Annotated in this window: 186 protein-coding genes, 3 tRNA genes, 1 other RNA gene and 3 pseudogenes (1 of these 193 only partly in view); 65 read left to right on the top strand and 128 right to left on the bottom strand. The window is 72.0% G+C overall.

The window, feature by feature from the left end; all coding sequences use genetic code 11:
* Together BS75_RS13590 and BS75_RS48115 are read right to left on the bottom strand one after the other, a co-directional pair.
* Window positions 1-4,151 carry the 5' portion of a DEAD/DEAH box helicase gene (locus tag BS75_RS13590; protein ID WP_034088397.1) on the bottom strand. It extends 625 nt beyond the left edge of the window, so the window shows 4,151 of its 4,776 coding nt (coding positions 1-4,151); its start codon is at window positions 4,149-4,151; its stop codon lies beyond the left edge, outside the window.
* Window positions 4,152-4,370: 219 nt separating this feature from the next.
* The gene (locus BS75_RS48115) at window positions 4,371-4,556 is read right to left on the bottom strand and encodes a hypothetical protein (protein ID WP_152645665.1); all 186 of its coding nucleotides are present in this window, start codon (window positions 4,554-4,556) and stop codon (window positions 4,371-4,373) included.
* A gap of 543 nt (window positions 4,557-5,099) precedes the next feature.
* On the opposite strand from BS75_RS48115, the gene BS75_RS13595 reads away from it, so the two are divergent.
* Genes BS75_RS13595 through BS75_RS13605 form a run of 3 tightly spaced genes read left to right on the top strand, consistent with a single transcriptional unit; the run spans window position 5,100 to window position 9,093 of the window.
* Window positions 5,100-7,214, top strand: coding sequence for a helix-turn-helix transcriptional regulator (locus BS75_RS13595; protein WP_034088398.1), 2,115 nt, complete (start codon window positions 5,100-5,102; stop codon window positions 7,212-7,214).
* Window positions 7,211-8,191: a hypothetical protein gene (locus BS75_RS13600; RefSeq protein ID WP_034088399.1), complete on the top strand. Its 981-nt coding sequence runs from the start codon at window positions 7,211-7,213 to the stop codon at window positions 8,189-8,191. The genes BS75_RS13595 and BS75_RS13600 overlap by 4 nt, the downstream gene beginning before the upstream one ends.
* Window positions 8,188-9,093 (top strand): DUF6339 family protein, encoded by a 906-nt coding sequence (locus BS75_RS13605; RefSeq protein WP_034088400.1) that lies wholly within the window; start codon window positions 8,188-8,190, stop codon window positions 9,091-9,093. The genes BS75_RS13600 and BS75_RS13605 overlap by 4 nt, the downstream gene beginning before the upstream one ends.
* A gap of 12 nt (window positions 9,094-9,105) precedes the next feature.
* Here BS75_RS13605 and BS75_RS13610 read toward each other — a convergent pair whose 3' ends face one another.
* Entirely contained in the window at window positions 9,106-9,540 is a 435-nt protein-coding gene (locus BS75_RS13610) for a very short patch repair endonuclease (protein WP_081982301.1), read from the bottom strand.
* 252 nt (window positions 9,541-9,792) lie between these two features.
* Between BS75_RS13610 and BS75_RS13615 the strand changes: the two genes are divergently transcribed.
* Complete coding sequence (locus BS75_RS13615; RefSeq protein WP_034088402.1) at window positions 9,793-11,694, top strand: DUF2075 domain-containing protein; 1,902 nt, start codon at window positions 9,793-9,795, stop codon at window positions 11,692-11,694.
* Between the two features lie 97 nt (window positions 11,695-11,791).
* On the opposite strand, the gene BS75_RS13620 is transcribed toward BS75_RS13615, so the two are convergent.
* Genes BS75_RS13620 through BS75_RS13635 form a run of 4 tightly spaced genes read right to left on the bottom strand, consistent with a single transcriptional unit; the run spans window position 11,792 to window position 17,258 of the window.
* Window positions 11,792-13,528 carry a dipeptide ABC transporter ATP-binding protein gene (locus BS75_RS13620; RefSeq protein ID WP_042437195.1) on the bottom strand — a complete coding sequence of 579 codons (1,737 nt, stop codon included), beginning with the start codon at window positions 13,526-13,528 and terminating at the stop codon, window positions 11,792-11,794.
* The gene (locus tag BS75_RS13625) at window positions 13,528-14,514 is read right to left on the bottom strand and encodes an ABC transporter permease (protein WP_034088403.1); all 987 of its coding nucleotides are present in this window, start codon (window positions 14,512-14,514) and stop codon (window positions 13,528-13,530) included. Before BS75_RS13625 ends, BS75_RS13620 begins: the two co-directional genes overlap by 1 nt.
* The gene (locus tag BS75_RS13630) at window positions 14,511-15,539 is read right to left on the bottom strand and encodes an ABC transporter permease (RefSeq protein WP_081982302.1); all 1,029 of its coding nucleotides are present in this window, start codon (window positions 15,537-15,539) and stop codon (window positions 14,511-14,513) included. Before BS75_RS13630 ends, BS75_RS13625 begins: the two co-directional genes overlap by 4 nt.
* Before the next feature lie 15 nt (window positions 15,540-15,554).
* Window positions 15,555-17,258 carry an ABC transporter substrate-binding protein gene (locus tag BS75_RS13635; protein WP_034088404.1) on the bottom strand — a complete coding sequence of 568 codons (1,704 nt, stop codon included), beginning with the start codon at window positions 17,256-17,258 and terminating at the stop codon, window positions 15,555-15,557.
* Between the two features lie 739 nt (window positions 17,259-17,997).
* On the opposite strand from BS75_RS13635, the gene BS75_RS13640 reads away from it, so the two are divergent.
* Window positions 17,998-19,110 carry a nitronate monooxygenase gene (locus tag BS75_RS13640; RefSeq protein ID WP_034088405.1) on the top strand — a complete coding sequence of 371 codons (1,113 nt, stop codon included), beginning with the start codon at window positions 17,998-18,000 and terminating at the stop codon, window positions 19,108-19,110.
* Window positions 19,111-19,165: 55 nt separating this feature from the next.
* Complete coding sequence (locus BS75_RS13645) at window positions 19,166-19,669, top strand: hypothetical protein (protein WP_152645666.1); 504 nt, start codon at window positions 19,166-19,168, stop codon at window positions 19,667-19,669.
* Between the two features lie 10 nt (window positions 19,670-19,679).
* Here the strand turns inward: BS75_RS13645 and BS75_RS13650 are convergent, their stop codons facing one another.
* From BS75_RS13650 to BS75_RS13660, 3 genes are all read right to left on the bottom strand, one after another.
* A complete protein-coding gene (locus BS75_RS13650; protein WP_034088407.1) occupies window positions 19,680-20,153 on the bottom strand; it encodes an OsmC family protein in 474 nt (157 codons plus the stop codon).
* Between the two features lie 212 nt (window positions 20,154-20,365).
* On the bottom strand, window positions 20,366-21,967 hold the full coding sequence (locus BS75_RS13655) for an LCP family protein (protein WP_231607764.1): 1,602 nt from the start codon (window positions 21,965-21,967) through the stop codon (window positions 20,366-20,368).
* Window positions 21,968-22,114: 147 nt separating this feature from the next.
* Window positions 22,115-22,477: a DUF6542 domain-containing protein gene (locus BS75_RS13660; protein WP_152645667.1), complete on the bottom strand. Its 363-nt coding sequence runs from the start codon at window positions 22,475-22,477 to the stop codon at window positions 22,115-22,117.
* Window positions 22,478-22,885: 408 nt separating this feature from the next.
* Between BS75_RS13660 and BS75_RS50250 the strand changes: the two genes are divergently transcribed.
* Window positions 22,886-23,119 (top strand): acetylxylan esterase, encoded by a 234-nt coding sequence (locus BS75_RS50250; protein WP_081982303.1) that lies wholly within the window; start codon window positions 22,886-22,888, stop codon window positions 23,117-23,119.
* 190 nt (window positions 23,120-23,309) lie between these two features.
* Here the strand turns inward: BS75_RS50250 and BS75_RS13665 are convergent, their stop codons facing one another.
* Window positions 23,310-23,753: a winged helix-turn-helix transcriptional regulator gene (locus BS75_RS13665; protein WP_063771423.1), complete on the bottom strand. Its 444-nt coding sequence runs from the start codon at window positions 23,751-23,753 to the stop codon at window positions 23,310-23,312.
* A gap of 113 nt (window positions 23,754-23,866) precedes the next feature.
* On the opposite strand from BS75_RS13665, the gene BS75_RS13670 reads away from it, so the two are divergent.
* Entirely contained in the window at window positions 23,867-24,490 is a 624-nt protein-coding gene (locus BS75_RS13670) for a malonic semialdehyde reductase (protein WP_034088409.1), read from the top strand.
* 85 nt (window positions 24,491-24,575) lie between these two features.
* Here the strand turns inward: BS75_RS13670 and BS75_RS48125 are convergent, their stop codons facing one another.
* The 10 genes from BS75_RS48125 to soxR all read right to left on the bottom strand — a co-directional run bounded on the left by BS75_RS48125 (window position 24,576) and on the right by soxR (window position 33,902).
* Window positions 24,576-25,211 (bottom strand): hypothetical protein, encoded by a 636-nt coding sequence (locus BS75_RS48125; RefSeq protein ID WP_152645668.1) that lies wholly within the window; start codon window positions 25,209-25,211, stop codon window positions 24,576-24,578.
* The gene (locus tag BS75_RS13680; RefSeq protein WP_034088411.1) at window positions 25,195-25,686 is read right to left on the bottom strand and encodes an RNA polymerase sigma factor; all 492 of its coding nucleotides are present in this window, start codon (window positions 25,684-25,686) and stop codon (window positions 25,195-25,197) included. Before BS75_RS13680 ends, BS75_RS48125 begins: the two co-directional genes overlap by 17 nt.
* A 154-nt stretch (window positions 25,687-25,840) precedes the next feature.
* A complete protein-coding gene (locus BS75_RS13685) occupies window positions 25,841-26,530 on the bottom strand; it encodes a class F sortase (protein WP_042437198.1) in 690 nt (229 codons plus the stop codon).
* Between the two features lie 3 nt (window positions 26,531-26,533).
* Window positions 26,534-26,962 carry an LPXTG cell wall anchor domain-containing protein gene (locus BS75_RS13690; protein ID WP_034088412.1) on the bottom strand — a complete coding sequence of 143 codons (429 nt, stop codon included), beginning with the start codon at window positions 26,960-26,962 and terminating at the stop codon, window positions 26,534-26,536.
* Window positions 26,963-27,129: 167 nt separating this feature from the next.
* Window positions 27,130-28,053, bottom strand: coding sequence for a L,D-transpeptidase family protein (locus tag BS75_RS13695; protein ID WP_152645669.1), 924 nt, complete (start codon window positions 28,051-28,053; stop codon window positions 27,130-27,132).
* A 53-nt stretch (window positions 28,054-28,106) separates the two neighbouring features.
* Window positions 28,107-29,465 (bottom strand): lytic transglycosylase domain-containing protein, encoded by a 1,359-nt coding sequence (locus BS75_RS44250; RefSeq protein ID WP_052069404.1) that lies wholly within the window; start codon window positions 29,463-29,465, stop codon window positions 28,107-28,109.
* A 59-nt stretch (window positions 29,466-29,524) separates the two neighbouring features.
* Window positions 29,525-30,013, bottom strand: coding sequence for a hypothetical protein (locus BS75_RS49300; protein ID WP_160312226.1), 489 nt, complete (start codon window positions 30,011-30,013; stop codon window positions 29,525-29,527).
* Between the two features lie 246 nt (window positions 30,014-30,259).
* Window positions 30,260-32,104: a putative bifunctional diguanylate cyclase/phosphodiesterase gene (locus tag BS75_RS13710; protein ID WP_231607765.1), complete on the bottom strand. Its 1,845-nt coding sequence runs from the start codon at window positions 32,102-32,104 to the stop codon at window positions 30,260-30,262.
* 158 nt (window positions 32,105-32,262) lie between these two features.
* Window positions 32,263-33,294, bottom strand: a complete 1,032-nt coding sequence (locus BS75_RS13715; protein ID WP_034088414.1) for a GNAT family N-acetyltransferase — start codon at window positions 33,292-33,294, stop codon at window positions 32,263-32,265.
* A gap of 107 nt (window positions 33,295-33,401) precedes the next feature.
* Window positions 33,402-33,902: a redox-sensitive transcriptional activator SoxR gene (gene soxR, locus BS75_RS13720; protein WP_174515031.1), complete on the bottom strand. Its 501-nt coding sequence runs from the start codon at window positions 33,900-33,902 to the stop codon at window positions 33,402-33,404.
* 340 nt (window positions 33,903-34,242) lie between these two features.
* On the opposite strand from soxR, the gene BS75_RS13725 reads away from it, so the two are divergent.
* The 4 genes from BS75_RS13725 to BS75_RS13740 all read left to right on the top strand — a co-directional run bounded on the left by BS75_RS13725 (window position 34,243) and on the right by BS75_RS13740 (window position 37,802).
* Window positions 34,243-34,890: a transketolase gene (locus tag BS75_RS13725; RefSeq protein ID WP_231608132.1), complete on the top strand. Its 648-nt coding sequence runs from the start codon at window positions 34,243-34,245 to the stop codon at window positions 34,888-34,890.
* Window positions 34,891-34,935: 45 nt separating this feature from the next.
* Entirely contained in the window at window positions 34,936-35,826 is an 891-nt protein-coding gene (locus BS75_RS13730) for a transketolase family protein (RefSeq protein ID WP_034088415.1), read from the top strand.
* Window positions 35,827-35,943: 117 nt separating this feature from the next.
* Window positions 35,944-36,534 carry a helix-turn-helix domain-containing protein gene (locus BS75_RS13735; protein WP_034088416.1) on the top strand — a complete coding sequence of 197 codons (591 nt, stop codon included), beginning with the start codon at window positions 35,944-35,946 and terminating at the stop codon, window positions 36,532-36,534.
* Complete coding sequence (locus BS75_RS13740) at window positions 36,531-37,802, top strand: MFS transporter (protein WP_034088417.1); 1,272 nt, start codon at window positions 36,531-36,533, stop codon at window positions 37,800-37,802. The genes BS75_RS13735 and BS75_RS13740 overlap by 4 nt, the downstream gene beginning before the upstream one ends.
* Before the next feature lie 367 nt (window positions 37,803-38,169).
* On the opposite strand, the gene BS75_RS50255 is transcribed toward BS75_RS13740, so the two are convergent.
* The 4 genes from BS75_RS50255 to BS75_RS13760 all read right to left on the bottom strand — a co-directional run bounded on the left by BS75_RS50255 (window position 38,170) and on the right by BS75_RS13760 (window position 42,619).
* Window positions 38,170-38,772 carry an ATP-binding protein gene (locus BS75_RS50255; protein WP_231607766.1) on the bottom strand — a complete coding sequence of 201 codons (603 nt, stop codon included), beginning with the start codon at window positions 38,770-38,772 and terminating at the stop codon, window positions 38,170-38,172.
* A 121-nt stretch (window positions 38,773-38,893) separates the two neighbouring features.
* Complete coding sequence (locus tag BS75_RS13750; RefSeq protein ID WP_034088418.1) at window positions 38,894-39,667, bottom strand: enoyl-CoA hydratase/isomerase family protein; 774 nt, start codon at window positions 39,665-39,667, stop codon at window positions 38,894-38,896.
* A 188-nt stretch (window positions 39,668-39,855) separates the two neighbouring features.
* On the bottom strand, window positions 39,856-41,130 hold the full coding sequence (locus tag BS75_RS13755) for a L,D-transpeptidase (RefSeq protein ID WP_034093013.1): 1,275 nt from the start codon (window positions 41,128-41,130) through the stop codon (window positions 39,856-39,858).
* A gap of 205 nt (window positions 41,131-41,335) precedes the next feature.
* Window positions 41,336-42,619: a L,D-transpeptidase gene (locus BS75_RS13760; RefSeq protein WP_233444651.1), complete on the bottom strand. Its 1,284-nt coding sequence runs from the start codon at window positions 42,617-42,619 to the stop codon at window positions 41,336-41,338.
* Window positions 42,620-42,836: 217 nt separating this feature from the next.
* On the opposite strand from BS75_RS13760, the gene glgX reads away from it, so the two are divergent.
* Window positions 42,837-45,137: a glycogen debranching protein GlgX gene (gene glgX, locus BS75_RS13765; protein ID WP_081982306.1), complete on the top strand. Its 2,301-nt coding sequence runs from the start codon at window positions 42,837-42,839 to the stop codon at window positions 45,135-45,137.
* Window positions 45,138-45,177: 40 nt separating this feature from the next.
* Here glgX and BS75_RS13770 read toward each other — a convergent pair whose 3' ends face one another.
* Entirely contained in the window at window positions 45,178-46,821 is a 1,644-nt protein-coding gene (locus BS75_RS13770; RefSeq protein ID WP_034088419.1) for a purple acid phosphatase family protein, read from the bottom strand.
* A gap of 293 nt (window positions 46,822-47,114) precedes the next feature.
* Between BS75_RS13770 and BS75_RS13775 the strand changes: the two genes are divergently transcribed.
* Both BS75_RS13775 and BS75_RS13780 read left to right on the top strand, forming a co-directional pair.
* Window positions 47,115-48,971, top strand: a complete 1,857-nt coding sequence (locus BS75_RS13775; RefSeq protein ID WP_052069405.1) for an ABC transporter ATP-binding protein — start codon at window positions 47,115-47,117, stop codon at window positions 48,969-48,971.
* Between the two features lie 65 nt (window positions 48,972-49,036).
* Entirely contained in the window at window positions 49,037-50,980 is a 1,944-nt protein-coding gene (locus tag BS75_RS13780) for an ABC transporter ATP-binding protein (protein WP_408022533.1), read from the top strand.
* A gap of 73 nt (window positions 50,981-51,053) precedes the next feature.
* Here BS75_RS13780 and BS75_RS13785 read toward each other — a convergent pair whose 3' ends face one another.
* On the bottom strand, window positions 51,054-51,581 hold the full coding sequence (locus tag BS75_RS13785) for an MgtC/SapB family protein (protein WP_160312227.1): 528 nt from the start codon (window positions 51,579-51,581) through the stop codon (window positions 51,054-51,056).
* Between the two features lie 87 nt (window positions 51,582-51,668).
* Window positions 51,669-52,559, bottom strand: a complete 891-nt coding sequence (locus BS75_RS13790) for an oxidoreductase (RefSeq protein ID WP_034088420.1) — start codon at window positions 52,557-52,559, stop codon at window positions 51,669-51,671.
* A gap of 228 nt (window positions 52,560-52,787) precedes the next feature.
* Between BS75_RS13790 and BS75_RS13795 the strand changes: the two genes are divergently transcribed.
* Complete coding sequence (locus tag BS75_RS13795; protein WP_034088421.1) at window positions 52,788-54,071, top strand: hypothetical protein; 1,284 nt, start codon at window positions 52,788-52,790, stop codon at window positions 54,069-54,071.
* Between the two features lie 78 nt (window positions 54,072-54,149).
* Here BS75_RS13795 and glgP read toward each other — a convergent pair whose 3' ends face one another.
* Window positions 54,150-56,813 (bottom strand): alpha-glucan family phosphorylase, encoded by a 2,664-nt coding sequence (glgP, locus tag BS75_RS13800; RefSeq protein ID WP_034088422.1) that lies wholly within the window; start codon window positions 56,811-56,813, stop codon window positions 54,150-54,152.
* A gap of 1,238 nt (window positions 56,814-58,051) precedes the next feature.
* Between glgP and BS75_RS13805 the strand changes: the two genes are divergently transcribed.
* The 5 genes from BS75_RS13805 (at window position 58,052) to aroA (ending at window position 67,589) form a co-directional block, all read left to right on the top strand.
* A complete protein-coding gene (locus BS75_RS13805) occupies window positions 58,052-60,022 on the top strand; it encodes an alpha-1,4-glucan--maltose-1-phosphate maltosyltransferase (RefSeq protein ID WP_169790761.1) in 1,971 nt (656 codons plus the stop codon).
* Window positions 60,019-61,731 carry a maltose alpha-D-glucosyltransferase gene (gene treS, locus BS75_RS13810; protein ID WP_034088423.1) on the top strand — a complete coding sequence of 571 codons (1,713 nt, stop codon included), beginning with the start codon at window positions 60,019-60,021 and terminating at the stop codon, window positions 61,729-61,731. The genes BS75_RS13805 and treS overlap by 4 nt, the downstream gene beginning before the upstream one ends.
* A gap of 280 nt (window positions 61,732-62,011) precedes the next feature.
* Window positions 62,012-63,769, top strand: coding sequence for a maltokinase N-terminal cap-like domain-containing protein (locus BS75_RS48130; RefSeq protein WP_042437203.1), 1,758 nt, complete (start codon window positions 62,012-62,014; stop codon window positions 63,767-63,769).
* A 116-nt stretch (window positions 63,770-63,885) separates the two neighbouring features.
* Complete coding sequence (gene glgB, locus BS75_RS13820; RefSeq protein ID WP_231607768.1) at window positions 63,886-66,252, top strand: 1,4-alpha-glucan branching enzyme; 2,367 nt, start codon at window positions 63,886-63,888, stop codon at window positions 66,250-66,252.
* 98 nt (window positions 66,253-66,350) lie between these two features.
* A complete protein-coding gene (aroA, locus tag BS75_RS13825) occupies window positions 66,351-67,589 on the top strand; it encodes a 3-phosphoshikimate 1-carboxyvinyltransferase (protein WP_034088424.1) in 1,239 nt (412 codons plus the stop codon).
* Window positions 67,590-67,604: 15 nt separating this feature from the next.
* Here aroA and BS75_RS13830 read toward each other — a convergent pair whose 3' ends face one another.
* On the bottom strand, window positions 67,605-68,306 hold the full coding sequence (locus BS75_RS13830) for a pyridoxamine 5'-phosphate oxidase family protein (RefSeq protein ID WP_034088425.1): 702 nt from the start codon (window positions 68,304-68,306) through the stop codon (window positions 67,605-67,607).
* Between the two features lie 344 nt (window positions 68,307-68,650).
* Between BS75_RS13830 and BS75_RS13835 the strand changes: the two genes are divergently transcribed.
* From BS75_RS13835 to pyk, 5 genes are all read left to right on the top strand, one after another.
* Window positions 68,651-70,186 carry an APC family permease gene (locus BS75_RS13835; RefSeq protein ID WP_042437204.1) on the top strand — a complete coding sequence of 512 codons (1,536 nt, stop codon included), beginning with the start codon at window positions 68,651-68,653 and terminating at the stop codon, window positions 70,184-70,186.
* Window positions 70,187-70,352: 166 nt separating this feature from the next.
* Window positions 70,353-71,327 (top strand): hypothetical protein, encoded by a 975-nt coding sequence (locus BS75_RS13840; protein ID WP_034088426.1) that lies wholly within the window; start codon window positions 70,353-70,355, stop codon window positions 71,325-71,327.
* Window positions 71,328-71,492: 165 nt separating this feature from the next.
* Window positions 71,493-73,652: a phosphate acetyltransferase gene (gene pta, locus BS75_RS13845; RefSeq protein ID WP_034088427.1), complete on the top strand. Its 2,160-nt coding sequence runs from the start codon at window positions 71,493-71,495 to the stop codon at window positions 73,650-73,652.
* The gene (locus tag BS75_RS13850) at window positions 73,649-74,809 is read left to right on the top strand and encodes an acetate kinase (RefSeq protein WP_034088428.1); all 1,161 of its coding nucleotides are present in this window, start codon (window positions 73,649-73,651) and stop codon (window positions 74,807-74,809) included. The genes pta and BS75_RS13850 overlap by 4 nt, the downstream gene beginning before the upstream one ends.
* A 100-nt stretch (window positions 74,810-74,909) precedes the next feature.
* Window positions 74,910-76,337, top strand: a complete 1,428-nt coding sequence (gene pyk, locus BS75_RS13855; RefSeq protein WP_034088429.1) for a pyruvate kinase — start codon at window positions 74,910-74,912, stop codon at window positions 76,335-76,337.
* Window positions 76,338-76,424: 87 nt separating this feature from the next.
* Here pyk and BS75_RS13860 read toward each other — a convergent pair whose 3' ends face one another.
* The 4 genes from BS75_RS13860 to BS75_RS13875 all read right to left on the bottom strand — a co-directional run bounded on the left by BS75_RS13860 (window position 76,425) and on the right by BS75_RS13875 (window position 80,958).
* Entirely contained in the window at window positions 76,425-77,798 is a 1,374-nt protein-coding gene (locus BS75_RS13860) for a hypothetical protein (RefSeq protein ID WP_034088430.1), read from the bottom strand.
* The gene (locus tag BS75_RS51905; protein WP_063771424.1) at window positions 77,788-78,393 is read right to left on the bottom strand and encodes a DUF6114 domain-containing protein; all 606 of its coding nucleotides are present in this window, start codon (window positions 78,391-78,393) and stop codon (window positions 77,788-77,790) included. The genes BS75_RS13860 and BS75_RS51905 overlap by 11 nt, the downstream gene beginning before the upstream one ends.
* Window positions 78,394-78,731: 338 nt before the next feature.
* Window positions 78,732-79,367, bottom strand: coding sequence for a DUF6230 family protein (locus BS75_RS13870; RefSeq protein WP_034088431.1), 636 nt, complete (start codon window positions 79,365-79,367; stop codon window positions 78,732-78,734).
* 610 nt (window positions 79,368-79,977) lie between these two features.
* Window positions 79,978-80,958 carry a co-chaperone YbbN gene (locus tag BS75_RS13875; protein ID WP_034088432.1) on the bottom strand — a complete coding sequence of 327 codons (981 nt, stop codon included), beginning with the start codon at window positions 80,956-80,958 and terminating at the stop codon, window positions 79,978-79,980.
* Between the two features lie 439 nt (window positions 80,959-81,397).
* On the opposite strand from BS75_RS13875, the gene BS75_RS50265 reads away from it, so the two are divergent.
* Window positions 81,398-82,012 (top strand): TetR/AcrR family transcriptional regulator, encoded by a 615-nt coding sequence (locus BS75_RS50265; RefSeq protein ID WP_034088433.1) that lies wholly within the window; start codon window positions 81,398-81,400, stop codon window positions 82,010-82,012.
* Between the two features lie 18 nt (window positions 82,013-82,030).
* Here BS75_RS50265 and BS75_RS43335 read toward each other — a convergent pair whose 3' ends face one another.
* The 5 genes from BS75_RS43335 to BS75_RS13905 form a co-directional block, all read right to left on the bottom strand.
* Window positions 82,031-82,498, bottom strand: a complete 468-nt coding sequence (locus BS75_RS43335) for a Uma2 family endonuclease (RefSeq protein WP_331281423.1) — start codon at window positions 82,496-82,498, stop codon at window positions 82,031-82,033.
* 158 nt (window positions 82,499-82,656) lie between these two features.
* Window positions 82,657-84,351 carry an acyl-CoA mutase large subunit family protein gene (locus BS75_RS13890; protein ID WP_034088434.1) on the bottom strand — a complete coding sequence of 565 codons (1,695 nt, stop codon included), beginning with the start codon at window positions 84,349-84,351 and terminating at the stop codon, window positions 82,657-82,659.
* 110 nt (window positions 84,352-84,461) lie between these two features.
* On the bottom strand, window positions 84,462-84,833 hold the full coding sequence (locus BS75_RS13895; protein WP_231607769.1) for a DUF3817 domain-containing protein: 372 nt from the start codon (window positions 84,831-84,833) through the stop codon (window positions 84,462-84,464).
* An 80-nt stretch (window positions 84,834-84,913) separates the two neighbouring features.
* Window positions 84,914-85,468, bottom strand: a complete 555-nt coding sequence (locus BS75_RS13900; protein ID WP_034088435.1) for a MarR family winged helix-turn-helix transcriptional regulator — start codon at window positions 85,466-85,468, stop codon at window positions 84,914-84,916.
* 75 nt (window positions 85,469-85,543) lie between these two features.
* The gene (locus tag BS75_RS13905; protein WP_034088436.1) at window positions 85,544-85,861 is read right to left on the bottom strand and encodes a DUF3817 domain-containing protein; all 318 of its coding nucleotides are present in this window, start codon (window positions 85,859-85,861) and stop codon (window positions 85,544-85,546) included.
* 141 nt (window positions 85,862-86,002) lie between these two features.
* On the opposite strand from BS75_RS13905, the gene BS75_RS13910 reads away from it, so the two are divergent.
* A complete protein-coding gene (locus BS75_RS13910; RefSeq protein ID WP_034088437.1) occupies window positions 86,003-86,812 on the top strand; it encodes a DUF2127 domain-containing protein in 810 nt (269 codons plus the stop codon).
* Between the two features lie 36 nt (window positions 86,813-86,848).
* Entirely contained in the window at window positions 86,849-87,370 is a 522-nt protein-coding gene (locus BS75_RS13915; RefSeq protein WP_042437206.1) for a MarR family winged helix-turn-helix transcriptional regulator, read from the top strand.
* Between the two features lie 7 nt (window positions 87,371-87,377).
* On the opposite strand, the gene meaB is transcribed toward BS75_RS13915, so the two are convergent.
* Entirely contained in the window at window positions 87,378-88,334 is a 957-nt protein-coding gene (meaB, locus tag BS75_RS13920) for a methylmalonyl Co-A mutase-associated GTPase MeaB (RefSeq protein ID WP_034088438.1), read from the bottom strand.
* Window positions 88,335-88,473: 139 nt separating this feature from the next.
* Window positions 88,474-89,682 (bottom strand): acetyl-CoA C-acetyltransferase, encoded by a 1,209-nt coding sequence (locus BS75_RS13925; protein ID WP_081982310.1) that lies wholly within the window; start codon window positions 89,680-89,682, stop codon window positions 88,474-88,476.
* Window positions 89,683-89,905: 223 nt separating this feature from the next.
* On the opposite strand from BS75_RS13925, the gene mce reads away from it, so the two are divergent.
* The 7 genes from mce to BS75_RS48135 all read left to right on the top strand — a co-directional run bounded on the left by mce (window position 89,906) and on the right by BS75_RS48135 (window position 100,508).
* On the top strand, window positions 89,906-90,337 hold the full coding sequence (gene mce, locus BS75_RS13930; protein ID WP_034088439.1) for a methylmalonyl-CoA epimerase: 432 nt from the start codon (window positions 89,906-89,908) through the stop codon (window positions 90,335-90,337).
* 298 nt (window positions 90,338-90,635) lie between these two features.
* Window positions 90,636-95,297: a hypothetical protein gene (locus BS75_RS13935; protein ID WP_034088440.1), complete on the top strand. Its 4,662-nt coding sequence runs from the start codon at window positions 90,636-90,638 to the stop codon at window positions 95,295-95,297.
* A 111-nt stretch (window positions 95,298-95,408) separates the two neighbouring features.
* A complete protein-coding gene (locus BS75_RS13940) occupies window positions 95,409-96,341 on the top strand; it encodes a coiled-coil domain-containing protein (protein WP_034088441.1) in 933 nt (310 codons plus the stop codon).
* Between the two features lie 168 nt (window positions 96,342-96,509).
* Window positions 96,510-97,541 (top strand): ABC transporter ATP-binding protein, encoded by a 1,032-nt coding sequence (locus BS75_RS13945; protein WP_034088442.1) that lies wholly within the window; start codon window positions 96,510-96,512, stop codon window positions 97,539-97,541.
* A 1-nt stretch (window position 97,542) separates the two neighbouring features.
* Window positions 97,543-98,310 (top strand): ABC transporter permease, encoded by a 768-nt coding sequence (locus BS75_RS13950; RefSeq protein ID WP_034088443.1) that lies wholly within the window; start codon window positions 97,543-97,545, stop codon window positions 98,308-98,310.
* Window positions 98,311-98,475: 165 nt separating this feature from the next.
* A complete protein-coding gene (locus BS75_RS13955) occupies window positions 98,476-99,471 on the top strand; it encodes an ABC transporter ATP-binding protein (RefSeq protein WP_152645673.1) in 996 nt (331 codons plus the stop codon).
* Complete coding sequence (locus BS75_RS48135) at window positions 99,468-100,508, top strand: ABC transporter permease subunit (protein ID WP_052069407.1); 1,041 nt, start codon at window positions 99,468-99,470, stop codon at window positions 100,506-100,508. The genes BS75_RS13955 and BS75_RS48135 overlap by 4 nt, the downstream gene beginning before the upstream one ends.
* Window positions 100,509-100,546: 38 nt before the next feature.
* Here BS75_RS48135 and BS75_RS13965 read toward each other — a convergent pair whose 3' ends face one another.
* Entirely contained in the window at window positions 100,547-100,897 is a 351-nt protein-coding gene (locus BS75_RS13965) for a hypothetical protein (RefSeq protein WP_034088444.1), read from the bottom strand.
* Window positions 100,898-101,236: 339 nt separating this feature from the next.
* On the opposite strand from BS75_RS13965, the gene BS75_RS13970 reads away from it, so the two are divergent.
* Window positions 101,237-102,337 carry an LLM class flavin-dependent oxidoreductase gene (locus BS75_RS13970; RefSeq protein WP_034093029.1) on the top strand — a complete coding sequence of 367 codons (1,101 nt, stop codon included), beginning with the start codon at window positions 101,237-101,239 and terminating at the stop codon, window positions 102,335-102,337.
* 116 nt (window positions 102,338-102,453) lie between these two features.
* On the opposite strand, the gene BS75_RS13975 is transcribed toward BS75_RS13970, so the two are convergent.
* Window positions 102,454-102,846 (bottom strand): SCO5389 family protein, encoded by a 393-nt coding sequence (locus BS75_RS13975; RefSeq protein WP_034088445.1) that lies wholly within the window; start codon window positions 102,844-102,846, stop codon window positions 102,454-102,456.
* Between the two features lie 478 nt (window positions 102,847-103,324).
* Here BS75_RS13975 and nucS point away from each other — a divergent pair, with 478 nt between their 5' ends.
* Window positions 103,325-103,984, top strand: a complete 660-nt coding sequence (nucS, locus tag BS75_RS13980) for an endonuclease NucS (RefSeq protein ID WP_034088446.1) — start codon at window positions 103,325-103,327, stop codon at window positions 103,982-103,984.
* A gap of 74 nt (window positions 103,985-104,058) precedes the next feature.
* Window positions 104,059-104,640, top strand: a complete 582-nt coding sequence (locus BS75_RS48140) for a RodZ family helix-turn-helix domain-containing protein (protein WP_156164255.1) — start codon at window positions 104,059-104,061, stop codon at window positions 104,638-104,640.
* Here the strand turns inward: BS75_RS48140 and BS75_RS43340 are convergent.
* The 3 genes from BS75_RS43340 to BS75_RS13995 form a co-directional block, all read right to left on the bottom strand.
* On the bottom strand, window positions 104,552-106,660 hold the full coding sequence (locus BS75_RS43340; RefSeq protein WP_052069409.1) for an ATP-binding protein: 2,109 nt from the start codon (window positions 106,658-106,660) through the stop codon (window positions 104,552-104,554). The two genes, BS75_RS48140 and BS75_RS43340, sit on opposite strands and share 89 nt — an antisense overlap.
* Window positions 106,661-106,816: 156 nt before the next feature.
* Window positions 106,817-107,155 (bottom strand): STAS domain-containing protein, encoded by a 339-nt coding sequence (locus tag BS75_RS13990; protein WP_042437207.1) that lies wholly within the window; start codon window positions 107,153-107,155, stop codon window positions 106,817-106,819.
* A 237-nt stretch (window positions 107,156-107,392) separates the two neighbouring features.
* Window positions 107,393-108,256 carry a 3-hydroxyacyl-CoA dehydrogenase family protein gene (locus tag BS75_RS13995; RefSeq protein WP_034088447.1) on the bottom strand — a complete coding sequence of 288 codons (864 nt, stop codon included), beginning with the start codon at window positions 108,254-108,256 and terminating at the stop codon, window positions 107,393-107,395.
* A 154-nt stretch (window positions 108,257-108,410) separates the two neighbouring features.
* Between BS75_RS13995 and BS75_RS14000 the strand changes: the two genes are divergently transcribed.
* A complete protein-coding gene (locus tag BS75_RS14000) occupies window positions 108,411-108,731 on the top strand; it encodes a hypothetical protein (RefSeq protein WP_042437208.1) in 321 nt (106 codons plus the stop codon).
* Between the two features lie 13 nt (window positions 108,732-108,744).
* Here BS75_RS14000 and BS75_RS14005 read toward each other — a convergent pair whose 3' ends face one another.
* Window positions 108,745-110,259 (bottom strand): alpha/beta hydrolase, encoded by a 1,515-nt coding sequence (locus tag BS75_RS14005; RefSeq protein WP_034088448.1) that lies wholly within the window; start codon window positions 110,257-110,259, stop codon window positions 108,745-108,747.
* A 98-nt stretch (window positions 110,260-110,357) separates the two neighbouring features.
* Here BS75_RS14005 and BS75_RS14010 point away from each other — a divergent pair, with 98 nt between their 5' ends.
* Complete coding sequence (locus BS75_RS14010) at window positions 110,358-111,278, top strand: helix-turn-helix domain-containing protein (RefSeq protein ID WP_034088449.1); 921 nt, start codon at window positions 110,358-110,360, stop codon at window positions 111,276-111,278.
* Here the strand turns inward: BS75_RS14010 and BS75_RS14015 are convergent.
* From BS75_RS14015 to BS75_RS43345, 28 genes and pseudogenes are all read right to left on the bottom strand, one after another.
* Window positions 111,275-111,607, bottom strand: coding sequence for a 4a-hydroxytetrahydrobiopterin dehydratase (locus tag BS75_RS14015; protein WP_042437209.1), 333 nt, complete (start codon window positions 111,605-111,607; stop codon window positions 111,275-111,277). The genes BS75_RS14010 and BS75_RS14015 overlap by 4 nt on opposite strands.
* 44 nt (window positions 111,608-111,651) lie before the next feature.
* Entirely contained in the window at window positions 111,652-112,944 is a 1,293-nt protein-coding gene (gene murA / locus BS75_RS14020; protein ID WP_034093033.1) for a UDP-N-acetylglucosamine 1-carboxyvinyltransferase, read from the bottom strand.
* A 98-nt stretch (window positions 112,945-113,042) separates the two neighbouring features.
* On the bottom strand, window positions 113,043-113,615 hold the full coding sequence (locus tag BS75_RS14025) for a cob(I)yrinic acid a,c-diamide adenosyltransferase (RefSeq protein ID WP_034088450.1): 573 nt from the start codon (window positions 113,613-113,615) through the stop codon (window positions 113,043-113,045).
* Window positions 113,616-113,658: 43 nt separating this feature from the next.
* Entirely contained in the window at window positions 113,659-114,204 is a 546-nt protein-coding gene (locus tag BS75_RS14030) for a DUF2550 domain-containing protein (protein ID WP_034088451.1), read from the bottom strand.
* A 190-nt stretch (window positions 114,205-114,394) separates the two neighbouring features.
* Window positions 114,395-114,766, bottom strand: coding sequence for a F0F1 ATP synthase subunit epsilon (locus BS75_RS14035; protein ID WP_034088452.1), 372 nt, complete (start codon window positions 114,764-114,766; stop codon window positions 114,395-114,397).
* Window positions 114,767-114,885: 119 nt separating this feature from the next.
* Entirely contained in the window at window positions 114,886-116,331 is a 1,446-nt protein-coding gene (gene atpD / locus BS75_RS14040) for a F0F1 ATP synthase subunit beta (protein ID WP_034088453.1), read from the bottom strand.
* 3 nt (window positions 116,332-116,334) lie between these two features.
* Window positions 116,335-117,246 (bottom strand): F0F1 ATP synthase subunit gamma, encoded by a 912-nt coding sequence (locus tag BS75_RS14045; RefSeq protein ID WP_034088454.1) that lies wholly within the window; start codon window positions 117,244-117,246, stop codon window positions 116,335-116,337.
* Between the two features lie 28 nt (window positions 117,247-117,274).
* Window positions 117,275-118,849 carry a F0F1 ATP synthase subunit alpha gene (atpA, locus tag BS75_RS14050; RefSeq protein WP_034088455.1) on the bottom strand — a complete coding sequence of 525 codons (1,575 nt, stop codon included), beginning with the start codon at window positions 118,847-118,849 and terminating at the stop codon, window positions 117,275-117,277.
* A 226-nt stretch (window positions 118,850-119,075) separates the two neighbouring features.
* Entirely contained in the window at window positions 119,076-119,894 is an 819-nt protein-coding gene (locus BS75_RS14055) for a F0F1 ATP synthase subunit delta (RefSeq protein ID WP_034088456.1), read from the bottom strand.
* Window positions 119,891-120,445: a F0F1 ATP synthase subunit B gene (locus BS75_RS14060; RefSeq protein ID WP_034088457.1), complete on the bottom strand. Its 555-nt coding sequence runs from the start codon at window positions 120,443-120,445 to the stop codon at window positions 119,891-119,893. The genes BS75_RS14055 and BS75_RS14060 overlap by 4 nt, the downstream gene beginning before the upstream one ends.
* Window positions 120,446-120,484: 39 nt before the next feature.
* The gene (gene atpE / locus BS75_RS14065; RefSeq protein WP_034088458.1) at window positions 120,485-120,736 is read right to left on the bottom strand and encodes an ATP synthase F0 subunit C; all 252 of its coding nucleotides are present in this window, start codon (window positions 120,734-120,736) and stop codon (window positions 120,485-120,487) included.
* Between the two features lie 75 nt (window positions 120,737-120,811).
* Window positions 120,812-121,621: a F0F1 ATP synthase subunit A gene (gene atpB, locus BS75_RS14070; protein ID WP_034088459.1), complete on the bottom strand. Its 810-nt coding sequence runs from the start codon at window positions 121,619-121,621 to the stop codon at window positions 120,812-120,814.
* A gap of 299 nt (window positions 121,622-121,920) precedes the next feature.
* Window positions 121,921-122,310 carry a hypothetical protein gene (locus tag BS75_RS14075; protein ID WP_231607770.1) on the bottom strand — a complete coding sequence of 130 codons (390 nt, stop codon included), beginning with the start codon at window positions 122,308-122,310 and terminating at the stop codon, window positions 121,921-121,923.
* 288 nt (window positions 122,311-122,598) lie between these two features.
* Entirely contained in the window at window positions 122,599-123,981 is a 1,383-nt protein-coding gene (locus BS75_RS14080) for a glycosyltransferase family 4 protein (protein WP_042437210.1), read from the bottom strand.
* 199 nt (window positions 123,982-124,180) lie between these two features.
* A complete protein-coding gene (locus BS75_RS14085; protein WP_034088461.1) occupies window positions 124,181-125,548 on the bottom strand; it encodes a serine hydroxymethyltransferase in 1,368 nt (455 codons plus the stop codon).
* A gap of 78 nt (window positions 125,549-125,626) precedes the next feature.
* Window positions 125,627-126,223, bottom strand: a complete 597-nt coding sequence (locus tag BS75_RS14090; RefSeq protein WP_034093035.1) for an arsenate reductase/protein-tyrosine-phosphatase family protein — start codon at window positions 126,221-126,223, stop codon at window positions 125,627-125,629.
* A 179-nt stretch (window positions 126,224-126,402) separates the two neighbouring features.
* Window positions 126,403-127,053, bottom strand: a complete 651-nt coding sequence (locus BS75_RS14095) for an L-threonylcarbamoyladenylate synthase (protein ID WP_034088462.1) — start codon at window positions 127,051-127,053, stop codon at window positions 126,403-126,405.
* Between the two features lie 94 nt (window positions 127,054-127,147).
* Window positions 127,148-128,014, bottom strand: a complete 867-nt coding sequence (gene prmC / locus BS75_RS14100; RefSeq protein ID WP_034088463.1) for a peptide chain release factor N(5)-glutamine methyltransferase — start codon at window positions 128,012-128,014, stop codon at window positions 127,148-127,150.
* Between the two features lie 34 nt (window positions 128,015-128,048).
* Entirely contained in the window at window positions 128,049-129,125 is a 1,077-nt protein-coding gene (gene prfA / locus BS75_RS14105; RefSeq protein ID WP_034088464.1) for a peptide chain release factor 1, read from the bottom strand.
* 169 nt (window positions 129,126-129,294) lie between these two features.
* Complete coding sequence (rpmE, locus tag BS75_RS14110; protein ID WP_034088465.1) at window positions 129,295-129,525, bottom strand: 50S ribosomal protein L31; 231 nt, start codon at window positions 129,523-129,525, stop codon at window positions 129,295-129,297.
* Between the two features lie 417 nt (window positions 129,526-129,942).
* Window positions 129,943-131,034: pseudogene (locus BS75_RS14115) on the bottom strand (LCP family protein); the annotation flags it as partial.
* Between the two features lie 115 nt (window positions 131,035-131,149).
* Window positions 131,150-133,327, bottom strand: a complete 2,178-nt coding sequence (gene rho, locus BS75_RS14120; RefSeq protein WP_034088466.1) for a transcription termination factor Rho — start codon at window positions 133,325-133,327, stop codon at window positions 131,150-131,152.
* A gap of 548 nt (window positions 133,328-133,875) precedes the next feature.
* On the bottom strand, window positions 133,876-134,805 hold the full coding sequence (thrB, locus tag BS75_RS14125; protein ID WP_034088467.1) for a homoserine kinase: 930 nt from the start codon (window positions 134,803-134,805) through the stop codon (window positions 133,876-133,878).
* 281 nt (window positions 134,806-135,086) lie between these two features.
* On the bottom strand, window positions 135,087-136,223 hold the full coding sequence (gene thrC, locus BS75_RS14130) for a threonine synthase (protein WP_034088468.1): 1,137 nt from the start codon (window positions 136,221-136,223) through the stop codon (window positions 135,087-135,089).
* 5 nt (window positions 136,224-136,228) lie between these two features.
* A complete protein-coding gene (locus BS75_RS14135; RefSeq protein ID WP_034088469.1) occupies window positions 136,229-137,512 on the bottom strand; it encodes a homoserine dehydrogenase in 1,284 nt (427 codons plus the stop codon).
* Window positions 137,513-137,651: 139 nt separating this feature from the next.
* Entirely contained in the window at window positions 137,652-139,046 is a 1,395-nt protein-coding gene (gene lysA, locus BS75_RS14140) for a diaminopimelate decarboxylase (RefSeq protein ID WP_034088470.1), read from the bottom strand.
* Window positions 139,047-139,195: 149 nt separating this feature from the next.
* Window positions 139,196-140,857 (bottom strand): arginine--tRNA ligase, encoded by a 1,662-nt coding sequence (gene argS, locus BS75_RS14145; RefSeq protein ID WP_034088471.1) that lies wholly within the window; start codon window positions 140,855-140,857, stop codon window positions 139,196-139,198.
* A 133-nt stretch (window positions 140,858-140,990) separates the two neighbouring features.
* Window positions 140,991-141,383: a response regulator gene (locus BS75_RS43345; protein WP_042437211.1), complete on the bottom strand. Its 393-nt coding sequence runs from the start codon at window positions 141,381-141,383 to the stop codon at window positions 140,991-140,993.
* Window positions 141,384-141,521: 138 nt separating this feature from the next.
* Here BS75_RS43345 and BS75_RS14155 point away from each other — a divergent pair.
* Together BS75_RS14155 and BS75_RS14160 are read left to right on the top strand one after the other, a co-directional pair.
* A tRNA-Arg gene (locus BS75_RS14155) sits at window positions 141,522-141,593 on the top strand.
* Window positions 141,594-141,774: 181 nt separating this feature from the next.
* The gene (locus BS75_RS14160) at window positions 141,775-142,566 is read left to right on the top strand and encodes a VOC family protein (RefSeq protein ID WP_034088472.1); all 792 of its coding nucleotides are present in this window, start codon (window positions 141,775-141,777) and stop codon (window positions 142,564-142,566) included.
* Window positions 142,567-142,629: 63 nt separating this feature from the next.
* On the opposite strand, the gene BS75_RS14165 is transcribed toward BS75_RS14160, so the two are convergent.
* The gene (locus BS75_RS14165; protein WP_034088473.1) at window positions 142,630-144,372 is read right to left on the bottom strand and encodes a pyruvate dehydrogenase; all 1,743 of its coding nucleotides are present in this window, start codon (window positions 144,370-144,372) and stop codon (window positions 142,630-142,632) included.
* 253 nt (window positions 144,373-144,625) lie between these two features.
* Here BS75_RS14165 and BS75_RS14170 point away from each other — a divergent pair.
* Window positions 144,626-144,711, top strand: a tRNA-Leu gene (locus tag BS75_RS14170).
* A gap of 55 nt (window positions 144,712-144,766) precedes the next feature.
* Here BS75_RS14170 and rdgB read toward each other — a convergent pair.
* From rdgB to BS75_RS14185, 3 genes are all read right to left on the bottom strand, one after another.
* The gene (gene rdgB, locus BS75_RS14175; RefSeq protein ID WP_034088474.1) at window positions 144,767-145,396 is read right to left on the bottom strand and encodes an RdgB/HAM1 family non-canonical purine NTP pyrophosphatase; all 630 of its coding nucleotides are present in this window, start codon (window positions 145,394-145,396) and stop codon (window positions 144,767-144,769) included.
* Window positions 145,397-145,401: 5 nt separating this feature from the next.
* Entirely contained in the window at window positions 145,402-146,127 is a 726-nt protein-coding gene (gene rph, locus BS75_RS14180; protein ID WP_034088475.1) for a ribonuclease PH, read from the bottom strand.
* A 144-nt stretch (window positions 146,128-146,271) separates the two neighbouring features.
* Window positions 146,272-146,508, bottom strand: a complete 237-nt coding sequence (locus BS75_RS14185; protein ID WP_034088476.1) for a glucose PTS transporter subunit EIIB — start codon at window positions 146,506-146,508, stop codon at window positions 146,272-146,274.
* Window positions 146,509-146,691: 183 nt separating this feature from the next.
* Between BS75_RS14185 and BS75_RS14190 the strand changes: the two genes are divergently transcribed.
* Window positions 146,692-147,993 carry a PTS transporter subunit EIIC gene (locus BS75_RS14190; RefSeq protein ID WP_034088477.1) on the top strand — a complete coding sequence of 434 codons (1,302 nt, stop codon included), beginning with the start codon at window positions 146,692-146,694 and terminating at the stop codon, window positions 147,991-147,993.
* A gap of 67 nt (window positions 147,994-148,060) precedes the next feature.
* On the opposite strand, the gene BS75_RS14195 is transcribed toward BS75_RS14190, so the two are convergent.
* From BS75_RS14195 to clpS, 8 genes are all read right to left on the bottom strand, one after another.
* On the bottom strand, window positions 148,061-148,807 hold the full coding sequence (locus BS75_RS14195) for an MBL fold metallo-hydrolase (protein ID WP_034088478.1): 747 nt from the start codon (window positions 148,805-148,807) through the stop codon (window positions 148,061-148,063).
* Window positions 148,808-149,024: 217 nt separating this feature from the next.
* The gene (locus BS75_RS14200; protein ID WP_034088479.1) at window positions 149,025-149,225 is read right to left on the bottom strand and encodes a helix-turn-helix transcriptional regulator; all 201 of its coding nucleotides are present in this window, start codon (window positions 149,223-149,225) and stop codon (window positions 149,025-149,027) included.
* Window positions 149,226-149,464: 239 nt separating this feature from the next.
* Window positions 149,465-150,433: a PLP-dependent cysteine synthase family protein gene (locus BS75_RS14205; RefSeq protein ID WP_034088480.1), complete on the bottom strand. Its 969-nt coding sequence runs from the start codon at window positions 150,431-150,433 to the stop codon at window positions 149,465-149,467.
* The gene (locus tag BS75_RS14210) at window positions 150,433-150,711 is read right to left on the bottom strand and encodes a MoaD/ThiS family protein (RefSeq protein WP_034088481.1); all 279 of its coding nucleotides are present in this window, start codon (window positions 150,709-150,711) and stop codon (window positions 150,433-150,435) included. The genes BS75_RS14205 and BS75_RS14210 overlap by 1 nt, the downstream gene beginning before the upstream one ends.
* A gap of 88 nt (window positions 150,712-150,799) precedes the next feature.
* Window positions 150,800-150,904 carry a putative leader peptide gene (locus tag BS75_RS51910; protein WP_331281424.1) on the bottom strand — a complete coding sequence of 35 codons (105 nt, stop codon included), beginning with the start codon at window positions 150,902-150,904 and terminating at the stop codon, window positions 150,800-150,802.
* Between the two features lie 141 nt (window positions 150,905-151,045).
* A complete protein-coding gene (locus BS75_RS14215; protein ID WP_034088482.1) occupies window positions 151,046-151,474 on the bottom strand; it encodes a Mov34/MPN/PAD-1 family protein in 429 nt (142 codons plus the stop codon).
* Window positions 151,475-151,515: 41 nt separating this feature from the next.
* Entirely contained in the window at window positions 151,516-152,085 is a 570-nt protein-coding gene (locus BS75_RS14220; RefSeq protein WP_034088483.1) for a DUF2017 domain-containing protein, read from the bottom strand.
* A 45-nt stretch (window positions 152,086-152,130) separates the two neighbouring features.
* Entirely contained in the window at window positions 152,131-152,433 is a 303-nt protein-coding gene (gene clpS / locus BS75_RS14225) for an ATP-dependent Clp protease adapter ClpS (RefSeq protein WP_034088484.1), read from the bottom strand.
* Window positions 152,434-152,622: 189 nt separating this feature from the next.
* Here clpS and BS75_RS14230 point away from each other — a divergent pair, with 189 nt between their 5' ends.
* Together BS75_RS14230 and BS75_RS14235 are read left to right on the top strand one after the other, a co-directional pair.
* Window positions 152,623-153,978, top strand: coding sequence for a nicotinate phosphoribosyltransferase (locus BS75_RS14230; RefSeq protein ID WP_034088485.1), 1,356 nt, complete (start codon window positions 152,623-152,625; stop codon window positions 153,976-153,978).
* Between the two features lie 166 nt (window positions 153,979-154,144).
* Window positions 154,145-154,738 (top strand): nicotinamidase, encoded by a 594-nt coding sequence (locus BS75_RS14235; RefSeq protein ID WP_034088486.1) that lies wholly within the window; start codon window positions 154,145-154,147, stop codon window positions 154,736-154,738.
* A gap of 38 nt (window positions 154,739-154,776) precedes the next feature.
* Here BS75_RS14235 and BS75_RS14240 read toward each other — a convergent pair whose 3' ends face one another.
* Window positions 154,777-155,760, bottom strand: a complete 984-nt coding sequence (locus tag BS75_RS14240; protein ID WP_034088487.1) for a phospholipase D-like domain-containing protein — start codon at window positions 155,758-155,760, stop codon at window positions 154,777-154,779.
* Between the two features lie 447 nt (window positions 155,761-156,207).
* On the opposite strand from BS75_RS14240, the gene BS75_RS14245 reads away from it, so the two are divergent.
* Window positions 156,208-156,510: a hypothetical protein gene (locus BS75_RS14245; protein WP_034088488.1), complete on the top strand. Its 303-nt coding sequence runs from the start codon at window positions 156,208-156,210 to the stop codon at window positions 156,508-156,510.
* A gap of 111 nt (window positions 156,511-156,621) precedes the next feature.
* Here the strand turns inward: BS75_RS14245 and BS75_RS14250 are convergent, their stop codons facing one another.
* The gene (locus BS75_RS14250) at window positions 156,622-157,344 is read right to left on the bottom strand and encodes an RDD family protein (RefSeq protein WP_034088489.1); all 723 of its coding nucleotides are present in this window, start codon (window positions 157,342-157,344) and stop codon (window positions 156,622-156,624) included.
* Between the two features lie 47 nt (window positions 157,345-157,391).
* A complete protein-coding gene (locus BS75_RS14255) occupies window positions 157,392-158,846 on the bottom strand; it encodes an RDD family protein (protein ID WP_052069410.1) in 1,455 nt (484 codons plus the stop codon).
* Between the two features lie 267 nt (window positions 158,847-159,113).
* Between BS75_RS14255 and BS75_RS14260 the strand changes: the two genes are divergently transcribed.
* Complete coding sequence (locus tag BS75_RS14260) at window positions 159,114-159,629, top strand: SsgA family sporulation/cell division regulator (RefSeq protein WP_081982312.1); 516 nt, start codon at window positions 159,114-159,116, stop codon at window positions 159,627-159,629.
* On the opposite strand, the gene BS75_RS14265 is transcribed toward BS75_RS14260, so the two are convergent.
* The 3 genes from BS75_RS14265 to BS75_RS14275 all read right to left on the bottom strand — a co-directional run bounded on the left by BS75_RS14265 (window position 159,582) and on the right by BS75_RS14275 (window position 163,758).
* Window positions 159,582-161,060: a glycosyltransferase 87 family protein gene (locus BS75_RS14265; protein WP_231607771.1), complete on the bottom strand. Its 1,479-nt coding sequence runs from the start codon at window positions 161,058-161,060 to the stop codon at window positions 159,582-159,584. The genes BS75_RS14260 and BS75_RS14265 overlap by 48 nt on opposite strands.
* Window positions 161,061-161,635: 575 nt before the next feature.
* Window positions 161,636-163,030 (bottom strand): sensor histidine kinase, encoded by a 1,395-nt coding sequence (locus tag BS75_RS14270; protein WP_034088490.1) that lies wholly within the window; start codon window positions 163,028-163,030, stop codon window positions 161,636-161,638.
* Entirely contained in the window at window positions 163,027-163,758 is a 732-nt protein-coding gene (locus BS75_RS14275; RefSeq protein WP_034088491.1) for a response regulator transcription factor, read from the bottom strand. Before BS75_RS14275 ends, BS75_RS14270 begins: the two co-directional genes overlap by 4 nt.
* Before the next feature lie 62 nt (window positions 163,759-163,820).
* Here BS75_RS14275 and BS75_RS14280 point away from each other — a divergent pair, with 62 nt between their 5' ends.
* Window positions 163,821-164,336, top strand: coding sequence for a hypothetical protein (locus tag BS75_RS14280; RefSeq protein WP_034088492.1), 516 nt, complete (start codon window positions 163,821-163,823; stop codon window positions 164,334-164,336).
* Window positions 164,337-164,348: 12 nt separating this feature from the next.
* On the opposite strand, the gene BS75_RS14285 is transcribed toward BS75_RS14280, so the two are convergent.
* The 3 genes from BS75_RS14285 to hppD form a co-directional block, all read right to left on the bottom strand.
* Window positions 164,349-165,713, bottom strand: a complete 1,365-nt coding sequence (locus tag BS75_RS14285) for an FAD-binding oxidoreductase (RefSeq protein WP_034088493.1) — start codon at window positions 165,711-165,713, stop codon at window positions 164,349-164,351.
* A gap of 134 nt (window positions 165,714-165,847) precedes the next feature.
* On the bottom strand, window positions 165,848-167,236 hold the full coding sequence (locus tag BS75_RS14290; protein ID WP_034088494.1) for a M1 family metallopeptidase: 1,389 nt from the start codon (window positions 167,234-167,236) through the stop codon (window positions 165,848-165,850).
* A gap of 63 nt (window positions 167,237-167,299) precedes the next feature.
* Entirely contained in the window at window positions 167,300-168,421 is a 1,122-nt protein-coding gene (gene hppD, locus BS75_RS14295; RefSeq protein ID WP_034088495.1) for a 4-hydroxyphenylpyruvate dioxygenase, read from the bottom strand.
* A 150-nt stretch (window positions 168,422-168,571) separates the two neighbouring features.
* Between hppD and BS75_RS14300 the strand changes: the two genes are divergently transcribed.
* The 5 genes from BS75_RS14300 to BS75_RS14320 are packed head-to-tail and all read left to right on the top strand — an operon-like array spanning window position 168,572 to window position 172,729.
* Complete coding sequence (locus BS75_RS14300) at window positions 168,572-169,063, top strand: Lrp/AsnC family transcriptional regulator (RefSeq protein ID WP_034088496.1); 492 nt, start codon at window positions 168,572-168,574, stop codon at window positions 169,061-169,063.
* A 40-nt stretch (window positions 169,064-169,103) separates the two neighbouring features.
* Window positions 169,104-169,751: an ABC transporter permease gene (locus BS75_RS14305; RefSeq protein WP_034088497.1), complete on the top strand. Its 648-nt coding sequence runs from the start codon at window positions 169,104-169,106 to the stop codon at window positions 169,749-169,751.
* Window positions 169,744-170,985: an ABC transporter ATP-binding protein gene (locus tag BS75_RS14310; RefSeq protein ID WP_034088498.1), complete on the top strand. Its 1,242-nt coding sequence runs from the start codon at window positions 169,744-169,746 to the stop codon at window positions 170,983-170,985. The genes BS75_RS14305 and BS75_RS14310 overlap by 8 nt, the downstream gene beginning before the upstream one ends.
* Complete coding sequence (locus tag BS75_RS14315; protein WP_042437213.1) at window positions 170,982-171,749, top strand: ABC transporter permease; 768 nt, start codon at window positions 170,982-170,984, stop codon at window positions 171,747-171,749. The genes BS75_RS14310 and BS75_RS14315 overlap by 4 nt, the downstream gene beginning before the upstream one ends.
* Window positions 171,746-172,729 carry a glycine betaine ABC transporter substrate-binding protein gene (locus BS75_RS14320; protein WP_034088499.1) on the top strand — a complete coding sequence of 328 codons (984 nt, stop codon included), beginning with the start codon at window positions 171,746-171,748 and terminating at the stop codon, window positions 172,727-172,729. The genes BS75_RS14315 and BS75_RS14320 overlap by 4 nt, the downstream gene beginning before the upstream one ends.
* Before the next feature lie 4 nt (window positions 172,730-172,733).
* Here BS75_RS14320 and BS75_RS14325 read toward each other — a convergent pair whose 3' ends face one another.
* From BS75_RS14325 to BS75_RS14340, 4 genes are all read right to left on the bottom strand, one after another.
* Window positions 172,734-173,573: a S16 family serine protease gene (locus BS75_RS14325; RefSeq protein ID WP_034093041.1), complete on the bottom strand. Its 840-nt coding sequence runs from the start codon at window positions 173,571-173,573 to the stop codon at window positions 172,734-172,736.
* Between the two features lie 60 nt (window positions 173,574-173,633).
* Entirely contained in the window at window positions 173,634-174,284 is a 651-nt protein-coding gene (locus BS75_RS14330) for an IclR family transcriptional regulator (protein ID WP_034088500.1), read from the bottom strand.
* Window positions 174,285-174,518: 234 nt separating this feature from the next.
* Complete coding sequence (locus tag BS75_RS14335; protein WP_034088501.1) at window positions 174,519-176,303, bottom strand: DEAD/DEAH box helicase; 1,785 nt, start codon at window positions 176,301-176,303, stop codon at window positions 174,519-174,521.
* 129 nt (window positions 176,304-176,432) lie between these two features.
* Complete coding sequence (locus BS75_RS14340) at window positions 176,433-177,836, bottom strand: MFS transporter (protein WP_034093042.1); 1,404 nt, start codon at window positions 177,834-177,836, stop codon at window positions 176,433-176,435.
* A gap of 359 nt (window positions 177,837-178,195) precedes the next feature.
* Here BS75_RS14340 and BS75_RS14345 point away from each other — a divergent pair.
* Window positions 178,196-178,267, top strand: a tRNA-Cys gene (locus BS75_RS14345).
* Between the two features lie 110 nt (window positions 178,268-178,377).
* Here the strand turns inward: BS75_RS14345 and BS75_RS14350 are convergent.
* The 6 genes and pseudogenes from BS75_RS14350 to BS75_RS14375 form a co-directional block, all read right to left on the bottom strand.
* Window positions 178,378-180,789, bottom strand: coding sequence for a xanthine dehydrogenase family protein molybdopterin-binding subunit (locus tag BS75_RS14350; protein WP_081982313.1), 2,412 nt, complete (start codon window positions 180,787-180,789; stop codon window positions 178,378-178,380).
* A pseudogene (locus tag BS75_RS52190) lies at window positions 180,786-181,841 on the bottom strand (2Fe-2S iron-sulfur cluster-binding protein); the annotation flags it as partial. The pseudogene BS75_RS52190 and the gene BS75_RS14350, both read right to left, overlap by 4 nt.
* Window positions 181,766-182,614: an FAD binding domain-containing protein gene (locus BS75_RS14360; protein WP_042437215.1), complete on the bottom strand. Its 849-nt coding sequence runs from the start codon at window positions 182,612-182,614 to the stop codon at window positions 181,766-181,768. The pseudogene BS75_RS52190 and the gene BS75_RS14360, both read right to left, overlap by 76 nt.
* A gap of 260 nt (window positions 182,615-182,874) precedes the next feature.
* A complete protein-coding gene (locus tag BS75_RS14365) occupies window positions 182,875-184,572 on the bottom strand; it encodes a beta-N-acetylhexosaminidase (RefSeq protein ID WP_034088503.1) in 1,698 nt (565 codons plus the stop codon).
* 67 nt (window positions 184,573-184,639) lie between these two features.
* On the bottom strand, window positions 184,640-184,924 hold the full coding sequence (locus BS75_RS14370; RefSeq protein WP_034088504.1) for a DUF3039 domain-containing protein: 285 nt from the start codon (window positions 184,922-184,924) through the stop codon (window positions 184,640-184,642).
* A 40-nt stretch (window positions 184,925-184,964) separates the two neighbouring features.
* Window positions 184,965-185,543 carry a YqgE/AlgH family protein gene (locus tag BS75_RS14375; protein ID WP_034088505.1) on the bottom strand — a complete coding sequence of 193 codons (579 nt, stop codon included), beginning with the start codon at window positions 185,541-185,543 and terminating at the stop codon, window positions 184,965-184,967.
* Window positions 185,544-185,826: 283 nt separating this feature from the next.
* Here BS75_RS14375 and murA (BS75_RS14380) point away from each other — a divergent pair, with 283 nt between their 5' ends.
* The gene (gene murA / locus BS75_RS14380) at window positions 185,827-187,161 is read left to right on the top strand and encodes a UDP-N-acetylglucosamine 1-carboxyvinyltransferase (protein ID WP_034088506.1); all 1,335 of its coding nucleotides are present in this window, start codon (window positions 185,827-185,829) and stop codon (window positions 187,159-187,161) included.
* A gap of 69 nt (window positions 187,162-187,230) precedes the next feature.
* On the opposite strand, the gene murJ is transcribed toward murA (BS75_RS14380), so the two are convergent.
* The 5 genes from murJ to BS75_RS48145 all read right to left on the bottom strand — a co-directional run bounded on the left by murJ (window position 187,231) and on the right by BS75_RS48145 (window position 194,548).
* Entirely contained in the window at window positions 187,231-188,871 is a 1,641-nt protein-coding gene (gene murJ / locus BS75_RS14385) for a murein biosynthesis integral membrane protein MurJ (RefSeq protein WP_042437216.1), read from the bottom strand.
* A gap of 188 nt (window positions 188,872-189,059) precedes the next feature.
* On the bottom strand, window positions 189,060-189,341 hold the full coding sequence (locus tag BS75_RS14390) for an HU family DNA-binding protein (protein ID WP_030260605.1): 282 nt from the start codon (window positions 189,339-189,341) through the stop codon (window positions 189,060-189,062).
* A gap of 459 nt (window positions 189,342-189,800) precedes the next feature.
* On the bottom strand, window positions 189,801-191,252 hold the full coding sequence (locus BS75_RS14395) for an NAD-dependent malic enzyme (RefSeq protein WP_034088507.1): 1,452 nt from the start codon (window positions 191,250-191,252) through the stop codon (window positions 189,801-189,803).
* A gap of 346 nt (window positions 191,253-191,598) precedes the next feature.
* Window positions 191,599-193,965 carry a HelD family protein gene (locus tag BS75_RS14400; protein ID WP_034088508.1) on the bottom strand — a complete coding sequence of 789 codons (2,367 nt, stop codon included), beginning with the start codon at window positions 193,963-193,965 and terminating at the stop codon, window positions 191,599-191,601.
* 187 nt (window positions 193,966-194,152) lie between these two features.
* A complete protein-coding gene (locus tag BS75_RS48145; RefSeq protein WP_160312228.1) occupies window positions 194,153-194,548 on the bottom strand; it encodes a DivIVA domain-containing protein in 396 nt (131 codons plus the stop codon).
* 190 nt (window positions 194,549-194,738) lie between these two features.
* On the opposite strand from BS75_RS48145, the gene BS75_RS44260 reads away from it, so the two are divergent.
* Window positions 194,739-195,542: a class I SAM-dependent methyltransferase gene (locus tag BS75_RS44260; RefSeq protein WP_081982314.1), complete on the top strand. Its 804-nt coding sequence runs from the start codon at window positions 194,739-194,741 to the stop codon at window positions 195,540-195,542.
* A 74-nt stretch (window positions 195,543-195,616) separates the two neighbouring features.
* On the opposite strand, the gene ssrA is transcribed toward BS75_RS44260, so the two are convergent.
* The 4 genes from ssrA to ftsE all read right to left on the bottom strand — a co-directional run bounded on the left by ssrA (window position 195,617) and on the right by ftsE (window position 198,443).
* Window positions 195,617-195,988: a transfer-messenger RNA gene (gene ssrA, locus BS75_RS45590) on the bottom strand.
* Between the two features lie 172 nt (window positions 195,989-196,160).
* Window positions 196,161-196,646: an SsrA-binding protein SmpB gene (gene smpB, locus BS75_RS14415; protein WP_408022534.1), complete on the bottom strand. Its 486-nt coding sequence runs from the start codon at window positions 196,644-196,646 to the stop codon at window positions 196,161-196,163.
* Window positions 196,647-196,770: 124 nt separating this feature from the next.
* On the bottom strand, window positions 196,771-197,691 hold the full coding sequence (ftsX, locus tag BS75_RS14420) for a permease-like cell division protein FtsX (RefSeq protein WP_034088511.1): 921 nt from the start codon (window positions 197,689-197,691) through the stop codon (window positions 196,771-196,773).
* Window positions 197,692-197,753: 62 nt separating this feature from the next.
* Window positions 197,754-198,443 (bottom strand): cell division ATP-binding protein FtsE, encoded by a 690-nt coding sequence (gene ftsE, locus BS75_RS14425; protein WP_034088512.1) that lies wholly within the window; start codon window positions 198,441-198,443, stop codon window positions 197,754-197,756.
* A gap of 383 nt (window positions 198,444-198,826) precedes the next feature.
* Here ftsE and BS75_RS14430 point away from each other — a divergent pair, with 383 nt between their 5' ends.
* Window positions 198,827-199,027 carry a hypothetical protein gene (locus BS75_RS14430; RefSeq protein ID WP_034088513.1) on the top strand — a complete coding sequence of 67 codons (201 nt, stop codon included), beginning with the start codon at window positions 198,827-198,829 and terminating at the stop codon, window positions 199,025-199,027.
* 97 nt (window positions 199,028-199,124) lie between these two features.
* Here the strand turns inward: BS75_RS14430 and BS75_RS14435 are convergent, their stop codons facing one another.
* From BS75_RS14435 to BS75_RS14450, 4 genes and pseudogenes are all read right to left on the bottom strand, one after another.
* Entirely contained in the window at window positions 199,125-199,685 is a 561-nt protein-coding gene (locus tag BS75_RS14435) for an LPXTG cell wall anchor domain-containing protein (RefSeq protein WP_034088514.1), read from the bottom strand.
* Between the two features lie 188 nt (window positions 199,686-199,873).
* Window positions 199,874-200,983, bottom strand: coding sequence for a peptide chain release factor 2 (gene prfB / locus BS75_RS14440; protein WP_034088515.1), 1,110 nt, complete (start codon window positions 200,981-200,983; stop codon window positions 199,874-199,876).
* A 1,045-nt stretch (window positions 200,984-202,028) separates the two neighbouring features.
* Window positions 202,029-203,267 (bottom strand): annotated as a pseudogene (locus BS75_RS50270) (serine/threonine-protein kinase); the annotation flags it as partial.
* A 147-nt stretch (window positions 203,268-203,414) separates the two neighbouring features.
* Window positions 203,415-205,556 (bottom strand): serine/threonine-protein kinase, encoded by a 2,142-nt coding sequence (locus BS75_RS14450; RefSeq protein ID WP_052069414.1) that lies wholly within the window; start codon window positions 205,554-205,556, stop codon window positions 203,415-203,417.
* Between the two features lie 360 nt (window positions 205,557-205,916).
* On the opposite strand from BS75_RS14450, the gene BS75_RS14455 reads away from it, so the two are divergent.
* Window positions 205,917-208,739 carry an FHA domain-containing protein gene (locus BS75_RS14455; RefSeq protein WP_034088517.1) on the top strand — a complete coding sequence of 941 codons (2,823 nt, stop codon included), beginning with the start codon at window positions 205,917-205,919 and terminating at the stop codon, window positions 208,737-208,739.
* A gap of 74 nt (window positions 208,740-208,813) precedes the next feature.
* Here the strand turns inward: BS75_RS14455 and BS75_RS14460 are convergent, their stop codons facing one another.
* Window positions 208,814-210,040, bottom strand: coding sequence for an ROK family transcriptional regulator (locus BS75_RS14460; RefSeq protein WP_034088518.1), 1,227 nt, complete (start codon window positions 210,038-210,040; stop codon window positions 208,814-208,816).
* A 183-nt stretch (window positions 210,041-210,223) separates the two neighbouring features.
* On the opposite strand from BS75_RS14460, the gene BS75_RS14465 reads away from it, so the two are divergent.
* From BS75_RS14465 to BS75_RS14480, 4 genes are all read left to right on the top strand, one after another.
* Window positions 210,224-211,588, top strand: coding sequence for an ABC transporter substrate-binding protein (locus BS75_RS14465; protein ID WP_231607773.1), 1,365 nt, complete (start codon window positions 210,224-210,226; stop codon window positions 211,586-211,588).
* Between the two features lie 227 nt (window positions 211,589-211,815).
* Window positions 211,816-213,057: a carbohydrate ABC transporter permease gene (locus BS75_RS14470; RefSeq protein WP_231607774.1), complete on the top strand. Its 1,242-nt coding sequence runs from the start codon at window positions 211,816-211,818 to the stop codon at window positions 213,055-213,057.
* Window positions 213,054-213,965, top strand: a complete 912-nt coding sequence (locus BS75_RS14475; RefSeq protein WP_034088520.1) for a carbohydrate ABC transporter permease — start codon at window positions 213,054-213,056, stop codon at window positions 213,963-213,965. The genes BS75_RS14470 and BS75_RS14475 overlap by 4 nt, the downstream gene beginning before the upstream one ends.
* A gap of 95 nt (window positions 213,966-214,060) precedes the next feature.
* Window positions 214,061-215,140 carry an ABC transporter ATP-binding protein gene (locus BS75_RS14480; RefSeq protein ID WP_034088521.1) on the top strand — a complete coding sequence of 360 codons (1,080 nt, stop codon included), beginning with the start codon at window positions 214,061-214,063 and terminating at the stop codon, window positions 215,138-215,140.
* 62 nt (window positions 215,141-215,202) lie between these two features.
* Here the strand turns inward: BS75_RS14480 and BS75_RS14485 are convergent, their stop codons facing one another.
* The 3 genes from BS75_RS14485 to BS75_RS14495 all read right to left on the bottom strand — a co-directional run bounded on the left by BS75_RS14485 (window position 215,203) and on the right by BS75_RS14495 (window position 221,657).
* Window positions 215,203-220,137: an NAD-glutamate dehydrogenase gene (locus tag BS75_RS14485; protein WP_034088522.1), complete on the bottom strand. Its 4,935-nt coding sequence runs from the start codon at window positions 220,135-220,137 to the stop codon at window positions 215,203-215,205.
* A gap of 283 nt (window positions 220,138-220,420) precedes the next feature.
* The gene (locus BS75_RS14490; RefSeq protein WP_034088523.1) at window positions 220,421-221,098 is read right to left on the bottom strand and encodes an HAD family hydrolase; all 678 of its coding nucleotides are present in this window, start codon (window positions 221,096-221,098) and stop codon (window positions 220,421-220,423) included.
* A gap of 43 nt (window positions 221,099-221,141) precedes the next feature.
* Window positions 221,142-221,657, bottom strand: a complete 516-nt coding sequence (locus BS75_RS14495; RefSeq protein WP_034093049.1) for a DUF6912 family protein — start codon at window positions 221,655-221,657, stop codon at window positions 221,142-221,144.
* A gap of 364 nt (window positions 221,658-222,021) precedes the next feature.
* Here BS75_RS14495 and BS75_RS14500 point away from each other — a divergent pair, with 364 nt between their 5' ends.
* Window positions 222,022-222,564 (top strand): Rv3235 family protein, encoded by a 543-nt coding sequence (locus BS75_RS14500; RefSeq protein ID WP_034088524.1) that lies wholly within the window; start codon window positions 222,022-222,024, stop codon window positions 222,562-222,564.
* Between the two features lie 54 nt (window positions 222,565-222,618).
* On the opposite strand, the gene secA is transcribed toward BS75_RS14500, so the two are convergent.
* The 5 genes from secA to pelF all read right to left on the bottom strand — a co-directional run bounded on the left by secA (window position 222,619) and on the right by pelF (window position 230,313).
* The gene (gene secA / locus BS75_RS14505) at window positions 222,619-225,366 is read right to left on the bottom strand and encodes a preprotein translocase subunit SecA (RefSeq protein WP_034088525.1); all 2,748 of its coding nucleotides are present in this window, start codon (window positions 225,364-225,366) and stop codon (window positions 222,619-222,621) included.
* 325 nt (window positions 225,367-225,691) lie between these two features.
* Window positions 225,692-226,594 carry an endo alpha-1,4 polygalactosaminidase gene (locus BS75_RS14510; RefSeq protein ID WP_034088526.1) on the bottom strand — a complete coding sequence of 301 codons (903 nt, stop codon included), beginning with the start codon at window positions 226,592-226,594 and terminating at the stop codon, window positions 225,692-225,694.
* Complete coding sequence (locus BS75_RS14515; RefSeq protein WP_063771620.1) at window positions 226,584-227,333, bottom strand: spherulation-specific family 4 protein; 750 nt, start codon at window positions 227,331-227,333, stop codon at window positions 226,584-226,586. Before BS75_RS14515 ends, BS75_RS14510 begins: the two co-directional genes overlap by 11 nt.
* A gap of 59 nt (window positions 227,334-227,392) precedes the next feature.
* On the bottom strand, window positions 227,393-228,838 hold the full coding sequence (locus BS75_RS14520; RefSeq protein ID WP_034088527.1) for a hypothetical protein: 1,446 nt from the start codon (window positions 228,836-228,838) through the stop codon (window positions 227,393-227,395).
* Window positions 228,835-230,313 carry a GT4 family glycosyltransferase PelF gene (pelF, locus tag BS75_RS14525; protein ID WP_081982316.1) on the bottom strand — a complete coding sequence of 493 codons (1,479 nt, stop codon included), beginning with the start codon at window positions 230,311-230,313 and terminating at the stop codon, window positions 228,835-228,837. The genes BS75_RS14520 and pelF overlap by 4 nt, the downstream gene beginning before the upstream one ends.
* Between the last annotated feature and the right edge of the window lie 373 nt (window positions 230,314-230,686).

The following is a 230,686-nucleotide window of genomic DNA, read 5'->3' on the forward strand; positions in this document are numbered from 1 at the left end:
AAGATATCGAGGTCGAGACGGGAGCCGAAGCGCTCAACCAAACGACGGCTCAGATCCTCGTTGTTTCGGTAGGGCGTAGCCGTGAGGCCGATCAAGTGACGCGCGGTCCGATGCTGGGTGAGACCCATCAGCCCCAGGATCTCGGTGTAGCGGGGCGAAACGGCCACGTGTGCCTCGTCCACGATGACCAAAGCCGCCTCGCGCAGCCAGGCATAGCCGTCACCGCCGAGGCAACTCTGCAGCTTGGCATCGGTCGCGACAACCAGGTGCGGCTGGGCAGTGACCGGCGTGGCTGCATTGGTGCTCCACAGTCGACTGATGACCAGGGGCATTTCCGCGCCGACCTTTGACCAGACGAACCTCCAGCTCTGCACCGCCTGCTCGCACAGCTCTTCGGTCTGAGCAATCCACAGCAACGGGCCGGGCAGGACACCTTGCTGACGAATCCAACGAATCACGCCTTCGGAGGTCACTCGTGTCTTGCCGGCGCCGGTTGGGATGCTGAGCATTCCCCGTTGCGGCTCGGGATTGTCCAGCAGCGTTTGCAGCACGGCGGCGAGCCGTTCCTGGTAGTCGTGAAGCGCGGGAAACTCCGAAGGTCCGTCGACCGTGAGCCGAGGGGCGAGCGTGGGAACGCTGGCGCCGGCAAATGAATCCGGGAATCCAAGGTCAATGACGAACTTCAGCGCCTTTGAATCTCCCGTGAACGTATTCGGAGCGATCCCTGGGAAATCGACGGCAAGATCCTTGCGGTGGATCCGCAAAATTGACTCGCCGTGGGCATTGAAGGCCATTTCCGCGACGCGTCGCGCGCTGGGCTCCACGCCGCCGTGCTCACTCAACTCGCTGGCCAGCAGCCCCGGAGGCAGTTCGCCGCGCAACTGCTCCTCACCGATGAGAAGCGAGATCTTATCGACAATGCTTTCCGTCTCGGAAACCTGACGCAACCGCGCGCGAACTTCGCTGCTCTGCTCCTGCTGACGCTTGGCGGCCAGGATATTACTGCAGTCCTTCGGGCCGAGTGGCCAGCCGAACTCCTTGGCCGCAGCCTCCAGCACCGCCTGGTCGGACAGCGTATCCAGGACCAGAAGGGTGCCGCTTTGGCGAACCGAGGTGAGCGGAAGCAACCTGCTACCCCCAGGCGTGCGCACCGTTTCTTCGAGCTCGGAGCAGCGCTGTACCTTACGGTTCTCGGCGACCTTGCCGAGTCTGGCCTTCAGCGGAGGGAACTCCTCGACAAGCAGCGTCGCAGGTCCGGTGCTGACCTTCCGGATGTTCTTGCTGATCACGTCCGAGACCTTGAGCATGCCCCATTGCTCGATCATCTGGGCAGCCGTCTCTGCGTCCGACCTATCAGCGACCATGAGCGCCGGGATCTCCTCCCGGATCAGCTCGTTGTATTCGGCCTGGGTGGTGGCCAGCGCGATCTCGATGTCTGCACGAGTGGACCAAGTCGTTCCGATACGGCACCGAGTGAGCACGCCTTCGGGGAACTCGAAGCCGACGCGGAGCAACAGGGCGTAGGCACGCCCGACATAGGCGTCGTCTTCGCTCTCCAGCACACGATCGAGGAGCTTTCGCCAGCGCGCGGAAGGGACGTCGTCCGCCAAAACGGGAAGCCGAAGCCGACGAGCCTTCTCCTCGGAGATCTCGGTGGCCACGGGGAGGATGTTGGCGTACGCCTTCAACTGCGGACCGACGGCCTCGCCGATGGTGGTCAGCCCGAGAGAGGTCTGAACCCGGCCGTACTTGTTGAGCATCCAGCGCAGTGGCGAAGCCACCGAGGCCTTGGTGTTCACCTGCGCGCCGTAAACGCGGGTCCAGTTCTCAACCACTGCTGCATCCGGGACAGCGGCTACGAAGGCGGCCCGCCCCGTGTCCGAGAGCCTGAGCAGCAACCGGAGCGGCCCCGCCGGAGCGGCGCCGTCCACAGTGAGGCGACCGATGGAGGCTCTTGGTGCATCGGCGGCGAGGCTGCGCAGGTACGCATCATGAACAGCCTGGCGGTAGTCCTCGAACCATGCCTCCCCCTCCGGCCGATGGCCGGCGGTCGGCCGATCAACCAGTCCGAAGTCCCGAAACACGGCTGCGTCAGCCGAGTGAAAATCCATGTCGACGGCGATCGTCTCGTCGCGACTACCGTCCTTGGGCACGACCGCACCGGGAACCAGGCAGTCGCGCATTGGGCGAAATCTGCCGTCCATCGTGCGCACGTGCAGAGTGGACGGCACGTCGGGTACCTTGCTACGGATGCGTTCAACCTGCGCACTACCTCCGGCGCTACGCAGCAACTGCCAGAACTGAGTCCAGGACTGAGGGGTGTAACGGGCGAAGCCCTGGTCCAGGACACCCTGGAACCGGCCTTGGGCGTCCGCGATACGGATACCGATGGCGTGGAGATGACGCCCCATCTCCAGCCGCTCGGAGATCTTGGCGCTGACATAGACCATGTCGTCGCGGAGAGCATCGTCGCTGGTGCGATGGAAGATCTTCCCCGCAACCGGGGCGACCATGTCGTTCGACTCCGTGAGGACGATCTTGGCCTGACGCGCAGCAGTTGTCAGTGCTCCCCCCTCGTCATACTCCACCATCGCGGAGAGGATGCGGATGGCGTGGCAAGAGGCGTCGGGCGTCTTATCCGCGACCAGTGCCTCCAGCCAGGTCCTGACGGTCTCCGGCTGCATCTTCGCAGCTGCGAGAATGTGCTCCATCTTGCCGTGCCGGAGCGAGGTGGCATCGACAGAAGGGTGTACCCAGCCCTTGGGGCGACCGGCATAGTCGGCCCAGATCTTCAGCCACTCCGGTTCGAGCTTCTCCGGGTGAATGAACAACTCACGCGGGACACGGAGCACACCGTCCTGGTCGGGCAGCGACGGGAGTTGCGCAGCCGCCTCCCAGACGTGCTCGACCAAGTGCTTTTCCGCCCAGTTGTGGGTTTCCCTGCTGCGCCCGGGCAGAAGGGGAAGGTAGGCGCCCGGATCCTCGGGCGTGCTGAGCCGAGGCAGCGAGGTGACCACCAACCGGGCCGCCACTTGCAGTAGTTCGCGGTTCAATGAGTTGCCGTCGAGAAGATTCTGCCTGTCCTCGTTGGTCTTCCAGGCCGCGTTGAGATACCCCGTGAGAGACACCTCGTACTTTGTGGGAAAAAAGGACCAGAACTCGCCGCGCCCCGGTGAGACCGTGAGCAATCCATCCTTGTTCGCATAGAAGGGAACGGCCCATGAGACATCGATGACGCCACGGTCGTGCAGTTCACCGGCACTGCCTCGGGCTTCCGCCGAGGGTTCGTGCGCAAGCGAGAATACCTGCCACTGGGTGATCTCTTCCTTGGCCTTGGTACGCACCTCGCGGATAGTGCGGTGCACACCGGAACTCTTGACCGTGAGGTTGCGGCGGAAGATTGGAAGGCTGCGTCGGTCTTCGAGCACGACCTCGCCGACATGGGGCGAGAAGATCTGAAACCCGGACGGGAACGCCTCGACAGCACGCCCGTCCCTGGGCCGGTGTCCCGAGATGTCGTAACCGAGGCGCTCAGCCGCCCCGGGCAGCAGTGGAAGCTTCACCACTGTGGTCGCCCAGCGAAGGAGTTCTTGGAGCACCGGATCCTCGGATGCTTCCTCCTCCTGGTCCAGCGGGCGTGCCATGCGCAGCACCGGAGTGTCCATCTCCAGTGGTGGAACAAGTTCCAACACCTTTGCGATCTCCTCCGCAGACCAGGAACGATCGAAGCCGAAGCTGCCTGTACTGCTGAAGAACTGCGGTGCGTCACTCACGGAGAGTACGGACTTGACCCCGACCCCAAAGCGTCCGATCTGTCCGCCCCGCTTGCGGGACACGCTCATTCGAAGGATCGTCTCCGCACCCACCGGAGTGACGGGGGACCCCTGGTTCGCGCAGTAAAGAGTCGACTCGGTGAGCACCACCGCGAGCTTCCCGCCGGGCTCATTCGCGATCTCGTCCGCACCGTTCTGCACCAGCTCGAAGAGCTGACGGTCGCCGTAGCCGCCCTGCGTGATCCGACGTTCACCGTTCGCGTGCTCCTGGACCAAGCCGCTGTCGATGCGGTAGGTCTCCAGGACACGCGCGGACTGTTCTATCACCGTCGCGATGACGGACGAGCTGGTTCCCTGTGCAGACTGCTGCTCGCTCACGGAGGGCTGCTCTCTCTTTGAGGGGTGTTGAATTCAAGCACAGTGGGAAGGGCCGGTGCCGGCACATCGGCCGGCACCGCCTTCCCCAATCCCATCAACCTTCACGCGCCTGGGCGCCCGTTGAGACGCCTGCTTACCGCGACGTGAATCCAGAATCTTGCGCTCGCCCCACGACCGCGTTCATGCCAATTCCCGTCCGGGTCAAGGGGCGCACCCCACTCAGGAAACCGAAGGGGGACCGTCGCACAGCGGGCAGGCGACCGATGCCTCGCACTCAGATCCCGGATGGGCGTCGCACACCCAACCCGCGAGCTGGCTGCGGTGGAGCGGATCCTCCTCTTCGGACCAGAGCTTCAAGCGCTGCTCGAAGTCGAGGCCATGGCAAAGGTCGTCGCTGCTGTTCATGGGTGTCCCCCTTGGGCAAGGTTCGGCAGGCAGATGAGTTGGGATGGCACGGGAACAGGCATCACTGAGCCCGCTCCCGACCAACCGCGTTAAGCGGTGCGTACGATCGCCAAAATCCGGATGCATCTGCCTGAAAACGGGCACACGTATGCCTGTGCCTCACCGTCAGCATCCTTGCCCTGACGGACACTTGGGCCAATCAGAGAATCACAGCCTACTGAGTCCCCACCTGCCACGCAAGACTGATCCCAATGAGTCCATCAAGTAGCACGATGTTGACCGAGTTGCCCGGATTCGCACCGAACGAAGCCCTCCTGACGCCTCAGCCGACCGAGTGAACGACGACATCGCAGCGACGTCGTCATCGACTCGAGCCACCCGAATCCGAATCACGAAGGGCACTGCTGGCGCAGGTCGGCGATGGGTGTGTCAAACATCAATTGACACTGCATGTGAGTCAAAAAGCCCTGGTAGCGTGGCCTTCTAGTGGCAGACTTACGTCGTTCACGGCCCGTGGGCGCGACAAGGAGAGGAGCGATCCGCATGCAGGACGGTGAAGAGTTCGGCCCCTGGCTCGGGCGGCAGCTGCGTCGTCGGGAGATGACCCAGGCAGAGCTCGCCGGACAACTCGATATGACTCGCGCTGCGGTGTCCGCCTGGATCACCGGTCGAGCCCAACCGCGAGCCGACGTTGTCCGCAAGATAGCCGCGATCCTCGACACCGACATCACCACGGTCTACGAACGGACCTCGGACGCCGTCGCGGCGAGCCCCATCGACTGGTACCACCGCCCCGCCCACTTCGACGGTGGGCGCGAGCTCGGCAACGCCGCCGCCTTCGCCTTCGATGCGGACCTCGGCACTCTCGCCCGTGAAGTCACCCAGAACTCTCTGGACGAACGCCTCGATATCAAGCAGCCCGTCCGTGTCCGCTTCACATTGCACGAACTGACGGGCGAACATCTCAACTCATTCCTGAACGCTTTGAAGTGGGACCAACTATCCGAGCACTACGCCGCTGCCGCCGCTTCCGGGCAGAAGGTGGGCCGGGTGCTCGCCGAGGGCCTGCGTGAATTGAGCGAGTCCAACTCCCTGGTGCTCCTGCGCGTCGACGACTACAACGCGTCCGGGTTGACCGGACACGAGTACGACGACGGTCGCTTCGCCGCTGTCGTACGGCGGCAGTTGGACAGTCGGAAAAGCAACGGTCGTGCCGGTGGCTCCTACGGACTCGGTAAGGCAACGCTGTGGGCCACAAGTCGGCTGGGGCTGGTCCTGATCAACAGCACCCTCTCCGAACCGCACGAAGGACGGACCGAGCGGCGTGTCATCGGTCGGTTGGACCTGCCGTGGCGAGTAGTGGACGGCGCAGCCTTTGCCGGTCCTGCATGGCTCGGTGAGCCCGACTCGACGAAGGAGTACGAGGGCGTGGCCCGCTCCTGGTGGGCGGACCAGGAGACAACCGAGGCGTTGCAACTCGATCGCGAGGGAGCAGCACCCGGTACATCCTTCCTCATTGTCGGAGCACATGACGCGGCAGCCCAGGCCACAGGGGCCGACGGCCTCCAGAACATGCACGACAAGCTGTGGGACACCATCGCCGACAACTTCTGGGCGGCCATGACCGGCGGCAGAGCCGGCGTGCCTCTGCTGGAGGCGTCGGTTCGCACGCTCCGCAATGGCGACGTCCTGATCCCCGAGTCCCGGGTCACCCCGGAACAGCGGCATCCCGCCTTGACCCGGGCACTGCGGGCCTATCTCGACAACGAAACCGTCTCGGAGATCACCGGCATCGACCAGGTTGCACAGGTCTCCGTCCCACTGAACGTCCCGGCGCTGCGCGCTGCGAGCAGGGGCGCAAAGGGACAACTGCACCAGGCTGTGCTGCTGGTGACGCCGGCGGACGATACCGACAAGCAGCACAGTGGCGTCGTCTGCATGCGCGGCAGCCGAATGACCATCAGGACAAGACGCCCGCAGAATCTCGGCATGGGAGTCGAGCCCTTCCAGGCCGTGCTTCTGGTCGGCTACGCCACCGGTCGCGAGACCGAGGACGTCGCCGCTGCCGAAGCGTTCCTTCGCGCTTCCGAACCTCCCGAGCATGATCGCTGGGGCCGCACGGAGGAATTGGCAGCCGCCTACGCACGCGGAGCGCTGAGTCGACTCGATGATTTCCGTTTGGCGACCGATGACGCCCTGCGCCAAATCGTCGCTGTACGCGAGACTCAGCAGGACGGCGACAAGGGCCCCGAGCTTCTACGTAGCCTGCTGCGGCTGAACCCGCTTGGCGGTCGGACTGGAGGCGGACGTCGAAGCGAGGGATATCCGGTGGTTGACGACGTCGATGGTGAGATCAACGCCGCCGGAGCCTGGGTCCTTCGGGTCCGACTCAGCGTCCCGCAGCGCGACGACGCCTGGCAACTCGTTCCCCTGGCCAAGTTCGACGTACGCTCGGGCACCAAGCCCGTCCTGAACTGGGCGGAACTCACGGCAACGGAGAACTGCCGGATCGACGGCAATGTCGTTCGGGTCGACCCGGGCGTTCGGCACGCCGCGTTTTCCGGTGTCACCGCAGTCGAGAGCCACCCGGTGTCAGCAGCGATGGCCGGCGTGACAGTTGATCTCCAGAAGGCAGCGGCAGGGGCGGCGAGCGCATGAGCAGGACGATGTATCCATACCCGACATTGTTCGGGCCGATCGGCCTGGAAGTGACCCGAGTTCGGTTGGACGCTCGTCCCCTCGAGTACACGATGATCTCGCACACTCAACAGACCGTGGCCCTGCACGACGTCGGGCGCGAGGACTGGGAGGAGGGTTCCATCGATGTGCGGGCCACCCTGCCGGAGCGTGAGCTCGCCGACGGCCCCTGGTCCGAGTTGAGTTGTGTGGCGATACTCACCGAGGGGGCCACCAATGCGCGCATGGTGCGCCGCCTGGTCAAGGATCGGGCTTCCGACACTTGGCAGGGTTCCGTACCGCTGCTCCGCTCGCGGCACACCGCGCGTGCCGTGCTCACTGTCCAGGCAGTCGCCACCATCGGCGGGGTTCGCGGCCGCACCATCGGTCGCGGCGAGAAGGACTGGGTCATCGACCTCGAATCACGAACCCCCGTCCGTGACCGGGAGATCGACATCATTCCTGTCGACTTCCGTGACGGGCCGCACGAGTGGCTTCGCCCCTACAAGGATGCTCCCTGGCTCGTCGAGACCACCGGCGACATGCCTGCCGTCTACCTCAATGAGGCATTCGAAGGTCTGACCAAGCTGCTGCGTGGCGGCGGAAGTGCACTGGAGAAGGCCACCGCTGCGTTGGTCAACGCCCAGATTGTCACCGAGGCGTGGACGGTCATGTTCCACTCCGCAGTCAGCGACCTTCAGTTGGACGAGCGAGGCCGTCCGCAGGTCCCGGACGGCTGGCGCGAATCAGTTCTCCGAGTCATGCTTCCCGACATTCTGCCCGGCATGTCACCCGAGGACGCCGTCGCCGAGCTCCAGACGCGGCGCGAGGAGGGTTACGGCTGGAGCGAGATGCAGCCACGAATTCAGTACGCTGCCGCCCGCCGCTCCCAGCTGCCCAAGAACCTCGCTACCACCCTGCGCACCGTCTTCCGCTCCCAGGAGGGGGCGACCCGATGATTCCCTCCAACCTTCCGGACCGGTGCGCACTGCTCCCGGTCACCGTGGCAGGCAAGTTCCTGACCCGAGACGTTCTCACCGGCCAGGAGCACCCGGCCCAAGTGGCCCTGCTCCGCGCAAGCACTCCGATCTCGGACACTTCGGCACGCTGGGACGTCGCACCGGTGCGGGAACTGCTCGAAGAGGCCATGCACCGATTCAGCGACCGCCACACGCAGGCCGATGCCTGGCTGTCAGGACGCCTGCACGCCACTCTGCGGATGACACGTAGCGAGGCCGCGAACAAGGAGCTGTGGAGCTTCCTGGCCCTGGTCGTTGCCCCGGACTACGTGATGTGGCGCCATCGTTCCTCCGGCAAGCATCGCGAGGGCGCTCCCGGGGCTGTATCAGCCGCGCGCTTCATCGGTTCCAACGACACTCAGGCATTCGCTCGCCTGTGGTGGGCGGCCGAACTCTTCCGTGACGGCACCGATTACCGTCCGGCCGAGTTGGCCTGTGCAAACCAGGACCTGCTCAACACAGCCCTGCGCCTGGCCATCATCGACCACCGCCCCACCGCACTGGCCCTGGTCCGGGTTCTGCAGGACCTCGCCGATGGCGGGGCCACTCGCATGGGAGATCGCGCCAACGCGTTGTGCTCGGCCATCAACGCCGCTGGCGGCACGCTGATGTACGACGTACTCGCTCCCGATGACCTCCCCGACAACAAAGCTCTCCTGTCGTGGATCGATGATGCGGATGGCGCACCGCCGGTGCCCTGGGACCGGCTTCCCGACGGTCCCGATGACGGAGCCGTTCCTGAGCAAGCAGTCGGCACACTCACCCGTCTCTTCGAGCAGTTCCAGCAGCAGTCCTCGTTGCGTGATCGCACAGTGAAGAGGAGCCAAGAGGAGGACAGCTGAGTTTCCGGCGGTTCAACCGGGGGCCCTTCTGCGGCGTGTCAGTCGACGGAGCATCTGCTCCACCTGCTCCGCGACCTCGTCGGGATCCTCGTGCTCCCAGAAGCGCAGCACTGTCCAGCCCTCGGCCATCAGGTGTTCAGTGGTCTCGCGGTCACGGGCGATGTTGCGATCCAATTTGGTGCGCCACCACTCGGCGTTGGCCTTCGGGCTGGTGGCGTGCTCGGGACAGCCGTGCCAGAAGCAGCCGTCGAGAAACACCGCGACCTTGGGTCCAATGAAGGTGATGTCCACGGTCCGGCGAGCCATTCCGGGCACCCGCCGGTTGACCCGGTAGCGCAGTCCGTGCCCGTACAGCAGTCGGCGCACGGCCAGCTCCTGGGCTGTGTCCTGGGAGGCCTGGCGGCTCATCCGGGAGGCGACAGCCGGAGAAGAGGCAGTGGGCGACATATCATCCAGTCTGTCCCAACGGAGTGGATCACCGCCACACGAGCCGTGTCCCTTCACGCCGTAGCTGCACCCGCTCGCGCCGCGCACCGCGCTGCGCCGGGCGCCGCCGGAGGCCCGGCGGAAACCCGCCCGACGCCCCCGCGCCGCTCCGCTAGAGTCGGTCTGCTCATTCGTCTACGCGGCCCGCCGGACTTCCCCTATGGGACATGTCCCCACCCGCACGAGTTACTTCGTGCTGCCTGGGGGCATTTCTTGCTGTTCCGCGATTCGGCCACTGCCGTCGCTGCTGAGAGCGTGGCCGGCACGCTGGCCCTGCGACTGACCGAGCAGTTCGTCCACGTGCACGGCCACCGGCCCGGCGCGGGCGAGGTGCGTTCCTGGGAGCGGAGTATCCCGTTGGTCGCCAGGGCCCTGGTCGACGCGGGCCTCGGCCAGGTCGAGGTGTTGGTCGAGTACAGCCTGCCGCTCAGCAGCAAGCGGGCGGACGTGGTGCTGGCCGGCCTGCACCCGAGGACCGGCGAGCCCTCCTACGTGGTGGTGGAGCTCAAGCAGTGGAGTTCGGCGACCCCCGTCGACGGCGACCCGGGGCTGTGCCAGATCGACGCGTACGCCCGCCCGGTCCTCAACCCGATCGAGCAGGTCCGGGGCTACTGCAGGTATCTGACGGACTTCAACGGAGCGCTGTCCGAGCATCCGGAGCGCCTGTCGGGGGTGGCCTTCCTGCACAACGCCACCGAGTTCGGCATCAACGGCCTGTATCTGGCCGAGCAGGACGAGCACGGTCGGCTCTTCTCCGGGGAGCGGCGCGGCGAGTTCACCGACTTCCTGAGCTCCCGGCTCTCCCCCACCTCCGGTGCCGCTGCCGCCGACGCGCTGCTCAGCGGCAAGATCGGGCCCTCGCGGCAGTTGATGGCGGTGGCTGCGGACGAGGTCCGTGAGCGCGAGCAGTTCGTGCTGCTGGACGAGCAGAAGGTCGCCTTCCGGCTGGTCCTCGAAGCCGTCCGGCGGGCCCGGCAGGCCGACCACAAGGAGGTGGTCGTGGTCACCGGGGGTCCGGGCACCGGCAAGAGCGTGATCGCCCTCTCGCTCCTCGGCGAGCTCTACCGGCAGGGCGTGTCCGCTCTGCACGCCACCGGTTCCAGCTCCTTCACCACGACCATGCGCAAGGTCGCCGGCGCCAGGAAGAAAGAGGTCAAGGACCTCTTCAAGTACTTCAACAGCTTCATCACCGCCGAGCGCAACACCCTGGAGGTGCTGCTCTGCGACGAGGCGCACCGGATGCGCCAGACGTCCGCGAGCCGCTTCACGCCCGCCGGTGCTCGAACGGGCAGGGCGCAGATCGAGGAGCTGATCGACGTGGCGCGCGTGCCGGTCTTCCTGCTCGACGAGCACCAGGTCGTGCGCCCGGGCGAGATGGGCACCGTGCAGGAGATCGAGCAGGTGGCCGCAGCACGCGGGCTCCGCTGCACGGTCGTGCCGCTGGACACCCAGTTCCGCTGCGGCGGCAGCGACTCCTACCTCCGCTGGGTGCGGCGGCTGCTGGGGCTGGAGGAGGGCGGCCCGGTCGGCTGGGAGCCGGACGGCAAGATGCAACTGCTGCTGGCCGACAGCCCCGAGGAGCTGGAGTCCTTCCTCGACGACAAGCTGGCCGAGGGGTACGGGGCCCGGATGTCGGCCGGCTACTGCTGGCCCTGGACCAAGAAGACACCGCCCGGGGAATCGCTGCCCCACGATGTGCGGATCGGCAGCTGGAGCAGGCCGTGGAACGTCTACGGCGAGCGAGCGGTGAACGGAGCCCCGCCGGCCGCGCTGTGGGCCACCGATCCGGCCGGCTTCGGCCAGGTCGGGTGCGTCTACACGGCGCAGGGTTTCGAGTACGACTGGAGCGGCGTCATCCTCGGCCCCGACCTGGTGTGGCGTCAGGGCCGGTGGGTGACGGACCGGACCAAGTCCAAGGACCCGGCCTTCAAGAAGGGCACCCCGGACGCGGATGTGGATCGCCTCATCCGCCACACGTACAAGGTGCTGCTCACCCGCGGCATGATCGGTACTGCCGTGTACTCAACCGATGAAGAGACCCGCGAACTGCTTCGCACCCTGGTCGCGCCGAGGGTACTGGCTGCCTCGGGCCGGGCGTCCGCTGCATCGAGGTGAGCCGGTGAGCGGCTGAGCAGCTGAGTCCAAAGGCGGAGCCTGGGGGCGGCCCACGTCGCCGCCGGACTCCGCCACCGCGACCCCGCAGCCGCCCGGCTTACGCCGCCGCCCCCGATCGCGCGGCGCGTTGCGCCCTCGCCGCCTCCGGGTCGGGCAGGGGTGCTGCGGCGAGGAGGGACCGGGTGTAGGGGTGGGCGGCGTCGGCGAGGTCGGCGGCCGGTAGGGTCTCGACGATCTCGCCCTGGCGCATGACCGCGATCCGGTCGCTGACCTGGCGGACGACGGCGAGGTCGTGGGCGATGAAGACCAGGGTCAGATCGAAGGCCTCGCGGAGCTCAGCGAGCAGCGCGACGACCTGGGCCTGGGTGGTCACGTCCAGGGCGGAGACCGGCTCGTCGCAGACGACGAGCTGCGGCTTGAGGATCAGCGCGCGGGCGATGGCGGCGCGTTGGCGCTGGCCGCCGGAGACCTGGTGCGGGTAGCGGTCGTGCAGGGTGCCGGCCAGGCCGGCTCGCTCCAGCAGTTCGCCGGCCTCGGCCCGGAGCCGGCCGGCGTCGCGGACGCCCTGGACCCGGAGCGGTTCCGCGACCGAGTCGATGAGAGTGCGACGAGGGTTGAGCGAGGAGGTCGGGTCCTGGAAGACCATCTGCAGCTCCCGGCGGGAAGTGCGCAGGGTCCGGCCGCGCCAGGCGCCGATGTCCTGGCCCCGGTAGAGCACCCGGCCCTCGGTCGGGTCGAGCAGTCGGACCAGGGTCCGGCCCAGGGTGGTCTTGCCGCTGCCGCTCTCCCCCACGATGCCGAGCGACTCGCCCCGTCGGACCGTCAGGTCGACGCCCTTCAGCGCGTGGACGGACGAGCTGCCGCGCGAACCGCCGCCGGGGTAGCGGACGGTCAGGTTCTCGACGACGAGAAGGTTCTCGGCGGAATCGCCGCTGTCGGCCACCGGCGACGGCGCGAGCGGGGCGTCCATCCTGGGCACGGCGGCCAGCAGTTGCTTGGTGTACGCATGCGCCGGTGCGCCCAGGACCGCGCCGACCGGCCCGCGCTCGACGGCCTCGCCACGCCGCAGTACCAGCACGTCGTCGGCGATGCCGGCGACCACGCCCAGGTCGTGGCTGATCAGCACCAGTCCCATGCCGGTCTCGGCGCGCAGGCCGTCCAGCAGGTCGATGATCTGCGCCTGGACGGTGACGTCCAGCGCCGTGGTCGGCTCGTCCGCGACCAGCACCCGGGGGCGCAGTACCAGCGCCATGGCGATCAGCGCACGCTGCCGCATGCCGCCGGAGAACTCGTGCGGGTAGGCCCCGTACCGGCTGGCCGGGTCGATGCCGACGCGGTCCAGCGCCTCGGCGGCGTGGCGCTTGGCGGTGGCCCGGTCGGAGCCGTTGTGCAACCGGTGGACGGCGGCGATCTGCGCACCGACCTTGCGGTAGGGGTCGAGGCTGGTCAGCGGCTCCTGGAAGACCATGGCGAGCTCACTGCCCCGGACCCGGCGGAGTTCCTCGTCGGCGACGGTGTTCACGTCCAGGCTCGGCAGTCCCTCGCGGTGCAGCCGGACGGCGCCGCCGACCTGTGCGGCGGTGCCCCGGTGCAGGCCGAGCAGGGCGAGCGCGGCGGCGGACTTGCCCGAGCCCGACTCGCCGACCAGGCCGAGGACCTGTCCCGGCGCCAGGTCGAAGGAGAGGCCGCGCAGGGCGGTGACAGCGCCTTCGTCCTCGGCGAGGGAGCCGCCGGGGCCGGGGAAGCGGATGCTCAGATCCTCGACCTGGAGGACGGAGGGCGACGCGCCAGGCACAGGCAGGGACGTCTGGGGCTGCGGGACGAACGGACCCATCAGATCCTGACTCTCGGGTCGAGCGCCGCGTTCAGCACGTCGGCAGCGGTGTTGGCGATGATGATCAGGGCCCCGGCGAGCAGCGTGATGCCGCAGACCACCGGCAGGTCCAACGAGGCGGCCGAGTCCACGACCAGCTTGCCCAGGCCGGGCAGCCCGAACATGCTCTCGGTGAAGACCGCGCCGGCCATGGTCGTGCCGATGTCCATGGCGGCCATGGTGGCGATGGTCGGCAGTGCACCCCGGATGGCGTGCCGGGTGACGATCCGGCGCTCGCTCCACCCGTAGGCCCGGAGGGTGCGGATGTGGTCGAGGCCGAGGGTCTCCAGCACGCCGGACCTGGTGAGCCGGGCGTAGGTCGCGGCCGAGACCAGGGCGATGGCCAGCCACGGCAGGATCAGGTTCTGCGCCCACTGCGCCGGGTCCTCGGTGATCGGGACGTAGTTGGGGAAGGGCAGGACCTGCAGCCAGACGCAGGCGCCGACGAGCAGCAGCAACGCCAGGATGAAGACCGGCGTGGAGCTGAGGGTCAGCACGGTGAAGGTGGTCGCCCGGTCCCGGAGCGAGCCGGGGCGGCGGGCGGAGTAGAGACCCGCGCCGATGCCGAGGAGCAGCCAGAGCACGGCCGCGCCGAGGGTCAGCGAGACGTCCACCGGCAGCCGCTGGAGCAGCATCTGGGTGACCGGCTGGGAGCTCTGGTAGGAGTAGCCGAGGCAGGGCGCGGAGCACCAGACGGTGGTCGGGCCGGTGTTGAAGCTGTGCCCGGTGACCAGGGTGGTCAGGAAGGTCCAGTACTGGACGACGATCGGCCGGTCGGTGCCCAGGGAGTGCCGGACCGCCTCCAACTGCGGCGCGGTGCAGCCCTTGCCGCAGGCGAGGACGGCCGGGTCGCCGGGGATCAGGTAGAAGATCGCGTAGACCACGGCGGAGAGCGCGAGCAGCACGCCGAGCGCGCCGAGCAGCCGGCGCAGCAGGAATCTGGTCATCGGTCGGCCTTCTTCCCGTTCTTGCGGAGGCGAGCGGCGCGGGCCTGCTTCGGGTTCCGTACCGCCTTCGGGTCGAGGGCGACGCGCAGCGACTCGCCCAGGGCGGTGAAGGCGAGGACGCAGAGCAGCAGCGTCAGCGCCGGGATCAGCACGTACGTCGGGTCGACCTGGAACCAGGTGGTGGCGCCGGAGAGCATCTGTCCCCAGGAGGGGGTGGGCGGCCTGACGCCCAGTCCGAGGAAGGACAGGCCCGCCTCGGCCACCATGTTGGCCGGCAGCGCCAGCGCGGTGTAGGTGACGACGGGCGCGACCAGCCCGGGCAGGATCTCCCGGCGGGCGATCCACCAGGTGCTCGCCCCGGTCAGCAGCGCGGCGGAGACGTACTCGCGCTCGCGCAGCACCATCGTCTCGGCCCGGACGATCCGGGCCGTCGACGCCCAGCCGAAGGCGGCCAGGATGATGCAGAGCAGCAGCGGGCGCGGGAAGGACGCCGGGACGACGGCGAGCAGCGCGATCGAGAAGAACAGGCTGGGCAGCGACAGTGCGAGATCGGTGAACCTGCTCAGCAGGGCGTCCAGGCGGCGCCCGGCGAGTCCGGCCGAGAGGCCGACCAGCAGGCCGAGCGCCAGCTGGCCGAGGGTGGCCCCGGCAGCGACCGAGAGCGAGATCCGCGCGCCGTAGACGAGCCGGGCGAAGAGGTCGCGGCCGGTGGTGGGTTCCACGCCCAGCCAGTGGTGGGCGCTGATGCCGCCGAAGCTGCCGAGGGGGCTGCCGCCGGTGGCGGAGTTCAGCAGTTCGTCGTGGTAGGTGTCGGGGTCCTGGCCTTCGAGGCCGGTGAGCAGCGGCGCGGCGATCGCGGCCAGGATCATCAGGGCGACCGCGACCAGCGCGATGCGCGAGCCGGGCCGGGACCAGAGCCGGCGCAGGACGGCGGCGGCGCCGCCCGCCGAGCGGTTGCTCGGCGGGACGGCGTCGACCGGCTCCGCGCCCGACCGGGTGTCAGGAGTGGTGCTGGTGGCGGTCATCTGTCTGCGGCCTGGTCACTTGACCGAGACGGAGGCGATGTCGTACCAGCCGCGCCACTGGTCCACATAGGTGTTCTTCACGTGCGAGCCGAAGAGGACCTCGTCGACCGGGCTGTAGAGCGGCACGGTCAGCGCGAGCTTGCCGAGCTGGGCGTCGAGGTCGCCCCATGCCTGCTGGGCGGTGGCGTGGTCGGTGATCTGGTTGATCTTGTCGATCTGGGCGTTCACCGCGGGGTCGTTGAACTGGGCGAGGTTGAAGTTGCCGCCGCCCTTGACGATCTGCCGACCGTCGAAGATCGGGCTGAGGAAGGGCGCGCCGCTCGGCCAGTCGGCGCCCCAGCTGGTGAGGGCGAGCGCGGGCTCGGTGCTGGTGTTGCCGACCTGGCTCTGGAAGTCGGAGTCGTCGATGCCGTTGAGCTGGAGGGTGATCCCGGCCTTGGCGTACGCCTGCTGCAGCGCCGTCGCGTCGGGGGCGTTGAGGGCGGTGTCGTAGGCCAGCGACACGGTCAGCCCGTTCGGGTAGCCGGCCTGGGCCAGCAGCTGCTTGGCCTTGGCCGGGTCGCCGGTGGCGCCGGCCGGGTAGTAGTCGTAGGGGTGGTAGGCACCGGTGAGGCTGGTCGGGTCGAACGTCGTGGCCGGGGTGGCGAGCTGGCTCCCGCCCTCGCCGTTGACGATGGCGGTGCGGTCGACCGCGTAGGAGAAGGCCTCGCGGACCAGCTGGTTGTCGAAGGGCTTCTTGGTGACGTTGAAGGCCAGGTAGGTGGTCTGGGCAAAGGTGCCGGTGACGGTGCGCTTCTTCAGCGCGGGGTTGCCGGCGATCTTGGCCAGGGTGGCCGGGTCCAGCGGGGTGTCGGTGGTGATGGAGTCCGCGTCGTTGCCGATGGAGGCGCTCAGCCGCTGGTTGATGACGGCCGGGGACAGGCCCAGGCTGATGTCGATCTTGTCCGGGCAGGCCAGCCGCTGGCTGTCGGTGGAGCGCGACCAGTTGGGGTTGCGGACCAGGTCCAGCGACTGCCCCTTGGTGAAGCCGGCGATCATGTAGGGGCCGGAGGAGACCGGGTCGGTGTTGTAGTTCTTGCCGGTGTCCTTCGCCTTGGGCACCGGGGCGAACTGGGTCTCCGCCGCCAGGTAGGGGAAGTCGCCCTCGGACTTCCGCAGGTGGAAGACGATGGTGGAGGCGTCCGGGGTGGTGATCGAGGCCAGGTCCGGGTTGCTGCCGTAGGGGCCCTGGTAGCTCTCGCCGCCGATCAGCCAGTCCCGCAGGTACGGCGGTCCGCCGGCCAGCTGCGAGGAGAAGGACCGCTCCACGCCGTACTTGATGTCGGCGGAGGTGATCGCCGAACCGTCGGAGAACTTCAGGCCGGGCTTGAGGTGGTACGTCCACACCGTCGCGTTCTCGCTGGCCTCGCCGGTGTCGGTGGCCAGGTCGGGGACGACCTTGGTGCCCTCGTCGCCCGCGACGCTCTGCCGGGTGGTCAGCGTGCGGAAGAACAGCCGCGGGATGGCGCCGCCGCCGGAGGTGTACAGCACGGCGGGGTCGTAGCCGCTGCTCTCCTTGCTCTGGTCCAGGACGTAGAGGGTGCCGCCCTGGCAGGTGGCCGCGTTGAAGGAGGCGGCACCGGCCGAGTTGGTGGAGCCACTGCTGCCGCAGGCGGTCAGCAGACCGCCGACGAGGAGTGCGGGCAGGCCGAAAAGGGCTATTCGGGCAGGGCGCAGCATGGTGGGGAGTCCTTGGTACGGAGGGAGGGCCCGGGCAGGGGGCAGCGCGCAGCGCGGCACACGCGGGGAGGTGGAGTGAAGCGACCGTGACAGGCCGGACGGCGGGGAGGGGCGACCCGCAGCGCACATCAGCAGCGGGGGTGCCTCGACCGCGGAAGCGTCAACCGCAGTGGGACATCAACAGAGGATGTCGGCGACACAGTGCGCACACACGGCGAGCAGGACCACCCTGTGGGTGGCCTGAGCGAGTGGCGTGCTGTCCGTGTGCATAGGAGTGATGCTAGGCAGCGCGGACAACGAGCGTCAAAACCACCCAGGCCCGGCAAAGCACTCCCGATCCTGACTGACCGTCAATCACCTTATACAGAAGCATAGTTGACACTTACTCCCGTCCTACATCGTCTCAGCGAATCATCCACGATATGGACAGGTGCACCTTTTGTTAGGTTCTGTAGGTATATGGGGGACGCCGCTCTGCCGGAGGCGGCCGTCAGCGCCCCGCCAGCGGTGCTACTGCGCCGAGGTGCACAGCGTGGCCCCGCGCCCCGCGAGGCCGACCTCCAACCGTGCGTAGTCGGCCGCCGGCGCCATCCAGCCCCAGCACCGGAGCGGGCGGAGGTCACCGCCCCAACGGTAGGGCAGCGGAGGCGGGCGCGCCGCGGGACGAAGATCTCCGACGAGCCCCGGCCCGTCCCCGAGTTGCCCGTGCCGACCGCGCCGGTCGTGGCACGATGCGGGCATGACCTCGTCCGCAGTCAGCGCACTCGCCCGGTATCCGGTCTGGCAGGCACCCATGGCCGGCGGGGCGTCCTGCCCCGCGCTGGCGGCTGCCGTGTCCGAGGCCGGCGGCCTCGGCTTCCTCGCCGCCGGATACAAGACCCCCGAGGCCGTGCGGGAGGAGGTCGTGCAGCTGCGCGCGCTGCTCAGCGGGCAATCGCTCGGCGGGCAAACGCTCGGCGGGCAAACGCTCGGCGACCGCCAACGGTTCGGCGTCAACCTCTTCCTTCCGCAGCCGGAGCCGGACGGCCCGACCCGCGCCGCCGTCGCCGAGTACCGGCGGCGGCTCGCCGTGGAGGCGGAGCGGCTGGCGACGCCGCTGGGCGACCCGGACCGGAGCGCCGACGACGACTTCGACGCCAAGGTGGAGCTGCTGCTGGCCGATCCGGTGCCGGTGGTCTCGTTCACCTTCGGCTGCCCCTCCCCCGAGGTGCTGAAGGCCTTCGCCGACGTCGGCACCGTCACCGTCGCCACGGTGACCGGGGCCGCGGAGGCGGTCGCCGCCCGGCAGGCCGGAGCCGACGCTCTCTGCGTCCAGGGCGTGGAGGCCGGCGGCCACCAGGGCACGCACCGCGACGACCCGCGACGCGACGGCAGCGCCCTGGGGCTGCTACCCCTGCTCGCCGAGGTGCGCGAGGCGGTCCCGCTGCCGCTGGTCGCGGCCGGCGGGCTGATGCGCGGAGCACAGATCGCCGCCGTACTGGCGGCCGGGGCCGACGCCGCCCAGCTCGGCACGGCGTTCCTGCCCTGCCCCGAGTCGGGTGCCCATCCGTTGCACCGACAGGCCCTGACCGACCCCGGGTTCGGCTGGACGGAGCTCACCCGGGCCTTCTCCGGACGCCCCGCCCGCGGCCTGGTCAACCGGTTCATGCGCGAGCACGGCGGGTCCGCGCCGTCGGCCTACCCGCAGGTCCACCATCTGACCGCCGGGCTGCGGCAGGCCGCCGCCCGCTCCGGCGATCCGCAGGGGATGGCGCTGTGGGCCGGCCAGGGCCACCGGCTGGCCCGCCCGCTGCCGGCCGGCGAGTTGGTCCGGCTGCTCGCCGAGGAACTGCGGGACGCCCAGGAGTCGTAGACCGGCGGCACCGGGGGGCAGCAGTCGTGCCCGGAATGCGGTTGGATGGCGTTCCATGGCAGCAGTGGTGGAATTCCAGCATCTGGAACAGGCAGCGCTCCCCGGTCACTTCACCGCCGGAGCGCTGCTTCGGCGCTCCGGCGCGGTCAGCGAGGTCGAGCCGGGCTACGGCGGCGCCTGCGGCGTGGTCGGCGACCCGGACGGCACCGAGTACGAGGTGTGGATCGGCATCGCCCACGGGGTGCTGACCGCCGAGTGCGACTGCCCGGAGGCGGAGGCGGAGGCCGACTCCGCCGCTCCGGGAATGTGCGCGCACGGTGTGGCGCTCGGGATCGCGGCGCTGGAGCAGGGCCTGTCCTGGGCCCCGGCGACGCACGGCAAGGGCGACGACGACGACGCCGAGGAGCGCGCGGAGGTCGACGGAGCCGCCGCGCTCGCCGCGCTCACGCCGGTCGAGCAGGGGGCCGTGCTGGCCGCCCTGCTCGAAGCCCACCCCGAACTGCGGTCCGACGCCGAGTCGTTGGCCCTGCTCGCCCTGGGCACCGACGACTCGGCCTGAGCCGGGCCGCTCAGGCCCCCTGGACGTGGACCACGGGTTCGTGGCGGATCGGGAAGTTCACCGAGCGGGCGATGAAGCACACCGCGTGCACCCCACCGTGGAGCGCCCGGGCCTTCTCCACCATCGACGCATCGGTGACGGTCACCTCGGGACGGAGCAGCACCTCGCTGAACTGCCCGCCACCACCCGTGGCGTCCATGACCATCTCTCCGTGGGCACGGTCCTCGTACCCGGTGACGACGACCCCGCCCATCGCACACAGGTGCAGGTACCAGAGCATGTGGCACTGGGCGATCGAGGCGACGAGCAGTTCCTCGGGGTTCCAGCGGGCCGGGTCGCCGCGGAAGGCCGGGTCGGCGGAGCCGAGGATTCCGGGCTTGCCCTCGGCCAGCACCTCGTGGGCGCGGCTGTAGGCCCGGTAGTTGTCCGTACCTGTACCGAGGTCGCCGGTCCAGTCGACGGTGACGTCGTAGCCGTGCGTCATGGGAGATCGTCCTCACTGTCTGCACCGGGCCGCGTCCGGTCGCAGGCACCGGCTGCGGCATGATCGTTCCGATCGTTCGGAACATACCGCAGGGTCAGGACCGTTGAGGTCGCGGCGGCCCAACAGTGGCGACGATCACTGGCGGTGCTTACCTCCAGGGCCCACTCGACGCACAGGTTCCAACCGGCGCACGGGTCACTCGACGCAGGGGCTCACTCGACGCAGGGGATGCCGCCTCCCTGTACCGCGCTGCCCTGGAAGACCAGGTTGGCGGTGCCCGACGGCGACGGAGCCGCACTGCCACCGCTACCGCTGCCGCCGCTACCCGAGCCACCGCTACCGCCACCACCCGAGCCGACGCTGCCGCCGCTGCTCGGCGCGCCGCCGACGGGAGCGCTCGGCAGGGTGAAGCCCGTGCCGAGGATCACCGCTACATGGCCCGCCGTGACCTCCGAGCTGGCCACCGGGGCGGCCACCCCGAGCTTCGCGGCGATCTGCTTCCCGGCCTCCGCCGCGCCCGCGCCGTACAGCACCCGGGTCCTGGCGGCCGGAGCGTGCGTGCTGATCTGGCCCTTGGTGTAGCCGGCCGCCGCCAGCACCGCCGACTCCGCCGCCGCGCCGCCGGTGACCCCGGAGCCGTTGAAGACGTCCACCGTGGCCTGAGCCACCGGGGTGGACCCCGACCCGCCGGCGGAGGCCGCGGCGGAGCCGGCGGCCGAGGCCGACGGCGCCGGGTCCTGGTCGATCAGCGCCTGGACCGTGCTCTGCACCTGATGGACGCTCACGAAGTTGACGTCCTGGGTCCCCTCGCCCGGAATGTAGACGGACTTCAGCGCCGCCACCGGCAGGGTGTTGAAGACGACGTTGCCGCCGGACAGGTTGGGCGCCTGCTGGGCGAAGTCCAGCAGGTTCCACTGGTCGTCGATGACGATGTCCTTCTTCACCACGTCGAACAGGCTCTGCATCCTGCTCACGTCGCCCAGGACGCCCTGCTGCTTGAGGGCGATCTCGGCCGAGGCGATGAACGCCTGCTGGCGGTGGGTGCGGGCGAAGTCGCCGCCGTTGCCGTTGCCCTCGGTGTCCGTCAGGTTGTGCCGCTGCCGGACGAAGGCCAGAGCCTCGGCGGGCGTGCTCAGGGTGTTGATCCCGGCGTGGAAGTTCGCTCCCGAGCCCTGGCCGTTCATGGCCGGGTCGGAGGTCGCGTTCTTCAGACAGACGTTGATCGGCCCGATCGCCTGGGCGATGTCGTAGAAGCCGATCAGGTTGACCTCGGCGAAGTGGTCGATCCGCAGGTTGAGGAACTTCTGCACGGTGGTGATGGTCGCCGCGCGCCCCACCTCCCGGCTCGCCTGCTCCAGTTGCGCCCCCTTGTAGCCCTTGTCCTCCAGAGCTGCCATCGACGCGGCCTTGGCCAGCCCGTAGGCCTCCTTGATCTTGTGCATCCCCTGCTGGGTGCCGTCGCCGTTGTAGGTCATGACGTAGTCGTCGCGCGGGATCGAGAACGCCTGGGCCTTGGCCTTGCCGCCGGCCGGGATGTGAATGACGATCAGGCTGTTGGTGTTGTAGCCGCCGACATCGCTGGAGGAGCCGGCCTGCAGCTCGTCCCGGACCACCCAGCTCGGCAGGTCGTTGCCGTTCATGTCCTTGCGGCTGTCCAGTCCGATCAGCAGCAGGTTCACCGAGTTGTCCAGCTGCGCCGGCGCGTTCCGCTGGGTCATCGACAACACGTCCGAGGTCCGCACCCCGGTCGTCAGCTGACGGTACGAGTACCAGGAGACGCCGGCCGTGAGCAGCACGGCGGCGGAGGCCGTCACGGCCACCGTCCGGCAGACCCGCAGCAGCCGGCCCGAGGGCCTGGCGCCGGCCCGGCGGCCCGGATGCCCCGCTCGGCCGGAGGCGCCCGTCGCCCCCGCTGCCCCGGGCGGTCGGTGTGTCCCGTCCGGCCTGTCCCGCCTTGCCGCTCAGCCACGGCCACGCCCTCTCTCCCGCACCACGCGCACCAGGACAACCAGCAGCACCGCAACCGTGACGATCACCATCACCGGGAAGGCATGCGCCGTCCAGGCCAGCGCATGGGTCGCCAGGGCGGCGCCCGTACCGGCGCCGGAGTCGGTGGCAGCCCGTGCGACCAGGGCGACCAGCAGCACCACCGCCGGGGCGCCGGTCGCAACCCACCAGAGCCCGGACTGCCCGGACAGCCAGGCCGCCGCGACCGCACCGACCACCGCTGACACCGTATACAGCAGTCCCAGTCCGCCCCCGCTCAACACGGCGCCCAGCAGCGGCATACCTACCAGCAGTCCCGGTCCGAGTGGAGCGGGCACGGTCCGAACCGGGGGCGCCGAGCGGCGGCGCTGGGCCCGGCCGGGGTTCGGAGCGCGGCGCGGCGGAGGCACCCGGCCCGGCCGCGACCCCTTCCCCGACTCCGACCCCGCTCCCGACCCCGCCCCCGGAACCGGTCTCGGCGCGGCAAGGGTCGGACTCGGCCCTGCTTCGTCGGGACGCACCCACGAATCGGTCACGATTCACTTCCTCCGCACAAGGGCAACTAGAAGAACTCTCAGTATCAACACACCCGCAGGGGCGTCCGACACGCCTGTCCGGGGTACTTTTCCCGCCGGAACCTGACGGTCCGTGCCGGATCCCGGTGCCGATCGGGGCCGAACGAACCCTCTGCGCACCCGGAACCGGGATATCGGGACAGATCGGCCCGCATCAGGCATCACCCGATCGTGCTAACGGCAGCGAAAGGCCGTTCCCATCCGCCGGGCGCTCCGCCGCCGCCCCGCGGCGAGGGCAGCGGCACCCAGTGGGTCGAGGACTTCATGACCCGGGGCATCGAGGACCCGAACGCCCACTACTACCGGCGGCTGATCACCGACTGCGTGCGCGCCGTGGACGCCGCCGCCGGGCTCGCCCCGAGCTGGTCGCGACCTACCACCGCTACGCGGGGGCCAACGACATGACGGTGTGGCAGTTCGCCGACCACGGCGGCGGCTACGGCTCCAACCCCGGCGTCCAGCTGGAGTGGCTGCGCAAGCTGGGACTCGCCCCGACCGTCGACTGAGTACGTCCGGCGTACCGCGCCCGCCCGGTCAGCCTGCCCTGCCCTGCCCTGTCCTGTCCCGCTGCGTCACGGACGGGGCAGGGTGCCGCTCAGTCCCCGGCGCAGGCGCCGGGCCGGTCCAGGGGGTCCACCCGGGGGTCCGCGGGGCCCAGGTGCCCGCCCGTGCAGGGGCCGTCGTCCGGCAGGTTCTCGGCGGCCCAGGCCGCGAGTTCGTCCATCGCGGGAAGCAGGGCCTGGCCGGCCGGGGTGAGCCGGTACTCGACCGACAGCGGGGGGCCGGGCTCGACCCGCCGCAGCACCAGCCCCGCTCGGGTGAGCCCGGCCAGCCGCTCCGCCAGCACCGAGTCGCTGATGGTGCCGACGGCCCGGCGCAGATCCGCGTAGCCGAGCGGCCCGGGGATCAGGGCCGCCAGCAGCAGGCCGTTCCAGCGCTTGCCCAGGAACCCGAAGGCCTTCGCCAGTGACCGGTCGCAGACCGCGGAGCTGCGCTCCGTCCGCTGTCCGTCACCGCTTCGCGCTCCCGTTCCCGTCATGGATCCAGCATACCCGCGCACTCGCATTGCCGATGGTGCTCGGTTTTTCGAAGTGCTATGTTTTTAGCAGTTGCTTTGAAAATCAGGTATACCGATCCTGGGAGCTGTTCACCATGACCGATCTCTCCGTGGCACCGGCACCGGGTCTGACCGCGCTCGACGCGGCAGGCCGGGCCGCGCTCTTCACCGAGGCCCGCACCGCCAACTCCTTCGCCGACACCCCGGTCACGGACGAGGAGCTGAGCAGCATCTGGGAGCTCGCCCGGTGGGCGCCCACCGCTGCCAACCTCCAGCCGCTGCGCGTGCTCTACGTCCGCACCCCCGAGGGCCGCGAGCGGCTGCTCGGCCACATGGCCGAAGGCAACCGGGCGAAGACCGCCTCGGCCCCGGCCGTCGCGGTGCTGGCCGTCGACAGCCGGTTCTACGAGCACATCCCGCACACCCTCCCGTTCCGGCCCGAGCTCAAGGACGTCTACGAGGGCAACGCGGAACTGCAGCAGCGGGCCGTCGACTTCAACGGCCCGATGCAGGCCGCCTACTTCATCCTGTCCGTCCGCGCCCACGGCCTGGCCGCCGGTCCCATGGGGGGCTTCGACCGGGAGGGCCTGGACGCGGACTTCTTCGCCGACGGCCGGTGGAAGTCGATCCTGGTCGTCAACATCGGCCACCCCGGCGAGAACCCCTGGTTCGACCGGCTGCCCCGGCTCGACCACGAGGAGATCGTCCGCTGGGCCTGAGCCCGGCGGTCGACCACGTCTCCGGTCAGCCCATCGAGCTTCAGCGCCTCGGGCTTCAGCGCCTCGGGCTTCAGGGCGTCAGCCTTCAGGGCGTCGAGGTCGCACTGGCGGCGCGGTGCGTGGCCGTGGACCTGGCCGAGGTGGAGGGCTGCGCGGTGGCCGAGGCCGAGGGCGTGTTCCGGGTCGAGGGCGCCGCGCTCCCGCCGTACGCGCTCGACGCGGTCGGCCCATGGGTCGCCGTACCCGAGCCGGCCCCGGTCCCGGCACCTTGGCCGGTACCGACACTGGCGCCGGCACCGGTCCCGTCGGCCGGGCCCCCGGGCACCACCGGAGAGGAGGTCGGGCCGGCCGCCGGCGAGCTGCTGGTGGACGGCGCCAACGACGCGCCGCCGCTCTCCACGACGCTCGGAGCCTGCGGCGACCGGCTGCCGGTCGCACCGGGTGCGGCCGGCCCCACCGGCAGATAGGTCGAGCGCTGTCCGCCCGATCCGTTCAGCAGCAGCGGCCCGGTCACGCAGGCGGCCAGCACCAGGGCGGCGACTCCGCCGCCCACCATCGCCCGGCGTCGGCGCCGGCGGGCCGCCGTGCGCCGGATCCCGTCGAACGCCCCCGGGGGCGGCGGCAGCAGGGTGGTGTCCGGGCGCAGCAGCAGGATCAGCGGGTCGTCATCGTCGTCCGCAGCCGGGCCGTGCTCGTCCGGCTCCTCAACGCGTGTAATCAAGATGTCTCCCCAGCTCGGAGCGAAGCAGTTCGCGTGCCGTGTGGAGATCGGACTTGACCGTCCCCTCGTTGCGCCCGGTCAACGCGGACACCTCCCGGATCGGCAGGTCCGCGTAGTAGTGGAGCAGCACCGGTGTCCGCAGCCGCTCCGGCAGCGACTGCACCAGCATCCGTACACCGGGGTTGCCGTGCTCGCCCTGGCTCCCCACCACCGCCTCGTTCCCGACCTGGCGCATGGCCCTCCGCTCCCGTTCCATCTTCCGCCAATGGTCGCGCACGAGGTTGGCGACGGTGACATAGAGGAAACCACGCGGTTCGTCGACCTTGGTCCAGCGCGCCCAGAGCCGGGCGAACGCCTCGGAGGCGATCTCGTGCGCCGTCCCGTCGTCGTCGACGAGGCGGCGGCACCAACCGGCGAGCTGCGGATAGACGGCAGCGAACAGGTCGGATGCCGCGCTGTCCTGGGACCGGGTCAACGCTCTCCTCGTCAGTGGCGGAAGTCGGCGGGAAGCCGGCGGGAAGCCGGCGCAGGCCGCTGGGGGCGGGTCCGGGGCCGGCCGGGCCGCGCCGCGTCCCCCCATGGAGGAGGAGACGCAGGCGCGACCCGGCCGGATCCCGTCGGCCGGTCCGTCAGTCGCCGGTGCCGGAGGTCAACGAGGCGTAGACGATCACGTTGTCCGGATACCCCTGGCCGTTCGCGCCCCGGGGCCCGCCGCAGGTGATGAGACGCAGGGCAGGGTGGTCGACGTTCCCGTAAACGGCGTTGGTCGGAAAAGCCGACTTCGGCGCCAGCTGCACCTTGTCCACCGTGAACACCGCCGACGCCCCGTCCTGGAGCAGCACGGTCACCTGGTCGCCCGGCTTCAGCTGCGACAGGTGCAGGAAGACGCCGTTGCCGAACTGGCCGACCGTCACGTGCGCCAGGATCACCGCCGGACCGGTCTGCCCGGGCGTGACCGAGTTCCGGTACCAGCCGGCCGGGGCGTTCGCCTCGATCGGCGGCACCTGCACGGTGCCGTCCGGGTTGAGGCCGAGCTGCATCAGCGTGGTGTCGACCCCGATCGAGGGAATCTTCAGCCGGACCGGGACCGAGCGCGCGAGCGGCTTCACCGTCGACGCGGCGTCGGTCCCCGGGCTGCCGGTACCCGTGCCCACGGCGGACGGGAGGACGGCGCCGACACCGGAGGCTCCGGCCTGCGCAGTCGAGCTACCGGCACAGCCGGCGACGGAGCCGACCACGGCCGAGGCCAGCAGCAGGGCTGCGGCCCAGCGCCGGGATCGACGGACGCGGGGGGACTGGGTGCTGCCGTTCGCGCTCAAGAATCAGCCCTGGACCTTCGACCTGCGACGCAGCACCACGGTGCCGAGGCCGCCGACCAGCAGCACGGCCGCGCAGGCACCGCCGATGGCCACGTCGTTGTTGCCCGAACCGGTGGTCGGCACGCCGGTGTCCGGAGCACCCGCAGGCACGGAACCGACCTGGGGCGAGGCCCCAGTGCCGCCGGCAGCCGGAGCGGCGCTGGAGCCGGGCGTCGCGGTGCCCCCGGCGGGAGCGGCGCTGGTGCTGGGCATCGCGGTCGCCCCGGAGGACGGCGCGGAGCTGGCCCCCGGCTGCGGCGTGGACGTCGCGTGCACCTTCGGAGTCGCCGACGCCGACGGGGAGGCCGCCATGGCCGGGGCGGCCGGAAGCAGCACGACGGCTGCGGCCAGGGCCATGGCGGCGAAGTTGTTCCTACGACTGCTGCTGCGCATGGACTGCTTCTCTCTGTCGACCCGCCGGCCCGGGACTGCTGAACTGCAGGGCCGTTGGCGGGCGGCTGGGTGTGATGTCGCGCGGAGAGACGACGCAGCCGGAGCGCAGGTTGTAAAGGAATGGCAAAATGCTGATCGGTACTTCGACCGGTGGCTCGACCGGTGCCTCAGTCGATGGCGATGACCGGGTGCCGGGTCGGGTCGATCCAGTGCATGACCTGCGTCAACACCGACTCGGGCAGGGCGACGCAGCCGGCCGTCGCACCGCGCTGCGGGCCGAGGTCGTGCAGGAAGATGCCCGCCCCGCGCCCCGGCACGGCCGGGTCCATGTTGAAGTTGATGACCAGTGCGTTGTGGTACTGGACCGGGTAGTCGACGAGGTGCTCGCTGCCGTCGGCGCCGTTCTCGGTGAGCGGGAATCCGCCCTGGGCGGCGGTCCGCATCTGGTTGTAGTAGCGCGAGGCCGGGTCCTCGTCCCACCAGTCCTGGGAGCTCACCCGGTGGTACGGCATCCTGGTGCCGGGGTCGGCGCCCACGCCGAAGCCCTGGGTGATGGTGAAGGTGCCGGTCGGAGTGGTGTCGGTGTTCTGGTGCCGGGTGGCGCCGTTGGTGATGCCGTTGGCGCCGACCCGCGCGGCAGTGGTGCTGAACTCCTCGACCCAGCGCGTTCCGTTCTTCTGCCAGGCCGCGACCGTGGCATAGGAGCCGTGGGCCAGCACGGTGATCACCTGGGTGGCCCGGCCCACCGCCACCGGCACCGGGAACGGCCGGGCCGGCGGCACGGCCGCCTTGGAGCCGGACGGCAGTACCAGCGCCTCGCCGACCCGGATGACATAGGGGGCGGAGATGTGGTTGGCGACCGCCAACGCCCGCCAACCACCGGGGACATGCTCGGCGACGGCGATCCCGGAGAGCGTGTCCCCGGCCCGCACCACGTAGCCGCCGGACACCGCCCCGGTCACGGCGGAGGCGGCTGCGGCTGTCGCCAGGCCGACGACAAGCACCCCCGCCGTGGCGGCGGACACCACGGCGGTCCGCCAACCGCGTCGGGAGGACGGGCGGTCGGCGCTGCGGATCGGACGACGGACCACGGGGCACGCTCCTGGGTCTGCTGGATGTGTGCCCCGATCCTGCCAGCCGGGGGTCAACCCGTCCGCCGCATCGCCCGGTACTCAGCCGACTCACGGTCGGCTCCCAGCGGGACCGCCGCGCGCAGCAGCGAGGCGGGCTGGAACAGCCCGGCCAGCCGGAACAGGTGGACGGGCGGCCTCGGCGGGGCCGACACGGGCGGCGACACGGGCGGCACCACCACCGGTGACGGGACCGCAGGCAGCCGACCGGGCGCGGACGGCACCGGCGGCGACGGCACGGGCGGTGGCGGAGGCGGCACCGTCGTCGGTGGCGCCGGCGGTACCGGCGGCGCCGGGACCGGCGGCGGGGTCGGTCGGACGGGCGGCGGCACCGGCGTGGGCCTGGGCGTCGGCACCGGGGGCGTCGGCGCCGGGGGCTTGGGCATCGGGGGCTTGGGTGCCGGAACCGGCGTCGGCTGCACCGGTTTGGGGGCCGGCGGCAGCGGGGTGGGCGTCGGCCTCGACACGCCCCTGCGGAAGTAGGCCGCCCAGCTGCGCACCGCCGCGACATACGTGGCGTCGTCGTTGTAGCTGAGCACCGCGCGACGGAACTGCGCCGGATCCGCGAGGTCGGTCCCGTTGGCGCAGAGGTAGCGACCGGCGGTGAGCGCGGCGTCGAAGACGTTCTGCGGGTCCGCCACCCCGTCGCCGTTGCCGTCCGTGCCCCACTCCTCCCAGGTGGTGGGCATGAACTGCATCGGACCGACGGCGCGGTCCCAGGTCCGGTTGCCGTCCAGCCGACCGTGGTCGGTGTCGGGCACCGCTGCAAAACCGTTCCTGCCGTCGAGCAGCGGTCCGTAGATCGGCGGGTAGCTGGTCCCGTCCGCCTGCACCCGCCCGTTGTAGGCCTGGGTCGACTCGACCTGACCGATCGCGGCCAGGACCGGCCAGTCCAGCCGGCAGTACGGTCGCCGGACCCGCAGCCGCGACTCGGCCGACAGGTAGGCGAGGAAGACGGTGCGCGGCAGGCGCGGCGTGCGGCGCGGCGGCAGCGGGATCGAGCCGGGCGCCGAGCTCCCGGTAGCCGTCGCATCGGCCGATGACTCGTCAGTTGCCGTTCCAGACATGCCGGTTGCCGGCTCCAGAGCGTCCGAGGAGGTGTCCGTGCTGTCGTCGTCGGAGGCGGGTGCGCCGTCCGGGACCAGCTGCGGACCGTTGACCGGCAGGGCCAGTACGCCGACCCCGGGAACCCAGACCTGCGAGCCCGAGGGCCCGGTGGGCGACGACGGCAGCCCGAAGGGCAGCAGCCCGGCGGCGTCCCCGCCGCCACCCCCGACCGCTCGCCCGCCCGCCGGTGCGATCACTGCGGCGGCCGTCCCCCGCCCCGGCCCGGCCCCGGCCATCAGCAGCGCCAGCAGCGCGCCCGAGGCCACGACCCGAAGCCTGCCCGACCCACCCGCCGTTCCGCGCGCCCGTGCCCGCGCCCCCACCCTCAACCTCGGGGGACGGGTCGGCGACGGTTGAGGAAGACCACTGCGAGCGCCGTACCCAGCGCGAGCAGGACCGCCGTCACCAGCCGCTGGGTCGACGGCGGCCGTCCGGCCTGTGCGCCGGTGGACGTCCCGGCCACGGCGGCCGGCCGCTCGACGGCCGGTGCGGCGTGGACGGCCGACCCCGGTGGCAGTTCCAGGCCCGCCCCGACTTGCTGCCCGTGCGCCACCGCATCGCTGCTCAGCGAGGTTTCCACCCCGGTCCGCGCGGACTCGGCCGCTCCGAACGGCCGCCCGAACGGTGCGTCCGCCCATGGGTTGCCCGGCGCGGCCGAGGTCGTCCGGGCCTGCCGGGCGGTCTGCTGCGGGGCGGCCGGGAATCCGCCCGGGAGGGGCAGCACCGGAACGGCGGCCAGGGCTGAAGGGGAGCCGAGGAGGATCACCGCACCGACGGTCACCGCAGTCGCCGCGATTCCACTGGTTCTGGACATCTGACGTGCAATCCCTTCTGACGGGCAGCGACGGCCTCAGACCTCCGCCGGAATGGCGCGGCCTGCGTCGCTCTCCAAGAAGATGCACGTATTGACGGTTTTCACGGTTGTCTGCCCGGCATGCCGCCCGGGAACCGTCCGAATGTCGTACTGATCGGCCACTCGAACGGCCCAGTCCGGCTTGCACTCCTCCGGCCTGCACTACCCCGGCCTGCACTGCCCCGGCCTGCACTCCTCGGGCCTGCGCTACAGCGTGGCGCGCCCCTTGGCCAGCAGCCGATCGATCTCCGCCGCCGCCGTCGCCCGGCCGAAGTGCCAGCCCTGGGCCGTGTCGCAGCCGGTGGCCCGCAGCCGGTCGGCCTGGAGCTCGCTCTCCACGCCCTCGGCGGTGACGGTCAGCCCCAGCGCGTGGGCGAGCCGGACCAGCGCCGCGACGATCTGCTCGTCCGCCGCCTCGGTGCCCGTCGCGGCCTCGCGGAAGCCCTCCATGAAGGACCCGGCCAGCTTCAGCACGTCCACCGGCAGCCGGCTGAGGTAGGCGAGGTTCGAGTACCCGGTGCCGAAGTCGTCGATGGCGATCCGCACGCCCATCGCCGCCAGCGCGTGCAGGCCCTCCACCGGACGCCCGGCCGGTCCCATGACCGCGCTCTCGGTCAGCTCCAGTTGCAGCAGCCGGGCCGGCAGCCGGGTGGCGCCCAGGACCTCGGCGACGTCCGCCACCACGTCCGAGTCCCGGAACTGGCGGGCGGCCAGGTTGACGCTGACGAACAGCTGCGCCTCCGGGAAGCGGTCCAGCCACTCCCGGGCCTGGCGGCAGGCCGTCTCCAGCACCCAGCGCCCGAGCGGGACGATGGCGCCGGTCTCCTCGGCGATGCCGATGAAGCGGTCCGGGCCGAGCCGTCCGAACTGCGGGTGGCGCCAGCGGACCAGCGCCTCCACTCCGAGCAGGTCCGCGCCGCCGCCCTGGAGGTCCACCAGTGGCTGGTACTCGACCATGAACTCGCCCCGTTCCAGGGCCGGACGCATGGTCGTCGCCAGCACCTGCCGGGTCATCTGGTGGGCGATCCGCTCCGGGTCGTAGACCGCCCACCGGGCCCGGCCGTCGCTCTTCGCCCAGCAGAGGGTGGCGTCGGCGTCCTTCACCAGCTCGGTCGGCGTGGTCCCGGGGACCGGACGCTCCACCACCCCGACGCTGGCCGTCGCCACCACCCGCTGACCGGCCAGGTCGTAGGGCACGCCCAGGATCTCGACGATCTCGGCGGCCAGCGCCGAGAGTTCGACCTCGCCCGCGCTGTGCGGAACGAGGACGGCGAACTCGTCGCCGCCCATCCGGGCCACCAGATGACCGCGCCCGGAGAACCGGCGTTCGAGCCGGTCGGCGACGGCCACCAGCAGTTCGTCGCCGACATGGTGGCCGAGGGTGTCGTTGACGGCCGCGAAGCCGTCCAGGTCGAGGTAGCACAGACCGACCCGGCGGTCGGCCTCGGCGAAGGCCCCGGCCAGCCGCTCGAAGAAGAGCGAACGGTTCGGCAGCCTGGTCAGCGGGTCGTGCATGGCCTGATAGTGCAGCCGGTCGCCGAGCCGCCGGGCCTCCGAGACGTCCTCCACCATCGCCAGGGTGTAGAGCGGCAGCCCGTCCGCGCCCCTGATCAGCGAGATGGTGATGTTGGTCCACACCGCGTGGCCGAGCCGGTGGATCAGCCGCTTCTCCAGCCGCATCCGGTCCTGCTCGCCACGGACCAGCCGCTGGTAGGCGTGCCGGGCGTGGTCCTCGACCTCCATCAGCTCGTGGATGTGCAGCCGCTTCAGCTCGGGAACGGTCCGGCCCAGCATCTCCGCCAGCGCCGGGTTGGCCTCGATCACCCGGTCCTCGGAGTCCACCAGCGCCATCCCGATCCCGGCGTCGGTGAACGCGGCCCGGAACCGGGTCTCGCTCGCGTGCAGGGCCTGCTGCAGGCCGGCGGTGTCGGCGGCGGCCCCGGAGTGCGGCTCGGCGCAAGCCGGACAGAGCCCGGGAGCCACCCGCGCCGTCGCCGCGACCCTCTCGTCGCCGATCGACTCGCTGCTCCGGTCTCCGCTCAGGCCTGGCACGGCACTCCGTCCTGATGCTCTGTTCGCCTACCTACGCACGGTGGTGATCATAGGTCTGCGGCGGCATCAGCAGCCACCCTCAACGCCGTGATTCACCCGTGCGTGGAGGGCGAAAAGCGCTGGCCGAGGGGATTGCGCCGGGCGGCGCGCGCCGGGTGTCACGGGGTCAGCGCCAGCGTGAACTCGTACTCGCGTCCGACCAGTTCGAACCCCAACTGTTCATTGATGGCGATCATGTGCCGATTGCTCTCGGCACAGACCGTGATCACCTCGGCGACCTCGGGGTGGGCGCCGAGCAGCCACTGCAGCATCGCCGCCTTGACCCACAGCCCCAGCCCGCGCCCCCGGTGCGGCCGCGCCACGGCGGTGTCCGACTGCCGGGCGTGGGTGCCGCCCGGCAGGATCACCTCGCTGAATCCGGCCACCGCCTCCTCGCCGTGCTCGTCCTGGTAGAGCGCGGCGACCGTCAGCAGCCCCTCCCCGCGCCGGGCATGCAGTTCGGCCAACTCCCGTACCCGGGCCGCGTCCCAGTCGACCCGTCCGCGGTCGACCCCGCCGGACGGGGCGTCCGCCATCGTCGCGCGCGCCTCGGCGTACGCCGGGGCCAGGTCGGCGGGGGCGATCCCCTGCCAACGGGCCAGGTGGTAGCCCTCGCTGGCGGCCCGGACCACGGCCCGCAAGGCGTCCTGGTCGCAGTCGGCGACCCGCAGCCGCAGCTTCAGGTACTCCGACCCCCGGCTGAAGCCCCAGGCGCCGAGCGCCGCAGGGGCGGCCGTGCCGGTGACGTTGCCGCAGCCCAGGCTGGTGCGCCCGGCCTCCCGCGCCCCTGACTGCACCACCGCCAGCAGTTCGCTGCCGATCCCCTGACGGCGCCGCTCGGGGTGCACCGCGATCCGGCAGCGGGACAGCCGGCTCCGGCCGCTCTCCTCGAAGAGTCGCAGCTGGGCGGTGCCCACCACCACGCCCTCCTCGTCCCTGGCGACCCAGTACCGGACTCGGGCGCCGACCGGGGCGTGACGCAGCCTCGCCGCCGTCTGCGCGCGCTCGGGCGCGGGTTCGCCGCTCTCGTCCACGGCGGCGCAGGCGAGCAGGACCCGGTGCCAGCTGTCGATGTCGGCCTCGCGCAGCCCGGGGCCGTCCCCGAGGGACTCGACCGTGATGTCCTGCTCCTGGTTCCGCTTCTGGGCCACGCGACAGCCTCCGCGATCGGGGTGCTCCGGCCTGCCGGGCACCGACATCCCCTCAGCATGCGCGATCACCCCGTCCGGGGAACAGGTGGCCCGGGGTGTGAATCCACTCACTCACGATGGGTGACAGTGCGGCCGTGGGCGGGCGCCGGCTGCTCGTCGCCGAGCAGGTAGCGGGCCCCCGCCCCGTGCTCGGCGGCCACGTCGTCGGGGTTGTAGAGGGTGCAGGTCCGCAGCGACAGGCAGCCGCAGCCGATGCAACCGCCCAGCTTGCGGCGCAGCACCTGCAGCTCGGCGATCTGGTCGTCGATCCGGTGCTGCCAGGAACGCGCGACCGGCGCCCACTCCTTGGCGGTCGGCGCGTGGTCCACGGGCAGGCGGGCCAGGGCCGCGCCGGCCTCCTCCAGCGAGAGCCCGACCCGCTGCGCGGCCCGGACGAAGGCCACCCGCCGCAGCGCGGCCCGGGCGTAGCGGCGCTGCCCGCCGACCGTCCGCTCGGAGCGGATCAGCCCCAGCTCCTCGTAGTAGCGCAGCGCTGACGTCGCCAGCCCGCTGCGCTGCGACAGTTGACCGATCGTCAGTCGGTCCTCCGAGGTCGGTGCCGGCACCATGGCGCTCCCTGAGCTTCAAGCGGACTTCACCTTTGAGCGTACCGCCGACGGAACGCGACGTCCGAACGCCGGGACAGCGCCGAGCTCGCCATCAATGTGCGGGCCGCCTTCCTCACCTCCCAGGCAGCGCTCCGGCAGCGGATCCGGCCGCTACATCACCGGCGCCACCCTCGCCGTCGACGGCGGCTACGCCGCGCGAGTCCCGGGTCGGCCGCCTGACAACAGGGACAGCGCTTGACTTCAAGTGCGCTTGAAGTTGCAGCCTGGTCCCATGACGCTGACAAGCAACGACACCGCACTGCTCACCACCGACGACGACCGTGACCGGCTGTTCGGGCTGATGTCCCTGATGACCGGCGCGGAGAAGCACACCCACGCCGCGACCTCCACCCTGGACGTGCTCTGGGTGCTCTACGACCAGGTGCTCCGGGTCGCTCCCGGCTCCGTCGACGCCCCGGACCGGGACCGGTTCCTGCTGTCCAAGGGCCACGGGCCGATGGCCTACTACGCGGTGCTGGCCGCGAAGGGCTTCATCGACCCGGCCCTGCTGCCCGGCTTCGGCAGCTTCGACTCGCCGCTCGGCCACCACCCGGACCGGACGCTGATCCCCGGCGTCGAGATCGGCAGCGGCTCGCTGGGGCACGGGCTGCCGCTCGCCGTCGGCACGGCGCTGGGACTGCGCGCCCAGGGACTGTCGGACCCGGCGGTGTGGGTGCTGGTCGGCGACGCGGAGCTGGACGAGGGCAGCAACCACGAGGCCCTCGCCTACGCCGGGGCGGCCGGACTGTCCCGGCTGCACACCGTCGTGATCGACAACGACTCGGCCACCCACGGCTGGCGCGGCGGCATCGCCTCCCGCTTCGAGGCGGCCGGCTGGTCGGCGGTCACGGTCGACGGGCGCGACCAGGCCGCGCTCCGGGCCGCCTTCACCACGCCGCACCCGGACCGCCCGCTGGCCGTCGTCGCCGTCGTGGAACCCAAGTTCTGACTCCCCCTGCCCCTAGTCCAGCCGACCCCGCCCCGGAGGCACCCCGTGCGCAGCCGCTTCATCTCCACCGCCACCTCCCTGCTCGACGAGGACCCGCGCCTCGCGGTCGTGATCGCCGACATCTCCGCCGACGGCTTCGCGCCGGCCCGCCGCAGCCACCCGGACCGGGTGGTGAACGTCGGCATCCGGGAGCAGTTGCTGATCGGCGCCGCCGGCGGGATGGCGCTGACCGGGCTGCGGCCGATCGCCCACACCTTCGCCAGCTTCCTGGTCGAACGCCCCTTTGAGCAGGTCAAGTTGGACCTGGGACACCAGGGTGTCGGCGCCGTGCTGGTCAGCGCCCTGGGCTCGTACGACTGGCCGGCCGGTGGGCGGACCCACATGTCCCCGGGCGACGTCGCCCTGCTGGACACGCTCCCCGACTGGACCGTCCACGTCCCCGGCCACCCGGACGAGGCCGAGCTGCTGCTGCGCGACGCGGCCGCCGGCGACGGACTGGTCTACGTCCGGCTGTCCGAGCAGCACAACGCCACTGCCCACCCGGTCACCCCGGGACGCTTTCTGACGCTCCGCCGGGGCAGTGCCGGGACCGTCCTCGCGGTCGGGCCGATGCTGGAGCCGGTCCTGGCCGCCACCGCCGACCTGGACGTCACCGTCCTCTACGCGACCACGGTCCGCCCCTTCGACGCGGAGGCGCTCCGGGCCGCCGTCGCGCACAGCGCCGGACCGGCCGAGGTCGTGATCGTCGAGCCCTACCTCGCCGGCACCTCCACCCCCTTCGCCAACGAGGCGCTGGACCGGCTGCCGCACCGGATCCTGGGCCTGGGCGTCGCCCGCGACGAGGTCCGCCACTACGGGTCCATGGCCGAGCACCTCACCGCCCACGGGCTCGACGCCCGTTCGCTGCGGAACCGGATCACCGGCTGGCTCGGCTGAGCGACCTGCCGGGGCGTCAACCAGGCCCGGAGCATCACGCGTTGGCGCACCCGGCAGCTTCGCGAATATTGCAGTAGAAATCTTGCGGAACTTATCTACTGCTTCTACCCTGGAGCCATGCCCGAATCCCGACGACTCAACGACCCGGCCGTGCTCAAGGGCCTGACCCACCCCCTGCGGCGCAGGCTGTTCCGGCTCCTGTCGCTGCTCGGCCCGGCGACCGTGACCATGCTCGGCCAGCATGTCGAGGCCGACCCGGGCCAGATCAGCTACCACCTCCGCGAGCTGGGCCGGCGCGGCTTCATCGAGGAGGCCCCGGAGCTGGCCCGGGACCGGCGCGAGCGCTGGTGGCGCATCGTGCCGGGCTCCGTCACCTGGTCCACCTCGCAGTTCGAGGACCCGGCCGACCGCGCCACCGCCGACACCCTCTACGGCGCCATCGTCGCCGAGCAGTTCGACCGGCTCCGGAGCTACGAGGCCGCCCGCGAGGACTGGGGCGAGGACTGGTCGAACGCCGCCGTCGCCTCCAACTCGCACCTCCGGCTCAGCCCGGACGAACTGCGCGAGCTGAGCAGCGAGCTCAACGGCGTGCTGCGCCGCTGGGCCGACGCCCACCGGCACGACCCGCACACCAGGCCCGAGGACCGCGACGACGACGGCCGCGAGAACGTCTTCCTCTTCTTCCACGGATTCCCGGAGCGACCATGACCGTGACGGCGGGTACCGCGACCGGCACGTCCACCACCCGCGTCCGCTCCCGCTCCGCCCTGCGGGAGCCTGCCTTCCGGCGCTACCTGAGCGGCCAGACCGTCTCCCAGCTCGGAAACCAGATCTGGTACGTCGCCCTGTCCTGGTCCGCGGTCCACCTCGGCTCGGCCGGCACCGCGGGCCTGCTGCTCACCCTGTCGGCGCTGCCCCGGCTGATGCTGATCCTCTTCGGCGGCGTGATCGCGGACCGCTTCGACATCCGCCGGCTGATGCTCGGCAGCGACGCCCTGCGCACCCTGGTCACCCTCGGCGCCGCCGGCATCGCGCTGCTGAACCCGGGCATGGCCCTGCTGGCCACCCTCGCCGTCGGCTTCGGCATCGTCGACGCGCTGTTCCTGCCCTCGGCCGGAGCCATGCAGCCGCGACTGCTGGAACCCGGGCAGTACCCGAGCGGCGCGGTCGTCGCCAGTATGGCGGCCCGGCTGGCGCTGTCCGTCGGCGCCCCGCTGGGCGGACTGCTGGTCGCCCTGGGCGGCGTGCCGCTGGCGCTGCTGGTCGACGCCGCGACCTTCGCCGTCTCGGTGGCGACCCTGGCCACCGTCCGACCGCGACCGCTGCCGGAGGCGGTCGACGGCGAGGGCGGCCGGAAGGCGGCCCCCTCCTGTGCCAAGGACTTCCGGGCCGGACTGTCGTTCCTGGTCCGGCACCCGGTGCTGGGCCCGATGACCCTGGTCGTGCTGCTGATCAACGTGGGCTTCGTCGGCCCGATGAACATCGGCATGGCCGAGCTGGCCGACCACCGGGGCTGGGGCGCGTCGGGCATCGGCCTGATGCTGACCGGCTTCGGCCTGGGCTCGGCCGCCGGGGCGCTGCTGATGAGCCGGCTCAAGGTGCGCGGCGGCGCCGGGGTCTGGATGGCGGTCTGCGGAGCCGTCCAGGGGATCGCGGTGTTCGGCACCGCGCTGGTCCCCGGCACCGGAACGGCCGTGGCCGCCACCGCCGTCGTCGGCCTGTGCAGCGGCCCGATCGCCGTGATCGCCTCGATCCTGACCCAGTCCGAGACGCCGGACGAGCTCCGGGGCCGGGTCAGCGCCTTCAGCACGCTGCTCTCCCTCGGCATCGTCCCGCTGGCCGGGGCGGCCACCGGCTTCGCCATCGCCACGGTCGGCCTGGTCGGCGCCTACGCGGGCTGCGGGGCGGTCGAGGTGGCCGGACTCCTGATGCTGCTCCTCCCGGGCTTCCGCAGAGCGGCCTGCCCGACGCGCTGACGGGGGCGGCTACGGGAAGAAATGGCAACCAGCCGGTGAATCCCAAGAGGATCTGGGCTTCAGCCTTGTGATCCATGGCTCATTTGCAGAAAAAATCGCTGAATGCACCAAATGCCGTTTGCCCGCATGCTGAGACCTGTGGCATGGTCGATGATGTCGGAGCAACCTCCTCGCTCCGGCCGGACAACGCGGTCCTTCGCCTTCGGGCGCGACCGCCACACCGCCGGCTCCACCCCCTCGGCCGCGCGGTGGCCACCTCAGGGCCCCCGATCGGGAACAACACGATCGCCGGGGCCCGGCGTGGTAACTGGGCCCAGTAACCGGGCACAGAGACTCAGGTACTCAAGTTGCTCAGGCGCTCGGAGAATCAGGCGCTCGGAGCCGCTTCGCGGACCCGGAGCTCGAACCAGACCGACTTGCCGTGCGACATCAGATCCGCGCCCCAGCGCTGCGAGAGCTTGTCGACGAGCTGGAGGCCGCGCCCGCCCTCGTCCTCCGGTTCGCCCAGGATCAGACAGGGCAGCGCGCGCGAGGGGTCGTACACCTCGAAGCGGACGCAGCCGTGGCGGCGCACCAGCCGCAGGCCGAAGGTTCGGCCCCCGGTGTGCCGGACCGCATTGGCGATCAGCTCGGAGACCAGTTGCGCCGCCACCTCGCCGTGCCCGCCCAGGCCCCAGGATTCCAGGGCGGACATGGTGAGGCGTCGGACCCGCCTGGAGGACTGCGGCCCGGCGGCGAACCGGACCTCACTCCCCTGCGGGTCGACCAACCGGTCGAAGAGGGCCCGCTCCAACTCCTCCGAGGAGGCGAACAGTCCGATTCCGGACTCGGGGACCTCGTTCGGCCAGACCGTCGGCAGCGTGGATAAGTCCGCAGGTGGAAGCCCTTCCGCGGGCTCCGGCCAGGCGGTCCGAAGGGCACCGCCGTCCTTGACCGCGTACTGCTGCTGTGTGACGCCCCGTGCTGCCATGTTGTTCATCATGGCAACTCACGGGTGATCGCGGGAGCACTATGCGTAAAGAATCATCAGTGCTTCTGGCATATGCCTAATTTTCCCGGGGTCGGCGCCGAAATCTCGATCACCCGTCCGATCAGCGGAACTGTGCCTTCCCCGGTCCCTCCTGGACAAAACTTCTCATACCGATTTCCCGGTCCTCGGTCGCGAACAGCCCTGCGAACAGCTGCCGTTCGAGGGTCAGACCGGTCTCCAGATCGGTCTCCAGACCTCGGTCCACCGCCTCCTTCGCCGCCCGCAGCGCATAGGCGGGACCGGTCGCCAGCTTCAGCGCCCAGGCGCGCGCCGTGGCGTACACCTCGTCGGCCGGGACGACCTGGTCGGCGAGGCCGATCCGCAGCGCCTCCTCGGCCCGGACCTGACGCCCGGTGAAGATCAGTTCCTTGGCCCGCGCCGGGCCGACCAGCCGGGCGAGCCGCTGGGTGCCGCCGGCGCCGGGGATCAGCCCGAGCAGGATCTCCGGCTGCCCGAACTTCGCGTTCTCGGCGGCGATCCGGATGTCCGCGCAGAGCGCCAGCTCGCAGCCGCCGCCCAGGGCGTAGCCGGTGACGGCCGCGACCACCGGCTTGGGGATCCGGGCGACGGCGGTGAAGGCCGCCTGCAGCGCGCCCCCGCGCTCCACCATGTCCGTGTAGGACATCCCCTGCATCTCCTTGATGTCCGCCCCGGCCGCGAACACCCGCTCCCCGCCGTAGACCACCACGGCCCGGACGTCGCCGCGCGCGGCGGCCTCGTCCGCGACCTCCTTGAGCTGGTCCTGCATGGCCGCGTCCAGCGCGTTCATCGGCGGCCTGGCCAGCAGGATCGTGCCGACGGCGTCCTCGACCTCAAGTGTGACGAACCGTTCCATGAGCGCTCTCCCTGGGGACTGGGCTGGTGGAGCCGCCGTGCCGACGGCTGGTGAACGCATGTTAACCGGACGTGCCGAGGCTGCGGAACGCGGCGCGGCCCGGTCCCCCTCGGGGGACCGGGCCGCGCTGTGGGCTCCGGGCTGTCAGCTCCGGGCTGTGGGCTCCGAGTCTCGGGCGTGAACCGCCGTCAGCCGGCGGTCCAGTTCGCCCAGGACATGTTCCACCCGTTCCAGCCGTTGTCCGGCTGGACCTGGGCCGAGGGCGAGTCGACCACCTGCACCACGTCGCCGATGAGCGAGTTCGCGTAGAACCAGCCCGCCGGCGTGGTCGGGTCGCCGCCGCCCTGGACGTCGTGCAGGCCGACGCAGCCGTGGCTGGTGTTGGCGGTGCCGAAGGTCGAGATCGGCCGCCAGTAGTTGCCGTGGACGAAGGTCCCCGAGGTCGTCAGCCGCATGGCGTGCGGCACGTCCGGGATGTTGTAGGCGTCGCCGAGCCCCACCGTCTCCGCGTTCATGTCGATGCTCTGGTACTTCTGCGAGATCACCATGACGCCGTTGTAGGTGGTGTGGTCCGGGTCGCCCAGCGAGGCGGGGAGGGTCCGGTAGGCGGTCCCGTTGCGGTAGATCGTGAGCATGTGCGTGGCGCTGTTGGCGACGCTGACCTGGTTACGGCCGATGGTGAAGGCGACGTCCTTGTACTGGGTGTCGTAGACGCCGGGCGAGGTCTCCACCCCGTCCGGATCCATGTGCAGGACCACCTTGGTGCCGGGCGCCCAGTAGGACTGCGGACGGTAGTCGATCCGGTCGTTGCCGAACCAGTGGCCCACGACCGGGACGCTCGGGTCGGAGGTGACCGTGATCGCCCGCTGCACCGCGGCCCGGTCCGCCGCGGCCACCGGCTGGTTGAAGTTGATCGACACCTCCATGCCCACCCCGTAGGTGGCGCCGGAGTCGACGTTGAAGACGCCGGCGTTCACCTGACTCGGGGTCAGGGTGGTGAAGGAGCTCGTGCCGGTGACCGCGAGACCGTCCGCGTCCACGGCGGTCGCCGACACCGTGTACCGGGAGCCGGTGCGCAGCGCGCCGGTGGGCGTCCAGCTGCTGCCGTCGGCGGCGACGGTCCCGGCCGCGACGGTGCCCGCAGCGGAGACGACCTTGACCGCCGTCAGCTTGCCCGAGGCCGCCGTGACCTTCAGCGCGCCGGTGGTCGCGACATTGACCGCGCCGCTCTGCGGCAGGATGCTCACCACCGCCGACGAGGCCTTCTCGCTCGGCGCCGAGGGCGCGCTCGACGCGCTGCTCTTCGCGTCCTCGCTGCCGCTGCCCACGACGGCCTTGCTGCTGCCGCCGCCGCAGGCCGTGGCCAGCAGCAGTACCGGCACGACCACGGCGGCGAGCAGCCCGCGCCGCAGGCCGGCCCGGCGCGGGGCAGCACTGCGCAGGCGGCGGGGGCCGTCGGCTATGCCCGTCGGCGGCGTACCGGAGTCCCACCCGTCCCCTGGTGTACCGCCATCGCCGTCGAATGCCCGTGCCGAGTCCAAGCGACTCTCCCCTCCCGAATACCGTTCACCTACCCCTGAAGACGCGCTGGGCCACGTGTGCGTTGCACGACGCAGGAAAGCGGCGTTCGGAAGGGCGGCGTTCGGGACGGCTCGGGAGGGCAGGGCGTCAGTGCAGGGCGCTGCCCGCGATCCACTGGGACCAGGGCATGTTCCAGCCGTTGAGGCCGTTGTCCGGGGCGACCGGGGTGCCGTCCGTGTCGACCACCTCGATGACGTCCCCGGGGATGGAGTGGTCGAACATCCACCCGGCGGGGCTGGTGTCGCTGCCGCCCTTGGCGTCGTGCAGACCGATGCAGCCGTGGGAGGTGTTGGCGGAGCCGAAGAGCGAGGCCGGACGCCAGTAGACGCCGTGAACGAAGGTGCCGGAGTCGGTGAGCCGCATCGCGTGCGGCACTGCCGGGATGTCGTACTCGCTGCCGAGGCCCACGCTCTGCGAGTCCATCCGGGTCACCTCGAACATCCCGGTGATCACCATGATGCCGCCGTAGGTGGCGTGCTCCGGGGCGCCTGCGGAGATCGGCAGGGTGCGCAGCAGCTCACCGTCGCGGCGGACGGCCATGGTGTCGGCGCCGACGTCGGCCGTGCTGATCTGGGCCCGGCCGATGGTGAAGGCGATCTGCTTCTGCTGGGTGCCGTAGACGCCGGGTGCGCCCTCGACGCCCTTGAGGTGCAGGGCGAGGGTGACCCGGGTGCCCGGCTGCCAGAACCGCTGCGGCCGGAAGTCCAGCCTCCGGGCGCCGAACCAGTGCCCGACCACCGGCACCGCCGGGCTGGCGGTGACGCTCACCCCGCGCTCGACGGCGGCCCGGTCGGCGATGTCGCGGTTGAAGCGCAGCGAGACCTCCATCCCGACGCCGACGGTTCGGCCGTCCTCCGGGGTGTAGAAGCCGATGAAGGTGTGGGTGGGCACGAAGGTGGTGAACACCGCGTGCTTGGCCGCCTGCTGGCCGTGGGCGTCGACGGCGACGGCGTCCAGGCTGTAGCGGGTCTCCGGCAGCAGCTTGGCGGCGGGCTGCCAGGAGGAGCCGTCGGCGGCGATGGCGCCGGGGACGTCGGTGCCGTGGTCGTCGCTGAGCCGGACCTGGGTCAGCCGTCCGCTGCGGACGGTGACCGAGACCCCGCCCTGGGCCGGGACCTGTGACGCTCCGTCACCCGGGGTGACCGTGACCACCGCGGTGGAGACCGAGGGCAGCGCGTCCCCGCTGCCGCTGCTCGGCGACGCCGAGCAGGAGGTGAGCAGCAGCGCCCCCAGGAGCAGCGCGGCCGCCCGCCCGGCGCCGCCCGCCGCCGAACCGCTCGCGGTCGAGCCACTCGCGGTCGAACCGCTCGCGGTCGAGCCCTCCGCCGTCGAACCGCCGAGCACCTTCCGCCACGCCAACCGCCGAGCCACCGTCACCACTCCTGTCCGAGACCTCCCTGGTAAACGACGGTGGCAGCCGGCGGACACGTCTCCGAGGCGGCAGCAGGGTGACCCGAGCCTGTCCCGAGCAGGTCCCGGAGATGTCCGGTCTCAGGAAGGTCGACGCAGATACGTGACATTCGACGCACAGCAGGGAACGTACATTCCAGTCGGGGAACGGGACTCCCCGCAGCGGGGAGGTACGGCCATGTCGGCATGGCAGGACGCGGGCGGACAATCCGCCGATACCGGACGCGTCGCGCGGGACCGGGGCGGGCTGCACCTGGTGCCGACCGAGCTGCGGCTGCCGGAGGACGGCGGGGCGGCCGGCCCGGCCCGGGCCTGGCCCGGCAGCTGGCAGCCGCTGGGGGCGCGCTTCCACACCGGGCCCGACGGGCGGCCCGGCACCAACTTCGCGCTCTGGGCCGCGGGCGCCGAGGCGGTGGAGCTGTGCCTGTTCGACGAGGAGGGGCAGGAGAGCCGCTTCCGGCTGCAGGAGCAGACCTTCCAGATCTGGCACGGCCACCTGCCCGGCGTCCTGCCGGGCACGCGCTACGGCTACCGGGTGCACGGCCGCTGGGACCCGTGGACGGGGGCGCGCTGGAATCCGGCGAAACTGCTGCTCGACCCCTATGCGCGGGCCGTCGACGGCCCCTTCGTCCTGCACGACTCGGCCTACGGGCACGTCCGCAACTGGCCGGAGCGCGAGGTGGCCGACACCGTCCGGGACAACCGGGACTCGGCGCGCCACGTGCCCAAGGGGGTGGTGGTGCACGACGAGGACGACTGGTCGGACGACCGGCGGCCGAAGACCGCCTGGGCCGACACCGTCCTCTACGAGCTGCACGTCAAGGGCTTCACCAAGCGGCTGCCCGGCGTCCCCGAGGAGCTGCGCGGGACCTACGCCGGGCTCGCCCACCCGGCGGCGGTCGAGCACCTGACCCGGCTCGGGGTGACCGCCGTGGAGCTGCTGCCGGTGCACCAGTTCGCCGACGAGGAGCACCTCCAGCAGCGCGGCGCCGGCAACTACTGGGGCTACAACACCATCGCCTTCTTCGCCCCGCACGGCGGCTACGCGGCCACGGGGACGCGCGGACAGCAGGTCACCGAGTTCAAGCAGATGGTGCGGGCGCTGCACGCGGCCGGGATCGAGGTGATCCTGGACGTCGTCTACAACCACACCGCGGAGGGCGGCGAGGGCGGCCCGACGCTGTCGCTGCGCGGCATCGACAACGCCGGCTACTACCGGCTGCAACCGCACAACCGCCGCGCCTACGCCGACTACACCGGCTGCGGCAACACCCTGGACACCACCCAGCCGCAGGCGCTGCGGCTGGTCACCGACTCGCTGCGGTACTGGGTCAGCGAGATGGGCGTGGACGGCTTCCGCTTCGACCTGGCGGCGGCGCTGGCCCGCTCCCCCTTCGAGGTGTCCATGCTCGCGCCGTTCCTGTCGGCGGTCTCGCAGGACCCGGTGCTCAGCCGGGTGAAGCTGATCGCCGAACCCTGGGACGTCGGCCTGGGCGGCTACCAGGTCGGGCAGTTCCCGCCGCTGTGGACCGAGTGGAACGACCGGTACCGGGACACCGTGCGGGACTTCTGGCGCGGCGTGGCGCCGGACGTCCGCGAGCTGGGCGACCGGCTGGCCGGCTCCTCCGACCTGTACCAGCGGGGCGGGCGCCGGCCCTACGCCTCGGTCAACTTCGTCACCGCGCACGACGGCTTCACCCTGCGCGACCTGGTCTCCTACAACAGCAAGCACAACGAGGCCAACGGCGAGGACAACCGGGACGGCACCGACGACAACCACGCGTGGAACTGCGGCGCCGAGGGCGAGACCGACTCGGCGGCGGTCAACGCCCTGCGCGCCCGGCAGCTGCGCAATCTGACGGCCACCCTGCTGCTCTCCACCGGGGTGCCGATGCTGGTCGCCGGCGACGAGATGGGGCGCACCCAGGGCGGCAACAACAACGCCTACTGCCAGGACAACCCGACCGGCTGGATCGACTGGTCGCTGCGGGAGGACCCGCGCTGGGGCCCGCTGACCGAGCTGACGGCGCGGCTGATCCGGCTCCGGCGGGCGCATCCGGTGCTCCGCCAGCGCGCGTTCTTCTCCGGCCGCCCGGCGCACCCCGGCGGACTGCGCGACCTGGCCTGGTTCACCGCGCGCGGACGCGAGATGACCGAGGCGGACTGGTACGCCCCCGGCGCGACCCTGGGGATGTTCCTCTCCGGTCGGGAGATGTCGGAACGCGACCAGCTGGGGCGCGAGCTGACCGACGACAGCTTCCTGCTGCTGCTGCACGCCCACCACCAGTCCACCCGCTTCGTGCTGCCGGGCGAGCCGTGGGCGGACGCCTACGAGCTGGTGGTCGACACCTCGCTGGAGGAGCAGCGCGAGGCCCCGGGCACCCTGTGTCCGGCGGGCACGGCACTGACCGTGCCGGGGCGCTCGCTGCTGCTGCTCCGGGCCGTCGGCGGTGCGGCACCGGCGGAGCCGCCGCAGTAGCGGCGGCTCCGCCGGTGCTCGGCCGGTGCTCGGCCGCGACTCAGCGGCGGCCGTCGCTGCGCGGGCGCTGCAGGACGAAGGTCTCCAGCGGGGCGATCGCCCCGTCCGGCTGGGCGACGGTGTAGTAGGTGACGTGGATCCGGGTGGTGTCGCCGGGGTGGGTGCCCGGGTCGACCGTGAAGGCCGCGAAGCCGTAGGAGTGGTCGAGGTCGCGGACGCCGACCCAGGGCGCGTTCTCGTAGACGTAGGTCGGGGTCTTCTTGCCGTTGCTGCCGACCGCACCCACCGAGGTGATCACCTTGGCCTGGGCCGGGACGAAGAACTCGCTGTTGGAGGGCGAGGAGGTGCCGCCGCCGCCGAGGACCATGTGGACGGTGCCGGCCGAGGTGTCGATGACGTCGGTGGCCGAGGAGACCGGGTTCGGGGTCAGCGTCTCGCTGCCGGAGACCGTGCCGCGCACCGCCAGCGAGCGCTCGTAGTCGTGCTCGTGGCCGCAGACCACCAGGTCGACCCCGTAGCGGTCGAACAGCGGGCCCCACTGCTCGCGGATGCCCAGGTCGGCGCCGTTGGCGTTGGAGGAGCTGATGATCACCTGGTGCATGCAGACGACGATCCAGTCGACGTCGGTGTTCGCCCGCGCCTGACGCAGGGTCTGCTCCAGCCAGATCCGCTGGGCGCCGCCGCTGTAGCCGCTGACGTAGGCGTCGCCCGCGTCCTGCAGCGCCACGTCGTCGTTCTGCACCACCACGACCTGGACCGAGCCCACCGTGAAGGTGTACCAGAGGCCCTGCAGTTCGGCGTCGGAGGAGCCGTTGCCGGGCAGGTCGAAGCGGGTCTGGTAGGCGGTGAAGCCGATCGGGCCGTTCTTCAGCTCGTTCTCGTGGTTGCCGGCCGCCGGCATCCACGGGCGGTAGCGGGCGGAACGGGTGTTGTTGGCGTGGAAGCCCTGCCAGGTGCGCAGCCGGTCGGGGCTGATGTTGGCGTAGCAGAGGTCGCCGTTGAGCAGGTGGAACAGCGGGTCGACCTGCTCGATCCCGGCGACGATGTCGGCCGAGGCCGGGGAGGCGATGCCGGAGGGCACGGAGGTGTAGCCGCCGTTGCCGTTGGGCTGCCAGGTGGTGATCGGCACGGCCTGGTCGCCGAAGCTGGTGAAGGTGAAGGCGTGCCGCCCGCGCCGCGCGGTGCGGAAGGTGCCCGCGTCGGGGCGGCCGCCGTCGTGGAGCGCGGCGTAGGTGTAGTAGGTGTCGGGCGCCAGCTTGGTCAGCCGGGCGTGGTGGACGTGGACGACGCGACCGCTGGTGCCGTCGGTGTAGGTGACCGTCTCGGCGGCGACGGTGCGGCCGTGCCCGCCCTCGGCGGTGCCGTAGCGGACGCGGGGGTTGCGGACGTTGCCGTCGGTGGTCCAGGAGACGGACATCTGGCTGGCCGGGTCGGCGCCGAAGGTCAGGTGCAGTCCCTCGACGGCGGGGGCGCCCAGCGCCTCGGGGCTGGTGAGCAGCAGCGGCGAGCCGGCTGCGGCCGAAGTCGTGGCAGGTGCGGCGGCCTGCGCCTGCTGCGCCGTGCCGATCAGCACGGGCGCGGCGAGGCCGAGCGCTCCGCCGACCCCGGCCAGACGCAGCGCGGACCGACGGTCGACGCCCTGCTTATCACTGTTTGACGGTGATGTTCCGGATTCTTCGCTCATGGCGTCTCCCGAGGTTTCGGCGCTGGTCCCGGTCACCGTAGGGGGTGACGACTCCCGTGGCATGAACAGGAACTGACGTCGACTCGAATTGCCGACGGGGCGCACGGTACGGGCTGCGGCGCGGTAAGGCCGGAAAACCAGATGAGCTCTGTCGGTGGTCCGCCGTACGCTCACAGACGATGCCCCAGGACCCCCCACCCCAGCCGTTGCACCGCCCCGTGCCACGAACACCGCCCATACCGGAACCAACTGCTCCGGATACCCCGGAAGCCACAGAACCGGACGTAACGACCATGACCGAGCCGCTCACCACCTCACCCGCGAACCAGTCCCCCACCCAGCCCGAGCCCCCGTCCCGGCCTGCCAGGAAGCACTCCACCTTCCGCTCCCTGCTGCGGATCTGGCCCTACGCCCGCCCGATCCGCTGGTACCTGGCCGGGTCGACCCTCTGCGCGCTGATCGCCTCGCTGGCCGGACTGGTGATCCCGCTCGTGCTGAAGCAGATCGTGGACGGCCCGGTCGCCCACCACAAGGCGTCCGAGCTCTGGTGGCCCTCCGTCCTGCTGCTGGTCCTGGGTCTGGCCGAGGCGGTCTTCTTCGGGCTGCGCCGCTGGCTGGTCGCCCGGCCGCTCTCCGGCGTCGAACGCACCATGCGCGCCGAGCTCTACGCCCGGCTGCAGCGGCTCCCGGTCAGCTTCCACGACCGCTGGGCCTCCGGGCAGCTGCTGTCCAGGGCCACGTCGGACATGTTCACCATCCGGCTGTTCCTGGCGTTCCCGCTGGTCTTCCTGATCGTCAACAGCATGGTCTTCCTGATCGGCATCGGGATCATGTTCATCCTGGACTGGCAGCTCGCGCTGATCTCGGTCGTCCCCGCCGCGCCGCTGATCATGCTGTGCTCCTACTTCGAGCGCCGCTACTCCGAGGCCGCGCGCCTCGCCCAGGACCAGAACGGCGACCTCGCCACCATCGTCGAGGAGTCGGTCCTCGGCATCCGCATCCTCAAGGCCTTCGGCCGGCACCGCACCATGGCCCAGCGCTTCCGCGCCCAGGCCGTGCTGCTGCGCTCCACCGAGCTGCGCAAGGCCTGGCTGCTGGGCAACCTCTGGGCCGTCATCGTCGGCCTCCCCGAGGTCGCCCTCGCCTGCTCGCTCGCCGTCGGCGTGATCCAGGTCGCGCACAACCACGCCTCCACCGGAACGCTGGTGGCCTTCCTCTCCACCGCGCTGGCGCTGCGCTGGCCGGTCGAGTCGCTGGGCTGGCTGCTCGCCTACAGCAACGAGGCCGCGACCGCGACCGACCGCTTCTTCGAGGTCATGGACACCCCGCCGGCCGAGGCCGAGGACCGGCCGGCGGCGGCCGCCGCGACGGCCGCTCCGGCCCGCGACGGGATCCGGTTCGAGAACGTGCACTTCCGCTATCCGGACGCCCCGGCCGACAGCCCGGACCTGCTGCGCGGCGTGGACCTGCACATCCGCCCCGGCGAGACCATGGCGCTGGTGGGCACCACCGGGAGCGGCAAGACCACGCTCACCGCGCTGCTCCCCCGGCTCTACGACGCCACCGCCGGGCGGATCACCCTGGACGGCGCCGACGTCACCGAACTGCCCCGGGCCGACCTGCGCCGGCTGGTCTCGGTGGCCTTCGAGGAGCCGACGCTGTTCTCCGCCACGGTGCGCGAGAACGTCCTCATGGGCGCGCCCGACGCCGATGCCGAGGCCCTGGACCGGGCCCTGGACACGGCGCAGGCGCAGTTCGTCGGGACGCTGCCGCTGGGCGTCGACACCCAGGTGGGCGAGCAGGGCCTCAGCCTCTCCGGCGGCCAGCGGCAGCGGCTGGCGCTGGCCCGCGCGGTGGTCGGCTCGCCCGACTTCCTGGTGCTGGACGACCCGCTGTCGGCGCTCGACGTCCACACCGAGGCGCTGGTCGAGCAGGCGCTGCGGCGGGTCCTCGGCGACACCACCGCGCTGATCGTCGCCCACCGGCCGAGCACCGTGCTGCTCGCCGACCGGGTCGCGCTGCTGGTGGACGGCCGGATCTCGGCGGTGGGCGAGCACCACGAGCTGCTCGACAGCTGCCCCGCCTACCGCGAGCTGATGTCCGGCGAGCCGGCCCTCGCGGGCCCGGCCGCCGGTGGTAGTGCGGCATGAGCGACGGCACGCTGACCGACTGCCATCCCCTGACGGATCGACAACCGAGCGATACGGAGAACGACGTGGAAGCGGAAACCCTGGACACCGCCAGAACCGCCGACACCGCCGGCCCTGACACCACCACCCCCGACGCCGCCACCCCCGGCACCACCGGCCCGGGGAGCTCCGCCCCGGGGAGCTCCGCCCCGGCCGGAGCCGCCGCCGGGGCGGAGCCGCTGCCCGCCGAGGGCGAGGACATACCCGTCCCGGCCGGCGCCCCGAGCGCGCTGCTGCGCTCGCTGATGGGCCCGCACCGGCGCCGGATCATCATCGCCATGGTGATGATCTGCGTCCAGCAGGCCGCGCTCCAGGTCGGCCCGCTGCTGGTGTCCGTCGCCATCGACCGGGCGATCCCGGCGCTGCGCGGCAACGACGCCGGGCCGCTGATCGCCCTCACCTCCGCCTACCTGGGCTGCGCAGCGGTGGCGACGCTGCTCCAGCGCGCCTTCATCCGAATGTCCGGGGTGATCAACCAGGACATCCTGCTCGACATGCGGCAGCGGATCTTCCGTCACGCCCAGCTGCTCAGTCTGGACTTCCACGAGCGCTACACCTCGGGCCGGATCATCTCCCGCGCCACCAGCGACGTGGACGCGGTGCGCGAGCTGCTCAACGAGGGCCTGCAGGAGCTGCTCTCGGTCGCCCTGCAGATCCTCTACATCAGCGCCCTGCTGATGTACCTGGACTGGCGGCTCGGGCTGGTCTCGGTCGCCTCGTTCATCCCGGTGTACTTCCTCCAGCGCTCCTACCGGCAGCGCTCGCAGAAGATCTACCGCCGTTCGCGGACCGCCGTCGCCTCGGTGATCGTGCGGTTCACCGAGACCATGAACGGCATCCGCCCGGTCCAGGCGTTCCGCCGCGAGGACGCCAACGAGCTGGCCTTCGGGGTCTCCAACGACGAGTACGCCAAGTCCAACGCCGACAGCCTGCTGTCCATGGCCCGCTTCGTCGCCTCCTCCCGGGCCACCGCCAACATCTGGATCACCGGGCTGGTGCTCTGGGGCGCCTACCTGGTCGCCGACGGCTCGCTGGAGCTGGGCGTGCTGGCGGCCTTCGTGCTCTACCTCCGCCGGCTCTACGACCCGATCGACCAGATCGGGATGTTCGTCAACAGCTACCAGTCGGCCTCGGCCGCGCTGGAGAAGATCGCCGGGCTGCTCGCCCACGACCCCTCGGTCCCGGAGCCGGAGGCCGCGACCGCGCTCCCGGAGCAGCCGGAGGGCTCGCACGCCGGCCGCGAGGTGGTCTTCGAGGAGGTGGACTTCACCTACCGCACCGGCAAGCAGGTGCTGCCCGCGTTCGACCTGCGGCTGCCGGCGGGTCAGAGCGTGGCCGTGGTCGGCGCCACCGGCGCCGGCAAGTCCACCCTGGCCAAGCTGCTCGCCCGGTTCTACGACCCGACCGACGGCCGGGTGCTGCTGGACGGCGTGGACCTGCGCGAGCTGACCACGCCGGAGCTGCGCAAGGGCGTGGTGATGGTCACTCAGGAGTCCTTCCTGTTCTCCGGGACGGTCGCCGACAACATCTCCATCGGCCGTCCCGAGGCCACCCGGGCCGAGGTCGAGGCGGCGGCGAAGGCCATCGGCGCCCACTCCTTCATCGAGGGGCTGCCGGAGGGCTACGACACCGACGTCCGCAAGCGCGGCGGCCGGATCTCCGCAGGCCAGCGCCAGCTGGTCGGCTTCGCCCGGGCGCTGCTGGCGGACCCGGCGGTGCTGATCCTGGACGAGGCGACCTCCTCGCTGGACGTCCCCGGCGAGCGCGCCGTCCAGGAGGCGATGCGCACCGTCCTGGCCGGTCGCACCGCCGTGATCATCGCCCACCGGCTCTCCACCGTGGAGATCGCCGACCGGGTCCTGGTCATGGAGCAGGGCCGCATCGTCGAGGACGGCACCCCGGAGGACCTGATCGCCGGTACCGGCCGCTTCAGCCGGCTCCACGAGGCCTGGCGCGACAGCCTGGTCTGAGCACGCCGCCGGGGGCGGTGGTCGGTACGGGGAACCCCGTACCGACCCCGCCGCCGACCCCTTCAGCCGCTCACTACTTGGAGACCAGCGTCCGTTCGACGACGATGGTCTCCTGCTCGGCCAGAATCCGATGGCCGCCCGGGCAAGGACGCTCGGGGCAGTCGTACTCGGCGTAGCGGTGGGCCAGTCGGCTGCCGTCCAGCCGCTGCAGCAGCGGGAGGTGCCGGATCTCCAGCGTCAGCAGGGTCAGCGCCGTGCCGATGACGGCGAGCAGTGTCAGGCCCTCTCCGGCGGCGGCGCCGATCGCAGCCGCAGCGAAGATCGCGGCGGCGGTGGTGATGCCGCGCACCACGTCCCCGCCCTCCTGGCTCTGGCGGAAAGTCAGTCCGCCGCCGATGAAGCCGACGCCGGTGATCACCCCGGTCAGCACGTTCGGCGCGCCGTTCTGCGAGAGCGCCGCGACCACCGCCGCGCCCACTCCGATCAGTGAGAACGTCCGGTCACCGGCCGCCGCTCCGCGCGCCGCGCGCTCGAAACCGACGGCGTAGGTCAGCCCGAATGCGATGAGCATGTTTTCGGCCATCGGTATCTCGTGAATCATGCCGCCCATTCAACCGCACCTGTGCCCCGGCCCCGGCCCCCGGGAACCACCGCCCCATGCTGACCGCCACCCGCAGCGGCACCGGGCCTACGCCTGCTGCTGCCCGTCGAGCAGCGCCAGGTCCTCGGTGTCCAGGACGATCCGGGCTGCCGCCATGTTCTCCTCCAGATGGGCGAGCGAGGCGGTGCCGGGGATCTGCACGATCGAGGGCGAGCGGGCCAGGCCCCAGGCGATGGCGACCTGCTGGGCACTGGCGCCGTGGCGCTCGGCCACCTGCTGGAGGCCGGTGTCGGCGAGCGGGGTGCGCCCGCCGCCGAGCGCGAAGAAGGGGGTGTAGGCGATGCCGGCCTCCGCGCAGGCGTCGACCAGTGCCGAGTCCCCCTGGTCCAGCACCCCGAAGCGGTTCTGCACGGCGGCGACCGGCGCGATGGCGCGGGCCTCGGCGAGCTGCTCCTGCCCGACATTGCTGATGCCGAGGTGCCGGATCAGGCCCTCCGCGCGCAGTTCGGCCAGCGCCGCGAAGCGCTCGCCGATCGACTCGTTCGGCTCCGTTCCGAGCCCGCCCACCCGCAGGTAGACCAGGTCCAGAACATCGAGACCGAGCTCGCGCAGGTTCTGCTCCACCGCCGCCCGCAGTTCGCCGGGCGCGGCATGGCCGACCATCTCGCCGCTGGGCGCGCGGACCGGACCGACCTTGGTGGCGATGCTGACCTCGGCGGCGTAGGGGTGCAGCGCCTCGCGCAGGATCTCGTTGGCGTGGTTGGGGCCGACGAAGTAGAAGGCCGAGGTGTCGATGTGCCGGGCCCCGAGCTCGACGGCCCGGCGCGCGACCGCCACCGAGGTGGCCCGGTCGGCCACGTCGCCACCCCACCGTCCCGGCAGCTGCATCGCGCCGAAGCCGAGGCGCGGCACGGTGATCGTGCCGCCCAGTTCGAAGGTGGTCGTCCCGGCACTGTTCGGTGAAGGTGTTTTCGTCATAGTCAGGATGATGGTCGATCACGACCCGAACCAGCCAGGGCCCGCCGATACCAGGATCAACGGAGCGGACGCCCCGGTGCGCGGACGAATGACACAAGGTCAGACATTCCAGCCCCGGCGCAGAACAATTCTTGCCGCACCTTGATCGCGACGCGACAGTCGTGTGACCTGAATGGGCAAGGATGTTCGAACAGTTGTCTTCTGCTCTGCCGACTCGAATGGTTCACCGTGCCACAGCAGTTCATACGCGTACGACGCGCAGCCGGTCCCCTGCTCGCCGCCACCCTCACCACCGCGGCCCTGGGCGGCTGCGGTCCGCTGGTCGCACAGCAGAAGACCCTGCCGCCGACCCAGCTGAAGAGTGAGCTGCTCACCGCTCCGACCGGCTCGAAGCCGTTCAGCCGCGGCACACTGGCGCCCGGCGGGATCCTCAATCGCGACCAGTTCGTGGATGGAGTGTTCAGCGCCAAGGACCAGAGCACTGAGCAGGCAGACATCGCCCAGCAGGGCTTCAAATATGCCGTCGAGACCAACTGGAAGGCGACGAACGGCTCGCAGGCCGATGTGTTCCTGATCCAGTTCGGTGATTCCAGCGGAGCGGAGAACTACGTCAGCGGCGTCTCGGAGGCCACGTCGGAGGAGGAGGAACCGGCCGAACCGCTGGCCTCCCTGCCCGGTCTGCCCGGCGCCGAGGCCTGGACCGCCGGCACCCTGGACAGTGTGGGCGACATCCGCCAGTCCGCCTGGTTCGCCGTCGGCAACGTCGCCGTCGATCTGCACTACTACACCCCCGGTACGGCCGACGCCGCCGGGCTCGACCGGCTGGTCCTGGCCCAGGACGCCCGACTGACCGGCCACGTCACCACCCCCTCAGCGCTTCCCGCACCGTCAGGGGTGGCCCCCAGCAAGAGCAGCACCGGGCCGGCCACCGCGACCGCAGCCGACCGCAGCCGACTGGAGTCCGACCTGGTGCCGCTGCCCGGCAACGCCCAGCCTTGGTCCTCCAACAGCTCGAACGGGCCGACCGGCGTGCTGAACCTGGCCCAGTTCCTCGCGAATTTCGACCCGTCGAACATCCCGAGCGACACCGCCGAGGAGCAGGACCGCGGGTTCCAGTACGCCGTTCGCGAGGACTGGCGGGGAGCCGACGGAACCCAGGCGAACATCCTCCTGCTCCAGTTCTCCTCCGCCACCGGAGCGCAGAGCTTCACCCTCGGCTACCAGGGCGGCGCGGGGGACGCCGTCGGCACCGGCGGAACCTATCCGGTCCCGCACAGCGGCGACTCCATGGCCTACGAGCACAGCAGCCTGGACAAGGTCGGCAACATCTGGACCGAGGACTACGCCGTCGTCGGCAACATCGCCGTAGACGTCGACTTCTGGGTGCCGGCCAAGGCCGACCGGGCCGAGGCCACGGCACTGTTCCAGCAGCAGTACGCCAAGCTGATGGCCGACCCGACCGTGGCCCAGGCCGCCAACGAGGCGCCGCCGCTGCCCACCGCCGGCTCCTGACAGCGCCGGGCCCGGTGGCCGCGTCCCCCTGGGAACGCGGCCACCGGGCCCTCTGTCGTACCGTCGGCGCTTCCCGACTCAGCGCAGCAGGCCCGAGTCCATCCCCGCGCTCTCCGCCGGGACCGCGATCAGGCCCAGCTCCGCGCCGGAGGCCAGCAGCCGGTGCGAGGGCAGGATCCGCACCGTGTAGCCGAAGGGGCCGGTGCGGCCGAGCTCCAGCGGGCCCTCGTAGCGCCAGCGGCCGTCCAGGTCGGCGCGGTCGGCGGCCTTGAGCGACACCGCCGTGGCATCGGTGATCCGGTCCGCGTCGTCGACCCGGCCGGAGACCACCTGGACGTCGACGTCGGCCGGGTCGAGGCCGTCCAGCGAGACATGGCAGCGCAGACCGAGCGTGCTGCCCAGTTCCGGCGCGTCCGCCGCCTCGCCGACCTCGACGTGTTCGACCCTGATCTGCGGCCAGGCCGCGCGCACCCGTCCCTTCCAGGACGCCAGCTCCCGGGCGCCGGCCCAGTCTCCGCCCACCGTCAGCGCACGGTGTGCGCCCGCGGCCGGGGTGTAGAGCCGTTCGACGTACTCGCGGACCATCCGGCCCGCCAGCACCTTCGGGCCGAGGGTGACCAGGGTGTGCCGGACCATCTCGATCCAGCGGTGCGGCAGCCCGTCCTGCCCCCGGTCGTAGAAGCGCTGGGCGACCTGCTGCTCGATCAGGTCGTAGAGCCCGTTGGCCTCGATGTCGTCACGGCGGTCGGCCTCGGGCCCGTCCGGCTCGGTGCTGATGCCCTCCGCCGTCGGGATGGCCCAGCCGTTGCTGCCGTCGAACCACTCGTCCCACCAGCCGTCGAGGACGGAGAGGTTGAGCGCCCCGTTCAGCGCCGCCTTCATCCCCGAGGTGCCGCAGGCCTCCAGCGGGCGCAGCGGGTTGTTCAGCCAGACGTCGCAGCCGGGATAGAGCGACGCGGCCATGTCCATGTCGTAGTCGGGCAGGAAGATGATCCGGTGCCGGACCGCCGGGTCGTCGGCGAACTTCACCATCTCCTGGATCAGCCGCTTGCCGCCGTCGTCGGCCGGATGGGCCTTGCCGGCCACCACGATCTGGATCGGGTGGGTCGGGTGCAGCAGCAGGCCGCGCAGCCGCTCCGGGTCGCGGAGCATCAGCGTGAGCCGCTTGTAGGAGGGCACGCGCCGGGCGAAGCCGATGGTGAGGACGTCCGGATCCAGTATCTCGGCGACCCAGCCGAGCTCCGCGTCGCTGGCGCCGCGCTGCCGCCAGGAGGCCCTGACCCGCTCCCTGGCGTCGTCCACCAGCTGGGTCCGCAGCCGGCGGCGCAGCTCCCAGATGTCCAGGTCGGGGATGCGGGCCACGCCGTCCCAGCGGTGGGCCTCGCCGATGACCATGGCGTCGTCGGTGATCTCGGAGCCGATCTCACGGGCGCCGAGCCGGACCACCTCGGGGTCGATCCAGGTGGGCGCGTGGACGCCGTTGGTGATCGAGGTGATCGGCACCTCCTCGGCGTCGAAGCCCGGCCAGAGGCCGTTGAACATGCCCCGGCTGACCTTCCCGTGGAGCAGGCTCACGCCGTTGGCGCGCTGGGCGAAGCGCAGGCCCATGGCGGCCATGTTGAAGAGGTTGGGGTCGCCGTCGGGCCAGCTCTCGACACCGAGGGCGAGCACCCGCTCGACCGGCACCCCGTCGAGGGCCGCGTCGCCGGAGAAGTGACGGCGCACCAGCTCCCGCTCGAAGCGGTCGATCCCGGCCGGGACCGGGGTGTGGGTGGTGAACACCGTGCCGGAACGGACCACCTCCAGGGCGCTGTCCACGTCCAGCGGAGCGGCCTCCGGCGTTCCGGCGACCAGCTCGCGGATGCGTTCGACCCCGAGGAAGCCGGCGTGGCCCTCGTTGGTGTGGAAGACCTCGGGCTCGGCGTGCCCGGTGAGCCGGCAGTAGGTGCGCACGGCGCGCACCCCGCCGATCCCGAGCAGCATCTCCTGGAGCAGCCGGTGCTCGCTGCCGCCGCCGTAGAGCCGGTCGGTGACGTCGCGCTCGGAGGCCGCGTTCTCCTCTATGTCCGAGTCGAGCATCAGCAGCGGCACCCGCCCGACCTGGGCCTTCCAGATCCGGGCGTGCAGCTCCCGGCCGCCCGGGAGGGCCAGCACCACCCGACTGGGGGTGCCGTCCTCCTCCCGCAGCTGGCTGACGGCCAGCTCGTGCGGGTCGAGCAGCGGGTAGCGCTCCTGCTGCCAGCCGTCGCGGGAGAGCGACTGCCGGAAGTATCCGTGCCGGTAGAGCAGGCCGACGCCGATGATCGGCACGCCGAGGTCACTGGCGGATTTGAGGTGGTCCCCGGCGAGGATGCCGAGGCCGCCCGAGTACTGGGGCAGGGTCGCGGTGATGCCGAACTCTGGCGAGAAGTAGGCGATGGCCGCCGGACGCTCGTCCGCGTCGTGCTGGGTCTGGTACCAGCGGGGCGCGTCGAGGTAGTCGCGGAGGTCGTCGGCGGCGTCGCCGAGCCGGCGCAGGAACCGGCGGTCCCCGGCCAGCGCCGCGAGCCGCTGCGGGGCGACCTCGCCCAGCAGGCGCACCGGGTCCCGACCCGCACTCTCCCAGGTCTCCGGATCGACCGAGCGGAACAGCTCGCGGGTCTCCGGATGCCAGGACCAACGCAGGTTGAGTGCCAGCTCACCGAGGGCTTGGAGGGGTTCGGGCAGGACGGTACGAACCGTAAATCGTCGAATTGCCTTCACTCCATGGAAGATAGCGTGCCCCCGGGGTTCTTTGCGGCAACTACCTGCGGCAATCGCAGAATTAACTGATCATCAGGCGTACGCCGGAGCACGAGGGGGCGCACGGTTTCGGATAGCGCGCCCCCGAAAGGCAACCGACACATGACTGCCGTATGGACGATCCGCGCTCCGCGATGACAGAGTCAGGATTCCGCTCCCCATGGCTGAAAGAAGCGGATACTGGTCCGTGGGCGGTCCGACAGGTGCGAGGATCGATGCAGGTCAACCAAGCCCCCCAGGGGAATGACGCGGCCGCCCGGTCCGGACGGGGGCGGCCACGACGGCCGCGGTCCACCCGTGGCGCCGGTTCGCACGCTGACACACCATCCGAACAGCCCTCCAGCGTGTCTCGATTCCTCGTGCGCTCGTTGTACACAGCGGGCCATACCGGTCACTATCACAACAGAACGGGCTCTCACCAGGGGCCCGAGCCATGGCGCGCACCGGAGCGCGCGGGAGCAGGCGGACGGACGGGTTGACCGGAGCAGGGGTCGGGGCAGGATTCCTGCGTCACCCGCCCATGGCCGGTGAACGTCCCCCGTCCGGTCCCCTCACCCCAGTCCTGCGGCCGGCCCGCCGGACGCGCCGGCCGGTGCCGCGCGCACGCATGTTCGAGAACGAGAAGTCGTCCTTTTCGTCGTGGTCAGGAGCGGTAGATGAAGCGGGAGATGAACCAGCGGGACACGCACGCGGAACGCACGCGCGCGGTACAGGCGCCTGCCGGGCACGCGCCCGCAGCGGAGGCGGCCGCGGCGCGCGCCACGGAGCCGCCGCGCGGAGCGTCGGCCGAGGCGGGCGACGCCGCGTCGGCCGGGGCCGGAGCGCTCGGCCCGGGGACTGTCGGCGCCGGAGCGGTCGACACGGCCGAGCCCCACCACCGACCGAGCCGGACGGCCGCGCACGCGGCCCACGCCACCCATACGGCCCAGGCGACCCATGTCGGCAGAGCCGCACACCCGCTGAAGCCCGCCGCACCGGCCACGCCCGCCACCCCGACCCCGCCCGTCAAGGCCGCGCCGCGCCCGACCGGGAGCACGACCGTTGAAAATCGGACAGTCACTGACGAGGCAGTCGGCGAGGGCCCGGCGGCCGTCGGCGGGGAGCCGGCGTCGCTCAGGAAGCCGGCCAAGCGCGCTGCCACCCGCGCCCCGCGGGCCGCGAAGCCGGCCCGGAGCAGCACGGAGGGCGAGCCCGCCCACCTGATCGGCCGAATCCCGATCCTGGACGTCAGCCCCCGCGTCGGCTGCGGCGACCACCCCGCCAAGTCCGTGGTCGGCGAACCCTTCCAGGTCAGCGCCACGGTCTTCCGCGAGGGCCATGACGCGGTCAACGCCAATGTGGTGCTCCGCGACCCCCGGGGCCGCAGCGGCCCGTGGACCCCGATGCGCGAACTGGCGCCCGGCAGCGACCGCTGGGGCGCCGAGGTCGTCGCCACCGCACCCGGCCGCTGGAGCTACAGCGTGGAGGCCTGGAGCGACCCGGTCGCGACCTGGCGGCACCACGCCGAGGTCAAGATCCCGGCCGGGATCGACACCTCGCTGGTGCTGGAGGAGGGCGCACTGCTGCTGGAGCGCGCCGCCGCCGGCGTGCCCCGGCGCGAGGGCCGGACCGCCGTGCTGGCGGCGGCGGCCACCCTGCGCCGGAGCGGGCTGCCGCCGGCCGTCCGGCTGCGGCAGGCGCTCGGCGCCGAGGTCCTGCAGGCGCTGACCCGCCATCCGCTGCGCGAACTGGTGTCCGTGTCCGCTCCGGCGCCGCTCCAGGTGGACCGTCAGCGCGCGCTCTACGGCTCCTGGTACGAGTTCTTCCCGCGCTCGGAGGGCGCGGTGGTGGACCCGACCGGTCGGACCGCGCCGGTCTCCGGCACCCTGCGCTCGGCCGCGCTGCGCCTGCCGGCCATCGCCGGGATGGGCTTCGACGTGGTCTACCTGCCGCCGGTTCACCCGATCGGCCGTGCCTACCGCAAGGGACCGAACAACACCCTGGAGGCCGGGCCGAACGACGTGGGCTCGCCCTGGGCGATCGGCTCGCCGGAGGGCGGCCACGACGCGATCCACCCCGACCTGGGCACCATCGAGGACTTCGACGCCTTCGTCGCCCGCGCCCGGGAGCTGGAGCTGGAGGTCGCCCTCGACTTCGCGCTCCAGTGCTCCCCCGACCACCCCTGGGTCGACAAGCACCCCGACTGGTTCAGCACCCGGGCCGACGGCAGCATCGCCTACGCCGAGAACCCGCCCAAGAAGTACCAGGACATCTACCCGGTCAACTTCGACCAGGACTTCGACGGCATCGTCGCGGAAACGGTACGGCTGCTGCGGTACTGGATGAAGCACGGCGTCCGGATCTTCCGGGTCGACAACCCGCACACCAAGCCGGTGGCGTTCTGGGAGGCGGTGCTCGGCACGATCGCCCGGACCGACCCGGACGTGCTGTTCCTGGCCGAGGCCTTCACCCGCCCGGCGATGATGCACACCCTGGGGAAGGTCGGCTTCCACCAGTCCTACACCTACTTCACCTGGCGCACCGGCAAGCAGGAACTGACGGAGTACCTGACCGAGCTCTCCGGCGACACCGCTGCCTACATGCGGCCCAACTTCTTCACCAACACCCCGGACATCCTGCACGCCTACCTCCAGCACGGCGGCCGGCCGGCCTTCGCGGTCCGAGCGATCCTGGCCGCCACCCTGGCCCCCAGCTACGGCGTCTACGCGGGCTTCGAGCTCTTCGAGGGCACGGCCGTCCACCCCGGCTCCGAGGAGTACCTGGACTCGGAGAAGTTCCAGCTCCGACCGCGCGACTGGGACCGGCCCGACAGCCTCGCCCCACTGCTCACCACCCTCAACCGGCTGCGCCGCGAGCACCCGGCGCTGCAGCTGCTGCGGAACCTGCGGTTCCACGGCACCGACAACGACCAGGTCATCGCCTACTCCAAGAGCAGCGGCGACGACACCGTGCTGATCGTGGTCAACCTCGACCCGCACCACCCGCAGGAGGCCACGGTCTCGCTCGACCTCGCCGCCCTCACCCCCTCGGCCCCGGACGGGGAGGAGTCCCTGGACGTCCACGACCACCTGACCGGGGCCCAGTACCGCTGGGGCCGGCACAACTACGTCCGGCTGGACCCTCAGCAGCAGCCGGCTCACCTCTTCTCGGTCCGGAGGGCCACCCAGTGATCGTCAACGAACCGGTTCCCGACACCTTCACCGACACCCCGCAGCAGGACCGCGACCCCGACTGGTTCAAGCGCGCCGTGTTCTACGAGGTCCTCGTCCGCTCCTTCCAGGACAGCAACGGTGACGGGGTGGGCGACCTGCGCGGTCTCACCTCCAAGCTGGACTACCTCCAGTGGCTCGGGGTGGACTGCCTGTGGCTGCCGCCGTTCTTCGCCTCGCCGCTGCGCGACGGCGGCTACGACGTGGCCGACTACACCTCCGTGCTGCCCGAGTTCGGCGACCTGGCCGACTTCGTCGAGTTCGTGGACTCGGCCCACCAGCGCGGGATGCGGGTGGTCATCGACTTCGTGATGAACCACACCAGCGACCAGCACCCCTGGTTCCAGGCCTCCCGCAACGACCCGGACGGGCCCTACGGCGACTACTACGTCTGGGCCGACGACGACAAGCAGTACGCCGACGCCCGGATCATCTTCGTCGACACCGAGACCAGCAACTGGACCTTCGACCCGGTCCGCAAGCAGTACTTCTGGCACCGCTTCTTCTCGCACCAGCCGGACCTCAACTTCGAGAACCCGGCCGTCCAGGAGGAGATCCTGGCCGCGCTGCGGTTCTGGCTGGACCTCGGCATCGACGGCTTCCGGCTGGACGCCGTGCCCTACCTCTACACCGAGGAGGGCACCAACTGCGAGAACCTCCCCGCGACCCACGCCTTCCTGAAGCGGGTCCGGGCCGAGATCGACCGCGACTACCCGGACACCGTGCTGCTGGCCGAGGCCAACCAGTGGCCGGAGGACGTGGTCGACTACTTCGGCGACTACGCGCGCGGCGGCGACGAGTGCCACATGGCCTTCCACTTCCCGGTGATGCCGCGGATCTTCATGGCCGTGCGCCGCGAGTCCCGCTACCCGGTCGCGGAAATCCTGGCGAAGACCCCGGCCATCCCGTCCCGCTGCCAGTGGGGCATCTTCCTGCGCAACCACGACGAGCTGACCCTGGAGATGGTCACCGACGAGGAGCGCGACTACATGTACGCGGAGTACGCCAAGGACCCGCGGATGCGGGCCAATGTCGGCATCCGCCGCCGGCTGGCGCCGCTGCTGGACAACGACCGCAAGCAGATCGAGCTGTTCACCGCGCTGCTGCTGTCGCTCCCCGGCTCGCCCGTCCTCTACTACGGGGACGAGATCGGCATGGGCGACAACATCTGGCTCGGCGACCGGGACGGGGTCCGCACCCCGATGCAGTGGACCCCGGACCGCAACGCCGGTTTCTCCACGGCAGACCCGGGCAGGCTCAACCTGCCCACCATCATGGACCCGGTCTACGGCTACCAGGTGACCAACGTCGAGGCGCAGACGAGCAGCACCAGCTCGCTGCTGCACTGGACCCGCCGCATGATCGAGATCCGCAAGCTCAACCCGGCCTTCGGTCTCGGGTCGTACGCGGAGCTGCCCTCCAGCAACCCCGCCGTGCTGGCCTTCGTCCGGACGGTCTCGCTCCCGAACGGAGGTGACGACCTGGTCATGTGCGTCAACAACTTCTCGCGCTTCGCCCAGCCGACCGAGTTGGACCTGAGCGCCTACCTGGGTCGGCACCCGGTGGAGCTGATCGGCGGGGTGCGCTTCCCCGCCATCGGCGACCTGCCCTACCTGCTGACCCTGGCCGGGCACGGCTTCTACTGGTTCCGGCTGCGTCACCCGGAGTAGCCGCGAACCGGGCAGTCGATCGGACCGCGCGCCTGGTGGCCGACCAGGCCGTGCGGCACGCCCCGCCAACCCCGGCGGAGCACCCGTCACTGCCCGCACGTCATCCCACCCGTTCCCCAGGAGCAGTGCCACCCCCACTCCTAACCCCTTGGCATGACGCACGATCGGTTACCGCGTGCCGACACGTCCGCGTCATAAATATCCGGAAGACTGGCAGACCCGGCAGCAGTGCCCGCACAAGAGGCTGCCGGGGTTGCTGCGTCCCCGGGGAAAGGGAGATATGTCCGACACCTCCCGATCTCGTTCTGTCACCGACCGCATCTCGTCCGGCCGGTCCCCGATCGCCCCGGGGCCGGCCGCCCAACCGCCGGTCACCCACCCTCCGGCAGCCCACCTCACCCTCTCGCCCAGCACGGATCCGGGCCCCCTGGCCCAGGCCGCGCTGGTCCAGGACGCGCTCCCACTGCTGCGCGAATGGCTGCCCCGGCAGCGCTGGTTCGCGGGCAAGGGACGCCCCGTCAGCGCCGTCGTGCCGACCGGAGTCACCGTGCTCCCGGGTTCGGCGTCCGGCGACCCGCTGCTGCTGCACCTGCTGCTGGAGGTCACCCAGCTCGGTCCTGACGGATCGTCCGAGACCGACGTCTACCAACTGCTGCTCGGCGCACGGTCGGGGCCCGACCGGCCGGAGCACGACCCGGAGGACCGGCGGGCCGCCGTGGTCGGCCGGATCAGCGGCGGCCCCAACGACGGCCTGCTGATCTACGACGCGGCCTACGACGACGCGCTGACCCAGCGGCTGCTGCGGCTGCTAGCCGACAGCGGCTCCAAGGGGACGCAGGTGGGGCCGCTGCGCTTCAGCAACCTCAACGGCCTGGACGGCGACGGCGGCCCGATCGGGCTCGGCGGGCTCGGCGAGCCCGACAGCCTGAGCACCCGTCCCTCCCGGGTCGGTACCGCCGAACAGAGCAACACCTCGATCGTGTTCGGCAACTCCGCCATCCTCAAGCTGTTCCGCCGGGTCAGTCCCGGCCTCAACCCCGACCTGGAGCTCTCGCTGGCGCTGAGCCGCGCCGGTTCCACCCGCGTCCCGTCCACCCTGGCCTGGTACGAGGGCGAGCTGCCGCCGTCGCGGAAGCAGCCGGACGGGCCGGGCGCGGCGCCGGAACCGGAGCCGGAACCGGCCACCCTCGGCCTGCTCCAGCGCTACCTCCACGGCGGCCGGGACGGCTGGGAGTTCGCACTCTCCCACGTCCAGCGGCTGCGGACGGCGCCCGCCCTGCGGACCCGGCCGATCGACCAGATCACCGGCAACTTCTCCGCAGAGTCGTTTCTGCTGGGCCGCTGCACGGCCGAGATCCACCTCACCCTGGCCGAGGTGCTGCCGGTCACGGTGCTGGCCCCGGCCGACGTCGAGGCGCTGGCCGGCACCATGGCCCGACGGCTGGACGCCGCCGCCCTGGTCGTCCCGGCGCTGGCGCCCTACCGGCCGGCGCTGCACCTGATCTTCCAGTCGCTGGCCGACTCGGCCCGCGACGGACGCCGGCTCCAGGCCCAGCGGATCCACGGCGACCTGCACCTGGGCCAGTCCATGCGGACCGGACGGGGCTGGGTCCTGCTGGACTTCGAGGGGGAACCGGCCAAGTCGCTGGCCGAGCGCCGCCGCCCGCAGCCTGCGGTCCGGGACGTGGCGGCCATACTGCGCTCCTTCGACTACGCCGCCGCGCACCTGCTGTCGGAGCTCTCCCCCGGCGATCCGCAGCGCGGTCCACTGGCCGACCTCGCCGCCACCTGGGCGCTGCGCAACCGCGAGGCGTTCTGCGCCGGCTACGCGGCGGCCGGCGCCGAGGACCCGACCGCCGACCTGGTCCTGCTGCACGCGCTGGAGACGGACAAGGCCGTCTACGAGGTGGTCTACGAGGCGCGGAACCGGCCGGGCTGGCTGCCCATCCCGCTCTCGGCCATCGCCAGACTGGCCCGCGCCGCGGAGTCCCGGAGGCTCCCGGACCGGAGAACGCCGGACCCCGGTCCGGTCCGCTGACGCCGCCCGCCACCCGTCCCGCCACCCACCCCACCCGAGTCCACCCCACCCGAAGCCCACCGTCCGCCCCACCTACGCCCGAGATACCCAGCAAGAACGCCAGGGAGGCCCCGGCCGTGAAGCAGTTCGAACCGCCTCGCCCCAACGCCCCGAAGGGCGGCAGGTCCACGCCCGGCTCGGCCGCCTTCGCTGCGGCTTCGGCCTCGGCCTCGGCGACCGCCCTGCTCCAGCCCCGGCCCGATCCACTGCCGGTCGCCGCGCCGCCCGGGCCGCTGCCGGTCCCGGCCGCGCCGCCGGCCCCGGGCGAGACGGAACGGCTGGTCGGCGGCTGGCACCACGATCCGCACGGCCTGCTGGGGGCGCACCCCGTGCCCGGAGGAACCGCGATCCGGGTGCTGCGCCCGCTGGCCGAGCAGGTCGTCGTCGAGACCGCCGCCGGCCGCTACCTGCTGAGCCACCACCAGGACGGGCTGTTCACCGGCCTGCTGCCGACGACCGCGCTGCCGAAGACCGCGCTGCCGACAGGCGCGTCCCCCGACTACCGGCTCCGGGTCACCTACGAGGGCCGGGAGCACCTGCAGGACGACGGCTACCGGGCCCTGCCGACGCTGACCGCGGACGACCTGCACCTGATCGGCGAGGGTCGGCACGAGCAGCTGTGGAAGGCCCTCGGCTCGCAGCTGCGCACCGTCGACGGGGTGGCCGGGACCGGCTTCGCGGTCTGGGCGCCGAACGCCTCCGGGGTGCGGGTCGTCGGTGACTTCAACGGCTGGAACGGGCTGGCCCACCCGATGCGCTCGCTGGGCGCCAGCGGGGTGTGGGAGCTGTTCGTCCCCGGCGTCGGCGAGGGAACCCGCTACAAGTACGAGATCGCCACCCGGGACGGCCGGATACTGCAGAAGGCCGACCCGCTGGCCCGGGCCTGCGAGGTGCCGCCGGCCACCGCGTCGGTGGTCGAGCGCTCCACCCACACCTGGCACGACGCCGACTGGCTGGCCGCCCGCAGCGGCCACAGCGCCCACGACCGCCCGATGTCGGTCTACGAGCTGCACCTGGCCTCCTGGCGACCCGGACTGACCTACCGCGAACTGGCGGTGGAGCTCCCGGCCTACGTCCAGGACCTGGGCTTCACCCATGTCGAGCTGATGCCGATCATGGAGCACCCGTTCGGCGGCTCCTGGGGCTACCAGGTCACCGGTTTCTACGCGCCGACCTCCCGGCTCGGCTCCCCGGACGACTTCCGGCACCTCGTCGACACCCTGCACCAGCACGGCATCGGGGTGATCGTGGACTGGGTCCCGGCGCACTTCCCCAAGGACGACTTCGCGCTGGCCCGCTTCGACGGCGCGCCGCTGTACGAGCCGGCCGACCCCCGGCGGGCCGAGCACCCCGACTGGGGCACCCTGGAGTTCGACTACGGCCGCACCGAGGTCCGCAACTTCCTGGTCGCCAACGCCGTCTACTGGGCCGAGGAGTTCCACGTCGACGGCCTCCGGGTGGACGCCGTGGCGTCCATGCTCTACCTGGACTACTCCCGCGAGGGCGGCGACTGGACGCCCAACGAGCACGGCGGGCGCGAGAACTGGGACGCGGTGCGGTTCCTCCAGGAGATGAACGCCACCGTCTACCGCCGCTGCCCCGGCGTGGTCACCATCGCCGAGGAGTCCACCGCCTGGGCCGGCGTCACCCGGCCCACCGACCACGGCGGTCTGGGCTTCGGCCTGAAGTGGAACATGGGCTGGATGCACGACTCGCTGGAGTACATCCAGCACGAGCCGGTGCACCGCAAGTACCACCACGACGAGATGACCTTCTCGATGGTGTACGCCTACAGCGAGAACTACCTGCTGCCGATCTCGCACGACGAGGTCGTCCACGGCAAGCGGTCGCTGGTGTCCAAGATGCCCGGCGACTGGTGGCAGCAGCGCGCCAACGTCCGCGCCTACCTGGCCTTCATGTGGGCCCATCCCGGCAAGCAACTGCTGTTCATGGGTCAGGAGTTCGCCCAGGGCGCCGAGTGGGACCACGACACCGGACCGCAGTGGTGGGTGCTGGCCGAGGACTGGCCGGCCGCCGCCGACCACCGGGGCGTCCAGGAGCTGGTCCGCGACCTCAACCGGCTCTACACCGACTCGCCCGCGCTGTGGCAGCGCGACAACGATCCGGCGGGCTTCTCCTGGCTGGACGGCGGCGCGGCCGAGGACAACCTCTTCTCCTTCGTCCGCCACGACGCCGAGGGCCGGCCGCTGATCAGCGTCAGCAACCTCTCCCCCGTGGTCCGCCACGACTACCGCATCGGCCTGCCCGACACCGAGGGCACCCGCTGGCTGGAGGTCCTGAACACCGACGCCGAGGGGTACGGCGGCAGCGGGATCACCAACCCCGACCCGCTCAAGGCCGACGCCACCCCCTGGAACGGCCGCCCCATCAGCACCGAGCTCACCCTCCCCCCGCTGGCCACCCTCTGGCTCGCCCCGGCCTGACCCGCGGCTGACCAGCGCCCGGCGAGCACGCCGTCCGCGCCCCGTCCGCCACCCGGACGGGGCGGTTCGCTGCGGCGGGCGCCGCCTAAAATCGGGGCATGACCGTCGTCGAGATCCCCGGTTCGAAGTCCATCACCGCGCGGGCGCTGTTCCTGGCCGCCGCCGCCGAGGGCACCACCGTGCTGCGCAGACCGCTGCTCTCGGACGACAGCGAGGGCTTCGCCGAAGGGCTGCGCGCCCTCGGCTACCGGCTGGACCAGCAGCCGGGCGTGTGGACGGTCGAGGGCCGGCCGGCCGGACCGGCCGTCGCCGAGGCCGACGTCTTCTGCCGGGACGGCGCGACCACCGCCCGCTTCCTGCCGACGCTGGCCGCCGCCGGCCACGGCACCTTCCGCTTCGACGCCTCGGAGCAGATGCGCCGCCGGCCGCTCGGCCCGCTCACCTCGGCGCTGCGCGAACTCGGCGTGGACCTCACCCACGAGCTGGCCGAGGGCCACCACCCGCTGACCGTCCGCGCCGACGGGATCAAGGGCGGCGCGCTCACCCTGGACGCCGGGCTGTCGTCCCAGTTCCTGACCGCGCTGCTGCTCTGCGGTCCGCTGACCGCGGAGGGCCTCGACATCACCGTCTCCGACCTGGTGTCGGTCCCCTATGTCGAGATGACCCTGGCCATGATGCGGATCTTCGGCAATGACGCCCGGCGGGTCGGCGACACCTTCCACGTCCCGGCGACGCCGTACACCGCCACCGACTACCTGGTCGAGCCGGACGCCTCCACGGCCAGCTACTTCCTGGCCGCCGCCGCGCTCACCGGCCGCACGGTGACCGTTCCCGGCCTGGGCGCGGACTCGCTCCAGGGCGACCTCCGCTTCGCCGAGGTGCTGCGGCAGATGGGCGCGGAGGTCGAGCTGACCGCCGACGCGGTGACCGTCACCGGTCCGGAGCGGCTGAGCGGCGTCACCGTCAACATGCGCGACATCTCGGACACCGTGCCGACCCTGGCCGCCATCGCCCCCTTCGCCACCGGCCCGGTGCGGATCGAGGACGTCTACAACACCCGGGTGAAGGAGTGCGACCGGCTCGCGGCCTGCGAGCAGAACCTGCGCGCCATGGGCGTCCCGGTGGAGACCGGCCGCGACTGGATCGAGATCCACCCGGCGGTCCCGCGCTCCGCCCCGATCGCCTGCCACGGCGACCACCGGATCGCCATGTCCTTCAGCATCGCCGGTCTGCGCACGGAGGGCGGGGTGACCCTGGACGATCCGGGCTGTGTCCGCAAGACCTTCCCCGGCTTCCACCAGGCCCTCGCCGCCCTCCGCACGGAGTGGTCGGTCTGAGTCGAGTGGTGGCGCTCAGCCGCTCGCGCCGAGCCGGTCCGTCCGACCGACGCGGGCGGCGATGTGGGCGGGGAGCGGGACGTTCACCGGGAGCACCGGGTCGGCGACCGGGGTGCCCCAGGTCGCGAGCAGCGGCAGCTCGCCGGCCCAGAGGCCGAGTTCGGCGTCCGGTCCTTCGCCGTCCTCCGGCGGCCCGGCGCTGACCTTGACCGAGGCCTCGTCCAGGGACAGCGCCAGCAGCGTGGTGGCGGCGAGCTCCTTGCGGTTGGGCCGGCGGGCGTAGTCCCACTGGCCGGGGGCGGCCTGCTCGCTGAGCACCCGCAGCCCCTCCAGCTTCTCCTCCGGGTCGGTGACCACCCTCGGCGTGCCGTAGACCATCGCACAGCGGTAGTTGACGCTGTGCTCGAAGACCGAGCGGGCCAGCACCAGCGAGTCGACGTGGGTGACGGTGACGCAGACGGTCGCCCCGGGATCGGCGGCCAGACTGCGGCTGGCGACCGACCCGTGCAGGTAGAGGGTGTCGCCGGTGGCCCCGTAGACCGTGGGGACGACCATCGGGGCGCCGTCGACGACGACTCCCAGGTGGCAGAGGAAGCCTGCGGCGAGCACCTTGTCCAGTTCCGCCCGGTACGGACGGCCGTTCTCCCGCATCCGTCGAAGTCGGGTGCGGTCGGTCACGACGAGCCGATCAGCCTCTCCGTTTCGCGTTTCAGCCATCGTGTCTCTCCATCTCAACGAAATCAGTTGCCAAACATGGATTCTGGCATGGAATCGGTAGCCTCGAAAGGCTATCTAACGATTTCCGCCAAACCATTGCCACCGGTACAAAGGGACGGGCACGATGTGGCACACATTGCCCCCGGTGGTGCCTAGGCGGCGATCCCGCCTCCGGAAACCCGTTCGTCACATGATCGTTGCAAAACGCTTCGATTCATCTGCTTGAGTTCGGGCGGCACCGGCGTTTCCGCGCATATCCCGCGTCACCCCGTCCGAAATGTCGCACGTCCCTGCTTGCACCCCGCCACGAGGGTTCCCCTGTCGCGCCCCACGCGCTGCATCCCATGGCGGCGTCCCCTGGAGAGGCAGCACCCTTGAGCAACGACATATCCACGGAGAACAGGACCGGCGGCCTCCGGGCCAATGTTCTCGGTGGCTTCGACACCATCATCATGGCCCTCGCGGGCAGTGCACCGGCGTACTCGCTGGCCTCCACCACTGCCCTGCTGGCCGGCGCCGCCGGTCTGGTCGGTCCGGCCGCCCTGCTCTGGTGTGCCATCCCCATGCTCGGCATCGCCTGGGCCTTCAACTACCTTGGCCGCCTGGACGTCAACGCCGGCGCCAGTTACTCCTGGGTCGGCCGCGCGCTGCACCCCTCGCTCGGCTTCCTGGCCGGCTGGTCACTGGTGGTCTCGGCGACCATCTTCATGGTGGCGGGCTCGCTCCCGGCGGGCAACTACACCCTCTCGCTCTTCGGCAGCAGCCTGGCCAACAACACCTGGGCCGAGATCGGCGTCGGCGCGGTGGCCTTCCTGATCATGGCCCTGCTGGTGCTGATCGGCATCCGGATCACCAGCCACGCCCAGTGGATCATGACCGGCATCGAGGTCGCGATCCTGGTGGTCTTCGGCATCGCCGCCCTGATCCACGGCGGCCACGCGGCCGTCTTCTCCTGGTCCTGGCTCTGGGGCTTCGGCCACTTCGGCGGGGTCAAGGGGTTCGCCGCCGCCGCGCTCGTCGCCGCCTTCTACTTCTGGGGCTGGGACGTCACCGCCAACCTCAGCGAGGAGACCAGCAACAGCAAGCGCAACTCCGGCTTCGGCGGCCTGGTCGGCGTCATCGGCGTCTTCGCGCTGTTCGAGGTCGTCACCATCGCCGTCAACCTGATCGTCAGTCAGAACGACCTCGCCAACGCCAATGCGGCCCCGGTGCTCACCACCCTGGGCAACACCGTCTGGCCGGGCGCGGGCGGCAAGATCATGGTCCTGGCCGTGGTGCTGTCCACCATCGCCACCCTGGAGACCACCCTCATCCAGGTCTCCCGCTCGCTGTTCGCCATGGGCCGCGACAAGACCATCCCCGCCATCTTCGGCAAGTCCCACTCGCGTTGGCAGACCCCGTGGTTCGCCATCGGCGTGGTCGTGGTGGTCTCGCTGGCCCTGTTCGTCTCCTCCAACGAACTGGGTTCGGTCAAGAACATCATGACCGACGCGATCAACGCGATCGGCCTGCAGATCGCCGTCTACTACGCGCTGGCCGGCTTCGCCGTGGTCGTCGCCTACCGCAAGCTGGTCTTCAAGTCCTTCTCCAACGCCATCTTCGTGGGCATCTGGCCGCTGGCCGGCGCCATCTTCATGGGCTTCCTCTTCATCGAGAACTGCATGACCCTGGGCGGCACCACCATCGCCATCGGCCTGGGCGCGCTGGCCCTCGGGCTGATCCCGATGGCCTGGTACTGGGCCAAGGGCAGCGACTACTACCGGGCCGGAACCGTCCGCCTCGACGCCACGTCTTCGGACGAGGTGGACGCACTCTACGGCGAGAGCACCCTGACTTCCGCCACGGCGGGGTCGGGCGATACCCTCGCCACGGATATCTGAAACATCGACAGTTCCCTTGCGGCGGCGGTCGGCCTGGTTCAGTGAACCGGGTCGACCGCCGCTGGTCGCGTTCATCACGGGGGATGAGCGTCGGGATGGTCATCAGTGCGGATGCCCATCCCCTCTGCCCGCAAGCTCTACCTCCCAGCCGAGAGTGGTCTCCCTCATGGCCAGAGCACGACGACGCATCACCGCACCACGGTTCGACCCGACCTTCGGCGACCTGGCCCTGGCGACCGCCCGGCAGGACCTGATCGTCGGGCGCTGGCAGGGCGCCCGTGACCTGCTCCGGGACACCGGGCGGGACTGGGACCGCCGCACCCACCGGGTGCGGCTGCTCGCCGATGTCGCCGCCGGGACCCGCACCGTGGAGACCTGGCAGGCCGCCGAACCGCAGAACCCGGACGCCCTGGTGCTCCGCGCGGAGACCGAGGTGATGCGGATCTTCGCCGCCGTCGGCGAGGCGAACCGCGCCCAGGGCAGCCCGCCGCCGCCGACCGAGGACAGCATCGACCGCTCGCATCTCGACCGGGCCGCCCGGATCTGCCTCCAGGCCGCCGACCGGCACCCGGCCGACCCGGTGCCCTGGGTCTCGCTGATGACCCTGGCCCGGCTCTACGGCGGCGGCCACCCCCATGTCTGGCACTGGTGGCGCGAACTCCAGGCCCGCGACACCTACAGCCGCGAGGGCCACCACCAGGTGCTGCGCCACCTGTCCGAGCGCTGGCACGGCTCGCACGGCGAGATGTACAACTTCGCCCGGGACAGCGCCGCCTTCGCACCGGTCGGCACCCCGCTCGCCGCCCTCACCCAGACGGCGCGCGCCGAGCACTACCGGCAGCGGATCACCGTCGAGGGCCCGACCGCGGTCGGCCTCACCTACCACTGGACCCACGAGGTCGCGGTCCAGGCCCTGCACGCCACCATGCGCGACTGGATCAGCCACCGGGCCGGCATGGAGTACGCCCAGGACGTGGCCGACCTGAACACCGTGCTGCACGGACTGGCCTTCGCCGGGATGAAGGAGCAGGCCCGCGAGGTCAACCGGCAGCTGGGCAACCGGCCCACCCGTGCCCCCTGGTCCTACTCGGGCGACCCCGAGCACCTGTTCGACCACTGGCGGGCCCACCTCGCCGACTGAGCCGTGCGCCCCGGCGCCCGGAGCGGGGGCGCACAGGCAGGCGGGGCGCACCGGCAGGCGGGGTGCACAGGCGCGTGTCGGACGGCAGTGCGAGGGTGGGATCGTTGACCGAGCCCGCCCGCCGGGCTTGCCATCCAGTCGCCAGGCAAGGAACGGAGTGCCCCTGTGGCGCGCAGCGTGTACGTGACCGGCATCGGACGGGGCGACGGCCGGCAGGCCGTCGAGCTCGGGGTCATGGAATTGCTCACCCGCCAGGTCGACCGGGTCGGCGTGTTCCGCCCGCTGACCCACCGGCGCACCGACCACGTGGTCGAACTGCTGCGCGGGCGCTACCGGCTCGACCTGCCGGCCGAGCAGATGTACGGGATGACCTACGAAGAGGCCATCGCCCTGCTGGCCGAACGCGGCCCGGACGAGCTGGTCGGCCAGCTGGTCGACCGCTTCCACCAGGTGGAGCAGCAGTGCCAGGCGGTGCTGGTGCTGGGCACGGACTTCGCCGCCACCAACATCCCGGACGAGCTCGCCGTCAACGCCCGGCTGGCCAACGAGTTCGGCGCCTTGCTGCTGCCGGTCGTCGGCGGGCACCGGGAGAGCGCGGACACCGTGGTCGCCGAGGTCCGCAACGCCTACCGGGCCTACACCGACCTGGGCTGCAACGTGCTGGCGATGATCGCCAACCGGGTCGCGGGCCGGGACAAGCAGGAGGTCCAGCGCCGACTGGCGGCCCGCTCGGACGTCCCGGTGTACGTCATCCCGGACGAGCCGGCCCTGTCCGCGCCGACCGTCGCCCAGGTCGTCGAGACCACCGGCGCCGAGGTGCTGCTCGGCGACGCCGCCGGGCTGGCCCGCGACGTGCGCCGGTTCCTCTTCGGCGGCGCGATGCTGCCGAACTTCCTCGGCGCGCTGACCGAGGGCTGCATGGTGATCACCCCCGGCGACCGGGCCGACCTGCTGATCGGCTCGCTGGCGGCGCACTCCGCCGGCTCGCCGCCGATCGCCGGCGTGCTGCTGACCATGGGGCAGACCCCGGGCCAGGACGTGATGCGGCTGGCCTCCCGGCTCGCCCCCGGCACCCCGGTCGCAGTGGTCCCCGACGGCAGCTTCCCCACCGCCACCGGGCTGTCGACGCTGGAGGGCCGGCTGGGCACGACCAGCCCGCGCAAGGCCGAGACCGCACTCGGGCTGTTCGAACTGCATGTCGACACCGCCGAGCTGACCAGCCGGATCGAGCTCAGCCGCTCCGAGCGGGTCACCCCGATGATGTTCGAGCACACCCTGCTGGAGCGGGCCCGGGGCACCGAGCTGCGCGAGGTGGTGCTGCCCGAGGGCACCGAGGAGCGGGTGCTGCGGGCCGCGGAGGTGCTGCTCCGCCGCAATGTCTGCCACCTCACCCTGCTCGGCCACGAGGACGCGGTCCGCCGCCGCGTCGCCGAACTCGGCCTGGACCTGGGCCTGGACGGGGCGCAGACCGCTCGGGCCCGGGCCCGGATCATCGACCCGGAGACCTCGCCGCTGCGGGACCGCTTCGCCGAGCGCTACGCGGAGATCCGCAGCCACAAGGGGATGACCGTGGAGGCCGCCCAGGACGTGGTCACCGACGTCAGCTACTTCGGCACGCTGATGGTCCAGGAGGGCCTGGCGGACGGCATGGTGAGCGGGGCGGTGCACTCCACGGCGGCGACCGTCCGGCCGGCCTTCGAGATCATCCGGACCTCGCCCGGCGCCATGATCGTCTCCTCGGTGTTCTTCATGTGCCTGGCCGACCGGGTGCTGGTCTACGGCGACTGCGCGGTCAACCCGGACCCGGACGCCGAGCAGCTGGCCGACATCGCCATCCAGTCCGCCGACACCGCCGCGCGCTTCGGCGTGGAGCCCAGGGTCGCGCTGCTCTCGTACTCCACCGGGACCTCCGGCAGCGGCGCCGACGTCGACAAGGTCCGCAAGGCCACCGAGCTGGTCCGCTCCCTGCGTCCGGACCTGCTGGTCGAGGGGCCGATCCAGTACGACGCGGCGGTGGAGCCGGCCGTCGCGGCCACCAAGCTGCCGGGCTCGCAGGTGGCCGGGCGGGCGACGGTGCTGATCTTCCCGGACCTGAACACCGGCAACAACACCTACAAGGCCGTCCAGCGCTCGGCCGGGGCGGTCGCGGTCGGCCCGGTGCTGCAGGGGCTGCGCAAGCCGGTCAACGACCTGTCCCGGGGCGCGCTGGTCCAGGACATCGTCAACACCGTCGCCATCACCGCCATCCAGGCCCAGCAGGCGGCAGCCCAGCAGGCGGCGGCTGCCGAGGCCACCCAGCAGGCCGAGAAGGAGCAGCAGTCGTGACCGACGCCACCCTGGTCCTCGTCCTCAACTCCGGTTCCTCCTCGGTGAAGTACCAGCTGATCGACATGGCGGACGGCAGCCGCCCGGCGGCCGGCCTGGTGGAGCGGATCGGCGAGCCCTCGTTCCCGGCCGACCATGCCGCCGCCATCGGCCTGATCGGCGCGGAGCTACGGGAGAAGGGCCTCGGCCTGGACTCCCCCAGGATCGCCGCCATCGGGCACCGGGTGGTGCACGGCGGCCGGTACTTCTCCCGACCGGCGCTGATCACCGACCGGGTGCTGGACGAGGTCCGCCGGCTGGTCCCGCTCGCGCCGCTGCACAACCCGGCCAACATCACCGGCATCGAGATCACCCGCGCCCTGCGGCCCGACCTGCCGCAGGTCGCGGTGTTCGACACGGCGTTCCACGCCACCATCCCCGAGTCCGCGGCCCGCTACGCCATCGACACGGAGCTGGCGGACGAGTACGCGATCCGTCGTTACGGCTTCCACGGGACATCGCACCAGTACGTCTCCCGGCATACCGCCGAACTCCTGGGCAGATCACCCGAATCGGTGAATGTGATCGTGCTGCACCTGGGCAACGGCGCCAGCGCCTCGGCCGTGGCCGGCGGGGTGTGCGTGGAGACCTCGATGGGGCTGACGCCGCTGGAGGGCCTGGTCATGGGCACCCGCTCGGGCGACCTGGACCCGGCGGTGCTGCTGCACCTGCAGCGGGTGGCCGGGATGTCGGTCGAGGAGGTCGACGTCCTGCTGAACCGGCGGAGCGGGCTCAAGGGCCTCTGCGGGGACAATGACATGCGCGAGGTGACCAGGCGGATGGCCGAGGGCGACCAACGCGCGACCCTGGCCTTCGACGTCTACATCCACCGGCTGCGCAAGTACGTCGGCGCCTACACCGCGGTCCTCGGCCGGGTGGACGCCATCGCCTTCACGGCCGGCGTCGGCGAGAACTCCGCCGCCGTCCGCGCGGCGGCCATGGCGAACCTGGACGCCCTGGGCGTCGAACTCGATCCGGCGCTCAACGCGGTCCGCTCCGCGGAGGCGCGGCTGGTGTCCACCGAGAGCTCGCGGATCGCGGTCGCCGTGGTCCCGACCGACGAGGAGCTGGAGATCGCCGAGCAGACGTTCGCGGTGATCCGGCGTACTGACGAGTAACCAACTGCACGGCCAGCACGGGGGTGGAACACCGGACCGGCCAATTGGGGGCACTCTGCTCGAAAACGCAACCGAAAGGTAACCCGATAGAATGAGCGATATGCGCCGAGCCAAGATCGTCTGCACCCTGGGTCCCGCGACGGACAACTTCGAACAGCTGAAAGCGCTGATCGAAGCCGGTATGAACGTCGCCCGTCTGAATATGAGCCACGGCAACCACGCCGAGCACGCGAGCCGTTACGACAACGTCCGTGCCGCGTCGGACTCCACCGGCCGTCCGGTGGGCGTCCTCGCCGACCTCCAGGGCCCCAAGATCCGCCTGGGCACCTTCGCCCAGGGGCCGGTCACCGTCGAGAACGGTGACACCTTCACCATCACCACCGAGGACGTCCCCGGTGACCAACTGATCTGCAGCACCACCTACAAGGGCCTGCCCGGCGACGTGAAGCCCGGCGACCCGGTCCTGATCAACGACGGCGTGATCGCCCTGGAGGTCGTCAGCGTCGACGGCCCCCGCGTGGTCACCCGCGTGGTCGAGGGCGGCGTGCTGTCCAACAACAAGGGCATCAACCTCCCCGGCGCGGCGGTCAACGTCCCCGCGCTGTCCGAGAAGGACAAGGACGACCTGCGCTTCGCGCTGCGTCTCGGCGTCGACATGATCGCGCTGTCCTTCGTCCGCAACGCCGCCGACATCGACGACGTGCACAAGGTGATGGACGAGGAGGGACGCCGCGTCCCGGTCATCGCCAAGGTCGAGAAGCCCCAGGCCGTCGCGGCCATGGAGGAGATCGTCCTCGCCTTCGACGCGGTCATGGTCGCCCGCGGCGACCTCGCCGTCGAGTACCCGCTGGAGCGGGTGCCGCTGGTCCAGAAGCAGCTGATCACCCTCTGTCGCCGCAACGCCAAGCCGGTCATCGTCGCCACCCAGATGATGGAGTCGATGATCACCGCCTCCCGGCCGACCCGCGCCGAGGCCTCCGACTGCGCCAACGCCATCCTCGACGGCGCGGACGCGGTCATGCTCTCCGCCGAGTCCAGCGTCGGCAAGTACCCGATCGAGACCGTGCAGACCATGTCGCGGATCATCGAGGCGGCCGAGGAGGAACTGCTCTCGCAGGGCCTCCAGCCGCTCAACCCGGGCCGCAAGCCGCGCACCCAGGGCGGTGCGGTCGCCCGCGCCGCCTGCGAGCTGGGCGACTTCCTCGGCGCGGAGGCACTGGTGGCCTTCACCAAGTCCGGTGACACCGCCCGCCGACTGTCCCGGTACCGCTCGCCGATCCCGGTCCTGGCCTTCACCCCGGACATCTCCACCCGCAACCAGCTGACCCTGAGCTGGGGCGTGGAGACCTTCGTGACCCCGCAGGCGGACAACACCGACGCGATGGTCAACCAGGTCGACGACGCCGTGCGCGACCTCGGCCGCTACGAGCCCGGCGACACCCTGATCGTCACCGCCGGCTCGCCCCCCGGCGTGGTCGGCACCACCAACATGCTGCGCGTCCACCACCTGGGCGAGCGCGCCAGCTGAGCGACGGCGGCCCGACAGCGAGGGACGCCGCCGACCTCCTCGGTACGAGGGGTCGACGGCGTCCCTTGCCGCGTGCGGGCGCGCCGCTCAGCTCAGCGGCGTGTAGTAGAGGTGCATCCCGGGGATGGTCAGGTTCCCGCCGAACTGCCCGGTCTGGGTGGCGACCGCGTTGTTCAGGGTCAGCGTCAGCGGGATCGGGACCGAGCCGATCAGGTCGTAGAGCCACTGCGGCAGGGTGTCCGGCGTCAGCGTCAGATTGACGCCCAGCCAGGCCAGCGGAATCCCCTCGGCCTCGGCCAGGGTGCCGGAGAGGCTGGTGACGTACATCGTCACCGTCCCGCCCCTCATGGTCGAGGTGGTCCCCGGACCGCCCTGGACGTGGAGCTCCTGGCCGATCTGCTGGGTCGACATGTCGAGGTCGCCGATGTTCACCTCCTGCGCGGTGAACTTGAGCACCCGGACGTCGCCGGCCGCTGTCGGCACCGTCACCACGCCCCAGAACTGGGTGTTGATCAGCTCCAGGCTGCTGCTCTTCAGCGTCCACGGGACGGTCGGCATCTCGCCCACCGGCATGCTGGTGTCCAGCGGCGCGGCCATCCGGCTGACGTCGCAGGCGCGGTTGGCCTCGGCCGAGGTGGTGCTGGTGGTCGGGGAGGTCGCCGCCGGGGTGCCGACGGTCGAGGGGGCGGCCGCCGGGACGGTGGAACGGGTGGCACCGGTGGAGGGCGTGGCCGTGGCGGCGGGCGCCGAGCGGGTCGCCGAGGCGGAGGGCACGGCCGACACCGGGGTGGTGGTGTCGGCGTGGCGGGTGGTCGGCGTGGCAGCGGCGGAAGGGGTGGGCGAGGCGGCGGGCCGGGCCGGTTCGGCGTCCAGGCCCAGCAGTTGGCCGAGCCCGTTCAGGATCGTGCCGACTCCCTCACCCAGGGGGTTGCCCGTCGGGCCGGACGCCGGCGCGCTGGTCGGTCCGGCGGCGGGGACCGCAGACGGAGCGTGGGAAGGCACCTGGGAGGGCGTAGCGGAGGACGGGGCCGTGGACGGCGCCGTGGACCCGGCGGAGGACTTGGTCGGGGCCGTGCCCGACGACCTGCCACCGGTCGACCTGCCACCGGTCGTGGTCGAGGCGGCGGTCGAGGAGGCCCCCGTGTCGGCCCCGGTCTTCGTCGTGCCGGTCTTCGTCGTGCCGGCGATCAGCGAGCTGATGCTGGTCTTGGTGCAGTTGCTGCCCGTCGGTGCGGCAGCGGCGTCCGTCGCGTGGTCGTGCGAGGTCGCGGCGGCGGAGCTGGAGGTGGCGTCGGCGGCGAGGGCGAACTTCGGCGCGATGGTCCCCATCAGCAGGGCTGTCGGCACGGCCGTCAGCGCGATGGCCCGTCCCACCGGCAGTCGCAGCCGACCCCGGACGGTGAGCCGCGGGGCCGCGTGCCGCCCGGTGACCCGCGGTCCGGACTCGGACTCACTCGCCATCGTGGGCCCCCTCGCGCGCCCCTTCCGACTGGGCCGACGTCTCCTCGGCCCGCGGGGCCGGCACCGCGCCCGGCGCGGCGGGCTGGGCGGCGGGCTGGGCGGTGGGCTGGGCCACGGACTTGGCCATGGTCGGTGCTTCGGCGGCCGGCTGCGGCGCCGCCCCGGGGGCGGGCTCGAACAGCGCGGCGATCGGGTACGTCTGCTCCGGCTGCTGCCCGCCCTCGACCTGGGGCTGCTGCGCGAACGCGGCACTGTCGGCGCCCTCGGCGCCTTCAGCGCCCTCGGCCGCAGGTGCCGGCTGCTTCAGCGGCGCCCAGGAGCACACCAGCGCGCCACCGATCAGACCCGGGAGCAGGGCCAGGCCGAACCCGGCCAGGTTGGACATCGGGATCGAGATCAGCGTGAGCACCAGGGCCGCGATGCCGGCGAACACCCGAACATGCGGCTGGAACCACACCGAGATTCCCAGCGCGATCAGCAGCACCCCGATGACCAGCGACTGCGCACCGGCGGTGGTGGACAGGTGCAGGCTCAACGAACCCAGGGTGAGGTTGGCGTAGGGGAAGTACAGGATCGGTCCGCCGGCGATGAGCACCAGCAGTCCTCCCCAGAAAGGACGGCTGCGGCGCCAGTTTCGGAACGCTAGACGGGCCTTGCTGAAGCCGTTCTCAGGCTCGGGCCGCGCCTGCGCGGTCGCGCTCGTCACGTGGCAACTCCCAGGTGGATGATCAATGGTGGAGAACACGGCGGGGAGGGGCCGGGGCCCCTCCCCATCGTGGCCGATGGAGCGACTCGTCCATCGGCGGGTCGGCGGGTGGGCCGACCGTAGGGCGTCTCACTCGGCTGTGCCCGGGACGGAACGGGTCGGGAGGACCCGCCGTCCGGGCATCCGCAGGAAGCCGGGGCGTGGTGCCCCGGCGGTCCGCGGCAGCGTCAGAAGCACTCGTTGTTGGTGCTGTTGATGCTGAGGTGCATGTTGTTCAGCGAGAAGGTGCCGGCCGAGGTGGCCCACGCCGTCTGCTGGACATTGGTCAGGACGGCCTTGTTGGCCTCCTGGGCGAAGCCGCCCGCGTTGTAGAACGGCGAGGAGGCGTCACCGGAGCTGACCGTGCCCTCGCTGACCCCGCCTTCGGCGACACCGATGTTGATGCCGTAGAAGGTGGCCGTCTGCGCCTTCAGATCGGTCATGTCGATGTACAGGTTGCTGGCGGTGACCGGAGCGTTGGCCGCGGTGCCGGCCTGGATCTTCAGGACATAGGTCCCGAGACCGACCTTGCTCAGGTCCACTGCCACCGACTGGCACAGGTTGGTGATCGACGCCGTCTTGAAGCCCGAGACGGCCACCGGCACCATCGTGCCGTTCTTCTGGACGTCGACCGTCCCGTACTGCACGAAGTTGTAGCCGGTCAGGCCGTCCGCGGACACCTTGAAGTCAGTGCCGGAGACGCTGAACGACGCGGCCAGCGCGCCCTGGGCGACACTGACTCCGACGGCCGCGGTGACGGCGAGGGTCGGCACCATGACGACAGCGAACCGACGCCAGCGGGTCTTGCCAAAAGTCTGGGACATAACGAGGTCCTCCTTCTCGGACGTGCATCTTCGGCCTGCCCCGCTAGGGCCCCGGCCTGGGATGGGGAGAAGAGCTACGTCCTCGGGAAGGGGAGCGCGTCGGCTGCGTGCGACGGTACGTACGGACACCTCTGTACGGACAGCTGACCGGCAGCATCGGCGATCACCCCCGAGCGACAACCACCGGCCGCGCAGGATGCACGGCCGTGAGAGGGCAGGCTCCACCGCGAACGGCGGAGACCCCCCTGCCCTCGAAGCGTCGGCCGGGCCGACACCTGCCCGGTGGGGATTCCGTCACTGGTTCCCCGACTGGGTGCCGGAGTAGCGGTGACGAACCGAGCGTGCCTGATCGTGGTCCAATCCCGCCCGCTGCACAAGTACTTCGTTACTGATGAGTAAGAAGCGGGAGAACCGAATCAATCGACCAACTCGGACATGGATGACCGTCCGTAGCCACGTCATGGTCATGCCCGACGGCAAAGTTGTGGAAACACGGCATTAACGGACGATGACGGCCACCAAGGGTGACCGCCACTGTCCGTTATCACGTTTTGATAAACCTCAGGGGCCCCAGTGTCTTTGTCGCCAAATCAGGGGCCCGCGCCGTCCCTCAGAACAGCTTGCGCGCCAGTGCTCCCCTGGCCTTGACGACCCGGGGGTCCTCCGCGCCGATCACCTGGAACAGGCCCAGCAGGTGGGTCCGCACCCGGTCACGGTCCTCGCCGAAGGTCCGGCCCACCGTGTCGACCAGCCGGCCGAACGCGTCCTCCACGTGACCGCCAGTCAGGTCGAGGTCGGCCGCCGCGAGTTGGGCGTCGACATCGGTCGGGCGCTCGGCCGCGGCGGTGCGCACCGCCTGCGGGTCGAGCCCCTGCACCCGCTGCAGCAGCTCGGCCTGGGCCAGGCCCAACGAGGCCTCGACATCACCCGGACGGTCGGCCAGCACATTGCGGTACGCCTGGACGGCACCGCCCAGGTCGCCCCGGTCCAGCGCGTCGTGGGCGGCGGCCAGTGCCGGGTCCACCGGCTCCGGGAGCTCGCTGTCGACGTCTCCCCGCCCCGAGCGGGCGCCGATCTCGCCGACGACGCCGAGCTGACTGCCCGCGGCCTCGACCAGCTTGTCCAGCACCTGCCGGACCTCCGGCTCCGAGGCCGGCCCCTCGAACAGTGGCAGCAGCTGACCCGCCACCACCGCGAGCAGCGTCGGCAGATCACGGATCTGGAGCTGCTGGGCCAACTGCTGGCTGGACCGGAGGTCGACGTTGGCGAGCACGAAGCGGCCGTCGTACTCCTCGGCCAGCTGCTCGATCACCGGCTTGAACTGCTCGGCCGGGGCGTAGCCCTCGGCCCAGAAGTTCAGCACGACCGGCACCTCGGCCGAGAGGCCGACGACCTGCTCCTCGAAGTCGCGCTCCGAGACGTCGAAGATCAGGGGCCCGGCGGAGGGAGCGGCGACGCCGTCGGCCTCCGCCTCCTGGGCCTGGCGGGCACGAGCGGCGCGGGCCTGTTCCGCCTTCTGGGCGGCCTCAGCTGCCGCCTTGACCGCGGCGAGGTCGACCGCGCCGCGCATGGACATGTTCCGTGGCTGCATGGGTCTATCCTCCCCTGTTCGCGCGCTCGGGTGTGAATCGTCCGTCGATCCCACCGACATACTGACGCCGGGCACACAGAAACCGGCTGCCGGACCAGGCTCCGCCTCCGCCTCCCGCCGGTTGCGGGGGGCGGGGGGCGCCCTGCGGCGTCCGTCCGTGTACTGCTGCTGCTCTGCTGCTACTGCTCCGCCCCGGTGCGCGGATCCCCATCCGCGCGGCAGCGTGGTCGTCACTCTTTCGCTACGAGTCGTAGCGTATATCCGGGCGACGGGCCGTCCCAGTGGTTCCGACGTGAACTGCACCACTTCTCCACCCGGTCCCCTTCTCCCGTCCCGGGCCGCTGCGGATAACCTCCCCCGACGGGGCCCACCCGCCCAGCCCACGAGGCCCCCAGAGGCCCACTCCCAGAGGCCCACCCCCCAGAGGCAAGGACGCCCGTTGACCGACTCCACCGCCACCCCGCGCAAGGGCCGCCCGCGCAACGCCGACGCGGACCGGGCGATCCTCGCCGCGACCAGGGCGGTGCTCGCCGAACTCGGCTGGGGCGGGCTCACCATGGGGGACGTGGCGGTGCGGGCAGGGGTCGCCAAGACCACTCTCTACCGGCGCTGGCCGTCCAAGAACGACCTGGTGGTCTCCGCCGTGGCGGTGCTCTTCGACGAGCTGGAGATGGCCGACCTGGGCAGTCTGCGGGCCGACATCGAGGCCGTGGTCCGGCAGTTCGCGGACCTGCTGGCGCTGCCGGAGAGCCAGGCCGCGCTGCTGGCGCTGTTCGCCGAGGCCACCCGTGACCCGGCGCTGCGGCAGCGGGTCCGGGAGGCCATCATCGAGCCGCAGAAGTGCCTGGTCCGTCAGGGCCGCGCGGCGGCCCAGGCCCGTGGCGAGCTGCCGCCGGACACCAGCCCGGCGCAGGCGCGCGAGGACGTGGACATCATCTTCGACACCATCGCCGGCGCGGTGGAGCACCGAATACTGATCACCGGCGAACCGGCCTCCCCCGAATGGATCACCCGCTTCACCACTCTGCTGCTGACCCCGCTCACCCAGCCCTGACCGGCGCCCGCCCGGGACTCAGGGCATCAGCTCCTTGAGCTCCCCGGTGTCCAGGACCATGCCGACCGGGTCGGGCAGCCGCAGTTGCTCGCCCAGTCCGTCCGTGGTGTGCACGTCCCGGTACCGGCCTCCCTGCGGCTGGCTGTGCCCGACCACGTCACCCCGCCGCCGGTCGATCAGCAGGTGGACCGGAATACCGGCGGCGGCGTAGCCGAGGGGCTTGGCGCTCCGGTCGTTCTCCGGCCGGCTGGAGGTCACCTCTACCACCATCAGCACCCCGGACGCGTCGGACCACTCGCCGCGGCCCTTGAAGCAGCCCTTGGGCGCGAGGGCCCCGTCAGGTCGGGGCCGTCCCTGCCCGAACGCCTCGGTGACCAGGCCCTGCTCCGGGTAGAGGCGCAACTCCGGCCGCTGCACCAGGCAGCGCTCCAGCACCCACATCACGATCTCGCCGTGGTCGCCGTCGGGCACCGGCTTGACCTCCAAGCCTGCCCTTGACGAACTCCAGCCGGATCGGCTCGGGCGCAGCAGCCTCCAGCGCCTCGAACTCCTCCGTGCTCAACTGCGCAGGCATGGTCACGGTCACGGCAGACGTCCTCTCTGTGATGACTACCACCCGTGCTCACGACAGGCAGGGCCGCGCGTCAGAAGCCGGTCGTCTCGGTGTAGGTCCCCCACTCGTCGCGCAGGGCGTCGCAGATCTCGCCGAGGGTGGCCTCGGCGCGGACCGCGTCCAGCATCGGCGGGAGCATGTTGCCGCCGGAGCGGGCCGCCGCCAGCATCGCGTCCAGGCCGGCCCGGACCGCAGCGTCGTCGCGGTGGGTGCGGCGCTCGGCCAACTCGCGGACCTGCTCGGTCTCGACCTCGTGGCTGACCCGCAGGATCTCCAGCGCCGGGGTGACGCTGCCGGTGTGGCAGTTGACGCCGACGACCCGCTTCTCGCCCTTCTCCAGCGCGGTCTGGTAGGCGAAGGCGGCCTCGGCGATCTCGCCGGTGAACCAGCCGGTCTCGATGCCGCGCAGGATCCCGGCCGTCATCGGGCCGATCTCGCGGCCGGCCGCGGAGTTGGCGCCCATGTCCAGGATCCGCGCGAAGATCGCTTCGGCCTGGGCCTCGATCCGGTCGGTCAGCGCCTCGACGTACCAGGAACCGCCCAGCGGGTCGGCCACGTTGGCGACGCCGGTCTCCTCCAGCAGTACCTGCTGGGTGCGCAGCGCGATCTCCGCGGCCTGGGCGGAGGGCAGCGCCAGGGTCTCGTCCAGGGCGTTGGTGTGCAGCGAGTTGGTGCCGCCGAGCACCGCCGAGAGCGCCTCGACGGCAGTCCGCACCACGTTGTTGTAGGGCTGCTGGGCGGTCAGCGAGACCCCGGCGGTCTGGGTGTGGAAGCGCAGCCACTGCGCCTTGTCGGTGCGGGCGCCGTACTGCTCCTTGAGCCGGCGGGCCCAGATCCGGCGGGCGGCCCGGAACTTGGCGATCTCCTCGAAGAAGTCGAGGTGGGCGTCGAAGAAGAAGGAGAGGCCGGGGGCGAAGACGTCGACGTCCAGGCCCCGGGAGAGGCCGAGCTCGACGTAGGCGAAGCCGTCGGCCAGGGTGAAGGCCAGCTCCTGCGCGGCCGTGGAACCGGCCTCGCGGATGTGGTAGCCGGAGACCGAGAGCGGCTTGTAGGCCGGGATCTTCTCGGCGCAGTACTCCATCAGGTCGCCGATCAGCCGCAGGTGCGGCTCGGGCGGGAAGAGCCACTCCTTCTGCGCGATGTACTCCTTGTAGATGTCCGTCTGCAGCGTGCCGTTGAGCACGGACGGGTCCACCCCCTGCCGCTCGGCCGCGACCAGGTACATGCAGAAGACCGGGACGGCCGGGCCGCTGATGGTCATCGAGGTGGTGACGTCGCCCAGCGGGAGGTCGGCGAAGAGCACCTCCATGTCGGCGGCCGAGTCGATGGCGACGCCGCAGTGGCCGACCTCGCCGAGCGAGCGCGGGTCGTCCGAGTCGCGGCCCATCAGCGTCGGCATGTCGAAGGCCACGGACAGGCCGCCGCCGCCGGCCTCCAGGATCATCCGGTAGCGCTCGTTGGTCTGCTTGGCGTTGCCGAAGCCGGCGAACTGCCGGATGGTCCAGGCCCGCCCCCGGTAGCCGGTGGCGTGCAGGCCCCGGGTGAAGGGGTACTCGCCGGGCCAGCCGATCCGCTCGAACCCCTCGGGGGCCTCGCCGTCGGCGGGCCCGTAGACCGGCTCGACCGGGTCGCCGCTGAGCGTGCTGAAGTCGGCGTCACGGCGCCGGGCGCCGTCGTAGCGCCGCTGCCAGCGCTCACGCGCCGCCTGCTGGTCCTGTGCGTCCACGGTGCCGCCCCTGCTCCACGAGAAAGAAAACTACTAGGACTTCCAAGTAATTTACTCGGACGTCCTAGTAGTTGTCGACAGCCGGGGCGACTGTCACCCGGCGGATCGGGTCAGACCTTGGCGAGCTCCAGCTTCTCGCCCTCCGCGAGCTGCTCGTCGATCTGCCGCATCACCTTGCGCTCGGCGATGAAGGAGCAGGTGGGGATGGTCCCGGCGAGGATGACGAAGATCATCTTCTTCATCGGCCAGCCCAGCTTGTTGCCGACCGCGAAGGCCAGCACGACGTAGATCATGTACGCCCAGCCGTGAATGGTGCCAACGACGGCCACGGCGGTCCCGGCAGTCCCGAAGCCGTAGAAGGCGATGCAGGAGGCGCAGAGCAGGATCAGACCCACGCCGGTGATGTACGCGAAGACGCGGTAAGCGGTGAGCAGAGGGGAGGACTTCTTCACGGCGGGGCCTCGCAGTGCGGTGGGCGGCACGGTACGTCCGGGCTCGGGTACCAACGGAAAAAGAGCGTAGCCGCCCAAATATGGATCACTCGCACCGCCCCGGTGCGCCCTTACCCTTCGACGTCCGCGACCGCCATCGCCCCGGCGCCGTCCTCCACGGAGGGGGTGAAGTCCCCGGCCGCGATCCGCAGCGGCCGCAGCACGTCGAACAGGCCGCGACAGCCCTCCTCGTCGTAGCCGCTGAGGCCGAAGTCCATGGCGACCAGCTCGCGGGTGGACTCCTCGACCACCCGGCGCCCCTGGTCGGTGATGGCCGCGAGCACCCCGCGCCCGTCCAGCGGGTTGGGGCGGCGGACCACCAGGCCGGACTTCTCCAGCCGGTCGACGGTGTTGGTGACGCTGGTGGGGTGCACCATCAGCCGCTCGCCGATCTTCGACAGCGGCAGTTCCCCGTGCTGGCTGAAGGTCAGCAGCACCAGTGCCTCGTACCGGGCGAAGGTCAGCCCGTAGGGCTTGACCACCGCGTCGACCTGCGCCAGCAGGATCTGCTGGGCGCGCATGATCGAGGTGATCGCCACCATGGACGGGACGGAGCCCCAGCGACGGGTCCACAGCTCGTCGGCGCGCGCGATCGGATCGAAGGAGAGGCTCAGCGGCTTGGGCACGCGTATTACCGTACCGGGCGACCGCACCGCGGACCGGCGAGGGTCAAAAGATGGGACGGCCGGCGAACGGGAGGGTCAGGCCGCGGCCGGGGCGGGGCCGAAGCCCTGGACTTCCTCCCTGGCCAGGAGCCGCTCGGCGTAGAAACCGCCGAAGGGGAGCACCGAGAGGGCCATCACCCAGACCGCTCGCCAGAAGCTCCAGCGCTGCTGCCACCAGGCCAGCAGCGCGAAGATCACATAGAAGGTGAAGAGGATGCCGTGCACCATCCCGAGCACCGGCACGGCATTGAAACTGGTCGTGGACTTCAGCACGACGCAGATCAGCAGCAGGACGAAGGAGAGCCCCTCGGGGAACGAGATCAGCCGAAGACGGTGGACGGCGTTGTTCTTCACTGGGCTGTCTCTCCCTGCACATGCGAACCGGAACCCGACCAGTATCACCCCTGGCCGGCGGCGGCGGTCGGGGGCGGGTCGGAAGGCCGCCCGCTATCCTCTCGATTTCAAGGGAATTCCAACCTTCCGGGGGCCAGGCAGATGAAGTGGGACTGGGATCGGCGCACCTGCTCGCGCCGCGGGCACGTCACCTACGCGCCGACCGACCCGCACCTGCGGGAGCGGCTGCACGCCGAGACCGCGCTCGGTCCCGCCTGGCGCTGCCTGCGCTGCGGCGACTTCGCCCTGGGTGAGCCGGGCGGCAGCGGCCCGGTGGGGGACGCCCCGGCCGTGCCGCGCGGCAAGGCGCTGCGGGACCGGTTCATCCTGCGGCTGCTGGCCGTCGAGCGCCTGGTCCGGGGGCTGGCGATCGTGCTGATCGCCTACGCGGTCTGGCGGTTCAGCAACAGTCAGACCGCGGTCCAGCAGCTCTTCAACACCGACCTCGGCCTGCTCCGGCCGATCGCCGTGCACTTCCACTACGACCTGGACAACTCCCCCATAGTCGGGACGATCCAGAAGACCTTCCAGTACCACCGCTCGACGCTGCTGATCACCGCCGCCGCCATGCTGGCCTACGCGCTGATAGAGATCGTCGAGGCCTTCGGACTGTGGGCGGCGAAGCGCTGGGCGGAGTACCTGACGGTGGTGGCGACCGCCGCGTTCCTGCCACTGGAGGTCTACGAGCTGACCGAGAAGGTCAGCGGCCTGAAGATCGGCACGCTGCTCGTCAACCTGCTGGCGGTCGTCTACATCCTGCTCGCCAAGCGGCTGTTCGGACTGCGCGGCGGAGCCGCCGCCTTCGAGCGGGAGCGCGAGGGCGCCTCGCTGCTGGAACTGCAGTACTCGGCCGGCGAGGGCGCGAAGCAGGGCACGGAACAGCCGGCGGAGCAGGCTCCGAGCGGGAAATAAAGTACAAGATTCAACAAGTGCAGGTATCATGAACCCATGACAACCAGCCCTTCAGTCGTTCCCGACGACGCCGCCGCGGAACCCGACGGGAGCCAGGACGCCCCCTGGCTCTCCGACGACGAGCAGCGGCTCTGGCGGGCCCATCTGGAGGTCAGCCGGCTGCTGATGTACCAACTGGAGCGCGAGCTCCAGCCGTGGGGACTGTCCACCAACGACTACACCATCCTGGTCGAGCTCTCGGAGAGCCCCAAGCGCCGGATGCGGATGACCGACCTGGCGACCGCCACGCTCCAGTCCAAGAGCCGGCTCTCGCACCAGATCACCCGGATGGAGGCGGCCGGGCTGGTCGTCCGCGAGGACTGCGCCGGCGACCGCCGCGGCCTCTACGCGGTCCTGACCGAGCAGGGCTGGGAGGTCATGAGCAGGCTCGCCCCGGTGCATGTGCGCAGCGTCCGCGAGCACTTCATCGACCGGCTGGACGCCGACCAGGTCGCCTCGATGTACGAGGCGCTGGCCCCCATCGCCGAGCACCTGCGCGAGCTGCGCGGACGCCCCTGAACCGCGACTACCGCTCGATCAGGCCGGCGACCAGCGTGTCGGCGGCGGTGTAGGGGTCGAGCTCGCCGGCCGCGACCCGGCCCGCCAGGCCGTCCAGGTGCTGGTCCCCGCGCAGGTCGCCGAAGCGCTGCCGGAGCGCGGTGACCGCGATCGTCTCGATCTCCTGGGCCGCCCGCCGCCGCCGACGGACCGTCAGCTCGTCGTGCTCGCCCAGCCAGGCCCGGTGCTTCTCCAGCGCCTCGACCAGCTCGTCCACGCCCTCGCCGCGCGCCGCCACGGTCTTCACCACCGACGGACGCCAGGCCCCGGGCGCGCGGGCCTCGCCGAGGCCCAGCATGTGGTTGAGCTCACGCGCGGTCGCGTCCGCGCCGTCCCGGTCGGCCTTGTTGACCACGTAGACGTCGCCGATCTCCAGGATGCCCGCCTTGGCGGCCTGGATGCCGTCGCCCATCCCCGGGGCCAGCAGCACCACGGTGGTGTCGGCCTGAGCCGCGATCTCCACCTCGGACTGGCCGACCCCGACCGTCTCCACCAGCACCACGTCGCAGCCGGCCGCGTCCAGCACCCGGATCGCCTGCGGCGCGGCCCAGGCCAGGCCGCCGAGGTGGCCCCGGGTCGCCATCGAGCGGATGAAGACCTCGGGGTCGGTGGCGTGGTCCTGCATCCGCACCCGGTCGCCGAGCAGCGCGCCGCCGGAGAAGGGCGAGGAGGGGTCCACCGCCAGCACCGCGACCCGCTTGCCGAGCCGCCGGTAGGCGGTGACCAGGGCGGAGGTGGTGGTCGACTTGCCGACGCCCGGTGAGCCGGTGAGGCCGACCACATAGGCGTTGCCGGTCAGCGGGGCCAGTGCGGCCATCACCTCCCGCAGTTGCGGGGAGGCGCTCTCGACCAGCGAGATCAACCGGGCCACGGCCCGTGGCCGGCCCGCTCGCGCCTGCTCGACCAGCGTGGCCACGTCCGACATCGGCGCCTGTCTCCCTGGGGGTGGTGGTGTGTGGATGGTCAGGTGGATGGAGCGGTGGGGTGGGCGGACCCGCACGCCCGCCCACCCCACGTTCGCAGGCCCGGCTCGGGCCGAAGGACTGCTCGGACCGAAGGACTGCTCAGACCGAAGGGACGCGGACGATCAGCGCGTCGCCCTGGCCGCCGCCACCGCAGAGCGCGGCCGCGCCGGTGCCGCCGCCGCGGCGCTTGAGCTCCAGCGCCAGGGTGAGCACGACCCGGGCGCCGGACATGCCGATCGGGTGGCCCAGCGCGATCGCGCCGCCGTTGACGTTCACCTTCTCCAGCGGGACGCCCAGCTCCTTGACCGACTGGACCGCGACCGCCGCGAAGGCCTCGTTGATCTCGATCAGGTCCAGTTCCTCGACGCCGATGCCCTCCTTGCCGAGGGCGTGCTTGATGGCGTTGGCGGGCTGGGACTGGAGCGAGTTGTCCGGTCCGGCGACATTGCCGTGGGCGCCGATCTCGGCGATCCACTCCAGGCCCAGCTCCTCGGCCTTGGCCTTGCTCATCACCACGACGGCGGCGGCGCCGTCGGAGATCTGCGAGGAGGTGCCGGCCGTGATGGTGCCGTCGCGCTTGAAGGCGGGGCGCAGCCCGGCCAGCGTCTCGATCGTGGTCTCGGCGCGGATGCCCTCGTCCTTGGCGAAGAGCACCGGCTCGCCCTTCCGCTGCGGGATGGCGACCGGGACGATCTCCTCGTCGAAGACGCCGTTCTTCTGCGCGGCGGCGGCCAGCTGGTGCGAGCGGGCGGCGATCGCGTCCTGCTCCTCGCGGCCGATGCCGAGGCGGCCGTTGTGGGTCTCGGTGGACTCGCCCATCGGGATGTTCTCGAAGGCGTCGGTCAGCCCGTCGTAGGCCATCGCGTCGAGCAGCTCGACGGCGCCGTACTTGTAGCCCTCGCGGGACTTGGGCAGCAGGTGCGGCGCATTGGTCATCGACTCCTGGCCGCCGGCCACGATCACGTCGAACTCGCCGGCCCGGATCAGCTGGTCGGCCAGGGCGATGGCGTCCAGCCCCGAGAGGCAGACCTTGTTGATGGTCAGCGCGGGGACGTTCATCGGAATGCCGGCCTTGACGGCGGCCTGGCGGGCCGGAATCTGGCCGGCGCCGGCCTGGAGCACCTGCCCCATGATCACGTACTGGACCTGCTCGCCGGTGATCCCGGCGCGCTCCAGCGCCGCCTTGATCGCGACGCCGCCGAGGTCGGCGCCGGAGAAGCCCTTGAGCGATCCGAGCAGGCGGCCCATGGGGGTACGGGCGCCGGCGACGATCACTGAGGTGGTGGCGTTCTTCGCGGAGTTGCTCATGCTGGTCGAGCCCCTTTGCTGCGACTGGCCTGGGCGCGGCGCTGCCACGGTCACTGCGTTCCAGGAGAGGAGGGTATGGCTTCCATAATGTACTGATGTGTAACGCAGCCGTCACCGGATGAGTGGTGTGATCACGGGCACGGTCGGACCGGGTTTCCGGGAGGGCCCGGGGTGCGGTGCACTGGTAGGCGTCACGTCCGACCCCCCTGCTTCGGAGGCCCCCGTGCTCACCCGCATCGACCACATCGGCATCGCCTGCTTCGACCTGGACAAGACGGTGGAGTTCTACCGGGCCACCTACGGCTTCGAGGTGTTCCACAGCGAGGTCAACGAGGAGCAGGGCGTGCGCGAGGCCATGCTGAAGATCAACGACACCGGCGACGGCGGGGCCTCCTACCTCCAGCTGCTGGAGCCGACCCGGGAGGACTCGGCGGTCGGCAAGTGGCTGGCGAAGAACGGCGAGGGCGTGCACCACATCGCCTTCGGCACCGCGGACGTGGACGGGGACGCGGCGGAGATCCGCGGCAAGGGCGTCCGGGTGCTCTACGAGGAGCCCCGGATCGGCTCGATGGGATCCCGGATCACCTTCCTGCACCCCAAGGACTGCGGCGGGGTGCTGACCGAGCTGGTGACGGCCAAGCCGGGCGAGCACTGAGCCCCCGGCCGAGCCCCCGGCGATCGGCGAAAACCCGTCAGTAACCTGAGCCGACCCCGGCACCCCCCTGCACATCAGCCCCATGACGTGAGAAAATGCGCCAGTGCCGCGGTCCGACGACCGTCGCACCTGCCCGCGTGGCAGGACGGACGGGTACGGCGCTCGGCTTCGCCGCGATCTGTCACCATTGACCGCAGAGCACGACTTCATCATGGAGCTCACTCGGACAGCGGAACGGGATCCACCCGGTTTCCGCCGTCCGGTGGCGACCCGACCAGGAGACGGATGGGACCGCGGCGTGCGGGGCTACGACGGCTACGAGGTTGACGATCACCTCTCCAAGTTCGAGGCCGAGATGGATCGGCTACGAACGGAGCGGGAGAAGGCCGTCACGCATGCCGAAGACCTCGCCTACCAGGTGGAGGTGCTTCGGGCCAAGCTGCACGAGGCTCGTCGGCAGCTTGCGCAGCCGCGCGCCTTCGACTCCGTGGCCGGGCAGGCCGAGCAGATCCTCCGCAACGCCGAGATGCAGGCCGAGCAGCTGCGCGCGGACGCCGAGCGGATGCGGCTCGAAGCCCAGAACGCCACCGCCCGGGTCATGCAGGAGGCCGCCGAGCGCAGCGCCCGGCTCCAGGCCGAGTGGCAGGCCGAGGCCGAGAACCGCCGGCACCGGCTGGAGGCCGAGCTCGCCGAGCTGCGCCGGAACGCCGAACGCCACGTCAACGAGAACGTCAGCTGGGCCGAGCAGGCCCGGGCCGGCACCGAGGAGCAGGCCCGCCGGGTCATCGAGGAGTCCCGGCTGGAGGCCGAGCGGCTGCTCGCCGCCGCCAGGGCCGAGGCCATGGCCGTCTCCGAGCAGGCCACCTCGCAGGTCGCGGCGGACGTCGAGTCCACCCGCGCCGAGGCCGACGAGGTACTGCACCGAGCCCGGACCGAGGCCGAGCGGCTGCTGACCGCCGCCGCCGCGCAGGCCCAGAACGCCGCCGAGAGCGCCCAGGCGGTGAAGCAGTCCGCCGACAGCGAGGCCGGCGAGCAGCTCCTGCACGCCCAGGCCGAGGTCGAGGAGCTGCGCCGGGCCGCCGAGAACGCCAAGGCGGCGGCCGAGCAGGAGTTGGCCGGCCGGATCGCCGAGGCCGACGCCCTGCGCCGGGAGGCCGAGGCGCTGCGGGCCGAGGCCGAGGCCCTGGCCGCCCAGCGGCTGGCCGAGGTCGAGGCCCAGGCCACGCAGCGGCTCACGGAGGCCGAGACCGCCGGCGACCAGCGCACCGCGACGGCCAAGGCCGAGGTCGCCCGGATGGTGGCCGGGGCCACCAAGGAGGCCGAACAGCTCACCACCACCGCCGAGCGGGTCAGGGCGGAGGCCGAGCAACTGCTCGACGATGCCGAGAGCGAGGTCGAGCGGCTGCGGACCGAGGCCGTCGAGGCCGGACGGACCGAGGGCGCCGCCAACGCCACCGCCCACCTCGCCAAGGCCGCCCGCACCGCCGAGGACGTCATCGGCCGGGCCACCGAGGAGGCCGGACAGCTGCGCGCCGCCGCCGCCGAGGAGGCCGAGCGGGTCCGGGCCGAGGCCAGGGCCGAGGTCGAGCGGCTGCGCGCGGAGAGCCGCGCGGCGGCCGAGCGGGCGCAGGGCAGCGCGCTGGACGAGATCCAGGCGCACCAGGACGAAGCGGCCCGGCTGCGGGCCGAGGCCGAGGCACAGCGGGCGGAGGCGGCCCACGAGGCGGAGCGGATCCGGGCCGAGGCCCGCCGCCAGGCCATAACGCAGATCGAGGAGGGCGCCCGCACCGCCGAGGAGCTGCTGGTCCGGGCGAAGGCCGACGCGGACGAACTGCGCGGCGGGGCGGCGGTGGAGCTCGCGAAGCTCCGCGAGCGGGCGACCGAGCAGGCCACCGAGGTCCAGAGCCGGGCCGAGGCGGTACTGGCCCGGGCCCGGGCCGAGGCCGAGCGGCTGCGCAATGAGGCCGACACCGAGCTGAGCGCCGCCCGGCGGCGGCAGGCCGAGGCCGAGTCCGAGCAGCACGAGCGGATCACCCAGGCCGAGCAGGCTTCGGCGCAGGCCGCCGAGCAGGCGGCGGCGGAGCTGCTGGCCCGGGCCGAGGCCGAGGCCACGGCCTTGCGCTCGCAGGCCGAGCTGGAGCGGGACGAGGCGCTGCGCACCGCCGAGCAGGCGGCGACGGCCCGGGTCGAGGAGGCCTCGGCGGCGGCCGCGCAGCTGCTGGAGCAGGCGCGGGCGGACCACGACCGGGCCACGGCCGAGGCGCAGCGGCTGTCCGAGGAGTCCCGGGCGGCCTACGACCGGGCCAACGAGGAGCTGGAGCGCCGGCGCCAGGTGGCCGAGGCGGACGAGGCCGCCGCCGCCGAACTGCGTTCCGCGGCCGAGGCCTTCGCGGCGGAGCTGCGCGAGCGGGTCGCGGCCGAGGTCGCCGCGGAGCGGGCCGAGACCGAGACCGGGCTGGCCCGGCAGCAGGCCGAGGCCCAGGCCGAGCGCACCGCGCTGCTGACGGAGGCCCAGGCCGAGGCCCAGCGGCTGCGTGCCGAGACCGATGCCCGGATCGCCGAGGAGCTGGCCGAGACCGAGCGACTGCGCGCCGAGGGCGAGGCCGAACGCGGCACCCTGCTCGGCGAGGCCAGGACCGAGGCCGAACGGCTCCGCACCGAGACCGCGACCCTGGTCGCCGAGCAGCGGGCGGCGCTGGAGCGGCAGCAGGCCGAGACCCAGGCCGAGCTGGCCCGGCAGCAGGCCGAGACCGAGGCCCGGCGCACCGCGCTGCTGACGGAGGCTCAGGCCGAGGTTCAGCGGCTGCGCGCCGAGACCGACGCCCGGATCGCCGAGGAGCTGGCCGAGACCGAGCGACTGCGCGCCGAGGGCGAGGCCGAACGCGGCACCCTGCTCGGCGAGGCCAGGACCGAGGCCGAACGGCTCCGCGCGGAGACCGGCGCCCGGGTCGCCGAGGAGCTGGCCAAGGCCGAGGGCGACAGCGCCCGGATGCGCGCCGAGGCCGAGCAGGACGCGGCCCAGCTCCGCTCCGAGAGCAAGGCCAAGGCCGCCGAGCACTTCACCGAGCTGGAACGGCAGCGCAACCGGGCCGAGGGCGAGCGCAGCACCCTGCTCGCCGAGGCCCGGGAGGAGGCCGAGCGGCTGCGGACCGAGGCGGAGGCAGCCGCCGCGCAGCTGCACGCCGAGACCGAGGCGGCCGCCGCCGAGCGGCTGGCCGAGCTGGAGCGGCAGCGGGTGCAGGCCGAAGCCGTCGCCGAGGCCGAGCTGGCCGAGGCCCAGCGGCAGCGCGGCGACGCCACCGAGGAGCTGGCCGCCGCCCGCGCCGAGGCCGCCAGGCTCACCGCCGAGGCCGAGCAGGAGGCGTCCCAGGTCCGGGAGTTGGCGACGACCGAGGCCGCCCGGCTGCGCAACGAGGCCGAGGAGTCCGCGATCAGCACGATCGCGGCCGGCGAGGACGAGGCGGCCGAGGTCCGGCAGTCCGTCGCCGGCATGTACGAGGCCGCCGAGCTGCAGACCACCCAGCTGCGGGCCGAGGCCGAGCGGGAGGCCGCCCGGGTCAGGGCCGAGGCCGAGGAGCAGGCCGAGGGCGTGCGCGCCAGCGTCGCGACCGAGGCCGGCCAGGTCAGGGACCTGGCGACGACCGAGGCCGCCCGGCTCCGGGCGGAGGCCGAGCGGACGCTCGCCGCCGCCGAGGCCGAGGCCGCGTCGGTGCTGGCCGCCGCCGAGGCCGAGTCGCTGCGGCTGCGCGAGGAGGCGCAGGCGGTGCGGACCGCCGCGTCGGAGGACGCGGACCGGGTCGCCGCCGAGGCTTCGGCCGCCGCCGACACCCTCCGGGCCGAGGCCGAGACCGAGGCCGACCGGCTGCGCAAGGAGGCCGGCGCGGTCCGGATCGCCGCCGCCGAGCTGGCCGAGCAGATCACCGCCGAGGCCGAGACGGCCGCGCTGGCGACCACCGCGGCCGCCGAGGAGCAGGCCGACGCGATGGTGTCGGCCGCCCGCAAGGAGGCCGAGCGACTGGCCACGGAGGGGGCCAACGAGGGCGCGGCCCTGGTCGAGCAGGCCCGCGCGGACGCCGACGTGATGCTGGTGGAGGCCCGCCGGGACGCCACCGCGATCCGGGAGCGGGCCGAGGAGCTGCGCGAGCGCACCGACGCCGAGGCGCTGGAGCTGCACGAGCGCGCCCGCCGCGAGTCCGCCGAGGCGATGAAGGCGGCCGGCGAAAGGGTCGACAAGCTGGTGGCGTCGGCGACCGAACAGGTCCAGGATGTCCAGCGGGAGGCCGCGGCGGCACTGGCGGACGCCAAGGCGCACGCCGCCAAGCTGGTGGCCAACGCCGAGGAGAAGGCGGCCGGACTGCTGGCCAAGGCCGAACAGGAGGCTGCGGACACGCAGTCGGAAGCTTCGACGGAGGCGAGCCGGGTCCGGATCGCCGCCGTGCGGAAGGCGGAGGGGCTGCTCAAGGAGGCCGAGCAGAGGCTCGCCGACAACACCGCCAAGGGGGACGCGCTGCGGACCGAGGCGGAGGAGCAGCTCCGGACCGCGAAGCAGGAGGCGGAGCAGCTGCGCGCGGCATCCGCCGAGGCGGCGGAGCGCATCCGCAAGGAGGCCGTCCAGGCCGCCGAGGACGAGCTGACCCGGGCCCGCGAGGAAGCGGAGCAGCTCACCGACGAGGCTCTGAACGAGGCTCAGCGGATCACCGACGAGGGTCGCCGCGACCTCGACGAACTGGTGAACCGACGCAAGGACATCAACACCGAGATCGCCCGAGTCCAGGATGTGCTGCAGGCCCTGGAGTCCTTCGAGGCTCCGTCAGGGTCCGCCTCGGGCAAGAACAACGGGGCCAACGGGGGCAACGGCACGGGTCGTACAGGGAGTGGCCGGGGCAGCGCTCCGGCAGGCGTCGGAGCGGGCGCCACCCGGGCGGGTGGCAAACGCGGCGACACGACACCACCCGATTGAGCGGTCATTCTCCACTCTTCATCGGCTTTCGGCGGATGACACTCCGAATCCGTGCCAGGATTCGCCCTATCACCTCACACCTCACCGGGCATACGACAGGAACCGAACCCCATGAGCGATCCACACTCTCCGCACGGCTTCGACACCGTGCGACGTGGGTACGAGCGTGCTCAGGTCGACGAGCGCATCAGCAAGCTGATCGCAGACCGGGACAGCGCCCTCGCCCGCATCACCGCGCTCGAGAAGCGGATCGAGGAGCTGCACCTCGAAACCCAGAACGCGCAGGCCCAGGTCTCCGACACGGAGCCCTCGTACGCCGGCCTCGGCGCCCGGGTCGAGAAGATCCTGCGGCTGGCCGAGGAGGAGGCGAAGGACCTTCGCGAGGAGGCCCGTCGCGCCGCCGAGCAGCACCGCGAGCTGGCCGAGGCCGCCGCGCAGCAGGTCCGCAGCGAGGCCGAGACCTTCGCCAAGGACCGTAAGGCCAAGGCCGAGGACGAGGGCCAGCGCATCGTCGACAAGGCGAAGAGCGACTCGACCCAGCTCCGCGCCGAGGCCACCAAGGACGCGCAGAACAAGCGCGAGGAGGCCGACGCCCTCTTCGAGGAGACCCGCGCCAAGGCCGCCCAGGCCGCCGCGGACTTCGAGACCAACCTGGCGAAGCGCCGCGAGCAGTCCGAGCGCGATCTGGCGGCCCGTCAGGCCAAGGCCGAGAAGCGCCTCGCGGAGATCGAGCACCGGGCGGAGCAGCTGCGCCTGGAGGCCGAGAAGCTCCGTACCGACGCCGAGCGCCGGGCCCGCCAGACGGTCGAGACGGCCCAGCGCCAGTCCGAGGACATCGTCGCGGACGCCAACGCCAAGGCCGACCGGATCCGCAGCGAGTCCGAGCGCGAGCTCGCGGCGCTGACGAACCGTCGGGACAGCATCAACGCCCAGCTGACCAACGTCCGCGAGATGCTGGCCACGCTGACCGGTGCGGCCGTCGCTGCGGCGACCCTGCCGGACGACGACCTGACCCGCGGCGTGCCCGCGCAGCAGTCGCGCTGACGTCTGCCGTTCCTGCCGAAGGCCCCGTGCCCGCCGCCCACCGCGGCGGGGTGCGGGGCCTTCGGCGTTGCCGGGGCTGCCGTGCCGGGTGCGCCTGTCGGGCAACTTCACCCGCTCTGTCCTATTCTGACGCAGAGTGACCAGCGTCCGGGCGAGCAGGGAGCGACGATGATCGAGGTCCACGAGCTGACGAAACGTTACGGCGACCGGCTCGCCGTGGACAGGCTCAGCTTCCAGGTGCCGCAGGGCGTGGTCACCGGCTTCCTGGGTCCCAACGGCGCCGGCAAGTCGACCACCATGCGGATGATGCTCGACCTGGACCGGCCCACCGGCGGCCGGGTGACCATCGACGGCAAGCACTACAGCCAGCTGAGCGAGCCGCTCCGGCACATCGGCGCACTGCTGGAGGCCCGCGCCGTGCACCCCGGCCGGAGCGCCTACAACCACCTGCTCTGGATGGCGCAGAGCAACCGCATCCCGGCCGGCCGGGTGGGCGAGGTGCTGGACCTGGTCGGGCTGCAGGAGGTCGCCAAGCGCCGCTCCGGCGGCTTCTCGCTCGGCATGGGCCAGCGGCTCGGCATCGCCGCCGCGCTGCTGGGCGACCCGCAGATCATGATGTTCGACGAGCCGGTGAACGGGCTCGACCCCGAGGGCATCCTGTGGATCCGCAACCTGATGAAGTCGCTCGCGGACGAGGGCCGCACGGTCTTCGTCTCCTCGCACCTGATGAGCGAGATGGCGCTGACCGCCGACCACCTGATCGTCATCGGGCAGGGCCGGCTGCTGGCCGACCTGACGATGGACCAGTTCATCGACCAGAACTCGCACAGCTTCGTCCGGCTGCGCACCCCGGAGCCGGAGGCGCTGCTGAGCGCGCTGGCCGCGCAGGGCATCAGCGCCGTCCCCGCCCACCACGACAGCGGCCACGCGGGCAGCTACGAGGTGCTGGACGGTGACGCCGCCGCCATCGGCGACCTGGCCCGCGACCAGGGCATCGCGCTGCACGAGCTGAGTCCGCAACGGGCCTCGCTGGAGGAGGCGTTCATCCGGATGACCGCCTCCTCGGTGGAGTACCGCACCGGCGGCGAGCCGCCGGTGCCGAGTGCGATGTCGAACCAGATGCCGACGGCGGCGCCGACCGCGGCGCCGGCCCCGACGGACGCGCCCGTGTGGGGCGCCGGCTGGAAGAAGGAGAGCTGAGATGGCGAACCCCCGAGCGGTCCTGCTCTCCGAGTGGACCAAGGTCAGGACCGTCAGGTCCACGGTGATCACGCTGGCGGTGACCTTCGTGGTCACGGTCGGCCTGTCCGCGGTGATCTGCGCGGTCACCAACAGCAACTGGAAGAACATGTCGCCGAGCGAGCAGGCGACCTTCGACCCGACCAGCACCAGCTTCTCCGGGATCTTCCTGGGCCAGCTGGCGCTGATCGTCTTCGCCGTGCTGGTCGTCGGCAACGAGTACAGCACCGGGATGATCCGGGTGACGCTGTCCGCCGTCCCGCAGCGGCTCACCCTGCTGGCCGCCAAGGCGGCGGCGGTGGTGGTGCTGGTCCTGCCGGTGGCACTGGCCACCAGCTTCGTCAGCTTCCTGCTCGGTCAGGCCCTGCTGGGCAGCCACCGCACCACCCTGGGCAGCCCGCACGTGCTGCGGGCGGTCTTCGGCATGGCCGTCTACATGATACTGATCGCCCTGCTCTCGCTCGGCGTCGGCTTCATCCTGCGCAAGCCGGTGGCCTCGCTCGGCCTGCTGATGCCCTTCTTCTTCCTGATCTCCCCGATCCTCGGCAATGTGCCGAAGATCAAGACGGTGGCCCGCTACTTCCCCGACAAGGCCGGCACCCAGATGGCCTCGGTGGTGGGCAGCAGCGACATCCCCTACGGGCCGCTGGCGGGCTTCTTCATCTGCCTCGCCTGGACGGCGGTCTGCCTGCTCGGCGGCTATCTGCTACTGCACAACCGGGACGCCTGACGCACCGTCGCACTGCTGCACCAACCAGAACGTCTTTCAACCCTCTTACTCTGTACTGGTCTTGTCACAGATGCCAGACACCCCCCAGTCAGGGGTTCCGGGGTGGCGCCCGCTCGTGGTGGGATGCGCGGACCACCGGTCCGCGCAACGAGGGGCATCCACCGCATGATCGAAGCACAGGGTCTCACCAAGAGATACGGCCCGCACACGGCCGTCGAGGACCTCAGCTTCTCCGTCAGACCCGGCCTGGTCACCGGCTTCCTCGGACCCAACGGCGCCGGGAAGTCCACCACCATGCGGATGGTGCTGGGTCTGGACGAACCGACCTCGGGCCAGGTGACGGTGGCCGGCTACCGCTACCGGGACCTGCCGAACGCCCCCCGTACGGTCGGCGCCCTGCTGGACGCCAAGTCCGTGCACGGCGGACGCAGCGCCCACAACCACCTGCTCTGCCTGGCGCAGTTGGCCGGGCTGCCCCGGGAGCGGGTGGACACGGTGCTGGACATCGTCGGCCTGCGCGAGGCCGCCCACCGCCGCAGCCGCGAGTTCTCGCTCGGCATGGGCCAGCGGCTCGGCATCGCGGCGGCGCTGCTCGGCGACCCGCAGGTGCTGCTGTTCGACGAGCCGGTCAACGGGCTCGACCCGGAGGGCATCCACTGGGTCCGCAATCTGATGCGCCGACTGGCCGCCGAGGGCCGCACGGTCTTCGTCTCCTCGCACCTGATGAGCGAGATCGCGGTCACCGCGGACCACCTGATCGTGATCGGCCGCGGACGGCTGCTGGCCGACCTCAGCACCAAGGCGTTCATCGACCGGCACTCCACCGGTTTCGCCCGGGTGCGCACCCCCGACGGCGAGGACGCCGCCGAGCAGCGCGAGCGACTGGGCGCGGCGCTGCGCCGGATCGGCGGCGAGGTCGAGCAGGAGCCGGACGGGGCGCTCCGCATCCACGGCGTTCCGCTGCCCCGGATCAGTGACCTGGCCTGGGAGGAAAAGGTGCGGCTGTACGAGCTGTCACCGCATCAGGCGACCCTGGAGGAGGCGTACATGCAGCTCACCCATGACGCGGTCGAGTACCGCAGCAACGCCTCCGGCGGCTTTGGGGACCAATACGACGCGGAGCTGCTCGGCGCTGCGGAGCTGGACGGGGTGGCGGTATGAAGATGGAGATCCTGTCCTCCGGCCCCGAGCCGGAGTCCGAGACCACCCCCGAGCCGGAGTCCGAGGCCACCCCCGAGGCCGAGACCGAGCCGGACACCGAGGCCGAGGACGAGGCCGGACCCGAGGCAGCGGCGGAACCGGCCCCGGCCCCGGTCGCGGCCCCGGTCCCGGTCCCGGCCCAGGTCGCGCCCACGCCCGCGCCCGCTTCCACTCCCGCGCCCAAGCCCGCGGCCAGGCCCGCGCCCGATCCCGTTCCGGCCGCCCTGCGGATCGCCGCGCTGGACCTGCCGGCCGCCCCCGCGCGCCTCGGCAACGCCCTGGCCTCCGAGTGGACGAAGATCCGCACCGTCCAGTCCACGATGTGGACCCTGGTGTCGATGTTCGGACTGATCCTGGGCATCGGGCTGATGGCCGACGCCTACGCCGCCGGGCAGATGGAGAGCTCCGGCTACCTCGCTCTGGGCCTCGGCGGCTTCATCGTCGGGCAGATCCCGGTGGTGACCCTGGGCGTGCTGGCGGTCACCTCGGAGTACGGCACCGGGATGATCCGCACCACGCTGACCGCCTACCCCCGGCGCGCCGAACTGCTCACCGCGAAGGCGGTGGTCTTCTTCGGGCTGGCCTTCGTCCTCGGCACGGCGGCGGTCGGCCTGCAGGTGCTGTTCTCCTCGGCCATCCTGGACGGCCACAACCAGGCCCCGGACGGCGGCGCCGTACTGCTGGCGGTCCTCGGCGGCGGGCTCTACCTGGCGCTGATCGGCCTGTTCTCACTGGCCGTCGGCACCCTGCTCCGGCACAGCGCCGGGGCGATCGCGGTGATGCTGGGCCTGCTGCTGCTGCCGTTCATCCTGGCGCTGTTCCTCCCGGACGGCGCCGGGGTCAACCTGCTGACCTTCTCGCCGATCAACATGTCGGCGGCGCTGTTCGGCGAGGGCTCGGGCAACCTCGGCGGCTGGGGGCTGCTCGGCGTGCTGGCGGCCGGCACCGCCGCCGTGCTCGGCGGCGCGTACGCGGCGCTGCTGCACCGGGACGCCTGACCCCCGCCGGGTCGGGCCGGGGCGGGCGGTCGTCGGCGTCAGTGGCGCGGGGCGTTGCGTCCGCGCTGGACGACGGCCCCGCGCCGCTCCCGGGCGGTCCAGCAGGCGCGGTGCCAGTGGCGGCGGTCGTCCACCCCGCCGAGGCCGCCGACGCCGGAGGTCGGCCAGGCCACCAGGTGGCCGACGCCGGGCGGGATCTCCTGGTCGCAGCCGGGGCAGCGGTAGAACTTGCCGCTGTCGCCGGCGACCGCGCGGACCCGCCACTCCTCGCCCCGGTAGAACTCGGTCTGCTCCAGGCCCCAGCCGCGACCGCCGGTGCCGTTCTCCTCGTCATTCGAACGCGGCTTCCCGGGTTCACTCCCCCGGGGGCGACTTCGGCGCGGCGACACGGTACTCCCTGGGCTGACGGCATGATGGTCACCACCAGGGTACGAGCAACGGGTGCGGGCACGGAATCTGACACCGAATCCGCATTAGCACAAGACCGGGAGATGCACCAGAGTGCAACCCCAAATCCACCCGTAATCGCGCTCACCGGGCTTATCCCCTGTGCCGCTGGCACATGACATGCGTTACTCCTGTGTGAGACGCGGGACCGAAGTTCCCCCGCGGGACCGAGGAGTTGATTCCCAGTGTCGGCCAGACCAGCCATCGCCACCCCCACCGCCCGGGTACCCCGCCAACGCGTGGCCCCCAGGCCGAGCCGGACGGCGGGCAATCCGCCGCCGATCCGCACCGGCCTGTTCCTGCTCGCCGCCCAATTCCCGGGCCAGGGGCACGCGGAGGCGCTGGACCGGGCGGTCTCCGCCGCCGTGGCCGCCGAGGAGTCGGGGCTGGACAGCGTCTGGCTCGCCGAGCACCACTTCGTGCCCTACGGCGTCTGCCCCTCGGCGACCACCCTGGCCGCGCTGCTGCTGGGCCGCACCCGGCGGATCCGGGTCGGCACGGCCGTCAGCGTGCTGCCGACCCAGCACCCGGTGGCGCTGGGCGAGCAGGCCGCGCTGCTGCACCTCACCAGCGGCGGCCGGTTCACCCTGGGCGTCGGCCGCGGCGGCCCCTGGATCGACCTGGACGTGTTCGGCGGCGGGGCGGAAGCCTTCGAGAACGGCTTCCCGGAGTCGCTGGACCTGCTGCTGCGCTGGCTGCGCTCGTCCCGGGTCGCGGGCGAGGGGCCGCGCTACACCTTCCCGGAGGTCGCGGTCGTCCCCCGGGCCACCGAGCAGCCGCTGCCGCTCGTCTCGCCCGGCGGCCGCCGGGGCCCCGAGTACGCCGACCAGCTGGCCACGGCCGGGGCGGCCTCCGACGGCCCGCCGGTGATGATCGCCTGCACCTCCCTCAGCACCGTGCAGCTGGCCGCGCAGCAGGGCGTGCCGATGCTGCTGGGGATGCACTCCGGGGACGAGGACAAGGCGGCGATGGTCGCCGCGTACCGGAGCGCCGCGCGCGAGGCCGGACGGACGCCCGACGAGATCAGCCGGATCGAGGCCGAGCACATGGCGGCCGGCGTCGCCCAGGTCGAGGACAGCGGCGCGGAGGCCCGGCGGGTGCTGCTGAAGTCGATGCCGGACTGGTTCCACCACGGACTCTCCGCGCACCGGACGGTGGACGGCCGGGAGCGGCGGATGCGGGACCCGCGCGAGTACACCGAACTGCTCTGCGACCTCCACGCCGTGGGCACCCCGCAGCTGTGCGCGGACCGGCTGGCGCAGACCGCCGAGCGCACCGGCGTCAGGCGCTTCGCCCTGCTGGTGGAGGGATCGGGCGACCGCGAGTCGACCCTGCGGAACGTGGACCGGCTGGGGGCGGAGGTCCTGCCGCTGCTGGCCTGACCCAGTCAGCAGGTTGGTCGGTCAGTCGGTCGGAGGCAGTCCCGGCCCGTCGGTGGTCAATCTCGTACGCGAAGCACACCGACGGGTCGATTCGGCTCACCGAGCGGAGGCTGCGGCTAGCAGTCCCTCAGTTCCTCGGACTGGTTGAGCAGTTGGGCCCGGATCGAGGTGAAGAGCGCGTAGCGCGCCTCTGTCCCCGGTCCGAGCGGGAAGACCGCGACCCGGTGGCAGTTCTGGAATGCCAGGCGGACACCGAAGTGCCGCTCCAGCGAACCCCGGATCGCATCACTCGCCATCGCGCGGAGCAGCTGGCCACGGGCCTGCTCCGAGGGCGGCGGAACCTGGTTGTCGGCCATCTCGCTGCCGTCGACCTTCTGCTGGGCCACCAGCGAACTGATGAGCTCCCAGGCGTAGGGCAGGGAGACACGGACGCAGTCGACGAATTCCCTCTCGTCAACCTCGCCTCGCTCGGCCTTCTCGAGCAGGGCCGGTGAGACGTCGAGCGACATGGGTTCTCCTCTCGCGGACCTCGTGAGCCGGGCGGCCCCGAGGTGGTGGTGCGGGGCGGAACAGCGGCGCGGTGGAACTGGTCGGACAGGAGCCGACACGCCATGTCGTGCGGTGGAACCGCAGTCGTAGCTGACAGCGTCCCAGGGAAAGCGGCCCAGTGGGGCGGAACGGACTATTCCCCCTAGCCGGGCCAACTGTGGTCGACTGCGACACGGGAGTCATCGGACAGTTCATACGATGACCCCCCCTTTTCCCTTCCGGCCGTTACACACCGTAGGCCTCCGTGCGCAGTTGCACCAGGCTGCCTGTGTGCGGATCAAGCCAGAATCGAAGCGTCTGCCCCGTGCTCCGGCGCGTGACACGGACGGGCGACCCACTCGTTCAAGGGAACACCCCGGTTCACTCCCCCGGTTTCGGTGCGGCGCACACTTTCGCCGAATCGCTCCGAATGGCCCCGGTGGGCTAGCGTGGTCGGCCATGCGTCTCGTCATTGCCCGCTGCTCCGTCGACTATGCAGGACGGCTCACCGCCCACCTGCCGTCCGCCCAGCGCCTCATCCTGATCAAGTCCGACGGCAGCGTCGCGATCCACTCGGATGACCGCGCCTACAAGCCGCTCAACTGGATGTCCCCGCCCTGCTCGCTGAAGGAGGAGGAGGGCCGCTGGACCGTGGAGAACAAAGCCGGAGAAAGGCTGATCATCACCCTTGAAGAGGTGGTGCTGGACTCCTCGCACGAACTCGGGGTGGACCCGGGTCTGATCAAGGACGGGGTCGAGGCACACCTCCAGGAGCTGCTGGCCGACCGGATGGAGGTGCTCGGCGCCGGCTGGACGCTGATCCGGCGCGAGTACCCGACCGCGATCGGCCCGGTCGACATCCTCTGCCGGGACGCCGAGGGGGTGACCGTCGCCGTGGAGATCAAGCGCCGGGGCGAGATCGACGGCGTCGAGCAGCTCACCCGCTACCTGGAACTGCTCAACCGGGACCCGCTGCTGGCGCCGGTGAAGGGCGTCTTCGCGGCCCAGCAGATCAAGCCCCAGGCCCGGGTACTGGCATTGGACCGGGGCATCGGCTGCGTGGTGCTGGACTACGACGGCATGCGCGGCATCGAGGACGACAAGCTGAAGCTGTTCTGAGCCCCCGCTGACGCGCGCTGCCGGGCCGGGGTCGACCCCGGCCCGGCAGCGGCGCTCAGGCGCTCTGCGAGCTGGTGCTCTGCGTCTGCGCGGCGGTGGGCGGGGTCGAGGAGGACTGTGACGGCGACGGGCTGCTCGACGACGGCGAGGTGCTCGCCGACGGCGACGAGGACTTCGACGGCGGCGGCGAGGCATGGGTGCTGGACGCCGGCGGCGGGTTCACCGGGGCGGTGCTGGAGGAGCGCGACTGGCTCGACTCCGGCGCGCTGGGGGTGGTCCCGGAGGCCTGGTCGCCGGTCTGCGGCCCGCCGGCGGTGCTCTGCTGGCTCGGCCCCGCCGAGCCCGAGGGCGTGGCGCTCGGCGACAGCGAGGCGGTGACGGGGGCGGTCGGCCCGCCGCCGGTGGTCGCCCCGCTGCCGGGCGCGCCCGACAGCGAGGCCCCGGGGGCGACGGTGGCAGGACGGGGGTCGTCGTTGCTGCCGAAGGCCCCGACGCCCAGGGCCACCGCCGAGCCCAGTGCGCCCATCAGCACCACGCCGACCACGGCCGCCGCGATCTGGCGGCGGGTCACCGGCCGGTCGTCGCCGCCCTCGCCGCCCCGCCCCCGCGCCCGGCCAGCCGGCGCAGCCCGGACCGGCCGGAGCCGCCGACGCTGAGCACCACCGGACGCGCGGTGAGCATGGTCCCGGCCTCGTTCAGCAGGCCCAGCGCGGCCCGGCCCCCGGCCGCGCCACGGGCGTCGCCGAGCGCGGCGCGCAGCGCGATGGAGGCCTCAAGCTCGGCCCGCGCGCGGTCGAACGCGCCGGTGCTCAGCGCCAGCAGCCCGAGCTCGTGGTGGAACCACGCCTCCTCGGCCACCGCGCCGGTCTCCCGTGCCGACTCCAGGCCGAAGCGCAGCGCCCGCTCCCACTGGCCCCAGTTCAGCGTGAGCGCGAAGGAGGGCGCGGCGGCGCGGGCCAGCAGCACCACCGACGCGTGGCGTCCGGCCTCGCGGTCGGCGTACATGGTCGCGAGCAGGACCTCGGCCTCGTCGGCGATCTGCTCCTCGCTCACCGAGGCGTGGCCGGTCCACCAGGCGAAGTGCTGGGCGGCCTCGCGGGCCGGGTCGGAGCCGGTCCACTCGTCGGCGAGCAGCGCGGCGACCCGGTCGGTGAGCCGGTGGTGGACGCCGGCCGACTCGGCGAGCCCGGCCTCGACCAGTTCGTCCAGGGCGGCCTCGCCGTGGCCCACGTCGATCAGCGCGGGCAGGTGCGGGGCGGTGGGGCACTCACCGCCGAGCGCGGTGGCCAGCCGCAGGGTGCGCCGGGCCGGCTCGCTGAGGCCGCGCGCGATCCGGGCGGCGGGGGCGGCGCTCTCGGCGACCGAGGGCAGCGGCACCGGGTCGGGCGCCAGTTCCTCGGCCGGGCCCTGCTGGTTGCTGTGGTAGGCCTCGAAGCCGCCGGGGGTGGGCCGGGGCCCGCCGTTCACCGGGTCCACCAGCAATCCGGACAGCCGCTGGGTGTGCAGCAGTTGCACACCCTCGTCGGCCGACTCCAGCCCCTCCCAGTCGGTCCCCGGCAGTCCGGCGGCGAGCGCCTCGATCGCGGCCTCCCGGTGCCGCAGCAGCGCGGCGGCCTGGACGAACCGGATCGGCAGCCCTTCCGACTCGAACCAGAGGTCGACCGCCCAGGAGCGCTCGGTCTCGTCCAGGCCGCGTCCGGCGAGCCGGGTCAGCAGATTGAGGCTGGCCTGCCGGGACAGCCCGGGGACGGTGACGTCCTCCATCCGCGAGGTGGCCAGCGGTGCGGCGACCTCGGGGGTGGTGGCGACCAGGAAGGCGCACTCCGGCGCGGTGCCGAGCAGTTCCTCCAGCGCCTCGCCGCCGAAGGCGAGGTCGTCGACCACGACGATCGCGCCGACGCCGCGCAGCAGCTCCGGCAGCTCCTCCCGGCCCGGGCGGAGGCCGGGGGCGCGATGGGTGGCCGCGAAGAGCTCCTGGAGCAGGTCGGCGGGGGTCCGCCGGTGGCCGGTGAGCTGGACCACCCCGGCCGGGGCGAGGCCGGCGCAGGCGGCGGCGACGGAGTCGAGCAGGGCGGTTCGGCCGGAGCCGGTCGGACCGACCAGGCGGACGCAGCGGCCCTGGCTCAGCCGGTCCCGCAGCCGGTCGCCGAGGGCGTCGCGTTCGAGCAGGTGGCCGGTGGCCGGGCGGGGGCGGGGCTTGGCCTCGGCGGCCACCAGCACCGGTACTGGGCGCACTCCGGGCGGGCAGGGGACGGCGGTAGTGCCGTCGGCGGCGTTCACGGTGACCAGCAGGTCGCCGACGACCAGGGCGCCGGTGCGGCTGCGTCCGTCGTTGGCGGGCTCGGCGGAGGAGTCGGAGCGGTGGAGTTCGGCGGCGGGCGGCCCGGTGCGGGCCACCTCGGTGGAGGCGGTGCTGCCGTAGCGGACCGGGAGGTTGGCACTCGACCGGTCGGCGGGTATGGACTCGCGCCGGGTCTCCGGGTCGACCGTCGCCATGGCCTGCGTCTCGGCCCAGGCGCGCTGCGCCTCCTCCGGGCCGAGCAGACCGCCCGCGCCGCTCGGGTCCGGGTGGGCATACCCGTAGTCGGCCGTGGTCTCGTTCTCGGGGCTGTTCGCGTTCTCGCGCGGCGACCGCTCGGCCGAGCCCTCGCCCTCCCCCACCAGATGCGGGTTCATGTTCCTCTTTCGCCCCCGGGTCACGTACGCAGCGCGCAATGCGGGCACATTCTCCCGTGCGCGGCCGACAATCCGGTATCGGAGCGCAGACTGTTGCACACTCTTCACCAATGCCGCACCCCTGGCCAGAGCAGGTGACGGACCGGGGACGCGCCGTTACCCGGCAGCAACCGGAAGCGGCGAGTCCGGCAGATCGGGGGCATAGCCCTCGATCGCCAGGATGCGGTGCAGTTTGGTCGCCGTCAGCAGCCGCAGCAGCTGCGGCGGAACGCCGCGCAGCACCAGCCGCCGCCCGCCGCGCCCGGCCCGGCGGTGCGTGCCCATCAGCACCCCGAGGCCGGTGGCGTCCCAGGACTCCAGTCCGGCGAGGTCGATCACCAGGTCGCCGCAGCCCTGGTCCACGGCCTGGTGCAGCACGGAGCGGGCGTCGGCGGCGGTGCGAACGTCGAGCCGTCCTTCGATGGCCAACTCGTCGTGGTCACCCCTGATCCGCATGCCAGTTCCTCCGTGGTTCGACGTACGACCGACACAGGGGTCGCCCGGTGCTTCTCTCATCTGACGCGGAACCAGCGGTCGAGGTTGCTGGCCACAGCGATATCTGACGGGAAATCACTCGATCGGACGAGTGGAAGCCGCCCCGGATCGCAAGTACGGACGATTATCGTGCAAACCAATGATTCGGACAGCCCCAGGTGATCAAGCTCACCCGGGGCGGTGACCCGCCCCGAACAGCTACTTCACGGCATCCGGGTGGGCGTAGAAGCCCTGCCCGGTCTTCCGGCCCAGATCGCCGGCGGTGACCATGCGGGCCATCAGCTCCGGTGGCGCGAACTTCTCGTCCTGGGTCTCGGTGTAGATGTTCCGCGCCGCGTGCAGCAGGATGTCCACGCCGGTCAGGTCCGCCGTGGCCAGCGGGCCCATCGCGTGGCCGAAGCCCAGCCGGCAGGCGGTGTCGATGTCCTCGGCCGTGGCCACGCCCGACTCGTACAGCTTGGCCGCCTCCACCACCAGCGCGGTGATCAGCCGGGTGGTGACGAAGCCGGCCACGTCCCGGTTGACCACCACGCAGGTCTTGCCGACGCCCTCGGCGAAGGCCCGGGCCGCGGCCAGCGCCGCGTCACTGGTCTTGTAGCCCCGGACCAGCTCGCACAGCTGCATCATCGGCACCGGCGAGAAGAAGTGGACCCCGACCACGGACTCCGGCCGCTCGGTCACCGCGGCGATCCGGGTGATCGGGATGGCCGAGGTGTTGGTCGCCAGCACCGCGCCCGGCTTGGCGATCCGGTCGAGCGCGCGGAAGACCTCCTGCTTGACCTCCAGCTGCTCGAACACCGCCTCCACCACCAGGTCGGCCCCGGCCACGGCCTCCAGCTCGGTGGTGGTGGTGATCCGCGCCAGCGCCGCCTCCGCCGCCTCGGCGCCGAGCTTGCCCTTGGCCACGAACCGCTCGTAGGAGGCCGTGATCCCGGCCACTCCGCGCGCCAGTGCCATCTCGGTCACATCCCGCAGCACGACGTCGTAGCCCGCCTGGGCCGACACCTGCGCGATGCCCGAGCCCATCAGCCCGGCACCGATGACGGCGATCTGCTCGGCCACGGTGGTGTCCTCTCGTCCTTGAGTGAGTGCCCCCGGGAGGAATCTAGCGCCCGGAGGCCCTGCCCCCTATGACCGGGACCACTCCACCGGCACCGATCCGGAAACCTGCTCCTCGACAGGCATGGAGCGGCTCCGAACGAACGAGAATAGAGGGGTGAGCCGAATCGATCCCCTGCTCCAACTCGTGCTCCCCTTCGTCGTGGTGGGGGCCCTGCTGCTGCTCTTCCGGTGGACCGCGCGCGGCGGGCGCTCGCTCGCGCCGCGCCCGGCGCGGTCCGGCGCGCCCGACGAGTACGGGCTGCTGGCCCCGGTCGCCGCCCCGGCCGACGGCCGCGAGGCGCTGCGCCTCGCGGCCCTGCTGGAGCAGGCCGGTGTCCGGAACACCCTGGTCGAGACCACCCAGGGGCTGCGGATCATGGTCTGGCAGGACCAGGCCCCGGCCGCCCGCGACCTGCTCCAGGGACACAACCACTAGTGCCCGGCCGGGCTCAGCCCTCCAGGTGGTCGCGCACGGCCCGGAAGGCGCGGGCGACGGCCTGCCGCGCCTCCTCGCCGTGGTCGATCGTCTCGAAGCCGTGGTGGCCCCCGGCCACGTCGACCACGTCGACCACGACCCTGGCCGCGGTCGCGGCGTCCAGGAACTCCGCCACCGTCGCCGCGATCTGCGGCATCTCCAGCTCCACCCGGGTCAGCACCACCGGCAGCGGGCCGGACCGGCCGACCGCCGCCACCGGGCGGAACCGGGACCGGGAGAGCCCCCAGCTCGGCAGCGGGGCGAGCACCGGATAGGTCACCGCGAGGCAGCGCAGCCACGGCGGCGGCGCCGCCAGCCAGTCCGCCGTGAGCAGTCCGCCGCCGGAGAAGAACCACAGCGCGATCCGGTCCCGGTCCACCCTCGGGTCGGCCCGCAGCTGCTCGACGGCGGCGGCGACCGCCCCGGCCGACCGCTCGAAGTCGCCCAGGGCGTGCAGCGGGTGGTCGACCACCGCGCCGACCAGCCCCTGCTCGGCCGCGTACCGGCCGTAGCCGGTGAAGGTCGCCGAGTCCCGGGGCGTGGGCCGCGCCTCCGCCGGGAACGGGCCGCCGTGGACGAAGAGCACCGCCGGGCGCGGGCCCTCCGCCCCGGGCCGCTCGTCCGGCAGGTGGAGGTCGAGCTGTCCGACGCGCTCGCGGGGCCGCTCCGGCAGGTCGAGCAGGAAGGCGCCCGGCCGGTCGGACGGCGTCGGCGCGGTCAGCCGCTGCCCCTCCCCGGCGGCCGCCCGCAGCAGCACCTCCGCCAGCTCCTCCGGGCAGGAGAGCATCGGCCAGTGCCCGGTCTCCAGCTCGAAGAGGCCCACCCGGGGGTCGGCCAGCGGCTGGAGCCGGGGCTCCCCGGTCCGCAGCAGCATCTGGACCATGGCGATGCTCGACCCGCCGGCGGTGCAGAGGATCCCGGTCGACGGGATCCCGGCGGACTTCCCGGTCAGCCGCAGCGGCTCGGTGAAGGTCCCCAGCGGCTGCGGGGCGGACGCTGCCACCAGCCGCTCCAGCGCCTCCGCCGGGACCCCGGCCACGCTGCCGCCGAAGGGCAGCTCCTCCGGCGTGGGCGGCGGGACCAGCCGGGCCGCCCCGGTCCGCTCCGCCCGCTGCCGCAGCCAGTCCCGGACCGCCGGGTCCGGCAGCAGGTCCAGCACCGACTCGCCGTCCTGCGGCAGCCCGGCGTCCAGGTAGACGATCCGGGCGATCCGCTCCGCCCGCACGTCGGCCGCGCCCAGCGCGGGGTGGATGCCGTAGCCGTGGCCGACCAGCACCAGCTCCGGCGCCTCGACCGCGTCGATCACCCGGACCAGGTCGGCGACATGGGTGCCCAGGTCGGTGTCGGGGCCCGCCTCCGCGCGGCGCTCCCCCAGGCCGGTCAGGGTCACCGGGTGCACCTCGGCGCCCGCCGCCCGCAACCGCTGCGCCACCCCGTCCCACACCGCACCGCCGGTGTAGCTCTCCGGCACCAGCACGAAAGCCGTCATCGCTGTCTCCTCCTACGCTTCGGACCTCACGGCGGCCGCCTCCCGGCCGTCCGTGCCCGCCTGTACCGTAGGAACTCCCCCTGAGGGAGGTTCAAGCCGTGTTTCCCGATGGCACCTGGAGTATCGGCGAGCTCGCCGAACAGGCAGGCACCACCGTCAAGACCGTCCGCTTCTACTCCGACCGGGGCCTGCTGCCGGAGGCGGGCCGCAGCAGCGGCGGCCACCGCCGCTACGGTCCCGAGGCCCTCGACCGGCTGCGCACGATCCGCTCGCTGCGCTCGCTCGACCTGCCGGTCTCCGAGGTCGGCCGGGCGCTGGAGCAGGAGGCCGCGCTGGAGGACGCCATCGCCGCGCGGCTGCGCGAGCTCGGCGGCCAACTGGCGGCCCTGCGCTGGCGCGAGGCCGCGCTCCAGTTGCTCCGCGACTCCCCGGCCGAGGAGCGCGCGGACCGGCTGCGGCTGATCGGGGCGATCACCACCCCGCCCAGCACCGCGCCGATGGCCCGGTTCTGGCGCTGGCTGCTGCCGCCCCGGCTGCCGCGGACGCTGCTCTCCGCGATCATCGAGGAGGCGGTGCCGCAGCCTCCGGGCGACCCCTCCCCGGCCCAGGTCCTGGCCTTCGCCCGACTGCACGCCCTCACCTCCGCCGCCCGGCCCGAGCTCTGCCGGCCACAGACCTCGGTGCCCGACCACGGCAGCCGTCCGGCCGTGGTCTACGAGGGGCTCAGCGAGGCCTACGCCCTGGCCGGAGCCGAACTGACGGCCCGGCAGGCGCCCCGGGCCGGCGACGCGCTCGACTGCTTCGTCACCGTCCACGCCGACGCCCTGGAGGCCGCCGACACCCCGGCCTTCCGCCGGCAGCTCGACGGCTTCCTCCGGCGGACCGCCCATCCGATCATGGACCGCTACTGGCTGCTCGCGGCCGAGGCGGCCGGGGGCCAGGACGCCGGCCGGCCGACCATGGGCGCCGCCCACGACTGGCTGCACGCCGCCCTCCGCGAGCAGCCGGCCGAGGCCTAGAGCGTCCCGCCCCGGGCCGGCGGCCGGGGCGTGAAGCCGTGCGCCGCGCAGGTCTCGCCGAGGCGGTGGGCGAGGTCGGTGTCGCGCCAGGTGATCCGGTCGCCGGAGTCGTGGGTGCTGAGGGTGAAGCCGACCCGGTTGTAGGTGATCTCCACCGTCGCGTGGTGGTCGGCGCTGTCCTCCAGCGCCGCGATCGAGGCGTAGAGCTCGACCGCCCGCGCCCGGTCGCCCCGGTATTCGGCGGTGAGCGCGTCCCCGGTCCGGCTCCAGCCAGGGAGCGTGGTCAGCGCCTGGGTGACGGCGTCCTCGTCCAGCGGTCGGTCGCGCACGGCGGGACCCCTTCCACACGGTTCGGGCGGGAGCCGGCCCGTCCTCAGTACGGGTCGGGGTCGGGCTCGCGGGTCACGTCCGCGCCCAACTCGGTCAACTGTTCCACGAAGCCCGCGTAGCCGCGATCGATGTGGTGGATCTCGGAGACCAGGGTCGGGCCCTCGGCCACCAGCCCGGCCAGCAGCAGGCCCGCACCGGCCCGGATGTCGGTCGAACGGACGGGAGCACCGGACAGCCGGGGGACCCCGCGCAGCACCGCGTGGTGGCCGTCGGTGCGGACCTGGGCGCCGAGTCTGGCCAGCTCCTGGAGGAAGACGAAGCGGGCCTCGAAGATGTTCTCGGTGATCATCGACACCCCGTCGGCGACCGAGTTCAGCGCGGCGAACTGCGGCTGGAGGTCGGTGGCGAAGCCGGGATAGGGCAGGGTCACCACGTCCACCGAGCGCGGGCGGCGGTCCATCACCACCCGGAAGCTGTCCGCCTCGGCGGTGACCTCGGCGCCGGCCGCGACCAGCTTGTCCAGCGCGATCCGCAGATGGTCCGCGCGGGCGTGCTCGATGGTGACGTCGCCCCGGGTGATCACCGCCGCGACCGCGAAGGTCCCGGCGACGATCCGGTCCGAGAGGGTCTCGTAGGAGACCGGGAACAGCCGGTCCACGCCCTGGACCTCGATGGTGGAACTGCCCGCCCCGCTGATCTTGGCGCCCATCGCCTCCAGCATCCGGCAGAGGTCGACGATCTCCGGCTCCCGCGCGGCATTGTCGATGACCGTTCCGCCGCGCGCCAGCACGGCCGCCATCAGGATGTTCTCGGTCGCGCCGACGCTCGGGAAGTCCAGTTCGACGCTGGCCCCGGTCAGCCCGTCCGGCGCGGAGGCCAGCAGGAAGCCGTGCTCGTTGGTGATCACCGCGCCCAGTCGGGTGAGACCGTCGATGTGCATGTCCAGCCCGCGCGAGCCGATGGCGTCACCGCCAGGACGGGCGACCTTCACCCGTCGGCAGCGGGCCAGCAGCGGACCGAGCACCGCGATCGACGCCCGCATCCGGCGGACCAGGTCGTAGTCGGCCTCGTGCCCCGGTTCGGCCGGGACGTCGATCAGCGCGGTGCCGGTGTGGTCGCCGGGCGCGGTGGACCAGTCCAGCGTCACCGTGCAGCCCATCCGCCGCAGCAGCTCGGCCATGATCTCCACGTCGAGGATCCGCGGCAGGTTGCCCAGCCGGGTCTCGCCCTCGGCGAGCAACGCCGCCGCCATCAGCTTCAGCGCACTGTTCTTGGCCCCCGGCACCCGCACCCGCCCCGCGAGCCGCGCACCGCCCACCACCCGCAACCGTTCCATGGCCAGCAAGCCTATCGGCCCCACCGCCACCCCTCGGACACCCGTACGCAGCCCGCAACCCATCCGCCGTTCGGGTGAGCCCTCGGCCCGAGGGCCGGCTAACGGTTCTCGCCGGGGACCCACAGCACGTCGCCGACGGACTTGTTGGCGCTGCGGGCCAGGATGAACAGCAGGTCGGAGAGGCGGTTGAGGTAGGTCGCGGTCAGCGGGTTGATGCTGTCGCCGTGCACCTCGATCGCCGCCCAGGTGCTGCGCTCGGCCCGACGGACGACGGTGCAGGCGACATGGAGGTACGCGGCGCCGGGGGTGCCGCCGGGGAGGATGAAGCTGCGCAGCTTCTCCAGCTCCTCCAGGAACCGGTCGCAGTCCTGTTCCAGCCGGTCCACATAGCTCTGCAGCACCCGCAGCGGCGGGTACTTCGGGTTCTCGACCACCGGGGTGGCCAGGTCCGCGCCGACGTCGAAGAGGTCGTTCTGGATCCGGGTCAGCACGGTCTTCAGGTCCTCGTCGAGCCCGCCGCAGGCAATCGCCACACCGATGGCCGCGTTGGCCTCGTTGCTGTCCGCGTAGGCCGCCAGCCGGGTGTCGGTCTTGCGGGTCCGGCTCATGTCGCCGAGGGCGGTGCTGCCGTCGTCGCCGGTACGGGTGTAGATGCGCGTGAGGTTGACCATGCCGCGAGCGTAGCGGCGCAGCCGAGATATGCAGAAGCCCGGCTCAGGCGACGTTGACGCGCTGACCGGGCGGGGCGGCTTCGAGCCAGGCGAGGAAGCCGGTGAGGGCGTCCTCGCTCATGGCGAGCTCCAGCGGCTCGCCGGCATGGAGACAGCTGAGGACGACCGCGCCGGACAGCAGCGCCAGCTCCTCCTGGCCCTCCGGCGTGCGCCGGTGCAGGACCTCGATCCGGGAGCGCTGGAGCACCCGCCGCGGCCGGGGCGCATAGCTGAACACCCGGAACCACTCGACCGAGTCGTTGTTGTAGCGGGCCACGCCGAACACCCAGCCCTTGCCGCTGTCGTCGTCGGCCAGCAGCGGGGCCGGCGCCGAACCGGAGGGCAGGACCGCCTCCTCCTCCGCGCCGGCGAACAGCGCCGCGTCGGCGGCCAGCTGCTCGGGCGAGCGGGGCGGCGGCATCTTCAGCCGCGCCGAACAGTCGAAGGTCCCGCCGGGACGCTGGATCAGGCGCCGACGCAGCGCGAACGCGCCCAGCCCGAGCAGGACGGCCAGCAGTACTGCGATGACGATCACCACCGCGAAGACCATGCCCTGCCACCTCCTCGCCCGTCCGGAGCCAGGGCCGCTTCAGGCCCAATGCCTCTTCAACTGTCGTGCCACCCCCGGCGTAACTCTCGTACTGCCGTGCGGGGCCCGGGTACAGCAGTCCCGGGGTCACTCGCGTGCCCCGGGACATGTGGTTCGCCTTGTTCTGATCCTAACAAGTCGACGGCAGTGCCTAGCGCTTGGTCGCCGCCGCCAGCCGGACCTCGGCCCGGCGCTGCGCCGCCGCCGCGGTCTCGCCGGTGGACTCGGCGAGCGCCCGCTCGGCGCGCTCGATGTCGATCTCGTCCGCCAGCTCGGCGACCTCGGCCAGGATCGACAGCTTGTTGTCCGCGAAGGACAGGAAGCCGCCGTGGACCGCCGCGACGACGGTGGTGCCGTCGGCCTGGCGGATGGTCACCGGGTCGGACTCCATGACGCCCAGCACCGGCGTGTGCCCGGCCTGGATGCCGATGTCACCGGACTTGGTACGGGCAAGGACGATCGTGGCCTCGCCCGACCAGACCTTGCGGTCGGCCGCGACCAGCTCGACGTGCAGCTCAGCCACAGTGGGCTCCTCGGTCTTGATGCCCGTGCCGTGAAGCCCGGGTTGCGGAAAGAATATCGTGCACTGAGGGGCGGTCCCGTACGGGGCCGCCCCTCAGCACCTGGCCCTTCAAGAAGGTGTTACTTCTTGGCGAGCTCGGCAGCGTTGCGCTCCAGGTCCTCGATGCCACCGCACATGAAGAACGCCTGCTCCGGAGTGGAGTCGTACTTGCCGTCGGCAATGGCGTTGAACGCGTGGATGGTCTCGTCGAGCGGGACGGTCGAGCCCTCGACGCCGGTGAACTGCTTCGCCACGTAGGTGTTCTGCGAGAGGAAGCGCTCGATGCGGCGGGCGCGGTAGACGGTGATCTTGTCTTCCTCGCTCAGCTCGTCGATACCGAGGATCGCGATGATGTCCTGGAGGTCCTTGTACTTCTGCAGGATCCCCTTGATGCGGACGGCCGTGTCGTAGTGGTCCTGCGCGATGTAGCGCGGGTCCAGGATGCGGGACGAGGAGTCCAGCGGGTCGACGGCCGGGTAGATGCCCTTCTCGGAGATCGGACGGGAAAGCACCGTCGTCGCGTCGAGGTGGGCGAAGGTGGTGGCCGGGGCCGGGTCGGTCAGGTCGTCCGCGGGGACGTAGATCGCCTGCATCGAGGTGATCGAGTGACCGCGGGTCGAGGTGATGCGCTCCTGGAGGAGACCCATCTCGTCGGCCAGGTTCGGCTGGTAACCCACCGCGGAGGGCATCCGGCCGAGCAGGGTCGACACCTCGGAACCGGCCTGGGTGAACCGGAAGATGTTGTCGATGAAGAGCAGAACGTCCTGGCCCTGCACGTCACGGAAGTACTCGGCCATGGTCAGGGCCGAGAGCGCGACGCGCAGACGGGTGCCCGGCGGCTCGTCCATCTGGCCGAAGACCAGCGCGGTCTTGTCCAGAACGCCCGAGTCCTTCATCTCCTCGATGAGGTCGTTGCCCTCACGGGTACGCTCACCGACACCGGCGAAGACCGACACACCACCGAAGTTCTCGGCGACGCGGTAGATCATCTCCTGGATGAGGACGGTCTTGCCGACACCGGCACCACCGAACAGACCGATCTTGCCACCCTGGACGTACGGGGTGAGCAGGTCGATGACCTTGATGCCGGTCTCGAACATCGCGGTCTTCGACTCGAGCTGGTCGAAGCGCGGGGCGACCCGGTGGATCGGCCAGCGAGTGGTGACCTGGGCGTTGAACTCGTCCTTGTCGACGTTCAGCACCTCACCGAGGGCGTTGAAGACCTTGCCCTTGGTGATGTCGCCGACGGGGACCGAGATGGCCTCGCCGGAGTTGACGACGCTGGTGCCGCGCGACAGGCCGTCGGTCGGCTGCATCGAGATGGCGCGGACCATGCCGTCGCCCAGGTGCTGGGCGACCTCAAGGGTCAGCACCTTGCGGCCGGTGCCGTCCGGCGCGTCGATCTCGACCTTCAGCGCGTTGAACATGGCCGGCATGGCGTCGACGGGGAACTCCACGTCGACGACCGGCCCGATGACCCGCGCGACACGGCCGAGGGCCGTCGCGGTCTCAACAGTGGCAGTCATGTGTCAGTCACTCCCCGCGTTCGCGTCGGCCAGGGCGGTGGCGCCACCGACGATCTCGCTGATTTCCTGGGTGATCTCGGCCTGTCGGGCCGAGTTGGCACGTCGCGAAAGCGACTTGATGAGCTCTCCCGCATTGTCGGTCGCGCTCTTCATCGCACGACGCCGGGCGGCGTGCTCCGAGGCGGCCGACTGCAGCAGCGCGTTGTAGATCCTGCTCTCGACGTACCGCGGCAGCAGGGCGTCCAGGACGCCCTCCGCCGACGGCTCGAAGTCGTACAGCGGGAAGGGTCCGATCTCCTGCGCCTTGGCCTGCGTCTCCGCGAGCTTGAGCGGGAGCAGCCGCACGTCCACCGGGTTCTGGGTCAGCATCGAGACGAACTCGGTCGAGACCAGGTGCAGTTCGTCGACGCCACCCTCCGCCGTTTCGGTCACGAACGCGTCGATCAACGCGGCCGAGACGTTCTTGGCGTCCTGGTAGGTCGGCTTGTCGGAGAAGCCCGTCCACGAGCCGGCGATCGGGCGCTCGCGGAAGGTGAAGAAACCGACGCCCTTGCGGCCGACGATGTACGTCACCACCTGCTTGCCCTCGGACCGCAGCCGCTCCGACAGCACCTCCGCCTGCTTCAGCGCGTTGGAGGAGTAGCCGCCGGCCAGACCGCGGTCAGCCGTGATCACCAGCACCGCGGCGCGAACCGCGTTCTCCGGCTCCGTCGTCAGCGGGTGCTTGGCGTTCGACCTCGTCGCGACCGCGGTCACCGCACGGGTGAGCTCGTCCGCGTACGGAGAGGAGGCGGCCACCGCGCGCTGCGCCTTCATGATGCGCGACGCGGAGATCATCTCCATCGCCTTGGTGATCTTCTTCGTCGCGGTGACAGAGCGGATCCGGCGCTTGTAGACCCGAAGCTGTGCTCCCATGGGTCGTTACCGTCCTTTCCGTCTCTCGTCAGGCCGAGTCGCCGAGGAGCGCGCCCTGGGAGGTGGTGAACTCCTTCTTGAACGAGGTGATGGCCTCGGTCAGGGAGGCGATCGTGCCGTCCTCGAGCTTGCTGGTCTCGACGATCGTGGTCAGGATCCCCTTGTGCTCGCGGCGCAGGAAGTCCAGGAACTCACGCTCGAACTTGCGGACGTCCACGACCGGGACGTTGTCCAGCTTGCCAGTGGTGCCGGCCCAGACCGAGACGACCTGCTCCTCGACCGGGAACGGCTGGTACTGGCCCTGCTTGAGCAGCTCGACCAGGCGCGCGCCGCGCTCCAGCTGCGACTTGGAGGCCGCGTCCAGGTCGGAACCGAAGGCCGCGAAGGCCTCCAGCTCGCGGTACTGGGCGAGGTCCAGACGCAGTCGGCCGGCCACCGACTTCATGGCCTTGATCTGGGCCGAGCCACCGACGCGGGAGACCGAGATACCGACGTTCACGGCCGGGCGGATGCCGGCGTTGAACAGGTCGGACTCCAGGAAGCACTGGCCGTCGGTGATGGAGATGACGTTGGTCGGGATGTACGCCGAGACGTCGTTGGCCTTGGTCTCGATGATCGGCAGACCGGTCATCGAGCCCGCGCCCAGCTCGTCCGACAGCTTGGCGCAACGCTCCAGCAGACGGGAGTGCAGGTAGAAGACGTCACCCGGGTAGGCCTCGCGGCCCGGCGGACGGCGCAGCAGCAGCGACACGGCGCGGTACGCCTCGGCCTGCTTGCTCAGGTCGTCGAAGATGATGAGGACGTGCTTGCCGTCGTACATCCACTCCTGGCCGATGGCCGAACCGGTGTACGGGGCGAGGTACTTGAAGCCGGCCGGGTCGGACGCCGGGGCAGCCACGATGGTGGTGTACTCCAGCGCGCCCGCCTCCTCCAGCGCACCGCGCACGGAGGCGATGGTCGAGCCCTTCTGGCCGATGGCGACGTAGATGCAGCGGACCTGCTTCTTCGGGTCGCCCGAGCGCCAGTTGTCGCGCTGGTTGATGATCGTGTCGATCGCCACCGCGGTCTTGCCGGTCTGGCGGTCGCCGATGATCAGCTGACGCTGGCCGCGGCCGATCGGGGTCATCGCGTCGATGGCCTTGATGCCGGTCTGCATCGGCTCGTGCACCGACTTGCGGACCATGACGCCGGGAGCCTGCAGCTCCAGGGCGCGGCGGCCGCTGGACTCGATCTCGCCGAGGCCGTCGATCGGCTGGCCGAGCGGGTCCACGACGCGGCCGAGGTAACCCTCGCCCACGGGGACCGACAGGACCTCGCCGGTGCGGCGGACCGTCTGGCCCTCTTCGATTGCGCTGTACTCGCCGAGGACGACGACACCGATCTCGCGGGTGTCGAGGTTCAGCGCGAGGCCGAGGGTTCCGTCCTCGAACTTCAGCAGCTCGTTCGCCATGACCGAGGGCAGCCCCTCGACTCGGGCGATGCCGTCAGCCGTGTAGACGACCGTGCCGACCTCTTCACGCGAGGCGGCGTCCGGCTGGTACGCCTGGACGAAGTTGTCCAGCGCGTCCCGGATCTCCTCCGGCCGGATCGTGAGCTCCGCCATCTGGGTTCCCTGCTCTCCTAGTTGCGATCCTCGGCCCGCCCGTGGAGGGCCGCAAGTATTCGACTCTCGGCCAGTGGTTTCGACTGACCGTGTTGACCGACCGAGGGTCGGATGCTGCATCCCATCAGCCCTGTGGGGCGAAGCCCCTCCACCAAGGGTGGCGGTGGGCGACGGGTGGGCTAAGCCCGCTGTCCTGCACTTACTGCTGCTACTGCGACTGTCGGCACTACTGACCGACGAGGCCCTGCCGTGCACCGTCCATGCGGTCGGCGATGGTGCCCTCGATGATCTCGTCGCCGATCTGCACCCGGACACCGCCGAGGACCGCGGGGTCCACCTCGATGTTCAGATGGACCGGGCGACCCACCAGCTTGGCCAGAGAAGCGCCGAGGCGCTCCTTCTGCCGGTCCGACAGCGGAACGGCGACGGTCACCAGGGCGACCACCCGTCCGCGACGGCCCGCGGCCAGCCGGGAGAACTCCTCCAGGCCGCTCTCCAGGCTACGTCCGCGCGGCTGCGACACCAGCGAGGCGACCAGCTTGGTGGTGGCCGGCCTGGCCTTTCCGCCGAGCAGTCGCTCGACCAGCGCCACCTTGGCGGTGCGGTCGGCGGCGTTGTCGGTGAGCGCGGCGCGCAGCTCGTTGCTGCCCGCGACGGTCCGACCGAACCGGAAGAGCTCGTCCTCGACCTCGTCGAGCGCGCCGGCCTTGTCCGCGCCGATGATCTCGGCGAGGGCGGCCTGCTGCTCGATGCTGTCCACCAGGTCACGCGGGGCGGACCAGCGGGAGCGCACGCTGCCGGTGACCAGGTCCAGCGCGTCAGCGCCGATCTTGGCCCCGAAGAGCGAGTTCACCAGGTCAGCCTTGCGCTGACCGTCGGTGGCCGGGTCGGTGAGGATCCGGCGCAGTCCGATCTCGCGGTCCAGCACGCCGGTGACGGCCTGCAGGTCTGCGGAGAGCGCGGAGGTGTCGACCGACGCGCGGTCGGTCAGCGCCTCCAGGCGCTCGCGGGCTGCGGCGTTCGACTGCCGCGTGGCGCTGCTCACTTGGCGGCGCCCGCAGACTCTGCCGACTTCGCCTCGAGCTCGTCGAGGAAGCGGTCGATGATCCGGCTCTGCCGGGCGGAGTCCTCCAGGGACTCGCCGACGACACGGCCGGCCAGGTCAGTGGCGATACGGCCGACGTCCTGACGGAGCGCGGTCGTCACCTGGCGGCGGTCCGCCTCGATCTGGGCGTGGCCTGCGACGATGATGGACTCGCGCTGGCGCTGTCCCTCTTCGCGCATCTCCGCGATGATCGCCGAACCCTGCTCACGGGCGTGCTCGGTGATCCGAGCGGCCTCGTGACGGGCCTCAGCGAGCTGGGCCTTGTACTCATCCAGCGTCCGCGTTGCCTCGGCCTGAGCCGCTGCCGCGCGTTCCAGGCCACCCTCGATCGCGTCCCGCCGCTCGTCCAGAGTCTTCTGGATGGTGGGCAGGAGCTTCTTGCCGAGGACGCCGAAGACGATGAAGAAGCAGAGCAGGCCGATGATGAGTTCTGGGGTGGAGGGAATCAGAGGGTTCTGAGGCCCTTCCTCCGCCAGGAGCGTCAGCACCATGTCTGAACCTTTCGTCGAGTGTGGCTGCTGGCTGGTCGGCTAGCTGAAGATGAAGGGAACGACCAGGCCGAGGAGCGCCAGAACCTCACAGAGGGCGAAGCCCAGGAACATGTTCTGACGGATGACCGGCATGGCCTCGGGCTGACGGGCCATGGCCTCGATGGAGTGGCCGAAGACCAGACCGATGCCCACGCCGGGGCCGATGGCGGCCAGACCGTAGGCCACGGCGCCGAGGTTGCCCTTGACGCCGGTGGAGGCAGCGAGGTTGATGGTCTCGAGAGCGGCAGACATTTTCCCTGTCTTCCTTTGATGCGATCCGCTGGGGGGCTTCCCAGCGGAAGTCTGTTGGGGGTGCTGCGGTGCGGGTCAGTGACCCTCTTCAAGCGCTCCGCTGATGTAGAGCGAGGTGAGCAGCGTGAAGATGTAGGCCTGCAGGAACTGGATCAGGATCTCGAACGCGGTCATGCCGATGGCGAGAACGAACGATCCGCCTGCGAAGGCCGACATGATCGAAGGGGTCAGCAGGTACCAGCTGGCGACGCTGAACATCACGATGAGCATGTGACCGGCGAACATGTTGGCCCAGAGCCGCACCGCGAGGGTGAACGGGCGGGTGATCACGTTCTGCAGGAACTCAAGGAAGACGATCAGCGGGATGAGCGGCTTGGGCAGCCCTTCCATCCAGACCAGGTTCTTGACGCCGCCCTTGAAACCGTGGGTCTTGAACGTCAGGTACATGTACGTCAGCCACACCAGCAGGGCCAGGGCCACCGGGTACGCGAAGCGCGATGCCACCGGGAACTGGGCCAGCGGGATGATGGACATGATGTTCATGATCCATACGAAGAAGAAGATCGAGGTCAGGAAGGGCACGAACTTGTCGCCCTTCTTCCCGATCACGTCACGGGCGATGCTCCGCGAGATGAAGGTGTACCCGATCTCACCGACCAGCTGCAGCTTCCCGGGCACGAGCTTCGGCTTCCGGAACGCCGCCCAGAAGAAGCCGACGACGATCAGCATGCAGATCACGGCAAGCAGCATCGGCTTGGTGAAGTCGAAGCTACCGATGCTGAAGATCGGCTTGAAGTTGAACGAGTTGAGGCCCGGCGCGGGGAAGGCACAGTTCGCATTGATGTGACACCCGCTCTCAGCGAGCAGCGTGGCGGGGGTACTCACCCGTGACTCCTTCGTCGTGACGCATAAGAACAGCAACCTTGTGTGTCGGCGCGGCGGTGAGGCCGCGCGTCGGCACGGGGGACGTGGGGTGGCGGTGCCGCCGCTGTCCGCCGCCGCTCCGAGCTGCTGTGCTCTGGAGCCGAGGACCGGGCACCCCCGGGACCTGCATCGTCGACACGGCAGCAACTGCCAGGGCGACGGTCGATCCGGGTACGCCGCTGGCCGGACGGGCGGTGCCCGCGCGGCCGGATGCGCTTCCGGACGATAGCAGATCGGGATGAAGCGTCTTTAGTCCGCCCTTACGTCCCATCTCGGGACTCCGTCTTCGGAGACCCCGTCTTCGACGAGTCCGCCGAGGGTTCCGGATAGACGTAGAGCGTCTTGGAGCGCATGGTGTAGAAGACCTGACCGCCCACCCACGTCAACGCGGTGGCCAGCAGGGTGAGCGCGAACGCCCGCGAGTTGAACAGCGTGGTGTTCTTGAAGACCACGATGAAGACCCCGACCAGCAGGATCTGCACCGCGTAGACCAGCATCCCGGCCATCATCACCAGCTGCGGCCGGTCACGGGTGAGGCGCATCAGCGCCCAGAACCCGAGGCCGAAGAAGACAGCTACCACGCCGACCCCGACCAGTGACCCGACCAGCCCCTTCTCACCCGCGACCAGGGCACTGACGATGATGGCCACGACTCCCACGGGAGCTGCGGGAAGCGCAGCACCCCGGAGAATCCGGGCGTCGTTGGACAGCATCGTCGTCAACTCCGGCGCGATGGGTGGAAAGGGGATGAGCAAGCAGACCGAGGAAGGAGAGCGAACACTCTGTCACAGGCACCGCGAGGCGGACCGCGACCGAAGACCCTTCTCCCATAAGGTTCTTCGGCTCTTCTCCTGACGTCGTGAACGGTATCACAAGCTATTTGGTGAGGTCTTTACTTTTCGGGTGTGCTTCTTGCCACACGGGCTCACCCGGAGGGATTAACTGGCGTTGCGTCCGGATACGCCCGAATGGTGACCCGCCGCGTGCGCGCCGGTGCCGATCCGGCGCAGCAACTCCTGGTCCGAGGAGGTCAGTCCGGCCTCCTCGTCGAGCGGCTCGGCACCGGTCGGCCCGACGGCGGCCGGCACGGCAGCGGCCTGCACCTCGACGGCGGCAGCGGCGCGCGCGATCCCGAGCCGCCCGGAGCGGGCTGCTGTCCGGCGGTAGCGCGGCGGCAGGAAGCGCTCCGCCATCCGGGGGGCGTGCGGCTTGAAGCGAGGCATCAGCAGCACCACGATGCCGATCACGCACAGCCCCATCGCGATCTTGATGGCCAGCAGTTCGGTACTGCCCACCGAGAAGGCCACGGTCGCGAAGGCGATCAGCGCGGCCCAGAAGTACATGATCAGCACGGCCCGGCTGTGCGAGTGACCGATCTGCAGCAGCCGGTGGTGCAGGTGCTGCTTGTCGGCGGCGAACGGCGACTTCCCGGCCCAGGTCCGGCGGACCACCGCGAGCAGCAGGTCGGCCAGCGGGATCGCGATCACGGTCAGCGGCAGCAGCAGCGGGATGAACAGCGGGAGGGAGGCGTGGGTGGCGTCGGTCTGCGAGTTGCCGCTGGCGGCGGTGACCGCACTGGGGTCGACCCGGCCGGTGATGGAGATCATCGACACCGACAGCACCAGGCCGATCAGCATCGACCCGGAGTCGCCCATGAAGATCCGGGCCGGGTGCAGGTTGTGCGGCAGGAAGCCCACGCACATGCCCACCAGGATCACGCTGAACAGCGTCGCGGGCAGGGCGTCGGGCAGGCCGTCGATGGAGGAGAGCCGGTAGGCGTAGATGAAGAAGGCCAGCGAGGCGATGCAGACCATGCCGGCCGCCAGGCCGTCCAGCCCGTCGATGAAGTTGACCGCGTTCACGCTCAGCACCACCAGCAGCACCGCGAGGAAGGTGCCCAGCTGGTGCGGGACGATCAGGCCGAGGCCGGGGATCGGCAGCCAGAGCACGGTGATGCCCTGGTAGACCATGACACCGGCGGCGACCAGCTGGCCGCCCAGCTTGACCAGCGCGTCCACACCCCACTTGTCGTCCAGCACGCCGATGATCCACATGATCGCGGAACCGGAGAGCAGCGCCGGGACATCGGTGCCGTCGTGGAAGACGGAGCTGAGGGTGGTCAGTTTGGAGGCGACCAGCAGGCCGGCGCAGAGCCCGGCGAACATGGCGATACCGCCCAGGCGCGGGGTCGGCTCCTGGTGGACGTCGCGCTCGCGGATCTCGGGCATGGCGCCGGCGACGATCGCGAACTTCCTGACCGGACCGGTCAACAGATACGTGACCGCAGCCGTGACGCACAGCGTCAACAGGAACTCACGCACCAGCGCCCTCCTCCACTGCGGTCGGCACCCCCGTGACTCCGGCTGAGCATAGCGCCATGGGCCGGAGTGCTGGTTGTGCCTGAAGGTGCGTCACAACGCATCACCTTAGTAACAAGGACGCCGAAAACCACCTCGGGGGTTGGGCCGACAGGTAACAATCCTGCCAAGACCGGCCCTCCCGCGGGAGTTCTCGGACGAACTAGAACGGACCATCCTGTTCCGGATATGCGGGGAACCGTTCCAGCAGTTCCCGCACCTCACGGCCGACCGCCGACCGCTCCGCCGCACCCGCCGCCGTGGACCCGTCGGCCCGCAGCGCCCGGCCCACCAGTACCGCGACGGTCCGCATTTCCGCAGGTCCCAGCCCCTGGGTGGTGACAGAGGCGGTCCCCGCCCTGACCCCGGAGGCCAGCGCCGGGGGCGCCTCCTCGTACGGCACCGCGCAGTGGCCGAGCAGCAGCCCGGCCGCCTCGCAGCGGTGTTCGACCTCGTGCCCGGTCAGCCCGGACGGCCGGGCGTCCGCGGTGACCAGGTGGGTGTCGGTGCCGCCGGTCAGCGGGCACAGGCCCTCCGCCGCCAGCGCCTCGGCCAGAACCTGGGCGTTCGCCACTGCTTCCTGTGCGTATGCCCTGAATTCCGGGGTCGACGCGTGGCCGAGCGCCAGTGCCTTGGCCGCCAGTACGTTCACGGCCGGCCCGCCCTGGGTGAACGGCGAGACCGCCCGGTCCAGCCGCTCCGCGAGCTCGGCCGTGCACAGCAGCAGTCCGCCGTGCGGACCGCCGAGCAGCTTGTGGGTGACCCCGCAGACCAGGTCCGCGTACGGCACCGGGGATCCGCCGATCCCGGCGGCGACCAACCCGATCGTCTGCGAGACGTCCGCCACCAGATAGGCCCCGACCTCGTCCGCGATCTCGCGGAAGGCCGGCCAGTCGAGCTGCCGGGGGTAGGAGATCGCCCCGGCCACGATCGCCTTGGGGCGGACCGCGCGGGCCAGCCGGCGCACCTGGTCGAGGTCGATCCGCCCGTCGTCGGCGCGGACCCCGTAGCCGGTGATGTCGAACCAGCGTCCGGAGAAGTTGGCCCGGGAGCCGTGGGTGAGGTGGCCGCCGTGCGGCAGCGACATCGCCAGCACCGCGTCGCCCGGGCGCAGCAGCGCCGCGTAGGCGGCGAGCACGGCGGCGGTGCCGCTGGACGGCTGGACGTTCGCGTGGTCGGCACCGAACAGCGCCTTCGCCCGGTCGACCGCGAGCCGCTCCACGGCGTCGGCCTGGGCGCAGCCGGTGTGGTGCCGACGGCCCGGGTAGCCCTCGGCGTACTTGTCGGCGAAGACGCTGCCGAGCAGGGCCCGGACGGCGGGCGGGGAGATGTTCTCACCGGCCAGCAGGTCCAGCTGGGTCCGGCGGCGTTCGGCCTCGGCGCCGAGGATCGCCGCCAGCGCGGGGTCCGCGGCGAGCGAGGAGCCTGCGGTCGGGGCGGGGTCTGCGGTCGGGGCGGGGTCCGGGGCGGGGGCGGGCTCCGTCGCCGGGACCGTGGTCGGGTCCTCCGTGGAGGTGGTGACCGGTGCCATCGCTCTCGCCTCGCTCCTGGCGCTGCCCCAGTGGTCTTTCGAAGCAACTCTAGGTCGGGAGAAACGGTCCTGCTCGGTCTAGACGGTCACTCGGGCGACGCCGGTCAGCGCGGTGACGATCGGGTCGAGCGCGTCGAAGATCTCCTCGCCGCAGTTGCGGAACATCCCCAGCGGCGCCCCGTAGGGGTCGTCCACCTCGTCCGCCTCCGGGGTCGCCGCCAGCAGCCAGCCGCGCAGCGCCGCCGCCGCGCTCACCAGGGCGCGGGCCCGGGTGGCCATCTCGCCGGGCTGCTCGGAGGCGTCCGGGAGGGTCGCCGGGTCTATCGCCCGCACCAGCCGGGTGAACTCCTTGAGGGTGAAGGTCCGCAGTCCGGCCGCGTGGCCCATGGAGATCACCTGGGCCCGGTGGTCCAGGGTGGCGGTCAGCACCAGGTCCGCGCCGACGACATGCTCGTCCAGCAGCTCCCGGCCGACGAAGCCGAAGGGGTCGGCGCCGTACTCGGCGAGGATCTCGGCGGCGTTGGGCTCCATCGGCGCGCCCTCGTGGCCCCAGGTGCCGGCGCTCTCCACCAGGATGTCCCCGGTCCCGGTGCCGAGCCGGTGGTCCAGCTCGTGCCGGGTCAGCCGTTCGGCGATGGGCGAGCGGCAGACGCTGCCGGTACAGACGTAGAGGATCTTGAAGGGACCGGTCCTGGGGTCCGCGCCGCCGTAGTAGGGGCGCGGTGCGGGACGGGCGTGGCGGCCGACCGACAGGGAACCGCCCAAGGGAATGACGGAACCGGACGGCGCCCCCCGTTGGGGCCCGACTCCGTGCGCTCCGTGCGCTCCGCTGCGGCTGTTCCGGCTGGGGTCGATCACCTGCCGGCCTCCACCAGGTCGGGTACCACCTCGCGGAGCTGCGCAGCGGTGACCGCGCCAGCTCGCAGCAGCACCGGGACCCGCCCGGTGACGTCGACGATGGAGGAGGGCATGCCGTGGTCCGCACGGCCCCCGTCCAGGTAGATCGAGACCTTGTCGCCGAGCTGCTCCTGGGCCTCGTCGCAGTCGGCCGGGGAGGGGCCGCCGGTCAGGTTGGCGCTGGAGACCGCGAGCGGTCCGGTGGTGTTCAGCAGCTCGATGGCGACCGGGTGCAGCGGCATCCGGATCGCCACGGTGCCCCGGGCGTCGCCCAGGTCCCAGCGCAGCGAGGGCTGGTGCCGGGTGACCAGGGTCAGCCCGCCCGGCCAGAAGGCGTCGACCAGTTCCCAGGCGGACTCGCTGAAGTCGCTGACCAGCCCGTGCAGCGTGGTCGGCGAACCCACCAGCACCGGCGTGGGCATGTTGCGGCCCCGGCCCTTGGCGGCCAGCAGGTCCGCGACGGCGTCGGGCTTGAAGGCGTCCGCGCCCAGCCCGTAGACGGTGTCGGTCGGCAGCACGACCAGCTCGCCGCGGCGGATCGCCGAGGCGGCCTCGCGCAGTCCGGACGCGCGGTCGCTCGGATCGGCACAGTCGTAGCGGCGGCTCATCGGTGCTGGCCCCTTTCGTGGGCTTCCTGGGCGGGCGCGGTGCGGTCGGTGCGGGCAGTGCTGGCCGCGTCGGCGCGGTCAGGGTGGACGAAGGTCACGGCGCGGCTCTGCGCGCGGTGGCGAAGCGCGGCCGGTTGTTCAGGTCGCGGTGGTCGGCCGCGTCGGTCCAGCCGGACTCCTCGCGGAAGATCCACGGGACCAGTCCGCCCTGGGTGTCGGCGTGCTCGATGACCACCACCCCGCCGGGCCGCAGCAGCCGCGCGGCGACCTTCTCGATCCCCCTGATGGTGTCCAGCCCGTCCTCGCCGGAGAACAGCGCCAGCTCCGGGTCGTGGTCCCGGGCCTCCGGGGCGACGTACTCCCACTCGGTCAGCGGGATGTACGGGGGGTTGCTGATCACCAGGTCGAAGCGGCCGTTCAGCTCCGGCTGGTCGGCGAAGGCCTTGGTGGCGTCGCCCTGGGTCAGGTTGATCCGCGGGGCGTCCGGGCTGGCGTCGACGTTCCGCCGGGCCCAGGCGTACGCCTGGTCGGACAGCTCGACCGCGTGCACCCTGCTGCGCGGCACCTCCTGGGCCAGCGCCAGCGCGATCGCGCCGGAGCCCGTGCACAGGTCCACCACCAGCGGCTCGGCCACGTCCATGGAGCGCAGGGCGTCTATGGCCCAGCCGACCACCGACTCGGTCTCCGGACGCGGCACGAAGACCCCGGGCCCCACCTGGAGCTCCAGGTAGCGGAAGAAGGCCCGGCCGGTGATGTGCTGCAGCGGCTCCCGGGCCTCGCGTCGGGAGATGACCTCCCAGTAGCGGGCGTCGAACTCGGAGTCGGCGACGGTGTGCAGCTCGCCGCGCTTGACCTCGTGGACGTACGCGGCCAGCTCCTCCGCGTCGAAACGCGGCGAAGGCACGCCTGCGGCAGCCAACCGCTGGGTGGCCTGGGCCACCTCGGCGAGCAGCAGGTTCACTGCGTACCTCCTCGGATCCGGGATCGGGCTGTCGTCAGTTGTTCTGGGCTGCGGCTTCGAGGCGCGCGGTGGCGTCGGCGTCGACCGCCGACTGGATGATCGGGTCCAGCTCGCCGCCGAGGACCTGGTCCAGGTTGTACGCCTTGAAGCCGGTCCGGTGGTCCGAGATCCGGTTCTCCGGGAAGTTGTAGGTGCGGATCCGCTCGGAGCGGTCCACGCTGCGCACCTGGCTGCGACGGGCGTCGCTGGCCTCCTGGTCGGCCTCCTCCTGGGCGGCCGCGAGGATCCGCGAGCGCAGGATCCGCATCGCCTGCTCCTTGTTCTGGAGCTGGCTCTTCTGATTCTGGCAGGAGGAGACGATGCCGGTGGGGAGGTGGGTGATCCGGACCGCCGAGTCGGTGGTGTTGACCGACTGGCCGCCGGGGCCCGAGGAGCGGTAGACGTCGATCCGCAGGTCGTTGGCGTTGATCTCGATCTCGACGTCCTCCGCCTCCGGGGTGACCAGCACGCCGGCCGCGGAGGTGTGGATCCGGCCCTGCGACTCGGTCGCCGGCACCCGCTGCACCCGGTGCACGCCGCCCTCGTACTTCAGCCGAGCCCACACGCCCTGGCCGGGCTCGGTGCCACGGGCCTTCACCGAGACCTGGACGTCCTTGTAGCCGCCGAGGTCGGACTCGTTGGCGTCGATGATCTCGGTCTTCCAGCCGACCTTCTCCGCGTAGCGGAGGTACATCCGCAGCAGGTCCCCGGCGAACAGCGCCGACTCCTCACCGCCCTCGCCCGCCTTGACCTCAAGGATCACGTCCTTGTCGTCGTTGGGGTCGCGCGGGACCAGCAGCAGCCGCAGGTCCTCGGTGAGTTCGTCGCGCCGCTGCTCCAGCGACTTGATCTCGGCGTAGAAGTCCGGGTCGTCGGCGGCCAGCTCGCGGGCGGTCTCGATGTCCTCGCCGGTCTGCCGCCAGGCGCGGTAGGCGGCGGTGATCGGGGTCAGCTCGGCGTAGCGCTTGGAGAGCCTGCGCGCCTCGCCCTGGTCCGCGTGGACCGCCGGATCCGCCAGCCGCTCCTCGAGAACCGCGTGCTCGCTCAGGAGCTCCTCGACTGCCTCGAACATGGGGCTGTGCCTTCTTCCGACGTACGTGGGGTGCAAACGGGGGCGGACGATCAGGACCGGCGCGGGTGGGACCGCAGCGGGGCAACGCGAACGGCGCCGACCGGAAGCGTCCCTGCTGTCCTTGGAGAAAGTGCAGAAGGGAACGCGCCCGACCGGCGCCGAAAGGTCGCTAGCCCTGCTTGTGGCTGGCGGCGTGCTGCTTGCCGAAGCGGGCCTCGAAGCGGGCGACACGGCCACCGGTGTCCATGATCTTCTGCTTGCCGGTGTAGAAGGGGTGGCAGTTCGAGCAGATTTCGGCGCGCATCACGCCGGAGGGCTCGGTGCTGCGGGTGGTGAACTCGTTGCCACAGGTGCAGGTGACCTGGGTGACCACGTAGGTCGGGTGGATCTCGGACTTCAAGGGGTGCTCCTAGGTTCGGGAGGGCTCCGGGTCGGACGGCGGGTTGCCGTTCGTGAACCGGGACCGACGTACCAGTCTGCCAGCACTGGCCGCATCTCCCCAAACCGGGAACGGGCCGCGGATATTCCGACGTGTACACGATCACCGTCGACCCTGGCGCGGCTACCGGGCCGCGCCCGCGGGGGCGCCCGGCGTGGTGCCAGGCGCCAGGGCTGCGGCCCCGGTCACCGCCCCTGGCGGGGTCGCACCGGAGGCCCCGGCGGTGGCGGCTGCGGAGGCCGTGGCCGAGGCCGCCGCCGGGGGCGCCGTGGCCGTGCCGGGGGCCGTGGAGGGGGTCGTGGAGGGGGTCGTGGAGGGGGTCGTGGAGGGGGTCGTCGAGGCGGAGTCGGCCGGGTTGGCGATCTGCAGCGCCAGGACCGAGGCGGGGATCGGCTGCCCGTTCTGCAGCGCCGTCCACAGTGCGGTGGCCTGCGGCTCCAGCGCCACCAGCCGGTTGGGGTCGCTGGGGGCCACCGTCGTGGGCATGGTCACCGAGGTGATGTCGCCGGCGCCGATCCCCTTCAGGCCCTCCGCGAAGGAGATCAGCGAGGCCACCGAGCCCAGGTCGCTGTCGGTGGTCAGCGCACTGGTGGCGGTGTCGGCCAGGTCGTACAGCTTGGCCGGGTTGCCGAGCAGGTCGAGTCCTTCGGCCTGGGTCAGGATCGACCTGACCATCTGCTGCTGGAGCTCGATCCGGCCCAGGTCGCTGCCGTCCCCCACGCCGTGCCGGGTGCGGACGAAGGCGAGGGCCTGGTCACCGTCGAGGTGGTGGGTACCGGCCGGGAGGTGGAGCCCGCTCAGGTCGTCGTCGATCGGCACGGTGGTGGTGACCGTCACCCCGCCCAGGGCGTCGATCAGCTTGGCGAAGCCGGAGAAGTCGACCTCGACGAAGTGGTCCATCCGCAGGCCGGTCATCGACTCCACCGTCTTCACCGCGCAGACCGGTCCGCCGACCTCGTAGGCGGTGTTGAACATCACGCCGTCCACGGCCGGCAGCTCGCCGCCGGTCGGGCTGCCGGTGCTGCTGCTGGTACTGGTGCAGGAGGGCCGGCTGACCAGGGTGTCCCGGGGGATGCTGACCACGTCCGCCTTGGTGTGCTGCTCGTTGACGTGGACGATCATCGCGGTGTCGGAGCGCGCCGTGCCGTCGGTGGGCCCTCCGGCCAGCTGCCGGTTGGCCCCGGAGCGCGAGTCGGAACCCAGCACCAGGATGTCCATCGCACCGCTGCTGGACGCCGAGGGGCGGTCGCTGCCCAGCGCCCCGGAGATGTCCACGGTCCGCAGGTTGCGGTTGAGCTTCCAGTACAGGAGCCCGCCGCCGACGGCCGCCAGCAGCACCAGCCCGCCGGTGACCCAGGCGAGGCCGAGCAGCAGCCGGCGCCGTCGGCTGCGCGGCGGCCGCGGGGGCTGCTGTTCCGGCTGCGTCGGCAGCTGCTCCGGCTGCGGCGGCTGCGGTGACTCGTCGTTCATCGCGCTCCCGTCCGTACCTGCCTGGGCCGTTCTGTGCATTCTCGTACGGACCCGGACGCACCGCAGCCCCGGACCGAGTCGGTCCGGGGCTGCGGCGGTGCCGTTCGGGGCAGGGTCAGTCGCCCTGGCCCGGCGTCGTCTTGGCGATCTGCATCAGGAACTCGGCGTTGCTGGAGGTCTTCTTCATCTTGTCCACCAGCAGCTCGATGGCCTGCTGCGAGTCGAGCGCGTGCAGCACCCGGCGGAGCTTCCAGACGATCGACAGCTCCTCGGCGCCGAGCAGGATCTCCTCCTTGCGGGTGCTGGACGCGTCGACGTCCACCGCCGGGAAGATCCGCTTGTCCGCGAGCTTGCGGTCGAGCTTGAGCTCCATGTTGCCGGTGCCCTTGAACTCCTCGAAGATCACGTCGTCCATCCGCGAGCCGGTGTCGACCAGCGCGGTGGCGATGATGGTCAGCGAGCCGCCGTTCTCGATGTTGCGCGCCGCACCGAAGAACTTCTTCGGCGGGTAGAGCGCGGTCGAGTCGACACCACCGGACAGGATGCGCCCGGAGGTCGGGGCCGCCAGGTTGTAGGCGCGGCCCAGACGGGTGATCGAGTCCAGCAGCACGACCACGTCGTGGCCCAGCTCCACCAGCCGCTTGGCCCGCTCGATGGCGAGCTCGGCGACGGTGGTGTGGTCCTCGGCCGGACGGTCGAAGGTCGAGGAGATGACCTCGCCCTTGACCGAGCGCTGCATGTCGGTGACCTCTTCCGGACGCTCGTCGACCAGGACGACCATCAGGTGGCACTCGGGGTTGTTGTGGGTGATCGCGTTGGCGATCGCCTGCATGATCATCGTCTTGCCGGTCTTCGGCTGGGCGACGATCAGACCGCGCTGGCCCTTGCCGATCGGCGTCACCAGGTCGATGATCCGGGTCGTGATGACCCCCGGATCGGTCTCCAGGCGCAGCCGCTCCTGCGGGTACAGCGGGGTGAGCTTGTTGAACTCCGGGCGGTTGCGGCCCGAGTCGGGCTCGCTGCCGTTCACCGAGTCCAGTCGGACCAGCGCGTTGAACTTCTCGCGGCGCTCGCCGTCCTTGGGCTGGCGCACGGCGCCGGTGATCGCGTCGCCCTTGCGCAGGCCGTTCTTGCGCACCTGGGCCAGCGAGACGTAGACGTCGTTCGGGCCGGACAGGTAGCCGGAGGTCCGAACGAAGGCGTAGTTGTCCAGGATGTCCAGGATGCCGGCCACCGGGATCAGCACGTCGTCGTCGTTGACCTGCTGCTCGACCGGGGCGTCGAAGCCGTCCCGGCGGTTGCGGCGGTTGCGGTCGCGGTAGCGTCCGCGGCGGCGGCCGCCGAACTCGTCGTCCTCCTGGTAGCCGCCCTGGTTGCCCTGGCCCTGCTGGCCCTGGCTCTGTCCCTGGCCCTGCTGGCCCTGGCCGGCGTTCTGACCCTGGCGGCCCTGGTTGCCCTGGCCGTCCTGGCTCTGGTTGCCGCGGTCGCGGTCCCGGCGGTTGCGCCGCTCACCGCGCTCACCGCGCTCGGGGCGGTCGTTGCCGGCACCGCGCTCGCGGCGGTTGTCGCCCTCCGTCTCGGTGGCAACGGCGCCGGAGTTGGTGGCGCCGTTGCCGGCGTCCTGGCCGCGGTCACGGCGCTCACGGCGCTCACGGCGGCCCTCGCGGCCCTCCGCACCGTCGGTGCGGGGCTGCTCCTGGGCCTGGCGCTCGCGCACCTCGGTGGCGACCGAGGCCTCGGCCGGGGCGGCCACCGGGGTGGCCGGAGCGGCCTCAGGGGCGGCGGTGGCGCTCAGCGAGGTGGCCGGGGCGGTGGCGCGGCGGCTGCGGCGCGGGGCCCGCTCCGCGGTCGCGGCGTCACCCGCGACCTGGACCGGGATGTCGATCTGCTGCTGCTCGACGGCGCGCGACCGAGCGGTGCGGCGGGCCGGAGCGGCCTCGGCGGGCGCCTCGGCGGCTGCCGGGGCGACGGGGGCCGCGGCGGGCGCGGGCTGCTCGGCGACGGGCGCGGCAGCGGTCTTGGCAGCGCGCGGGGCACGCTTGGCGGGCGCCTCGGTGGCGGCCAGCAGCGGGTCGCCACCGCTCTTCGCCTTGATGGCGTCGATCAGGTCGCCCTTGCGCATCCGGCCTGTGCCGCTGATGCCGAGGCCGGTGGCGAGCTGCTGCAGCTCTGCGAGCACCATGGCGTTGAGCCCGGTGCCCGTGGTCCGACGGCGCTTCGGCGCAGAGGCCGTGTTTGCGTCCGACGCATCAGCGTCCGGGCGCGCGCCCATCAGATCGGTGGTGTCGCTCACGAAGGGTCCTTCCCTGGAGCGGACGTCGGCCTGTCTGGCTCGGCGACCGGTTGTGCTGTCCGTTCCTGCGTTCGTTGGTGCAGGAACGGGGCGGTGGTCCGCCGGATGGCGGTCATACGAAAGTGCGGTATCCCCTTGCGGTGTCCTGAGTGCTGACGCACACCGCTTCCCGGGCCCCGGTCGCGTGTCTGGTTTCCCCTCCCCGGACTGCAGTCTCGGCACGGGCTGTGCGTCACATGCGGGACTGAGGCACCGACACGGCTTCGGGATGCGATCACACTTGCGCAGGCAGGCTGCGTACGCGCTGTGGCTGGCTCCCGGAGAATTGCTGTCCCGGAGCGGCTGCCCCACGGAAGCGGAGCGGACCAGGATCGGGACGCGGCGCACCGGGCCCCGTAGGGCACCTGGTGCAGACATGAGATTAACACTACTGGACCCAACAAACATTCCCCCACACTGTGTCGGTCAATCGTGTCCTGATCCTCACAGTTCGCACAACCCGGCCCCACTCAAGCGGAAATACGGAGTCCGCTCCTCGGCTCCGTCGCTCAGGGGGCGAGCGGCAGCACCGCGGTGCCCTCCAGGTCCAGCTGCAGCCGGTGCGCGGCCCAGCCCTCGCCCGCACCGGCGACCAGCTTCTCGGCCGTGGCCGGGTCCGTCAGCGCCAGCACCGTGGGTCCGGCGCCGGAGATCGCGGCGGCCACGCCGCGCGCCCGCAGCTCGGCGACCAGGGCCGCGCTGTGCGGCATCGCCGGCGAGCGGTAGTCCTGGTGCAACCGGTCCTCGGTGGCCGCGAACAGCAGCTCAGGACGGCGGGTGACCGCCTCGACGAACAGCGCGGCGCGGCCCACGTTGGCGGCGGCGTCGGCGTGCGGGACGGTGGCGGGCAGCAGCCCCCGCGCCACCTCGGTCAGCACCGGGTCGGCCGGGACGAAGACGACCGGGGCGATCAGCTCGGACGGGGCCAGGCTGACGGCGTGGGCGTCCTGGTCGCCGTGGTCGCCCTCGGTCCAGGCGATGGTGAAGCCGCCGAGCAGGCAGGCGGCGACATTGTCCGGGTGGCCCTCGATCTCCGAGGCCAGGGCGAGCAGCGCGGCGTCGTCCAGCTGCTCGGCACCGCCGACGGTCACCGCGCGCGCGGCGACGATGCCGGCGCAGATCGCGGCGGAGGAGGAGCCGAGGCCGCGGCCGTGCGGAATCCGGTTGGCACAGACCACTTCGAGGCCGCGGGGCTGGCCGCCCAGGCGGTCGAAGGCGGCGCGCATGGCGCGGACCACCAGGTGCCGCTCGTCCCTGGCCAGGCTGTCGGCGCCCTCGCCGGCGATGTCGACATGCAGACCCGACTCGGCCACCCGCACCACGACGTCGTCGTAGAGCCCCAGCGCGAGGCCGAAGGAGTCGAACCCGGGGCCGAGGTTGGCGCTGGTCGCGGGGGTCCGGACGCGGGTGGCGGCGGCTCGGAAGGCGGGGCCGGGCATGTCGCTGCTGCTCCTGGGGTCGGTGTCGGTACGTCGGCAAGGCGGTGGACACAAGGCGTTACGTCGGCAAGGCGCTGGGACGGGTGGGCGCGACAGGTCGGGCGCCGCGTCGGTCGCGCAGTAGGTATACAGGTCGGTACGCCGCTGTGCCAGCTCGGCACCGGCCCTTGGGCCGACCGGGGCCCCGGCCCGCCGGTGGTCCGGCGGGCCGGAGCCCTCGCACTCCTGGAGCGCTGTCGTACGCGTGGAGCGCTGTCGTACGCGTGGAGCGCTGCCCGCGCTCAGGCGAGGTTCAGCTGCTCCGCCGCCGCGGTGGCGTCGATCGGGATCACGGTGGGACGCGGCGCGCCGGCCACCGCCCAGTCCGGGTCCTTGAGCCCGTTGCCGGTGACCGTGCAGACGATCCGCTGGCCGGGGTCGACCAGCCCCTGCTCCGTGGCCTGCAGCAGGCCGGCCACGCTCGCGGCCGAGGCCGGCTCCACGAAGACGCCCTCCGAGGCCGCCAGCAGCCGGTAGGCGGACAGGATCTGACGGTCCGTGACCTTGTCGATCAGGCCGCCCGACTCGTCCCGCGCGGCGAGCGCGAAGTCCCAGGAGGCCGGGTTGCCGATGCGGATCGCGGTGGCGATGGTCTGCGGCTGCAGCACCGGCGCACCGTCGACGATCGGCGCGGAGCCGGAGGCCTGGTAGCCCCACATGCGCGGGGTGCGCGAGCTCACGCCAGGAAGGATGCGGGGCGAAGCCCCTCCGTCAAGGGTGGCGGCGGGCGACGGGCGGGCATACTCGCGGTAGCCCCTCCAGTAGGCGGTGATGTTGCCGGCGTTGCCGACCGGGAGGACGTGGATGTCCGGGGCGTCGCCCAGCATGTCCACGATCTCGAAGGCGGCCGTCTTCTGGCCCTCGATCCGGACCGGGTTCACCGAGTTCACCAGGGCGACCGGGTACTTGTCGGAGAGGTCGCGGGCCAGCGTCAGGCAGTCGTCGAAGTTGCCGTCGACCTGGAGGATCTTCGCGCCGTGGATCAGCGCCTGGCCCATCTTCCCGAGCGCGATCTTGCCCTGCGGCACCAGCACCGCGCACACCATCCCGGCCCGCACCGCGTAGGCGGCGGCGGAGGCCGAGGTGTTGCCGGTGGAGGCGCAGATGACGGCCTGGGCGCCGTCCTCCTTGGCCTTGGACATGGCCATCGTCATCCCGCGGTCCTTGAAGGAGCCGGTCGGGTTGGCGCCCTCGACCTTCAGGTAGACCTCGCAGCCCGTGCGCTCGGAGAGCAGCTGGGCGGGGACGAGCGGCGTACCGCCCTCCAGCAGGGTGACGACCGGGGTCGCCGCGGTGACCGGGAGGCGGTCCCGGTACTCCTCGATCAGGCCCCGCCACTGGTGTGTACGGGGGCCACGGTCCTGGATGGTGGTGCTCATTGGGTTCATTCCCCTTCGACACGCATGATGCTGGCAACGCCGCGGACATTGTCCAGGCTGCGCAGTGCGGTGACCGTCGCGGACAGCGCGGCGTCGGCGGCGCGGTGAGTCACGACGACAAGTGAGGCGTCGCCCTCCCGACCTGTCTGCCGGACCGTGTCGATGGACACGCCGTGCTCGGCGAAGACGGTGGCGACCTGCGCCAGGACGCCCGCCTTGTCGGCGACGTCGAGGCTGACGTGGTAGCGGGTCACTACATCGTCCATGGGGTTAACGGTGAGCTGAGCGTACGCCGACTCGCCCGGTCCCGTGGAACCGGCCAGCTTGTTCCGGCAGACCGCGACCAGGTCGCCGAGGACCGCGCTGGCCGTCGGGGCGCCGCCGGCGCCGGGTCCGTAGAACATCAGCTGCCCGGCGGCGTCGGCCTCGACGAAGACCGCGTTGTAGGCGCCGCGGACATTGGCCAGCGGATGGGTGAGCGGGATCATCGCCGGGTGGACCCGGGCGGTGACCGAGGCGCCGTCGGCCGAGCGCTCGCAGATCGCCAGCAGCTTCACCACGCAGCCCATCGCCTTGGCGCTGGCGATGTCCGCGGCGGTGACCTCGGTGATGCCCTCGCGGAAGACGTCGGCGGCGGTGACCCGGGTGTGGAAGGCGATCCCGGCCAGGATGGCGGCCTTGGCGGCGGCGTCGAAGCCCTCGACGTCGGCGGTCGGGTCGGCCTCGGCGTAGCCGAGGGCGGTGGCCTCCTCCAGCGCCTCCGAGTAGCCGGCGCCGGTGGAGTCCATCTTGTCGAGGATGAAGTTGGTGGTGCCGTTGACGATGCCGAGCACCCGGTTGACCTTGTCGCCGGCCAGCGACTCGCGGAGCGGGCGGATCAGCGGGATCGCCCCGGCGACCGCGGCCTCGTAGTACAGGTCCACGCCGGCCCGGCCGGCCGCGGCGTGGAGGGCCGCGCCCTCGGCCGCCAGCAGCGCCTTGTTGGCGCTGACGACGGAGGCGCCGCTGTCGAAGGCGCCGAGGATCAGCGAACGGGCGGGCTCGATGCCGCCGATGACCTCGATCACCACGTCGATGTCGTCCCGTTTCACCAGCCCGGTGGCGTCCGTGGTGAGCAGGTGCTCGGGGACGCCGGGGCGGGGCCGGTTGGCGCGGCGCACCGCCACCCCGGCCAGCTCGACCCTGGCGCCGATCCTGGCTTCGAGGTCGGCCGCCTGCGTCGTCATGATGCGAGCCACTTCGGTCCCCACGACTCCACAACCGAGGAGCGCTACCTTAAGTGTGCGCATCGTCCGACTCCGCTCTACTGGTTCTTCAGGGCTGAATTCTGTTGGCCCGGTGCTGTGCATCGGGCCCGGGGATCCCACCAGTCTCCGGGACGGAACGGTGAATTCTTCGGCCGTTCCAGACTCTGAGACGGATATTTCGCTAGCCGATATCGAGCCGCAGCAGATCCTCCTCCGTCTCGCGGCGGACGATCACCCGCGCCGCACCGGCCGAGACGGCGACCACCGGAGGCTTCAGTGCGTGGTTGTAGTTGCTGGCCATGGACCGGCAGTAGGCGCCGGTCGCCGGGACCGCCACCAGGTCGCCGGGGGCCAGGTCGGCCGGCAGGAACGCGTCCTTGACCACGATGTCGCCGGACTCGCAGTGCTTGCCGACGACCCGGGACAGCATCGGCTCGGCGGTCGAGGCCCGGGAGACCAGCGCGACGCTGTACTCGGCGTCGTAGAGGGCGGTACGGATGTTGTCCGACATCCCGCCGTCGACGCTGACGTAGGTGCGCAGCCCCTCCAGCTCCTTGACGGTGCCGACCCGGTACAGGGTGAAGGCGGTCGGGCCGACGATGGCGCGGCCCGGCTCGACCGAGATCCGCGGCGGGGTGAGCCCGGCCGCCGCGCACTCCCGGCGGACGATCTCGGTCAGCGACTTGGCGATCTCGGCGGGCTCGCGCGGGTCGTCCTCGCTGGTGTAGGCGATGCCGAGGCCGCCGCCGAGGTCGATCTCGGGAAGCTCCACGCCGTGCTCGCCCTTGATCTCGGCGAGCAGGCCGACCACCCGGCGGGCGGCGACCTCGAACCCGGCCATGTCGAAGATCTGCGAGCCGATGTGCGAGTGGATGCCGACCAGTTCCAGACCGTCCAGGGTCAGCGCCCTGCGGACGCCCTCGGCGGCCAGGCCGCCGGAGAGCGAGAGGCCGAACTTCTGGTCCTCGTGCGCGGTGGCGATGAACTCGTGGGTGTGCGCCTCGACCCCGACGGTGACCCGGATCAGCACCTTCTGCCGGACCCCGTGGCGCTCGGCGATCCAGGACAGCCGGACCAGTTCGTCGAAGGAGTCCACCACCACGTGGCCGACCCCGGCCGCGACGGCCTGCTCCAGCTCGGCCTCGGACTTGTTGTTGCCGTGGAAGGCGATCCGCTCGGCCGGCATCCCGGCCGTCAGTGCGACGGTGAGCTCCCCGCCGCTGCAGACGTCGACGTTCAGGCCCTCCTCCCGCAGCCAGCGGACGATCGCCCGGGAGAGGAACGCCTTGCCGGCGTAGTAGACGTCCGCGTCCGTGCCGAAGGCCTCGCGCCAGGCGCGGCAGCGGGAGCGGAAGTCCTGCTCGTCCAGGATGTAGGCGGGGGTGCCGAACTCCTCGGCGAGCGCCTGGACGTCGAGGCCGCCGACCGAGACCACGCCGCTGCCGGCGTCACGGACGACCGTCTGCGACCAGACCTTGGGGTCCAGCCGGTTCAGGTCGGCGGGCGGAGCGGTGAAGTGACCCTCCGGCATGACGTCCCCGTGGCGCGGGCCTGCGGGGTGGGCGGAGCGGCTCATGTTCCTTGGTCTCCATTGCCGGCCGAGCAGTCGGCCGAATCAGTCGGGCCGGCCGGCAGCCGGCCGAGTCGATCGGACGGCCGAGCCAGTCGGCCGGGCAGGTCGACCGAGGGGCGGGCGGTCGGGAGGACCGCCCGCCCCTCGGCGGATCACATGCGTTCGGGGGCGGAAACGCCCAGCAGGGCCAGGCCGTTGGCGATGACCGTCTTGGTCGCCTCGACCAGCCAGAGGCGGGCCCGGTTCAGATCGGTGACCTCGTCGTCGCCGAGGGGCAGTACCCGGCACTTGTCGTTGAACCGGTGGTACGAACCGGCCAGTTCCTCGAGGTAGCGGGCGACGTGGTGCGGCTGGCGCAGCTCACCGGACTTGGCGACAATGCGCGGGAACTCCCCAAGGGCGCCGAGAAGCTCGTTCTCGGCCTCCTCGCTGAGCAGTTCCGGCTTGAAGTCCTCGGCGGACCCCTTGTCGAAGCCGAGTCCGGCTGCATTGCGCTGGATGGAGCACATCCGGGAGTGCGCGTACTGCACATAGTGGACGTGGTTCTCGTTCGAGGTGCTGGTGAGCACGTCGATGTCGAGGGTGATGGTGGAGTCGGTGGAGGAGCGCGACAGGGTGTAGCGGGCGGCGTCCACGCCGATCCACTCGACCACGTCGTCGATGGTGATGATGTTGCCGGCCCGCTTGGACATGCGGACCTCCTCGCCGTCCCGCAGCATCTTCACGAACTGGCCGATCAGCACCTCGATGTTGTGCGAGGGGTCGTCGCCCGCGCACGCCGCGATGGCCTTGAGCCGGTTCACGTAGCCGTGGTGGTCCGCGCCCAGCATGTAGACGTTGATCTCGTTGCCGCGGTCGCGCTTGTTCAGGTAGTAGGCGGCGTCGGAGGCGAAGTAGGTGTTCTCCCCGTCGGCCTTGATCAGGACCCGGTCCTTGTCGTCGCCGAAGTCCGTGGTCCGCAGCCAGGTCGCGCCGTCCAGCTCGAAGACGTGGCCCTGCGCCCGCAGCCGCTCGACGGCCTTCTCGACCGCACCAGACTCGTGCAGCGACGCCTCGGAGAACCAGGTGTCGAAGTGGACGCCGAACTCCTCCATCGACTTCTGGATCTCGCCGACCATCAGCCGCAGGCCCTCGCTCCGGAACAGCTCCCGCTGCTCCGCCTCGGGCAGGTCGAGGATGCCCTCGTTCTCGGCCAGGATCCGGTCGGCGATGTCGTTGATGTACTCGCCGACGTAGCCGTCCTCGGGGACCGGCTGCTTGTTGGCGGAGGCGTACAGCGAGCCGCCGAACTTGGAGATCTGCACACCGGCGTCGTTGATGTAGTACTCGGTGGAGACGTCGGCGCCGGAGGCGCGGAGGATCCGGCCCAGCGAGTCGCCGACGGCGGCCCAGCGGACGCCGCCGATGTGGATCGGGCCGGTCGGGTTGGCGGAGACGAACTCCAGGTTGATCCGCTGCCCGGCGAAGGCGTCGTTGTGCCCGTACACCGGGCCGGCCGCGACGATGCTCCGGGCCAGCTCGCCCTGGGTGGCGGCGTCGAAGGTGACGTTGAGGAAGCCCGGCCCGGCGACGTCGACCTTGGCGACCCCGGGCAGCTCTCGCAGACGGGCGGCAACCAGCTCGGCCACCTGTCGCGGCGGCCGACCGGCCGCCTTCGCCAGCTGGAGGGCCACATTGGTGGCGTAGTCGCCGTGGTCCCTGTTCTTGGGCCGCTCGACCGTGACCGTCTCCGGCACGGCGACACTGAGGTCGCCCGCCTCGACGACGGCACTGATCGCGGACTGGACTGCCTGGGAAAGCTCTGCGGGTGTCACAGGGGCAAGCGTAGGCGAGAGAGGGGGGCAGTCCGCCAACAGGTTTAGGTGCTGAGACGGGAGTGTCCGGCCGCTGGCGCAACGTCGTACCCGACCTGTTCGCCGAGAGCGGAACGCCGCCGCGCCGCAGGGCCTACCCCACACCCTTCCGCGACAGCGCCGCCAGCCGCCGCACCAGCGCGACCAGCGCCACCGGCTCGAAGGGCTTGGCCAGGTAGCCGTCCACCCCGACCGACTCGCCCTGCTGGAGCTCCTCCGGCCCGCAGGCGCTGATGATCGCGATCCGCAGATGGCCGGTGGCTGCGCCGGCCCGCAGCAGTGCCGCCGTCCGCAGCCCGTCCAGCCGCGGCATCCGGACATCCAGGGTGACCACGTCCGGCCGGACCCGCTCGACGATCTCCAGGCACTCGGCACCGTCGGCGGCGGTCACGACCTCGAAACCCTCAAGTTCCAGGTTGACCTTGATCAGCTGGCGAATCACCTGACTGTCGTCGACAACCAGGACCCGCCCCGAGGCGCCCGACACATCACTCAGGGTAGGCGCGCTGCTGACGCCTCGTCCGCCCTTTCCGCACTTCCACTCGACCGGACGACCGCGCCGCGCGGAAAACGTGTGCGCAAGCACCCGTGACGGACTGGTAGTGTTCTGCGTGTCGCAAGGCAGGCCCCCGTAGCTCAGGGGATAGAGCACCGCCCTCCGGAGGCGGGTGCGTAGGTTCGAATCCTACCGGGGGCACTTCGCGAGAAGTGCAGTTGAGGCCCGGATCGGCGAGGTTGACTCGCCGGTCCGGGCCTCGGTCTTTTCCGGGTCGACTTTCCCGAGTGGCGGGGGCGGCACCGGACGGGGAGGGTGACCGAGGGGGACCGACTCCGACCCGGGCCACCGCCCGAGGTCCAGCACCGCCCGGAGGCAACCAGTGCCTGTCGTCACCACTCCGTACGCACCCGGCACCCCGTGCTGGGTCGACCTCATGGTCCCGGACCAGCAGGCCGCCCTGGACTTCTACCGGGACCTCTTCGGCTGGCAGGGCGAGGTCGGCCCGGAGGAGTTCGGCGGATACGCCGTGTGCACGCTGCTGGGCAAGCCGGTCGCGGGGATCATGAAGGCCATGTCGATGGACGGCAGTCCGCTGCCGCCGCCCACCTGGACCACCTACCTCTCGGTCCGCGACGCGACGGCGACCCAGGAGGCCGTGACCGCCAACGGCGGCCAGGTGCTGGCGCCCGCGATGGCCGTCGGCGAGCTGGGCCGGATGCTGGTCGCGCTGGACCCGCAGGGTGCGGCCTTCGGAGCCTGGGAGCCGCTGCAGTTCCCGGGCGCCCAGATCGTGAACGAGCCCGGCGCCCTGGTGTGGAGCCAGCTCAACACCTCGGACCCGGCCGGGGCGGCGGCCTTCTACGAGGCGGTGGCCGGTCTCCGGGCCGCGCCGATGCCGGAGATGCCGGAGTTCACCGGGTTCCAGGTGGACGGACGCACCATCGGCGGTCTGCAGGGCCTGGAGAACTTCGAGGCCGGGACTCCCCCGCACTGGTTGACCAACTTCGCCGTGGACGACGTCGACTCGACCGTCGACGCGCTGGTCCGGGCGCGGGGGACGGTGCTGGTGCCGGCCTTCGACATGGACAAGGTCGGTCGGATGGCGGTCGTCCAGGACCCGCAGGGCGCCGCCTTCGCCGTCGTCGCCACCAGCGCGCCCGCGCTGCCCTGACGCACGGGAGAACGGCTTCGGCCCGGCCGGTGGGTACCGGCCGGGCCGACGTGTGCCCCGGCGCTACGGGCGCGGGATGTTGCGGAGGTTGCTGCGGGCCAGGTCGACCATCCGGCCGACTCCGCCGTCCAGCACCATCTTGGCTCCGGCCAGCGCGAACCCGCCGATCTGCTGGGCGGTGACGTGCGGCGGGATGGAGAGCGCGGCGGGATCGGTGACCACGTCGAGGACGACCGGGCCCGGGTGGTCCAGCGCCTCGCGGAGCGCCTTCCGCAGCTCCCCCGGGTCCTCGACCCGGATCCCCCGCGCCCCGGCGGCGTCGGCGATGGCCGCGTAGTCGGTGTGCTGGTAGCGGGTGGCGTGCGGGGGCAGCCCGTCGACCATCATCTCCAGGTCGATCATGCCGAGCGCGGAGTTGTTGAACACCACGACCTTGACCGGCAGTTGCCGCTGGACCAGGGTCAACAGGTCGCCCATCAGCATGGAGAAGCCGCCGTCTCCCGACATCGAGACCACCTGCCGTCCCGGCAGGGCCAGTTGGGCGCCGATGGCCATCGGCATCGCGTTGGCCATGGAGCCGTGGGTGAAGGAGCCGATCACCCGGCGGCGGCCGTTGGGGCTGATGTAGCGGGCGGCCCAGACGTTGCACATGCCGGTGTCGACGGTGAACACGGCGTCCGCGGACGCCTCCTCGTCGAGGACGGCGGCGACGTACTCGGGGTGGATCGGCCGGTGCTTGTCCACCTTCCGGGTGTACGCGCCGACCACGCCCTCCAGCGCGTCCGCGTGCTTCTTCAGCATCCGGTCGAGGAAGCGGCGGTCGGTCTTGGCGGCCACCCTGGGGGTGAGCCCGCGCAGGGTCTCGCCGACGTCGCCCCAGACGCCGAGGTCCAGCCGGGAGCGCCGGCCCAGGTGCTCCGGCCGAACGTCGACCTGCACGATCCTGACGTCGGTGGGCAGGAACGCGTTGTAGGGGAAGTCCGTGCCCAGCAGCACCAGCAGGTCGGCCTCGTGGGTGGCCTCGTAGGCGGCGCCGTAGCCGAGCAGCCCGGACATGCCCACGTCGTAGGGGTTGTCGTACTGGATCCACTCCTTGCCCCGCAGCGCGTGGCCGACCGGGGCCTTCACCCGTTCGGCGAAGGCCATCACCTCGGCGTGCGCGCCGGCCGTCCCGCTGCCGCAGAACAGGGTGACCTTCTCCGCCTCGTCGACCATCCGGGCGAACTCGGCCAGCTCGGCCTCGCCCGGCCGGACGGTCGGCCGACGGTCCGGCAGCGACGGCCGGACCGGACCGGCGACCGCCTCCTGCCCGGCCACGTCGCCCGGCAGGCTGATCACCGCCACCCCCGACCGGCCGAGCGCGTGCTGGATCGCGGTCTGCAGCACCCTGGGCATCTGGGCCGGCTCGGTCACCAGCTCCGAGTAGTGGCTGCACTCGGCGAACAGCCGGTCCGGGTGCGTCTCCTGGAAGTAGCCGGTGCCGATCTGGTTGCTCGGGATCTGCGCGGCCAGGGCGAGGACCGGGGCCATGCTCCGCTGGGCGTCGTAGAGCCCGTTGATCAGATGGAGGTTGCCCGGGCCGCAGCTCCCCGCGCACACCGCCAGCCTGCCGGTGAGCTGCGCCTCGGCACTGGCCGCGAATGCCGCGACCTCCTCGTGCCGGACCTGCACCCATTCGATCCCGTCCCGCCGGCGGACCGCGTCGGTCACCGGGTTCAGGCTGTCGCCGACCACCCCGTAGATCCGCTCGACCCCCGCCTGCACCAACCCGTCGACGAACTGCTCGGCCACGGTCCGACCTGCCACGCCTGCCACCTCTCCAGCCTCGGGCCCCGGTCCGGTGCGGGCTCCGTCGCGATCCGCCGACCGGGTGCGGGCATCTGCACCTCGCGGCCCCACGTTAGCGAGGCCGCCGGTCGATCGCCGGTCGAACTCGCGCACGACACGGCCCCTGACGGTCGGTCATGGTCGGCGGCGGCAGCGGCCCGGCCGCGCGGCACGCGCGAGGCCTTCCGGCTGCGTCGGGGTGGCGCTCCGGCGGTATCATGCAACAGCGTTCGCGGCCGTGGCGGAACTGGCATACGCGCCCGACTTAGGATCGGGTGGGGGTGATTCCCTGTGAGGGTTCGAGTCCCTTCGGCCGCACTCGAAGCGGAGGGCTGCCCGGTGTGCACCGGGCAGCCCTCCGCTGTCTCCGCTGTCAGCCCAGCAGTTCGCGGAGCACCGGGACCAGGCCCCGGAAGGCCTTGCCCCGGTGACTGATCTCGTTCTTCTGCTCCGGCGTCAGTTCCGCGCAGGTCACCTCGTAGCCGTCGGGCTGGAGGACCGGGTCGTAGCCGAAGCCGTTGGCGCCGGCCGGCTCGAAGCGCAGGGTGCCACGCAGTTGTCCCTCGACCACCCGCTCGGTGCCGTCGGGCAGCGCCAGGGCCGCGGCGCAGGCGAAGTGCGCGGCGCGGTGCGGCGGCGCGATGTCGCCGAGCTGGGCCAGCAGCAGGTCGAGGTTGGCCTTGTCGTCGCCGTGCGCACCGGCCCAGCGGGCGGAGAAGATGCCCGGCGCCCCGCCGAGGACGTCCACGCACAGCCCGGAGTCGTCCGCGACCGCCGGGCAGCCGGTCGCCCGGGCCAGGGCGTGCGCCTTGAGCAGGGCGTTCTCCGCGAAGGTGACCCCGGTCTCGCGGACGTCGGGGACCTCGGGATAGGCGTCCGCGCCGACCAGCTCGACGTCCAGGCCGGCTGCGCCGAGGATCGCGCGCAGCTCGCCGACCTTGTGGGCGTTCCGGGTGGCCAGGATCAGCCGGAGGGCGGGAGTGCGGTCCGTGGTGTCGGCCATGCCGGTCAGCCCTCCAGCACCTTGCGCTGGATGGCGTCCAGCTCCGCGCAGCCGAGCTGCCCCAGGTCGAGCAGTTGGTCGAGCAGCGCCCGGTCGAAGGGCGCGCCCTCGGCGGTGCCCTGGACCTCCACGAACTTCCCCTCGCCGGTGCAGACGATGTTCATGTCGGTCTCGGCGCGGACGTCCTCCTCGTAGCAGAGGTCCAGCATCGGCACCCCGCCGACGATGCCCACGCTCACCGCGCTGACCGCGCCGACGATCGGCTCGGCCTTGGAGCGGGTGATCTTCTTCGCCTGCGCCCAGCGGACCGCGTCGACCAGCGCGACATAGGCGCCGGTGATCGCCGCGGTACGGGTGCCGCCGTCGGCCTGGAGCACGTCGCAGTCGATGGCGATGGTGTTCTCGGAGAGCGCGCGGGTGTCGACGACGCCGCGGAGCGAGCGGCCGATCAGCCGGCTGATCTCATGGGTCCGGCCGCCGATCTTGCCGCGGACGGACTCGCGGTCGTTCCGGGTGTTGGTGGCGCGCGGCAGCATCGAGTACTCGCCGGTCACCCATCCCTCCCCGCTGCCGCGCCGCCAGCGGGGCACGCCCTCGGTGACGCTCGCGGTGCACAGGACCCGGGTGTCGCCGAAGGAGACCAGCACGGACCCCTCGGCGTGCTTGCTCCAGCCGCGCTCGATGGTGATCGGGCGGAGCTGGTCGTCGGTTCGGCCGTCGATGCGTGTCATGGTTCGACCCTATCGGGTGCGAATGCCCTCGTCGGCGCGGGCCGGAGCGCGCGCACGGGCGCGTGACCGGCGGCGGACGCGCCGGTCGGTCGGGCGGTCCCGACACCCCGCCCGGGGCCCGGCGGGACCGCCCGGTCGGACCCGTCAGTCCATCATGTCCTCGATGTCGGCGGCGATCGGGTCGGCGTCGGTGCCGATCACCACCTGGACCGCGGTGCCCATCTTGACCACACCGTGCGCGCCGGCCGCCTTCAGCGCCTTCTCGTCGACCTTGGAGGGGTCGCGGAGCTCGGTGCGCAGCCGGGTGATGCAGCCCTCGACCTCCTCGATGTTCTCGATGCCGCCGAGGCCCGCGACGATCTTCTCAGCCTTAGTGGGCATGTTGTCAGCTCCTGTTCTCGCCCAAGTGCGTCGACCGTCGGACAGTCCGTCAGACTGCCCTTTTCGTCCGCATTCTCCAAGTAATGCACGGTTGGCCCAGCTTTGCTCGCAAAGATCACCCGGCTCACCCAGGATGACGATGAGGGGATCCCGGTCCCTACGCGCGCCAGACAAGGAGAGTCCATGAGTTCGGCGAACGCCGTCGCCCCGCAGCAGCAGTGGTGGCAGGGCCTGGTGGGCGGCCTGCAGAAGATGGGGCGGAGCCTCCAGCTGCCGATCGCCGTACTCCCCGCCGCCGGCATCCTGAACCGGCTCGGCCAGGACGACATCCACACCTCGTGGCACTTCCCTGAGAAGCTGGTCCAGGTCTTCGGCGGGGCCGGCGGCGCGCTGCTCAACGGCTCCCTGGGCCTGCCGCTGCTGTTCGCGGTCGGTGTGGCCATCGGCATGGCCAAGAAGGCGGACGGTTCGACCGCGCTGGCGGCGGTGGCCGGGTTCCTGGTCTACTACAACATCCTTCAGGTCTTCGCGAAGTGCAAGACCGCCGGAACCACCCTCAACAACGGCGTCTGCGTGACCGGCCCGGCGGCCGGCCCCTGGAGCGCAGTGGCCCCGCCGACCATCCAGAACCCGGGCGTCTTCGGCGGGATCGTCATCGGGCTGCTGTCCGCCTACTTCTGGCAGCGGCTGCACCGGGTCAAGCTGGTGGACTGGCTGGGCTTCTTCAACGGCCGCCGACTGGTCCCGATCGTGATGTCCGGGGTGGCGCTGGTCTTCGCCGTCCTCTGCCTCTGGGTCTGGCCGCCGATCGGCAACGCGCTCGACCACTTCGCCAACTGGCTGACCGGGCTCGGCTCCACCGGTTCCGGCATCTTCGGCGTGGCCAACCGCGCGCTGCTGGTGGTCGGCATGCACCAGTTCCTGAACACCTTCGTCTGGTTCCAGTTCGGGGACTACACCAAGCCCGACGGCCAGGTCGTGCACGGCGACATCAACCGGTTCCTGGCCGGTGACCCGACGGCCGGCCAGTTCACCTCGGGCTTCTTCCCGATCATGATGTTCGCGCTGCCGGCCGCCGCCATGGCCATCGCCCACTGCGCCAAGCCCAGCCGCCGCAAGGAGGTGACCGGGATGATGATCTCGGTCGCGCTCACCTCCTTCGTCACCGGCGTGACCGAGCCGATCGAGTACTCGTTCCTCTACATCGCCCCGGTGCTCTACGGGATCCACGCGGTGCTCACCGGTGTGTCGATGGCCGTCACCTGGGGCCTGGGCGTGCACGACGGATTCAGCTTCTCGGCCGGGTTCATCGACTACGTCATCAACTTCAGCCTGGCCACCAAACCGCTGCTGATCATTCCCATCGGCGCGTGTTTCGCGGTGGTGTACTACACGCTCTTCCGGGTCGTGATCACCAAGTTCGACCTGAAGACCCCGGGCCGCGAGGACGACGCCGAGGAGCTGGAGATCGAGAACGTCAAGTAGCGACGTCCCGTCAGCAAGGCCCGGGCCCGGTGGTCCGGGCCTTCGCGCGGCCGCGGAGCCGGAGGCTTCAGAAGCGGTAGACCGCGCCGGGGTGGGCCAGCTCCACCGGGCCCGGGTAGACCTCCGCCGCGTCGGCGAGGTTGCGCTCCGGGTCGGTCCAGGGCGGGATGTGGGTGAGCACCAGTCGGCGCACGCCCGCGCGGGCGGCGTGCTGGCCGGCCTGGCGGCCGGTCAGGTGGAGGTCCGGGATGTCCTCCTTGCCGTGGGTGAACGCGGCCTCGCTGAGCAGCAGGTCCGTGTCCCGGGCCAGCTCGACCAGCTGCTCGCAGGGGCCGGTGTCACCGGTGTAGACGAAGGAGCGGCCCCGGTGCTCGACCCGGAAGGCGTAGGCCTCGACCGGGTGCGCGACCCGGGTCGCGGTGATGCTCAGCGGTCCGAGCCGGAACGTTCCCTCTTCCAGGGTGCCGAACTCGAAGACCTCCTTCATCCCCGGGTGCTCGTCCATGTCGTAGGCGCGGGCCAGCCGTTCGGCGGTGCCGTGCGGACCGAGCACCGGCAGCGGCGCCGGACAGCCGCCCACCCGGTAGTTGCGGGCGACGTAGTAGGCGCACATGTCGACGCAGTGGTCCGCGTGGAGGTGGCTGAGCAGCACCGCGTCCACCGCGTAGAGGTCGCAGTAGCGCTGGAGCGCGCCCAGCGCGCCGTTGCCGAGGTCTATCACCAGTCGGAAGCCGTCGGCCTCGACCAGGTAGCAGGAACAGGGCGAGTCGGCCGACGGGAAGCTCCCCGAGCTTCCCACCACGGTCAGGTCCATGCCGCGTCCTCCGCCTGCTGCTCGTGCCACTGCTGCGCTCCGCTGCGCAGGAGCTTCACTGCGTGAGAGTCGAGAGTAAGGCGGAGCTGTGGATTCGCAGCCGTCCGCGGGGCCGGTTGTGGTCGGAATCACCAGTACGGGGGGAGCCGCGCGCTCCCCCCGTACTGGTGTCCCCCTCCGGTGTCCGCGGATCGGGGTGGCCTACCGGCGTCCTCGCTCAGCGGTCGCGGTTCCGGGGGCGGCGGGCGCTCCAGGCGCGGATGGTGTCGGCGTACCACCGGGGCCGTCCGAGGACGCTGATCACGTCCGGCTCGGGCAGGACACCCTGTCTTCGGTAGGACTTCACCGTCTCCGGTCTGACCCCGAGATGCGCGGCTACCTCGATGTAGGACCAGAGTTCACCTGTGCCAGGACTCATCGAGCCCCTCCTCCGCTGTGCGCGTGACCAGCGCCGATCTGTCCTCAGCGCCGGCCGGTCGGTCTGCCTCAAGCTTTTGCCGACGGAGCGGGGGGCAAGCGGAGGGAAGGCCCTCTGTCGTCGACCTGTGACGGTTTCGGGTCAGAAAACGGACACGGAAACGGCGGCGGGCGGAGTCCCCCCGGGAAGGGGTCCTGCCGCCCGCCGCCGTCGGAGCGTGGGCCGGAGCGCGGCGTCGGTCAGGCCCAGAGCTGGCCCTGCAGGGCCTCGACCGCCTGCTCGGTGGTCTCGGCGGTGTAGATGCCGGTGGACAGGTACTTCCAGCCGCCGTCGGCGACCACGAAGACGATGTCCGCGCGCTCCCCGGCCTGCACGGCCTTCCGGCCGACGCCGAGCGCGGCATGCAGGATCGCGCCGGTCGAGACACCGGCGAAGATACCTTCCTGCTGCAGCAGTTCCCGGGTCCGCCGCACCGCGTCGGCCGAGCCGACCGAGAAACGGGTGGTCAGCACCGAGGCGTCGTAGAGCTCGGGGACGAAGCCCTCGTCGAGGTTGCGCAGCCCGTAGACCACGTCGTCGTAGCGCGGCTCGGCGGCGACGATCCGGACGCCGGGGACCTTCTCCCGCAGGTAGCGGCCGACGCCCATCAGGGTGCCGGTGGTGCCCAGACCGGCCACGAAGTGGGTGACCGTGGGCAGGTCCGCCAGGATCTCCGGACCGGTGCCCGCGTAGTGCGCGCCGGCGTTGTCCGGGTTGCCGTACTGGTAGAGCATCACCCAGTCGGGGTGCTCGGCGGCGAGCTCCTTGGCCACCCGGACGGCGGTGTTGGAGCCGCCGGCCGCCGGCGAGGGGATGACCTCGGCGCCCCACATCCGGAGCAGCTCGCGGCGCTCCTCGCTGGTGTTCTCCGGCATCACGCAGACCATCCGGTAGCCCTTGAGCTTGGCCGCCATGGCCAGCGAGATGCCGGTGTTGCCGCTGGTCGGCTCCAGGACGGTGCAGCCCGGGGTGAGCCGGCCCTCGGCCTCCGCCCGCTCGATCATGTGGAGCGCCGGACGGTCCTTGATCGAGCCGGTGGGGTTGCGGTCCTCCAGCTTGGCCCAGAGGCGAACGACACCCGACTCGTTGCCGGGGATGCCCGCCGAGAGGCGCGGCAGGCCGACCAGGGGGGTGTTGCCGACGGCGTCGAGCGGGGTGTCGTAGCGCATCAGACGGAACCGCCGGCCACGGCCGGAAGGATGGTGACGCTGTCGCCGGCGGCCACCGCGGTGTTGATCCCGTCGAGGAAGCGGACGTCCTCGTCGTTGAGGTAGACGTTGACGAAGCGGCGCAGCTCGCCGGCGTCGACCAGCCGGGCCCGGATGCCGGGGTGGCGGGCGTCGAGGTCGGTGAACAGGTCGCCGAGGGTGCTGCCGCTGCCCTCGACCGCCTTGGCGCCGTCGGTGTAGGTGCGGAGGATGGTGGGGATGCGGACCTCGATGGCCATGACTGCACTCCAGGGGGTGGCGGGTCGGGAAAGCAGGGGCCGCCCGGCCGGTGGCGCGGGCGGAGCGGGCGTGGGTGCCGCGCTGAGCTCAGACGGCGCGACAGATCGCACTGGCGAGGCGGCACAGGTCGACGTGCAGCCGCGCCACCAGGCGGATGCCTGCGGCCGGAGTGCTCACATCGAGGGAACGCATGCGGTCATGGTATCGATTCCCGGGCCGTGGACGGGATGCCCGTCTCAGCCAGCGGTCGTTTCCGTCCCATATCGCGAGAACTTCGCCTGTGAACAGGTCGGTGTCCGAGATTCCGGCCCCCGCACTCCCCCCGGGCCCGCCTCAGCTGTAGCTCTCGACGATCTCGACCGGCTCCTCGGTGATCACGCCGTCCACGATCCGGTACGAGCGGAACTGGAACGGCCCCTCGTCACTGCCGCAGTCGGCGGTGGAGACCAGCACGTAGTGGGCCTCGGGCTCGGAGGCGTAGGAGACGTCGGTGCGGGAGGGGTAGGCCTCGGTCGCCGTGTGGGAGTGGTAGACGATCACCGGCTCCTCGTCCCGGTCGTCCATCTCCCGGTAGAGCTTGAGCAGGTCGCCGGAGTCGAACTCGTAGAAGGTGGGCGAGCGGGCCGCGTTCAGCATCGGGATGAAGCGCTCGGGGCGGCCGCCGCCGGCCGCCCCGGCGACGACGCCGCAGGCCTCGTCGGGGTGGTCGGCCCGGGCGTGGGCGAGGATCCGGTCGTGCAGCTCGCGCGTGATGATCAGCATGGCGCCAGGATAGGCCGGGCCCGGAGGCCGCCGCCGGGCGCTCAGCGCATCAGCGCCTCCAGCAGGGTCTCCTGGAGCCCGCCCAGCCAGAGGTAGGCCATGGTCAGCGGCTTGGTCGGGTCCTCGTCCGGCAGCTCGTACAGCGAGGTGTCGTCGTCGCCGACCTCCAGTCGGCTGCCCAGGGTCAGCCGCAGGTCGTTCAGCGCGCCCAGCCAGTGCCGGCAGTCCTCGGGTTCGAGCGCCAGCTCGATCCGCCCCCGGCGCCCGGTCGGCGCCCGGTCGATGCTGCGGACCAGCGCCAGCCCGTCCTCGCGCTTGCGGGCCCGCAGGTCGTTCTCGGTGAAGCGGCGGAACTCGGCCGACTGCTCGGCCGCGTCCGGCCCCTCGCCGTAGGCGTCGGGGAAGAGCCGGGCGAGGGCCGGGTCGTCCGGGGGCTCACTGGGGCCGGTGGCGAAGAGCCGCGCCAGCGGGTCGTCGCTCTCGGACGGGTCGTCGCCGGGACCGATCAGTTCCAGCATCTGGACGACGAGGCTGCGCAGGATGGACGCCTCGGTCGGATCGAGGGTGAGCGAGGCCCCACCGCGGCGGTCGGGCTTGAACAGTCCGGACATGGGAGGTTCCGTGACGCCTTTCGTAGAGTCGGTCGGACGCGAGCGTCACTTGTCGTGCTGCAGCGTGGCCCACAGCCCGTAGCCGTGCATGGCCTGGACGTCGCGCTCCATCTCCTCACGACTGCCGCTGGAGACCGTGGCCCGTCCCTTGTGGTGCACATCCATCATCAACTCACGGGCCTTGTCCTTGGAGTAGCCGAAGTACGACTGGAAGACATAGGTCACGTACGTCATCAGGTTCACCGGGTCGTTGTGGACGATCGTCACCCAGGGAACGTCGGGCTCCTGCACCGCGAAGGGTGTCGACTCCGACTCCGTGCGCTCGATCTCGACCGGCGCGACGCTCACGGCGGTGGCTCCTGTTCGGGGGGTTCGGGTTCGACCGGTTCGGGTCCGGCCGGGGACGGCGGTGCGATCGGGCCCGGCGGGACCGTTTGCCGTACCTTCCCATGCTGCCATCCGGGGGATCCCGAAGCGATCCGGGGCACGCCCGTCGAGAAATCGTCAAAGTGACGAGATGGCGGTAGCATCATCCCCATGGACGCCGCTCCCCTCCCGCCGAGTGCCCCCGCGCGTGCCGACTCCACCGCGCTGCTCACCGACCGCTACGAGTTGACCATGCTGCAGGCGGCCCTGCGCAGCGGCGCCGCCCAGCGCCACTCGGTCTTCGAAGTGTTCACCCGACGGCTGCCCGAGGGCCGCCGCTACGGCGTCACCGCCGGGGTCGGCCGGGTGCTGGACGCGGTGGAGGCCTTCCGCTTCACCACCCCGCAGCTGGACTGGCTGTCCGACCAGCGGGTGGTCGACGACGCCACCCTGGCCTGGCTGGCGGACTACCGCTTCACCGGCGACATCCGCGGCTACGGCGAGGGCGAGTGCTACTTCCCCGGCTCGCCGGTCATGGTGGTCGAGGGCACCTTCGCCGAAGCGGTGATCCTGGAGACGGCGATCCTGTCGATCCTCAACTACGACTCGGCCATCGCCGCCGCCGCCTCGCGGATGTCCGCCGCGGCCGGCGGCCGCCCGCTGATCGAGATGGGCGCCCGCCGGGCGCACGAGCTGGCGGCGGTGTCCGCGGCCCGCGCCGCCTACGTGGCCGGCTTCGCGGCCACCTCCGACCTCCAGGCCGGTTTCCAGTACGGGCTGCCGACCACCGGGACCAGCGCCCACGCCTTCACCCTGCTGCACGACAGCGAGCGGGACGCCTTCACCGCGCAGATCGAGTCGATGGGGCGCGGCACCACCCTGCTGATCGACACCTACGACCTGGCCGAGGCGGTCCGCACCGCCATCGAGGTGGCCGGCCCCGACCTGGGCGCGGTCCGGATCGACTCGGGCGACCTGCTGATGCTGGCGCACCGGGTCCGCCGGCAGCTGGACGAGCTGGGGGCGGCCAAGACCCGGATCACCGTCACCAGCGACCTGGACGAGTACGCCATCGCGGCGCTGGGCACCGCGCCGGTCGACGGCTACGGGGTCGGCACCTCGCTGGTCACCGGCAGCGGGCAGCCGACCTGCGCGATGGTCTACAAGCTGGTGGCCCGGGCCTCCTCGACCGACCCCGACGCGCCGCTGGTGCCGGTGGCGAAACGTTCTGCCGGGGCCAAGGCCAGCCGGGGCGGGCGCAAGTGGGGAGCACGTCGGCTGGACGCCGAGGGCGTCGCCGAGGCCGAGGTGGTCGGCGTGGGGCCGGTGCCGCAGGACCTCACCGACCGGCTGCTGCACCGCCCGCTGGTGGAGGGCGGCAAGATCGTCGGACGCGAGCCGCTGGCCGACGCCCGCGCCCGGCACCTGCGCTCGCGCGAGCAGCTGCCGATGTCGGCGACCCAGCTGTCGAAGGGTGAGCCGGTGATCCCGACCGAGTACGTCACCCGATCGGGGCACGCCGGCTGACGGCCCCGTCGGGGGCCGCCCACGGCCGCGGCGGGAACGCGGCCGGGTCACGGTCGGGTCGCGGTCCGGCCCGGGTGGCGGAAGTCGCATGCGTCACTCTTCCCCCGCGTCCCGCCCGCTCCCTACGCTCTCTCCAACGCCCGTATTTTCCGAAGCGAGGTCACCGATGCACCGCGCCCTGATCATCGTCGACGTGCAGAACGACTTCTGCGAAGGCGGCAGCCTCGCCGTCGCCGGGGGCTCGGAGGTTGCCGCGTCCATCACCGACCTCGTCGGCGAGGCCGCGCCCGGATACGCGCACGTGGTGGCGACCCGCGACCACCACGTGGACCCGGGCGACCACTTCTCGGACGCTCCGGACTACGTCAGGAGCTGGCCCCCGCACTGCGTCGCCGGGACCGAGGGCATCGGCTTCCACCCCAACTTCGCCCCCGCCGTGATCTCCGGCGCGGTCGAGACCGTCTTCGACAAGGGCGCGTACGCGGCGGCCTACAGCGGCTTCGAGGGCAGCAACGAGAACGGCGAGTCACTGGCCGGCTGGCTGCGCGAGCGCGGGGTGACCGAGGTGGACGTGGTGGGCATCGCCACCGACCACTGCGTGAAGGCCACCGCCCTGGACGCCGCCCGCGAGGGCTTCACCACCCGGGTGCTGCTGGACCTGACCGCGGGCGTGGCCAAGGAGACCACCGAGGCCGCGCTGGAGCAGATGCAGGCGGCCGGGGTGCAGCTGACCGGCACCCCGGTGGTCCTGGCCGGCTGAGCGCCGACCGGGACCGCCGGGGCCCGGCCCTCCCCGGCTCAGGCGGGGGTGCCGCCCGCGTAGTCGCTGTCGAAGGCGTTCTCGATGACCGAGGCCACCCCGGAGTCGCTCAGGATGATCCCCAGCTCGCGGTTGTCCTCCAGCGAGTTGGAGGTGATGTTCATCGAACCGGCCTCGACCACCTGGGTGGACAGTCCGTAGTCCGCGACGATCGCCTTGGCGTGGATGTAGAAGCCGGTGCTGGAGGAGTAGCCGACCACGGTGGCGCCGGCGTCCTCGACCTTCTGCACCTCGGAGGAGTAGTCGGAGGGGTCCTCCAGGACGACCCGCACGGTGACGCCGGACTCGGCGGCGTTGGCGATGGCGTCGACCACGGCGCTGTCGCTGAACTCCTCCTCCTCGACGTCCAGCGTGGTGGTCGCGCCGTTGATGACGGAGAGCAGTCGGCTCTCGGAGGTCGTCGGCGACCAGAGCAGGTTGTCGCCGTCGCTCGGAGTGATCGAGGTGTGGGCGTAGTCGGCGGCGAAGACCTTCTCGATCGCGTTGACGTCGTTGAGGTCGCTGTCGAAGACCCCGTAGTCACGGCTGGTCGGGTAGTACTCCGAGGTCAGGTTGCCGGTCAGGATCAGCGACTCGTCGTCGTTGACGGTGATGGTCTTCTGGTGGGTGTAGGTGAACGCGGAGGAGGAGTAGACGACGCCGACCCCGGCGGCCTTGAGGGCCGAGTAGGCCGAGGCGTTGGTGGAGGTCTCCTCGCGGTCGAGGATCACCCGGACCTTCACGCCGGCCTTCTCCCGGGCGATCAGGTCGTTCACCGCGGTGGTGTCCTTCAGCTCGTACATGGTCATGTCGAGCGAGGTGGTGGCCGAGTTGATGAACGAGTAGATGGTCGGCTCGCTGCTGCCGAGATTGAAGGCGAAGGCCGAGTAGGCGTCGGCGGCATGCGAGGGGACGGCAGTGGCCAGCGCGGCGGCACAGGCCGCGACCACGACCCCGGTACGACGGGCGGACAGACGCTTCATGGTTGTCTCCCTGAACACTTGACGCTTCGTCAGGCCGGGCGGCCCGCGCGGTCCAGAAGACCATGGGCGTACGAACCGGAGGACGCCAACTTGATTAACATGACATGTCCATTTGATGGTGGCCCCGTTCGCTTTCGCGGCGGCCCGGCCCGGAGCCGGGGGCGCTCGAAAGGGGCGCTCGGACGGCGCACTCCGGCGTACGCCGCCGACATCTGAGCGCTCACGAAAAAACTGCGCAAGCCGGGACAGAACCGGACCTCCGTGCTCCTGTGCGGCCTCCGCTCGGGCGCAGGCCTGCGGCATATGCAAAACGTCCGCCTGTTCGATGAGTCCGTGCGCCCCCCGTGCCCCTCCCCCCAGGGGTCCGAGTGAGGGTCACCTATCCTCCGGGCCGGGTACATCGTGGAGGAAACCCCCTTCTCCCCCGCTGCGAAGGACGGAACAGCCATGCCCCGCCTGACCCCCGCTCAGATTTGCTACGGCACGCTCGCAGTCGTCATCGCCACGGTCGCTCTCCTCGCTGCCACCGGCACCCACAGCCTGCTCACCACCGCCCTGGTGGCGATCCTGGGGATCACCCTCGGCACGATCGCCGCGGCCCTCGCGATCACCGCCCCCGCGCGGCATGCGGCGGCCGACCGGCAGAGCCTGCTGGTGGCGCGGAACCGACCCGGCACCGCGCCGGGCGCCGCACGGACCGGCTCGCCGACCGTCGGGTCCGTCCGCCAGAAGGCCGGCGCCCGCCGCTGAACACCGGGACGGGGGACCCGGTGCTCCGCGAACCGCGAGCACTCGGCACGACCGCACCACCGCACCACCGCACCACCGCACCACCGCACCACCACAGAGCCGCCGGACCGGTCAGAGCACGCGCACCACGACCGTCTTGGCGGCTTTGTCGTGCAGGCACTGCCGGTAGGGGCGGTCCCAGGTGCACCAGAGTACGTTCAGCAGCGAGAAGATCGCCGGAATGCAGAGCGCGCTCAGCAGCCCGGGCAGCCAGTACACCCCGGACCTGATCCATCCCGGTCGGCCGACCGGCACCGCGCCGTCCGCCAGCATCGCCACCCGGATGCCCATGACCATCTTGCCGACGGTCCGACCGCGCGCCCTGGTCAGCATCAGCCCCTCGTAGACGAAGCCGAGCAGCCCGAGCACCACCTCGACCACAAAGGTGATCACATTGTGGTTGCGGCTGGAGGCGGCGTCGGCGATCAGCGAGAGCGGCACTCCGACCACCGCGACCAGCAGCGTGTCGATGATCCGGGCCACCAGCCGCCGCCCCAGACCGCCGAGCGGCGGCATCGCTGCGCCGGGGGTCTGCTCGACCGGCGGGGCGCTGCCGTACGGGCTCTCGTACGGACTGCCGTAGGGGGTGTCGTAGGGACTGGCGGGGCGACCGCCGTGGGGCGAGCCGTAGGGGTTCTGCTCCTGGCCGCCGCCGGGCGTGCCGTAGGGCGACCCCTCGGGAGCCCCAGGAGCCCCGGGCCGCACGCCGTACGGGGAGTCGGAGGGCGAGCCGCCCCCCTCGGGCTTGTCGAACGAGGGCGGGGTCGGCTCACCGGGCGGCTCAGGTGTCGTCATATCAGCAGTAGATAACCTGATGGGCCGTCACCCTATCGCAATCGGTGTTATTTCCGACCAACAGGGTGAACCCGGCCGTCCCTGGACGACTCGGTCGCACCGGAGGCGACGAAGGTGCCCGCCGCCTTGTCGTGCCCGCACTGCCGCCACGGCCGGTCGATCGTGCACCACAGCAGCTCCAGCACGCCCACCACCAGCAGCAGCGGCAGCTGATAGCACAGCCAGCGGGTGAGCGAGCGACCGAAACCGGGCGCCCGCTTGGAGCGCAGCCCGGCCACCCGCAGCCCGAAGACCGCCTTGCCCGGGGTGCGCCCCCAGAGCGTGGTCGGCAGCACCTCGTAGACCAGCCCGACCACGAGCACGCCGAGCAGCAGCAGCCCCGCGCTGCGCAGCACGGTCGGGTCGACCAGCCAGACCGTGGTCGGACCGGAGAGCTCCCGGGCGGCGTCGATCTTGTCCTGGAGGTGGGTCACCACATGCTGCACCAGCGGCGCCGCCAGCGGGGTGACCGCGCCCGTGGTCAGCACGAGGTCGAACAGCCGGGCCGCGAACCGCCGGCCGAGCGGGGCGGGACGCGGGCCGCTCGGCCGTCCGCCCAGCGGCCGGACCTGCCGGGGGGCTGGCACCGGCGGCACGGCGGCCGGCGGCGTCACGGCCGGGAGCGAGGCCGCCGGGAGCGAGTCGGCCGGAAGCGCCGCCGCCGGGGCCGGAGGCTGCGCAGTCGGCTGCGGTGCGGGTTGCGGAGTCGCGGCCGGGGCTTCGGCCGGGGTCGCGCGCCGGGGCGCGGGCGTGGGCGCGGGCGCAGGTGCAGGCGTGCGGGCCGGGGCGGTCACGGGCACCGGCTCCGGGGCGGTCACGGGGACCGGGCGCAGAGCCCGGGCGGGGCCCGGGAAGGGCGCCGGACCCGGGAAGGGGGCGGGGCCGGGGAAAGGGGCGGGGCCCGGTACCGAGGCCGGTGCGGGCGTCAGCACCAACGCCCTGGGGCCGTCCGCCGTCAGCGGCCGGGCGGGCTCGGGCAGGACCTCGTCGCCCCCCGGCGCGCCCCAGGACACCCAGCGCGGCACCGACTCGGTCTCCAGCAGCCCCCGCTGCTGCGCCGCGTCCGCGCGCCAGCGGCTCTCGCGTTCGAGGGTGGTCTCGGCCTCCCCCGACCCCGTGCCGTCCTGCTCCGGGCGCGCCAGTGGCTGCCCGGTGGTCTCGTCCAGGTAGATCGGCCCGGACTCCTCCAGCGGCTCCCGCTCCACCGGATCCGGGACGGGGAGCAGCGGCGCGGGCGGGGGCACGGAGCTCATCGAGGGCGCGTTCGGCCGCGCCGCCGCGCGCGGCGGCGGCAGCGTCTCGCCGTCGGCCGGGGTCGGCCTGCTGGTCCCGGGCAGCCAGTGCTGCCCGTCCCAGTAGCGGACGAAGCCGGGGATCGAGGGGTCGGGGTAGTACCCGGGCGCGGGACGGCCGTCGGACCGGTCGTCCGGGGAGGGAGGGCCAGCGGAGGGGGGAACCGGCATGGAAATGGACCTGCTTCGTCTGCGTCGCCGACGGCGCCCTGGACCTTCAGAATGCGCCGAGTCATCAAGCCGTGGCAAAGCGTAGTACCCGCCCGCCCCGCTTCGGGCGTCTTGCGGGAGAACGCGCCCTGGGAGCCGTCCCGATGCCCGGCATCCGGTTCGTGGAATTTTCCGGCCGAACCGCTGTAAGAGTCGGTGGGCTTCCGGCTCTCCCCCGTGCGGGCCGCCGAAGGCGGCGGTCCCGCTCCGGGAGAGAGGGCAGGCGCCATGGGTGGCAGGAACGACAGGAACGACCGCGACGGCCGACGGGACCGGAAGGACGGACCGGCTGCGGGCGGAACGGGTGCGGACGGGCCCGGCGCGGACACGACCGGCGGCGAGGTGCGGCAGGAGCTGACGGTGGACCTGGTGCTGGCGCCGGACCGCAGCGTGCCGGTCCCGGCCCTGCTGCGCTACCGCGCGGCGGACCCCTACGCCGTGCACATCACCTTCCACCTGGGCCAGGACTCCCCGGTGACCTGGGTGTTCGCCAGGGACCTGCTGGTCGAGGGGATCTTCCGGGCCTGCGGGCACGGGGACGTCCGGATCTGGCCCACCCGGGCCGCCGGGCGGAGCCTGATGTGCCTGGCGCTCAGCTCCCCGGCCGGAGACGCCCTGATCGAGGCCCCGACCGGGGCGTTCGCCTCCTGGCTGGAGCGCTCGCTACAACTCGTCCCGGCCGGTCGGGAGCAGGAGTCACTGGACCTTGACCAGGCCCTGGCCGCGCTCCTGGCCGGGCACTGAGCGGGCGCGGGCGACGGCCAGCAGCCGCCGTCGGCGCTGCCGGCGCAGCCGCTCGCCGGCGAGGGCCAGGAAGGCCAGCCCGAGCACCGGGTAGATCGAGGCGAAGGGCTGCAGCAGATAGGGGATGTGCAGATTGCCGTAGCCCTTGTGCGGGACCACCCACATCGAGAAGGAGAGGAAGGCGACCACGGTCGCGACCGCGACTCCCTGCCAGCGCCGCCGGTCCGACCGGGCGCGCTCGTGCGCGGCCTCGGCGATCAGCAGGACCGTCATCGGGACGCACCAGACCCAGTGGTGGGTCCAGCTGATCGGCGAGACCAGCAGCGCGGTGATGGTGCAGCAGAGCACCGACCAGGCCCGGCCCCGGGGGAACCCGTGCCCCTCGCGGTGGATGCCGACGGCGATGGCGATCCCCGCCAGACCGACCAGTCCGCTGAGCACCAGCGCGGCCGTTCCGCTGTGGGTCTCGTGCAGGGCGCGGTCGACCATGCCGCGGAGCGACTGGTTGTCGACGATGTACTCCTTGCCGACCCGGCTGGTGTCGTAGAGGTCCTTGGTCCAGAACTCCAGCGAGGCGTGCGGCAGCGTCAGCGCGCCGATCAGCATGGTTCCGGCGCAGGTCAGCGCCGCCGTCACGGCTGCCCTGATCCGGCCGCTGAGCAGCAGGTAGACGATGACCAGCCCGGGCGTGATCTTTATCGCCGCGGCCAGGCCGACCGCCACCCCCTTGCCGCGCCAGGTGTCGGCGCGGGTGAGGTCGTAGAGCACCAGCACGCCGATGAGCAGGTTGATCTGCCCGTAGCGCAGCGTGGTGAAGACCGGTTCGAGCCACACCCCGAAGCCGATCACCAGCAGCACCAGCGGCGGCCGCAGCGCCCGCCGCGGCCAGTCGGCCAGCAGCGCGGACAGGTAGCCGAAGCCGCCGAGCAGCGCCAGGTTCCCCAGGGTCACCAGCGGCCGCAGCAGCGGGACCGGGATCCAGCAGATCGGCGTGAACAGCATCGCCGCGAAGGGCGGGTAGGTCGCCGGGAGTCCCCAGGCGGTGACCCGCAGGGTGTAGAGGTCGTGCCCGTGGACGACCGCGCCGCCCTCGGCCCGGTAGACCACCATGTCGATCATCGAGACATGGTCGCAGTGGCGCACGACGGCGTAGGTCAGCAGCGAGCAGAGGCTGAGCCAGAAGGCGGCCAGGGTGAGCCGGCGCGGTGCCTCCCGCAGACTGCGCAGCGCCGCGCGCACCAACGCCGGCGCCGACGTGACCCCCGGTACCGCGCCCGGTGCCGCGCCCGGCTTCGGGACCGACCGCCGGTCGGTCGGCGCCGACGGCGCCCCCGGCGGCGCGGCTGCGCCGGCCTGCCCTGCGAACGCCCGGGGGCCCGTGGGCGCCGTGGCCACCCTGCCCTCCTCAGCGTCCCAGCCGAGACTCGTCACGCAACCCTCCTCCACCGCATACCCAGCGTGACCCTAGCGGATCGGTGCCGGCCTCCGAACGACACCCTCAGCCAATCACGTCCCTCCGGGCCCACGCACGGAGCCCGCCGATCGTCGCGATCGGCGGGCTCCAGCCCGGGTTGCGGGCCGCTCGGCGTGGCACCGGGTGGGGCCGGTGCCACAGCGCGGAGCCGGACGGCGGCTCCCGAACAGGTGGTGCGCGAGCGGGTGGTGCTTGAACGGATGGTGCGCGAGCGGGTGGTGCTTGAACGGGTGGTGCGCGAGCGGGTGGTGCACGACGGTCGGGGCCGGACCGCCGGGGGGTCGTGGAGGGACCGTCCGGCTGCCTGACCCGTTGACCGCGGACCGGACCGTGGGGGGGTTGGGCGGGTCCGCGTGACACCCCGTCCTGGCGGAGCGCCACGCGGAACAGGCCCGATCCGGCCGTCGCTGACGCTAGCGGCCGGCCGCGTCCACCGGGTGGCACCTGAGGGTGGGGTGGGGCTCCCTTAGGGAGGTGTTAAGGAAGCGGCCACCCGGATGCGGTGGCGCACTTCGGCGTACGGCGGCTCCGGTCAACGCACCAGCCGCACCCGGCGGCGGCTCAGCCGGTCCCGGCCGCGCCCCGGTCCGCCCGGCTCGCCCCCCTCCGCCGGGGGCACGGTCCGCAGGGTCATCCGGATCTCCGAGCCGCCCAGCGGCGACTCCCCGACCGCGACCGAGCCACCGGTGGACTCGGCGACCCGGCGGACGATGTCCAGGCCCAGACCGGTCGAACCCTCGCCGCCGTGGCCGTGGCCCCGGCGCAGCGCCTCGTCGGCGTCGGCGATACCGGGCCCGGCGTCGGAGACGGTGATCACCACCGCCTCGGCGCCGGGCCGGAGGTCCGCGGCGAAGCCGGTGCCCTCCGGGGTGTGCCGGAACACGTTGCCGAGCAGTGCGTCCAGGACCACGGCCAGGTCGGCCGCCGAGACCGGGACCGGAGCCGGCCGGTCCGCGCCGCTGAGCTCCCAGCTCCGGCCCTCGTCCTCGGCCAGTGCGGACCAGAAGGCGACCCGCTCGCCGATGACGGTGGCGGCGTCGCAGCCGGGCGGCTCCGGTGCGGCGTCCAGCTGCCCGCCGCGCCCGCGCGCGGTGCGGATGATCTGGTCGACCTCGCGCTCCAGTTGCGAGACCGCGTGCCGGGTCTGCTCGGCGGCGTCGCCCTCGCCCAGCGCGGCGGCGTTCAGCCGGAGCACGGTGAGCGGGGTGCGCAGCCGGTGCGACAGGTCGGCCGCGAGCTCGCGCTCGGCGGCGACGAGCTGGACCACCCGGTCGGCCATGGCGTTGAAGGCGGCGGCGGCCTCGCGCAGCTCCGGCGGCGAGTCATCGGTCTGCGGGACCCGGACGGCGAGGTCCCCGGTGCCGAGCGCGCGGGCGGCGGCGGCCAGCCGGCGGGCGGAGCCGACGATCCTGGTCCCGAGCCGGTCCGCGACCAGGCCGGAGATCAGCACCAGCACCACCGCCACCCCGGTGAGCAGCAGCCAGGCGCTCACCACGCCGGCTCCGAGCTGGGCGTCGGGGATGAACACCTCGACCACCGCCACCCCGCCGCTGGAGACCGCGACCGGCTGGAGGTAGGCGTAGCCGCCGGGGACCGGAGTGGTGACGCTGAGGCCGTCGGCGGCGTCGGCGCGGATCTCGGCGGCGGTGGTCCGGGCGTGACCGATGGTCACTGCTCCGGCCGGGGTGGGCACATGGACGGCGATCAGCCCGGCCGCACCGGCCTGGGTGCTGGCGACGGCCCGCTCCAGCGCGTCCTTGTCGGTGGTGATCGCCAGCGCCGGGCCGAGGGTGGCCGCCTGCCGCTCGGCCCCGGAGAAGGCGCTCTCGCGGGCGGACTCACGGACCATCAGGCCCAGCGGTACCAGGAAGGCCAGCGCCACCATGGTGGTGACCGCGATGCACACCTTGACCAGGGCCCATCTCACGGCGCCGGCCGCCCGGGCGGTGTCGGGGCGGGAGCCTCCACCGGGCTGCCGGTCGGGACGTCGAGCCGCACCCCGACGCCGCGCACGGTGTGCAGGTAGCGCGGTCTGGACGCGGTCTCGCCCAGCTTCCGGCGCAGCCAGGAGAGGTGGACGTCGATGGTCTGGTCGGTGCCGTAGGGCTGCCGCCACACCTCGGCCAGCAGTTCCCGGCGGGCGACGACCACGCCGGGCCGGGCGGCGAGGAAGGCCAGCAGGTCGAACTCGCGGCGGGTGAGGTCGAGGTCGGCGCCGTCGAGGGTGACCTCGCGCCGCTGGAGGTCGATGTGCAGACCGCCGACCTGGAGCTGCTGCCCGGTGCCGGGCGCGGCCCCGGAGCGGCGCAGCACCGCCGCCATCCGGGCACTGAGGTGCTCTGCGGAGAAGGGCTTGACCAGGTAGTCGTCGGCCCCGGCGTTGAGCAGCCGGACGATCTCCGCCTCGTCGTCCCGGGCGGTGGAGATGATCACCGGGACGTCGGTGAGCCCGCGGATCATCTTCAGCGCCTCACCGCCGTCGAGGTCGGGCAGGCCGAGGTCGAGGATGACCACGTCGCAGCCGATCTGGGCGACCTCGCGCAGCGCTTCGAGCGCGGTGCCGACGCTGCGCACCGCGTGTCCGACCCCCGAGAGGTGACGGATCAGGGCGGATCGCACGAAAGGGTCGTCCTCGACCACCAGGACCGTTGCCATGCTGTGTGACGGTACGCCATCGGGGTGGCGATGGAACACCCGTCTGAGTCCATACTGGGCCGATGCGCATGGGACTGGTGAGAGCGGGAGCCTGGACGGTGGCCACGGCGGCCGCGGTGTCCGTGTCCTGGCTCGGCGTGCACCGGGTCCTCGCCGACACCTCCTACCAGCAGCCGCACATGCTGGCCGGGGTCACCGCGCCGACCAGCGCGACACCCACCCCGCTGCCCACCCCGCCGCCGCTGCCGAGCTCGACCGGCCCGGCCGCCTCGCGGCCCGCGTCGCCGACCACCACGACGACGACCGCCACGACGACGACCACGACCACCACCACGACCAGCTCGGGCCCGGGCGCCGGCGGCGGCGACCAGATCGAGAGCTTCACCCGGCCGGGCGGCCGGATCGTCATCTCCATGGGCCCGAACTCGGCGAGCCTGGTCTCGGCCATCGCCGACCAGGGCTGGTCGGTGCACACCTGGGTGGAGAAGACCTGGATCCGGGTCGACTTCGACCAGGGCGACCAGGGCTCGGTCTTCTACGTGACCTGGAACGGGCATCCGCCCATGGTGCAGGACTGACGCGGGCCGGGTTCAGAGCACCTTGCCCGGATTGAGCAGCCCCAGCGGGTCGAAGGCCGCCTTCACCCGGCGCTGCAGTTCCAGCCCGAGCGGACCCAGCTCCTGCGCCAGCCAGTCCTTCTTCAGCAGCCCGACGCCGTGCTCGCCGGTGATGGTGCCGCCGAGCCGCAGCCCCAGCGCCATGATCGCGTCGAAGGAGGCCCGGGCCCGCTCGGTCTCGTCCGGGTCGTCCGCGTCGAAGACCACCACCGGGTGGGTGTTGCCGTCCCCGGCGTGCGAGCAGGTGCCGATGGTCAGCCGGTACTCCTCGGCGATCTCGGAGACCCCGGTGAGCATCGCCGCGAGCGCGCTGCGCGGCACCGCGACGTCGTCGACCATGGTCGTGCCCAGCCGGTCCATCGCGGTCAGCACCAGCCGCCTGGCCTGCAGCAGCAGGTCCGACTCGGCACTGTCACCGGCCGGGACGACCTCGGTCGCACCGGCGGCGGTGCACAGCTCGCCGACGGCGGCGAGGTCGGTGGCGGGGTCTATGGTGTCGAAGGCGACCAGCAGCAGCGCCGCCGTGGAGTCGGGCAGGCCCATCTGCGCCAGTGAGTTGACGGCCCGTACGGTCGTCGTGTCCATCAGCTCCATCAGCGAGGGGGTGTGCCCGGCCTCCATGATCGAGCAGACCGCCGCGCAGGCGGAGTCGGTGCTGGGGAACTCCGCCGCCAGCGCGAGCTGCGGCGGCGGTGTCGGCTTCAGCGCCAGCACCGCCCGGACGACCACGCCGAGGCTGCCCTCGGAGCCGACGATCAGCCGGGTGAGGTCGTAGCCGGCCACGCCCTTGGCGGTGCGCCGCCCGGTCTGCAGCAGCTGCCCGTCGGCGAGCACCACGTCCAGACCGAGCACGTACTCGGCGGTCACCCCGTACTTGACGCAGCACAGCCCGCCGGAGCCGGTGCCGATATTGCCGCCGATGGTGCAGGACTCGTAGCTGGACGGGTCCGGCAGGTAGCTCAGCCGGTACTTGGCGGCGGCCCGGGACAGTTCGGCGTTGATCACCCCGGGCTCCACCACCGCGAAGCGGTTGACCGGGTCGATCTCCAGGATCCGGTTCATCCGGACCAGGGACAGCAGGATGCAGCCGTCCACGGCGTTGGCGGCGCCGGAGAGACCGGTCCGCGCCCCCTGCGGCACCACCGGCACCCGCAGCGCGGTCGCCGTCCGCATCACGTGCTGCACCTGCTCCACGGTGTCCGGGAAGACCAGCACGGCCGGCTGCCCGGCCGCGCAGAACCCGGCCATGTCGCGCCGGTAGGACTCGGTCACCTCCGGGTCGACCACCACCGACTCCGCGGGCAGCCCGGCACGCAGCAGCTCCAGCAGTTCGCTCATGGCTTCCTTCGGTCGGTACGGGCCGGCGGCGGGGACGGACAAGGTCAAGACTGGCTCCGTACCGGGGACAGGGCAAGCCCTGATGGCAGATCAGCAGGTAATCGTTCAGCCGGACGTGGGCGGCTGACGGCTGCTCAGGGCTGCGCGGGCTTGCCCTTGCCGTAGAGCCAGGTGGAGAACAGCCCGTCCAGGTCCTGGCCGCTGAGGGAGGCGGCGAGGGCGGTGAAGTCGGCGGTGGTGGCATGGCCGTAGCGGTGGTCGGCGGTCCAGGTCCGCAGCAGGGTGCCGAAGACCTGGTCGCCGACGGCCTGGCGGAGCTTCTCCAGCACCATCGCGCCCCGGTTGTAGCTGGGCGTGGCGAACAGCTTGCCCATGTCGCCGGGGGCGCCCGCCGGGTCGGCCCAGAGCTTGTCGCCGGACGGCAGGGCGTAGAGCCGGTTGAACCGCTCAGCCGTGCTGAGGCCGCCGTGGTCGGCGTCCCAGAGCCACTCGGTGTAGGTGGCGAAGCCCTCGTTCAGCCAGATGTCCCCCCAGCGGGTGAGGGTGACCGAGTCGCCGAACCACTGGTGCGCACTCTCGTGGACCAGCGTGTCCAGGTCCGGCGCCTCGTCGTAGACCGGGCGGCTCTGGGTCTCCAGCGCGTAGCCGATGCCGGGGTCGCCGGCGACGATCGCCCCGGCCGCGTCGAAGGGGTAGGGGCCGAACCGCGCCGACTCCCAGGCCAGCACCTCGGGCAGCCGGGCCAGCACCGGTGCGGCGTCCTCGGCCTCGGAGGCCTCGACGGCGTTGTAGACCGGCAGTCCGGCGGGCGTGCGGTACTGGCTCACCTGGAACCGGCCGATGGTGGCCGTGGCCAGGTAGGCGGCCATCGGCTGGGCCTCGCGCCAGTGGAAGACGGTCCGGCCGCGGGCGCTGCTCCGCGAGAGCAGCCGGCCGTTGCCGACCGCGGTCCAGCCGTCGGGCACCGAGACGGTGGTGTCGTAGGCCGACTTGTCGACGGGGTGGCCGTTGCAGGGGAACCAGGTCATCGCCCCCTGCGGCTCACTGGCGACGAAGACCGCGCCGTCCCGCCGGGCGATCCAGCCGTCCGCCGAGCCGTCCTCGTCCCGGAGCGCCTTGGGCACGCCCCCGTAGACGACGGTGGTCACGAAGCCGCTGCCCTCGGCGAGCGACCGCGCCGGGGTGATCCGGAGCTTCACGCCCTGCCGCCGGAAGGCCGCCGGACGGCCGTCGACCCGGACGCTGCTGACGGTCAGTCCGGACAGGTCCAGGTCGAAGGCGCTGAGGTCCTGGGTGGCGGTGGCACCGATCTCGGCGGTGCCGTCGAGCCGCCCGCCGCGCGGCTGGTAGGAGAGCGTCAGCCCGTAGTGGACCACGTGGTAACCGCCGTCGCCGGCGACGGGCAGGTACGGGTCGCCGGCGCTGGGCGCCCCGGGCGCAGCGCCGCCCTCCAGGGAGGCACCCAGCAGGAGGGCGGCGAGTACGGGTGCGGAGACGAGGGCCGAGAGAAGGCGACGGTTCATCACCTTTCGTACCCTAGGCGCAGATCAGCGGCGCGGCCGGGTAGCCGCGCGGCCGACCGCGGGCTACAGGTTGCCCCGGCGCTCCTGCTCACGCTCGATGGCCTCGAACAGCGCCTTGAAGTTCCCCTTGCCGAAGCCCATCGAGCCGTGACGCTCGATCAGCTCGAAGAAGACCGTCGGCCGGTCCTGCACCGGCTTGGTGAAGATCTGCAGCAGGTAGCCGTCCTCGTCCCGGTCGGCGAGGATCTTCAGCTCGCGCAGCTGCTCCAGCGGGACCCGGGTCTCGCCGACCCACTCGCCCAGCGTCTCGTAGTAGCTGTCCGGCGTGTCCAGGAACTCCACCCCGGCCGCGCGCATCGCCCGGACGGTGGCCACGATGTCGTTGGTCGCCAGCGCCAGGTGCTGGACGCCGGGGCCGCCGTAGAACTCCAGGTACTCGTCGATCTGGGACTTCTTCTTCGCCACGGCCGGCTCGTTCAGCGGGAACTTCACCTTGCGGCTGCCGTCCGCGACGACCTTGGACATCAGCGCCGAGTACTCGGTGGCGATGTCGTCGCCGACGAACTCCTTCATGTTGGTGAAGCCCATGACCCGGTTGTAGAAGGCCACCCACTCGTTCATCTTCCCGAGCTCGACATTGCCGACGCAGTGGTCGACGGCCTGGAAGAAGCGCCGGGCCGGCGGCTCGACGATCGGGCTCCGGGCCGTGTAGCCGGGCAGGTAGGGGCCGTCGTAGCCGCTGCGGTCGACCAGGGTGTGCCGGGTCTCGCCGTAGGTGGCGATGGCGGCCAGCACCACGGTCCCGTGCTCGTCCTTGAGCTCGTAGGGCTCCGCCAGCGGCTCCGCGCCGTGGGCGACGGCGTAGGCGAAGGCCGCGTGGACGTCCGGGACCTCGATCGCGAGGTCGGTCACCCCGTCGCCGTGCTCGGCGACGTGGCGCTCCAGGAACTTGCCGACCGGGCCGACGGCCTTGACCACGGAGGTGAAGACGAAGCGCGCGCTGCCCGATTCCAGCACGTATGAGGCGGTCTCCCGCTCGCCGGTCTCCGGTCCGGCATAGGCGACCAGGCGCATCCCGAACGCGGTGGAGTAGTAGTGCGCGGCCTGCTTGGCGTTGCCGACGGCGAAGACGATCGCGTCCATCCCCTTCACGGGGAAGTCGTCGGTGGGGGTCTGCCCGGTCATGGCGTCCTCCGGTGGGGGTGAGGTGCTGATGGCGGTACCGTCGCGCCGATCCGGGAGCTGCGCAACTGGACGGTCAAACGCTGCACACGCTGTACTGGTGGACCAGTGGAATACCGGAAACCCTGGACACACTGTCCACCTGGAGGCACCGTGCCCGGAATCGACGCCCTCGACGCCGCCCTGCTCGCCCTGCTGGCCGAGGATCCGCGGCCGGGGGTGCTGGAGTGCTCCCGGAGGCTCGGGGTGGCCCGCGGGACGGTCCAGGCCCGACTCGACCGGCTGCGGGCCAGAGGAGTGATCCGCGGCTTCGCACCGGAGCTCGACCCGGCCGCGCTCGGCTACCCGGTCACCGCCTTCGCCACCCTGGAGATCTCCCAGGGCCAGGGCGCGGGGGTGCGGGCGCACGTGGCCTCCGTGCCCGAGGTGCTGGAGCTGCACACCATCACCGGCGAGGGCGACATGCTCTGCCGGATCGTGGCCCGTTCCAACGCCGATCTCCAACGGGTGATCGACCTGGTTGTCGGCTTTGATGGCATTGTGCGCGCTTCGACCGCCATCGCCATGGAGAACCCGGTCCCTTACCGGGTGCTCCCGCTGGTGGCCGAGGCCGCCGTCGGAAAGGCGGACCCGGCCGCGACCTGAGGGCCGGCCCGGGCAGGAACCGAGCAGGAACCGGAGCAGCGTGGACTTCTGGGACTACGTCAGCAGCAGACGGGAGCAACTGCTCAACGACACCTACCAGCACGCCAGCGCCGTGTTCCAGTGCATGGTGGTCGCGGCGCTGCTGGGCGTCGGCATCGGGGCGCTGACCTACCGCAGCGACCGGGCCGGCCGGGCGGCGACCCTGGTCACCGGGACGATCCTGACCATCCCCTCCTACGCGCTGCTCGGTCTGCTGATCCCGGTGGTCGGTCTGGGCGTGCCGCCGACCGTCACCGCCCTGGTGCTCTACGCGCTGCTGCCGATCGTCCGGAACTCCCTGGTCGGGCTGCGCGGCGTCGACCCGGCGCTGGTCGACGCCGCGCGCGGGATCGGGATGACCGGCACGGCCCGGCTGCTGCGGGTGGAGCTGCCGATCGCCTGGCCGGCCATCCTGGCCGGGATCAGGGTGTCCACCCAGATGAGCATGGGCATCCTGGCCATCGCCGCCTACGCCTCGGGTCCCGGGCTCGGCAACGAGATCTTCAGCGGGATCGCCGGCCTGGGCAGCGCCAACGCGCTGAACGAGGTGCTGGCCGGAACACTCGGCATCGTCGTCCTGGCGCTGCTGTTCGACGCCGCCCTGGTGCTGCTCGGCCGGGTCACCGTCTCCAGGGGGATCCGTGGCTGAGACCACCGCCGTCACCGCGACCACCGGCGTGACCGGGGCCACCATCGAACTGGAGGGGCTGAGCAAGCGCTACCCCGGCAGTCCGCAGCCGGCGGTGGACTCGGTGAGCATGGAGATCGGCGCCGGTGAGACGGTGATCCTGGTCGGCCCCTCGGGCTGCGGCAAGAGCACCACCCTGCGGATGATCAACCGGCTGATCGAGCCGACCTCGGGCCGGATCCGGATCAACGGCGAGGACGTCACCGACATCGACCCGGTGAAGCTGCGCCGGCGCATCGGCTACGCGATCCAGTCCTCCGGCCTGTTCCCGCACCTCACGGTGGCTCAGAACATCGCCCAGGTGCCGAAGATGATCGGCTGGGGCAAGCAGCGGATCAAGGACCGGGTGGAGGAGATGCTCGACCTGGTCGGCCTCGACCCCCGCGAGTTCCACGACCGGTACCCGCGCCGGCTCTCCGGCGGCCAGCAGCAGCGGGTCGGCGTCGCCCGCGCGCTGGCCGCCGACCCGCCGGTGCTGCTGATGGACGAGCCCTTCGGCGCGGTCGACCCGATCACCCGGGACCACCTCCAGGACGAACTGATCCGGCTCCAGCACGAGCTGCACAAGACCATCGTCTTCGTCACCCACGACTTCGACGAGGCGATCAAGCTCGGCGACCGGATCGCGGTGCTGCGCGAGCAGTCCCACATCGCCCAGTTCGACACCCCCGAGGCGATCCTCACCAACCCCGCCGACGACTTCGTCTCCGGCTTCGTCGGCGCCGGTGCGGCGCTGAAACGGCTCAACCTCACCCGGGTCAGGGACGTCGGCATCGCCGACTTCCCCAGCGCCACCGTGGACGAGCCGCTGCAGGCGATCCTGGCCGGGCTGCGCCACGGCGGCGTCAACGAGCTGCTGCTGCTCGACCGGCGCGGACGCCCGTACAAGTGGCTGCGGCGCGGCGACCTGATGCGCGCCCGCGGCACCCTGGCCCGCGCCGGGACCCTGGTCACCCACACCGTCAGCCGCGACGCCACGCTGCGCGACGCGCTGGAGGCGGTGCTCACCGACAGCGGCGGCCGGGCCGCCGTCACCGGACGCCGCGGCGAGTACGTCGGCGTCGTCGACATGGAGACGCTGATGGACTCGGTCCACCAGATGCTGGAGGCCGACCGGCTCACCGCGCTGGAGCACCAGGAGGAGCTGCTGGAGCACGAGCGGGCCGCGCGCCCCCGGGACGGGGAGCCGCAGTGACCGCCCCCGCCGCCCGGCCGTCCCGCCGCCGGATCACCATCGGCAAGCTGCTGGTCACCCCGGCCGTGCTGGCGGTCCTGCTGCTCACCCTCTATCTGTGGATCACCCATGTCCGGCTCGACTCGATCGAGCGGAACTCGCTCCAGGGCAGCCAGGTCCGGCTCTACCTCTGGCAGCAGATCGAGCTGACCGCCGTCTCCACCTTCTTCGTGCTGGTGATCGCGCTCCCCCTGGGCATCCTGCTGTCCCGCCGCTTCGCCCGCCCGGCCGCGCCCTTCGCCGTCGCCCTGGCCAACCTGGGCCAGGCCACCCCGGCGATCGGGCTGCTGGCGCTGCTCACCTTCTGGCTCGGCATCGGCGCGCGCACCGCGCTGGTCGGCATGGTCGCCTACGCCGTGCTGCCGGTGCTCAGCAACACCATGGCCGGGCTGCGGGCGATCGACCCGGCGATGCTGGAGGCCGCCAAGGGCATCGGGATGTCCCCGCTGGGCGTGCTCGGCCGGGTCGAGCTGCCGCTGGCCGTCCCGCTGATCCTGGCCGGGGTGCGCACCGCGCTGATCCTCAATGTCGGCACCGGCACCCTGGCCGCCTTCGCCGGCGGCGGCGGGCTCGGCAACCTGATCACCGCCGGGATCACCACCCAGCGGACCCGGGTACTGATCGTCGGCGCGGTGCTCACCGTCTGCCTGGCGCTGCTGGTCGACTGGCTGGCCTCGCTGGCCGAGGTCGAGCTCAGCCCGCGCGGACTGGAGGTGCACCAGTGACCCGCCGCCGCGCGCTGCCGGGGGCCGTCGCCGCCGTCGCCGCGCTGCTGCTCGGCAGCGCCGGCTGCGGCCTGCACAGCGGCAGCCGGATCCCGGACGACGTGCTGCCCGGGTCGCTCGGCGCCGGGCAGCCGCTGAAGGGCGCCAGCCTCACCATCGCGTCCAAGAACTTCACCGAGAACGTGATCCTGGCCGAGATGATCGGCCTGGTCTGGACCGCCGCCGGGGCCCAGGTCACCGACAGGACCAACATCTCCGGCAGCATCGGCGCCCGGCAGGCCATCGTCACCGGCACCGCCGATGCCATGTACGAGTACACCGGCACCGCCTGGATCACCTACCTGGGCAACACCACGCCCATCGCCGACCCGCAGCAGCAGTGGCAGTCCGTCCATGACGCGGACCTGAAGAACGGCATCACCTGGCTGCCGCCGTCCCGGCTCAACGACACCTACGCGCTGGCCGGCAACGCCGCCAACGTCGCCAAGTACCACCTGCGGACCCTGTCCGACGTGGCCGCGCTGTCCCGGTCGAACCCCCGCGCGGTGACCCTGTGCGTGGACAACGAGTTCGGCGTCCGCGACGACGGGCTGACCGGGATGGAGAAGGCCTACGGGATGACCGTCCCCACCTCCAACATCCGCACCATGGACGCCGGGATCGTCTACACCACCGTCGCCTCCGGCAGCTCCTGCCTGCTCGGCGACGTCTACAGCACCGACGGGCGGATCCCGGAGCTCAAGCTCCAGGTGCTGGCGGACGACCGGCGCTTCTTCCCGAACTACGACGCCGCCCCGGAGCTGCACTCCGCGGCCCTGGCGAAGTACCCGGCGATCGCCGCGCTGCTGGACCCGGTCTCGGCGAAGCTGGACAACACCGTGGCCCAGCAGCTGAACAGCAAGGTGGACGTGGAGGGTCAGGACCCGCGGACGGTGGCCCGGCAGTGGCTGATCGACCAGGGCTTCATCCGGGCGAAGTGACCGTTCAGGAGCAGCTGGGCACGGTGCCGACGCCGGTCTGCAGCGCGCCCAGCGCGGAGATCGCGCCCTGCAGCGTCGACACCGGGATCAGCCGCAGCCCGTGCGGCAGCCCGGCCAGGGCGTCCGAGCACTCGTCCTCGGGCACCAGGAAGACGGTCGCCCCGTCGCGGGCCGCCGCCTTGGTCTTGAGTGCCACCCCGCCGACGGCGGAGACGTTGCCGGCGCCGTCGATCTCGCCGGTGCCGGCGATGACCGCGCCGTTGGTCAGGTCACCGGCCGCGCCGGGCCGGCCGGTGCCGTTGCCGTCCAGTTCGTCGATGATCCCTAGGGTGAACAGCAGTCCCGCGCTGGGGCCGCCGACGTCCGCCAGGCTGATGGAGACCTTGACCTTGGCCGGCGAGAGCTTCAGGTAGCCGAGCGCGGCATCGGTCGCGGCGTCCTGGGACTCGGTCATCTCCTGCTGGTCGGTCGCGTTGACCTGGGCCAGCGACTGTCCGGCCGGGTAGACGGCGTCACGCGGGACGACCGCCTCGGAGGGGTTGGGCCAGGCCTTGAGGGCGGCCTCGATCGAGATGGACTGCTGCGGCGGGGTCGCCGCGATGGTGACCATCCGCAGCTGGCCGACGGTCTGCCGGAGCGGGTGGCCGGTGATGCTGAGCACCTGGGCCGGCGTGCCGCCGACGCCGACCGCCTTGGCGTCCGGGAAGACCCCGAGGGTGTTGGCGGTGATCCCCGGGTACATGATCGTGAACGGCAGCGGGACCAGCAGCGCGATCGCGACCAGGGCCGCGACCACGGCGCCGCACAGGCTCAGCGCCACGGTTCGGCGGGACGGCGAAGACAGAGAGAACAGCACACCGAATCCAAACACACCGCGCGCCGTCCGTCTCCACCGGCTCGCGGATCAGCGCAGCGCCTCGGCGACCTCGGTCGCCGCCTCCACCACCCTGGGGCCGACCCGCTCCGGGACCATCCCGCCGAGCATCACCACGCCCACGCTGCCCTCGATCCCGGACAGGCCGAGCAGGGCCGAGGCCGCGCCGCTGGCGCCGGAGCGCTCCTCCGGCCCGGTGACCACGAAGGCCGGCTCCGGGCGGCCGCCGTAGGGCAGCGTCCGCACGGCCATGATCGCCCGGCCGGCCGCGTTCTCGTCCAGCGGGTGCCGCAGGCCGGTGCGGTAGGCGACGTGGAAGTCGGTCCAGCTGGGCTCGACCACCGCCACCACCAGCGCGTCGTTGCCGTCGACCAGGGTGAGGTGGGCGGTCGCGCCCAGGTCCTCGGCCAGGCTGCGGAGCGCGGGCAGGGCCGCCTCGCGCAGCAGCGGGTGCACCCGGTGGGCGAGCCGCAGCACGCCCAGGCCGACCCGGACCCGGCCGCCGAGGTCCCGGCGGACCAGCCCGTGCTGCTCCAGGGTGGCCAGCAGCCGGTAGACCACGGTGCGGTTCACCGCGAGCCGGCCGGCCAGCTCGGTGACGGTCAGGCCGCGTTCGGAATCGGCAAGCAGTTTCAGGACTTTGACGCCACGGTCCAGAGTCTGGGATGTCTCGGCGGTCACAGTGCGTGTTCCCCTTCCGCCGGAAATCGGACTGTGGCGGGGACGCTAGTGAGCAGGCACCGCTCTGCGGAAGGGCTTGTCCAGAATTCGGTCAAGATTGTTGTCTGCGACCGGGACAAGGCGGGACAACCGGACACGTTGCGCTATCGAACCGTTACCGTTCCGTCGTTTTCCGAAGCGCTCCGTGTCACCTTCCGCAGCATCGGGCACGCACAGGGCTCGCACGGGATGCGTTCAGGAAACGCGCGTGGCCCACTCCTGGATCTTCTTGATCCGGGTCTGCAGCTGGCCGGCCGTCGCCTGGGCGGTCAGCGGACCGCCGCAGACCCGGCGCAGCTCGTTGTGGATGGTGCCGTGCGGCTGCCCGGTGCGGTGGTGCCAGGCGCCGACCAGACCGTTCAGCTCCTTGCGCAGTTCCTGGAGCTGCTGGTGGGTGACGACCGGGCGCTTCTCGGCCGGCAGCTCGATCAGGTCGGCCTCCTCGGCCGGCCTGGCCTTGCTCCGCTGGATCTGCCGGGTCTGCCGCTTCTGCAGCAGTATCTGCACCTGGTCCGGCTCCAGCAGGCCCGGGATGCCGAGGTACTCCTCCTCCTCCTCGGAGCCGGCGTGCGCCTGCATGCCGAACTCCTTGCCGTCGTACAGCACCCGGTCGAAGACCGCGTCCGACTCCAGCGCCTCCCAGGGGAGGTCGTCCATCCCGCCGTCGGCCTCGTCCTTGGTCTTCTCGGCCTCGGCCAGCAGCGCGTCCTCCTCGTCGTAGAGGCCGTCCTCGGCCTTCTTCTTCCGGTCGAGGACGTGGTCGCGCTGGAGCTCCATCTCATTGGCGAAGGTGAGCAGCGTCGGCACCGAGGGCAGGAAGACCGACGCCGTCTCGCCGCGCTTGCGGGCGCGGACGAAGCGGCCGACCGCCTGGGCGAAGAACAGCGGGGTGGAGATCGAGGTGGCGTAGACGCCGACGGCGAGCCGGGGCACGTCGACGCCCTCGGAGACCATCCGGACCGCGACCATCCAGCGCTGGGTGCCCTCGGAGAAGTCGGTGATCCGCTGCGAGGCCTCGGCCTCGTCGGAGAGGACCAGGGTGACGCCCTCGCCGGTGATCTCGCGGATCATCTTGGCGTAGGCGCGGGCGACGTTCTGGTCGGTCGCGATCACCAGTCCGCCGGCGTCCGGGATCAGCTTGCGCACCTCGGTCAGCCGCTTGTCGGCGGCCCGCAGCACGTTCGGCATCCACTCGCCCTGCGGCGCCAGCGCGGTGCGCCAGGCCTGGGCGACGGCGTCCTTGGTCATCGGCTCGCCGAGCCGGGCGGCGACCTCGTCCCCGGCCTTGGTCCGCCAGCGCATGTTGCCGCTGTAGGAGAGGAAGATCACCGGCCGGACCACATGGTCGTCCAGGGCGTTGCCGTAGCCGTAGGTGTAGTCGGCGACGCTCTTCCTGATCCCGTCGTTCCCGGCCTCGTAGCTGACGAAGGGGATCGGGTTGGTGTCGGAGCGGAACGGCGTCCCGGTGAGCGCCAGCCGGCGGGTGGCCGGCTCGAACGCCTCCGCGCAGGCCTCGCCCCAGGACTTGGAGTCGCCGGCGTGGTGGATCTCGTCCAGGATCACCAGCGTCTTCCGCTGCTCGACCCGGTTCCGGTGCAGCATCGGGTTGACCCCGACGCCGGCATAGGTGATCACCACGCCCTGGTAGTCCGGTGAGAGCCGCCCGCTGCTGTAGGCCGGGTCCAGCCGGATCCCTATCCGCGCGGCGGCCTCGGCCCACTGCTTCTTCAGGTGCTCGGTCGGCGCGACCACGGTGACCTGCTGCACGACGTGGTTGTGCAGCAGGTACGAGGCCAGCGTCAGCGCGAAGGTGGTCTTCCCGGCGCCGGGCGTCGCCACGGCCAGGAAGTCGCGCGGCTGCTGCTCGACGTACCGCTCCATCGCGGCCTGCTGCCAGGCACGGAGCTTCCCGGCGGTACCCCAGGGGGCCCGGCCCGGGAAGGCAGGGGACAGGTGGTGGGAGGTGGTCGCGGTACTCACGGTCTCCGGGCTCGGTCGGGGGCGGGGGGCGGGTGCCACGGGCGGGCCGGCTACGGGGCACGGCTGCGGACAACCAGCTCAGCCTACTGGTCCGCCCGGAACGGTTCGGCGATTCTCCGGCCCGGGGCGTCAGCGGGTCCGGGCGCGGCCGGATATCGCCGCTCCGACCAGCGAGACCGCGCACATGGTGACGAAGATCGCCGCAAAACCGCCGGCGCTGTCGGTGCCGATCGAGGTGAACAGCACCCCGGCCAGGGCGGTCAGCAGGACGTTCCCCAGGGCGTCGCTGACCTGGAGCGAGGCCGAGTTCTCACCGGTCTCCTCGGGCGCGGACTCGGCCAGCATCAGCACCCCGACGCTGGCGATGGTCATCCCCATGCCCGCGCCGCCGACCGTCCAGGCGACGGCGACCGCACAGGCCGGAATCGAGTGCACCAGGGCAAGACCGGCGCCGCCGATGGCCAGCGCCGACATCAGGAAGCCGAGCCTGACCAGCAGCTGCCGGTGGCGGCCGGCCCAGGGGCGGCCCTGGAACCAGGAGCCCACGGCCCAGCTCAGGCCGCCGCTGGTGAGCGAGAGCCCGGCCAGGGTCGGCGAGAGCCCGCGCTGGGTGACCAGCATCAGCGGAATGAACGATTCTGCGGCGAAGAAGGCCCCGGCGGCGATGCCGCGCAGCAGGATCACCGTCGGCAGTCCGCGCGCGGCCCGCAGCGTGCCGCGCGGCAGCAGCCGCAGCACGGCCGGGACCAGCAGTGCCAGCCCGGCGGCGGCCGGCAGCAGCGCCAGCAGGTCCAGCAGCTGTCCGGCGTACTCCAGCAGCCCGGCCCCGGCGGCCAGGGCGACCGCGAGCAGGACCCGCCGGCGGTCCAGCGCCCAGCTGCGGACCGAGTCGTCCTCGGCCTGGAGCCGGCGCAGCTGCGGCAGCATCAGCATGATCGGCAGCAGCACCAGCACCGGTATCGAGAGGAAGACCCAGCGCCAGCCCAGGTGCTGGGTGACCGTGCCGGAGATCACCGGGCCGACGATCGAGGGCAGCACCCAGGCGGCCGAGAACGCCGCGAAGACGGAGGGGCGCAGCCGCTCCGGGTAGGCCCGGCCGACCACCACGTAGAGGGCCACGATCAGCAGCCCGCCGCCGAGCCCCTGCACCGCCCGTCCGGCCACGAAGACCCACATGTCCCGCGCGGTGCCGGCGACCACCAGGCCGACCGCGAAGGTCCCGATCCCGGCGGCCAGCGGGCCCAGCGGGCCGCGCTTGTCCGCCCACTCCCCCGAGACGACCATCGCCAGCAGGCTGGCGGTGAAGTAGCCGGAGAAGGCGAAGGAGTACAGGCCGAGGCCGTGCAGCGCGCGGGCGGCGACCGGCATGGCGGTGTTCACGGCGGTGGCCTCGAAGGCGACCAGCAGCACGCAGGAGACGATGCCGAAGGTCAGCGCCCGGTACCGGCCGCTGAGCACGCCGCCGGTCCCGTCCGGGGACGGCGGCAGTGCCAGGGCAGGCTCTGGGGTGGGAGTGGGGGTGGGGGTGGTCACCAGCACGATTGTAAGACCCGAAGTCGGAGTTTGCCCCTGTCGCTGGTCCGGTCCGGGCTCGGTCCGCAGACGTAGGCCACCACCGGACCCGGCAATCGGATTCCGGTATTCCCGCGGCAGGTGTTGACGAATTGGGGGGCCAATGGATTACAGTGAATTCACGAGCTGGACGAGGACCCACGACAAGGAGCCGAACGATGAAGGGGAAGGCGATGCACAGCATTCTGTCCGCCCCCGGCGTCGGCACCTGTCCCCCGGTCTGTCCCGGCGCGGCGTGTTGTCCCACCGCCGCCTGACGCCCTGAGCCGGCGTCACCTTCCCCTGCTTGCCCCTGTGCGGCCCCTCCCGGGGCCGTCCACGGCCGTGTGCCCGAGTGGTTCAGGGAACCGCCTGCAAAGCGGTTTACACCGGTTCGAATCCGGTCATGGCCTCGCAGTAATAAGAATTCCGGACGGCCCCAGGCCGCCCGGAATTCTTTGTGCATTCATTTGCTTTCGAACAGACCCGCCGCGGTCGGCGGCGGGTCACGGTCGGCGGCGGGTCACACCGCGATGTCCTCCGGCTGGATCGGCAGCCGCTGCACCGGGCGGCCGGTGGCCGCCCGGACCGCCGCTGCCACCGCTGCCGGGGCCACCGCCGCCGGCGCCGCGCCGACCGCCTTCGCGCCGAAGGGGGCGACCACGTCGCGCTCCTCCAGCAGCGCCGCGATCCGGATCTCCGGGGCGTCCAGCGAGGTCGGCAGCCGGTAGCGGGTGAAGGACGGGTTGATGATCCGGCCGCCCTCGCTGACCAGCTCCTCCATCAGCGCCAGCCCCAGGCCCTGGGTCGCCCCGGCCTCGATCCTGGCGGCGATCTGCTCCGGGTTCAGCGCCCGGCCGACGTCCTGGGCCACGGTCAGCTCGACCACCCGGACCGTGCCGAGCTCCACGTCGACGTCGACCACCGCGCGCATCGCGCAGAAGGCCAGGCCCACGAAGGCGTCGCCCTGCCCGGTCTCCGGGTCCAGCGGCTCGGTCGGGTGCGGGCGGCACTGCGCGGTCGCCCACAGGTCCTTGTCCTCCAGCGCCTGGAGCACCGGCATGCCGAGCACCCCGTCATAGGAGGTGATCTTGCCGTCGCTGATGGTCAGCAGCTCCGGCGACATCCCGAACTGCACCGCCAGCGGCTGCAGCAGCTGGTGGCGGACCATCAGCGCGGCCCGCTCGACCGCGCCGCCGGAGACCCAGGTCTGCCGGCCCCGGGCCGAGGGCCCGGCGCTCGGCTGGTCGGTGTCGACCGGCGCGATGTAGACGTCGGTGACGCCCAGCACGTCCTGGACGATCTGCCGGGCCAGGGTCGAGAAGCCGGTGCCGGTGTCCACGGCGGTGCACATCACCGAGGCCTGCGAGCCGGTGACCCGGACCGAGGCCGTGGAGACCTCGTCCGCGCCCTCCGCGCCCAGGACGTGGACCATGCCCACGGCGTAGCCGATCCCGCGCCGGACGGCGGCGGGGTCGCCCGCGCCGCCCGGGCCGCCGGGCAGCAACCACTCGTCGTCGGGCCGGTCCACCGGCAGCGGCGGCAGCGGCTCGGCCGCGACCGCGTCCAGCAGCTCGCGGACCGGTGCCGGGCAGGTCACCGCCTGGCCGGTGGGCAGCAGGTCGCCGGTGGACATGGCGTTCCGGCGGCGGATCTCCAGCGGGTCCAGGTCGAGCGCGGCGGCCAGCTGGTCCAGCTGCGACTCGTAGGCGAAGCAGGACTGCAGCGCGCCCTCGCCGCGCATCCGGCCGGCCGGGGGGTTGTTGGTGCGCACCGCCCAGGCGTCCACGAAGACGTGCGGGACCGCGTACGGGCCGGCCGCCATCGCCGCCGCCGAGGCCAGCGCCTCGCTGGAGACCTCGGCGTAGGCCCCGCCGTCGAGCAGCAGCTGCGCCTCGACCTTCAGCAGCCGGCCCTCGATGTCGGCGTGGTGCCGGTAGCGCAGCAGCGCCGGGTGCCGGTGCGGGTGGGTGAGGAAGGACTCCTCGCGGGTCAGCGCCATCTTCACCGGGTGCCCGGTGCGGATCGCCAGCAGCCCCAGGGCGACCTGGAAGCCCACGTCCTCGCGGTCGGCGGTGGCGCCGGGGACGCCGCTGACGACCAGTCGGACCCGGTCCGGTTCCAGGCCGAGGCAGAGCGCGGCCCGGTCCCGGTCGCCGTGCGGGTCGGTGCTGGCGACGTGCAGCTCCACCCCGCCGTCCGGGCGCGGCACGGCCAGCCCGGCCTCGGCCCCGATCGGCGCCGGGTCCTGCCGGCCGACCCGGTACAGGCCCTCGACCACGACCGCGCCGACCACCTCGGGGTCGCCGGAGCGCACCGGCAGGTGCCGGAACAGGTTGCCGTCGGGGTGGATCGGCGGGGCGGTGAACGCCTGCTCGGGGTCGGTCAGCGGCTCCAGCGGCTCGTAGACCACCTGGACCGCCGCCGCCGCCAGCCGGGCGGTGTCCGGGTGGTCCGCCGCGACCGCGGCGATCGGCTCGCCGTAGTGGCGGACGAACTCCCCGGCGAAGACCGGCCGGTCCGGCACCAGCGGCCCGGTCGGCGCGCCGTCCGGCACCCCGTTCGGGCCGGGGCGCAGGTCGGCGGCGGTGACCACGGCGTGGACGCCGGGGATCGCCAGTGCCGGGCCGATGTCCACCGACAGGATCCGGGCGTGTGCGTACGGGGCGCGGGCGACCGCGCCCCAGAGCAGCCCCTCGGCCCACAGGTCGGCGGCGTAGGGGTAGATGCCCATGGTCTTGGCCAGCGCGTCGGCCCGGGTCGGGGAGGAGCCCAGGCCGCTCTCCGGCGCCCGCTGCTCGGGCAGTCGCGGCCGGGCGGGCGAGACCAGCGGCACGGCGCCGAGCGCCGCTCCGGTCGCACTGCCGGGCGCACCCTGCGGCACGCCGGGAAGCGGGGCGGCCAGGTTCTCGCCGTCACTGTCGGGGGTGGTCATGCTCCGGCCTCCGGGGCGGCGGGCGACTGCTGGTGCGGCAGGACGTAGCGGGGGCCCGGGTCGGCGGCGTAGCCGCCGTCGGCGGCCGGGTAGTGGCCCGTGGTCGCCTGGTACTCGTACTGCGGCTGGGACTGCTGGGCCTGCTCGGCGTGGGCCGGGTCGGCGTAGCCGCTCGCGGTCTCGGCGTAGACCGGCTCCGGGTAGCCGGAGCCGGGGTAGGGCGCCTCGGCGAACTGCTGCTCCTGGTAGACCGGCTCGGCGAAGCCCGGATCCGGCAGCCCGAGCGGCTGCGGGCCGGGTGCCGCCTGGTGGCCCGGCTCCTGGTAGACCGGTTCGGCCCCGGTCTGCTCCACCGGCGCCGGCCCGGGCCCGGGCGCCGCAGCGGGCGCGGCGGCCCGGTCGGCCCCGGCAGCGTCCGCGTCGTCGCCGGACTCGGCCTGTTCGGCGCGGCTCTCCGCGACGGTCTGCACCGCCGCCAGCGCGCCCCGGTAGCCGGTGCAGCGGCAGAGGTTGCCGCAGAGCGCCTCGCGGGCCTCCAGCTCGGTCGGCTGGTGGTTGCGCTCCAGCAGGTCGTGGACGGCCATCGCCAGCCCCGGCACGCAGTAGCCGCACTGCACCGCGCCGCTCTCGGCCAGCGCCCGCTGCACGTCCGAGGCCACGCCGTCCTGGGCCAGGCCCTCGACGGTGCGGATCTCGCTGTCGGCCGCCAGTGCGGCCGGCACCAGGCAGGCGGCCGTCAACTGCCCGTCCAGCTGCACCGAGCAGGCTCCGCACTCGCCCTGGTCGCAGCCGTCCTTGGCACCGGCCAGGCCGAGCCGCTCGCGGAGGACGTAGAGCAGGCTCTCGCCGATCCACGCCTCCAGGACCGGCCGGTCCACGCCGTTGACCCGCAGGGTGTAGGAGGCCCGGGGGAACTCGTCCGCGCCGAAGCCGCCGGGGGCGGATCCGCCCGTCGCCGGAGTTGCCAGAAAGTCAGTCACGCGAGCGCCCTCCCGAGTGCGCGGCGGGCCAGTACGGCCACGGTACGGCGCAGCCGGGCGACCGCCGCGCCCGCCCCCCCGTCCGGGTTGCCTTCGAAGGGGTCGGGGACGCAGGCCGAGGCGACGTACTCGCCGAAGGCGGCGGCGGCCGCCGGGTCGATGCTCCGGTCGCCGTCCCAGTCGATGCAGCCGGAGACCCACTGCTCGGCCTCCAGCGGGCGGAGCGGCACCGGGGCCACCGCGCCCACCGCGCAGCGCACCGAGCGCCGGGCCGGGTCCAGCACCAGGGCGACCGAGGCGTTGGCGCGGGAGGGGCCGGTACGGCTGGTGGACTTGAGGAAGACCTGGGGTGCGTGCAGCAGCGGAATCCGGACATATCCCAGCAGTTCGCCCCCGCGCAACGGGTCGAGGCCGGTGAGCAGGTGACTGACCGGCACCTCCCGCGAGCCCTCGGGGCCGACCAGGGTGACCGAGGCCTCCAGTGCGGCCAGCACCGGCAGGGTGTCCCCGGCCGGGTCGGCGGTGACGATGTTGCCGCCCAGCGTCCCGGCGTTGCGGATCTGCGGCGGTCCCGCGGTCCGGGCGGCGGCGGCGAGCGCGGGCATCAGCGCCGCGAAGTCGGGCCGGCCCATCCGGGCGTGGGTGAGCCCCGCGCCGAGCTGGGCCGAGCCGTCCTGGTACTGCCAGCCGCGCAGCTCGTTGATCCGCCCCAGTCCGATCAACGCCATCGGGCGCAGCAGACCGGAATTGACCGCGCCCATGAGGTCGGTCCCCCCGGCGACCGGCACAGCGGCGGGCGAGGCCGCCAGTGCCGCGACGGCCTCGTCCAGGGAGGACGGGAGCATGATCGTTTGGTTCACCTGTGTCCCACCGTGCTCGGATAGCCCGCACCGCTGCCGCTTCTGGCCGTACCGTACGTGCAAACCCCTGGTACGCGCACCCTGCGGGAGGCGGTGGGGCAACTCTGGCACACCTCGCCACGGGCATGTCCCCTCGTACCGTCGATGGGTTGACACGCTTATCAGGCTATATGCCCGATGTGACGACCGTTTCGCTGCCTCACCCCCTCCGCGGTTCAGCCCCCGGTACTGCGCCGGGACCCGGCTCACGCCTCGGGCGGCACTCCGTCCGTGGGGCGGCCGAAGACGCCGGGGCGCTGCTGCCACGGGTGCGGACCGGCGGCCGGGCGGTACTCGACGCCCAGCGCGTCCAGCCGCGCGTAGTGGGTCGCCATCCGGGCCTCGAAGCCGGCGAAGTCGCGCTCGGCGGGCTCCTCCGGCAGCGCGGACCAGGCGACCTCGGCGAAGGCGGCGAGCCGGGGGAAGGCCCGGTAGTCCAGTTCGCGGACGTCGTCCATGAACTCGCTCCACAGGTTGGCCTGAGTGCCGATCACGTGGGCCGCCGCCTCCGGGTCGGTGCGCAGCGCCGGGGGCAGCGGTTCGAACCGGTAGACGTCCTCCAGGGTGCGGACCCAGCCGACCGGGATCGGCTCCTCGGGGCCGGCCGCCTGCCGGTGGTCCAGGTAGACGTACTGCTCCGGGCACATGACCACGTCGTGGCCGGCCTTGGCGGCGGTGACCCCGCCCGCGTAGCCGCGCCAGGACGAGACCGCCGCGCCCTGCGCAAGGCCCTCCCGTCGCCCACCACCACCCTTGCTCGGACGCTCTCCGAGCGACCCCCCTTCGAGGATCTCGTCCCAGCCGATCAGCCGTCGGCCGCGCCCGGCCAGCCAGCCGTCGAAGTGCCGGATGAACCAGCTCTGCAGCTCGTCCTCGTCGGCCAGGCCGAGCTCCTTGATCCGGGCCTGGACGGCCGGACTGGCCTTCCACTGCTCCTTGGGGCACTCGTCGCCGCCGAGGTGGACGAAGGTCGAGGGGAAGATCTCCAGGACCTCCTCCAGCACCTGCTCGTAGAAGCGCAGCGTCGAGTCCTCGACGTTGAGGACGGTGGGGTTGATCCCCCAGTCGGTCCAGGGCTTCAGCGCGGCGGTGTCCTGGACGTCGGTGTTGCCGAGCTCCGGGTAGGCGGCGATGGCGGCCTGGGCGTGGCCCGGGACGTCGATCTCCGGCACCACGGTGATCTGCCGCTCGGCCGCGTAGGCGACGATCTCGCGGAGGTCGTCCTGGGTGTAGTAGCCGCCGTGCGGCAGGTCGTTCCGACGCGGCTCGGTCGCCGTGGTGCCCGGCTCCTGCAGGCCGCCCCGGTAGCCGACCATCGAGCGCTCGCGCCAGGAGCCGACCTCGGTGAGCTTCGGGTAGCGCTTGATCTCGACCCGCCAGCCCTGGTCGTCGGTGAGGTGCAGGTGCAGCACGTTCAGCTTGTGGGCGGCCAGCAGGTCCAGGTAGCGCAGCACGTCGGCCTTGGGCAGGAAGTGCCGGGAGACGTCCAGCAGCACCCCGCGCCAGCCGAAGCGCGGACGGTCCCGGACGGTGACGGCGGGGACGGACCACTCGGCGCCGCGCACCGGCGCCCGGCGGTAGGCCTCGGGGCCGAGCAGCTGCCGCAGTGTCTGCGCCCCCCAGAACAGCCCGGCCTCGCTGCCGCCGGTGACCGTCAGCCGCTCGGGCGTGGCCTCAAGGGTGTACTCCTCCGGGGCCAGCTCCTCGGAGAGGGCCAGCTCCAGGCCCGGCGCACCGGGGCGCAGCGCGAACCCGGTCGCCGCGCCCAGCGCGGAGCGCAGCATCCGCTCGACGGTCCCGGTCCCCGGTCCGCCGCTCAGGCCGGTCTCGGCGGTCAGTCTGAATCGGGGGGCGCCGGGATCGGCCGGGGACTCGACGGAGAAAGGGGCAGGTATGAGGTCCATGAGAGCTCATCCTGCCCCTGCTTCCCACCATTGGTCCAGACCTATTGGTCGGACGGGTGAGCTGCGACTACTTCCCCTGGTCGCCCTTGCCCTTGTCCCCGCCGCCGTCCAGGCCGTCGAAGATCTCCTTGCACATCGGACAGACCGGGTACTTCTTCGGGTCGCGCCCGGGAACCCAGACCTTGCCGCAGAGCGCCACCACCGGGGAGCCGGAGAGGGCGCTGTCCATGATCTTGTCGCGCTTCACATAGTGGGCGAACCGCTCATGGTCGCCGTCGCCGTGGGAGAGCTGGGGGACGGGCTCGACAAGGGTTCCGGTGCTGCCGCTGCGCTCGGGCTCAAGGGTGCTCATAGCCGACAAGTCTAGGCCGCGTCCACCGGTGAGCGGGAGCTCAGTTCAGCGAGGGGTCGTCCGGGTAGGTGGCCACCATCGCCAGCTCACCGCGCTGCCGGCGCAGCACCGACCGCCACAGCCGCTCCGGATCGGGCGCGGAGATGTCCCCCGGCTCGGACTCCACCAGGTACCAGGCGCCCTCCAGCAGCTCGTCCTCCAGCTGCCCCGGGGCCCAGCCGGTGTAGCCGACGAAGATCCGCAGCGAGCCCAGCTCCGGGGCCAGCAGCTCCGGCGGGGACTCCAGGTCGACCAGGCCGATCGCGCCGTGCACCCGCCGCCAGCCCAGGAACTCGCCGGAGGGCCACTCCCCCGGCACCACCGCCAGCGCCAGCGCCGAGTCCAGTGCCACCGGGCCGCCCTGGAACACCACCGCCGGGGCGCCGGCCAGCTCGGCCCAGGGCTCCAGCACGGCGTCGACCGCGATCACCGTCGGCCGGTTCAGGACGACGCCGAGCGTCCCCTCCGCGTCATGGTCGAGCAGCAGTACGACGGCCCGGTCGAAGTTGGGATCGGTCAGCGCGGGCGTTGCGACGAGCAGCCTGCCCGCGAGCGAGACGGCCTCGGTCATGGCAGAAATGATCCCGCACTTCCGGCCGGACGGGCAACGGAACGCACAGCCCCGCGCGGCGGTGGGGGAAACTGTGGCGCAAACCGGGTCCGAAGGTGCGATCCGGGTGAGAGCTTCACCACAGCTTCAGCCGTTCGCCGTCATCCGGACACCCCGGAGCTGCACGGACTCCCACCCGGCTCTCACGGCACCCGGGAACCGTCGCCGTGCGCACTACCATCTCCTATGGTGCCGGAACCCTTTGGCCCGAACACCGTCCCGCTCACCCCACGTCCCCCAGGATCGCGAGAACATGACCGACGACGTCCTGCTTGTCCACGGCGGCAACCCGCTCGAGGGTGAGATCCGTGTCCGCGGTGCGAAGAACCTCGTACCCAAGGCCATGGTGGCCGCCCTGCTCGGGCAGGAGCCGAGCCGGCTCCGCAATGTCCCGGACATCCGCGACGTCAAGGTGGTCACTGGCCTGCTGCAGCTGCACGGCGTCACCGTGCTCCCCGGCGACGAACCGGGCGAGCTGGTGCTCGACCCCTCGCACGTCGAGAGCGCCAACGTCGCCGACATCGACGCCCACGCCGGCAGCTCCCGGATCCCGATCCTGTTCTGCGGCCCGCTGCTGCACCGGCTCGGCCACGCCTTCATCCCCGGCCTGGGCGGCTGCGACATCGGCGGCCGGCCGGTCGACTTCCACTTCGACGTGCTGCGGCAGTTCGGCGCGATCATCGAGAAGCACCCGCAGGGCACGGTGCTGACGGCGCCTCAGCGGCTGCGCGGCTGCAAGATCGAGCTGCAGTACCCCTCGGTCGGCACCACCGAGCAGGTGCTGCTGACGGCGGTGCTGGCCGAGGGCGTCACCGAGCTGCGCAACGCCGCGATCGAGCCGGAGATCGTCGACCTCATCTGCGTGCTGCAGAAGATGGGCGCGATCATCTCCATGGGCACCGACCGGACCATGCTGATCACCGGCGTGGACCGGCTCACCGGCTACAACCACCGCGCCCTGCCGGACCGGCTGGAGTCCGCCTCCTGGGCCTGCGCGGCGCTGGCCACCGGCGGCAACATCTACGTCCACGGGGCGCGCCAGCTGGAGATGATGACCTTCCTCAACACCTTCCGGAAGGTCGGCGGGGCCTTCGAGGTGGACGACGAGGGCATCCGCTTCTGGCACCCGGGCGGCGAGCTGAACGCGATCGCCCTGGAGACCGACGTCCACCCCGGCTTCCAGACCGACTGGCAGCAGCCGCTGGTGGTGGCGCTGACCCAGGCCGCCGGGCTCTCCATCGTGCACGAGACCGTCTACGAGTCCCGGCTCGGCTTCACCTCCGCGCTCAACCAGATGGGCGCGCACATCCAGCTCTACCGCGAGTGCCTGGGCGCCACCCCCTGCCGCTTCGGGGCGCGGAACTTCCTGCACTCGGCCGTGGTCTCCGGCCCGTCCAAGCTGCACGGCGGCGAGCTGGTCATCCCCGACCTGCGCGGCGGCTTCTCCTACCTGATCGCGGCGCTGGCCGCGCAGGGCCCGTCCAGCGTCCACGGCATCGACCTGATCAACCGGGGCTACGAGAACTTCATGGAGAAGCTCCGGGCCCTCGGGGCGCACGTGGAGCTGCCGGGCGAGCAGGACAGCTGACGGACCGTCCGCAGCAGCAGCCGCCCCCCGCGCCGAACTCGGCCGGGGGGCGGTGTGCGTGACGGTGGCTCACGCCCAGGGCGCACGCCGTCGCAGCAGCCGCAGTTCGGGCAGCCGGAACGCGGCGGCCAGCGCCAGGAAGAGCAGCGCCATCACGGTGCCCCCGGCGAGCAGCGCCGGAAGCGCGGGCATGGCCGCGGCGTGGGCGGCGGCCCAACCGGCCCCGGCGGCCAGCGCGGCGGCCAGGGTGAGCTTGCCGTAGGTGCGGGCCAGCCGCTTCCCGTCGAGCCTGCCCTCCAGCCGGCGGCGCAGCCGGACCGCGGTGAGCAGCAGTCCGGCCAGGTAGGAGAGCGAGTAGGCGGCGGCCATCCCGATCACCGCCCAGCGGGTCGGCAGCAGCCAGTGGCAGCCGGCCGCGAGGGCGATGTCCAGGCCGGAGATCCAGGCGGCCATCCGGAACGGGGTGCGGGTGTCCTGGAACGCGTAGAAGCCGCGCAGCAGCAGGTACTGGGCGGAGAAGGGGATCAGGCCGAGGGCGAAGGCCTGGAGCATCCGGCCCATCGGCAGCGTCGGCCCGGCGTGGTGGCCGAGGCCGAACAGCAGCGCGGTCAGCTGCGGGCCGAGGGCGAGGAAGAAGAAGGCCACCGGGACGATCACCAGGCCGGTGAGCCGCAGCCCGCGCGAGAGGTCGTCGCGGAGGTCGTCGAGCCGGTCGTCGGCGACGGCGCGGGTCATCCTCGGCAGCAGCGCGGTGACCACGGTGACGGTGACCACCGACTGCGGCAGCAGCCAGAGCGTCTGGGCGAAGGCGTAGGCGGTGCTGCCCGCGTCGGCGTGCGGCAGGGCCAGGTCCACGGCGGCCGAGTAGCGGGTGACCACGGTCAGCGCGACCAGGTTGGCCAGGACGAACAGCAGGGTCCAGCGGGCGGCGGTGGCGCTGGCGCGGAGCCCGGTCCCGCGCCAGTCGAAGCGCGGCCGGAGCCGGAAGCCCGCGGCCCTGAGGTAGGGCAGCAGCGCCAGCGCCTGCAGCGCGATGCCGACGGTGGTGCCGATCCCGAGGAGCCTGACCTCGGCCGGGGTGACCGCGCCCACGTCGGCGGAGCCGTGCACCAGTTCCAGGTAGAGGCCGAAGAGGGTGATCAGCACGATGTTGTTGAGCAGCGGGGTCCACATCATCGCGCCGAAGCGGCCCCGGGCGTTGAGGATCTGACCGAAGATCGAGAACAGCCCGTAGAACAGGATCTGCGGCAGCAGGAACCGGGCGAAGACCACCGAGAGCTCGAAGGCCGCGTGGTGCGCCGGGGAGTCGGTGAAGTAGAGCGAGACGATGTCCGGCGCGGCGAGGACCGCGAGCAGGGTGCCGATCCCGAGGACGCAGAGGAACAGGGTGGTGATCCGCTGCTCGTGCGCGCGTCCGCCGTCGGCGTGCTCGGCACGCGCGCGGACCAGCTGCGGCACCAGCACCGAGTTCAGCGCGCCGCCGATCAGCAGGGTGTAGATGCTGGTGGGCACGGTGTTGGCGGTGTTGTAGGTGGTGGCCAGCAGTCCGGTGCCGAGCGCGGCACCCTGGAGCACCAGCCGGATCAGGCCGGTGGCCCGGGAGACCACCGTCCCGGCGGCCATCAGCAGCCCGCTGCGGGCGGTGCCGCCGGCCGCTCCCGGCGCGGTCCTCGGCGCACGGGTGCTGCGGGCGTGCCTGGCGTGTCCCATGGGGATGGGGACGCCGTCGGAGCGGGCCGGGGTTCCCGCCCCCGGCTGGGAGCGGGGCGCGCAGGTGGGAGAACGACAGGATCCCGGGGCCGGTCGGCCGCGAGGGGCAGCCGTCCGGTACCGGGATCCTGTCGGTGCGACCCGGTACGACCGGGGCGCGTGGTGCTGCCGGGGCAGCAGCCCGGGCCTTACTTGCCCTTGGCGGCTTCCTTGAGCTTGGAGCCCGCGGAGACCTTCACGCTGTAGCCGGCGGCGATCTGGATCGGGTCGCCGGTCTGCGGGTTGCGCGCGGTGCGGGCGGCGCGGTGGGTGCGCTCGAAGGTCAGGAAGCCGGGGATGGTGACCTTCTCGTCGCCCTTGGCGACGACGTCGCCGACGACCTCGGCGAGCGCGGCCAGAACGGCGTCGGCGTCCTTGCGGGTCACCTCGGCGCGCTCGGACAGAGCGGCCACCAGCTCACTGCGGTTCATATGTACTCCATGTGGTTTGTCGCATTGCGATCCTCGGCTGCCCCATTGCGATCCCCGGCCGTCCCGGAGGGCGGCCCGCCACGACCGCCAGCCACCCTGCGGTGGCTCCCGACAGCCGACGGGGGATCCCGTTCGATGCCCCAGGCTGCGCAAATCTCTTGCCTAGGCACGAATCCTGCCCCCACAACCGCCGGGAAAGCGAATCCGGCACCCGCGAGTGTCACACGAACAGCGCCACATGCCGGGCATGGTGACGACGGGTCCGGCACCGTTCGCGTCCCCTCTCGGGACGGAGCGGGCAACTCTCGGCGGACGCCCTGGGCGATCGTTCCCGTCCAGGTCGGATACGGCGCGCCGGTGCAGGGATACCGTACGCCCTGGGACGAGAACCACCCAAAACGGGACGCCCGCCGCGCCGACGGGTTGCGTCGGCGCGGAGGGCCTGGGACCGGCCCGCGGTCAGTTCGAGGGCAGCGGGAAGGTGCCGGTCGCCTCGCCGCCGCCGGCGCCCGCCGCGGCGGTCCCGGCGGCCTGCGCGGCCTCGCGGACGGCGGCGGCGACGGTCTTGGCGACGTCGGGGTGGAACACGCTGGGGACGATGTAGTTGGCGTTGAGCTCGTCCCGGCCGACGGTCGCGGCCAGCGCGAGCGCGGCGGCGATCATCATCTCGCTGTTGACGGTCCGGCTCTGGGCGTCCAGCAGGCCGCGGAAGACCCCGGGGAAGACCAGCACGTTGTTGATCTGGTTGGGGAAGTCACTGCGGCCGGTGGCGACCACCGCGGCGGTCTGCCGGGCCACTGCCGGGTCGACCTCGGGGTCGGGGTTGGCCAGGGCGAAGACGATCGCGCCGTCGGCCATGGCGGCGATGTCGTCGCCGTCGAGTACGTCGGGCGCGGAGACCCCGATGAAGACGTCCGCCTCGCGCACGGCCTCCTTCAGGGTGCCGGTCCGGTTGCTGCGGTTGGTGTGCTCGGCGACCCAGCGCAGCGAGTCGTCCAGGTCGTCCCGGCCCAGGTGGACCACGCCCTTCACGTCGGCGACGGTGGCGTGCTTGACGCCGGCGTCCAGCAGCAGCCGCAGGATCGCGTTGCCGGCCGCACCGGCGCCGGACATCACCACCCGCACCTCGCCGATCTCCTTGCCGACCACCTGCAGCGCGTTGGTGAGCGCGGCGAGGACGACGATGGCGGTGCCGTGCTGGTCGTCGTGGAAGACCGGGATGTCCAGCGCCTCGCGCAGCCGGGCCTCGATCTCGAAGCAGCGCGGGGCGGAGATGTCCTCCAGGTTGATCCCGGCGAAGCCGGGGGCGATCGCCTTGACGATGGCGACGATCTCGTCGCTGTCCTGGGTGTCCAGGCAGATCGGCCAGGCGTCGATCCCGGCGAAGCGCTTGAACAGCGCGGCCTTGCCCTCCATCACCGGCAGCGCGGCCATCGGGCCGATGTTGCCGAGGCCGAGGACGGCGGAGCCGTCGGTGACCACGGCGACGCTGTTGCGCTTGATGGTGAGCCGGCGCGCGTCCTCCGGGTTCTCGGCGATCGCCATGCAGACCCGGGCCACGCCGGGGGTGTAGATCATGCTGAGGTCGTCGCGGTTGCGGATCGGCAGCTTCGACGACATCTCGATCTTGCCGCCGAGGTGCATCAGGAAGGTCCGGTCGGAGACCTTGCCGATGGCGATCCCGTCGATCGTCCGCAGCTTGTCGACGATCTCCTCGGCGTGCGAGACCGAGGCAGCCGCGATGGTGACGTCGATGCGCAGCGACTCAAGGCCGGAGGCCGTCACGTCGAGGCCGGTGACCGACCCTCCCGAGGACTCCACGAGCGTGGTGATCTGGCTCACCGCATTGCCGCGGGCCGGGACCTCCATCCGGACCGTGATCGAGTTCGACACACTAGGCACCGTTGCCATCTGTCCTTCTTCCCTGGGCACTGTTCCCTGCGCAACGATGATCCCACCTACCGGTGCGTAGCCGGAAACAGAGTTCCGCGCTGCGGATTCGCTGCGGTCGGTCGGTGCCGCTCGGGCAGGCCCTCGGGGGGGCAGGTGCGGAAGTTTCCTCCGCGAAAGGAATGCGTTCCCCGGGGGCTTTGTTAGTCTGGGTGCACGGCACCGGCTCGATCCAAGCCCCCGGGCCCAACCTTAGTCGCCCAGAGCGACCACTTGCCGCGAGGCGAGCATGGCGGGTCGGTGTCGTTCAGACCGAAGCAGCGGGGCCCCGTCGAACCGACGGGGCCCCGCTGCTTTCCGTGCGCGCTCAGTCCTGCAGCAGCGCCGGGACGCCGTCCGCGTCGGGCAGGTCCAGCGGCCCGGAGAGCACGGTCAGCCGCTGGGTGGCCCGGGTCAGGGCCACGTAGAGCACCCGCAGCCCGGCCTCGGACTCGCCGGCGATGCCGGAGGGGTCGGCCACGACCGTGGCGTCGTACTCCAGGCCCTTGGCCTCCAGGCTGCCCAGCGCCACCGCCCGCTCGCCCAGGCCGGCCAGCCATTCGGCCGCCTCGGCCCGGCGGTCCATCGGGACCACGATGCCGACCGTGCCGTCGACCTCGCCGAGCAGCCGCTCGACCTCGGCCCGCGCCGCCCCGCCGAGGTCCGCCTCGGCCGCGACCGAGACGAAGCGGGGGTGGATCCCGGTGGAGCGGACCGCGTTCGGCGACTCCGTGCCGGGCGCGGCCCTGGCCAGCACCCGGGCGGCCACCTCGGCGATCTCGGCCGGGTTGCGGTAGTTGGTGGTCAGCGTGAACCGCCGCCGCTGCTTCCCGCCCAGGGTCTCGTCCATCGCGGCCTGGGCCTCGGCCGGGTCGATCCAGGAGCTCTGGGCCGGGTCGCCGACGATGGTCCAGGTCGCCTGCCGCGCCCGGCGGCCGATCATGCGCCACTGCATCGGGGTGAGGTCCTGCGCCTCGTCGACGATGACATGGGCGTACTCGGTGCGCTCCAGCGCCTCCCGGCGCTGGTCGTAGGAGCGGCGGCTGCGCTCGGCGAAGGTGGTGACCTCCTCCAGGCCGGTCAGCAGGTCGACCGGGTTGACCTCGCGGCTGCGGCTGCGGGCGGGCTCGCCGAGCAGCAGCTGCAGCTCGTCCAGCAGCGCCACGTCGTGGGCGGTCAGCGAGCCCTTGCCGTCCTCGTCCAGGTGCCGCCAGGAGGACGCCAGCAGCCGGCTCTCGGCCGAGGTGAGCGACCCGCGCACCAGCCGGTTGATCCGGCGCTGGTCGCGCAGGGTGGCCAGCACCCGGCGCGGGGTCAGCGAGGGCCACCAGGCGTCCAGGAAGGCCAGGAACGCGTCGTCGTCGCTGATGTGCTCGTCGAAGGCCTCCCGCTCGCGCTGCTGCTGCTCGCGGTCGACCCGCTCGGCGGGCCGGGGCCGGGTGCGCAGCAGCAGCGACCACAGGGCGTCCAGCAGCAGCCGGCGGGCCCGCGGGCGGAGCAGGTTGATCGGGGTGGCCCCGGTGCCCAGGACGGTCCGGCGCAGGTCGCGCAGGGCGTTGGCGTCCAGCCGCAGCACCTCGCCGAGGGCGACCACCCGCAGCGCGTTCGGGGTGGTGTCGACGTCCAGGGCGGAACGGGCTGCCCGGCGCATCAGCGCCACCATCCGGGTGGAGCCCTTGACCCTGGCCGCCTCCGGACTGTCGTAGCTGTCCGCCTCGACGCCGTCGACCAGGCTGCCGACGGCGCGGATCGCGACCTGGCCCTCCTCGCCGAGCGCGGGCAGGACGCCCTCGGTGTAGGAGACCAGCAGCGGGGTGGGGCTGACCACCAGGATGCCGCCGGCGTAGCGGCGGCGGTCCTGGTAGAGCAGGAAGGCGGCGCGGTGCAGGGCGACGGCGGTCTTGCCGGTGCCGGGGCCGCCGGTGACCAGGGTGGCCCCGGCCGCGGCGGCGCGGATCACCACGTCCTGCTCGTGCTGGATGCTGGAGACGATGTCGCGCATGCTGTGGCCGCGGGCCCGGCCCAGGGTCGCCATCAGCGCGCCGTCACCGACCACGGCCAGCGGCTCGCCGTCCAGCACCGGCTCCAGCTCGGGGCGGAGCAGGTCGTCCTCGACCCCGAGCACCCGGCGGCCGCGCGAGCGGATCACCCGGCGCCGCAGCACCCGTCCCGGCTGGAGCGGGGTGGCCCGGTAGAAGGGCGCGGCGGCGGGCGCCCGCCAGTCGATCACCAGCGGCCCGTACTCGGCGTCCAGCACCCCGATCCGGCCGATGTGCAGCGACTCGGCCACGGTCGGGTCGGCCGGGTCCAGCGGGGTCTGCGAGGGGAAACCGTCCTCCTCCGGGGCGTCCGGCTGCTGGAGGTCGATCCGGCCGAACAGGAAGTCCTCGAACTCGCTGTTCAGCCGATTGAGGTGGGCTCCCGCCTGGAAGACCTGGGCATCGCGCTCGGCGAGTGCGCCGGGTGTGCCGACCTGCACCTTGCGGCTGGCGTCGTCGAGGATGAACTCCGCCTCGGCCAGCTTCTCCTCCAGCCGGTGGTACACCTGGTCGAGGTGGAGCTGCTCGGTCGCGATCTCGCGGTCGCGGAGGGTCTCCGCGTGCGCGACGGCCGCGCGCCGGTCGGCGGCCTGCTCGGCCCCGGTCGGCGTGCCTGCTGTGTGCGTGTCTGCGTTGGTGCTGCTGGGCGCGGACATATGCCCCCTGTCGAACGTGGTGTGCGGCGCTTCCCCGTGGCGAAAAGGGGGACGGGCAACCCTACGCCATGGGCCGGTCCCGACCGTCTACCCGGGCCAACGAAAGCATCACGAATCCGCCGATTCATGACAGCCATCGGGGCCGATCAGCCGGTTGGGGTGGCGAACACCACGTCGGAGCGCCCGGCTAGCGGAGGTCCCGGTGCAGCGCGGCGAGGTGGGCGTCGACCTGGGCGCGGTCGTAGCCGCGCCGGACGGTGTCGAAGCCCTGGAAGCCGGCCGGCGGCCCGCCGGCCGCGAAGGCGGCGAGGTAGGCGTCCACCTGGGAGCGGTCGTAGCCGCGCACTCCGGTGTCGAAGCCGCGGAAGTCGGCCGGAGCCGGCGGCGCGCTCGGGAGCGGCACGACGCCGCTCAGGGCGGCGAGGTGGGCGTCGACCTCGGCCCGGTCGTAGCCGCGCCGGACGGTGTCGAAGCCCTGGAAGCCGACCGGCGGCCCGCCGGCCGCGAGCGCGGCGAGGTAGGCGTCGACCTGGGAGCGGTCGTAGCCGCGCCGGCCCTCCTGGAACATCCCCGGGGAATCCACGCTCAAGATCGTAGCGGGCGTCGCCGGACCCGGCCAGATCCCTGGACCCATGTGCGAAGCACGAATGGGAGAACGATGAACAGCGGGATCGGCGGGGCTCCTGGGCGCAATGCGGCGGGAAACCGTGGACATCGTGTGACACTCAGCCGGGTTTCCCGCCCCCGGACCCGGCCGGGCATAACCTGCGAGCATGACCCGACATTCCGGAAATGCGGGCGAGCGCCGGGTGCGCCGCTTTCTCCGCGCGTTCGCCGCCGATCCCGTGGAGGCGCTGCTCTACATTCCGGAGGAGCTCAGCAAGAAGAGCGAGCACCCGGTCGAATACCGGGTCGACGAGGACTGGGAGGCCCGGCTGCACTCCGCGCTCGGCGCCCCCTGGCCCTGCCCCGAGGCGGCACGCGCGGCGGAGCTCTGGTCGACCGTCGCCGAGGAGCTGCACCGGGACGGCCTGGCGTTCGGCCGGCACACCTACGGCTTCTACAGCGACGCCGACCAGGCGCTGACCCGCGCGGTCTGGTGCACCGTGGTGCACCTGCGCCCGGAGGTGGTGGTGGAGACCGGCGTGGCCCGCGGCACCACCAGCCGGGCCGTGCTGGAGGCGATGGAGCGCAACGGCTGCGGGCACCTGTGGAGCATCGACCTGCCCAATCCCTTCGAACGCGGGGTGCAGCGGCAGACCGGCGCCGCCGTGCCCGAGTCCTGCCGCGCCCGCTGGACCTACGTGGAGGGCTCCAGCCGACGCCGACTCCCGCAGCTGCTGCGCCGGTTGGGCCGGGTCGACCTGTTCGTCCACGACAGCCTGCACACGGCCAGGAACACCCGCTTCGAGATGGACCGGGTCGGCCGGGCGCTGGCCCCCCACGGGGTGATGCTGGTCGACGACATCAGCACCCACCAGGGCTTCTCCGAGTGGGCCCGGGCCGAGGCCCCGGCCGCCGAGCTGATCTGCCCCTCCGACGACGGCGAGGGCCTCTTCGGCTTCGTCCGCACCTGAGGCTCCGTGCCTCCGGACAGCAGAACGCCCCCGACCCGCCGGTACGGCGGTCCAGGGGCGTTCATCCATGGGTGTGGTGGAGGTGGCGGGAATCGAACCCGCGTCCTGTGGTGTAAAACCAGGGCTTCTCCGAGCGCAGTCCGCTGTGATTTTCTCGGCCCCGGCAGTCACGCGGACAAGCCGCCGACGGGCCCAGTCACTGTTTGATTTCCCGCGCCACCCCGTGACCGGGCGGAACGGTGGAGTTCCCTAGATTATGCCAGGGTCCGGGACGGGAACGCGCCCGGTCTGACACCTTCAATTACTCTCGCTCAGGCGGCGAGAGCGAAGGAATCGCTCTTGGAGTTGGCGATTATAGTTTGCGGCCCGTGGTTTACGAGATCATTGCCGCATTCCTCGGCTCGCTTCCCCTGGATCGACATCCCCAGTCGAAACCGATCACCCCCATGGGGTGCTGTTCATTTGTCAATGCGAAAATTCCGGGATCTCCGTGCTCCGGACCTTCCGCAGCCCCGCACGGACCTGGGGGGTCCGGTTGGAACACCTTCATCCTACGGCCCCGCCGAGGCAGGGGTCCAGTTCATTACCCGTACGCCGCCGGCAGTCAACCCCCGGGGGTCAGCCCTGGGCGCGACGGCGGACGGCCGACAGCGCGCGGTCGGTCTCGCGGCGGTCCTGCTTCTCGCGCAGGGTCTGCCGCTTGTCGTGCAGCTTCTTGCCCTGGGCCAGCGCCAGCAGCAGCTTCGCCCGGCCGTCCTTGAAGTACAGGGACAGCGGGACCAGGGTGAAGCCGGACTCGCGCAGCTTCGAGTCCAGCTTGCGGATCTCCTCCTTGTGCAGCAGCAGCTTGCGCTTGCGCCGGGCCGCGTGGTTGGTCCACGTGCCCTGCGCGTACTCCATGATGTGGACGTTGTGCAGCCAGACCTCGCCGCCGGTGATCTCACCGAAGCCGTCCACCAGCGAGGCCCGGCCGGCCCGCAGCGACTTGACCTCGGTGCCGGTCAGCACCATGCCGCACTCGATCTCGTCCAGGATGTTGTAGTCGTGCCGCGCCTTCTTGTTCTGCGCGATGATCTTGCGTCCGGGTTCTTTTACCTTGGCCATGATGCGGGCCATTGTCGCACCCGGGCCGCCCCGAAGGCACGGCGGTTTCCCCGCCGCCGACCCGCCCGGACACAGCGGCGCCCCGGACGCGGCGGGCGTCCGGGGCGCTGCTGCCGAGTCCGGCTCAGACCCGCAGGTACTTGCGCAGGGTGAGGAAGGCCGCGATGGACGACATCCCGACGCCGATCACCAGGATCAGCGGCATCACCTGGAAGACCGGGCCCCAGCCGATGAAGGTGATCAGCGAGATCTGGCTCTTCAGGAACTGGTCGATCAGCAGGTACTTGCCGATCGCCAGCATCGCCGAGGCCAGCACCGCGCCGACCACGGCCGCGAAGGCGGCCTCGGCGATGAACGGCATCTGGACGTAGAAGTTGGAGGCGCCGACCAGCCGCATGATCCCGGTCTCGCGCTTCCGGCTGAAGGCCGACACCCGGACCGTGTTGACCACCAGCAGCATGGTCACCGCCAGCATGATCGCCATGATCGTCCAGGCCACCACCTGGGCCCCGTTGAGCAGGTTGAACAGCGGCTTCAGCACGGCGCTCTGGTCCTGCACGGTGCTGACCCCCGGCTGCCCGGCCACCAGCGAGGTGATCACGTCGTACTTCTGCGGGTCGTACAGCTTCACCCGCAGCGAGGACTCCAGCTGGTCCGGGGTCAGCGTCGGCAGCAGCGGGCTGCTCGGGTTCTCCTGCTTGAAGTTGGCGTAGGCCTGGGACTGGTCCTCGGTGTAGACCTTCTCGACCAGGCCGCTCTTGTCCAGCTGGCTCTGGACCGCCGCCATCTGCGCCGTGGTGGCCGCACCCGAGGCGCAGCCCGGGTACTGCTGCGGCAGCGTGGAGTCGTTCTTGTTGCAGAAGTAGATGGAGACCTGGACCTTGCCGTCCCAGTAGCCGCGCATGTTGCCGACCTGGGCGTTCAGCAGGATCGCCGCTCCCGCCAGTGCGAGCGAGAGCGCCACGCTCACGATCACCGCGATGGTCATCGTCAGGTTGCGCCGGAGACCCACGCCGATCTCCGACATGACGAACTGTGCGCGCATGACTTCCTAGCTGGTCGGGGCGTCGGCCTGGTGCGGACGCCGAGGGGCGGACGGGCTCCGGCTCAGTGCTGGTAGCCGTACACGCCGCGGGACTGGTCGCGGACCAGGTGGCCCTGGTCGAGCTCGATGACGCGCTTGCGCATCTGGTCCACGATCGCCTGGTCGTGGGTGGCCATCAGCACCGTGGTGCCGGTCCGGTTGATCCGGTCCAGCAGCTTCATGATGCCGACGGAGTTCTGCGGGTCGAGGTTTCCGGTCGGCTCGTCCGCGATCAGCAGCATCGGACGGTTCACGAAGGCGCGGGCGATGGCCACGCGCTGCTGCTCACCACCGGAGAGCTCACCGGGCATCCGGTCGGCCTTGCCGGCCAGGCCGACCAGCTCCAGCACCTCGGGGACGACCTTGCCGATCACCGAGCGGGGCTTGCCGATGACCTCCAGCGCGAAGGCGACGTTCTGGCCCACGGTCTTGTTCGGCAGCAGTCGGAAGTCCTGGAAGACGGTGCCCAGTTGGCGCCGCATCTGCGGGACCTTCCAGTTGGAGAGCTTGGCCAGGTCCTTGCCGAGCACATGGACGTCGCCGGTGCTGGGACGCTCCTCGCGCAGGATCAACCGCAGGAAGGTCGACTTACCGGAGCCCGAGGAGCCGACCAGGAAGACGAACTCGCCCTTCTCGATCTCGAGCGAGACGTTGTCCAGGGCCGGACGGTTCTGCTTGGGATAGGTCTTGGAGACGTTGTCGAATCGGATCACGGCTGCATCACGGTCGGCCAGTCTAGGTGGAAGAAAGCGTGCGGACTCCCAGAAGGGGAACCTTCGCCTCCCTCTGCGCGGGCAGGGACGGGGCAGTCGGCGGAGCCGCACCGCAGGACGATGCAGAGCTCCCCCGGTTGGCCGACCTTACGCGAAGCCGATGGCCACTCGCAGTCGCCGCCCGGGATTCGTGGGGGATTTCACGGATAAAAGGGACGAATTACCAATAAATTCCGCCGCTTCGGCACCGGATTCACAGATCCTGTGCAGCGCTCCGGACTCCCGACCGAACGCAACCCGGCCGGATTCCGCCCGACGTGGCAGAGTGGAGGGAACCCACCCGGCATGGTGTCTCGTTGGGCAGGTCGAAGGAGGAGATCAAAGTGACGTTCGACCGTCCCGTGTGCGCCAACTGTGCCGGCCCGGTGAGTGAGGGCCGCTGTCCCACCTGCCGTGCGATCCGCGCGCGGCTGCAGGAGGAGCAGCAGCAGCGGCTGTTCGGATCGCTCTCCCCGGCCGCGCTGGTCGCGCTGCTCGCGGCCCTGATCGCCTGCGCGCTGATAGCCCGGCACGCCTTCGCCTGAGCGCGGCGGCCCCATCCATTCCATCCATCGGACCACCAGTACGGCGGCGGGCCCCGGGAGATCCTCCCGGGGCCCGCCGCCGTACCGGCTCCACGCCCTAGCGCCTGCGGCGGGCGTTCGGGGCCGCAGCGGCGGCCTGGGGGGCGCTCCGGGGGCCGAAGCGGAAGACCAGGCCGCCCGCGAGCATGGTGACGGCGCCGGCCAGCATCCACGGCACGCTGTCGTCCGTCCCGGTCTCGGCCAGGCTCTGCCGGGGTGCCGAGGCCACCAGCGAGGCCGGGGCCGGATCGGTGGTGGCGGCCGACGAGGGGGCGGCCGCGGTCGCCGAGCCGCCGGCGGTGGCCCCGCCGGCGCCGCTCGGAGCGGCGGTGGCGGTGCCGGTCGCAGTGGCGGAGCCGGCCGCGGTGCCGGTGTCGGTGGGCGCGGCGGTGACGGTGCCGTCCGGGTCGTCGGTGGCCGACGCGGTGGCGCCGGCGCCGTCGGTGGGGCCGTCGGCGGCGGAGCTGTCCCCGGCCGAGGCCGAGGCGGTCACCCCGACCGCGGAGTTGTCCGGTCCGCCGACGATCTGCGTGGGCGCCACCGTGGTCACCGCCTGCGCCACACCCGTCACCAGCAGCGCCGAACCGGACAGTGCCAGCGCCGCGGCGGCGACCCGCACCGTCCGGGACCGTATGCCCCCGGCTCTCCTCCGGTGTCCTTGACGCACAACCGCCCCTCTCGCTGCCCTGCCGCCCGCAGTCACGGGCGTCGCGCGGTCAGCATGGTGAACCGGGGTGGCCGACGTCAACGACGTTCTGTCCAGTTTTGCGGCAGAACGTCGTGACACGGACGCAATATTGGAGCTCCCTACGCGTTCTTCTCGTTCTGCTTGCGCCAGCGGATGCCGGCCTCGATGAAGCCGTCCAGCTCACCGTCCAGCACCGCCTGCGGGTTGCCCACCTCGTACTGCGTCCGCAGGTCCTTGACCTGCTGGTACGGGTGCAGGACGTAGGAGCGCATCTGGTTGCCCCAGGAGTTGCCGCCGTCCTTGAGCGCGTCCATCTCCGCCTTCTCCTCCTGGCGGCGCCGCTCCAGCAGCTTGGCCTGGAGGACGTTCATGGCGCTGGCCCGGTTCTGGATCTGCGAGCGCTCGTTCTGGCAGGAGACCACGATGTTGGTCGGCAGGTGGGTGATCCGGACCGCCGAGTCGGTGGTGTTGACGCCCTGGCCACCGGGGCCGGAGGAGCGGTAGACGTCGACCCGGAGCTCGGACTCGTCGATCTCGATGTGGTCGGCCTTCTCCACCACCGGCAGCACCTCGACGCCGGCGAAGGAGGTCTGCCGGCGGCCCTGGTTGTCGAAGGGCGAGATCCGGACCAGCCGGTGGGTGCCCTGCTCGACCGAGAGGGTGCCGTAGGCGTAGGGGACCTTCACGCCGAAGGTCGCCGACTTGATGCCGGCCTCCTCCGCGTAGGAGGTGTCGTAGACCTCGGTCGGGTAGCCGTGGCGCTCGGCCCAGCGGAGGTACATCCGCATCAGCCGCTCGGCGAAGTCGGCGGCGTCCACGCCGCCGGCCTCGGCCCGGATGTTGACCAGGGCCTCGCGCGCGTCGTACTCGCCGGAGAGGAGGGTCCGGACCTCCATCTCGGCCACGGACTTCTGCACCGAGCCGAGCTCGGTCTCGGCCTCGGCCCGGGCGTCGGCGTCGTTCTCGTCCTCGGCCAGCTCGAACATGACCGAGAGGTCCTCGATCCGCCCGCGCAGCGTCTGCACCTTGCGCAGCTCGCCCTGGAGGTAGGAGAGCTTGCTGGTGACCTGCTGGGCGGCTTCGACGTCGTCCCAGAGGTCGGGCGCGGCGGCCTGCTCCTCGAAGACCGCGATGTCGGCCCGGATCTTGTCGAGGTCGACCACAGCCTCGATGGACGACATGGTCGTCTCGAGGGACTTGATTTCTTCGGAAGGATCGATGGCTGCCACGCCACCAGCCTAATGGTTCCGACCGGCGGACTCCGCCGCGAGGCCGGTCGAGCCGTCAATCCGTGTGGGCGTAACGCAGCGTGCCGTCCGGGGCGAGTACGAACAGACCCACCCCGGAGGCGTCGGCGAAGGCGGCGGCGGAGCCGGGGGCGCCGTCGAGCCTGCCGTCGGTCCAGGTGGGGCTGCCGGCCGCGCCGACCGCCTCGGCGCCGTCGGGCCCGAAGACGTACTGGGTGCCGCCGGCGCCCTGGACCGCCTCCGGGCGGGAGGCCGTGGTGATCCCGGTGACCTGGACGGCGGGGTGCCAGACCCCGTCGACCGCCTGGGTGCGCAGCACCGGGCCGCCCCCGGCCGGGACCACGAAGGCGTCGATCCGGCCTCCGCCCTCGGCCACCAGCGCCGGGGCCCCGGTGATCGAACCGGCCGGCGGGACGGTCGCCCAGGCGCTCCAGGAGCCGTCCAGGTAGGAGGTGGTGGCCAGCTCGCCGCCGATCCTGGCGACCAGGTCGATCCGGGAGCCGTTGACCGCCGCCGCCGGCGGGGAGTCGACCGTGATCCGTCCGTCGACCTTGCCCCAGCCGCCCCAACTGCCGCCGCCCCCGCTGCTGCTGAGGCCGCTCAGGGTGCGCTGGTAGACCAGTCCGTCGATGCCGGTGGCGAAGAGCCGCAGGGTGCCGTCCGGCAGCACCACCGGGGCCGGCTCGCCGGTCACCCGTATTCCGGTCAGCTTGCCCCAGATGCCGAAGCCGGCCGCGGTCCGGGTCAGGTAGCGGATGTAGCCGTCGGCGCCGGTGCCGAAGAGGTAGGAGGTGCCCTCGACCTGGACCGCCCGCACCCCGCTGACCAGCGGCGTGCCGGACTCCGGGGCCTCGGTCCAGCCGGACCAGACCGGCAGCACGGCGGCGACCGGGCTGGTGGTGATGTCGACCTGGCCGGCCACCGGGGCGGTCGGCAGCACCGCCCGGCCGCCGGCAGCGGCGGTGGCCGTCGCGGTCGTGGTCGCCGCGCCGTTCCCGCCGAGGCCCGAGGAGTGGTCGTCCCGGCCCCCCGCGAACGCCTTGTAGGCCCCCACCGCCCCGGCTGCGACGAGTATCGCCAGCACTCCGAGGACGATCCGGCGGCGGCGGCGCACCGCCGCGCCCGCGCCGGTGCGCCGGGCCCCGGCGTGCCGGTGGACGCTGCCGTCGCTGCGGGTGCTCCCGCCGCCGCGCCCGCCGCGCCCCTGCTGCTCGCCGCGCTCGTTGCGGGAGGCCTCGGCGAATCCGGCCAGTTCCTCGGCGCTGGGACGGCGCAGGCTGGTGTGGGTCTCCCGGGTGGAGTCCGGCTGCGCGCCGGGGACCAGCGGGACCGCCGGTCCCCGGCGGCGCGGCGCGCTGCGCGGCTCGGCGTCGTCCTCGTCCGGCAGGTAGTCGACGGCCGACTGCGGCAACGTCGGGTGGGCGACGTCCAGGCTGGCCAGTCCGGCCAGCGACGGCAGCTGCTCGCGCAGCCTGGTCGCCAGCTCGGCGGCGCGCAGCCGCGAGGCCGGGGCCTTGGCCAGGCACTGGGCGATGACCTTCCACAGGTCCTCGGGCAGCCCGGGCAGCGGTGCGACCGCCTCGGTCACGTGCCGCCGCAGCACCGCTCCGGTGTGGCCGCCGCCGAAGGGGGTGAATCCGGCCAGCAGTTCGTAGAGGACGGTGGCCAGGGCGTAGATGTCGACGGCGGCGCGCGGCTCCAGTCCCTCGATCACCTCGGGGGCGAGGTAGTCCGGGGTGCCGATGATCCGGGTGGCCCTGGTCCGCCGGGGGGCGTCGACCAGCCGGGCGATGCCGAAGTCGGACAGCTTGGCGCGCGGGGCGCCGCCGGGACCGGGCGAGGAGGCCTGGTCCAGCAGGATGTTCTCGGGCTTGACGTCGCGGTGGACGATGCCGGCCGCGTGCGCGACGGCCAGGCCCTCGGCGACGTCGGCGGTGATGGAGACGGCGGCCTGCGGTGTCAGCGGACCCTCGCGGTCGAGCCGCGAGCGCAGGTCCGAGCCGTGCACCAGCTCCATCACCAGGGCCAGGTCGTCCCCGTCCACGACCAGGTCGTGGACGCCGACGACGCGCGGGTGGTCGAGGCTGGTGAGCGCGGTCCGCTCCTGGACGAAACGGCCGACCAGGACCTGGTCCGAGGCCAGGTCCTCGCGCAGCAGTTTGATCGCGACCGGGCCCTCGGGGCCGTCGCCGAGCCAGACTGTGCCTGCGGAGCCGCGGCCGATCACCTGGTGCGCGGTGTAGCGGCTACCGATCTTGCGTGCCAAGGCTGCTCCGTGCGCGGATGTGGGGAAGCCGAATGACTGGCTGTGTGTCAGCGACCAAAGTACGCGGACGGGGGTTGTTTGGGGGAACCGGGGACCATTACCGCTGGTCGGATGTCGACAAAGCGTCAATCATGCCCCGCCGCGCGGTCAGTTGCCCTGGTCGGTCGGCAGCCCGGTGGGCACCTTGGGGATCTTCGGGACCTCGTTCTTGATCTTGTCGGCGGTGCCGGTCATCCGGTCCCACCAGTTCACCACCTGGTGCCACCAGCCCTCGCCATTGTGGATCCAGTGCTGGAGCGGGGTGAACCACCAGACCACGGCCGCGATGACGGCCAGGATCAGCAGCGAGCGCAGGCAGCCGCCGCCGGGGATCCGCATCCGCCGGCGCGGGGCGCGGGGCGCGCGCTCCCGCCGCGGCTCGGGCTCCGGCTCGCGCCGCCGCTCCGGCTCGCGCTCACGCGGGGGCGCCTCCCGGACCGGCTCCGGCGCCGGGCGGGCGCCGGGCGCCGGGCGCCGCCCGCGCGGTGGCTCGGGCTCGTACGGCTGCTCGCTGCCGTAGCCGTCCGGCTCGTACCCCCGCCCGCCCGGGTACTGCTCGCCCGGGTACTGCTCCGCGCCGTAGCGGTCGCCCCGGTACTGCGGCTCGCCCCGGTACTGCGGATCGCGCTGGTACGGCGGCGGGGCCACCTGCGGGCGCGACTGCGGCTGCTCCTCGACCGCGTAGCCGTACTGGGTCTGCTCGCTGCGGTTCCGGGCCGCCCGCAGCTGGCTCTCCCAGGGGTGCGGCCCGGCCGGCTGCTCGGGCTCGGGCTGCTGGTAGGGGGGCTGCTGGTACTGCTGCTGCTCGAAGTGCGGCTGCAGCTGGGTGGGCGGCAGCTGGGCGGCCTGGAGCCGGGTCGGCTGCTGGGCGAAGCCCTGCTGGGCCGGCGGCAGCAGCCGGGTCGGGTCGGCGGCGCCCTGCGGCAGCAGCTCGGTCGCCTCGGCCGCGCCGAAGACCGAGGCCGCGAGCACGGTGGCGGCGGCCGGGTCGGCGTTCAGGCCGTTCGGCACGGTGGGGTCGTGCGGCCCGGCCACCGGCGCCAGCAGCGCGCCCACCGCGTAGGCGGCGTCGATCGCGGCCGGCGAGGCGTGCACGCCGATCCCGGCGGCGACCGTGCGCAGCGCCGTGGCCAGGGTGACCGCCGTGGGCCGCTGCGCCGGGTCCTTGCTGAGGCAGCGCTCGATGACCGTCCACAGCGGCTCGGGGACGGTGACCGGGCGGCGCGGCTCCTGGGTCAGGTGCGCGTGCAGGATCTGCAGCGGACCGTCGCCGTGGAACGGCGGCTGGCCGCTGACCAGCTCGTAGAGCATGATCCCGGCACCGTAGACGTCCACCGCCGCGGTCTGTTCGCGGCCCTCGGCGGACTCCGGGGCGACATAGGCGGGGGTGCCGACGAACTCGTGGGTCCGGGTGATGCCGGGCGAGTCGGCCAACCGGGCGATGCCGAAGTCGGTCAGCAGCGGGAGCATCTGCTCGCTGCCGTCGGCCCCCCGGACGGTCGCCAGCATCACGTTGGCGGGCTTGAGGTCGCGGTGGACGATGCCGTCGGCATGGCTGGTGGCCAGTGCGTCGGCGATCTGCGCCATCAGCAGCGCGGCCGCCACCGGGCTCAGCGGACCGTGGTCCGTCAGGTAGCGGTGCAGGTCGGGGCCGTCGACCAGGTCCATCACCAGGGCCAGCAGCTCGCCCTCCACCACCAGGTCGCGGACCCGGACGATATTGGGGTGGGCCAGTCGCAGCAGCACCGACCGCTCGCGCAGGAAGCGCATGACGATGTCGGGGTCGTTGGCCAGCTCCTCCTTGAGGACCTTGATGGCCACCAGTCGGCCGGCCGCGATGTCGGCGGCGGTGCGCTCGGCGGCGAGCCGCGCCGCTGCCGCCGGGTCGGCCAGGGCGGCGTCCGCCACGGTCGCGGCGTGGTCGGGACCGGCCGAAGGGACGATCAGCGTCGGGTCCGCCGGGGGCGGGCCGGCGACGTAGGGGCCGGGGCCGACCTGCACCCCGCCGGAGGGGAAGGCGCCGAACAGGACGGTGCTCGCGGACTGCGCGGTGCCGGACTCGCCGGTGCCGTACTGGCCCGTCCCGTACTGGCCCGTCCCGTACTGGCCGGTGCCGAACCGGCTCGCGGTGGCCGGGTCGCCGGGGAGGGTCCGCGCTTCTTCGTCCCGCACCCGGGCACGCCAGACGGTCCCGGTGGCGCCGCGTCCCAGCGGCTCCTCCAGCAGGTACTTGCTGCCAACCGGACGCACCCGCGCACTCCTCGTCCTGCCTTGCGCCGTTGGGTACCGGTCCCCCCGGCCCCGCTCCAGCTGTCGTGCTGTGCATGTGTTCGGCAACTCTAGTGGCGTTCGATCCGTCGCGGCGACGGCAGCGAAGTGCCCGTTCCATCCCTATACCCGCTGGACGCCCCCGGCCCCGCGGTAAGTTCCCAAGATCACTGCATCGGGTGCCGTGGGCGAGTTGTCGGTGGCGGATGGGAGGATGCACTCAGCACCGTTGCGCCCACCCCGCAGACGGCGTCTCGACGTTGTGTCCGCACGGCCCGGTGGCCGTGCAGGGGGTGGGCGACACCAGGTCCGGAATTGGCTGGGCGGAAGGGGCCGACGAGGATGCAGATCCGGCTGAGCGTGTGCGGCCCGAGCGACGGGAGCCCGCCACCCCAGACGCATGCGCCGGGACGCGCCGCCCACCACGCCGCGACGCAGACCGTGGACGTCCTCGTCACGGCACCGGCCGGGACCGCGCTCGGCGCGGTCGCCGGCGCCCTGGCGGGCGCGGTCGGCTCGCGCACGGCAACCCGGGGCGGGCGGACCGCCACCCACGTCCATCTGTTCGTCGGCGACCAGCGGCTCGACGAGCGCACCGTGCTCGGCCACCCGCCACTGGTGGACGGCGCGCTGCTGCGGCTCGACGAGCCGGATCCGGACCACGTCTCGGACCCGGCCGCCGAGTCCCCCGCCGAACTCCGGGTCGTCGGCGGCCCGGACGCCGGCGGCATCCACCTGCTGCAGGCCGGGCTGGTCCGGGTCGGCCGCTCGGGCGAGGCCGACGTCCCGGTGGACGACCCGGACGTCTCCCGGTTCCACCTGGTGCTGGACGTCTCCGCGGACGGCCGGGTCACCGTCGCCGACACCGGCTCCACCAACGGCACCACCCTGGACGGCCGGCTGGTCGGCGCCGAGCCGCTGACCGTGGCCCCCGGCGCGCTCATCGGCCTGGGCGAGACCGTGCTGCGGATCGCCCCCGGCCGGTTCGACCGGACCGACCTGATCCCGGACGGCCAGGGCCAGGTCCAACTGGTCCCGAGGATCCCGGCCCCGGTCAGCGGCCCGCGCGGGCGCACCGCGACCGGAACCGGCGAAGGGAGCGCGCCGGAGCCGACCGCACGCCCGCTCAGCAGTCGCGCACGCGGGCTGCTGACGCTCCGGGGGCGCATCCCCCGCCCGTCCGCGCCGGTCGAGCCGGTCCCGGCGACGGCCACCCCGACCTCCGGGGTCCGGCTCCCGGCGCTCGCCCCGTCGGTCCGCTCCACCCGCTGGCCGGACCCGGCCGAGCTGCTGCTGACCGCCCTCGGCCCGGGACCGCGGCTGTGGGAGCGGACCCTGGACCACCCCGACGCGCTGGTCCTCCGGCTGGGCAACGCCGCCCGCCCGGCCGCCCCGGTCACCCTGGACCTGCGCGCCGCCGGCAGTCTCGGCCTGTCCGGACCGCGGGCCCGGCTGCTCGGGCTGACCCGCGCCCTGGTCGCCCAACTCGCGGTCCTGCACGGCCCCTCGGTGCTGGAGCTGGTGCTGGTGTCCGCCGATCCGGCCCGCCCGGACGGCGAGCGCGGCGCCGACTGGTCCTGGCTGCACTGGCTGCCGCAGCTGCGTCCCGGCCGGGGCCAGCCCTGCCGGCTGCTCACCGCGCTCGACCCCGAGCAGGCCCTGGCCCGGCTCGGCGAGCTGCGCGAGCCCGGGCAGCGGGCCGGCAGCGCCACCGTCCTCGTCCTCGACGGCGATCCGGGCAGCCCGGCCGGCCGGGAGCTGCTGGCCCAGGTCCTGGCCGAGGGCCCGGCCCTCGGCGTCCACGCCCTCTGCCTCGCCGACCACCCCGACCTGCTGCCGCGCGGCTGCGGCGCCACCGCCGCCGTCACCGGCGAGGTCTCCACCCTGCTCACCCTGGAACGCCCGGTCGCCGACACCCACCCGGCCGCCGGCGTCGGCCACCACCGGGCCCGCCAGGCCCGGGAGCTGATCCAGGGCATCGCCCTGGACGCGGTCTCCGCCGCCTGGGCCGAGGGGCTGGCCCGGGCCCTCGCCCCGCTGCGCGAGGCCGACACCACCGCCCGTTCCGGCCGGGGCGCCCTGCCCGACGCCCCCCGGCTGCTCGACCTGCTCGGCCTGGACGTGGTCACCCCGGCCCAGATCTCCGGCCGCTGGACCGAGCTCCAGGTCGCCTCCGGATCGCTGCCGACCGCCCTGGTCGGCGCCGACCGGGACGGCGCCTGCGGCTTCGACCTGACCGACCATCTGCTGATCGGCGGGGCGCCGGGATCGGGCCGCACCGAGCTGCTGCGCGCCCTGCTCGCCTCGCTCTCGGTGGCCGAGCGGCCGGACCGGCTCGGCATGCTGCTGATCGAGGCCCGGCCGCCGCAGGACCAGGCCAGGGGGCTCCGCCCCTGCCTCGAACTCCCGCACGTGGTCGGCCATGTCGACGGCGCGGACGAGCTGCGGCTGCTGCAGGCCGCCCAGGTGCTGCTCGGGGAGCTGGAGCGGCGCGAGCACCTGCTCCAGGGCCGCTCGTTCGCCTCCTGGCACGCCGAGCGCGCACTCTCCCGGCTCGCGCCCCCGCGGCGGGCCGCCGACGACTACCCCCAGCAGCGGAGCGGGGCCGGCCGGCTGGCGGTCGACACCGCACCGCCCACCCGGCTGCTGGTCGTCGTCGACGACCACGACGAACTGCTGCTCCCCGGCCGTGAACGCGCCGCGCTCGCCGACGCGCTGGACGCGGTGGCGGTGCGCGGGCCCAGGCTCGGCGTCCACCTCGCGGTCAGCACCGGCCAGCCGGACCGCAGCAGCGGCGGCGACCTGGACGAGTCGGCGCAGCTCCGGGTGGCGCTGCGGTTGGACGACCCCCGGCTGTCCGCGCTGCTGATCCATGTCGAGGACGCCGCCGGAGTGGCCGAGGAGCACCCCGGACGCGGCTATGTCCGCTACCCGGACGGCCGGGTGACCGGGCTCCAGGGGGCCCGGGTGAGCGGACGGATCCCCCGGACCGCCACCCTGCGGCCCACGGTCGCCCCGCTGGAGTGGCCCACCATGGGCGACCCACCGGCCCGGCGCCCGGTCCGCGAGCTGGGCAACGGCCCGACCGATCTGGCCCTGCTGGCCAGCGCGCTGCAGCGGGCGACCGAGACCCTGGGCGCACCGCTGCCGCCGGCCCTGCTCTGACTCCGGCCCGGCTCCCGCTCCGGCCCGGCTCCCGCTGCGACTCCGGCTCCGGTCCGGTTCCGACGCCCGCCCGGTCACCGCTGGACCGGCAGCGGGTCGCCGGTCCGGCCGAGGACCAGCGCCACCGCACCCAGCGCGGAGGCCTGCGGCCCCAGGGTCGAGGCGGTGATCAGGGTGGACGCCGGGTCGGGGGCGGCCGGGTCGGCGGCCGAGGGCGCACCGCCGGTCACCGACCGGTCCGGGTCGGCGGCGGCGACCGCCTCGCGGAGCGGGCCGAGCAGCAGCTCCCCCGCCGCCGCCAGCGCGCCGCCGACGATCACGCAGCGCGGGTCGAGCAGTCGGCACAGCATCCCGGTGACCCGGCCGGCCATCGCCCCGGCCTCGGCCAGCGCCCGCTGGCAGCCCCGGTCGCCCTGCCAGGCCATGGTGATGATGTTCCGCAGGCTGACCCGGTCGCCGTAGCCGTGCTCCAGTCCGCGCAGCACCGCGGGCAGTCCGATGTAGGACTCCAGACAGCCGCGGTTGCCGCAGCGGCAGAGCGGTCCGCCGGGGTCCATCACCAGGTGGCCGATCTCGCCCGCGGTTCCGGCCGCGCCCCGCACCGGCCGTCCGTTGCTGATGAAGGCCGCGCCGACACCGGCGTGCAGCTTGAGGTAGACCAGGTCCTCGTAGGCGCGCCCGGCACCCCACTGGCGCTCCGCGAGCGCGCCGAGGCCGGCGTCGTTGTCCACCAGCACCGGCAGTCGCAGCCGGGCGCCCAGCTCGGCCGCCACCGGCACCCCCGACCAGGGCGAGTAGCGGCGGACGGTGGGTAAGCCGGTGCGCCGGTCGACGGCACAGGGCAGGCCCACTCCGACGCCGAGGATCCGGGAGCGGCGGGTGCCGATCTCGTCCATCGCCGACTGGACCAGGTCGGCCGCCATGTCCAGGCCGCGCTGCGGCTCGTAGCGCGGCGGCAGCTCGGCCGACTTGGCGATCCGGACCTCGTGGGCGACGTCCGCGATGATCACGTGGACGTGCCGGTGGCCGAAGTCGACGCCGACCGCCTCGCCGGTGGCCGGGTTGAGCATCACCGCCGCAGCCGGACGTCCGGCCCGGCCGCCGACCGGCGGCAGCTTGGTGCCCAGCTCCATCACGATGTCGTCCGCGACCAGGTCGCCGATCAGCGCGGAGATGGTGGAGCGGGACATCCCGGTGGCCCGGGCTATGTCGGCCCGGCTGAGCGTTCCGCGCTCGCGCAGCAGCCGGACCACCGCCTGCCGGGTGCGTTCGGAACGGGACTCGCGGGGAGGCGTGGCCATGGACCAAAGAATCGAACCGGTGGCCGCATTCGTCAAGCATCGAACAAATTAGGGCCACTGGCCCCCCATTAGTTCGGCATAATTTGTTCGAATTTTTCGAAATGACAACGTTATTGACGGCCTCTTTTGTCCGTCGCTAGCTTTCCAAAACCAGCACCCGGCTGCCCGTCGAAGGGGCCCACCGTGACCGTGCAGAGAAAATCCATGATCGGCGGAATCGCCGTGGCGACCGCCGCCGCGCTCGCCCTCGCCGCCTGCTCCAGCTCCGCCGCCAAGCCCACGGGCGGCGCCTCGGGCTCCGCCGGCGCGACGGCGGGCGCCGCCGGATTACCCTCGCTCCGGGGTCAGCACCTGACCGTCCTGGCCGAGTGGACCGGCGCGGAGCAGACCGACTTCCAGGCGGTCCTGAACAAGTTCGACGCACTGACCGGCGCCAGCGTCTCCTACCAGTCCGGCGGCTCCAACACCGGAACGGTGCTGCAGACCAAGATCGCCGGTGGCTCCCCGCCCGACGTCGCGCTGCTGCCCGAGCCCGGCCTGATCAACACCCTGGCCCAGGAGGGCGACCTCAAGCCGCTCTCCCCGGCGATCCAGCAGGAGGTCGCCGCGGACTACGGCTCTGGCTGGGAGTCGATGGGGACGGTGAACGGCAAGCTCTACTCGGTCGTCTACAAGGCCTCGAACAAGACCACCTTCTGGTACAACACCGCCGAGTTCGGCCAGGCCGGCATAGCTCCGCCGACGAACTGGACCCAGTTCCTGGCCGACTGCCAGACCCTCTCGGACTCCGGGATCACCCCGGTCTCCATCGGCGGCTCCGACGGCTGGACCCTCGCCGACTGGTTCCAGAACATCTACCTCAGCGAAGCCGGTCCGGCGATGTACGACAAGCTGGCGCACCACCGGATCCCGTGGACCGACCCCTCGGTGATCAAGGCGCTGACCACCTTCGGGCAGCTGCTGGGCAACCCGAAGTTCGTCGCCGGCGGCGACACCGGGGCGCTGCAGACCTCGTTCAACAACTCGGTCACCCAGACCTTCACCAACCCGCCGAAGGCCGCGATGGTCTTCGAGGGCGACTTCTCGGCGACCCAGATCACCAGCACCACCACCGCGAAGATCGGCAGCGACGCCAAGTTCTTCCCCTTCCCGGGCCCGGCCAGTGGCGGCAGCTCCAACTTCGTCCAGGTCGCCGGCGACATGGCGACCGCGCTCAACAGCAACGCCGCGACCATGGAGCTGATCCAGTACCTGGCCTCCCCCGCCGCCGACGCGATCTGGGCGCACGAGGGCGGCTACCTGACGCCGAACAAGCTGGTCCCGCTCTCGGACTACCCCGACGCGACCACCCAGCAGGAGGCCCAGATGCTGATCAGCGCCGGGACCGACGTCGACTTCAGCCTCGACGACCTGTCCCCGGCCGCGTTCGGCGGCACGGTCGGCGCCGGCTACTGGAAGGACATGCAGGACTTCCTCAAGGACCCGTCCAACGTCCAGGCCACGGCCCGGCAGTTGGAGGCCGACGCCGCCAAGGTCACCTGGTCCTGACGCCGACCGCCCCGGTCCATCCGCCCCGGTCCAACCAGAGGAGCCGGACAACTCATGGAAACTCCCGCATCCGCGGCCCCGGGGGCCGGCGCGTCGGCAGACCCGCCGGCCCCCGGGGGCCGTCCGCCCCCGGGCGCCGCCGCCCGCGACTGCCCTTCCGCCGGGCGGCCCCGCAGGGCGCCCTGCACATCCCGCTGCGCGTCCGCTTCGGCTTCCTCACCCCGGCCGTGCTGGTGCTGCTCGCCATCATCGGCTGGCCGATCCTGTTCTCGGTCTGGCTGAGCCTGCGCAACGCCGACGGCAGCCACTTCGTCGGCCTGCACAACTACGTCTCGATCTTCACCGACCCGGCCACCCTGACCGCACTGAAGAACAACATCATCTGGCTGGTCAGCGCGCCGACCCTGGCCTGCGCGCTGGGCCTGGTCTTCGCGGTGCTGGCCGAGCGGATCCGCTGGGCCACCGCCTTCAAGATCGTCATCTTCATGCCGATGGCCATCTCCTTCCTGGCCGCCGGGGTCATCTTCGAGCTGGTCTACCAGGCCGACCCGCACATCGGCGTCGCCAACGCGGTGCTGGTGGAACTGCACGACACCTTCGCCCCGGCCTCCCAGTACCCGGCCGCCGAACCCCGGCCGACCACCGGCTACCGGGCCGCCGGCGGCGGGTACAGCAGTCCGGCCGAGTACACCCCGGGCTCGGTCGCGAACATCCCGCTGATCGGCTACTCGGTGCTCGACCTGCCGAAGTCCGCGGTCCAGGCGGTCCCGGCGACCGCGGCGCCCGGCGAGATCACCGGCACGGTCTGGCTGGACCTGGTCTACGGCGGCGGCGGCACCCCCGGGCACATCGACCCGGGCAAGAAGGGCACCCCGGGCATCACCGTGGAGGCGCTCTCCGGCGGCAGGGTGGTCGCGAAGAGCGCCGTGCGCGCCGACGGCACCTTCGCCCTGCACGGCCTCAGCCCCGGCGGCGACTACCGGCTGGCGCTGCCCGCCTCCGACTTCAGCAAGCCCTACGCCGGGGTCTCCTGGCTCGGTCCCGACCTGGTCACCCCGGCGATCATCGTGGCCTACCTGTGGATCTGGGCCGGCTTCGCGATGGTGCTGATCGCGGCCGGGCTGAGCGGCATCCCCCGGGAGCTCCAGGAGGCCGCCAAGGTCGACGGGGCCTCGGACTTCCAGATCTTCCGGAAGATCACCGTCCCGCTGCTGGCCCCGGTGCTGCTGGTGGTGCTGATCACCCTCGCCATCAACGTGCTCAAGGTCTTCGACCTGGTCTACATCATCTCGCCCGGCTCCACCCTCTCGGTCGCCAACGTGCTCGCCGTGCAGATGTGGAGCGTCTCCTTCGGCGGCGCGCAGAACCAGGGGCTCGGCAGCGCCATCGGCGTCTTCCTCTACGTCCTGGTGCTGCCCGCGATGTACGTCAACATCCGGCGGATCCGCAGAGAACGGCGTGAGTCATGACCCTGACCGAACCGGCGCGCCCCCGGCCGAAGCGCGCACCGCGCACCGAAGGCAGGCCGCCGCTGGCGGCCCGGATCGCCTCCAGGCTGACCAGCGGCGTACTCCAGGTCGTGCTGCTGCTGGTGGGCGTGGTCTGGCTGATCCCCACGCTGGGGCTGTTCGTCTCCTCGCTGCGCACCCCGGACGACATCAGCGACAGCGGCTGGTGGACCGCCTTCACCCACCCCGCGCAGCTGACCCTCAGCGACTACGTCAACCTCTTCCACGACCAGGGGATGATGCAGTCGCTGTGGAACACCGTCCTGATCACCGTGCCCGCGACGGTGGGCGTGGTGGTGCTGGCCTCGCTGGCGGCCTACGCCTTCGCCTGGATCGACTTCCCGGGCCGGGACTGGCTGTTCGTCGCCGTGATCGGGCTGCTGGTGGTGCCGGTGCAGGTGGCGCTGATCCCGGTGGCGAAGATGTACAAGTACACCCACCTGTTCGGGACCATCCCCGGGGTGGTGCTCTTCCACATCGGCTTCGGGCTGCCGTTCGCCGTCTTCCTGCTGCGCAACTTCTTCGCCGGCATCCCGCGCGAACTGCTGGAGGCGGCGCGGATGGAGGGCGGCACCGAGTGGGTGATCTTCCGCAAGGTGGTGGTGCCGCTGGGGATGCCGGCCATCGCCTCGCTCACCATCTTCCAGTTCCTCTGGGTCTGGAACGACATGCTGGTCGCCCTGGTCTTCTCGGACACCGACACCCAGCCGCTGACCGTGGAACTCCAGGGGCAAATGCGCCAGTTCGGCAGCAATATCGACATCCTCGCCCCCGGGGCATTCCTCTCCCTGGTGATCCCGCTGATCGTCTTCTTCTCCTTCCAGCGCTATTTCGTCCAGGGGTTGATGGCCGGCTCGATGAAGGGCTGAACCCGCAAGCGGGGAACCGGGGAACACCGCACGTCAACAGCAGACATACTGAAAGGCGGACACCCGTCGGTCGGCAATCCAGGAGGAGCGCGCAGGTGGCCGGAATTCGGTTCATCGACGCCACCCGCGTGTTCCGGGGAAGCTGGAGGCCCGCCGTCGCGGGTGTCGGCCTGGAGGTGCGGGACGGCGAACTGCTGGTGCTCAGCGGCCCTTCGGGCAGCGGCAAGTCCACCCTGCTGCGGATGCTCGCCGGACTCGAACCGCTGGACCGGGGGCAGGTCCTGGTCGACGGCCAGGACCTGGCCAGGACCGCCCCCGACAAGCGCGGGATCTCCCTGCTCGCCCAGGGCTTCTCGCTCTTCCCGCACCTCACCGTCGCCGAGAACATCGCCTTCCCGCTCACCATGCGCCGCAGCTCGGCCCGGACGGTCCGCAGCCGGGTCGGACAGCTCGCCGAACTCTGCGACCTGGAGCAGCAGTTGCCGCTACGCCCGGAGGCGCTGACGGTGGCGCAGCGGCAACGGGCGGTGATGGCAAGGGCGATGGCCACCCGCCCCCGGGTGATCTGCCTGGACGAGCCGATGGGCGGCGGTTCGCTGCCCGCCTCGCTGCGGGACCGGAGCCCGGTCGCCGACCTCCAGCGCCGGTCCGGGATCACCCTGCTCTACGCGACCTGCAGCTCCACCGACGCCTGGGCGATCGCCGACCGGGTGGCGGTGATGGACCGGGGCGCGGTGCAGCAGGTGGACGTCCCGCGCCGGGTGTTCGCGGAGCCCGGCACGGTGGCGGTGGCCGAGTTCGTCGGCTCGCCGCCGATGAACCTGGTCCCGGCGGTCGTCACCGCCGAGGGGGCCCGGATCGGCGACCTGCTGGTACCGGTCGGCGCGGACCTGCGGGCCGCGCTGACCAGCGAACGGATCGTGGTCGGGCTGCGCCCCGACGACCTGCTGATCGGCGGGGCCGACGGCGGCATCCGGGCCACCGCGGTGCTGGTGAAGGACTCCGGCCGGGAGTACCTGGTGCACGCCAGGACCGAGGTCCCCGGCGGCAGCGTCGACCTGGTGATCCGGCAGACCGGCGGACCGGTGCCGCTGCTGGGCGAAGCCTTCCTGGTCGGCGCCGCCCTGGACCGGGTCCACCTGTTCGACGCGGCGACCGGCGTCCGGCTGGGCTGAGCCGGGTACGGCGAAGGGCCGCCCCCTTCCGGGAGCGGCCCTTCGCCGTGCGTCCGGCTCGGTCAGCGCATGGAGCCGGTGCGCAGCAGGGTCCGGATCACCCGCATGGCGACGCTGAGGTTCGCCAGGTCGAACGCCTCCGCACCCCTTATGTCGTCGAGCGTCGCCCGGGCCCGGGTGACCAGCGTGGAGTTGGCCTCCGCCCAGGCGTCGAAGCGCTGCTCCGGGGTCGCCCCGGGGTCGCCGTGGCCGAGGATGTCACTGGTCAGCACCGCGTGGGCGGAGAACAGGTCCTCGCGGATGGCCGCACGGGCCATCGACTGCCAGCGGTCGCCGCGCGGCAGCTCGATGATCCGGTCCAGCAGGTCGGTGATCTGCAGCCGGTCCGCGAGGTCGTAGTAGACCTCGGCCACGGTGCGGACGTCCTGCTCGTTGCGGTCCGCGACCTCGACGATGTCGAGGGTCGGGAAGGCCGAGGACAGGCCGGCCGTCCGGACCGCCAGCTCCGCCGGGACGCCGGCGGCGACCAGCTCCTCGTAGACGCTGTCGAACCACTCGCGGTCGGAGCCGCGCAGCAGGTCCGGGAGCATGCCCCAGACCTCGTTCGCCCGGGCCTTGAACACCGCGATGGTCTCGGCGATGTCCAGCGGCTGGCGGCGGTTGTTGAGCAGCCAGCGGGTGGCGCGCTCGACCAGCCGGCGGCTGTGCAGCCGCATCCGGGTCTGGACGTCCGCCGGGACGACGTTGTCCAGGCCCTCGATCTCCGCCCACATGCCCTTGAGGTCGAAGACCGAGCGGGCCGCGGTGTGCGAGCGGACGATCTCCTCGTAGGTCGCGCCGGTCTCCTCCTTCAGCCGGAAGGCGAAGGTGCAGCCGCCCCGGTTGATGGTCTCGTTGACCAGCACCGTGGTGATGATCTCCCGGTGCAGCGCGTGGGCGTCGATCTGCTCGCCGAAGCGCTCCTGCAGCTGCGGCGGGAAGTAGCGGTGCAGCTTCCCGCGCAGGTAGGGGTCGTCCGGCAGGTTCGAGGCGAGGATCTCGTCCGAGAGCGTGATCTTCGTGTAGGCGAGCAGCACCGAGAGCTCGGGCTGGGTCAGCCCGCGTCCCAGCGTCGCGCGCTCGCGCAGCTGCGCCCCGGTCGGCAGGAACTCCAGCGCCCGGTTCAGGTGCCCGTCGGCGACCAGCCGGCGCAGCATCCGGGCGTGGACGTTGAGCATGCTCGGCGCCTGCGCGGCGGCGTTGGCCAGGGCCACGTTCTGCGCGTAGTTGTTGCGCAGCACGTGCTCGCCGATGTCCTCGGTCATCTCGGCGAGCAGGGTGTTCCGCTGGCCCACCGTCATGTCGCCGTCGCCGACCACCCGGTTGAGCAGGATCTTGATGTTGACCTCGTGGTCCGAGGTGTCCACGCCGGCCGAGTTGTCGATGGCGTCGGTGTTGACCGCGCCGCCGGTCCGCTCGCCGTCGGGGCCGACCGGGCCGCCGCTGGTGGCGAACTCGATCCGGCCGAGCTGGGTGGCGCCCAGGTTGCCGCCCTCGCCGAGGACCTTGACCCGGAGCTCCGCGCCGTTGACCCGGATCGCGTCGTTGGCCTTGTCGCCGACCTCGGCGTTGTTCTCCGCCGTCGCCTTGACGTAGGTGCCGATGCCGCCGTTCCAGAGCAGGTCGACCGGCGCCAGCAGGACGGCCTTCATCAGCTCGGCGGGGGTGAGCCGGGTGACGCCCGCCTCGATGCCGAGGGCGGCCCGCATCGGCGCGGTGATGTTGATCGACTTGGCGCTGCGCGGGAAGACCCCGCCGCCGGCCGAGATCAGCGACTTGTCGTAGTCCTCCCAGGAGCTGCGCGGCAGGTCGAACAGCCGCTGCCGCTCCGGGAAGGACACCGCCGCGTCCGGGTTCGGGTCGATGAAGATGTGCCGGTGGTCGAAGGCCGCGACCAGCCGGATGTGCTCGCTGAGCAGCATCCCGTTGCCGAAGACGTCGCCGGACATGTCGCCGACGCCGACGACGGTGAAGTCCTCGCGCTGGGTGTCGTGGCCGAGCTCGCGGAAGTGCCGCTTGACGGACTCCCAGGCGCCCTTGGCGGTGATGCCCATGCCCTTGTGGTCGTAGCCGGCCGAGCCGCCGGAGGCGAAGGCGTCGCCCAGCCAGAAGCCGTAGTCCTCGGCGACCTGGTTGGCGATGTCGGAGAAGGTCGCGGTGCCCTTGTCGGCGGCGACGACCAGGTAGGTGTCGTCACCGTCGTGCCGGACCACGTCCTTCGGCGGAACGACCGTCCCGTCGTTGGGGACCAGGTTGTCGGTGATGTCCAGCAGACCGGAGATGAAGGTCCGGTAGGAGGCGATGCCCTCGGCCATCCAGGCCGCGCGGTCCACGGCCGGGTCGGGCAGCTGCTTGGCGAAGAAGCCGCCCTTCGAGCCGACCGGCACGATCACGGTGTTCTTCACCATCTGCGCCTTGACCAGGCCCAGGACCTCGGTCCGGAAGTCCTCCCGGCGGTCGGACCAGCGCAGGCCGCCGCGGGCGACCTTGCCGAAGCGCAGGTGGACGCCCTCGACCTGCGGCGAGTAGACCCAGATCTCGTAGGCCGGGCGCGGCGCGGGGAGGTCCGGGATCGCCTGCGGGTCGAACTTCATCGACACGTAGGTGTGCGGTTCGCCGGTCTGCGGGTCGCGCTGGAAGAAGTTGGTCCGCAGCGTGGCCTTGATCAGGGTGAGGAAGGAGCGCAGGATGCGGTCCTCGTCCAGGCTGACGACCTGGTCGAGCGCGCCGTCGAGCTCCTCCAGGATGCCCTCGGTGAGCTCGGCCGAGCCCTGCTGGTGGGCCGGCGACAGCCGGGCCTCGAACAGGTTGACCAGCAGGTGGGTGGCGTGGACGTTGTTGGTGAGCGCGTCCTCGACGTAGTCCTGGGAGAAGGTCGAACCGGCCTGCCGCAGGTACTTGGCGTAGGCGCGCAGCACCACGGCCTGACGCCAGGTCAGTCCGCCGCGCAGCACCAGCGAGTTGAAGCCGTCGTTCTCGGCCTTGCCGGTCCAGGTGGCGGCGAAGGCGTCCTGGAAGCGCTCGCGGCCGTCCTCGGACAGGCTCTCGGCGACCTCCGGGCGCAGCCGCAGCCCGAAGTCATACACCCAGGCCACGGTGGAGTCGCTGCGGCGCAGCTCGTACGGGTGCTCGTCGAGGACCTCGACCCCGAGCCGCTGCAGCACCGGCAGCACCTCGCTCAGCGAGACCGAGCCGCCGACCCAGTAGATCTTGAAGCGGCGCTGGTCGGCGGGGGCGCCCGCCGGCTGGTAGAGGTTGAGCCGGAAGTCGGTCGGGTCGGCCAGCGACTCCAGCCGCTGCATGTCCGCCACGGCCTGGGCCGGGGTGAAGTCGGCCCGGTAGCCGTCGGGGAAGGCCCCGGCGTAGCGGCGGGACGCGACCGCCGCGGCCTCCTCGCCGATCTCGTCGATCAGGGCCTCGTTGAAGCCGTCGGCCCAGGAGCGGGCCGCCTCGGCCAGCTTGGCCTCCAGCTGCTCCACGTCGGCGTCGGTGAGCTGCGGCAGCTCGTGGCCGGCCGGGAGCCGGACCACGAAGTGCAGCCGGGCCAGCACCGACTCGGTGTTCCAGGCGGTGTAGTCGATGGTGGTGCCGCCGAGCTCCTGCATCAGCAGGTCCATCAGCCGCAGCCGGACCCGGGTGGTGTAGCGGTCGCGCGGCAGGTATACCAGGGCGGAGAAGTAGCGGCCGTACTCGTCCTGGCGCAGGAAGAGCCGGAGCTTGCGCCGCTCCTGCAGGTAGAGGACGTTCAGCGCGACCGAGAGCAGCTGGTCGGCGGGGGTCTGGAAGAGCTCGTCGCGGGGGTAGGTCTCCAGGATCTGGACCAGGTCGCGGGCGTCGTGGCTCTCGGGGGTGAAGCCGGACTCGGCGACGGCCTGGGCGACCTTGCCGCGGACCACCGGGATCCGGGTGACCGACTCGGTGTAGGCGGCGGCGGACAGCAGGCCGAGGAAGCGGCGCTCGCCGGTCACATTGCCCTGGGCGTCGAACTTCTTGACGCCGACGTAGTCCAGGTAGGACGGGCGGTGCACGGTGGAGCGGCTGTTGGCCTTGGTCAGCACCAGCAGCTTGCGCTCGCGGGCCTTGGCCCGGGCCGGCGCGGTGAGCCGGCTGAAGGAGGCCGAGGACATGGCGTCCTCGGCGAGGGCGTGGGCGCGCGGGTCGGAGCGGAGCACGCCGAGGCCGGTGCCGGCGACCGCCTGCAGCAGGTCCTCGCCGTCCTCGGACTGGACCAGGTCGTACTCGCGGTAGCCGAGGAAGGTGAAGTGGTCGTCGGCCAGCCAGCGGAGCAACTCCTGTGCCTCGTCCACCTCCTGGGCCGGGAGCTCGGCCGGCGGCGCGCCGTGCAGGTCGTCGGCCAGCCGCAGCGCACCGTCGCGCATCTTGGTCCAGTCCTCGACCACCTCGCGGACGTCCACCAGCACCCGGCGCAGGTCGGCCTCGATGGAGGGCAGCTCCTCGGCGTCGGCCTCGCGGTCGATCTCGATGTGCATCCAGGACTCGAGCAGGGCGTCCTGGGGCTTGTCGGTGCTGCAGGCGTCGGTGTCCAGGATCTCCAGCAGCCGACCGGTGATGTCGCGGCGGACCAGGAGCTGCGGGTGGATCACCACCTGGATGGCGCGGCCCAGGCGGGAGAGCTCGTTGGTGACCGAGTCCACCAGGAAGGGCATGTCGTCGGTGACCACCTCGACCACGGTGTGGCCGCAGGACCAGCCGTCCTCCTCCACCGTCGGGGTGTGCACCCGAACCTTCGCGGTGCCCTGGGGGCGCTGCTCCGCGAGTCTGTGGTGGGAGGCCGCCGCGCCGTACACATCGGCCGCATCGCGGTCGAGCAGGTCCTCGGGGGCTGTGTGCAGGTAGTAGTGCTTCAGGTAGGAGCCGAGGGCGCAGTCGCCGAGCTCCTCACCCTGAGCTGCCTTGCTGAGCAGTTCGGCCTTCGCTGCGTCCAGCTGGGTCTGCATGGCTATCTGGCTCCTGTCGCGCGCCGTTGCGTGACTCGGTGGTGTTCGTCTGATGCACGGTCCGCCGAGACTGTCCGTATCCTCCCGCATGTCCGGTTACAGACGCGAACGAATCGGTTGATCCCGTGCAACAACGAGGTTTCCAAGCGAGCCTAACGTGGGTAAGTGACCCTGTCAGGGGCCGGATCGGAGCACTGCGTCAGGATCTTTGGTCCCGGCTGTACGACTTGTCCAGGTCTCCTGTGCGCCCTGGGCGAACGCCCGCGGCCGCCGGACCGGCCGGTCACGAACCGACCAGCCGCTCCGCCTGCGCGACCGCCTCGGCCAGGGTGTCCACCACCGGGACGCCGACCCGCTCCAACTCCGCGCGGGTGTGGGACCCACCGGTGAACAGCACGGCGTGCGCGCCGACCCGGGCGGCGGCGCGGGCGTCGTCCACCGCGTCGCCGATCAGCACCGTGCCGGCCGGGGCGACCTGCCCGCCGGCCTCGGCGGAGAGCGCGTCGAGGTGCCGCCGCAGGTACTCGGCCTTGCCGGACACCCCTGACGTGCCGTCACGGCCGTCGACCCGGACGAAGTGCCGCTCCAGACCCAACCGGCGCACCAGCGGGACCAGTTCGGCATGGCCGTACATGGACAGCAGCGACTGCGAACGGAGGCCGCCGCCCGGCCAGCCGGCCAGCAGCTGCTCCGCCCCGGCGGTCAGCCCGCAGGAGTCGCGCCGGGCCGTGTAGTGGACGTGGAAGGAGGCGTCCATCCGCTCCCACTCCTCCGGCGAGGGCCGACGGCCCATCAGCTGCTCGTAGAAGTCGATCACCGGTACCCGGTAGGACGCGCGGTACTGCTCCACCGTGAGCGGCTCCAGGCCGATCTCGGCGCAGGCGGCGTTGCTCGCCGCCACCACGGCCGTGATGTCGTCGAAGAGGGTGCCGTTCCAGTCCCAGACGATGTGTGCACGCATGGACCGACCGTACCCACCCGCACCGACAACCGGGTGGAGCGGGTCAGCCGAGCAGGCCGGGGACCTCCTGGATCCCGTACCAGAGCAGCTCGTGGTCCTCGGCGCCGTCCACCGTGAAGCGGGCGTCCTCGTCCCCCGCGTCGGCCGCGACCACGGCCTCCGCCGCGGCGGAGACGTCCTCGCGGACCTCGTCGTCGTCCGCGTCGGCGTGCACCGCGGCGGCCTCGGCCAGCAGCTGCGCCGCGGTCAGGGTGACCGCGCCGAGGGCGGCGGCGTGCTCGTGCTCGGCGTCGATGTGGAGCACGACCGCGGCGTCCGGCACGTCCAGCGCGACCACCACCCGACGGCGCGGGGCCTTGCCGTCCGCGGCCAGCAGCCGGAGCGAGGCCTGGGCCGCGCGGACCAGCGCGGCGTACTCCAACTCCTCGATGTCGTCGCTGAGGTACCACTCGCGCAGGGCTGGGGTGACCGCGTAGGCGCGCAGCGGCGCCGCGCCGAGGGTTCCGTCGGCGTGCGCCTGCGCGAGGACGTTCAGGGTGGTGGGGACGTACACGCGCATCGGGGCGCTCCGGGTGAGGTGGGGTGCGGGGGAACGGTTCCTGGGGTCAGCATAGGCGGCCGCGCCGGTCCTCAGCAGATCGTGCCCGGGAGATCCGGAGAGTGACCGATCGAGTGCGATCCGGCAGGGGCCGATGAGCGCTTCGTGGCCGAAGGGTTCCGCATCCGTGCAGCTCACAGCGGGTTCGACACTCGAATAGGTGAACTTCGGAGGGTGCTCGGCGGCTCCCGGCCGGTCCTTGTCGCTGTCCGCGGCACCCGGTACCACTGTTCCTGCAACCACACTTCCCGCACGCAGCGCAGCCGAGCGACTGCGGAAGGCAGCGGACCTTCCTCCGCCGACCGACCTCCAGGGGGTTCACACCATGGTCGAGACCGAGCTCCAGCAGCAGCCGACCGTCCGGCGCCTGCATCCGCCGCAGGCACCGCGTCCGCCGCACCCGTCCGCAACCGGCGCGGCCGAGGCGCCGGGCGGTGCCCCGAGCGGGGCGCCGGGCGGGGTCAGGCTCGGCCGGCTGCACGGCGTCGGCGCGCAGCGCCACCGGCACTGCGGCCCGGCCCCCACCCGGACCGACGGCAACGGGCTGGCCGGCCGCTACGCCCAGCGGCTGCTGGAGGTCCTGAGCGGGCACCGGGTCTGCGAGCAGCTGATCGCACTGACCACCGAGGAGGTCTACGACGACATCCGGACCCTGGTCCGGCGCCGCTGCCTGCTCGGCCCGGGCAACGCACTGCCGCTGCTCGGGCGGGTCTTCGACGACTCCCCCGCCCCCGGCGTGCTGGAGGTCACCGCGATGGTGCGGATCGGGGAGCGGCTGGAGCTGCTGGCGTTCCGGCTGGAGCTGCGGCAGAGCCGCCGGCAGCCGACAGCGACATGGCGGTTCACCGCCCTGGAGACCAGGTGGTGAACCGCCATGGGGTGGAGCGGTGCCGGGCACGGCCCTGGGGCGCGCCCGGAGGGGTCACTTCTTGCGGCGACGGCCCTTGGCACCCTTGCGGCGGTCCGGACGGTCGGCGATGTCGTCGTCCTCGCCGCCGTCGTTGGTGAAGTCACCCTCGATCACGCCGCCCTCGCCGTCCACCGACGGGGCGGTGTAGTGCAGCCGGTCGCGCTGCGGGGCCTCCAGGCCCTTGGCGCGGATCTCCGGGCGGGCGTCCTCCTTCTCGAACTGCACCGCGTCGCCCGGCTCGGCCAGCGGAACCTCCTCGACCTGCTGCTCGACCTGGACCTCCAGGTTGAACAGGTAGCCGACGGACTCCTCCTTGATGCCCTCCATCATGACCGCGAACATGTCGAAGCCCTCGCGCTGGTACTCGACCAGGGGGTCGCGCTGGGCCAGGGCCCGCATGCCGATGCCCTCCTGGAGGTAGTCCATCTCGTAGAGGTGCTCGCGCCAGCGACGGTCCAGCACCGAGAGCACGACCCGGCGCTCCAGCTCGCGCATGACCGGCTCGCCGAGGTTCTGCTCGCGCTCGACGTACTTGGCGTGCAGGTCCTCCTTGATCGCGTCGGCGAGCAGTTCGGCGGTGATGCTGGAGCGGTCGCCCTCCTCGTCCTCCAGGTCCTCGACCGAGAGGCTGATCGGGTAGAGCTGGCCCAGCGCCGTCCACAGCTTGTCGAAGTCCCACTCCTCGGCGAAGCCCTCCGCCGTGGCGTTCTTGACGTAGGCGTTGACCGTGTCGTCCATGAAGTGGTCGATCTGCTCGCGCAGGTCCTCGCCCTCCAGGACGCGACGGCGCTCGCCGTAGATGACCTCGCGCTGGCGGTTGAGCACCTCGTCGTACTTGAGGACGTTCTTGCGGATCTCGAAGTTCTGCTGCTCGACCTGGGTCTGCGCGGAGGCGATGGCCCGGGTGACCATCTTCGACTCGATCGGCACGTCCTCGGGCACGTTCGCCATCGACAGCACGCGCTCGACCATGCCGGCCTTGAACAGCCGCATCAGGTCGTCGCCCAGCGAGAGGTAGAACCGGGACTCGCCCGGGTCGCCCTGGCGGCCGGAACGGCCGCGCAGCTGGTTGTCGATCCGGCGGGACTCGTGCCGCTCGGTGCCCAGCACATAGAGGCCGCCCAGCTCCTGGACCTCCTCCTGCTCGGCCTTGACCGCGGCCTTGGCCTTCTCCAGCGCGTCGGGCCAGGCGGCCTCGTACTCCTCGGGGGTGTCCACCGGGGAGAGGCCGCGCTGGGCGAGCTCGGCCGAGGCCAGGTGCTCGGGGTTGCCGCCGAGCATGATGTCGGTGCCACGGCCGGCCATGTTGGTGGCGACGGTGACCGCGCCGCGACGCCCGGCCTGGGCGACGACCTGCGCCTCGCGCTCGTGCTGCTTGGCGTTCAGCACCTCGTGCTGGATGCCGCGCTTGCGGAGCTCCTGCGAGAGGTACTCGGACTTCTCGACGCTGACCGTGCCGACCAGGATCGGCTGGCCCTTCTCGTGCTTCTCCGCGATGTCGTCGACCACGGCCGCGAACTTGGCCGGCTCGGACTTGTAGATCAGGTCGGGCTGGTCGACCCGGGCCGGGGTGCGGTTGGTCGGGATCGGCACCACGCCGAGCTTGTAGATCTGGTGGAACTCCGCCGCCTCGGTCTGCGCGGTACCGGTCATCCCGGAGAGCTTGTCGTACAGCCGGAAGAAGTTCTGCAGGGTGATGGTGGCCAGGGTCTGGTTCTCGTTCTGGACCTCCACCCCCTCCTTGGCCTCGATCGCCTGGTGCATGCCCTCGTTGTAGCGGCGACCGGCCAGCACACGGCCGGTGTGCTCGTCGACGATCATGACCTCGCCGTCCATGACGACGTAGTCCTTGTCCTTCTTGTAGAGCTCCTTCGCCTTGATGGCGTTGTTCAGGAAGCCCACCAGCGGGGTGTTCGCCGACTCGTACAGGTTGTCGATGCCCAGGTAGTCCTCGACCCGGGTGACCCCGGCCTCCAGCACACCGACGGTGCGCTTCTTCTCGTCGACCTCGTAGTCCGTGTCGATCTTCAGCCGCTTGACCAGCTTGGCGAAGTCGCCGTACCACTTGGTGGCCTGGTCGGCCGGGCCGGAGATGATCAGCGGCGTCCGGGCCTCGTCGATCAGGATCGAGTCGACCTCGTCGACGATCGCGAAGTTGTGGCCGCGCTGGACCAGCTCGTCCTGCGACCACGCCATGTTGTCGCGGAGGTAGTCGAAGCCGAACTCGTTGTTGGTGCCGTAGGTGATGTCGCAGCCGTACTGCTTGCGACGCTCGACCGGGCTCATGTTGGCCAGGATCACCCCGACCTCCAGGCCGAGGAAGCGGTGCACCCGGCCCATCCACTCCGAGTCGCGCTCGGCGAGGTAGTCGTTGGTGGTGATCAGGTGCACACCCTTGCCGGACAGCGCGTTGAGGTACGCCGGCAGGGTTCCGACCAGGGTCTTGCCCTCGCCGGTACGCATCTCGGCGACATAGCCGTGGTGCAGGGCCGCGCCGCCCATGATCTGGACATCGTAGTGGCGCTGGCCGAGAGTGCGCTTGGCCGCCTCGCGGACCGTCGCGAAGGCCTCGGGGAGGATGTCGTCGAGGGTCTCGCCGTCCGCGAGACGCTCCCGGTACTCGTCGGTGAGCGCGCGAAGCTGCTCGTCCGTCAGGTTGACGAAGTCCTCTTCGATGGAGTTGACCTGGGCGGCAATGCGGTGCAGCCGGCGAAGGATCTTACCTTCGCCTGCGCGCAGGATCTTGTCGAAGACGGACACGTGGGCTGGCTCCTTGCCTGGGCTGGCACTGGGCGATCGGTGCAGTGGCGATGGAGGCACACCACCGCGTCGCCATCGTATGCGAGGAAACGAGCCCCTCGGGAGGCCCGTCAGCACTATCGCTTGCTGTCACCCCTACGAGCTGGGTCGGCAGAAGCGCCATCCCCAGACAAAACGGACAGGTGAATATCTCCCGGCGATCGTTCCGGGCGGCCGATTCCGCGTCCGACCGACGCCGTGACCGTGGGCCAAGCATGCCAGGACCGGTCCGTCCGGCGTTGGACGACGGCGCCCACCCGGTGCACGAGTCGTGCGCCGCCCCCGTTCAGCAGGGCTCGCGCCAGGCGTCGAGCGCGAGGTGCTTGAGCATCGCGCTGAACCCCAGCCGCCGGGTCTGCGGGCAGAAGGCCGACGTCGGCAGGTTGTACTCGCTCTCGAACACCGCCTTGCCGGCCGCGACGAAGGGTTCGAACTGATCGCACTCCTGGTACTCGGCGCACTGTTCGACGACGGCGAAATCGAAGTCCCCCACCAGCTGCGGCACCTGGTCGGGGTCGTTCTTCAGCGCCACGGCCAGGCCCCGCTGGTGCGCCAGCGTGGCCACCATCCGGTTGAAGACCAGCTGCTCGGCGGCGGTCAGCGGAAATCCGGTGTCGTTGGCGTAGCCGTCGACATTGTCCGGCTCGACCGCGTCGAACCCCTTGGCCCGGCACATGTCGAAGCGCTCGGCGATGATCGGCCGCAGCAGGTCGGTCCGCCGGATGTCCAGCCAGCGCTCGCCCGGCCAGCCGTCCGACCGGCCCAGCAGCACGGCCGGGAACCGCTGCCGGTCGGGGCGGAAGTCCTCGTACGACCCGACGCTGACGTAGCAGACCACCTTGCGCCCCCGGGCGTGCAGCGCCGCGACGGTGGCGGCGCTGGTCCCGAACCCGTCGACGTCGTAGACGTCGGCCTTGACCCCGGTGTCGACGGTCCCGCTGAGCTGCCACTGCCAACTGGTACCCGGTTTCGGCTGCCAGCGCCGGGCGGCGGCACCGGATCCGCCGATCGGAATCGGGCTCCCCGCCGCCGGAGCGGTCGCCCCCGCAGTCGCCGGAGCGGACGCCGGAGCGGATGTCGGAGCGGATGTCGGACCCGCCGCAGGAGCCGTCGCCGGGGCGGAGGAGCAGCCGGCGAGCGCCAGCAGCAGGGCGCAGACCAGCACTGGTACGGCCCGGCTACGCGGCATCCCCGTCCCCCTTCCCGAGCCGGCCGTGGCCGACCGTCCCGGCGCCGGTCAGGCTGCCCGCCGGGGTCCGCCGCAGCCACGGCATGGGCAGGCCCCAGGGGTTGGCCCCGGTGCCCGGCGTGGCGTAGCTGACCGCCGCGTGCCGGCGGCGGGCGATCTGCGGGACCGCCGCGCACAGCCGCTCCGGGGTGCCGTGCACCAGGTGGGCGAAGCGCCCGGCCGGGAAGGACCGGGTCCAGTCCGGCACCCGCAGCGCCCGGTACTGCTCCCAGCTCCCCTCGAAGGTGACCAGCAGATCGGCCGCCTCGGCGAAGCCCTGGTGCGGGTGGACCCCCGGGTTCAGCACCACCTGCGCGGCGTCCAGCGCGCGGGCGGCCACGGCCAGACGCCGGTAGTGCGGCAGCAGTTCGGGACCGGAGCCGGCCTGGTCGAGGAAGACCCCGTCCACCCGGTACCAGTCCCGGTGGCGCTGGACGTCCGCGACCACCTCGCGGTGGCTGCGACGGCCGTAGTCGGTGTCCACATAGCCGAGCAGCGGGACGCCGGCCGCCCGCAGCCGCTCGGCCGCGGCGGCGAACTCCGGCTCCACCGCGCTCCCCGGCCCGCTGTGCGGGTTCAGCACCAGGCCGGCCACGGCCGGGGCGGACGCCGCCACACCGGCCCAGGCCCCGGGCTCGGTGGCCGGGTAGGCGTACAAGGGGACGAGCAGCCGTTGTCCGGCCGTCTCGCTGGTCGTCACTGTCGCTCCATGGGGGTTCGGATCGCCGACGCCGGATCGCCGACGTCGGAGGGGTCGGCTCAGCGGTGCACGGTCACCCGTCCCAGGGTCGCGCAGGCGCACAGCAGCAGGACCGCGGCGGCGACCGCGCCGACGGTGGTCTCGCCCACCCCGGCCACGGTCGCGGCGGCTGCCGGGGCACAGATCCCGGCGGCGAGCCAGGCCGAGCCGAGCGCCTGGAGCAGCAGCGCCGTCCAGACCGCCGCGCCCAGCGGGAGCAGCCCGGCCAGCTGCGGCCCGAACGGGAGCCCGACCAGCAGCAGGCCGAGGACCGTGCCCAGCAGCGTGAGCACGCCCAGATAGCCGGCCAGTCCGAGCAGCAGCGACTGCACCGAGCGCAGCGCGAAGCCGCGCGAGCTGGCCGCCGCGCGCAGGGCGTGGTGGATTCTTCGGCGGTAGCCGTAGAGCAGCCACTCGGCCGGGCCCATGCTGAGGGTCAGCGCGACCGTGGGCGCGACGTCGACATGGCGGCCGCGCAGCGCGGTGCCCAGCGTGAGCAGCGCCATCGCCAGGCCGAACAGGGCGTGCGGCAGCGAACTGCGGAACGGGGGCAGCGGTTCGTCCCGCTGGTCCGCGGGCTCTCCGTCCGGTCCGCGGCCCGCGTCCGCGCAGCGGCGCAGGGCACGGTTCGCCTGGAGCACCGCCAGGGACAGGGTGGTGAGCAGCAGTCCGAGCAGCAGCGGCGGCGGGGCGGTCCGGGGCAGCAGTCCGAGCAGCGAGGCCGCGCCGCCGAGCGCGGCCGGAGCCAGCGCCCCCAGCAGCGCGGTCTCGCCGCCGAGCACCAGCAGCACGCAGGAGGCGCCCATGTAGAGCGACTGTCCGGCGCAGAAGAGCAGCACTCCGCCGGAGTCCCGGCCGGTGCCCAGGGCCACGGCCAGCGCGCCCGCCAGGCCCAGCAGCGCGCCCAGCCCGCCGCCGAGGCCGAGGCAGCGGGCGGCGGACCGGCGTCCGCCCCGGCCGAGCCAGAGGTGCGCCCGGTGCGCCAGGCCCTGGTTCCAGGCCCAGCAGAGCAGCAGTGAGGCCGACAGCGCGTAGGTCCCGTGCGGCAGCCCGCCGACGTCGGCGGGGCCGCGCAGGAACGGCCGTCCGATCGGGAAGGCGAGCCCGGGCAGGGCGTAGACCAGGCCGCGCAGCAGGCTGGCGGAGAGCGGGGCACTCCACGGCGAGGGGGCCGGCTCCGGCTCCGGGTAGTCCCGCGGGGTGTCCGCGTACAGCTCCTCGGCCAGCTCGAAGGCGTCCAACCGCCCGTAGTCGCGCTGGACCTGACGGTCGGTCACCCCGTCGGCCTCGATCGCGGCGGCGACCTCGAAGGGGTGCACGGCGGCCGCCGCGATCCCGCTGAAGCGTGCGGCGGCCTCCTCGGCCGGGTCGGCGGGCAGGCCGGCCCCGGCCGGGCGGACCGAGGGCGAGGGCGGCGGCAGTGGGGACAGCCGCAGCCCGGGCAGGAGTTCGAGCGTGGCGCTCATGCCCCGCACCCCGCCAGGGCCGGGAGCGCCGCCGCGCCGCAGCTTGCGCCGGGCCGGTCCACCAGGGCCTGGTAGAGGTGGCGGAAGGTGCCCACGGTCCGCTCCAGGGTGAACTGGTCGAGCACCCGGTCGCGGGCGGCCCGGCCCAGGGCCTGCCGCCGCGCCGGATCCCGGAGCAGCCCCAGCGTGGCCCTGGCCATCGCCTCGGGCTCCCGGGGCGGCACCACCAGCCCGGTGTCGCCGACCGCCTCGCCGACGCCGCCGACGTCCGTGGAGACGGTGGCCCGCCCGCAGGCCATGGCCTCGATCAGGCTGAACGGGAAGCCCTCGGAGATGCTGGAGAGCATCACCACGTTGCCCGCCGCGTAGGCGTGGCGAACGGTGTCGATCCGGCCCTCGAAGACCACGGCCGCGCCGACGCCGAGTTCGGCGGCCAGCCGGTCGAGCCGCTCCCGGTAGCCCTCCCCGCCGGCCGGGACCGCGCCGAACAGCCGCAGCCTGGCCTCCGGCAGCTCCGCCCGGACCAGTGCGAAGGCGCGGATCAGCGTCTCCAGGTCCTTGATCGGGTCGATCCGCCCGGCCCAGCTGAGGGTCGGCGTCTCCGGCTCGGGGCCGGCATAGGGGAAGAGGCCGGGGTCGACGCCGTTGTAGACGGTGCGGATCCGTTCCGGGTCGCAGCCCCCGCGCTCCTCCCAGCGCCGGTTGTAGCGGTTGCACGGGGTGATCAGGTCGGCGCTGCGGTAGCCCTCGCCGGCCAGCATCCGGAAGAAGCCCAGGATCAGCGCCTTGACCGGCCAGCGGTAGGGCGCGGTGCGGTAGCTGAGGTAGCGCTCGCGCAGATAGATGCCGTGCTCGGAGAGGAGCAGCGGCACCCCGTGGAAGCGCCGGGCGCTGAGGCCCGGGAGCACCGCCAGGCCGCCGGTGACGGCATGCGCCACGCCCCTGGCCGGCGGCTGCACCGCGAGCGGGCGCAGCGCGTGCTCCAGCAGGTCGGTGGCCTGCAGCGCGTCCTGGACGGTGGGGCGGGCGGCGTGGGTGGCCAGGAACGGCCGGGACCACAGCGACTGGAGCGAGCGCAGCGCCCCCTCGCTGCGGAGCGCGGCCGTGAGCGAGCCGCCGGTCAGCGCGAACTCGGCCAGTTCGTACAGCTCGTCGGCGAAGTAGCGCTCGAAGTCGGCGTCGAGCAGCGAGAGCAGGAAGCGCTCGTACCCGGCCAGGAAGCGGCGCAGCCCCCGGCCGCGCGGGGCGGCGCCCGGGGGCGTCCGGCCCCAGAGCGGGGTGGAGCTCACCGAGCGGACCTGCGGCGGCAGTTCCCAGACCTGCGGTTCCCGGCCGCTGCCGGTGATGCCGAGCACGTGGAAGTCCACCTCGGGCATGCCCCGGACGAGTTGGTCGCACCAGACGCTCACCCCTCCGTGCACATAGGGGTAGGTCCCCTCGGTGAGCAGGGTGACCTCCACCGATCCGTTCGTCATGTGCGTGTGCCCCCTCCGGCATCGGCGGCTCGCCGTGGAGCGTCCGGCCTCCCCCGACGGGCCCGGACGCGGTTGCTGCGTGCTGATCTCTGACTGGAGCCGGGCCGCGCCGCGGCCGTGCTCCCCGCCTCGTGTGTGCCGCGCTCCGCGCCTGCTCCGAACGAGTACTCCGAACGAAAGCCCCGAATGTATGAAAGTCCGGGTCGTGTCCCCCGGTCGTGCGCCCGGGCTCCGGGCGCCGGGCAGGCCCCCTGCCCCGATCACGGTCACCCCCGCGACCGTGTGCTCCCCCGTCCGTCCCCCGCAGTTGCGATGCTAGGAGCCGGGACCGACGGGGCAGCGGGCCTTCTCCCGAGATGGTCGGAAAACTCAC

The organism is Streptacidiphilus albus JL83 (assembly GCF_000744705.1).
Lineage (GTDB): Bacteria > Actinomycetota > Actinomycetes > Streptomycetales > Streptomycetaceae > Streptacidiphilus > Streptacidiphilus albus.

What these genes read in the sequence shown, in the direction of transcription:
- BS75_RS48115 (WP_152645665.1), bottom strand. Translation starts at nt 4,556, where the DNA reads ATGAACAGCAGCGACGACCTTTGCCATGGCCTCGACTTCGAGCAGCGC.
- BS75_RS13595 (WP_034088398.1), top strand. Translation starts at nt 5,100, where the DNA reads ATGCAGGACGGTGAAGAGTTCGGCCCCTGGCTCGGGCGGCAGCTGCGT.
- BS75_RS13600 (WP_034088399.1), top strand. Translation starts at nt 7,211, where the DNA reads ATGAGCAGGACGATGTATCCATACCCGACATTGTTCGGGCCGATCGGC.
- BS75_RS13605 (WP_034088400.1), top strand. Translation starts at nt 8,188, where the DNA reads ATGATTCCCTCCAACCTTCCGGACCGGTGCGCACTGCTCCCGGTCACC.
- BS75_RS13610 (WP_081982301.1), bottom strand. Translation starts at nt 9,540, where the DNA reads ATGTCGCCCACTGCCTCTTCTCCGGCTGTCGCCTCCCGGATGAGCCGC.
- BS75_RS13620 (WP_042437195.1), bottom strand. Translation starts at nt 13,528, where the DNA reads ATGGGTCCGTTCGTCCCGCAGCCCCAGACGTCCCTGCCTGTGCCTGGC.
- BS75_RS13625 (WP_034088403.1), bottom strand. Translation starts at nt 14,514, where the DNA reads ATGACCAGATTCCTGCTGCGCCGGCTGCTCGGCGCGCTCGGCGTGCTG.
- BS75_RS13630 (WP_081982302.1), bottom strand. Translation starts at nt 15,539, where the DNA reads ATGACCGCCACCAGCACCACTCCTGACACCCGGTCGGGCGCGGAGCCG.
- BS75_RS13635 (WP_034088404.1), bottom strand. Translation starts at nt 17,258, where the DNA reads ATGCTGCGCCCTGCCCGAATAGCCCTTTTCGGCCTGCCCGCACTCCTC.
- BS75_RS13640 (WP_034088405.1), top strand. Translation starts at nt 17,998, where the DNA reads ATGACCTCGTCCGCAGTCAGCGCACTCGCCCGGTATCCGGTCTGGCAG.
- BS75_RS13645 (WP_152645666.1), top strand. Translation starts at nt 19,166, where the DNA reads ATGGCAGCAGTGGTGGAATTCCAGCATCTGGAACAGGCAGCGCTCCCC.
- BS75_RS13650 (WP_034088407.1), bottom strand. Translation starts at nt 20,153, where the DNA reads ATGACGCACGGCTACGACGTCACCGTCGACTGGACCGGCGACCTCGGT.
- BS75_RS13665 (WP_063771423.1), bottom strand. Translation starts at nt 23,753, where the DNA reads ATGACGGGAACGGGAGCGCGAAGCGGTGACGGACAGCGGACGGAGCGC.
- BS75_RS13670 (WP_034088409.1), top strand. Translation starts at nt 23,867, where the DNA reads ATGACCGATCTCTCCGTGGCACCGGCACCGGGTCTGACCGCGCTCGAC.
- BS75_RS13690 (WP_034088412.1), bottom strand. Translation starts at nt 26,962, where the DNA reads ATGCGCAGCAGCAGTCGTAGGAACAACTTCGCCGCCATGGCCCTGGCC.
- BS75_RS49300 (WP_160312226.1), bottom strand. Translation starts at nt 30,013, where the DNA reads ATGTCCAGAACCAGTGGAATCGCGGCGACTGCGGTGACCGTCGGTGCG.
- soxR (WP_174515031.1), bottom strand. Translation starts at nt 33,902, where the DNA reads ATGGTGCCGGCACCGACCTCGGAGGACCGACTGACGATCGGTCAACTG.
- BS75_RS13725 (WP_231608132.1), top strand. Translation starts at nt 34,243, where the DNA reads ATGTCCCTGATGACCGGCGCGGAGAAGCACACCCACGCCGCGACCTCC.
- BS75_RS13735 (WP_034088416.1), top strand. Translation starts at nt 35,944, where the DNA reads ATGCCCGAATCCCGACGACTCAACGACCCGGCCGTGCTCAAGGGCCTG.
- BS75_RS13740 (WP_034088417.1), top strand. Translation starts at nt 36,531, where the DNA reads ATGACCGTGACGGCGGGTACCGCGACCGGCACGTCCACCACCCGCGTC.
- BS75_RS50255 (WP_231607766.1), bottom strand. Translation starts at nt 38,772, where the DNA reads ATGGCAGCACGGGGCGTCACACAGCAGCAGTACGCGGTCAAGGACGGC.
- BS75_RS13750 (WP_034088418.1), bottom strand. Translation starts at nt 39,667, where the DNA reads ATGGAACGGTTCGTCACACTTGAGGTCGAGGACGCCGTCGGCACGATC.
- glgX (WP_081982306.1), top strand. Translation starts at nt 42,837, where the DNA reads ATGTCGGCATGGCAGGACGCGGGCGGACAATCCGCCGATACCGGACGC.
- BS75_RS13770 (WP_034088419.1), bottom strand. Translation starts at nt 46,821, where the DNA reads ATGAGCGAAGAATCCGGAACATCACCGTCAAACAGTGATAAGCAGGGC.
- BS75_RS13775 (WP_052069405.1), top strand. Translation starts at nt 47,115, where the DNA reads ATGACCGAGCCGCTCACCACCTCACCCGCGAACCAGTCCCCCACCCAG.
- BS75_RS13785 (WP_160312227.1), bottom strand. Translation starts at nt 51,581, where the DNA reads ATGATTCACGAGATACCGATGGCCGAAAACATGCTCATCGCATTCGGG.
- BS75_RS13790 (WP_034088420.1), bottom strand. Translation starts at nt 52,559, where the DNA reads ATGACGAAAACACCTTCACCGAACAGTGCCGGGACGACCACCTTCGAA.
- BS75_RS48130 (WP_042437203.1), top strand. Translation starts at nt 62,012, where the DNA reads ATGTCCGACACCTCCCGATCTCGTTCTGTCACCGACCGCATCTCGTCC.
- aroA (WP_034088424.1), top strand. Translation starts at nt 66,351, where the DNA reads ATGACCGTCGTCGAGATCCCCGGTTCGAAGTCCATCACCGCGCGGGCG.
- BS75_RS13830 (WP_034088425.1), bottom strand. Translation starts at nt 68,306, where the DNA reads ATGGCTGAAACGCGAAACGGAGAGGCTGATCGGCTCGTCGTGACCGAC.
- BS75_RS13835 (WP_042437204.1), top strand. Translation starts at nt 68,651, where the DNA reads ATGGCGGCGTCCCCTGGAGAGGCAGCACCCTTGAGCAACGACATATCC.
- BS75_RS13840 (WP_034088426.1), top strand. Translation starts at nt 70,353, where the DNA reads ATGGCCAGAGCACGACGACGCATCACCGCACCACGGTTCGACCCGACC.
- pyk (WP_034088429.1), top strand. Translation starts at nt 74,910, where the DNA reads ATGCGCCGAGCCAAGATCGTCTGCACCCTGGGTCCCGCGACGGACAAC.
- BS75_RS13860 (WP_034088430.1), bottom strand. Translation starts at nt 77,798, where the DNA reads ATGGCGAGTGAGTCCGAGTCCGGACCGCGGGTCACCGGGCGGCACGCG.
- BS75_RS13870 (WP_034088431.1), bottom strand. Translation starts at nt 79,367, where the DNA reads ATGTCCCAGACTTTTGGCAAGACCCGCTGGCGTCGGTTCGCTGTCGTC.
- BS75_RS13875 (WP_034088432.1), bottom strand. Translation starts at nt 80,958, where the DNA reads ATGCAGCCACGGAACATGTCCATGCGCGGCGCGGTCGACCTCGCCGCG.
- BS75_RS13910 (WP_034088437.1), top strand. Translation starts at nt 86,003, where the DNA reads ATGAAGTGGGACTGGGATCGGCGCACCTGCTCGCGCCGCGGGCACGTC.
- BS75_RS13915 (WP_042437206.1), top strand. Translation starts at nt 86,849, where the DNA reads ATGACAACCAGCCCTTCAGTCGTTCCCGACGACGCCGCCGCGGAACCC.
- meaB (WP_034088438.1), bottom strand. Translation starts at nt 88,334, where the DNA reads ATGTCGGACGTGGCCACGCTGGTCGAGCAGGCGCGAGCGGGCCGGCCA.
- BS75_RS13925 (WP_081982310.1), bottom strand. Translation starts at nt 89,682, where the DNA reads ATGAGCAACTCCGCGAAGAACGCCACCACCTCAGTGATCGTCGCCGGC.
- BS75_RS13940 (WP_034088441.1), top strand. Translation starts at nt 95,409, where the DNA reads ATGAGCGATCCACACTCTCCGCACGGCTTCGACACCGTGCGACGTGGG.
- BS75_RS13945 (WP_034088442.1), top strand. Translation starts at nt 96,510, where the DNA reads ATGATCGAGGTCCACGAGCTGACGAAACGTTACGGCGACCGGCTCGCC.
- BS75_RS13950 (WP_034088443.1), top strand. Translation starts at nt 97,543, where the DNA reads ATGGCGAACCCCCGAGCGGTCCTGCTCTCCGAGTGGACCAAGGTCAGG.
- BS75_RS13955 (WP_152645673.1), top strand. Translation starts at nt 98,476, where the DNA reads ATGATCGAAGCACAGGGTCTCACCAAGAGATACGGCCCGCACACGGCC.
- BS75_RS48135 (WP_052069407.1), top strand. Translation starts at nt 99,468, where the DNA reads ATGAAGATGGAGATCCTGTCCTCCGGCCCCGAGCCGGAGTCCGAGACC.
- BS75_RS13975 (WP_034088445.1), bottom strand. Translation starts at nt 102,846, where the DNA reads ATGTCGCTCGACGTCTCACCGGCCCTGCTCGAGAAGGCCGAGCGAGGC.
- nucS (WP_034088446.1), top strand. Translation starts at nt 103,325, where the DNA reads ATGCGTCTCGTCATTGCCCGCTGCTCCGTCGACTATGCAGGACGGCTC.
- BS75_RS43340 (WP_052069409.1), bottom strand. Translation starts at nt 106,660, where the DNA reads ATGAACCCGCATCTGGTGGGGGAGGGCGAGGGCTCGGCCGAGCGGTCG.
- BS75_RS13990 (WP_042437207.1), bottom strand. Translation starts at nt 107,155, where the DNA reads ATGCGGATCAGGGGTGACCACGACGAGTTGGCCATCGAAGGACGGCTC.
- BS75_RS14005 (WP_034088448.1), bottom strand. Translation starts at nt 110,259, where the DNA reads ATGACGGCTTTCGTGCTGGTGCCGGAGAGCTACACCGGCGGTGCGGTG.
- murA (WP_034093033.1), bottom strand. Translation starts at nt 112,944, where the DNA reads ATGGAACGGTTGCGGGTGGTGGGCGGTGCGCGGCTCGCGGGGCGGGTG.
- BS75_RS14025 (WP_034088450.1), bottom strand. Translation starts at nt 113,615, where the DNA reads ATGGTCAACCTCACGCGCATCTACACCCGTACCGGCGACGACGGCAGC.
- BS75_RS14030 (WP_034088451.1), bottom strand. Translation starts at nt 114,204, where the DNA reads ATGGTCTTCGCGGTGGTGATCGTCATCGCAGTACTGCTGGCCGTCCTG.
- atpD (WP_034088453.1), bottom strand. Translation starts at nt 116,331, where the DNA reads ATGACTGCCACTGTTGAGACCGCGACGGCCCTCGGCCGTGTCGCGCGG.
- BS75_RS14045 (WP_034088454.1), bottom strand. Translation starts at nt 117,246, where the DNA reads ATGGGAGCACAGCTTCGGGTCTACAAGCGCCGGATCCGCTCTGTCACC.
- atpA (WP_034088455.1), bottom strand. Translation starts at nt 118,849, where the DNA reads ATGGCGGAGCTCACGATCCGGCCGGAGGAGATCCGGGACGCGCTGGAC.
- BS75_RS14060 (WP_034088457.1), bottom strand. Translation starts at nt 120,445, where the DNA reads ATGGTGCTGACGCTCCTGGCGGAGGAAGGGCCTCAGAACCCTCTGATT.
- atpE (WP_034088458.1), bottom strand. Translation starts at nt 120,736, where the DNA reads ATGTCTGCCGCTCTCGAGACCATCAACCTCGCTGCCTCCACCGGCGTC.
- BS75_RS14085 (WP_034088461.1), bottom strand. Translation starts at nt 125,548, where the DNA reads ATGGCACCGGTCACCACCTCCACGGAGGACCCGACCACGGTCCCGGCG.
- BS75_RS14095 (WP_034088462.1), bottom strand. Translation starts at nt 127,053, where the DNA reads ATGAGCCGCCGCTACGACTGTGCCGATCCGAGCGACCGCGCGTCCGGA.
- prfA (WP_034088464.1), bottom strand. Translation starts at nt 129,125, where the DNA reads ATGTTCGAGGCAGTCGAGGAGCTCCTGAGCGAGCACGCGGTTCTCGAG.
- thrB (WP_034088467.1), bottom strand. Translation starts at nt 134,805, where the DNA reads ATGCCCGGCCCCGCCTTCCGAGCCGCCGCCACCCGCGTCCGGACCCCC.
- thrC (WP_034088468.1), bottom strand. Translation starts at nt 136,223, where the DNA reads ATGAGCACCACCATCCAGGACCGTGGCCCCCGTACACACCAGTGGCGG.
- BS75_RS14135 (WP_034088469.1), bottom strand. Translation starts at nt 137,512, where the DNA reads ATGCGCACACTTAAGGTAGCGCTCCTCGGTTGTGGAGTCGTGGGGACC.
- lysA (WP_034088470.1), bottom strand. Translation starts at nt 139,046, where the DNA reads ATGAGCCGCTCCGCCCACCCCGCAGGCCCGCGCCACGGGGACGTCATG.
- rdgB (WP_034088474.1), bottom strand. Translation starts at nt 145,396, where the DNA reads ATGGCCGACACCACGGACCGCACTCCCGCCCTCCGGCTGATCCTGGCC.
- rph (WP_034088475.1), bottom strand. Translation starts at nt 146,127, where the DNA reads ATGACACGCATCGACGGCCGAACCGACGACCAGCTCCGCCCGATCACC.
- BS75_RS14185 (WP_034088476.1), bottom strand. Translation starts at nt 146,508, where the DNA reads ATGCCCACTAAGGCTGAGAAGATCGTCGCGGGCCTCGGCGGCATCGAG.
- BS75_RS14190 (WP_034088477.1), top strand. Translation starts at nt 146,692, where the DNA reads ATGAGTTCGGCGAACGCCGTCGCCCCGCAGCAGCAGTGGTGGCAGGGC.
- BS75_RS14195 (WP_034088478.1), bottom strand. Translation starts at nt 148,807, where the DNA reads ATGGACCTGACCGTGGTGGGAAGCTCGGGGAGCTTCCCGTCGGCCGAC.
- BS75_RS14200 (WP_034088479.1), bottom strand. Translation starts at nt 149,225, where the DNA reads ATGAGTCCTGGCACAGGTGAACTCTGGTCCTACATCGAGGTAGCCGCG.
- BS75_RS14205 (WP_034088480.1), bottom strand. Translation starts at nt 150,433, where the DNA reads ATGCGCTACGACACCCCGCTCGACGCCGTCGGCAACACCCCCCTGGTC.
- BS75_RS14210 (WP_034088481.1), bottom strand. Translation starts at nt 150,711, where the DNA reads ATGGCCATCGAGGTCCGCATCCCCACCATCCTCCGCACCTACACCGAC.
- BS75_RS51910 (WP_331281424.1), bottom strand. Translation starts at nt 150,904, where the DNA reads ATGCGTTCCCTCGATGTGAGCACTCCGGCCGCAGGCATCCGCCTGGTG.
- BS75_RS14215 (WP_034088482.1), bottom strand. Translation starts at nt 151,474, where the DNA reads ATGCTGATCATCACGCGCGAGCTGCACGACCGGATCCTCGCCCACGCC.
- BS75_RS14220 (WP_034088483.1), bottom strand. Translation starts at nt 152,085, where the DNA reads ATGTCCGGACTGTTCAAGCCCGACCGCCGCGGTGGGGCCTCGCTCACC.
- BS75_RS14230 (WP_034088485.1), top strand. Translation starts at nt 152,623, where the DNA reads ATGGACGCCGCTCCCCTCCCGCCGAGTGCCCCCGCGCGTGCCGACTCC.
- BS75_RS14235 (WP_034088486.1), top strand. Translation starts at nt 154,145, where the DNA reads ATGCACCGCGCCCTGATCATCGTCGACGTGCAGAACGACTTCTGCGAA.
- BS75_RS14240 (WP_034088487.1), bottom strand. Translation starts at nt 155,760, where the DNA reads ATGAAGCGTCTGTCCGCCCGTCGTACCGGGGTCGTGGTCGCGGCCTGT.
- BS75_RS14245 (WP_034088488.1), top strand. Translation starts at nt 156,208, where the DNA reads ATGCCCCGCCTGACCCCCGCTCAGATTTGCTACGGCACGCTCGCAGTC.
- BS75_RS14250 (WP_034088489.1), bottom strand. Translation starts at nt 157,344, where the DNA reads ATGACGACACCTGAGCCGCCCGGTGAGCCGACCCCGCCCTCGTTCGAC.
- BS75_RS14255 (WP_052069410.1), bottom strand. Translation starts at nt 158,846, where the DNA reads ATGCCGGTTCCCCCCTCCGCTGGCCCTCCCTCCCCGGACGACCGGTCC.
- BS75_RS14260 (WP_081982312.1), top strand. Translation starts at nt 159,114, where the DNA reads ATGGGTGGCAGGAACGACAGGAACGACCGCGACGGCCGACGGGACCGG.
- BS75_RS14275 (WP_034088491.1), bottom strand. Translation starts at nt 163,758, where the DNA reads ATGGCAACGGTCCTGGTGGTCGAGGACGACCCTTTCGTGCGATCCGCC.
- BS75_RS14280 (WP_034088492.1), top strand. Translation starts at nt 163,821, where the DNA reads ATGCGCATGGGACTGGTGAGAGCGGGAGCCTGGACGGTGGCCACGGCG.
- BS75_RS14285 (WP_034088493.1), bottom strand. Translation starts at nt 165,713, where the DNA reads ATGAGCGAACTGCTGGAGCTGCTGCGTGCCGGGCTGCCCGCGGAGTCG.
- BS75_RS14290 (WP_034088494.1), bottom strand. Translation starts at nt 167,236, where the DNA reads ATGAACCGTCGCCTTCTCTCGGCCCTCGTCTCCGCACCCGTACTCGCC.
- hppD (WP_034088495.1), bottom strand. Translation starts at nt 168,421, where the DNA reads ATGACCGGGCAGACCCCCACCGACGACTTCCCCGTGAAGGGGATGGAC.
- BS75_RS14350 (WP_081982313.1), bottom strand. Translation starts at nt 180,789, where the DNA reads ATGACCACCCCCGACAGTGACGGCGAGAACCTGGCCGCCCCGCTTCCC.
- BS75_RS14360 (WP_042437215.1), bottom strand. Translation starts at nt 182,614, where the DNA reads ATGCTCCCGTCCTCCCTGGACGAGGCCGTCGCGGCACTGGCGGCCTCG.
- BS75_RS14365 (WP_034088503.1), bottom strand. Translation starts at nt 184,572, where the DNA reads ATGGACCTCATACCTGCCCCTTTCTCCGTCGAGTCCCCGGCCGATCCC.
- BS75_RS14370 (WP_034088504.1), bottom strand. Translation starts at nt 184,924, where the DNA reads ATGAGCACCCTTGAGCCCGAGCGCAGCGGCAGCACCGGAACCCTTGTC.
- murA (WP_034088506.1), top strand. Translation starts at nt 185,827, where the DNA reads ATGACCGACGACGTCCTGCTTGTCCACGGCGGCAACCCGCTCGAGGGT.
- murJ (WP_042437216.1), bottom strand. Translation starts at nt 188,871, where the DNA reads ATGGGACACGCCAGGCACGCCCGCAGCACCCGTGCGCCGAGGACCGCG.
- BS75_RS14390 (WP_030260605.1), bottom strand. Translation starts at nt 189,341, where the DNA reads ATGAACCGCAGTGAGCTGGTGGCCGCTCTGTCCGAGCGCGCCGAGGTG.
- BS75_RS14395 (WP_034088507.1), bottom strand. Translation starts at nt 191,252, where the DNA reads ATGGCAACGGTGCCTAGTGTGTCGAACTCGATCACGGTCCGGATGGAG.
- BS75_RS14400 (WP_034088508.1), bottom strand. Translation starts at nt 193,965, where the DNA reads ATGTCCGCGCCCAGCAGCACCAACGCAGACACGCACACAGCAGGCACG.
- BS75_RS44260 (WP_081982314.1), top strand. Translation starts at nt 194,739, where the DNA reads ATGACCCGACATTCCGGAAATGCGGGCGAGCGCCGGGTGCGCCGCTTT.
- smpB (WP_408022534.1), bottom strand. Translation starts at nt 196,646, where the DNA reads ATGGCCAAGGTAAAAGAACCCGGACGCAAGATCATCGCGCAGAACAAG.
- ftsX (WP_034088511.1), bottom strand. Translation starts at nt 197,691, where the DNA reads ATGCGCGCACAGTTCGTCATGTCGGAGATCGGCGTGGGTCTCCGGCGC.
- BS75_RS14455 (WP_034088517.1), top strand. Translation starts at nt 205,917, where the DNA reads ATGCAGATCCGGCTGAGCGTGTGCGGCCCGAGCGACGGGAGCCCGCCA.
- BS75_RS14460 (WP_034088518.1), bottom strand. Translation starts at nt 210,040, where the DNA reads ATGGCCACGCCTCCCCGCGAGTCCCGTTCCGAACGCACCCGGCAGGCG.
- BS75_RS14475 (WP_034088520.1), top strand. Translation starts at nt 213,054, where the DNA reads ATGACCCTGACCGAACCGGCGCGCCCCCGGCCGAAGCGCGCACCGCGC.
- BS75_RS14485 (WP_034088522.1), bottom strand. Translation starts at nt 220,137, where the DNA reads ATGCAGACCCAGCTGGACGCAGCGAAGGCCGAACTGCTCAGCAAGGCA.
- BS75_RS14490 (WP_034088523.1), bottom strand. Translation starts at nt 221,098, where the DNA reads ATGCGTGCACACATCGTCTGGGACTGGAACGGCACCCTCTTCGACGAC.
- BS75_RS14495 (WP_034093049.1), bottom strand. Translation starts at nt 221,657, where the DNA reads ATGCGCGTGTACGTCCCCACCACCCTGAACGTCCTCGCGCAGGCGCAC.
- BS75_RS14500 (WP_034088524.1), top strand. Translation starts at nt 222,022, where the DNA reads ATGGTCGAGACCGAGCTCCAGCAGCAGCCGACCGTCCGGCGCCTGCAT.
- BS75_RS14510 (WP_034088526.1), bottom strand. Translation starts at nt 226,594, where the DNA reads ATGCCGCGTAGCCGGGCCGTACCAGTGCTGGTCTGCGCCCTGCTGCTG.
- BS75_RS14520 (WP_034088527.1), bottom strand. Translation starts at nt 228,838, where the DNA reads ATGAGCGCCACGCTCGAACTCCTGCCCGGGCTGCGGCTGTCCCCACTG.
- pelF (WP_081982316.1), bottom strand. Translation starts at nt 230,313, where the DNA reads ATGACGAACGGATCGGTGGAGGTCACCCTGCTCACCGAGGGGACCTAC.